The following is a 188,808-nucleotide window of genomic DNA, read 5'->3' on the forward strand; positions in this document are numbered from 1 at the left end:
ACTCTAACCCGCACCACTAATCGTGGTGGGAGACAGTGTCAGATGGGCAGTTTGACTGGGGCGGTCGCCTCCTAAAAGGTAACGGAGGCGCCCAAAGGTTCCCTCAGAATGGTTGGAAATCATTCGAAGAGTGTAAAGGCAGAAGGGAGCTTGACTGCGAGACCAACAAGTCGAGCAGGGACGAAAGTCGGGCTTAGTGATCCGGTGGTTCCGCATGGAAGGGCCATCGCTCAACGGATAAAAGCTACCCTGGGGATAACAGGCTTATCTCCCCCAAGAGTCCACATCGACGGGGAGGTTTGGCACCTCGATGTCGGCTCGTCGCATCCTGGGGCTGTAGTCGGTCCCAAGGGTTGGGCTGTTCGCCCATTAAAGCGGCACGCGAGCTGGGTTCAGAACGTCGTGAGACAGTTCGGTCCCTATCCGTCGCGGGCGTTGGAAATTTGAGAGGAGCTGTCCTTAGTACGAGAGGACCGGGATGGACTTACCGCTGGTGTACCAGTTGTTCTGCCAAGGGCATTGCTGGGTAGCTATGTAGGGAAGGGATAAACGCTGAAAGCATCTAAGTGTGAAGCCTACCTCAAGATGAGATTTCCCATTTCTTTAAGAAAGTAAGATCCCTGAGAGATGATCAGGTAGATAGGTCAGGAGTGGAAGTACAGTGATGTATGGAGCGGACTGATACTAATCGATCGAGGACTTAACCAATAGGTTAAAAAGAAAAGAACTCGGCAAAAAACTTATATGACTTCAAATCCAGTTTTGAGTGAACAAAATTTACTCAATAAAAGATAACACCACAGTGTGGTGGCGATAGCGAGAAGGATACACCTGTAACCATGCCGAACACAGAAGTTAAGCTTCTTAGCGCCGATTGTAGTGAGGGGTTGCCCCTTGTGAGAGTAGGACGTCGCCACGCTGATGTTATTCCGGCATAGCTCAGTTGGTAGTAGCGCATGACTGTTAATCATGATGTCGTAGGTTCGAGTCCTACTGCCGGAGTAAAAGTAGATGTAAGAAATATCAAAAGATATTTCTTACATCTTTTTGTTTTGAGCAGGACTTTAGATAATTTTATTAATATATGCTAGCATGCTTTTGTAAATAAAAGAAAGAGGGCGTTTGAATATGTATCTTAAAATTACAGATCAAGCACAAGAAAGATTACAAAAATATATTGATGAAGGCGCGACAGTTATTTTAGATTTAGATGATGGCGTGGGCGAATATTCTAAAATGGGTGTGTGCTCTTTAGATACTAGTTTCCGTTTACTTCTTCTTGATAAAGAACAAGGAAAAAATGATTATAAACTACAATTAGATAGTGATATTGGGGAAGTTTATATCAAAGATTATTCAAAAATGTACATGGATGAACACATGACCCTTTCTTTAGATCCACGTCTAGGTGTATTTACTCTTGAAAGTCCAAGTGGTTCTTTAGACAGCCATGTACAATTAGTCGATTTACGACCAGAAAAATTCTCTGGCATGAAACAATAATTTTCTCTTCATTTATCCATGATCCATAAAACTAGTCTCAATCGAGCTACATTGAAAAACATGACAACATTCTTAACTTGGTCAATAAAAAAGACGACACATTTTGTCGTCTTTTTTATTGATTAGCTATTTTCGATAAATGATCACATAGCTTGTGCTATTATTTCTGGCTTTTCTCTATTCAATTCATGTTTTCCGTTTTCGATAAACAGGAGACGGCTATTAGTTGAAACTTTATATAACCGTTTTGCTCCAGGCTTATTTGCATAATCTTTTGTACCGCATAAAATCAATTTAGGAAGTCGTGATGTATGAAGCTGTTTTTTGCAATCTAATGTTTTAAGTAAACGAAGTAGGGTAAGGCTTTGCTTTTTAGACAAACCTAATTTTTTAAACATTTTAAAAGGTACGCAGTAAAAATAAACATTCTGGAAAATAAGCAATAAGCGATCAGGAAATTCAAATTGTGGATCAGTTAAATCAATAGAGTACTCGGGGGCACTGAAACATCCATAAAGCAAGTAGCTCCGCTATCGGTTGTCAACAGGGACACTTACTTTAATGTGATTCCATTAATTTGGAGAATAAATGGACTTTCACTCTACTACGATGGTCATCCTGAAAGAATTATCAACCATCGGAAGACCTAACATTTCCTTTTCCAAACCAAATTGATACACAACAAACTCATAACTTCCCGGATCACTTGGCGCTTTGAAAGAAATCTTTCCATTTTGTGGAGTAATTTTATTGGTTTTAGAATCTTTCGATAACCGAATAGGGAAGTTAGAAAGACCATTTAGTTCAATTTGCTTGTTTCCTAATAAGGCAACAAGGACGTATTCCTCCTAATGACACTTCATAATTGCCAACTATCAAGATATCTTCATCCGAACTTTGACTTAATCTTTCAGCTTTTTCGATCAATCTCAGAGTTGCTTGATCAGTACCACCATATTCAGTAGTCGCATTTGCCGTGATACTTAACCCAAAGCTTCCCAATACAATTGTACATAGAACTAATTTTTTAATCATTATGTTCCCTCCTATAAAAAATTTATATTGTTACTAACGTAATTATCTCAGAACATGCCTTTCTTGATAAGAACTCACCAGGTTACATCAATGTAAATCATTGGCTTCGTTAAGGTAACTAGCAGTTGATTTTGGGAGTACATGACTTTTATTAACAAAAATATTTAGAAGGAATTCGATCCAAAGAAGAAGTAAAAGCTCAGGAAAAAATAAGCTCAACTGTACTTGAGCTCGTATTATCAGATAGTATGGACATGAAGGAGCTGACCTATATTAATGAGGAGGAGAGGAAATACATTTAATAGTTGAAGAAATTGAGCGTCTGGGTAGAGTTGGTGCTAGAACTTATCGTTTCTCTAAAGCTTCTTCTGGAAATTGGCCCGTTTCCTATGACGTTCGTGTAAATGGCAGACAGCATATTATATCTACCTCGGATTTAAGTATTTCAGTACCTAGAGGGAATATTATTTCTAGAACTTTAACCCATAATAATAAACGGATGATTTCTAATGGTCAACTAGTTGTAAACTAAACAAGAGGTAATGATTATGGAATTAGCAGTGAAATTAAAGTATTCATAGAAAGAAGAGAGGGGTTTTTCAAGAAGATGTTGCAGAGCCGTTAAATATTACGCGACAATAAGAGTCGAGCAATCGATTGGATGAATTTTTTTATTCGCAGACTAACTGAAAAATTCTTTTTTTGTTTAAAATAAAAACAGTTTTGTGGGATTTTCGTGGCATAAAATAAAAAACAGCGCAGACACATGGTTAAACCAACATGTTGCACTGTTTAAGGAAGCCACTTGCCGGGCTTGAACCGGCGACCTCTTCCTTACCATGGAAGCGCTCTACCAGCTGAGCTAAAGCGGCATTATCATTAATACAAATAATAGGATAACGAATATTAATGTATTTGTCAATATATTTTTTATCAAAAAAATGTGTTTTTGTACTAATGGTTTCTTCGAGAATATAGTAAAAAAATTTAAAAAAAGTATTGCGTTATTTGAAAGAAATTGATATTATATTCATGTACTTGATTCCGGCATAGCTCAGTTGGTAGTAGCGCATGACTGTTAATCATGATGTCGTAGGTTCGAGTCCTACTGCCGGAGTAAATAAAGCTTATGCAAAGAAAAAGAAATCCAATCACTTGGGTTTCTTTTTCTTTTATTATTATGATGAATCAATCTTTCTGTTTTTGTCACGTATGTTGTAATCTTTACGAAAGAGTAGAGTTGGCTACTCATAATCAACCATACTTCCCATCATCGCTAAATACAAAATAAATCAGCATTCCTACACCAATCAAAGCACAAACTGCACCAAGAAAAGGAATGACATTCCCAAAGTTATCTGTATTCATAAGTATGCCACCACCCACAAACAAAAAGCCGCCAGCAATCAGGTTTTTCATTTTATTCATTCTCCTTTCTTACGTTATAGTATTTCCTTCTTTCAATGAGTATTTTGAAAGCTATCTTATTGTATGATGTTCTTCTAGACCTTTTCTTTATTATACAGTCCATTTTCGTTATCTCATAGGAATATTCTTTTTTATTTGAAAATTATTGTATACCGTATGACATTTTTCTTCATGAAGTTGTAAGTATATTCTCATTCAAATGAAAATTTCATCATAGAAGAGATTGTATTTCTAAATTCTTAAGAGTAAAATACGAAGTGTAACTTGGATTTGGAAGGATGATTGGATGAAAGCTATTACACCGGATATGACAACAAAATTTGACAAACAGTTTCAAGCAAATAACAAACAGCAGGCGTTGCAGCGGGCTGTCGTGAAGAACGGGATTACTGCTTCTGCTGAAAATATTTCAGCACATGTGGCGAATACACCAGTATTTTCTATTGATTTAGCTACAGGCAAAGTGGCTAATCAGATGCAATCGGGTCGTTGTTGGATGTTTGCTGCATTGAATACGTTCCGTCATAAAATGCTGAATCAATTCCATTTAAAAGAGTTTGAATTATCACAAAATTACACTTTTTTCTGGGATAAATATGAAAAGGCAAATTACTTCTATGAAAACATTATTGCAACTGGAAAAGAGGCTATTGATAGCCGAAAAGTGGCTTTCTTGCTAACTACTCCTCAACAAGATGGCGGTCAATGGGATATGATCGTTTCATTATTCCAAAAATACGGTGTTGTGCCTAAATCGGTAATGCCGGAAAGTGCGAATAGTTCAAATTCTCGAGATTTGAATAACTACTTGAACAAACTACTGCGTAAAGATGCAGTTGTGTTACGCGAAATGGTTGCTCAAGGAGAAACATTAGACGCTATTGAAGAAAAAAAAGAAGAAATGCTAGAAAGTATTTATAACTTCTTAGCCATCTCATTAGGAACACCTCCAAAAGAATTCGATTTTGAGTACCGCGATGAAGAACAAAACTATCATCTTGACCGAGGACTGACGCCACAAATTTTTTATGATAAATACATCGGTGTAAAATTAGATGATTATATTAGTGTGATCAATGCACCAACAAAAGACAAACCATTCAATCGTTCTTATACAGTAGAGATGCTAGGGAATGTCGTTGACGGGAAAGAAGTTAAATACCTGAATGTTGATATGGAAACTTTCAAAAAATTAGCGATTGCTCAGCTTGAACAAGGAGAATCTGTATGGTTTGGTTGTGATGTAGGACAATCTTCTACTAGAACCAGTGGCATCATGGCCTTAGATGCTTATTCGATGGATGATCTATTCGATACGGATTTCACAATGACTAAAGCTGAACGTTTGGATTTTGGTGAAAGTTTGATGACCCATGCGATGGTATTGACTGGCGTTGATTTAGTGGACGGACAATCAACAAAATGGAAAGTCGAAAACAGCTGGGGCGAAAAAGTTGGAAAGAACGGTTTCTTCGTTATGAGTGATGCTTGGATGGACGAATATACGTACCAAATCGTTGTCAGAAAAGATTTGTTGACGAAAGAGCAACTAAATGCGTTCAATGAAGAACCAATTATGCTAGCTCCATGGGATCCAATGGGTGCTTTAGCATAGGTAAATAGTTCAATAAAGAGTATGCTATAGATAAAAAAGAGCTGGCTTAAGTCAGCTCTTTTTTATCTATAAAGTCCATCTCCTGATTTTTATGATCCCTGTGCTATAATTCTAAATAAAGGGATAAGGATTGGAAATAATCCTTTTATCATGAAACAAGTAGGATGACAAAATAGAATAAAATTGGGAGTAGGGGGAAAAGTCATGGATATCCAAACTGTTTTATCTGATCTGAAACTAAATGGGAAAGTGATTCCAGTTGTTGGCGGCGATGTGAATCAAACTTATCGTATAAAAACAGATCAACGTGCTTATTTTTTGAAAATCCATCCGAATGTAAAAAAAGATTTTTTTGAAGCAGAAGTAGATGGGTTAAAAGAGCTAGCTACATTCGTACGTGTACCAGATACCTACATGCTGGGTGAAACAAGTGAAGGCGCTTATTTGTTAATGGAATGGATCGAGCCGGGAAAAGGAGATCAACGAGATCTTGCTGTAGCTTTAGCTAAACTCCATCAGCAAACAGCGCCACAATTTGGTTTTCGAAAAGATAACTATCTAGGTACACTTATTCAGAAAAATTCTTTTGAAGAAGATTGGTGGATTTTTTTCTTTAAAAATCGGCTTGAAGCCCAGATTTCTTTAGCGGAAGAAACGAATCGTTGGAATGTACAGCGGCAAGAAAAGTATCTGCAATTTAAAGAACGAGTATTGAAATCGGTTGAACCCAAAAAGATCACTCCACGCCTCTTGCATGGAGACCTGTGGAGTGGTAATGTGTTCTTTGACCAGCAAGGACATCCAATTTTTGTCGATCCGGCTGTTACTTATGGGAATCGGGAACAAGACATTGCAATGAGTCAGTTATTCGGCGGTTTCCGACCGGAATTTTTAGATGCCTATCAAACTATATTTCCATTAGAAGAGGGATGGGAAGATCGACTACCGATTTACCAGTTATATTATCTTTTGGCACATTTGAATATGTTTGGAGAAAGTTACGGTTCCCAAGTAGATCAATTACTAGAAAGTTTTTAAGAGGAGGGCGTGTTTTTGGCAAAGAAATATACCAAAAAGCATGAAGTTTCATATTATGAGTGTGACATCAATCAAACGATGACATTTCCTTCGATGTTAGGAGTAGTTATCAAAACATCTGAAGATCAAAGCGACCAGTTGGGAAGAGGCAGTGAATTCGTCAATAGCTTTGGACTGACTTGGGTCATCACGAATTATTCTATGGAGATTAATCGTCTGCCTAGAGTCGGTGAAGTAATTTCAGTAACGACTCAAGCCATGGAGTACAATAAGTTTTTCTGTTATCGGAACTTCTGGATCCATGATGAAGATGGGGAAGAATTAGTCAAAATAGAATCTGTTTTTGTATTGATGGATTTTGTGAATCGAAAAATGAGCAGTGTTAATGAAGAAATCATTGCTCCTTTTGAGAGTGAGAAGATCAAAAAAATCAAGCGTCAGGAAAAAATTGAAAAGATTGATTCGGGCTTCATGTTGCCATATCGTGTTCGTTTTTATGATATCGATAGTAATCAGCATGTTAATAATGCGATGTATTTTAATTGGATCATTGATGTATTGGGATATGACTTTTTGACTACGCATGTTCCAGAAAAAGTAATTATTCGATTTGATAAAGAAGTAGAGTACGGGAATGAGATCGAAAGCCATTTTGAACAAGTCCCAACCGAAAATGGTATCAAAACAAAACATGAAATCCGAATGCAAGAACAGCTGTATTGTGAAGCCAATATTCTATGGAAAAATAAATAAAAAAGAGGTTGTGACAGAAGTGGTCAGCTTCAAGAAATAAGAAGAAATTTACGGAAATTGTTTCTCAAATTTTTGTGAAATTTCGGCTTAGTTTTCGAAGAAGCTACTTTTGTCACAGCCTCTCTTCCTACGATTAGTCAAGTAAAAGGTGCAAGAAAAATAGCTCGTAAACGAAAGCGACAAAATCAAGGCACACCAAATAAAGCCCCGTTCGTAAAAAAATTTTCGATCTGGGCAAAGAAGTGGTATACTGTAAGTGGTTTAATTAATGGTCCACTGAGACCGCGTACGCATAGTCGTACTCTGTATGTGCCCTAACCATAGCGTGCATACATTTCAGAAGCTTGTTCATACAAGCAACTGTGGCAACCTTCTCTTTCTTAGGGATAGGTTGCTTTTTTAATTTGTAGTAATAATCGACAATATGATTAGGAGCTGCGCGTTGCTGGCGAATCATATTTCGAATGGTGAAGAAAATAATTTTCCGTGCTTTGGGATTACCACGCTTATTGATGCGGTCTTGGCCAGTATGCTTACCTGATTGATACCGTCGGATGTCGATTCCGACAAAAGCATTCAATTGTTTATGGGTTTTAAATCGTGTGATATCTCCTAATTCACCGAGCAATAAAGCGGCTGTGAGTGCGCCAATCCCAGGGAACGTTTGGTACAACAAAAAGCAAGGAGAGCCTTCGGCTTTTTTGATCATTTGTGTCGCCAGTGCTTCTTTTTGTTCGAGTAAATCTTGGAGAAGTTCGGCGTAATAGATTGTTTTTTGACAGTGGATACTGTCTTTTTCAACAGCTGGATAGGCACACTGTGCATAGTGGATGATTTGATCTGCCTTTTGCTCGGCACGATTCGCGGAGATTTTTTTCCGTGTTTCGTTGATCAGTTTATTTTTTATTTTTGTCCGAGTAGATGCCAATACAAAATCTGGATGGGGAAAAAGACGGATCAATGTCAATGCGTAAGGGGTCATCCTGTTTGAAAAGAACTGTTCAAGCTCTGGAAAAGTCAACTGAAGGCAGTTGTGTAAATCCATGCGCAGACGAGTGATTTTCTTCTCAATTTCTTGATAAAAACGGGCTAAATCGCGCATCTCTAAGTAAAAATTGCTTTGTACTTCTTTTGGCTGACGTTGATTTTTAAGATGAGTCTGTGCGAGCCGATGGGCATCCGATTTATCTGTTTTCCAACTGCGTAAGGTGTTTTCTTCCATCTGTTTTTTCGCTTCTAACGGGTTTAACAAACAGTAAGAAAAGTGATGATCTTGAAAGAACTTTTCGACTGGTCTGGAATAAATCCCCGTTGCTTCAAAAACAATCAATGGACGTTCAGGCAAGTGCTGGATCTCTTCGAGTAATGCATGAAATCCTCTTTGAGTGTGTTCGATCTCGTCTTCAAATAAGCAGGTGTCGTCTTTGTATAGGACACTGTAGCTGTGTCCCATTGAAACATCTAATGCAAGAATGTAAGGCATTTGTTTTCCTCCTTTTTAAGTTTTGAAAGAACTTTACTGCTTCATTTCGATTCCAATTTCCTATACACGGGCTCATGGCCCCAACATACGTAAACCTGATTCTAAAATGACAGTAAAGAAGTTCGGTTTTTGATAGGGACTCGTAGTCCTCAAGGCTTTGTTCGAACTTTCTTTCACTCTTCACTATAATCTAAAAATAGAAAATAGAGGAGAACATCATTCGTCAATGATGTTCCCCTCTAATCTTAGTATGTTTTTTAAGTTTAGCTATCAGATATTGATGGTTAGTTTTGGATAAACGAAATCAATTCTTCGCCCGTCAAACCATAGTTTACGGCAATCAATAGTTTTAAACGTGCTTTTTGACTATTGATGCTGTTGCAGAAAATAATCCCCATTTCTTCTAGTTCTTTTCCTCCGCCTTCATAATCATAAACAGGCTCTGCGATTCCATTGAAACAACGAGAAACAAGTACTACAGGAATTTTTTGGACAAGAAGCTTTTCTAAAGCTGCTAAGGCTTGAGGAGGGAGATTTCCGGCACCTAAAGCTTCAATGACTAGACCGTCTACTTTCGTATGGGCGATTGCTTCCAATAAGTCTCCTTGCATCCCAGCATATGCTTTAACAATTGGGATAGTCCCATTTACAGCGGAAATATCCAGCCGCTTTGTTTCTAAAAGTTCTTGTAAGAATAAGATTCGATTCTTAGTTACTAAACCGATTGGTCCCAATGTAGGCGTTCGGAAAGTAGCAACATTTGTGGTGTGGGTCTTTGTCACGTAGCGTGCAGAATGAATCTCATCGTTCATGACCACTAATACACCCTTATCTACCGCTTCTTCACAGCTTGCGACGCGAATAGCACTTTCAAAATTATAGAGGCCGTCACTTCCAAGTTCGTTACTTGAACGCATTGCCCCAGTCAAAACAATTGGTAATTTGTCACCAATCGTTGTATCAAGAAAAAAGGCAGTTTCTTCTAATGTATCCGTACCGTGTGTAATCACCACTCCGAATATACCTGATTCATAAGCGGACAAGATACGTTCTTTTAATACCAACATGTGAGAAGGCATGATGTGTGGTGAGGGAAGATTGAAGATATCTTCAACTAAGAGTTCCACATGCTCAGGTATCGTGATTTCTGCATCTAATAACGGGTTTGCCACATCAGGACTAACACCGCCAGTGAGCATGTTTTCTTTCATGGCGATCGTTCCGCCGGTGTGCAGTACAAGTATTTTTTTCATTTTACAGACTTCCTTACGAATAATTTTGCATAGCCGTTAAATCTTATTGTATACTATATAAAAGAGTTTTGCTATCAGTGAAGAATAACAATAGCCAGACTTATTATAAAAAAGCTACTCTTACTTAAACGAAGAAGACTCGACCTTGACCTCTTAATGCACGGAGTATTTGGTTGAGTTTCTTTTACAAAAAAGTAGTCAAGAGAAAACAATTACGAAGGTGGTCGAAAATGATCAGAATCGGATTAACATCGTTTAAAGAACATGACAAATTAACTGGCAAAAAGAATAACACTCTGTATGAATATGCCGGATTTCTACCCTTAGTGGAATTAGATACTGCTTATTATGGGATTCCTCGAAAGTCCTCTGTTGAGAATTGGATAAACGAAGTACCTGAATCTTTTCGCTTTGTAGTCAAAGTCTATCAAGGGATCAGCGGTCAAGGAGATTGGAAGCCTTATTATCAGACAGAAGAAGAGATGATTACGCATTTTTTAGATGTCATGTCGCCAATGGTAGAAGCTGGAAAGCTTTTTTGCTTTTTAATTCAATTCCCCTCTTCATTCAAGTGTACAAAAGAAAATGTCCAATACTTGCGCAAACTTAGAAAGTGGTTTGAGGGTTATCCTGTTGCTGTAGAATTGCGGGACTATTCTTGGTATAGCGATGAATTTCTTGAACGTACGAGAAACTTTATGTCTCGAGCCGCTTTTTCTTTAGCCATCATTGATGAGCCGCAGCTGCTGAATACAACGATCCCTTTTGATCCGTTTGTAACCAATCCGAACTTTGCTCTTTTTCGATTTCATGGCAGGAATGCTCAGGGATGGCAAGCAAATGATAAAGATTGGCGCAAAAAAAGAACATTGTATCGTTATTCAGAAAAAGAACTACAAGAACTAGCATGTGAAGTCAAAGCAGTTGATTCTAAGACAAAAGAGATAGGTGTGATTTTTAATAACAATTCTGGCGGGGATGCGGCTGAAAATGCATTAGCACTGCAAAAAATATTAAATATCCAGCCGGATGGACTTAATCCAACTCAAATGGATCTGTTTTAAAGGCTTATTTTATTCATGAAAGGGGCGAAGTCTATGATCAAAGCTATTTTTTTTGATATTGACGGAACATTGGTCACCAATCGTTCAAAAGCATTGGAATCAACAAAACAAGCAATTAACTATGCTCGGAAAAACGGCATTTTATGCGGTGTAGCAACGGGGCGCAGCCCAATAAAGATCAAAGAAATCATTGATGAATTGGAATTAGATATGTATGTCGTGTATAATGGTCAACTGGTTTTTACTGCAGATCGAACGATTATCGACCACCCTTTTGAACAAAAAGTATTGGAACATATTGTTGAATTTGCAGATGAGAACCATCGACAAATCGTTTTTGGTGCGAGAAATCGGCTAGATGGATCAACAACGATGCTATTAGGACAATCGATTTTTATCAAGCGGCTAGTCAGCTTTTTACCGCGTAAATTCCCGGTACGTCTGATGAAAAAAGTCCTCCAGCTTTTTAGCCCTCATCGGCAAAAGGACCGTTATGAAACATTAGAGATATTAAAAGAACCAATTTACCAATGTATACTGCTTAGTCCGGAGTCAGAACAGAAAAAGTTAGAACATCTATTTCCCGAGTGTACCTTCCAACGTTCAAATACGTATACTGTAGATATCATCCCAAAAGGTGGTTCAAAATTGCTAGGCATCCAAGCTTTCGCAAATGCTGTCGGAATTGAGATGGAAGAAATCATGGCATTCGGCGACCATTACAATGATATCGAGATGCTGAAAGGTGTAGGAATTGGAGTGGCTATGGGAAATGCTCAGATTGAAGTAAAACATGCCGCAGATTTTGTGACCCAATCAAATGAAGAAGATGGCATATACGAAGGACTGAAGCACTTTGGTCTGATTTATTAGACAATGAAAGAAGGAAAACATTAGTATGGAATCAGAGACACCTTTTCAAAAAGTAGAAGCATTTCACAAAATTTTTGATCCAAGAAGACCAGAAATCCCCACAGCTTTTACTGCGATGGAGGCTCATACACGTGCTGCATTCAAAATAGAAGAACTTGTTGAATTTGTTGCAGCTACCTCACCAAGTAAAGAACAACTACATGAAGCTGTTACTCTGCTACACGAAGCATTAGATAAAGCAGAAGAAAAAATACTTGATAAAACAGAGTGGGGAAGTGACCCACTGATTGAACAAGTAGATGCACTGACAGATATCCTTTACTTTACTTACGGTTCTTTTTCATTATTGGGAATAGCGCCTGATCGAATATTTGATATCGTCCATCAGGCAAATATGGGAAAATTGTTTCCAGATGGAAAACCTCATTATGATCCTGTAACAAATAAAGTATTGAAACCTGAGAACTGGCAGATGGAGTACGCGCCAGAGCCTAAAATCGCGGCAGAAATCCAACGACAGATTCAAGAAGCTCTTGCTAGGAAAAGCTCTGCTGATAGGAGTGCATGCACAAACGAAACAGAGTGATCAGTACGTCACTATTTTTGTTATCTTTATACGATGAAAAACAAAAGATTTTCGTTTAAGTTAGTGAATGCATGAAAATAGTATGCTATAATCTAGAATAGATGTCTTTTGCACGAGAGACGTATTATTTGGATTTATGCCAAGCAGAACGCCATCTGTTGCATAAAAAGATGCATACTGAAAACGGAGGAACCATAAATGGGAAATAATGTTATCATCGGAATCGTCATTGCAATCATTATAGTCGCCATTGTCGTCTTTTTGGTTAGTTACTTGATGAAGAAAAAAAACCAAGATCGATTGGATGCCTTAGAAAAACGCAAGGAAGAATTATTTGACTTGCCAGTGATTGAAGAAGTCGATGATGTTAAAAAAATGCATCTGGTTGGGCAAAGCCAAAATACCTTTCGTGAATGGAGTCAAAAGTGGAATGACATATCTACTTCCTCATTCGCTGAATTAGAAAGTCAAATTTTTGAAGTGGAAAACCTCAATGAAAGTTTTCGGTTCTTAAAAGGAAAAAAAGCAGTTGTTGAAGCAGAAGCAACAATGGACCAAATGGAGAAACAAGTAACGGAAATCCGTGAAGGTCTGAAGGAATTGCGAGAAACGGAAGAACGCAACTCATTAGCTGTCCAGCAGGCGCTTGATGTCTATGAAGAACTGAAAGAAAAAGTCAGAGAAGACGAGCATGAATATGGACCAGCTCTTTTTGAATTGCAAAAACAGATCAAGATGATCGAAAAAGAATTTACGCAATTCGTGACTTTAAATACTTCCGGCGATCCTGTAGAGGCCCGCGAGGTTTTAGATAAAGCAGAAAAACATACGTATGAAGTGGAAGCTCTGATGAAAAAAATTCCACCACTGTATGAAGATCTCCATACGACTTTCCCTGAACAACTTGAAGAAATCAGTGATACTTATGAGAAATTAATGGAAGAACAATATGTATTCCCTGAAGAAGATCTTGCTGAAGATATCGCAAAAGTAAGTCGAAGAATTGAAAATTCATTAGCCAATCTTGAAAAAACAGAAGTTGAAACGGTCGAATTCGAAAACCGAGAAACAGCTGATTTGATTGATTCGCTATATGACATCTTAGAACGAGAAATGGAAGCTCAGAGATATGTAAAAACTAACCAATCAACGATTGCAGAGTATATCAAACATACAACGAAGAATAACCGTCAATTATTGATTGAGTTGGATCACACCGCTCAAAGCTATACATTGAATCACAATGAAATTGGTCGTGTACGAGGTTTCCAAACTGAAGTGGAAGAAATGGAACGTCAAAATGAACAGATGATTCCACAGATTCGCCAACACGAAATCCCTTATTCAGAAGTGCGTACGTTCTATAAAACAGTCTTCAAGGTCTTAGAAGATATCGAAACGCAACAAGTAGAGATCGACGACTCATTACATGAATTGAGAAAAGGCGAAAAAGAAGCGCAAGAAAAGATCGATACATTCGAATTTAAATTGCGTAGTTTGAAACGTTTTGTAGAGAAACAACGTTTGCCTGGCTTGCCGAATGATTACCTAGAATTCTTTTTTGTTGCTACTGATCGTATTGAAGAACTAAGTGTTGTCTTGAATAAAATTCGAGTAAACATGGAGGAAGTCAATCGTTTAGTTGCTCTATGCGAAGAAGATCTAGAATTATTAGATAAGAAGACACATGATCTAGTAGATGCAGCAGCACTAACGGAGCAAATGCTCCAATATGCAAACCGTTATCGTCATACACACGAAGAAGTTCGAGAAGCGATTGATAAAAGTTACTATTTATTCAATAAAGAATATCATTATCAAGAAGCATTAGACGAAATTGGTACAGCATTAGAGCGAGTAGAACCAGGTGCTTTCAAACGCATCGAAGATTTTTATTTTAATCATCCAGACTTAGTATAAAGCAAAAAAGCAGCAATCATGCAAGAACAAGACAACCATCCGTCTTGTTCTTGTCTTTTTTTATGTCTATCTGAAAGAGGAAACAAGTGAAAATTCCACCTGCTCTTGAAAGCACCTTGGACAACCGTTATAATAGAAAAGAATTTCAAAAAAGAGGGGTTTCTTATGATATATTTTGATAACAGTGCAACGACCCCAATCTTTCCGCAAAGCTTAGATGCATATGTAAAAACCAGTCAGCGGATTATTGGGAATCCATCAAGTCTTCATGATTTGGGCAATCAAGCTAATCGGTTGTTGCAGCAAGCAAGAAAGCAGATCGCTGATTTGATCCATGCAGAGCCAGAAGAAATCTTTTTTACTTCAGGAGGAACAGAAGGAGATAACTGGGTATTAAAAGGAACGATGATTGAAAAAAGAGAGTATGGGAATCATATGATCATTTCAGGAATCGAACATCCGGCAGTCAGTGAGACGGCCGAACAATTAAAAGAATTAGGAATCGAAGTAAGTATCGCCCCAGTAGATAAACGCGGATTTGTACGTGTTGACGAATTGAAAAAATTAATAAGAAAAGAGACAGTTTTGGTCTCTGTTATGGCTGTGAATAATGAAGTAGGATCGATTCAGCCCATCCAGGAAATCAGTGATCTTTTGGATGATTTCCCTAAAATTCATTTCCATGTAGATGCTGTTCAGGCAATCGGAAAAGTACCATTCTCGCAATGGTTGACAGGGAGAGTGGATTTTGCAACATTTTCAGCCCATAAATTCCATGGCCCACGGGGAACTGGTTTCATTTATTGGAAAAAGGGTCGTCGTTTAGCACCATTACTGACAGGTGGAGGTCAGGAAAGAAATCAACGAAGTGGGACAGAAAATGTTCCAGGTATTGTGGCTATGGCTAAAGCTTTACGTTTATCATTAGAGATAAAGGAACAAAAACCTGAGCAGACACAACGCTTAAAAGAAGCTTTAATCAATGCGTTGAAGTCGTATGATAAAGTGACGATCTTTTCAGAAGGAACCGACTATGCGCCGCACATTTTATGTTTTGCTCTAAAAGGAATTCGTGGTGAAGTTCTCGTCCATGCTTTAGAGGAAAAACAAATATTTGTTTCTACTACTAGTGCCTGCTCCTCACGTAAACATATGGCAAGTAGTACATTGCACGCGATGCATGTACCAAATGATTTGGCTACATCTGCTATTCGAATCAGCCTAGATGAAAATAATTCATTAGCAGAAGTGGAGCAATTTATGATTATTTTCAAGCAGCTTTATAAGAAATTTTCTGTAATCAATTAAAAGAGGAGTGTTCTTGTGAAATACAGTGAAATTATGGTCCGTTATGGAGAGCTTTCGACAAAAGGAAAGAATCGAAAAAGCTTTATCATGCAACTAGCACAAAATGTCAGACAAGCTTTGAAAGAATTTCCAGAAATCAAAATCCATGCTGATCGCGACCGGATGCATCTTTTGTTGAATGGTGCAGACAGTCAGCTAGTTATTCCAAAACTAGCAAAAATATTTGGGATCCAAAATTTTTCTCCGAGTATTCGGGTAGAAAAAGATGTTGAAGTTTTGAAACAAGCTGTTCAAGACATCATGAAAGAAATTTATACAGGGAAAGAAACATTTAAAATTATCGCTAAAAGAAGCGATCACCAATTTGAATTGACAAGTAATGAATTGAATCAAACATTAGGCAATGCTGTTTTTGATATTTCCCCTCATATCCAAGTTCAAATGCGTCAGCCCGATATTCCATTACGTGTAGAGATTCGTCGTGACGGCGCTTATCTGTCGTATGAAACGATCAAAGGAGCTGGCGGGTTGCCTGTAGGAACAAGCGGAAAAGGAATGCTCATGCTTTCTGGTGGGATTGATTCTCCTGTTGCAGGATATTTTGCAATGAAGCGGGGAGTGGAAATCGAAGCTGTTCATTTTGCTAGTCCGCCGTATACAAGTGAACAAGCACTGCAAAAAGCAAAAGATTTAACAGCGAAACTAGCGCCTTATGTAGGAACAATTCATTTTATTGAAGTGCCATTTACCGAGATTCAAGAAGAAATCAAAAAATCAGTGCCACAAGGATATTGGATGACGATCACTCGTCGAATGATGTTGCGGTTGACCGATGAAATTCGCCGTATTCGTCATGGTCTAGTTATTTTGAATGGCGAATCATTAGGTCAAGTGGCTTCACAAACCTTGCAAAGTATGGTGGCTATCAATGAAGTAACGAATACGCCAATCATTCGGCCTGTAGCGACAATGGATAAACTTGAAATCATTGAAGTAGCGGAACAGATCGATACATTTAATCTTTCTATCCAACCTTTTGAAGACTGCTGTACGATTTTTGCTCCTCCACAGCCAAAAACACGCCCTCAACTGGAAAAGGTCCATCAATATGAAGAGCGTTTAGCAATAGATGAAATGATCCAACGTGCATTAGCTGGCTTGAAGATGGAAGAGATACAAGCAGAATCTTCTAATGAAAAAACTGAAGAATTTTCAGAATTGCTATAAGTGGTTGTGAAATTAGTGTTTTGAACTAATATCGAAGATTAGCTGATAAATGATAAAAAAATTTCCCATGAAATAGCGACCCAAATAGTTAATTTTTGGGTCGTTTTATTTGTCTCACACCCTTTTCCTTCCTACCTGTAACCTTGCTCCCGGGTTAGAAACATGTTACACTAAATATGTGAAATTATTAACAAGGAGCGTCGTTATGCGAGAAAAAACAGATACACTGCCAAAAGCAACTGCGAAAAGGTTACCTTTATATTTACGCTACTTAAAGATGTTGGATGACTCAGGCATAAGTAGAATCAAATCAAATGAGTTCAGCGAAATCACCCAAATTCCTTCTGCAACGATCCGCAGAGACTTCTCGCAATTAGGCGAGCTAGGCAGAAGTGGATATGGCTATGATGTCCCTTTCCTTATCGATGTATTCAATAATATCCTTAATACTAAAGAAGAAAAACGAATCGCATTAGTTGGATACGGAAATCTTGGCAAAGCATTGAAACACAACAATTTTAGAAGAAATGAAAATCTAAATATCGTGTGCGTCTTTGATAATGATCCAGCACTGATCAATCGAGTCATTGATGGAGAAATGATCTATCCGATTGATCGTTTCGCAGAGATAGCCAAAGCAAAAAATGTGACAGTAGCAATCTCTACGGTACCAAGTAAATATTCACAATCTGCTATTGATGAAATTGTCAAAGGGAATGTAACCGCTATCCTTAACTTTGCACCTGACCGAGTAACTGTCCCAGCTTATGTCAATGTTCAATACATTGATTTGACGACCGAGTTACAGACGCTTATTTACTTTGATGAGAATTACTCAGAAGTTTTTTCTTAGGAAAATTTGAGTAGGCTTATTGATCTTGCAAGGATCCGTCGTAATTCTTTCAAAAATTTTTTAATACTAAATGAAGTGGTTTTTTCACGACCACTTGTTGACTAAAAAAAAAAACCATTGTAGAATGAAGCATAACGCTGAACAAGAGGAGTAACTGGCACATTCATTCTTAGAGAGAGAACTATCTGCTGAAAGGTTCTCAATGACAACCAGTGAAGGTAGCTTGGGAGTTTCTGTCTTGAATGGAGTAGAGATAGACGAGTCGTGATCGTTAACTCACTTGAGAGGCAATAATGATTGATTATTGCAATTTAGGTGGTACCGCGTAAATCATACGTCCTAAAATACGAAAGTATTTTAGGACGTTTTTTAGTTTAAAGGAGGAAAACAGCATGACGGAAGAAAATAATCTATCAACAAAATATAACCCGCAAGAAGTTGAAGCTGGACGTTATCAGCATTGGTTAGAACAAGATTTGTTTAAACCGAGTGGAGATAAAAAAGCAAAACCTTATTCAATCGTGATCCCACCCCCAAATGTTACCGGAAAACTTCATTTAGGGCATGCTTGGGATACGACCTTGCAAGATATGCTGATTCGTCAAAAGAGAATGCAAGGATATGATACTTTATGGTTGCCTGGTATGGACCATGCAGGAATCGCGACACAAGCAAAGGTAGAAGCAAAGCTTAGAGAGCAAGGAATTTCTCGCTATGATCTAGGTCGTGAAAAGTTCATCGATCAAGTGTGGGAATGGAAAGAAGAGTATGCAAGTCATATCCGTGAACAGTGGGCTAAAATGGGATTATCTTTAGATTACAGCAGAGAACGTTTTACATTAGATGACGGATTATCTGAAGCAGTACGTAAAGTTTTTGTTACCTTATATGAAAAAGGGTTGATCTATCGCGGTGAATACATCATCAATTGGGACCCTCAAGCACGAACAGCTCTATCTGATATCGAAGTTATTCATAAAGACATTGAAGGCGCCTTTTACCATATGAGCTATGAACTGGCAGATGGATCAGGCGTAGTAGAAATTGCGACGACCCGGCCAGAAACGATGTTGGGAGATACGGCGATTGCTGTTCACCCAGAAGACGAGCGTTATCAAGCGCTGATTGGCAAAAAAGTGATTCTACCTTTAGTCAATAAAGAAATCCCAATCATTGCAGATGAATATGTAGATATGGAGTTTGGGACAGGTGTAGTAAAAATCACTCCAGCACATGATCCAAACGACTTTGAGGTAGGTAATCGTCATGAGCTTCCACGAGTGAATGTGATGGATGATGATGGTACAATGAATGAACTAGCAGGAAAGTATGCTGGAATGGATCGTTTTGCTGCTCGTAAAGCAATCGTGCAAGATCTAAAAGAAATCGGCCGATTGATCAAAATCGATACGATGGTCCATAGTGTGGGACATTCCGAGCGGACAGGTGTCGTTGTCGAACCTCGATTGTCTACTCAATGGTTTGTAAAAATGGCGCCGTTAGCAAAAAAAGCCATTGATAACCAAGAAACAGATCAAGCAGTGGAATTCTTCCCTCCAAGATTCAATCAAACATTTTTACGTTGGATGGAAAATGTCCATGACTGGGTAATTTCACGACAATTATGGTGGGGACATCAAATCCCTGCATGGTATCACAAAGAAACAGGCGAAATGTATGTAGGAATGGAAGCACCAGCTGATAGTGAAAACTGGGTCCAAGATCCGGATGTTTTAGACACTTGGTTTAGTTCAGCATTGTGGCCTTTTTCAACGATGGGCTGGCCAGACACGGAAAGCGAAGATTATAAGCGGTACTTCCCTACTAGCACCTTAGTAACTGGTTATGACATCATTTTCTTCTGGGTAAGCCGAATGATCTTCCAAAGTTTGGAATTTACTGGCGAACGACCATTTGAGAATGTCTTGATTCATGGATTGATTCGTGACGAACAAGGGCGGAAGATGAGTAAATCATTGGGTAATGGGATCGATCCGATGGAAGTAATCGAAAAGTATGGAGCAGATGCTCTTCGTTGGTTCTTATCGAATGGTTCTGCACCAGGACAAGATGTTCGCTTCAGCTATGAAAAAATGGATGCTTCATGGAACTTTATCAATAAAATCTGGAATGCTTCACGTTTCGTTATCATGAATATCGAAGGAATGACCGTAGAAGAGATCGATTTATCTGGAGAAAAATCAGTGGCTGACCGTTGGATTCTTACTCGTTTGAACGAAACAGTCGCACGTGTAACTGAATTATTTGATCGTTTTGAATTTGGTGAAGCCGGTAGACAACTGTATAACTTTATCTGGGATGATTTTTGTGACTGGTATATCGAAATGAGCAAAGAAGTACTTTATGGAGATGATGCTGTTTCAAAACAAACAACACGTAGTATCCTAGTCCATACCTTGGATCAGATTTTGCGTTTGTTGCATCCAATCATGCCATTTGTCACAGAAGAAATATGGGAACATATTCCTCATCAAGGAAATTCTCTAGTAGTAGCAGAATATCCTGTGGTACGTCCAGAGTTTGACGATGAAACTGCTTCTAAAGGAATGGAAGTATTGAAGGAATTGATTCGAGCCGTTCGAAATATTCGTTCAGAAGTGAATACACCATTGTCTAAACCAATTACGCTATTAATCAAAACAAACGATGCTAAAATCGATCAATTTTTAGTTGAAAATACAAGCTACATCGAACGCTTCTGCAACCCAGAAGAGTTGACGATATCAAGTGAGATCACTGCACCAGATCTAGCGATGTCAGCTGTTCTGACAGGTGCAGAAATCTTCTTGCCGTTAGCAGGATTAATCAATATCGAAGAGGAAATCAAACGATTAGAAAAAGAACTGGAAAAATGGACAAGCGAAGTGAAACGTGTCCAAGGAAAACTTTCTAATGAACGGTTTGTTTCTAATGCGCCGGAAGAAGTAGTAGAGGCAGAACGTGCAAAAGAAAAAGATTATTTAGAGAAGCAAACGGCTGTCAAAGAACGAATCGAAAGTTTGCGTACTATTCAATAAAAGCGGGGAATACCACTTATTCCGAATAAGGGGATGTGACATGATTATTGTCGCATCCTCTTTTTTAGTCTACTCTGATTACTTAGAAAAAAGAGCGATTTATCATGTATCCGGAGCAGATTTTTTTCTCTATCGTCCTTTTATTTTTCTTATGTCTTCTATTTGTTATAATAAAAGAGAAATGGGGGAATTGTTGATGACGATTGAAGAAGCAATAGAATGGATCCATAGTCGATTACCATTTGGTTCACGTCCTGGTCTTGACCGAGTCGAAGCTTTATTAGAAGTGGTAGGTCATCCGGAGAGGAAAGTAAAAACGATCCATATCGCTGGAACAAACGGAAAAGGGTCTACTGTAGCCTATTTGAGAAGCCTATTAGAAGAAGCTGGTCTGATAGTTGGAACGTTTACTTCACCTTATATCGAAACGTTCAATGAACGGATTGCAATCAATGGCAAAAGTATCCCAGACAATGACTTGATCCAGCTTGTAAAAAAATATCAGCCGCTGATCAAACAACTTGATCAATTTGAAGCAGTAGCTGGTATCACTGAATTTGAGACATTAACAGCAATGGCATTTGATTATTTTTTGATGAAGAAAGTAGACGTAGCGATTATTGAAGTGGGCTTAGGTGGCTTATTGGATTCTACCAATGTAGCTGTACCGATGCTAACTGGAATAACAACGATTGGGCTTGATCATACCGAGATACTTGGAGAGACGATTGGAGAAATCGCTGCGCAAAAAGCAGGAATCATCAAACAAGGCGTTCCAGTTGTCACAGGAAACATCGGCCCAGAAGCTTTTAATGTCATCAAACAAACAGCTAAAGAAAAAAATGCGATGCTTTATGTATACGGGGAAAATTATAAAATAAACTATCTGCATCCTGATGAGACTTGGGGAGAAGTATTTGAATTCTTTAATGAAGCAGGGAAAATCCCTCAACTAACCACGCCGCTTTTAGGGCAACATCAAGCTGAAAATGCAGGAGTAGCCATCGAATTGTATTTTGTTTACTGTCAATTGGAAAAGCTGCCTTTCCGAGAAAAAGATGTTTTGAAGGGGTTGAAGAAATCTCGATGGCCAGGAAGAATGGAGCGTTTGAGTAACGAGCCATTAGTTGTTTTAGATGGTGCCCATAATACGCATGCAATGAACCGGCTTGTTGAGAATTTGAAAAAAGAATTCAAAGGATATCAAATCAACATTTTGTTTTCCGCCTTACGGACTAAAAATGTTAGAGAAATGCTAGAACGATTGCAGCAAGTACCAAATGTCCATATTTATTTGACGACCTTTGAACATCCAAAAGCCATCGAATTAAGTGAAGTATCAGATTTAGCAAGTGAAAGAGTATCAATTGTTTCATTGTGGCAATTCGGATTAGCAGATATATTGGAAAAGATGACAAATGAAGATGTATTAGTTGTGACCGGTTCGCTTTATTTCATTTCAGAAGTTCGTCATTTATTAATACAATTAGGAGGAGACCATGAAGTATAATGCAGTGATTTTTGATATGGATGGTTTATTGTTTGACACAGAGTTAGTATATTACGAGGCTTCACAAGTAGTAGCAGATAGGATGGGTTTTCCATATGATAAAGACCTGTATTTAAAATTCTTAGGTGTTTCCGATGAAGAAGTGTGGGCGAATTATCATATGATTTTTGCGGAATTCGGCAAAACAAGCGTACAAAGATTTATAGATGATTCATACCAGGAAACGCTTGAGCGCTTTTCACAAGGAGCTGTACAAATGAAGCCAGGGGTGTTGGAACTCCTCTCTTTTTTAGAAGAACATCAGATTCCCAAAGTTGTCGCTTCCAGTAACCAACGAGCTGTCATTGAACTTTTATTGAAGAAGAACAATCTGTTTGAACGATTTGAGACGATTATTTCCGCAGAGAATGTCCAACGAGCAAAACCAGATCCGGAAATTTTTTTATTAGCCAATCAGAAATTAGGTACAGCTAAGAAAGAAACATTGATTTTAGAAGATTCACAAAATGGTATTTTAGCAGCTTCTGCGGCTGAGATCCCTGTAGTCATGGTGCCAGATTTGCTTCCGCCTTCCCAAGAATTGATCAAAAAAACGGCTGGGGTCGTTTCTTCTTTGCATGAAATCCCTGCATTGATAAAATAAAAATCCATCTCTTTTCGTATCTTATTTTAGAAAAGATAGAAAGGAGATGTTTTTTTGGAAAAACGATTGATGAAAGAAGTACCAACTAGCTCTTTACCAAGAGAACGTATGGAAATTTATGGAGCTGAAGCTTTATCGGATCAGGAGCTTTTAGCCATTTTACTGCGTACTGGTCAACACCCTCATAGTGTGATGTCGATTGCTAGCAATCTGTTAAAAACGTTTGGTGGATTGGCTTCTTTACGACAGGCGACTTTGCATGAGTTAGAAGAGATTCGAGGGATAGGACGTGTGAAAGCAATCGAAATCAAAGCCTTGATCGAGTTAGGCCGCCGCATTCAGACGGACCAAGAAAGAGCAGCTCCGGCCATTCGTACTAGCAATGAACTGGCACAACAATTGATTCTGGAAATGAAAGATTACAAACAGGAACATTTGATTTGTATTTATTTGGACACGAAGAATCAAGTGATCTTAAAAAAGACAGTGTTCATCGGTTCGCTGAATCAGTCAGTCGCTCATCCTAGAGAAATATTTCATTATGCTGTACGTTATTGCGCGGCAAGAATCGTTTTAGCACATAATCATCCGTCTGGTAATGTTATTCCATCACAACAGGATATGAATTTTACTAAAAGGATACAAAAGTGTGGAGAAATGATGGGTATCACTGTACTGGATCATTTGATCATCGGACGTAAACGATATTTTAGTTTGAGAGAAGAAGGATTAATGGAAGAGAAGTAAGTTGCTTTCTTGCAAAAAAAATGAAGCAAGTGTACAATTATATTGTAATTTTGTTTGGGAATAGAAGTTGAAACATCTGTTGCACCTCTATCGTACACGAGCAATGTTACAATTTAAATAAGTGCTTTTGGCACGAGGAGGATATTATTATGGAAAACGGAACAGTAAAATGGTTCAACGCTGAAAAAGGATTTGGATTTATCTCACGTGAAGATGGAAGCGACGTATTCGTTCACTTCTCTGCTATCCAAGGTGACGGATTCAAAACATTAGAAGAAGGTCAAGCAGTGACTTTCGACGTTGAAGAATCAGACCGTGGCCCACAAGCTGCAAACGTTGTAAAAGCTTAATTTTATCTGTAAATCAAATTGATGGTAGGCATCAATTTTTACGAGAGAACAAAGCGAGTAACAAAAATACCTGCCACAAGAGGAAATTTCTCTTGTGGCAGGTATTTTTGTATGAAAAAGTAAATAAATTTTAAGAGGTTGTGAAAAAGCTGCCCTGTATCAAGCAATAAGAACAGCCAAATAAAAACAACTTGTCCTGTTTTCCGTTTGTTTTCTCTTATACTCAGGTCAGGGCACTAATTTCACAACCTCTTACTTATTCTTCATCTGGTGTCATGACCATCGGTAAAATCATTGGATGCCTTTCTGTACGTTCGAATAAGAATGGCTGAAGCGCGCCAGTCATCGCTTCTTTCAATTTATATTCTGAACAGTCAGGTCCATTTAAACATTCTCTTAAAGCATGGAATAAGATTCGCTGAGCTTCATTGATCATTTCTCCTGATTCTCGCATGTAAACAAATCCACGAGAGAGAATATCTGGACCAGCTAAGATTTCTTTTTTCTTGATATCTACTGTTGCAACAGCTAATACAAGACCTTCTTCTGAAAGCAAGTGACGGTCACGTAAAACGACATTACCGATATCACCGATTCCGCTACCATCGATATACACATCTCCAGCCACAAAATGCCCAGCAGGACGTGCAGAATCGCTAGTTAACGCTAAAACATCGCCATTTTCCATGATGAAGCAGTTTTCTGCAGGAACACCTACATCTTGTGCTAGAGAAGCATGGACTTTCAGCATGCGGAATTCTCCATGGACAGGGATAAAATATTTTGGTTTCATCAAGCGAAGCATCAATTTTTGTTCTTCTTGTCCACCGTGACCAGAAGTATGGATGTTATTGATTTTTCCATGGATTACTTCTGCGCCAGCTTCAGACAGCAAGTTGATCAAATGATTGACACTTGTCGTATTACCAGGGATAGGTGAACTTGAAAAGATCACTGTATCGTCTGGCTGGATTTGGATTTGACGGTGGGTACCATTTGCAATACGGCTCAAAGCGGCCATCGCTTCCCCTTGAGAACCTGTACATAGGATCATCGTTTCGTTAGCAGGCAAGCGATTGATTTCATGTGCATCTACAAATGTGCCGTCTGGAACTTTGATATATCCTAAACGTTGGCCATTGACAATGGCATTTTCCATGCTACGTCCGAAAACAGCGATTTTACGACCAGTCGCCACAGCGGCATCTGCTGCTTGCTGCAAACGGAAGATATTAGAAGCAAAGCTGGCAAAAATAATACGACCTTCGATTTTTGAAAAGATCTTCAAGATAGAATGACCAATCGTTTTTTCTGATTTAGTAAATGTTGGAATCTCAGCATTTGTACTATCAGATAAAAGGCACAAGACACCTTCTTCCCCGATACGAGCCATTTTATGCAAGTTTGCTGGTTCGCCAACGGGAGTGAAATCAAACTTGAAGTCTCCAGTCGCTACGATATTACCAGAAGGTGTTTTCACCACGATTCCTAATGCGTCTGGGATACTATGAGTCGTTCTGAAAAAGCTGACAGAAGTTTTTCTAAAACGAATGATCGTATCTTCATTGATTTCATGAAGCTCTGCCTCTCGAAGCAAGCCATGCTCATCTAATTTGTTCGTGATCAACGCTAATGCGAGAGGACCAGCATAGATAGGAATATTTGCTTGTTTTAGCAAGTAGGGTATTCCGCCGATGTGGTCTTCGTGCCCGTGAGTAATCACTAGGGCTTTTACTTTGTGCAAGTTTTGTATGATGTAGCTGTAGTCGGGAATGACATAGTCAATTCCAAGTAGATCGTCTTCCGGGAACTTGATCCCGGCATCAATCAAAATGATTTCATCTTGGAATTGTACCCCATACGTATTTTTCCCGATTTCACCTAATCCACCAATAGCAAAGACGCCTGTCTCATTATTTTTGATGGAAAGTTTCATATTAAAACTCCACTAATGAGAAATCAGCATTTTCTTTTTCGTATTCTAGATGACTTCCTTCTAGAAGTTGAACGAATTCAATATTGTATGGGGTATTTTCTTCCACACGTTGGCGAGCGTCTACATCGCTTTTTGCCTCAATGTAAAGAGATTTTGTTTCTTCCCGTTTAGGGTTACGTACTTTTGTTTCTTGATAATAAACTTTATAGATCATTGTTTTGTCTCCTTTATCTGCGTAAAGCAGTGATTTAGCTAGTTGATTTTTTTAGACAACACAAAACGAGGGGACAAGCCACCTAGTTTTTCATATGCTTTGACTAGAATACTGGATTCGAGTCAAAGAGACAAGCCTCGTTTTTGCTCATCTGTTCGGATATTTTTTCAACCGTACCTTCTGTATAAAAAATATACAACAATTAATTGTTATTCTAGCATAAAACAGCAAATAAGTATAGAAATCAACTAGATTGAAAGAAAAAATCAACGTTTATCATTTTACTATAATTATAATGACTTTTTTATGAGAGAAGTGTTCTATTAATAGGTTCGTTGTGCTATCATTTTTAGTAATGAAAATGTAACAAAAGATTAAAAGGAGATGAGAAAGTGAAACTAATGTGGCATTATACCATGCGTTATAAGAAATTCTTGTTTTTCAATTTCATATGCGTATTCGGTTTTATTTTGATTGAATTAGGACTTCCTACGATTTTAGCACGTATGATTGATGTAGGAATCCGCAATGATGATTTTGATTATGTGAAACAGCAAGGGATATTTATGATCGTTATTACCGTAATCGGTATTATTTTGAATATCTTGTTAGGTTATTTTGGTTCGAGGATCACGACCAATATCGTAGCAGATATTCGAGATGATTTGTTCGAAAAGATCCAAAGCTATTCGCATCAGGAGTACGAAAATTTAGGCGTATCTTCCTTGATTACTCGTACAACAAATGATGCTTATCAGATCATGTTGTTCCTGCAAAATATTTTGCGTATCGGTTTCATGGCGCCGATGATGTTCGTTGTCAGTTTGTACATGGTCATGCGTACAAGTGTGACACTCAGCTTGTATGTAGTAGGCGCATTGCCTTTGCTATTATTGGCGGTCGTAGCGATTGCTAAGGTGTCTGAGCCGTTATCTAAAAAACAACAAAAAAACTTAGATAAAATCAATAGTATCTTGCGGGAAAACCTTTCAGGATTGCGTGTGATTCGTGCATTCGTTAATGAAAAGTTTGAAGAAAAACGCTTTGCTGTAGTCAACGAGAATTATGCTGCTAGTTCGAAAAGCTTGTTCCGTTTGATGGCTGTTGCACAACCAGGTTTTTATTTCTTATTTAATATCGTGATGGTATTGATCATTTGGAGCGGGGCAGTGCAAATCGATGCTGGCGAACTTCGGGTAGGAGATTTGATTGCATTTATCGAGTATATATTCCATGCCTTATTCTCATTCATGTTATTTGCCAGTGTGTTCATGATGTATCCAAGAGCAGCCGTTTCAGCTGGACGTATCCAAGAGGCACTAGATGCCAAACCTTCGATTGTAGAAGATCCAAATGGTATATCGGATACGAAGACTAAAGGGTATATCGAATTTCAAAATGTAACATTTGCTTATCCAGGCCATTCGCAAGAGCCAGTGATTCGAAATGTCAGTTTTACAGCCTCTCCAGGAGAAACCGTTGCTTTTATTGGAAGTACCGGTAGCGGAAAATCTACGTTGATTCAATTGATTCCTCGCTTTTATGATGTGAGTGAAGGAAAGATCTTGGTCGATGGAGTAGACGTGAGAGATTATCGGTTAAGCAAGTTGCGAGATAAGATTGGGTTTATTCCGCAAAAAGCGCTGCTATTTACTGGAACGATTGCCGATAATTTGCGATACGGGAAAGAAGATGCCACACAAGAAGAAATGGAACGTGCAGCTGAGATTGCTCAAGCTTCAGAATTCATTTCTCGAAAACCAGATGGATTTGACGAACATTTATCAGAAGGTGGTTCCAATTTTTCAGGTGGACAAAAACAACGATTGGCAATAGCCAGAGCCATCATACGCCGTCCGGAAATCTATATTTTTGATGACAGCTTTTCTGCATTAGATTATCAAACGGATGCGAAGTTACGTGCTCGTCTGAAAAAAGAAACAACAGAGTCTACTGTGTTGATCGTAGCACAACGTGTGGGAACGATCATGCATGCAGATAAGATCATCGTATTAAATGAAGGAGAAGTCGTCGGTATGGGGACACATCGGGAGTTGTTGGAAAAATGCCCGATTTATTATGATATTGCCGCTTCTCAATTATCAAAGGAGGAACTAGCATGAAAAAAACCTTTTCTTCCTTAAAACGTTTAGCTCGATATATCAGACCGTATCGTGGGACATTTCTTCTAGTGATCCTATTTACAGTTCTGACAGTGGCTTTCAACGTGGCTTTGCCATATGTTACAGGACTTCCTACTACAGAAATCAGTCGTAATATTGCCAATGGCGAATCAATCAATTTTTCTTATATATTCAAATGTCTTATTTGGATCACAGTGGTCGGAATAGGGTATTGTATTTCGCAATTGCTTTCTGGGGTTTTGATGACAAATGTCGTTCAAAGTGCCATGCATGATTTGCGAAGAGACATAGAAGAAAAAATCAATCGCCTTCCGGTTTCTTATTTCGATAAAAACCAACAAGGAAATATTTTGTCTCGTGTGACGAATGATGTAGATGCAGTCAGCGGTGCTTTACAACAAGCTTTTATTGGAATCGTAAATGCGATATTGGGAATTACGTTGGCTGCAGCAATGATGTTTTATATCCAGCCGATGATGGCGCTGATCTCTATGATCATGATTCCAACATCGATCTGGATCTCCAAACGAGTAATCAATGCTTCGCAGAAATATTTTCAAAGCATGCAGAATTCGCTTGGTGAGCTAAACGGCTACGTTCAAGAAAATATGACAGGTTTCAGTGTATTGAAAGTATACGGACGCGAAAAAGAAACATTGGAAGGATTCAAAAAAGTAAATCACAGCTTGAAATACTTTGGGTTCCGCGCAGCGTTCATTTCTGGGTTGATGATGCCATTAGTTCAACTAACTGCCTATGCTACTTATATTGGTATGGCTGTTCTAGGAAGTTTCTATGTTATTACTGGGGCGATCGTTGTTGGTCAACTTCAGGCATTCATCCAATATATTTGGCAAATCAGCCAGCCGATGGGGAACGTGACCCAATTGTCTTCTGTTTTGCAAAGTGCATCAGCGGCAACAAAACGTGTATTCGAGATTTTAGATGAGCCAGAAGAAAAAGAAAACAAAGTAGATGTTTCACTGCCAGAAACGATTTTAGGAGATGTGACATTCGATCATGTCGATTTTGCGTATGATCCGAAGAAACCATTGATTCAAGATTTGAACTTTGAAGTGAAAGCAGGTCAAACCGTGGCTGTCGTCGGTCCGACCGGTGCCGGCAAGACGACCTTGATCAATCTATTGATGCGTTTTTACGACGTAGACAAAGGAGCTATCAGGATCGACGGGATTGATACCAAATCAATGAGCCGCAGTGACGTCCGTTCGCTATTTGGTATGGTCTTACAAGATGCATGGCTCTATCAAGGAACGATTGCCGATAATATCCGTTTCGGAAAGCTTGATGCGACAGATTATGAAGTAGTAGATGCTGCAAAAACAGCAAACGTAGACCATTTTATCCGGACAATGCCAGATGGATATGAGATGCCCATAAATGCTGAGGGAGACAATGTGTCTTTAGGACAAAAACAGTTACTGACGATTGCCCGAGCAGTGGTTTCAGATCCTAAAATTTTGATTTTGGATGAAGCGACAAGTTCAGTAGACACTCGTTTAGAAGCGTTGATTCAAAAAGCGATGGATCGCGTGATGGAGGGGCGGACAAGTTTTGTCATTGCTCACCGTTTATCGACGATACGCGATGCAGATCTGATTCTAGTGATGGATCAAGGTCAGATCATTGAAAAAGGAACACATGAGAGTTTATTGGCACAAGGCGGATTTTATGAAAAACTGTATAACAGCCAATTTGCTGAGGAAGCAGGATAAATCATAGAAGGATAAAACAGTTTGAAACTTATTTTTTGTTCTCCTTTCTTGATAATGGTAAAGTAAGGTTATCAAAAAAAGTGAGGGCACGGAGATGGAACAGTTTTTAAATGAAAAAATCACTGAAGCCAAAAGAGAAATTGATCGTTTAACGCACGTCTGTCAGACAAAACCACTTGATTCAGCTGATTTTTTTGAAAATGAGTTTCAAATCGAACGTTTGGCAGCACAAATCGAAGTGTACGAATTAGTTTTGAAGAAAGTAATAGAAGAAAATATAGAGGTACAATAAACAGGTAAAACGTCAGTTTACCAGATAGCGCAAATAGGCATCTGGACTGAGCAGGTTTTACCTGTTTTTTTCTTATAAAATAAATATATGCTATGATACATTTATTCAATAGGATTAGTTTCTACAAAAAACGAAAGGAGAAAATAGAGATGGAACGGTTTATAGCATCAAATGCTACAGTGATTGGTGACGTGACATTGTCAGAAGATGTGACGATCTGGTATCAAGCAGTTTTACGCGGGGACAGTAATTGGATAAAAGTAGGACAAAGAACGAATATCCAAGATGGTACAATCGTCCATGTCGATCATGATGCACCTGTGGATATTGCGGAGAATGTGACGGTAGGACATCAGTGCATGCTACATGGCTGTACAATCGAAAAAGGGGCGCTGATCGGGATGGGAACCACGATATTGAATCATGCGGTTATTGGTGAGAATAGTTTGATTGGTGCTGGATCATTAGTAACAGAAGGAAAAGTTATTCCTCCTAATGTCTTGGCGTTTGGTCGCCCAGCTAAAGTGATCCGACCTTTAACAAAAGAAGAAATCCAAAAAAACAAAGAAAACATCCAGCATTATGTCGAAATAGGTCGGATGCATGCGCAAGGAAAATTCAAGGAGCAAAGATAGGCAGTAGCATCCATAAAAATAAAAAAAGGATGGTCAGTTTGAGCTGGCCATCCTTTTTTTGGTTTAGATAAGAGAGCTTAAAAAGCTTCCTTTGAAACAGATTAATTTAATGAAGAACTGTTTTCCATGACTTCATCAATCAATCCATATGCTTTTGCTTGTTCAGCTGTCATATAGTTGTCACGGTCTGTATCTTTTTCAATCACTTCAAGCGGTTGGCCAGTGCGTTCAGCTAAAATTTTGTTTAAGCGTTCGCGTGTTTGTAAAATATGACGTGCCGCAATTTCGATTTCGGTTGCTTGACCTTGAGCGCCGCCAAGAGGTTGATGGATCATAATCTCAGCATTTGGTAAAGCAAATCGTTTCCCTTTTGTACCAGCTGTCAGCAAGAAGCTTCCCATTGAAGCAGCCATACCCATAACGATTGTTTGGACATCAGCTTTGACAAAGTTCATTGTGTCGTAGATAGCCATACCTGCTGTAACTGAACCACCAGGAGAATTGATATAAAGATAGATATCTTTTTCAGAATCTTGAGCATCTAAGAAAAGCAATTGGGCGATGATCGAATTAGCAAGATCATCAGTTACTTGGCCGCTTAACATGATGATACGGTCTTTCAATAAACGTGAGTAGATATCATAAGCTCTTTCGCCTCGTGATGATTGTTCAATGACTGTAGGAATTAAATTCATAATAGAGTTCCTCCTTGGTTTCGTTTAGAAATAGTGTACCATAATTTAGTTTCTAATACCTAAAAAGTAGTATACATTTTTGGTCAAAAAAGGTCAAATAAAAAACTTAGGCAAATTAGTCGCATAAACCTGCTTTATGGTATGATAAGCAGAGAAGCAAAACAAGGAGGAACAACAGATTGATAGTTGGTATTACCGGTCTTATCGGCGTGTTGACGGGTGCTGTAGTTGTCTATATCGGCATGATACTGCAAATGCGTCACTTGGAAAATAAAGAACAGCGTAGACGTGAATTGGAATTGAAAGTCAAAGAAATCGAGACGCTGAACCAATTAAATAAAAAGATCAACGAGATCTTGCAAAAACGGACGACGCTGATGGAAGAATATGTCAGCTTTGATGCATTCGATGATTGTTATATCACGATTGACGATTTTGCATATCTCCAATCATTTTCAGCGCAGAATAGTTTTTATCTGCCAAATTATATTTTAGACGAGCTGTTTAAGAACATCTCCCATCGAAAAGTGATTTTATCTCCAGATGAAACAATGAAGATTGGTGGATATGCTTATAAAGGCGGACGCGTGATTTTAGAGAATTTTACGGATAGTTTGACTGAAATGATCAATGAAAAAAAAGCACAGTTGAAGACTATGACGCGCCAGCCGATTGGTTTCTTCTCGAAAGATGATGTTTGGAGCTGATATTTTGAAGTATTGCCGTTGCACATGAGAGCGTGGCAATGCTTTCTTTTTTTCTTAATGATACAATAGAATTGAACGGAGTGAAGAAAGATGTTACAAATCTATGCTCATCGCGGAAGCAGCGGTACCCACCCAGAAAATACGCTTCCTGCATTTGCAGAAGCTGTACGAGTGGGTGCAGATGGTATCGAACTAGATGTTCATCTAAGCAAAGATGGTTATTTGATCGTTATGCATGATGAAGAAGTGGATCGGACGACTAACGGTAAAGGGCTGATTCGAGAAAAAACATTGGAAGAACTCAAAAAAATGAATGCAGGAGGCAAATTCAGCAAAGAATTTCCAGCAGCTAAAGTCCCTGAATTGAAAGAAGTTTTAGGACTGCTTCTCCAAAAAAATTACCGAGGGATGCTAATGATCGAAATTAAAACTGATCAGTATGAATATCCCGGTATCGAAGAAAAATTAGCCGAAACATTAAAAAGCAGAGATTGGCCTTTTCAACATGCATATTGCAGCTTTCATTTGGCTTCTTTGGAAAAAATCGCGTTATTGGAACCAGAGATACAGCTGGACTTATTGATGAGTACTTCTGATAAAAAGATCCAACTAGCAGCAGAAACCCCTTATATAGAAGGAGTACATCCAAAAAATACTTGGTTGTTCGAACATCCTGTCCAGGCAGCTGATTTTCCAAAAGCAATTCGTGCATGGACGATCAACGATGAAGAAGAAATGGCCAAATGTCAAGAACTCAAAATAGATGGAATAATAACTGATTTTCCGGAGAAAGCTCTTCGGTGGAAACAATCAACGAAAAGTAGGTAAAATATGGAAAAAGTATTAGTGATCGTCGGTCCGACAGCAGTCGGTAAAACAGCGCTAAGTGTGGAACTCGCACAACTATTTAGAGGAGAGATCATCAGCGGTGATTCATTGCAAATCTATAAAAATCTGGATATCGGTACAGCAAAAATCAAAGAAGAAGAGATGAATGATGTTCCGCATCATTTGATTGATGTGATCGAACCTACTCAACATTACTCAGCCGCTGATTTTCAGCGTTCAGGTCGACAATTGATTACTGAGATTGCGAACCGAGAGCATCTACCTATCATAGCTGGTGGCACGGGTCTGTATATCCAATCTCTTCTATACGATTACCAGTTAGGGGCGACAGAAGAAGCGAATCCTGAGATTAGAAAAAAGTATGAAACGTTAGCCGAGATAATTGGTTCCCAAGCGTTATGGAATCAGTTGAAAGAAAAAGACCCGGCAGCTGCTGAGAAAATCCACTGGAACAATCAACGCAAAGTGATAAGAGCTCTGGAAGTTTTGGAGACGACAGGGCATAGTATCACGGCACCTAAAGAAGAGCCAAAGCGATTATATGATTACCTCATGATTGGGTTAGATACGAAGCGTGATATCCTGTATGATCGAATCAATCACAGAGTCGATTTGATGCTAGCAGAAGGCTTGGTAGCAGAAGCACGTAAGGTATATGAGCTTGGAGAAGTCCAAGCCAGTCAAGGGATTGGATATAAAGAATTTTTTCCTTATTTTGAAGGGAAAGAAACATTGGAAGAAGCAACAGAACAAGTCAAACTACATTCGAGAAGATACGCGAAACGTCAGTTAACGTGGTTTCGGAACCGTTTGGATGCACAGTGGTTTGATCTTATAAGTGAGCCAAATCAAAAAAGTCAGATTGAGCAAACAATCAAAAAATGGCTGGAGGCGGAATAAAATGGAAGAAAAAGTAATCATCGTAGGGGTAGAAACCGAAGCAAACCAGCGTTACTTTTCAGAGTCAATGGAAGAGCTAGTTCAGCTGACGAACACCGCATCAGGAGAAGTCGTATTCACAATTACACAGAAGAGACCACAAGTAGATCGGCAAACGATTATCGGGAAAGGGAAATTACAAGAATTAGTTCAACAAGCAGATGCGCATGAAGCAGATTTGATCATCTTTAATCATGAACTGACTCCGAGACAGAGTCAACTGATTACGGATGCTGTTGGCCTTCCGGTGATTGATCGAGTACAGCTGATCCTAGATATTTTTGCGATGCGTGCTCGTTCGAAAGAAGGAAAGCTGCAAGTTGAACTTGCTCAGTTAGAATATCTTCTGCCTCGTTTAGTGGGGCAAGGGAAAACATTGTCTCGTCTTGGTGGTGGGATTGGAACAAGAGGACCAGGTGAAACAAAGTTAGAAACAGACCGCCGACATATACGGAATAAAATTTTTGCTGTTAAGAAAGAATTGAAAGAAGTAGAAGCCCATCGAGAGCGCAATCGTCAAAAAAGAAAAAACAGTGAGATTTTTCAGATTGGTCTTATAGGCTACACGAATGCTGGAAAATCAACCATCTTGAATTTATTGACACAAGCGGATACTTATTCAAAAGATCAGTTGTTTGCAACGTTAGATCCATTGACTAAAAGATGGCGTTTTGCTGAAGGATTTGAGATTACAGTAACAGATACCGTCGGGTTCATCCAAGATCTGCCTACGCAACTGATCGATGCTTTCCATTCTACGCTAGAAGAAAGTCAGAATATGGATCTTTTGTTGCATGTAGTCGATGCCAGTTCTCCAGATCGCATTTTACAGGAGCAGACTGTACTAAAATTGATGGATGAATTGAATATGAAAGAAATGCCGATACTGACTGTTTACAATAAGGCAGACCAGATTGATCCAGCGATGTTTACGCCCACATTATTCCCTAATGTCTTGATTTCTGCTCAAACGAAAGAAGGGAAGACGGCATTGATCGAAGCAATCAAGCGTCAACTGATGGAACTGATGACACCTTATACACTGTCTGTGCCAAGCAATGAAGGACAGAAATTAAGTGAGTTGAGAAGACAAACGATGGTTTTGGACGAAGCCTACATGGAAGAATCAAACGAGTATGAAGTGAGAGGCTTTGCAAAAAATGATTCAAAATGGTTGAGAAAAAGCAAATAAAATTTTGTTTTTTTACAATAAAAATCACTGAGAAAGAATAGCATAGTACAATAAAAGTAAAAGGTATCTGGTACGAAAATCAACTAGATACCTTTTTTTGCGTTCATGTTTTTTGTTATTTTATAAAAAAATAGAGGTCTCATGTTAGAAAACCTAACATATGCAGTTGACAATATTTTTTTTAATTGGTACACTTTAGCCAACTTATAAAACGAAAGGGGACGTCTGATGGGAGAAAAGGAATTGCGCCGATCTATGTCCGTATTTCCAATTGGTACAGTTATGAAGCTGACTGATTTATCTGCTCGGCAAATTCGCTACTATGAAGAACAAGATTTAGTTCATCCGGAACGAAGTGAAGGAAATCGCCGCATGTATTCGTTGAATGATATCGATATGCTGCTTGAGATCAAAGATTATCTTTCAGACGGGTTAAACATGGCTGGGATCAAACGTGTATACGAAATGGCACAGGCGAAAAAACAAGAAGCAAAAAGCAAGAAGCCGTTGACAGATCATGACGTTCGACAAATTTTTCGTGATGAGATTTTGGCGCAAGGTGGGTTAAGCAAAACAGGTCATTATCAGTCGCAAGGATTGCAAAGACAATTCTTTGACTGAATAAATTAAAAAAGGAAGAGGGATACCATGGTAAAGAAACAGATAACAGGTGAAGAGATCAAACGAATCATTGAGGAAGAAAATGTACGATTTTTACGATTGATGTTCACAGACATCTTAGGTACGATTAAAAATGTAGAAGTTCCAGTGAGCCAGATCGACAAAGTGTTAGAAAACAAAATGATGTTTGACGGTTCTTCGATTGAAGGATTTGTTCGAATTGAAGAAAGCGATATGTATTTGTATCCAGATCTCTCCACTTGGATGATCTTCCCATGGGAAAGTGCTCATGGAAAAGTTGCTCGTTTAATTTGTGATATCTATAATCCAGATGGGACACCATTTGCCGGTGATCCTCGTGGGAATTTGAAACGAGCATTGAAAGACATGCGCGACCTTGGTTTTACCTCTTTCAATTTAGGACCTGAACCAGAATTTTTCTTATTTAAATTAGACGAAGACGGTGGGATCACAACGACCTTGAATGATAAAGGTGGTTATTTTGATTTTGCACCAACAGATTTAGGTGAAAATTGCCGCCGTGACATCGTGTTGGAATTAGAAAGCTTAGGCTTTGAAGTAGAAGCTTCACATCATGAAGTAGCGCCAGGACAGCATGAAATTGACTTTAAATATGCGGATGTAGTAGATGCTTGTGATAATATCCAAACCTTCAAGCTCGTTGTCAAAACGATTGCACGCAAGCACGGACTTCACGCAACTTTCATGCCGAAACCGTTATTTGGAATCAATGGTTCTGGTATGCATTGCAATATGTCTTTATTCAATGATGAAGGAAATGTCTTCTATGATAAAGACGGTGAATTGGAACTAAGTGAAACAGCGTATCATTTCTTAGGCGGTTTGCTGAAACATGCTCGTGCCTATACAGCCGTTTGCAATCCAACAGTCAATTCTTATAAACGTCTCGTTCCAGGTTATGAAGCGCCTGTTTATGTCGCATGGAGCGGTCGTAATCGTTCGCCATTAGTACGTGTACCAGAATCTCGCGGTTTGTCCACACGTCTGGAATTGCGTTCAGTTGATCCATCTGCAAACCCATACTTGGCAATGGCAGTATTATTGCAAGCAGGACTAGATGGTATCCGTAATCAGATCACACCGCCAGCCGCTGTTGACCGTAACATTTATGTCATGGATGAGGAAGAAAGAGAAGCTGCACATATCCAAGACTTACCTTCAACTATCCATAATGCTATCAAGGAATTACGTAAGGATAATGTAATGATTGATGCATTAGGACAACATATCTTCTCAAATTTTGTTGAAGCAAAACGTCTCGAATGGGCGGCATTCAGACAAACTGTTTCCGAGTGGGAAAGAGAACAATATCTAGAACTTTATTAAAACAGGAATGCCGTGAATTAGAGGTTGTGAAATCAGCGGTTTGACCTGAGTATTAGAGAAACAAACGGCAAAATAGTTCCTCATATTTTGCCGTTTTTTGAGCTAATACCGAGGGTCAGCTGATTGAACACCGTTTAGTGGAGAGGTTGTGAAAAAGCTGCCCTGCATCAAGTAATAAGAACAGCCAAGCAAAAACAGCTACTTATGTTTTTGACTTGGTTGGACTTATTACCGCAGATGCAAGTTTTTGAACACCGTTTATCAAGAGGTTGTGAAAAAGACGTTTAGTTTCGAGTATTAAGAAAAATTTTGTGAAAATGGTTCCTCAAATTTTTGCATAAATTTGGCTTAATACCGAGAAACTGGCTTTTGAACACCGTTTATTTAGAAATAAAGGGGGCACGACGTTTGTCGCACCTCCTTATTTTTTTATCTATTATTTCACTTAAAATTTTTCAGTAAAGATTTCCTGATTTGCTTAAGTTTAACGTTAGCTATGTTTATCTAAAGCCTATTATGTGGGTTAAATTTTTTTGCACTCATAAAGGACTTAAGAAATAATTTCTCAAAGGATATCGAAAAAGAAAAAATTGTAAGCGGATAGTCTTCATTTGAGTACTTGACTTTCCCTCAGTCAGCTTGTATTATACACCTTGGGCACCCTTTTAAAGGGTCAGAAGTTTACAGAAATTTCGGCTCCCTATTCTTATTAAAGAATAGGGAGCTTTGTTTATTTTCTGAGACTTTTCCTGCACATAAATTAAAAAGGAGTTTTTGAACTTATGACAAAATATATTTTTGTGACCGGCGGTGTCGTTTCATCAATCGGAAAAGGGATTGTTGCAGCTTCTTTAGGACGCTTATTGAAAAACCGCGGCTTAAAAGTAACTATCCAAAAATTTGATCCATACATCAATGTGGATCCAGGGACGATGAGCCCATATCAGCACGGAGAAGTATTCGTAACAGATGATGGTGCTGAAACAGATTTGGATCTGGGCCACTACGAACGTTTTATTGACATCAATTTGAACAAATACTCCAACGTGACGACAGGAAAAATCTATTCTGAAGTTTTGCGTAAAGAACGTAAGGGCGAATACTTGGGAGCAACAGTTCAAGTTATTCCTCATATTACAAATGAGATCAAAGAAAAAATCATGCGAGCAGCTAAAATGACTGATTCAGATGTGATCATTACAGAAGTAGGAGGAACAGTAGGGGATATAGAATCTTTGCCATTCCTTGAAGCACTTCGTCAAATGAAAGCAGATGTCGGTACAGATAATGTTATGTATATCCATACAACATTGATCCCTTACTTGAAAGCTGCTGGAGAAATGAAAACTAAACCAACGCAGCACAGTGTAAAAGAGCTACGCGGTTTAGGTATCCAACCGAATATTTTGGTGGTACGTACAGAGCAACCTGTTTCTCAAAGCGTGAAAAACAAATTGGCACAATTTTGTGATGTCGAGCCAGAAGCAGTCATCGAGTCGCCAGATGTAGATACACTTTACTCCATCCCGTTAGTTTTACAAGCACAAGGAATGGATCAAATCGTTTGCGACCATTTGAAATTAGATACACCAGAAGCAGACATGACAGAATGGAAAGAATTAGAAGAACGTGTCTTGAACTTGAAGAAAAAAGTACGGATCGCACTTGTCGGTAAATACGTCGAGTTACCAGATGCATATATCTCAGTAGTTGAAGCATTGAAACATTCTGGATTCGCCTATAATTCAGATATCGAGATCGATTGGATCAAAGCACAAGAATTAACGAGAGAAAATGTAGAAGAACGTTTGAAAGATGCAGATGGAATCTTAGTTCCTGGCGGTTTCGGCGATCGCGGAGTAGAAGGGAAAATCGAAGCAATTCGTTATGCTCGCGAAAATGACGTTCCATTTTTAGGGATTTGTCTTGGTATGCAGATGGCTTGTGTCGAATTTGCACGTAACGTCGTTGGGTTGGAAGATGCGGCATCAGCTGAAACGAATCCAGATACAGCAAACAACATTATTGATTTAATGGCTGATCAGGAAAACATCGAGAATTTGGGTGGAACTTTACGCCTTGGATTATACCCATGTAAAATCAAAAAAGGAACGAAGACGGCTGAAGCATATGATGGAGCTGATGTTGTGCAAGAACGTCACCGTCACCGCTATGAGTTCAACAACAAATATCGTCAAATGTTTGAAGAACAAGGACTAGTCTTTTCAGGTGTCTCACCAGACAACCGTTTAGTAGAAATCGTAGAACTGCCAGAGAAGAAATTCTTTGTGGGATGCCAATTCCACCCAGAATTGATTTCTCGTCCAAATCGTCCGCAAAAATTAATCAAAGCATTTGTCGGAGCATCATTAGCAGATCATGAAACAAAATAATTTTTTAGCTTGATAGAAAGAGAAAAGTAGCAAGAGAAGGGGATAAGCAATTTTCTTGTTACTTTTCTCTTTTTCTGATTTGTTATTATTTGTAGGAAAAAAGATAGGAAGTAAAAGACTTTTTTTGAGTAAAGAGCGATTAAGCATTTTATTTTTTGCAAAAAACTTCTTGAAAATTTTCATTTTCATTGATTTTAGTAGAAAACTACCGAAATGTTTGGTAAAATAGGGTCGTTGGTTAAGAATTGTCTTAACAAATTTAGTTTTACAAAACTTAGGAGGAATTTTATTATGCCAGTAGTATCAGGAGCTGAATTTTTAAAAGCTGCTCGTAAAGGCGGTTACGCTGTCGGCGGGTTCAACACAAACAACTTGGAATGGACTCAAGCAATTCTTGAAGCGGCTGAAGCAAAACAAGCACCAGTACTTATCCAAACATCAATGGGTGCAGCTAAATACATGGGTGGTTACAAAATCTGTAAAGATTTGATCACTGATTTAGTTGAAGCAATGAACATCACTGTTCCAGTTGCTATCCACTTAGACCATGGTGACTACGAAGCTGCTTTGGAATGTATCGAACTAGGCTATACTTCAGTAATGTTCGATGGTTCACATCTACCATTCGAAGAAAACTTGAAATTAGCTAAAGACGTTGTTGAAAAAGCACACGCAAAAGGTATCTCAGTTGAATGTGAAGTTGGTTCAATCGGCGGAGAAGAAGACGGAATCATTGGTAACGGCGAATTAGCTGACATCGAAGAATGCAAACAAATGGTTGCTACAGGTATCGACTACTTAGCTTGCGGTATCGGTAACATCCACGGTCAATATCCAGAAAACTGGAAAGGATTAGCATTTGACCACTTACAAGCAATTGCTGATGCTGTAGGTCCAGACATGCCTTTAGTATTACATGGCGGATCAGGTATTCCTCAAGATCAAATCGAAAAAGCTATCTCAATGGGTATCTCAAAAGTAAATGTTAACACTGAATTCCAGTTATCATTTGCTGCAGCTACTCGTAAATATATCGAAGCTGGTAAAGATAAAGAAGGTAAAGGATTCGACCCTCGTAAATTATTAGCTCCAGGTAAAGCAGCAATCGTTGAAGATGCGAAAGCTCATATCGACTGGTTTGGTTCAGCTAACAAAGCGTAAGCATCCACATAACAGATACGATGTATAGGAATGGAGAACGACTTTTGAAGTCGTTCTCCATTCTTTTTTACTTAAAACGGCAGACCATGCTCGTTTCTTTTTTTTATCTATGATAAAATACAAGCATATCCATGAAAAAAGATTAATAAACAAGGTGGAAACAGATGAAAAAAATCGTAATCAAAGGAAACCGACCTTTAGCTGGCGAAGTAACGATCAGCGGTGCAAAAAATAGTGCAGTCGCATTGATTCCAGCTGCAATCTTAGCTGATTCCCCAGTGATCTTGGAAGGTGTGCCGGACATACAAGATGTTCATTCATTAATTGAAATTTTAGAGATTATGGGCGCAACGGTCCATTTTTCCAACAACATACTAGAAATTGACCCTCGAGAAATCGTATCGGTTCCGATGCCGCACGGAAAAATCAATAGTTTGCGTGCGTCTTATTATTTTATGGGAACACTGCTTGGTAAATTTGGGGAAGCGGTGGTAGGCCTGCCAGGAGGCTGTTATTTAGGTCCTAGACCGATTGATCTACACGTCAAAGGATTTGAAGCTCTAGGTGCTGAAGTGACAAATGAACATGGTGCCATGTATTTACGGACAGAAAATGAAGGGTTGCATGGCAATCGGATTTTTATGGACGTGGTTTCAGTCGGAGCTACAATCAATGTGATGTTAGCTGCTGTAAAAGCAAAGGGACAGACAGTAATTGAAAACGCTGCACGAGAACCGGAAATCATCGATGTGGCAACTTTACTGAATAATATGGGGGCAAAAGTTCGAGGAGCGGGTACAGATGTGATCCGTATCGAAGGAGTCGAAGCATTACATGGCTGTCGTCATTTCATGATTCCTGACCGTATCGAAGCAGGAACCTATCTGGCATTAGCAGCTGCAGCAGGAAAAGGTATCAAAGTGAAAAATGTGATTTTTGAACATTTGGAAAGTTTTATAGCAAAATTGCAGGAAATTGGCGTCCATATGAAAATCAGCGAAGATGAAATCGAAGTTTACCCCTCAAAAGAATTAAAAGCCGCAAATATCATGACCTATCCTTATCCAGGATTTGCCACAGATCTGCAGCAACCACTCACTGCGTTGCTATTGATGACCGCAGGCACTTCAGAAATCATCGATACGATCTATGCGAAACGGGTGAATCACGTGCCTGAATTAGCTCGAATGGGCGCTGATATTACCGTGGAAGGAAATATGATCATCGTGAATGGTCCAAATAAACTTCACGGAACAGAAGTCGTGGCTTCCGATCTTCGGGCAGGTGCTTGTTTAGTGATTGCCGGACTATTAGCAGAAGGAACAACGACGATTTATAACGTAGATTATATCTTACGCGGTTATGATCATATTATCGAGAAACTAACAGCCTTAGGGGCATCAATCGAAATGATAGAGGAAGTGGGAGCTGAATGAGCGATTATTTGACAATGGCAGAACTAGAGAACAAAACGTTAAAAGAAGTTTATAGTTATGCCAAAGAATTTAAAATTCCTTATTACAGTAAGATGAACAAAAAGGAATTATCTCTAGCTGTGATTCGTGCACAAGCTGAGAAACAAGGATTTTATTATATGGAAGGGATATTAGATATCGTTGGTCAAGATGGTTACGGTTTTTTACGGCCAATTAATTATGGACCAAGTGCAGAAGATATCTATATTTCTGCCTCACAAATCAGACGATTCAGTTTGAGAAATGGGGACAAAGTGGCAGGAAAAGCCCGTCCGCCTAAAGAATCGGAACGTTATTATGGTTTGATGCACGTGGAAAGCGTTAATGGAAAAGATCCGGAAGAAGCAAAAGAACGTCCGCATTTTCCAGCCTTAACACCTCTTTATCCGCAAAGACAGCTTCAACTGGAAACAACACCGCAAAGACTATCTACCCGAATGATCGATATCTTCTCTCCAATCGGTTTTGGTCAGCGTGGATTGATCGTCGCACCACCAAAAGCAGGGAAAACTTCTGTATTAAAAGAAATCGCAAATGGTATCACCGAAAACTATCCGGAAGTAGAATTGATCGTTCTGCTGATTGATGAACGTCCGGAAGAAGTAACGGATTTAGAACGAAGCGTGAAAGGCGACGTGGTATCTTCTACATTTGATCTGCAGCCGCAAAACCATACTCGAGTTTCTGAATTAGTATTGGAACGTGCAATGCGTTTAGTCGAAGATAAACGAGATGTCGTTATCTTGATGGATAGTATTACTAGACTTGCTCGGGCCTATAACTTAGTCGTTCCACCAAGCGGACGTACATTGAGTGGCGGGATTGACCCAGCCGCATTGTATAAACCTAAGAAATTTTTCGGGGCGGCAAGAAACATCGAAGAAGGTGGCAGTTTGACGATTTTAGCGACCGCTTTAGTCGATACAGGAAGCCGCATGGATGACGTGATCTATGAAGAATTCAAAGGAACTGGAAATCTAGAATTACAACTTTCACGCGAGTTATCCGAACGTCGGATCTTCCCAGCCATCGATATCAAAAAATCAGGTACCCGAAAAGAAGAATTATTGATGCCAAGTGAAGAACTAGAAGAAATTTGGAAACTTCGAAAAAATATGACTGGAGATTCATTAGAATATACGGAACAACTGATCCGCTTTTTGCGTAAAACAAAAAACAATCAGCAATTTTTCAAAGAATTTCAAGATGTCTCCTTTGGTAAAAAAAATCCGACCAGAAATCTGAAAAGATAATTGCAACCTTGACTGAAACATGTTAAGATGTTAATGTTGTAAATCGACAAATCAACTCTGGTTCAGCAAATGGAGCAGGGCAAAGGAGCGAAAAAATCATGAAAGAAAACATCCATCCAGATTACCACCCAGTAGTATTCATGGATTCAACAACTGGTTTCAAATTCTTGTCAGGTTCAACAAAAACTTCACAAGAAACAGTTGAATGGGAAGACGGTAATACATACCCAGTCATCCGTGTCGAAGTAACTTCTGACTCACATCCATTCTACACTGGACGTCAAAAATTCACACAAGCAGACGGACGTGTGGACCGTTTCAACAAAAAATACGGTCTCAAAGACGCAAACGCTGCGGAATAATAAAAACGCTGATAACTCAACGTTTAGCAGACTATCCGATAGGGATAGTCTGTTTTTTTCGTTTTTGACCATAATGAATAGATGGATATCGTTACTCAAAAATGGGTGGGATACAGTAAATTTTTTCGAATTTTATTAAATCAAATTTAAATTCATTGATTAAACTATCCATCTCTAATAATTCTAGTCCTTGTAAAATTTTCATTATTCGTTTTCGTCCTTTGATGCTATCTCCTTCTATATGACAGATTAATGCCTTATAAAATTGAATGGATATCTGAGTATCTTTTGCAAACAATAATCTATGATGAGTAGCTTCAAATTTTTGTAAGTATTGTTTAGAAAAGTGAATATTTTTGCGTTCTAACATTAAAAGAAAAGCATTATTATAAAGACTGGATAATATCGGATGGAATATTTCAAAATCGTTGTATTTTTCAATTTTGCGTTCGATTTCTGTAAGCCTTTGGGAAATATAGTTTGTATCAAAAAGAAATAGTAATGAGCTAAAACTGATCATTTCAAATCTTCCCCACTCATTTACTTTTTCTAAATAATTGGCAAAGTGATCCAGGTGTTCTTTATCATTTTTATTCAGCTTACGTTTTTCTATGGGCAGAGTATACCAATCAAAAGTTTTTATGACTAAATAGTTGCGAATATCAACAATGTCTCGTGTAGTATTTGCTTTTTTTCGAATGATTTCTAAAGTATACTTCCGTGATCCTCTATTCTCTCTAGTAGCTTTAATAAAATCTTTTATCTTTTTATTTTTCTTTCGTATGCTATCAAATTCTAGATATAAGACAAATTCATCCATGGTTATATTCAATTTATCAAGAAATTCCAATAAAATAACAAAAGGTATGCTATTTTTTCCAGTTTCATATCTAGATAATGTATTTCTTGTTGTTATATTGTGAGCTAATTTTTTTTGAGAGATACCTCTTTCTACACGCAATTTCTTAAGCAATTCCCCACTATCCATATCACCGCTCCGTTCTTTTATAATTGTTATGCGCAAATTAATCACAAAATGAAAATAATACGTATTTTTAATCATAATAACATAGTAGATAAAATAAAAACACGGGAGGTGTGTATTTAATATTGAAAATCGGGGATAGGTTGTTATTTGGGTGGTGGATAGATTGTCGATCGATTATTTATCCCAGTTCTAAATGTTTCTGCAAGCAAAGTAGTTAATTCTAAGACAACAAATGAAAAAATGATTTCAGATTTTACGGATGAAAAATTAGATATATTCACGAAGTTGTTTGATATTACGGAAACTACAAAGTTAGTAAGTAAAACAGAAACCAATGACATAAAGGTAAGATTTCAAAATGAACTACGCAATAGAAATATAATTATTCATGTACCAGAAAGCTCATTGGATTTAGCAAATACAAAAGTTCTACAAGTTACAGAAAATTCAAAGGATTTTTATACGATCACAGTGCCCATAGTAGGCGATGACTATAATTTATTTAGTAATTTGACGGTTACTTATAGTCAGAATGGAGAAAATGAAGGATATCAAGAAACTATTATTAGTCGAGGGTTGAACAATAAAATTCAAATTGAATCTTATGTAAACGGTAAATTGATGAAATCTGATTTACTTAATGAAGAGTTTTTATCTAACGAGCAAATTAAGAAGGACATGCAAAATGTACAAAAACAAGGAGCTTTGTTACCTCAGAGTAGAGGTGTTGCTGCTAAAATTGCTTGTATTGTTGTTGTTCTTGGTATTAGTAAATACGTTGCGACTATCATTGCAGGAGCTTGTGTTGGTTCGTGCCCAGCTATACCAGTTATTTGTGCTGCTTGTATTGGAGGTTTCGTAGCTTTAGGCACTGGGACGATGAGTTCTGTAGTGGCTTGTTTTAAACTTTGATTGGATTGATGAGATGTGAAAAAGTCGATTAAAACTAGCAGAATAATTATATCGTTTCTATGTCTCTTTGTAGTAGCATTCTCGTTGATTTTTTTTCAAACGGGCAGATTTGGTATGAATAATATTCTACCTGAGATAAAGACAGAAGTGTTAAAATCAAAGCTTGAAGGTTCTGATACTTTCTTATTATATGTAGGTAGACCGACTTGCATTCAATGCCAAGAAATTGAACCTACCCTTCGAAACATATTAAAAAGTGTAGGAGTAAAAGCCAGCTACTATAGAACTGATATAGCTCGAAACGAAGATGAAAAGAGCTTAGAGGAAGTAGCTAAAAAGCTTGATTTAACTGTAGTACCCTCATTATTAATGATTTCTAAAGGTGTTTTAGTTGATAGATTAGATGGTGTTTACACTGAAAAAGCTATTTCTGAATTTTTAGAAAATAATAAAACTATTTTTGAGGAGGATGCATAGTTGTTTATCCCTATATATAGCATGATACTTCTAGGCTTATTTTTAGTATTTTGTCTTTACGCTCTGAAAATACTTCAAAAAAATAATGATGATACGCGACGACAAATAGCACAATTAAGAAAAGATATTGAGTTGATCTTGGAAAAAATTAGGGAAAATAATTAAAATGGTGGATTTACGTTACTTAGAGAATTATTCTAAGCAAGTGCTTTTGTTAGCGGTTTCGTTTGCCTATGGATACTTTGTCAGTCCTAGCGAATTAAAATTAAGTAATTTCAATTTTCGTACATTGACAAATGAGTGCGAGAACAAATTTATTTTTAGCTTATCTACGGATAGTCAAACTATTGATAGGTTATCCAAAGCATATGGACAAAAGTATCTAAACTTGGATTTTCTTGAAAATCAAGGGAAAACTTCATGGTGTGCAGCATACGCTACTACAGCTATTATCCGTTATCAAACTAGGAAAAGTTTTCCTACTGCACGACAGATGATGACAACTTTGTATCCAAGTTCATCCAATTTAGCAGATGAATCTGCCTCAAATATCCAATGTATTAGCTAGGCTAATTCTTATGGATTTCATAGTATTTCAAATAGATGGGGGACAGCTACAGCAGAAGGAACGATGCTTGAAATTAATGCGAATCGGCCATATTGGGTATCTGCGCTAAAACAAACTAGAGGGAAGGATAGGCATGCGCTTGTTGTTAGAGGGTACGCTAACTTTGATTTTTATAAAACGATTTCCGTATGGAATCCATGGAGTAATTCAAGCTATGGATATGATCTACTGGACCCTTCCAGTCATTTGATTAGTACTCATGGGGTGGTATTCAAACAAGATTCAGGATTATTTTCTTGGCATTATCTATAAATAGCATTAGGGGTGTTAGGAGTGAAGTATAAAAAAATTTCTTCTCTTATTCTAGTAACAATATTATTATGTACGGCTTGTTCTTCTCCCGCTAGTCAACCGAAGAAAAAAGAACTAGAATTATCAAAGGAAGAATGGGAGCAGCTAACTTTTTTTTGTGGAGAATGGGTATATACGGGAGATGAATCAATGTGGACAATCAACATTGATAAACATTCAATAGACATTTCGTATGATAAACACCAGTTTAATGGTGCTTTCACAGGCATAAAAGTAAATGATGGGTTGACGATATATTGTGAAGATAATCAATGGGCCTACACATTGGATAAGAGAGATGATGAGCGTATATTCGTTATACGCAGTAAGCTAGATTCTGGAACGACTTCAAATGCGATGGGAATAGAGTTAATAAAAAAGTAAAGAAATTAGAATAATTATAAATGAGAGCAAATTTAAGAGTTTGCTATAAGACAAGTGATAAAAACACCTTATATTAACAAAATGAAGAGGGGTTATTTCGAAGTAAAAAACCATTTACCTAAAAATAGAAAACAAGCAGACCGGCTTGCCGTTTTAGTTACACAGCAAAAAATCGCACATAAATTCATGCATCAAGCCATTGCTTTTCATGAAATCGATTATCTGGTGACAAGTAACGAACTGGCAAAAGAACAGTATGAGAAAGTAAAGGAACACCATATCGAATGTCTGTATGGATGAATTATTGCGTGAATATTCTAAGGTGTTTTCCCATTTTTTCATTTTCTTAGATAGGACCTTATCTTTGCTCGCTTCTCTTAGCCGATGGTATAATATGGTATAATAACGAAAAGGTTATCTTGTTAGATAACCTTACTTTTTTATCCAGAAGAAAGGAGTGCAGAAAATGAAACATGTGAAGGCGTTGGTAGTGAAGGCAATCATGATCTGGGCAATTCTTTGGGTCGTGCTGACCGGTTTATACGGTGTTAGCTTTATGGATTCAACGATTGTTGGGGTAATTATCGTAGTGATGATCTATGTGCTAGGGGATCTGTTGATCTTACGTAAAGTAGGAAACATCGCAGCAACGATCGCAGATGCTGGTTCAGCTGCAGTTATCTTGTGGCTCTATCTATACTTTATGAATGATACAGTCGATATTTGGATGAAAGTCTTGATTCCTGCTCTATTGATTGGTGTGGCAGAATGGTTCTTCCACAAGTGGTTGTTAAGTCAAGGAATCGTACCAGATGAACGGAAAATGGAATAAATCAACAGTTAAACTATTCTTATCGATAAATGAAAGCTTTAAAAATAAATAGATGTTTAATTAAGAATAATCATAAACTATTTTTACTCAAAAAACCGCTCAGATCATTTTCAGATCTGAACGGTTTTTTTATCTATTCATCAAGATCAAATTTCATTTTTCAATGATTCAATCAATTCGCCCTCTGCTTCATGACTATGTTTTCGGCCATTAACAAGATAGAGTGCTGTACATACCAATGGAATGACTCCGGCAATCACATACAATCCTCTAAATGAAGTAAGAGATTTTAGCATCCCCATCAAATAAGGACCAACGCCTAAGCCTAGGTCTAAACCAATAAAGTAGGTAGACAAAGCAATACTGATGCGGTGTTCTTTTACGATCTTCAAACAGACAGCTTGTCCATTTGACATGAACGTACCATAACCTAAACCGACTAATGCTCCAGAAATAAGCAATGTCACACTATTCGTCGTTACACTCAGTAAAAATAATCCTGCTGTTAAGAATAAATAGCTAGGATACATCACGTATTGTTCTCCTTTGACATCGAAAATCCTTCCAGTCAATGGACGTGTAAATGTGATGACCAAAGCATATACGACGAAGAAAAATGACCCAGCAGCAACTAAGTGGATTACTTTTGTATAAGAAGATAAAAATGATAAAACACTTGAATAAGAAAGACCCATCAAAAAGGCGATTCCTGTAATGAAAAGTGCTTTCTTTTCAATAAAACTATTGATATTCCATGAACGAAGAGATGTTTTTTGTTCTTCAGATAATGGAATATTTTTTACAGGAAAGACAAGGCAGGCAATTGTAACAAAGAAGACCAGTACAATTGAAAACCAAATAATGAAACGAAAGTCAGTCATATTCAGCAAAATCATTCCTAAAAATGGTCCAACAGCGGCAGCTAAACTAGTACTTAATCCGTAATAATTGATGCCTTCCCCTTTTTTAGATGCAGGGATATATGCAGTAACAATAGCATTTGTAGCTGTAGAAACTGTACCGTAACCAAATCCATTCAAGAATCGAACTAAATACAATGCCCCGATAGTTGGTGTATAAAGATAAGCTAATGTTGTCAGAAGATAGAAAATCGCGCCGCCTCTTAAGGTAAACTTCCGACCAAATAGTTCTAACTGTTTCCCCATGAATAAGCGTGCCAGCAATGTTCCGATGATATATATTCCAGAAGCAAAACCTGCTTGGCTCAAGCTGGCGTGTAATGTGTCTTGCGCAATGACTGCCATGATGACCATCAACAGATAATAAATCAGGTAGACAATAAAATTGATCAATGTGATTCCGATAAAATATTTATTAAATAATTTCTTTTCCATGTATGTTATACATTCCCCTTAAGCTGAATATGCTTTTAATTTTTGTATTTGAACTTCTACATCGTGATAATTGGATGGATAGCGATCAACAAGTTGGCGAATAAATAAATCCCGTGTAGACATAAACAGGTTTAAAAATTCTTCGCATTCGTTTGTTGGATTCTCATCCACTGCTTTGATCAATTCGATCGAGTTTTGATACGCATCATTTAAAAAGACTAAAGAAGCTTTCATGTCAAATCTTGTTTGATATGCTGTTTCTAATCGATTAATGATTGTGTTCATCCAGTAATTCATGTTTTTTCCCTCTATTCTTAAAAAATTTTACTTCTGCAGTATAACGAATAAAAAAAAGGAAAAAAATCGCATAAGTGATGGAAAAAGGTACTTAACAAATGTTAATATCATTAGTAAAATACCTTTGGACTTTAAAAAGTTTTAAAGTACTGTATGATCTTTTTAGATGAAAGTTTGGATGGGGGAGCATCATTGGATAGTAGAGTCTTAAAGGAATATTTGGATAAAAATGATTTTCCGATTATACGCAAAGGATATCATAAATATTTGACATTCGAAGGGATGGAAGATTCCCATACGTATATCTTGAAAGAGGGAACGGTAAAAGCAAGTGTTATTTCAAATGATGGGAGAGAATTTAACCTTCGCTATATCAAAGATCTTGAAATCGTCTCTCTTTTAAAAGACGAATATTCACAATTCATCGATTCGCCGTATAATATTCGAGTTGAATCAGAATATGCAGAGTTTTATCGAATCAATCGTGTGAGATTTTGGCAAAATATCAACCAAGATCCAAAGCTACAACACTATGTAAAAGAGTATTACCGCTATCGCTTGCTTTATTCGATGAAAAAAATGCAACAAATGCTGTTAAATGGAAAACTGGGAGCTGTTTGTACGCAACTTTACGAATTATATGATTTATTCGGTGTGCGAACAGAAGAGGGGATGCTGATCGATTTTTCGATCACAAATGAAGAAATCGCCAAATTTTGTGGTATTTCAACTGCTAGCAGTGTGAACAGAATTTTAAAGCAGTTGAAAAAAGATGGTATTATCACAGTGAAAGATCATCATATCGTTATTTTGAATATGGACTTGTTAGAAGACAATATTATCTTTTGATGAACAAAGAGGTTGTGACAGAAGTGGGCAGCTTCAAGAAACAAGAAGGAATTTCCGAAAATTGTTACTCAAATTTTTTGACAAATTTCGGCTTATTTTCGAAGAAGCTACTTCTGGAACACCGTGAATAAGAGGTTGTGAAATCAGCGTTTTGAGCTAATACCGAGGGTCAGCTGATTGAACACCGTTTACCAAGAGGTTGTAAAAAAGCTGTTCTGCATCAAGTAATAAGAACAGCCAAGTAAAAACAGCTCCTAATGTTTTTAACTTGGCTGGACTTATTACCGCAGATGTAAGCTTTTGAACACCGTTTATTCGCAACAAAAGGGCTGTGACACGATTTTTGTCACAGCCTCTTTTTGCGAACTTTCATTTAGCTATTTTTAGAAACTTCTTCCGCCACCGCCAAAAGTCCCGCCACCGCTAGAGTGGGTAGTACTTCCGCCACCGCCGCTTCCAGGAGGTGGGCTTTTGGGGATTCTTCTTGTCGTGACAAAAGAATTTGTCAGACGATCGGTTTTTTCAGTTAATTTGATACTGGATTTTTCTCGGAACGGATATTTGTAGATGCCTGATTTCAATTGATAACGCGAAACAGTCACAAAATAAAAGACAAGACTAAGGATAAGAGCCAAAACAACAGCAATGATGATTTCCACTGTCGTCAAAACTTTATAGCGTGTGATTTTGCCAGTTTCTTCATCTACACGATAATGACCTCCTGGAACTCCGTCTTCCACATATGTGGCTGATTTAGACAAGTACGCTTTTGCAGCATCGTAGTAGGCAGCATTCGTCATCTGATCATAAACATCATCTAAGATCGAATCGATTCTACTGTCAGTCAAATAATCGATCATATTACCAGAAGTCGAAATGTAGATTTCACGCTGCCCCATATCCAATAGCAAAACTGAGCCATTTTGATCATTTCCGACTGCCTTTCTTAAGTAATTATCGGCAAAGTCTCTTGGTTCTTCTGAATTAGAAGTAGTTGTGACGATTAAGACACGTCCCTTGATTTTTTCATTCAGTTTTTCTGCCTGTTGTTCCAAAGAGTGGATTTGATCTGTAGTGAACAACCCAGCCTCGTCATTTACCGTTGCTGTATCCGCATGAGTAGCCACCGGCCAACTAACACTTACTAGCAAAAGAAAGAACAAAAAGAATTTTTTCATCATATCAAGTAACCTCCGATCAGAAAGAGGATCGCTAGTCCAGCGAAAATCCCAAGAGCAGTCAGTCCTAATTTTTTCTGGCTAATCGGCAGGACACCGCTGACTTTTCCTGTTTGTCCATTCATTGCATAGTAGTAGACTTTTTTACTTGAGTCATTGCTTCGATAAGTAACGAGCCATACCGGCAACAATACGTAATTATTTACTTCATTTGTGATTGAAGCAGAGGTTCGGACACCTGTCAATGTTGTATACCCATTGGCAGTATCTTTTAACAGCTTCTCTGAATAGTCTTTTAATTCAGACTGAATTTGCGATTTGATTGCCTCGTATTCGATATCTCTTTTTTCTGCTTGGAACCCGGCTAAATACTGGCTTTTAAAATCAATTGCTTTATCTAACGGGAAAGGTTGCACGCCTTCGACCATCTTTTGTTGCGTATTTTTTGATAAGGCATTTTTTACTAGTTCTTTAAAAGAAAGCTTGCCTGCTCTTGAAACAGCAAATTGCTTCGTTTCTGTGTATTCGATGTCACCTATTCGCCAAATGCGGATAACGGTGCCGTTTGCCTGCATTGTGCCATCTACTTCAGCATCTGTAGCCCAATAAGGGAAATATACACCCGTCAACTTATCGATTTGATCCTTATTGAAAAAAGCTTTTGGAACAAACCATTTTTTCTTGGTCCAAGCGAGAAATCTATTGATTGCTTCTTCTTTCTCGACAGCAAAAGGAAGTACTTTATTTGGCAAGAATTCTCCGCTTAAACGTCCCGATAGTACAACGGGATTATGGCAGTAGTAACAATAAGTCGCAGCAGTGGTCGCATCGGTCACAATCTCTGCACCACAGTTGGGACAAAGGAAAAGATCCATCGATACAGTATTACCTGCAGCTTCGTCCGCTGTATCTGAAAAACCGCCTGCCTCGTCAAACGCTTTGCGCTCGGCTTCACTCATGTTGGTAAGCTGTTCTTGGGCTGTAAAAGTAAAATCTTCTGTAGACGAAGGTTCTTCTTTGCTCTCTTCGCCAGCCATACGCGCTTCTTTTTGCTTCTGCTCATATTGGCTGACTTCTTCTTCGGTATAAATATTCAGGCAGTATTCGCAATGAAATTTTTGGTCTTTAGGATCAAAAGTCAACGGACCGCCGCAATTAGGACATTTATGTGTAAGAACATCCATCAGCTGCACACCTTTCTCAATAAATTAATCAACGGGGATTCCTTTAAACGGTTTGCCGCAGTTTGGACAGAATTTAGGGATGCCGTTGGAAAGATCCACAATCTCGTTGCATTCGCTGCAACGCATCTGTAGCTTAGGCTGAGCGTTTTCTACTGGTTTGGCAGCGCCACAGTTGGAACAGAATTTTCCGGAATTTTCTGTCCCACAGACTGGACACGTCCAAGTATCTACATTCCCTTGTGCGGCTTGTTGATTTTGTTTTTCAGCTTGTTGCTTGATTTGTTCTTGGTTGTTTTGAGCCGCTTGGGAAAGGTAAGAGCCATTTGCATTCATTCCCATACCTACGCCCATAAAGCCAGTCATTGCTCCTGCTTCATTTTTTCCAGCTGCTTCCATTCCACGGGCAATGGAACCTTGCACGTATCCTTCACGTACGCTAGGATCACCTAGCATCGCCCCTTCGTTACGCATATTGATTAGTTTCACAGAATCATCTGTGTAAGAAATGCTGGCCACAGCGACAGAGACGATCTCCATCCCTCGCAACTCGCGCCAAGAATCATCCAATGCAGTATCCATGTATTTGCTTAACTCCAAACTCTTAGATGGGACATAAGAAATCCGTTGTCCATCCGCAGACATCTGATTGATTGCTGATTGCAATGCTGTTAGGAATTCAGCTAAGTATTGCTCATTGATATCATTGATTTCTACTTGTGTTTTGTTTTTAGGAATTGCGTTTGTATAAAATAAAATCGGGTCAACGACATGAATAGAATAAGTGCCATGTGCCCGTAAGAATAATTCTGCGTTATAGAAATTATCAAAGTAGTTCAATGGCGCACTCGTACCGAATTTGATTCCCTTTATTTCTTGGAGATTGATATAAAAAACTTGTTGTTTCTGCGGTGTAACGCCACCAAATTTAAATCGGTCAAATGTTTCAGCAATTGCTTCTTTCAGTGTTCCGTTGAACATGGAAGGAGCTGCGTCATTTTTAATGGTGTAATAACCTTCCTCAGCGGTATAATCGATGATTTTTCCACCATCGACCAAAAGCATCATCATGTTTGGATAGACATGGACGACTGTTCCGTCTGTCAAAACATCTTCTGTTCCTTTACGATTGGAGCCACGTTTGTCATCTTTACGAACTTTGACACCTTTCGTCATAACCGTTGTATCACTCATATTGTCTGGTTCGATGACTTCTAGCCATTGATCTGCCAGACCGCCGCCGACCATACTTGTTGCTGCTTTGATAAGACCCATAAAAAATTCCTCCTCTGATTCAGCTAATGCCAAACAATTATTGTTTATTTATTATACCATAGGAAGAAGTGAAACTTCTCGGACTAGAGACGGAATTGAAATGGAAACTTGCGTATTGATTAAATACCTGAAAAAGCCGAGAAGGATAGTAGTTTTTTTACCCAATATCACGTATAATAAGAGATAGTGAATTTTTTAAAAAAGGGGGATCCTTATGGCATATCAAGCACTTTATCGAGTCTGGCGTTCGCAGCGTTTCGAAGACATCGTTGGACAAAAAGCTGTGACACAGACACTAAAAAATGCTATTGTTTCCCACAAGACCTCACATGCCTATTTGTTTACAGGACCCAGAGGAACCGGAAAGACAAGTGCAGCAAAGATTTTCGCAAAAGCAATCAACTGTCCGAACAGTAAAGACGGTGAACCATGCAACGAATGCGAAATGTGTCGATCAATCACTGCTGGTACGCAAGAAGATGTGATCGAAATCGATGCTGCCAGCAATAACGGAGTCGAAGAAATCCGATTTATCCGTGATCGGGCAAACTATGCGCCTACAAAGGCAGCGTACAAAGTGTACATTATTGATGAGGTACATATGCTTTCAACAGGAGCTTTCAATGCCTTGTTGAAAACATTGGAAGAGCCAAAAGAAAGTGTCATATTCATCTTAGCAACGACCGAACCTCACAAAATACCAGCTACGATCATTTCACGAACCCAACGATTTGATTTTAAACGGATCAATACGGCAGATATTGTCGAACATCTTGAATTTATCTTAAAAGAATCGACTATCAACTATGAACCAGCTGCATTGAATGTGATTGCCCGTTCCGCAGAAGGCGGGATGCGGGATGCATTGAGTATTCTTGATCAGGCAATCTCATTTAGTGAAGGAACGATTACTTTAGATGATGCCATGCAAGTAACAGGCAGCTTGACAGACGAAATGATGGACAGCTACTTGAGTGCTTGCGTGAAAAAAGAAGTACCAGAAGCATTGGAAGCGTTGAATCAAATTCTCGCAGCCGGCAAAGAATCACGTCGCTTTCTAGAGGATATGTTACAATACTGCCGTGATCTGCTGATGTATCAGCAAGCGCCCAATCTAGTTGAAGAACAATCAAGTACGATCAGAAGTACATTTACGGAATTGGCACAAACTGTTTCAGCGGATCAGCTATTTTCAATGATAAAGATTTTGAGCGATACACAAAATGAAATCCGATTTACTAATAGTGCCGCTATTTATTTGGAAGTCGCTACAGTCAAACTCGCACAGCTACCCTCTGCTTCTGTTCCTTCAGCAAAAATGGCATTAGCAGATGATCAGATAGTAAAACAGCTGCAACAAGAGATCAAGGAACTGAGAAACGAAATCAAAGAACTTCGCAGTAACACAGGAACTGCGAATACAAAAGTACAGCCAGTACAGCAGACGAATCACAAAAAACAAACAAGTACGTATCGGGTACCGACGGAACGGGTATATAAAGTTCTGCGGGAAGCGACAAGACAGCATCTGAACCAAGTAAAAGAAGTATGGGAAGATTTGCTGATGAGCCTCTCTGTCACTCAGCGGGCAATGCTTAAAGCAAGTGAACCAGTTGCAGCTGGCCCTACAGGATTAGTGATTGCATTTGATTATGAGATTGTTTGTCAAAGAGCAGCAAACGACGAAGAACTGCAGCTTTCGGTACACAATAATTTAAGCCGAATGATCAAAGACTATGCGCCTGATCCGGTTTATATCACAAGAGAAAGTTGGCCGGAACTTCGAAAAAATTATTTGACGCAAGCACAAGAAGAGGGAGCAGAAAATTCTTTTGCTTCTGAAGAGTCAGAAGGAGAAATCGAATTACTCCCTCAAGAACAGGAAGTACCAGAAGAAACACTTGTAGTAAAAGCAGAGGAATTTTTTGGTTCCGAGGCTGTTACAGTAGTAGATGATTAAGAAAAAAGGAGTAGATAATTATGATGCGTGGAATGGGCAATATGCAAGGCATGATGAAACAAGTACAAAAAATGCAAAAAGAAATGGCGGAAGCACAAGAGCTGCTAAATAAAACAGAATTTACAGGTAAAGCCACTAATGAATTGGTCAAAGCCGTATTTACAGGTGATCGCCGTATGAAGGACATCCAAATCAATGAAGAAGTCGTTGATCCTGATGATATTGAGATGCTTCAAGATCTTGTCGTAATGGCAGTCAATGACGCAATCGCACAAATTGATGTGGAAACTGAGAAAAAATTAGGGAAATACGCAAAAGGTTTACCAGGATTTTAGTTTTAAACTGAAGGAGTAATGAATATGCAATATCCAGAACCAATTGCGAAACTGATCGACAGCTATATGAAACTTCCAGGAATCGGTCAGAAAACAGCGACAAGACTCGCGTTTTATACAATCGATATGAAAGATGAAGTAGTGAATGAATTTGCTAAATCTTTGTTAAGTGTAAAACGAGATTTACACTTTTGCAGTATCTGCGGAAATATCACAGAAGAAGATCCTTGCGAAATATGTAGAAATCCTTCACGTGATCGCAGCATTATCCTAGTGGTCGAAGAGCCGAAAGATGTAATGGCGATGGAAAAAATGCGAGAATATCACGGACTTTATCATGTACTCCATGGTGTGTTATCACCGATGGAAGGGACAGGTCCAGAAGATATCAATATTTCTTCGCTGCTGCAGCGGCTGCATGATGCAGATGTAAAAGAAGTGATCATCGCAACAAATGCGACAACAGAAGGAGAAGCAACAGCAATGTATCTCTCACGTCTAATTAAACCAGCCGGTATCAAAGTAACACGTTTAGCACATGGGTTGTCTGTAGGCTCTGATATCGAGTACGCAGATGAAGTCACGTTATTGAAAGCTGTCGAAGGAAGACGCGAGTTATAAATTTCTAATTAAAAGTTTTTTCAGATACAATATAGAAGCAGCATAAGAGATGGGGGCAACAATGTGAACGGACTATTTATTACAATTGAGGGGCCTGATGGTGCAGGAAAAACCAGCATCTTGAATGAACTTTTCCCTCTTTTGAAAGAAGTAGCAAAAACAGAAATCATTCAAACAAGAGAACCGGGAGGCATCCCGATTGCTGAAGAGATTCGAGCGGTAATCCTGGATCCAAAAAATGATCGGATGGATGAACGCACGGAAGCACTACTTTATGCGGCGGCAAGAAGACAGCATCTAGTCGAAAAGGTCTTACCTGCTCTGGCAAAAGGGAAAATCGTTTTATGCGATAGATTTGTCGACAGTTCTCTTGCTTATCAAGGTGCAGGCCGACGCATCGGCGTTACCGAGATTGCTCGGTTGAATGAGTTTGCTACAGAAGGTACTACGCCAGATTTTACCCTTTATCTTGACGTAGATTCAGACACCGGATTAAGAAGAATCAAGAAAAACAGACAAAACCAAATCGACCGTTTAGATTCGGAAGGTTTGGAATTCCACCAGCGTGTACGACATGCTTACTTAAAGCTGGCAGAAGAGAATCCGGAAAGAATCCACAAAGTTGATGCAAGAAAAAGCTTTGAAGAAGTGCTGCAAACAAGTTATCATACAATTATTGAACAATATCCGCAATTTTTTGGAAACTAGGAAGGTGAACGTTTATGAAAATTATTTTAGCGATTATCCAAGACAAAGACAGCAACCGTTTATCAAATGAATTGATTGATGCAAATATCCGTGCCACAAAATTATCATCGACAGGCGGCTTCCTTAAGGCTGGAAACAGCACGTTTATCGTGGGTATTGAAGATGATCGAGTAGAAGAAGCATTGGAAATCATCAAAAAAACATGTGAATCAAGAAAACAATTTGTATCTACACCTGTTACATTGGATATTTCGATGGATGGGGGCGTCCCTTATCCAGTAGAAGTAGAAGTAGGCGGCGCAACAGTCTTCGTCTTACCTGTTGAAGGATTCCATCAATTTTAGGAGGAGCTGAGCTATGAATCAAGAAATAAACTTGGCTCAAATGCAACCGATCGTGTATCAGCAGCTTCAACGGAGTTTTGAGCATGGGCGTCTCGCTCATGCTTATCTTTTTGAAGGAGAAAAAGGAACAGGAAAACATGAAGTAGGTGTGTGGCTCGCACAGCATCTGTTCTGTACCCAAATGGAAGACAATCAGCCTTGCGGAAAATGCAACAATTGTCAGCGAATCGAAAAGAAAGAACATCCGGATGTTCTGGTTATCGAACCGGACGGACAAACAATCAAAGTTGATCAGATCAGACGTTTGCAGACGGAATTCAGTCGCAGCGGATATGAATCAAGAAAAAAGGTTTTTTTGATTAAAGAAGCTGAAAAAATGAATAGCAGTGCGGCAAACAGTCTGTTGAAATTTTTGGAAGAACCACCGGGAGACTTTTTAGCGGTATTAGAGACAGATGCAGTAGGAAGGATTCTCCCTACTATTCAATCCCGTTGTCAAGTGCTGCATTTTCAAGAACTTTCGAAAGAAGCATTGATCCATCGATTGCAAGAAGAGCAGATTCCATTAGAAAAATCAAAACTTTTGGCTTTCTTAACAAACAGTTTAGGAAAAGCAGTTGAAATCTCTCAAGATGAATGGTTTAATGATGCTAAGGACTTGATTTATCAATGGTTCGTTTACTTGCAAAAGCAAGACACTCAAGCCTTTATCTATGTCCAAAAAAAATTAGTGAAATCATTTAAAGAAAAAACACAGCAGTTTACAGGATTATCTGTCCTGATGTTTTATTATCAGGAAGCACAACGTCAAGCAGTAGCGAAAGGCGAATATGGCAAAGTAAAACAGATAAACCAGATAATTGAACGAATATTGATCGCAGAGCAGAAACTACGTAGCAATGTCGGTTTTCAAGCTGTTGCGGAACAGTTCGTTTTGCAGACGATTTTTTAGCTTGCCGCAGAGGACGATAATCAAGGAGGATGGAAATGGTAGAAGTAGTAGGTGTCCGATATAGAGATGCAGGTCATATCTATTATTTTGCACCAGGAGACTCTGAATATAGTTATAATGACAAGGTATTAGTCGAATCTCAGCAATCCTTACATATTGCTACTGTTGTCCTTCCTAAAAAAGAGATTGATCCAAATGACCTTCCTGAAGCTATTCGTCCAATCTTGCATAAAGCGTCAAAAGCTGAACTAGAAAAAGACAAAAAAAATAAAGAAGATGCGTGTGATGCATTGCAAATCGCAAAAGAAAAAGTGCAGTTGCGTGAGCTGGAAATGAAAATAGTCAAAGCTGAATATACATTTGATCGAAACAAACTGATTTTTTCTTTTACGGCGGACGGGCGAATCGACTTTAGAGAATTGGTAAAGGATCTAGCCGCTGTATTTCGTACTCGTATTGAGCTTCGACAAATTGGTGTACGCGATGAAGCGAAGATAATAGGCGGAATTGGTCCATGTGGGCGTCCGTTATGCTGTTCTTCTTTTTTAGGCGATTTCGTGCCCGTATCGATCAAAATGGCAAAAGACCAAAGTTTATCTTTGAACCCAACAAAAATTTCCGGTTTATGCGGACGCTTGATGTGCTGTCTACAATATGAGAGCGAAGAATACGAGACAGCAAAAAAAGAACTCCCTGACTTTGGAAAAGTAATTGTTACACCTGATGGTAAAGGGAAAGTCGTAGGGTTGAATCTGCTTAGCCGTATCGTTAGTATTCGGCTGACTGGACGGGAAAATCCTGTCGAATATGAATGGGATGAATTGAAAGAATTTATCCAAGTAGGTGAGATAAATGGATAAGAGATCATTATACGACGGATTGAATCAGTTAGAATCAGAGTTGAGAAATACATTAACAGAACTTGTTGAAATGAAGCATGCTTTGCATGAGATCGTAGAAAAAAATACGACTTTGGAGATGGAAAATCAACGCTTGCGAGAACATCTTCGGGAATTGAATCAAGTTGCACAAGCTCCAGCTGAAAATGTGAAGCAAGAACTTTCCAAGTCTCGTATGAATCTTGAAAAAATTTATGAAGAAGGCTTCCATGTCTGCTACGATTTATATGGATCAAGACGGGACAATGACGAGCCTTGTGCGTTTTGTCTAGAAGTGATCTATCGCGAAAGCGGTCGATGATCAATAACAAGAGGAGACTGGAGCGGAGAAAGACTGCTCCAGTTTTTTTATTAAGGAGATTGTGACAGATGTATAATCAAAAAAGTTTCAAAGGAAATCCAGTATACGGGAATTTATATCTTGTACCGACGCCAATCGGAAATCTAGAAGATATGAGCTACAGAAGTGTTCGTATGCTACAAGAAGCAGACCTTATCGCAAGCGAAGATACGCGTAATACACAAAAATTATTGAATCACTTCGAGATTCATACACCCCAAAAAAGTTTACATGAACATAATTATAAAGAACGTGTCCCTCAATTGATTGCTTTGTTAAAAGAAGGAAAAACGATTGCTCAAGTCAGTGATGCAGGAATGCCTTCCATCAGCGATCCTGGACATGAGCTAGTTTTAGCTTGTATAAAAGAAGGGATTTCTGTGATCTCTATCCCAGGACCTACAGCTGGGATGACAGCTTTGATTGCTTCAGGGTTAGTGCCTCAACCATTTTTATTTTATGGCTTCCTTCCACGCAAGAAAAAAGAACAGAAAGAAACATTGGAAAAACTAAAAGAACAAACAGCTACGCTGATTTTCTATGAGTCACCTTATCGAATCACAGCTACGTTGACGAATTTCTTAGACATTTTTGGTAATCGCCAAGTCGTTTTGTGTCGAGAATTGACAAAGATCCATGAAGAATACCTTAGAGGAAGTACAGAAGAACTACTTGCATATATCGAAGAACATCCAGTAAGGGGAGAATGTTGTCTGCTTGTAGAAGGAAATTTGTTTGAAACGGCAGGGACAGAAGTGGATGAAGAGCAGGGAACCTTAAAAGAACAAGTAGAAGCAAAGATTGCATCAGGCGAAAAGCCAAATGCTGCTATCAAAGCAGTAGCGCTTAAAAATGGACTGAAAAAACAAGAAGTTTACCGTCAATATCACGAATTAGACTGAAATAGTATAAGTAGTATACAATGAAGCGACAATGTGGAAAACAGCTACTAACTTCTCAAATCTCTTGAACGCGAACGAACGTTCCTGTATAATGGCTAAGAGGTGAGGATGATGGAGCTGCAATTTCCTTTACATAATGATACATCAAGAAAAATCATTCATATCGATATGGATGCTTTTTTCGCTTCTGTTGAAGAACGAGATCATCCTGAGTTTCGTGGGCACCCATTAGTAATTGCTAGACATCCCAGTGACACTGGTGGGCGTGGAGTAGTGACTACGGCAAATTATGAAGCAAGAAAATTCGGAATTCATTCAGCAATGAGTGCACAAAAAGCGTATGAGCTTTGCCCGCAAGCCATCTTTAAGCCTGGCGACCATCATAAATACAGCGAGATTTCCAAACAAGTACGGGAAGTATTCTATCATTATACAGACATTGTGGAACCAGTTAGTATCGATGAAGCGTATCTTGATGTGACAGAAAACAAAATCAATTGCAAGTCAGCCATCAAAATTGCTCGAATGATCCAGGCAGATATTTGGGAAAGAGTCCAGCTAACATGTTCTGCGGGAGTAAGTTACAATAAGTTTTTGGCCAAATTAGCATCAGACTATCAAAAACCTAGAGGAATCACAGTAGTTGCACCTCAAGATGCTGTGCCATTTTTAAAAACTTTGCCAATTGAAAAATTTCATGGAGTAGGGAAGAAAACTGTACCTAGAATGCATGAGTTAGGAATTTATACAGGAAAAGACCTATATGAATGCACAGAAATGACGTTGATTCGAAATTTTGGAAAAATGGGCTATTCTCTTTATCGTAAAGTGAGAGGAATCCATGATTCTCCAGTAAATGTTACAAGAGAGCGAAAATCTGTGGGAAAAGAGCATACGTATGGACAGCCATTGCAAACGGAGGAAGCCGTGCTGGCCCAATTGCGCCAACTAGCCGAAAAAGTAGAAGAAGCACTGAGAAGAGTCCAAAAACATGGGAAAACAGTGGTTTTGAAGGTCAGGTACACCGATTATTCTACTGTGACCAAAAGAGTGACATTGCCAGAATACATCTATAAAAAAGAAGCGCTCTTTTATCAAGCAAGTCTTATATGGGAGGAAATCTTGGGAGTAGAAAAAGGGATCCGATTGTTAGGAATCACCTTGACGAATCTTGACCCGATGACCTATGAAAATATCGTTCTTCCGTTATGGGGAAATCAAGAAATATAAAAACAGCTTTGAGAGTTGAAAATGGAAATCCGTTTTCTCTCTCAAAGCTGTTTTTATATCAAGTCTTGTTTTTTGATTTGTTCATAGGTTTCTGTTGCATCCGTACATTTTTCCCAAATCATAACTTGGTTGGATTCTAAAGATTTTTGGACATCAATGATTCGCTGGTTGCTGCTTCCTCGAAATTGTAGTTTTAGGTCACGTTTGCTCAATTCAAAGCGTCCGTCAACAAGGATATCGATTTGCGAAAGGAGTTCTAATTTATCTTCTGAATCTTGTAGCAATTCATCAAAGGTATAGCCTGTCCATGACCAGATATCTTTTGTCGTACCGAACTCTTTTCGGATACGTCGTACGACTTGCAAGCAAACATCTGTATTCAAAAAAGGCTCGCCGCCCAATAAAGTCAGTCCTTGTACGTAATCGTTGCGCAAGTCAGCGATGATTTGTTCTTCTAATTCAGGTGTGAATGGTTTGCCATATCGAAAATTTTGTGCCGCTTTGTTGAAGCAACCTTCGCAGGCGAATAAGCAGCCACTAACGTAAAGACTGTTACGGACACCTTCACCATCGACAAAATTAAACGGTTTGTAGTCAGCAATATAGTTTTGACTGTAGTCTTTTGCTAACCATTCTTTTGGTTTTGGATTTCTCATAAAAAAACTTCTTTCATTTAAGGTTCAAAGATATAGCTATTGAAGATAAAATCCACTCGACCATATAAATAAGAACAAACTGACCTAAATCCATTGTTCAAGAAAGCTTGTTCTTATTTTGATAGAGGGCGTTCAAAGATACAAAGCCATCGAAAGAGGGTGGTGAAAAAAGACTTGTCACAGCCTCTTATTCTGAATAAACGGTGTTCAAAAGCCAGTTTCTCGGTATTAAGTTCAATTTATGCAAAAATGTGGAAAGCCATTTTCACAAAATTTTTCTTAATACTCAAAACTAAGCGGCTTTTTCACAACCTCTCAATAAACGGTGTTCAAAAGCCAGTTTCTCGGTATTAAGTTCAATTTATGCAAAAATGTGGAAAGCCATTTTCACAAAATTTTTCTTAATACTCAAAACTAAGCGGCTTTTTCACAACCTCTCAATAAACGGTGTTCAAAAGCCAGTTTCTCGGTATTAAGTTCAATTTATGCAAAAATGTGGAAAGCCATTTTCACAAAATTTTTCTTAATACTCGAAACTAAGCGGCTTTTTCACAACCTCTGATAAACGGTGTTCAAAAGCCAGTTTCTCGGTATTAAGTTCAATTTATGCAAAAATGTGGAAAGCCATTTTCACAAAATTTTTCTTAATACTCGAAACTAAGCGGCTTTTTCACAACCTCTGATAAACGGTGTTCAAAAGCTTGCATCTGTGGTAATAAGCCCAACTAAACGAAAAATATGAGGAGCTATTTTTGTTTAGCTGTTCTTATTACTTGATGCAGGACAGCTTTTTCACAACCTCATTTCATGTGTTTCACACGTGAGGAAATTTCTTTGTGGCGACCATGTACCATCGGACGAGCTTGTGGATTTCCTAAATAGCCACAAGTACGTTTGACTACATCACATGTTTTTGGGTCATGATTTCCACATTCTGGACATTCGAATCCTCGTTCTGTTGGTTTGAAATCACCTTCAAAACCACATTGGTAGCAATGGTCAATTGGCGTATTCGTACCAAGATACCCGATTTTATCATATGCAAAATCCCATACAGCTTCTAAGGCTTTCGGGTTTTGTTGGAGCATAGGGTATTCACAGTAGTGGATGAATCCACCTGAACAATATTTTGGATAATCCTTCTCAAATTCCAATTTTTCAAATGGCGTTGGGTTTTTACGCACATCATAGTGGAAACTGTTTGTATAATATTCTTTATCTGTGATGTTTTCGATGATACCAAATTTTTCTGTATCTAAACGACAGAAACGATCAGTCAGACTTTCACTTGGTGTTGAATAGACGCTGAAATGATAACCGTATTCATCACCCCATGCATCCGCATTGGCTTTTAATTCTTTGACGATGTCAAGTGTGAAAGCTTTTGCCTCTGGGTTTGTTTCCCATTCGCCACCGAAGAAAGCTGAAGCAACTTCATATAATCCAATGTAGCCTAATGATACAGTAGCTCGACGGTTTTTGAATAATTCATTGACAGAATCGGTACGTGAAAGACGTTTTCCGAAAGCACCATACATATATAAGATTGGCGCATTTGCTGGAATGGCTTCTTTACAACGTTCTACACGATAGAGAAGCGCATCTTTCATGATTTCCAAACGGTCAGACAATAGCTGCCAGAATTTGTTCTGATCTCCTTTTGATTCGATCGCGATTCTTGGTAAATTCAATGTAACCACACCTAAATTCATTCGTCCGACATTTACTTCTTGACCATTTTCGTCTTTCCATCCTTGCAAGAATGAACGACAGCCCATAGGTACTTTGAAACTTCCAGTTAATTCGACGATTTTGTCGTAATTCAGAATATCAGGATACATTCGTTTCGTTGCACATTCCAATGCTAGTTGTTTGATGTCGTAATTAGGATCTTCAGGGTTTAAGTTTACACCTTTTTTCAAAGTGAAGATCAGTTTAGGGAAGATAGCTGTGCGCTTTTCACTCCCTAATCCATTGATTCGGATCTGTAAAATCGCTTTTTGGATTTCTCTTTCAAACCAGTTTTCCCCCAAACCAAACCCTAATGAAGTGAAAGGGGTTTGCCCATTTGAAGTAAATAAGGTATTGATTTCATATTCCAAACTTTGCATAGCATCGAAGATATCTTTTTTGGTTTTTGCTTTTGCATATTCTTTTTGGCGTTCTGGCGAATCGATCCATTCTTCCGCGTCTTTTAGATGTTTTTTATAGTTCAATTCTGCAAAAGGAGCCAGCAATTCATCTGTTCGGTCGGCAGAACAGCCACCATATTGACTTGACGCAACATTAGCAATAATCTGTGAGATTTGTGCTGTCGCTGTCTGGATAGATTTAGGTGATTCCACTTCCGCATTTCCAATTTTGAAACCGTTGTTCAGCATACCTTTGAAATCAATCAAGCAGCAATTTGTCATCGGTGTGTAAGGATGATAATCCAAATCATGGTAATGGATATCACCTTTTTGATGCGCATTTGCTATATGTGGCGGCAACATTTTCAGTCCGATTGATTTTCCGACGATGCCGGCTGTTAGATCACGCTGTGTATTGAAAACATTACTGTCTTTATTTGCATTTTCATTCACGACAGTCTGGTCTTTGTTGATTAGTTTTTCAATCGAAAAGTTGATATCTGTCGCTTTACTACGAGCAAAATCCCGTTTTGTACGGTAATTGATATACTCTTCTGCTAATTCATATTCGTTTTTTTCTAATAAGATATGTTCCACGATGTTTTGAATCTCATAGATTTTGACATTTTCAGCAAACCGGCTTTTGATTTCTTGGACAACCAAGTCTGCAATCATTTGGATTTTTTCGTAAGTAAGTGGGGATAATGAGCCGTGAATTTTCTTTTCAGCTTTGATTAGTGCTTCGTTGATCTTTTGTTCATCGAAATCAACATGGCGACCATCTCGTTTGATAACTTTCATCTGGTGTGCCTCTGGTTGCTGAGTAACGACTGTTTTCTCTTCATAATTTACTTTCATTATCTTCAACTCCTGCTAAATTGTTCTTGTCTATCATAAAACAAAATTTAGGAAGGAGCAACTAATTATCAGCTATATATAGTATTCAATCTGCTGTATAATTGGATTTCTATACTATATGTAGTGTATATTTTATTGTGAAAAAAAGTGAAAACTTGTAGTTGATGGATTTATTTTTTGCATATTTAATTTAGCTGAATAAAATAATTGAATAAAATTTTTTTATTTGGGCTAAGAAAAAGTGACAAAAACATAAGAGCAAATTGTTCGTAGATATGCTACTATGCAAATAAACAGAAATGAAAGAGGAGAAGAAGAATTGGAAAAGATGATCGAAGTGAAACATCTCAGTAAAAGCTACGGTAGCAAACTTTCTCCCGTCAAAGCTTTAGATAATATCTCATTCACAGTCGAAGAAGGCGAATTTGTTGGAATCATGGGTCCAAGTGGTGCAGGTAAAACGACGTTGATGAATATTTTATCCACGATCAATTTGCCTACGATGGGTAGTGTCTTGATCCAAGGAAAAGAAATAACAAAAATGAAAAATAGTGAGCTGAGTGACTTTCGTCGAAAAAAACTAGGATTCATTTTTCAAGAATTCAATTTGATTGATACTTTAAATGCCAAAGACAATATCCTATTACCCCTAGCAGTTGAACGGATGACTAAGGAAGAGATGGAAAAGAGAGTAAGACACGTAGCTCAATTGTTGAATATAGAAGAACTGCTAAAACGATATCCAGATGAGCTTTCTGTCGGTCAGCGACAACGAATTGCAGCCGCTAGAGCCCTTGTTGTTCAGCCACAAGTAATCTTTGCAGATGAACCAACTGGATCTCTAGATTCGAAGTCGGCCACAGAATTGTTGAATTATTTACAGACTATGAATCAAAAAGAAAAAGCGACAATTTTGTTAGTCACCCATGACCCATATACAGCGAGCTACTGTGACAGAATTTTATTTATTAAAGACGGCGTGATTTTTTCAGAAGTTGTGAGAAGAGGGACAAGAAGGGAATTCTTTGAAAAAGTAATCGACATGCAGGCGACGATTGGTGGAGGAGGAAAAATGAATGCTGTATAAACTAGCCGTCAAAAGTTTTTTTCGGCAGTCCCGAGGGTATCTTGTTTATTTTTTCAGTTTGACTTTATCCGTGATGATTTATTATTCATTCAGCGCAATGACCTATGATCAATCTTTAGTTAGAAGAGCAAGTCCAGATACTTCGATAGATGGCGGATTGAGTTTTGGCGGACTGATCATTACTGTCGTTTTACTTTTTTTCGTATTCAGTGCCAACCGATTTTTTTTGAATAGAAGACAAAAAGAAATAGGTATCTATCAACTTTTTGGTATGAACAAACTACAAATTTCAGGCATATATGTGTTGGAAATCATGATAATCGGGTTATTTGCCTGTATTTTTGGGATATTGCTCGGTATTATTTTCTCCAAACTCTTTTCCATGATTTTGGTTCGAATGATGGATATGGATCTTAATAGTCCGTTTTTTATCTCCATTCCATCAGTCGCAGATACTTTATTTGCTTTTTTCATCATCCTTTTAGCAGTATCTGTGTATTCGATATGGAAAATCTGGCGCTACCCGATGATTCGAAGTTTTGGAGAAAAAGAACAAGCAGATAGTTCAACGATGCGTTTCAGAACAAGGCATCGATTACTCGCTGTCATTGGGTTATTGCTTTTAACAAGCGGATATTTTGGGGCTAGTCATTTTAGAGAAATCACTTCATGGATGGTCAGTCATCATGACCTTGAGACATTCATTCTCTTTTTGCCTTTTCTGATCTTTTTCATTTGTGTGATTGGTACTTATTTGTTTTTCTGCTATACATTTCGGCTCTTTTTGATCATATTGAGTAAATGGAAGCTCTATTACTATGGGATCAATTTTTTAATAATAGGTAATACACAAGTGCACCTGCTCAAAAGCTGGCGTACGAATTCTCTAATTACAGTCATTCTTGGAATTTCTTTAATGACGATTGGCGGTACGGCTAGTATTTCTACTATTTTATCGTATCAGGAGAAAGTATCCTCCCCGATGGATTATCAGTTTGATGTCGAGACAGAAAAAAAAATCAAGCCTATTCTGGCAGAGGAAGGACAGAAGATAACTAAAGAAATCACCTTGCATTATAAAGTCATAGGTAGTATCTACAGACCAGATCTCGAAGAACCTATGTTTCAAACTGCTAATCTGATCTCAGAAACAGAATATCAAGCCTTCAGAAAAGTTAATCCGGATTTGCCGAACGTTTCTTTGAAATCTCCTAACCATACTGTTTTGCTTGATCAAATGCAAACTCTTTTTCGGAATATTTCATTATATGGTTCTAGTATTGGATTGCCAGATAATCAAGAGTTGAAGATTCAGCAAATGCTTCCAAGTGTATTAGGTGACGAAACGATAGTATATCTAAGTCCTGTACTAGTCGTGGATGATAACGTTTTTGAAAAAGCAAAAGGTGTAGATTATCAAGTAGTCAATGTGGATGTATCAGGTGGAAATAATGAAAAGATAGATGAACGATTGAGCAGTGAAATGTCGATAAAGTGGCTCAATGCTATTTATTATTCTTATGATATCGTAAATGGGCGTCTGCAAGGAGACATTAGTACAAAGAAACTGCCAGATGACAAAATGAAGGAAGCGCAGTTTAGTCAAGAAGGTTCTCGGTTGAACTTCTCTTCCAGCTATTCAAAATTGCGTGCAGTCAACCGGCGGATTGGTATCAATATTTTTGTCACACTGTTTGTCGGAATGATCGTCATTATTGCTACTGGCAGTATTCTGACCGTTCGACAATTAGCAGAAGCAGAGGAAGAAAAAGAAAATTATCACCTATTAACTAAACTGGGGATACCACAAAGAAGAATTAGAAGGATGATTTTCGAGCAAAACGCACTTACCTTTTTTCCACCCATGATATTAGGAATCACTCATGCAGTATTTGCAATCAATGTTTTCACTCAGTATATCAAAACTGCCGATTATTGGCTGGCTTATCTTGTCAGTGGCTTATTGATCCTTATCTATCTTTTGCTTTATGTCATTACGAGTCAGTTATATTGTCGGATTATCGAGGAATGACAGGCGGAATAAGACAAGATAATAAAAAGTACTAAATTTTAAACACCGTTTAAAGAAGAGGTTATGAAAAAGCTGTCCTGCATCAAGTAATAAGAAACAGCCAAGCAAAAATAGTTTCTCATGTTTTTGATTTGGCTGGACTTATTACCGCAGATGCAAGCTTTTAAACACCATTTATTTGGAATAAGAGGTTGTGACACGTTTTTGTCACAACCTCTTTATTTTTTATATTTTCTTAATTGTCAAATTAAGTTAGACAGATCATCAATACTTACGTAACTCAAAAATACTTCCAAAGGTGTTCGATAATCCAGTGATTTTCTAGGAATATTATTTCGTTTAGATGCGACAGATTGAATAAAAAATTCATCTACTGAATTGAAATCCATAGATTTCAATAAACCATCTCTACGTAACAATCCGTTAGAATTCTCGTTTAGGCCTCTTTGAGACGGCGTTCCTGGATCAGCGAAATAAATGGCAATATCATTGACATTACTGATCTGTTTCCAATTTGAAAATTCCTTTCCACAATCAAAAGTGATGGATTTGAATAGGTTTTTCGGTACAGATTCAAACCATTGATTTAATTTTTTTTCAATATCAATCGCTTGTCTACCACACGGTTTCAATGTGATGATAACTTTTGATAATCGTTCAACTAAGGTAATTACAGCACTTTTATGTTTCAGACCTACGATAGTGTCACCTTCAAGGTGACCAAACTCATTTGAGAATTGGCTATAATCCTTTTCACGTTCATGAATAGAGCGGCGGAAAGTTTGTTTTCCACGTCTTTCTTGATGTCCATTCGGTTTACGCTTGCCTTTCATCGGTAAGTCAGAAGAATCAAATAGCCCCTTTTTGAACATACGATAAATGGTACGAGCAGAACAACTAATAGGAAACGCTGCACGACCAACAATCACATCGGGTGTCCATCCTTGAACAACCTTTCTTTGAATATATTCTGATTGTTCCTCGGGTAAAACAAGCGGACGTCTACCACAGTTTGATTTGTTTTTCTTATACTGTTGATAATATTCTAAGGCTGATTTTCCTTGCTTGAAGAACAGATATACTTTATGGATCGTTTGTCTTGAACGATTCAAGCAATGGGCAGTTTTAGCAACAGATTGATTCATTTTGAAATAAGACTCTATTATTACAAGTTCATCCGTTGTAAGATGGGTATAGGTCATTTGTACTCACTCCTTATAATTCTTTGGTCGGAACTATTTTGAGTGTAGCACAAATGACTTTTTTAGTTGTCTAGCTTAATTTTACAATCGGCGTTTTTTAAAATTACTAGAAATTATAAAGAAAAAAGCAGTGTTTTGATGTGCTATTTTTATAAAAGCTATGTGACAAAACTGTTAGTAAAAAAACGGTTTCTGTAAGCTAGACACATGTTTCTTTTTGTCAAAATTCGTTACACTTTGTGTGAGGTTATATGAGGAGGGAATTCAATGAACAAATGGTGGTCTAATCCAAAATTGAATTATTGGGGAAAATTCATCATTCGAACAATTTTTTATAGTGCGGTACTGCTGTTCCTAATCTACCTGTATCACTATAAAAATATTCAAGGAGGAACATTTATCTATAACGAATTTTAGGAGGAAGAGTATGGAAATCAAAACGATTATTGAAGCAATCGATGATTGGGGAATAAGCGAACCTGATCGAATTGCTTATCAGGCGGATGAGATGCATACTTTTGGAGAATTGAAACAAGCATCAGACGCACTTGCTTATTATTTAGAAGAAAAGGTAGAAGGGGATGGACCAATCGTCGTTTTTGGTAATTTAGAATTTGAGATGATTGTCGCATTTCTAGGAATTGTCAAATCTGGTCATGCTTATTTGCCAATTGAAGAACATACACCCAAAGAACGTATCCTGTCGATCTTTCGGGTGGCTAAACCATCTATGGTCATCAGTATTGGGAATTGGATAGAAGATATTCCTTCTGTTCCTGTCGTAACAAAAGAAGAATTTCAAGAAATCGAGAAGATACCAGTAGAATTTTATCCCAAAAATAGCGTAAAAGGCACAGAAAATTTTTATATTATTTTTACCTCTGGTACTACTGGAGAACCAAAAGGCGTACAAATCAGTCATGATAATCTAGTCAGCTTTGTTCAATGGACGATGGAAGACTTTGGGATCAAGCCTGGGATGCATTTCTTAGCTCAAGCGCCATTTTCTTTTGATTTATCGGTATTTTCTATTTATCCTGCATTAGTTTCTGGTGGAATGCTGAAGCCGTTAAATAAAGCAGTTATTCAAGATTTTCGTCAATTATTCGCGACATTGCCTAACTTGAAGTTGAATATTTGGGTTTCTACTCCATCTTTTATGGATATTTGCTTGATGGAGCCTACCTTCAATGGAGAAAATGTACCAGAATTGGACATGTTTTTATTTTGCGGAGAAGAATTGACAAAAAAAACTGCAGAAACACTACTTGATCGATTCCCAAATGCACGGATATATAATACTTACGGCCCAACAGAAGCAACTGTGGCTATTTCAAGTATCCAGATTGATCAGCACATACTAGATAAATACGACCGACTACCAATCGGCTATGTAAAAAAAGACACCAAAGTTTCTATTGTCCAAGAAGACAAACTTGTTTCAAAAGGAGAAACTGGCGAAATCATTATTGCAGGACCAAGCGTATCAAAAGGTTACCTGAACAATCCAGAAAAAACAGCAGCTGCGTTCTTTTGTCAAAATGACTTAGCAAGTTACCATACAGGGGATGCAGGAAGGTTGGATGAAGATGGGCTTTTATTTTATGAAGGCCGTATGGATCAGCAGGTCAAATTGCATGGTTACCGGATCGAGTTAGGGGATATCGAACATTATCTGTTGCAAGACTCCCGGATCAAACAAGCCGTTGTCGTACCAAAATATCAAGGAACAAAAGTGCAGCAGCTTGTTGCTTTCATCGTATTAGAAAACATAACGAAACAACCGGATTTTCAACTGACCAAATCGATCAAAGAACAATTACTGCAAGTTGTGATGGAGTATATGATTCCTCAGAAGTTCCATTATGTCAATCTGCTGCCTCAGACAGTAAATGGAAAAATTGATCGAAAAAAATTAACAGCTGAGGTGAATCCTGAATGATGTTTCCTCATATGATCCCTTACGCAGAGCCGTTTTATTTTTTTCTTTTAGCCATTGCGCTTATACCAATCGTTCTATCTTTATTGATATGGAAAAAAAGATTACCAATTTATCAATCAGTGGTGACACTTTTCTTTTTATTTGTCAGCTTTGGAGGTACTTATTGGGAGCAGGGAACGGCGCTGATAGGGTATGTTTTTTGGCAGACAATCCTTGTATGGGGCTATTTTGTTCACCGGCAAAGGAAAAATCAAACAGGATGGTTTTACGCCGCCGTTATTTTAGCAATAATTCCACTGTTTTTAACGAAAGTGACTCCTTTTTTTGAACATGGAAAAGCATCGCTGCTTGGTTTTTTAGGAATCTCTTATTTAACCTTTAAGTCTGTGCAAATGATCATGGAAATAAGAGATGGCATGATCAAAGTATATAACCCATTTCGTTATATCCAGTTTCTGCTGTTTTTCCCGACAATATCTTCTGGACCCATCGATCGTTATAGGAGATTTGAAAAGGATCAGCTCCATCCACCTGTTCGTGATAAATATGTTGATCTCTTGGGAAAAGGCGTCCAAAATATTTTTGTCGGTTTTTTATATAAGTTCATTATCGGTTATTATTTTGGTCAAGTACTGCTCCCTGTAGTAGGGCGCATCGCATTACAGCATGGTGGGATTTCATGGGCGTTAGTGGGTTACATGTACGTGTATAGCATGTATTTATTTTTTGATTTTGCAGGTTACAGTTTGTTTGCAGTCGGTACAAGCTACATGATGGGGTATCAGACGCCAATCAATTTCAATAAACCATTTTTATCATGGAATATCAAAGAGTTCTGGAACCGATGGCATATGACCTTGTCTTTTTGGTTCCGCGATTACGTGTATATGCGGTTGATGTTCTTCATGATGAAGAAAAAAATCTTTAAAAGCAAGATCGTAATGTCAAATATTGGATATTTCGCTTTGTTTCTTCTAATGGGTGTCTGGCATGGATTGACGTGGTACTACATCGTATACGGTCTGTATCATGCTTGTCTGATCTGTCTGACAGATGCATGGATCCGATTTAAGAAGAAGCATAAAGATCAGTTACCTTCTAACAAATTTACGCATGGCGTAGCCGTATTTTTGACATTTCAAGCGGTATGTTTCAGCTTCCTGATTTTTTCAGGATTTTTAGATAAACTTTTTTTTAGCTAACGAATAGTGACATATTAATTTATATAACAAAGGAGAAAAGGAAAATGGAAGAACAAATTTTATCAATCTTAGAAGAAATAACAGGAACAGATGAAGTAAGAAAAAATCGTGATATTGATCTATTTGATGAAGGTTTGCTTGATTCTTTAGCATCTGTGCAATTATTAGTCGAGCTAGACGGAGAGTTGGATATCCAAGTCCCAGTCTCTGAATTCGAGCGGGAGGATTGGCGCACACCGAATAAAATCATTCAACAAGCAACTGCATTGAAGGGTTGAGTATGGAAAAGAAACTCTTTGCTATTTTTGGACCTGTTGTTCTCGCTTTTGGTCTGCTTGCCCTATTTTTCACTTCTTCCTATCGAGTAAATATTGATAACCCGGAAGTAATCAAGCGAGCGTCTTCATCTATGTCAGCAAATGTACTAAAGGGCGATGCAATAAAAAATAAAGCTTTGTCTGAAAAACAATATATCCCCTTTTTTGGGTCGAGTGAATTAAGCAGGATCAGTCCATTCCATCCGTCTGTTTTGGCTGAAAAATATGATAGAGGTTATCGTCCTTTCTTGCTAGGAGCGCCGGGAACACAATCATTAAGTCAATATATGATGATGCGATCTGCAGGGGATGATTTGAAAAACAAAAAAGTGGTGTTTATTATCTCGCCTCAATGGTTTGTAAAAGATGGTGTAAAAACAGATTATTTCAACACTTACTATTCTGAACTTCAGACCTATGATTGGTTGTTCTCATTGAAAAAAGTCACATCAGCTGATCGCTATTTAGCTAGAAGACTATTAACTTTTTCAAAAGTAAAAGAGAACGATACGCTGACAGAAATTCTACAAACGATTAAAGAAGGAAAGTTACCTTTACCTGAATCTTTGGATCAGTTGCACAGCCAATGGAACATGTTGAAGCGTGAGGATGAGATATTCAGTGATATCGGTTTGAAAGATCGTCAGCAAAAAATCGATCATGAATCAAAACGATTACCAGACCACTATCAAGAAACAGAATTATCCATTTTGGCAGATAAGATTGGAAAACAAGAAACGACAAATAATCCATTTGGTTTGAAAAACGATTTTTACACACATCGTATCCGATCCCACGAGCCAGAACTCAAACAGTCACAAAAAGATTGGGATTATCGTTTTTCACCAGAATTTTCTGATTTTCAGCTAATCTTGGATCAATTAGCAAAAAATCATAATGAAGTGTTGTTTATCATTCCACCGGTTAACGAGAAATGGAGCGATTATACCGGACTATCTCAAGAAATGCTACAAGGATTTGCCAAAAAAATCAAATTTCAATTAAATAGCCAAGGATTCAATCGAATAGCTGATTTTGTCAATCAAGCTGGTACCAATTATTTTATGGAAGATACGATCCATTTAGGGTGGAAAGGCTGGCTAGCCGCAGATCAACAGATTAGACCGTTCTTAGAAGAAAACCAGCTTCCTAGTAGGTACCATCTCGATGATGCTTTTTTCAGCAAAGCTTGGCAACAACAAGTACCAGATAAACTACGATTAAAATAAATAAAACAGGTGGAGGATATCTGCCTGTTTTATTTATTTTAGAATATTCTGAAATAAACAGTAAAAATACCAAGTTAGCCTGAACAAAAAACAAAAGCAATGGTATAATCACAATATGAATATAGAAATGGGGGAAAACATTTGGATACAAAAGAAGAACAGCTACTAATTGATTTGACTTCTGCAAAAGGAGTACCTGGGAATGAAGAAGAGGTAAGAGAAGTATTCAGAGAATATGCTAAACCATTCGCTGATGATATTTTTTATGACGGATTAGGCAGTGTGATTGCTAAGCATGGCGCTGGCGGAGGACCAAAAGTCTTTATTTCTGGTCATATGGACGAAGTTGGTTTTATGGTAACAAAAATAACCGAAAAAGGCTTCTTGGAATTCCAAACACTTGGAGGCTGGTGGGGACAAGTGATGCTTGCTCAGCAAGTTGAAATCAAAACACGAGAAGGAAAAATCATTCACGGAGTAATTGGTTCAAAACCACCGCATGTTTTAACACCTCAAGTAAGAAATAAACCATATGAAATCAAAGATATGTTTATTGATATCGGTGCATCAAACCAAGAAGAAGCCAAAGAGTGGGGCATACGTCCGGGAGATATGGTCACCCCATATATTGAATATAAACGAATGAACGGCAGTAAGTATTTGCTGGCAAAAGCATGGGATAATCGGATAGGGACAGCTGTTTCTTTGCGAGTATTGGAGAATCTATCTAAAGAAGCACATCCAAATGTTTTATTTGCAGGAAGCGATGTGCAAGAAGAAGTGGGCTTGCGAGGCGCTCGAACAAGCACGCACCTTGTAAATCCGGATATTGCTTTTGCTTTAGATACTGGTACAGCAGGTGATACTCCAGGAATGACACCAAAAGAAGCAGATTCGGTTTTAGGAAAAGGTCCACAGATTTTGATTTTTGATGCATCGATGATTCCGCACAAAAAATTATTGAATTTCGTTATCGATGTAGCAGAGGAAATGGCTATTCCATTCCAATATACAGTGATCTCTGGCGGTGGAACGGATGCAGGACAAATGCATTTGACAAGAGACGGCGTTCCTTCTGTAGCCATTACTGTTCCTGTTCGTTATTTGCATTCCCACACATCAGTGATCCATGAAGATGATTATTTGAATACAGTGAAGCTAGTTACTGAGTTAGTGAAACGACTTGATAGTGAAACAGTTGAAAAAATCCGGAGTTATGAATAATGAATAATAAAATGCCTATTTCTGAATATCGAAAAAAAGCGCGAGCTTCTTTGGAGAATCAATGGGGAATCAATGCTTGGCTTGTTTTCTTATCCATATTGTTCACGAGCGTCATACAGAATTTTTTTGACGGTTTCAGTCCTTTTACGGAAGAAAGCATGCAGCAAAACCTATTGAGTTTTCTAGTCGATAATTTGCTTTTATTCGCATTCAACTATGCATTGTTTTATATTGCGTTAGTAGTTGTACGAGGTGGCAGACCAAAAAGCAATCTTCTATTTTCAGTTTTTCAAAAAAAATATTTTGGTTCGATACTTGTCATCAATTTGATTAATTCAATCATCAACTGGTTGCTCAACAGTTTGATCTTTCTGCCCATGTTTTTAATCAGCGGAGTGAGTGCTTATACGCAGTTGCTTTTCAATTCAAGTACGGTACCTACGGATGTCATGCCAGGAGATTTTCTTGATATCAGCTTTGTTTTATCAACGGTAGGGATGATTTTTGTTTCAGCACTTATCATGAGCATCGTTGGCGGATTGTTCCAATTTGCTGCATGGACGAAGTTCGACTATCCTGATTTGTCGGTCGTACAATGCTTAAAATATGGCTGGTTCTTATTGAAAGATAGAATCGGTACGTATATTTTGTTGCAACTATCTTTTATCGGCTGGTATTTGTTAGGGGCAATCGCTTTATTCATCGGTCTTTTGTGGGTCATCGTTTATGTTAATGTATCAGTTGCAGAATTTTATGAACAAGCACGGATTGAAAAAGGTGGTCCAGAAGCCTATTTTGCTTGATCTGTAAGCAGTTTATTCATTAGAAAAATAACTTTTGTGGTAGGATAAATCTTTGAGGGGGAATATATGATGAAATTAACTGTTTTAGGCTGCTTAGGGGCGTATCCTTATAAAAATCAAGGGACAACAGGTTATTTACTTCAATCTGACGGTTTCAACTTGTTGATTGATGCAGGTAGTGCTACGCTCATCAAATTACAAGAACATCTTGATCCACTTGATTTGGATGCTGTGATCCTTAGCCATTATCATCATGATCATATTGCTGACCTTGGTGTATTACAGTATTACTGGCAACTTCATCCCAAGAGAGATCCGGAGACATTGCTTTCAATTTACGGGCACACAAAAGATTCTGTCCACTTTGAAGAATTGACGATGGCGAATGTCTCAAAAGGACATCCTTATTTTGAAGCCGAAGAATTAAAAATTGGTCCTTTTCTGATTACTTTTATGGAAACAATCCATCCAGTAGTATGTTACGCCATGCGAATCGTAGAAGAAGCAACGGGGAAAGTATTCGTATTTACAGGAGATTCAGGTTATTTGGAAAGTTTCGCTGATTTTGCGAAAGAGGCTGATTTGTTTCTAGCAGATACCTATCTATTTGAAGGAAATGAACATCATCATGCACATTTCACTTCAAAAGAAGCTGGAGAACTGGCGAAATCAGCTAACGTAAAGAAACTTGTACTTACCCATCTACCTCAGTTTGGCGACTTAGAACAATTGAAAAATGAAGCGCAAAAAGCAGCAGGTAAAGGGATAGATGTAGAGCTTGCTGCAGTTGACAAAGTGTTTGACATTTAGGAGGAAGAACATGATTTTTGTACCAAATGAAAACCACGACCCAAGAATCAATTTAGCAATTGAACAATACTTGTTGCAAGAAATGCCATTAGATGAACCCATTTTGCTCTTTTATATCAATGAACCTTCAATCATCATCGGTAGGAATCAGAACACGATTGAAGAAATCAATCGAGATTATGTGGAAGAACATGGTATTCATGTGGTCCGCCGTCTAAGTGGAGGCGGAGCTGTCTACCATGATTTTGGGAACTTGAACTTTAGTTTTATTATGCCTGATGATGGTGATTCCTTCCGTGATTTTGCGAAAGTAACACAACCAATCATCCAAGCACTTCATGAATTGGGTGTTGCCGGGGCTGAGTTGAAAGGCCGAAATGATTTAGTCATTGATGGTATGAAATTTTCCGGTAATGCGATGTATGCTACCAACGGCCGGATGTTTGCTCATGGAACGATCATGTTCGACTCTGATATCAATGAAGTAGTCAATGCATTAAAAGTAAAAAAAGACAAAATCGAATCAAAAGGAATCAAATCGATCCGTTCTCGTGTGACGAATATCAAACCGTTTCTTCCCGAAGAAAAACAAAAAATGACAACGGAAGAATTTCGTCAAGAAATCTTGTTGAAAATTTTTGGTGTAGAATCAGTAGAGGAAGTAAAAACATACGAATTGACCGACGAAGATTGGAAAAAAATCAATCGAATCTCTGAAGAATATTACCGAAATTGGGATTGGAATTACGGAAAGTCCCCAGATTTCAATTTCTCTCGTCAAAAACGTTTCTCTATCGGTTCGATCGAAGTCCACTTGAATGTATCAGAAGGAATGATTAAAGAAGCAAAAATCTTTGGTGATTTCTTCGGACTAGGAGATATCTCTGATGTCGAAAAAAAATTGGTGGGACAGAAATATGATAAAGAATCTCTATCAAAAATAGTTGACCAAATTGATGTGAAAAAATATTTTGGTGCGATAGAATCAGAAGAATTACTTACCTTACTTTATTAAAAACAAAAAGCAGCGGAATCCTTATGTATTGGATTCCACTGCTTTTTTATATAGAATTCGAGTAATTTCGGGAAAGCTGAACAGTGATCCGATCAATCAATGTATCTTTTTCCTGCGTTAGTGTTCCAGTGTAACGATCTGCCACATCTTTCATCATCATCAAATCAAAGCGTTCCTGATCATCTAATTCTTCTGTGATACCTCGACTAAATATATTCGTATCATAATGTGCACTATGTTCGCAACAAATGACGAAATGATTCTCTTGCTCATATATCGACAAATGAATTTTTCGATACAGCGGATTTTCGATGGCATGAGTTTCTCTAAAGGAATGCTCTAGGGCATGAATCAAAAGCTGGGCTAGATCATCATCTTTGATAGGAAGCTCCTCCGGAAGTTCTGCTTCGAAGATGATCTGGATATTCCGTTTATCAGCTAACTGTTGATAGCGCGCGAAAATCAGATTTGTCATCTGATGATTGCAAAAAGAACACAGCATTTCAAAATTTTTTGCTTCTTCCAAGATTGTTTCCACATATTTTTTTGCTTTTACTTGATCCGTATGCATTAAGTCTTGCAGATTTTCCATTTCCTGAACAAATTCTAAACGAAGCGTATTTACTTCTTGGATATGCTGTCGCAGTTGCTCATAATGCTGTTCCAGCAAATCGTTTTTGATTTTTAAGAAATCTACTTGTCTTCGGTCTTTATCTGTGTTCAGAATGTGGTCAATCAGATTGTAACTGATAATAACAATCAAAATAATAATGAATAAAATCGTAGACCAATTGATCGTCGTTTGATAAATACCTAGTGCTGTTTGGATATAAATCAAGCAGTGGATAATGGCAACCAAGACGATCCAAGGTGTACAAACTACATAAAAACGATTGTTCTTATATGCTTCACCAATGCAGGTAAGCGAAGTGACTAGAGTACTGATAACACTAGCTATATTAGCAATTGGCATCAATTCAGGAAGTTCAGCAGAAGTAAAAGCTGCATAAAGCAGAACACCAGAAAAGATCGAAAGCTGGATTATACAAAAAATCCCATACCATTTTTTATAATAAATCATCCGGCTCCAATAATAGCAGATAATGAAAGACGAGGTTAGGATAATAAATAAATGAGATAAAAAAGAGTGAACGAATGGTTCAAAAAGGATGCCACTTAAAATATCTTCTGAAACAGCTTCAAATCCTAATGCCAAAGCAAAGCAGCTTAAGATAATCAGCGAGTATTCAAGCCGTTTTTGTTTGTACATCAAGTAGATAGTATAGATAAACGTCCCAATAGCAATGAAAACTGCAATGATCATCGTTAATACTTGTGGTACTGATTGAGAATAGATAAAACCGATTAACGGACCAGTTGTACCCAGATAGACTTTCGGCGGTAACCCAGCGTAGTTCTGATAAGGAGATGAGACAGAGATCATCAATTTTTTTCCGATGTAATCTGATGGTAAATCTATCACAGCCAGTGATAGTCCAGGGTTGCTTTCTGCGTCGTAATCTTCCCGTTGGTATAAAATGTTTCCGTTTAGATACACAGTAATCCATTGATGATTTCCTTTGATTAGTAAATTTGCTTCGTTCAACGGTTTCTCAAGTGTCGTTTCCATAATAAATGTTTCGTCTTTGTCTACGGTAGGAATCGTACGAGTGTACTTGCTGTCAAACTTAAAATCAGGATCATCTTTTGAATAGAAAACCCATGAATCTTTTATTTCTTTCATTTGATTACTATTAGCAGGAGAGAAGATAAAATAGAAGAAATAAGCAATCCCTGCTAAAAATAACACTGATAATATAATTATTATGCTCCATTTTATGCGCATATAGAAAGATTCTTTTTTATTATATATGTTATTAAAAAAAGCCATAAAGGTATTCCTTTCTAACACTTTCTTATACACATCTAGATGTGTATAAGAGACAGGGCCACTAGAGTGACTAAAAATTTTGATAACATTGACATATTTGCTTCCTCTTTCTGATGGATTTTATTTTTACTTCCTATAATTGTACTAGATAAAGACTGTCTCTTATACACATCTAGATGTGTATAAGATATCGTTATTATATGATTAAGAAGGATTGAAGAAAGAAAGGAGCTGAAAACGATGCCTGATTATAAAAAAATAACTTTTGTTAGTTCTGTAACACTGATTATATTTTTAATACTTATTCTTCTCGTCGTCTTGGTTCCCCGAATTTTTGGATTGACTCCTTACATTATTGAGGATAGAGAAATGAACCCATATTATGCACAAGGAAATCTGATATATGTACGACCAAAAAATACAGATGAGATTTTAGTCGGAGATATTATTACATATTATGAAAATTCAGGTAAAAAAATCTCGACACGTCGCGTAATAGCCATTGAAAACAACTACAACGACTTTTATACAAAAGCTGACACACGGACTTATATCGAGCCTGGAGTAGTAAAAAAGAGAAATATTATCGGTAGTCCAATCTTCCAGATTCCATATATTGGTCTGGTCCTTTCAAAAACAGCATTTGCATGGATCCAGGGGTTATTCTTTACGATTGCTTTTTGCTTAACAGGAATCACAGCTTGGAATACTTTTGTAGAGTTGAAGAAGAAGCGGAGACGAACACAGAAATTTTTGTGAGAATGTTGAAAAAGACAAATATATTCAAGAGATACCACTACTCTTCTGAACGAGTGATACGGAAAACACTAATACAGCTTGTAGATTTAGCTAGTTGTTCGTATAATGTGTAAAGAGGAGGAGTAGTATGCGCAATGAAATGATGCATCGTCCTGTAGTCAAAGAAGAACTATTGGACTTTATGCGTACCCAGCAAAAAAAATTACCGGGTGAGCTAGGCAAATTGGAAGAAGAAGCTCATGTAGCAGAAGTACCGGTTATTCCCCACGAAACAGTTGTATTTTTGAAATTTTTACTTGGACAAATTCAGCCTGAACGAATCTTAGAGATCGGTGCAGCTATCGGTTTTTCATCAAGTGTCATGGCGACAACAATCGGAGAAAACGCTCATGTTACGACCATTGATCGTTTCGATGTCATGATCGAGAAAGCGAAAAAAAACTATGAACGTCTAGGATTGACAGATAAAGTAACCTTGCTTGAAGGGCAAGCCGCAGATATTTTGCCTGAGTTGTCTGGTCCATATGACTTTATTTTTATGGATAGTGCAAAATCAAAATATATTGAATTTTTACCTGAATGTTTGCGTTTGTTACGAAAAGGTGGCGTTTTGATGGTAGATGATATTTTCCAAGGAGGGACGATCTTGCTCCCTGATGAAGAGATTCCTCGTGGCAAACGAGCTATCCATCGTAAATTAAATGAATTCCTTCGTGTCGTGATGAACCATCCTGATTTGACATCGACCATCTTACCATTAGGCGATGGTGTAATCTTAATGACAAAAGAATCAGAAGAAATCGATTTGTGATACATGATTATGACAATCAGTAAGTGATTGATTATATCAAGGAATCCATCTAAATTTGATGTGAAAGAGACTGTATTTGTAAAACAACTGAAGGAAATAGTGAATAGATTGAAATAAACAGGAGTAAGCATGAAGACAGTGCAACTCCTGTTTTCGACTGATAACCTTAGAATAGATGGAATCGAATGTGTCTTTTCAAAGGATTGATTTGGTAGTTGAATTAAAATAATTGGCTATTTGCTAATTAAATAACTATTTCGTATTGACAGAAGCAATTTAATTATCTATAATTATTGATGTTCCGCTGATTCCTGTCATAGTAGCTCAGCTGGATAGAGCATCCGCCTTCTAAGCGGACGGTCGGGGGTTCGAATCCCTCCTGTGACGCTAAAAAACCGGTAGAAACCTCAGTTTCTAACGGTTTTTCTTTGTTTTTTGTGCCAATATTGTTTGTTTTCAAAGGCAAATAAAATAAAAAAAACATCTTTATCTAGTACAATTATAGGAAGTAAAAATAAAATCCATCAGAAAGAGGAAGCAAATATGTCAATGTTATCAAAATTTTTAGTCACTCTAGTGGCCATCGAATTTTTTTATATCATGTACATCGAAACAGTAAGAACTGATTCCGATACGACAAGCAGAGTTTTTAAAATGAATAAAGAAGAATTAAGCAGAAAATCTGTTCAAACATTATTTAAGAATCAAGGAGTATACAATGGACTATTAGGAGTTGGACTACTTTACGGAGCTTACCTTTCTTCCGCACCTAAAGAAATTACAAGTATGCTGTTGCTATCAATTTTTATTGTTGCATTGTATGGAAGTCTGACTAGCGATCGTTGGATTTTACTAAAACAAGGTGGGTTAGCTCTGCTGGCCTTGCTTTCTATTTTCTTCTAAATGTAGAAAAACAAGGATTTATTGGACAAGAAACTTTGTGAAAAATATTACTTTATCTCATGAAATATGCTATTCTAATGAATGGTATTTTAGAAAATTTCATGAAAAGGAGTTAGATAGGTGTTCAAAAATTATGTTTTATCACTAAAAAAAGAATTTTCAGGTTATGATCTTTCAAGATTTCAGAAAGATCTTTTGGCTGGAATCACAGTAGCTGCTGTAGCATTGCCTTTAGCCTTGGCTTTTGGGGTATCAAGCGGAGCCGATGCGTCCGCAGGTTTGATTACGGCTATCATTGCCGGTCTCGTTATTGGCGGTTTATCAGGCGGTTTTTATCAAATATCAGGTCCGACAGGCGCAATGGCAGCTATTCTAATGTCTATTGCGGCAACAAAGGGAATGCAAGGTGTGTTGCTTGCTACTTTTTTGGCTGGTCTATTTTTACTTGTAGCAGGGCTTTTCCGATTAGGAACACTAACTTCTTTTATCCCAGCACCCGTAATCACAGGATTTACTTCAGGTATTGCTATTATTATTGCATTAGGTCAGATCGATAATTTATTTGGTGTTCATTCGGAAGGTACAAATGTTATTGAAAAGCTAAGTAGTTATCAAACACTAGGTTTTCCAATAAACATAGCATCTTTGATTATGGGAGGACTAGTCATTTTAGGGATGTTCATCTATCCGAAAAAATGGTCGAAACGAATGCCTAGTTCGCTGTTAGCCATCATTTTAGCAACAGTAGTTACGCTACTGTGTCATTTACCAGTAGACACTGTTGGTAACATCCCACAAACATTGATCAGCAGTAATCGCTTGGGCTTGGGAGATTTTAGCTTTTCTGCCTTGCAACAAGTAGCAGTTCCGGCTATTAGCATTGCTCTGTTAGGGATGATTGAGAGCTTATTATGTGGTGCTTCTGCTGGTCGAATGGCAAATAAATCATTAGACAGTAACCAAGAATTAGTGGCACAAGGGGTGGGAAATCTATTGCTTCCTTTTTTTGGCGGGATTCCTGCTACTGCAGCCATTGCTCGTACAAGTGTGGCCATCAAATCTGGCGCACAAACCAGATTAGCTGGCATGATCCATGCAGTTGTCTTGTTGCTTTCCATGCTTGTTTTTGCGCCAGTGATGTCACAGATTCCGATGCCGGCACTTGCAGGTGTTTTGATCGTGACGGCTTGGCGTATGAATGAATGGAGAACGATTAAGGAGCTATTTGTTCATAAATATTGGTCAGCTATTCTATTGTTTGTTCTTACAATGATTTGTACAGTGATCTTTGATTTAAGTATTGCTATTGTAATTGGGATTATCGGCGGTTGTGTATTTTTTGTTGTAAAAAGTGCGGCTATCACGATTTCATTAGAAACAATCGATTGGCAAAGAATAGGGCTGCCAGAAACGGAAAAGCTGAATAATTGGACAGTAGTGTACATTAGCGGTCCGCTGTTTTTCATGTCTTCAGAGAAACTAAAAAATAAATTGGAAGAACTAAACCATCACGACGGTGTCATCTTCTCCATGCGTGGCGTACCAAGTATTGATTTGACGGCACGCGCAATTTTTGATGAATTTCAAGAAAAAGCAGAACAGAGAGGACAAACGATTATCTATACTTCCTTGCAGCCGGAAGTAGAAAAACAACTTTCTCACTTATGGGAATATACATCCACACATCAACATCAAACAGTTGCCCATGCGTTGACAGCATTGCATGCGAAATATACTGCAATGAGCCATTAAAACAATGAAAAAGAACAGACAAGACTGTAAACTAACAATTTCACCGTCTTGTCTGTTCTTTTTAATCTTGTTGTAAAAGTGAAGCTAGTACTTGCCAATCTTGATGGATAACAGGTACAAGGGAACGATTATAGAAAATAGCTGCTGGATGAAAAAGTGGAAGGATACGGTAGTTTTTTTCTGACCATTCGTAGGCATCTTTTTGTTTTGTTAGCTGTAAGACGGGACCTGTATAGAGTTGACCATGGTTTTTGGTAACAGTATATTCTTTACCAAGTAATCGTTGCAGGCCGATATTTCCAAGTGTCGCAATTAATTTTGGCTGGACTTCCATCAGTTCGTAATCCAGTATCGGTGCGTGTGCAAATACTTCGGATCGCGTAGGTGTACGATTTGGATAAACAGTTTCTGTCTGTTGTGTCCGTTTATTGATCCGATGGGTCACGCGATACGGGCGACTCCGTACAGCACTGGTGATATAGACATCTTCTCGTGTTAAACCAGTGGAAGAAAGTGCCTGCATCAATTCTTTTCCAGCTTGTCCGCTAAAAGGGATGTGTGTATCAATCTCTGTTTTTCCTGGGGCTTCTCCTACAAGCATTAATTTAGGATGAAGAGGTCCTTGCCCAGCGACAAATCCTTCTACAGGACGGCCGTTCATCCTTAAAGAAGCCTCTAGTATCAATTCTGTTGGGTATTCCATTCGTGCTCCTCCTTTTTCTTTTATTATAAGAAGAAAAGAAACGCAATGCGACTATTTTATTTAGCAGAAACGAAGAGGAAAGAAAAGCAGGAGCACGATTGTTTAAATCTTTATTTCATTTTTTGACTTTAAATTTAGTTGACGAACAGCGGCTGTTCTGGTAAGCTAGTACTGTTGTAATTGTGGACTCCACAGCTACAACCGCTCAGAACAAGTAATAAGCACAGCAGATGCTGTCACTTCGGATGGCGAGTCTAAGTATATCAGAAGGAGGTGCTTTATAGCATGTACGCAATTATTAAAACTGGTGGTAAACAAGTAAAAGTTGAAGTTGGACAAGCAATCTATGTTGAAAAACTTGACGTTGAAGCAGGAGAAAAAGTTGTTTTTGACGAAGTTATCTTAGTAGGTGGCGAATCTACAAAAGTAGGCGCTCCAACTGTTGCAGGTGCAACTGTTGAAGGTACTGTTGAAAAACACGGCAAACAAAAGAAAGTCGTTACTTTCAAATACAAACCTAAAAAACATTCACACCGCAAACAAGGTCATCGTCAACCATATACAAAAGTGGTTATCGACGCGATCAACGCTTAATCAGCGTTTGAGAAAGAAGGCCTATATATGATCAAAGGAACATTTAAGCGAAATGACGCAGGTCAGATCGTTTCATTCACTTTGACCGGGCATGCTGATGCTGGTCCTTATGGAAGTGATATCGTTTGTGCAGGTGTTTCTGCGTTAGCGATCAGCACTGTCAACGGGATTGCCTCATTAGCCGGTTTTGAACCGATTGTTGAAATGAATGAAGAAGAAGGCGGTTATCTTTATACCGAAGTCACTTCAGGAATGACACAAGAACAAAACAATATTGCTGAGATTCTATTAGAAAATCTTTTATTAGGTTTACAATCAATAGAAGCTGAAAACTCAGAATATATCCAAATTAAAACAATCAATGATAAATAGGAGGTGCAGACCATGTTGTTATCTATGAATCTACAATTATTTGCCCACAAAAAAGGTGGCGGTTCTACATCTAACGGCCGTGACTCAGAATCAAAACGTCTAGGTGCTAAACGCGCTGATGGACAAACAGTTACAGGTGGATCAATTCTTTATCGTCAACGCGGTACAAAAATCTATCCAGGTGTAAACGTGGGTATCGGTGGAGACGACACTTTATTTGCAAAAGTTGATGGCGTAGTACGTTTCGAACGTAAAGGCCGTAACAAAAAACAAGTGTCTGTTTATCCAGTAGCTCAAGAAGCTTAATTGAAGCTTGCGATTAAAGAGGTTGTGACAAGATTTTTGTCACAACCTCTTTTTTGTTTATAAAAAAAGTTGGAATGAAGGATGCGAAGGTTGCCATGTCTTTTTACGCTTAAGATTTTTTTGCCATTTTGTAATCAGAATGTTTTGATAACTATTGTTTTTATTGATGAAAGCGATATCGTTTGCTATCAGCAGCATCATTGTAGGATAAATAGTGTTCTTTTTCTTGTTTCCGATATAAAAATGGAGTTGATATTTTGTGTTCTTTTATCTTCATTACGCTTGTCCCTTCGCTTGTTGTCAACGAAACAAAATCAGGTAAATAGTTGACGAAACGGAAATAAATACATAGTATTATGTTTTGAAGCCTAAGAACAACAGTCTATAGAAAAGGAGCGATACCATTGGCAAAACGCATGGACCGAATTTATATGTATGTCAAAGAAAAAACCGCTCATTTAACAAAGGCAGAATATGACCAAGGAGTAACGACACAAGAAATTGCTGAAGTGTTAGGAATCCAAAGAACGAATAGCAGTAAAGATCTGAATCAGCTAGTGCGCGAAGGAAAACTGATAAAGACAGATGGACGACCAGTACGTTACATATATCAAACACTCGCTACGCACGTAAAGCCAGCTGCAAAACATGTGGTCAGTTACAAAGAAACGCCGGTCTCTGAAGAAAAAAATACGCTCCAGATAGATACTAAGGATATCTTTGCAAAAATCATTGGAGCTAATGGTAGCATGAAAAACTCAGTGGAACAGGCAAAAGCTGCGATCTTGTATCCGCCAAGAGGATTAAATTGCTTGATTACAGGACCTACCGGATCAGGAAAGACTTATTTTGCGCACGCGATGTATCATTTTGCCAAAGCACATCATGTAATAGATGAGGAAACGGAACTGATTGTTTTCAATTGTGCTGATTACGCGAATAACCCTGAGCTTTTGATGAGCCATTTATTTGGGTATGCAAAAGGAGCCTTTACAGGTGCAGATGAAGAAAAAATGGGAATTATCGATCAAGCGGATGGTGGTATGTTATTTCTGGATGAAATTCACCGATTGCCTCCAGAAGGTCAAGAAATGATCTTTTACTTTATGGATCACGGGACTTACAGTCGACTTGGAGAAACAACGAAATCTCATGAAGCAAATGTACGAATCGTAGGTGCGACCACAGAAGATCCAGGCTCTTCGCTATTGGAAACTTTTGTTCGGCGTATCCCAATTAATATCAAACTTCCGGCTTTTGAAAAACGCCCTGCAAATGAGAAAGTCGATTTAGTAAAAATTATGATTGCCCACGAAGCGAACCGCACGCAACGAAAGATCTCTTTGACAGAAGATGTAGCAAAAGCACTGATTGGCAGTGTGACTTATGGGAATATAGGTCAATTGAAGTCGAATATCCAGTTAGTATGCGCACGAGGATTTCTAAATCATATGCAATCTCCCGAAATATCGATTACGATTGATGATTTGACAGAAGGGATTCGTAGCGGATTGATTCAATTAGCAAGCAACCGCAGTGCAATGGCAGAGCTTTCTAAAATATTGGAGCCAAAGATAACTGTAGCACCAAACGATACAATCATGAAAATCCAATCAGACTCCTATGAATTACCTTATAATCTATATGATATCATCGGAGATAAAGCAGCTTTGCTGAAGTCGGATGGGTTGGACCAAGAAGCAATCAATCACTTTATTTCTACAGATATCAACATCCATCTGAAGTCTTTTTATAAAGACCATGGGTTTTCTTTTAATGCAGATAGCAAATTAGCAGAATTTGTAGATCCAAAAATCATAGAAGTGACCAATCAGATTTATGTAATGGTCAAAAGATCTTTACCATATGACTTTCAGCAAAACTTTATTTATGCTATGAGCTTGCATATCAGTTCGTTTTTGAAAAAGATCAATTTAGGAGAAGAACGGCATACGAATGATAATATCCGTGAGATGGCATTTGATTTTCCAGATGAATATGCTGTTGCGAAAGAAGTGCGTAGTTATATAGAAACGTATTTTCAAGTGGATATTCCAGAAAGTGAAGACTACTACTTGACTGTTCTACTCGTCTCGTTACGGGCGAACCAAGCAAGCGGCAGAATCGGTGTAGTCGTTGCAGCTCACGGAAACAGTACAGCGAGCAGTATGGTTCAGGTTGTCCAACAGTTGTTAGATGCAGAGAACGTACGAGCAGTAGACATGCCGTTGGATATGGATCCGAAAACAGCTTTAGACCGCATTGAACGCAATGTACAAGAAGTAGATGAAGGAAGTGGGGTCATACTATTAGTGGATATGGGGTCCCTCGCCTCATTTAATTCGCAAATTCAGCGAGACACCGGGATACCTGTACGTACCGTTGACATGGTAACAACTTCTCTAGTTTTGGAAACTGTACGAAAGGTCTCTGTATTAGGGACAGATTTAGATATGTTGCATGAATCATTGAAGAATTTTCGAGGTTACGCAGAAATATCTTCTGTAGAACCTGTCCAGGAAACAAAACCTATCCATAAGAAAAAAGCTGTTTTGGCCATTTGTGCATCTGGCGAAGGTACAGCGCAAAGAATCAAAGAATTGATCGAACGAGCGGTAAATAAGCGTCAAGAAACAGAATTAGAAGTTCTAGCTTTGTCGATTGTGGAAGTGAAAGAAGAATTGCCAGTTATCCAAAAAGAATATCAGATCATAGCAACTACTGGAATTACTGATTTGAATATCCAAGCACCATTTATTCCTTTAGAGCGCTTCATTGATCAAAATATCGAAGTCATTTTGGATCAGTTGCTTATGGAATCAGAAATGGAAGAAACTGAATTCATCTCGCTAGATGAAGAGACAGCTAAAAAAACATGTGTTGAATTTATCTCTGAGAACTTCATCTTTATCAATGGTAGTAAACTAATTGATCCAATGTGGCAATTTTCTACACAAATCTCTCAGACGATGGGAATTGGCAATGAAGAATATGGCTTTAAGATCAACTTAGTGATGCACACAGCAGGAATGATCGAACGGATTATTCGAAATGAAACGTTGATGGTGGAACAAAACGAATTGACGAATATAACGAGTGATCCTCTTTATAATCAATTAACAGCCTCGGTTGTCCTGCTAGAAGATAAGATAAAAGTAAAAGTGCCAATAGAAGAAATGTATTATCTGCTACGTCTAGTGCATAATCAGCTAGATAAAAAAGAATACACTATGCCTTAAATACACAAAAACGATACACTTTTATAGTGTATCGTTTTTGTGTATTGGTTAAGAATCCTTTAAATTCAATTAGTGTATCACAAAAAAATTGGCACGCTTTTTGCTTATAGTAGTGTGTGCTAGGAGGTGGTTGTTCACGCAGAAATGATAGGGGTTTCTGTGAAGTAGTGAGGAAGAAGGAGTTTTGCAGATGGATATTCGATTGGCACGTATAGATGATCGTTTAATCCACGGGCAGGTCGCAACAGTTTGGTCGAAGCAAACAGGTGTTGAACGTATCATTGTGATCAGCGATGTAGTTGCTCAAGATAAATTGAGAAAGTTTCTATTAAAAGAAGCTGCACCGCCGGGAATCACAGCAAATGTAATAACCGTGCAGAAAATGATTCAAATCTATCATAGTGGACTATTATCACGAGCAAAAGTGATGCTTTTATTCACCAATCCTCAAGATGTTGAAGCGGTTGTCCGCTGCGGTGTACAGTTGAAGTCGTTGAATATCGGCGGTATGAGTTTTACTGAAGGCAAATCAATGATTACCAATTTTGTTTCAGTAAATCAACAAGATATTGATTCCTTTCGTTACTTGAACAGTCAAGAAGTGGAGTTAGAGATTCGAAAAGTACCTGCTGACAGGAAAATCCTTTTGATGGAACTACTAGCGAAAATCAAAAAGGTGTAACAAAAATGGTTGTTGGAAAAGGTCAAATAATTCTGTTGTAATGGTTAGCAATTATTAATATTTTTGAATTTGTTACAACAAAAGTAAATAGGAGGTATAAATATGGTAGGGATTATCCTAGCAAGTCATGGACAATTTGCTGAAGGAATCTTACAATCCGGTTCAATGATCTTTGGCGAACAAGAAAACGTCAAAGCTGTGATTTTGAAACCAAGTGAAGGTCCAGATGACTTGAGAGCCAAATTGGAAGAAGCGGTTGCTTCTTTTGATAATCAAGACGAAGTGTTATTCTTAGTTGATTTATGGGGCGGAACACCGTTCAATCAATCAAACACATTATTCGAAGAGCACAAAGATAAATGGGCAATCGTCAGCGGTTTGAATTTGCCAATGTTGATTGAAGCCTATGCATCACGCTTTTCAATGGAATCTGCTCATGAAATTGCAGCGCATATCATTGAAACAGCAAAAGATGGTGTAAAAGTGAAACCGGAAGAATTAGAACCGGCAGAAGCACCGAAAGCAGCAGTTGAAGACGCACAACCTAAAGGAGCACTTCCAGAAGGAACTGTGGTCGGAGACGGGAAAATCAAATATGTATTAGCTCGTGTTGACTCACGTCTGTTACATGGACAAGTTGCGACAGCTTGGACAAAAGCAGTGCAACCAAACCGTATTATCGTTGTTTCAGATGCAGTATCAAAGGATGATCTGCGTAAGAGACTAATCGAACAAGCTGCTCCTCCAGGTGTAAAAGCAAATGTTATTCCTATTAGCAAAATGATCGAAGTCGCAAAAGACCCTCGTTTTGGAAATACCAAAGCATTGCTTTTATTTGAAAATCCTGAAGACGTATTGACAGCTGTTGAAGGTGGCGTGGACATCAAAGAATTAAATGTTGGATCAATGGCGCATTCAGTTGGTAAAGTCGTTGTAAGTAAAGTATTGTCTATGGGACAAGAAGATGTTGAAGCGTTTGAGAAGCTTGAACAAAAAGGTGTGAAATTCGATGTACGTAAAGTACCTAATGATTCACGCGATAACATGGATGACATTTTGAAAAAAGCAAAAGCTGAATTAGCAAAAGCGTAATAAATAATATTAAAGTTTATAGGAGGCTTATCATGTCTATTATTTCAATAATTTTAGTCGTATTAGTTGCCTTTCTAGCTGGTATGGAAGGTATTCTTGATGAATTTCAATTTCATCAACCACTAGTGGCATGTACATTGATCGGTTTAGTTACCGGTAACCTCGAAGCTGGTATCGTACTTGGCGGTACACTTCAAATGATCGCTTTAGGTTGGGCAAATATCGGTGCCGCTGTAGCACCAGATGCTGCATTAGCATCAGTAGCATCAGCAATTATTTTAGTTCTAGGTGGACAAGGTGTTAAAGGTGTTCCTTCTGCGATCGCGATTGCCGTTCCTTTGGCTGTTGCAGGGTTGTTCTTAACAATGATCGTACGTACAATCGCTGTTCCAATCGTTCATTTGATGGATGCGGCTGCTGAAGAAGGAAACATCCGTACGGTTGAAATGTGGCACATCATTGCTGTATGTTTACAAGGGGTTCGTATCGCGGTCCCAGCAGCAGCATTGCTATTTATCCCAGCACAAACTGTGCAATCATTCCTTGAATCAATGCCAGCATGGTTAACAGATGGTATGGCAATCGGTGGGGGAATGGTCGTAGCTGTAGGTTACGCTTTGGTAATCAACATGATGGCTACAAAAGAAGTATGGCCATTCTTCATTATCGGTTTTGTTGTAGCTGCAATTTCTCAATTAACATTGATTGCTCTAGGTGCTTTAGGTGTTGCATTAGCTCTTATTTACTTGAACCTTTCTAAAATGGGTGGTTCATCAAATAATGGAGGCGGAAGCAACTCTGGTGACCCTTTAGGCGACATTTTGAATGACTATTAATCTTGAAGGAGGAAAATAAAATGGCAGAAGAAAAAATCAAATTATCAAAAAAAGATCGTTTAGCTGTTGCATGGCGCTCTACCTTCATTCAAGGTTCATGGAACTACGAACGTATGCAAAACGGTGGCTGGGCATTTTCTATGATTCCAGCAATCAAAAAATTATACAAAACAAAAGAAGAACGTTCTGCAGCATTGAAACGTCACTTGGAATTCTTTAATACACACCCATACATTGCTTCTCCAATTTTAGGGGTTACATTGGCACTGGAAGAAGAACGTGCGAATGGCGCACCTGTTGATGATGTAGCGATTCAAGGGGTTAAAGTAGGTATGATGGGTCCTTTAGCTGGTGTTGGTGACCCAGTGTTCTGGTTTACAGTACGTCCAATGCTAGGTGCACTAGGTGCTTCATTAGCTATGGGAGGAAATATCCTTGGACCAATCATCTTCTTCTTAGGTTGGAACATTATTCGTTGGGCATTCATGTGGTATACACAAGAATTCGGCTACAGAGCTGGTTCTAAAATTACGGATGACCTTTCTGGCGGATTATTACAAGACGTAACAAAAGGTGCTTCTATTTTAGGGATGTTCGTATTAGCTGCCTTGGTACAAAGATGGGTATCAATCAAATTCTTACCAGTTGTATCAACTGTAAAATTAGATAAAGGTGCTTACATCGAATGGGATAAATTGCCTTCAGGTGGTGAAGGAATCAAGAGCGCATTTGAACAAGTTAATAATGGCTTAGCCCTTTCTCCTGAAAAGGTAACAACGTTACAAGACAACTTAGACCAATTGATTCCTGGTTTAGCTGCATTAGGATTAACATTGTTCTGTATGTGGTTGCTTAAGAAAAAAGTTTCTCCAATCGTTATTATCCTTGGTTTATTCGTAGTCGGTGTTGTAGGACACGTCATCGGACTTTTATAATCCATAAAAATATAGCTCGGGCGTTGTCCCGAGCTTTTTTTATATAGTATACTGTGAATAAACAGATATTTGGAGGGAGACAATGGTTCAATCAATCAATACAAAAGTAGACTTAGTAATTGACGCTACTTCATTTACGGGGCTGACAGATTACGGACAAATCATGATAGGCGATAATGGCTTTGAATTTTACCATGCGCGAGATAAACGCAAATATATCCAAATTCCATGGGAAGAAGTGGATTATGTACTAGCATCGGTCATGCTAAAAGGAAAATGGATTCCTCGATATGCCATTCAAACGAAAAAAAATGGTACATACACATTTTCTTCCAAAGAACCTAAAAAAGTACTTCGTGCGATCAGAGAATATGTAGATGAAGATAGAATGGTACAATCATTGAGTTTCTTTGATGTAGTGAAACGTGGTATCCGTAGCATGTTTAAACGCAAATAAAAAATAAAGAAAACTTCTAAGGGGAGGTTTTCTTTATTTTTTACTTTGCAGAAGAAAATATGAAATAGCAGTACCAATTATTTGTCCCCTTTAAATCCCTTATGCTAAAATTGATTAGCAAAGAAGGAGGTTATATTATGAGTTGGTTATGGACATTGATTGTTGGAGCTGTGATCGGAGCGATTGCAGGTGCAATCACCAGCAAAGGAAATTCGATGGGCTGTATCACGAATATCATTGCTGGATTAGTTGGTTCAAGTATTGGACAAGCGATTTTCGGCGAATGGGGACCAGAAGCTGCAGGTATGGCACTTATTCCATCTATTTTAGGTGCAGTAATTTTGGTAGCAGTTGTCTCGTTTTTCTTTGGAAAACGGTCATAAGTTTTTTACAAAATAGTAAACTAAAAGGAGTTGCAGCGAGACTGTGACTCCTTTTTGGCTTTCTTTCTTTAAAAGAAAAAGAAGTTTTCCGGAAATTTTTATTTAACTGTCGTGTACGAAGAAAAGTTTGCTATAATAGAAAAAAGCGTGCAAAGAAAGAGGGAGTTTCATTATGATGCTACGTGTAGAAAAATTGCGCAAAAAAATGCAAGAAGAAAATTTGGATTCATTTTTGGTTACCAGTCCGTACAATCTTCGTTACTTAACGAACTTTACAGGTACGACAGGATTAGCTGTTATTACTTTGGAAAAAGCATTTTTTATTACTGATTTTCGTTATACCGAGCAAGCGGCAGCGCAGGCTCAAGGGTTTGAAATTATTAAAAATGTCGGACCTATTTTTGATGAGGTAGCAAACTTAGTACGCAAAGAAGAACTGCACTCATTAGCTTTTGAGGAAACAACAGTCTCATTTTTAGAATATTCTGTTTTAGAAGAAATCATCGATGCGGAATTAGTACCTGTTTCACAGATGATTGAAGAACTCAGAGAAGTGAAAGATGAAGAAGAAATCGCCATTATCGAAAAAGCATGTAATATTGCGGATATGGCTTATGATCACATCCTGAAAATGATCCAACCGGGCATGACTGAGATTGAAGTCGCAAATCAACTAGACTTTTATATGCGTTCTCTTGGCGCTTCAGGTGTTTCTTTTGATACGATCGTTGCTAGCGGATTGCGTTCGGCTATGCCGCATGGTGTAGCAAGCAAGAAACTCATCGAACAAGGTGACTTGATCACGTTGGATTTTGGCTGCTATTACGAAGGGTATGTTTCTGATATGACACGTACATTCGCTATTGGTGATCCTGGAGAAAAATTAAAAGAAATTTATCAAGTAGTTCTAGACGCGCAATTAGCGGTTATTGATGCTGCGAAACCAGGAGTGACTGGTGTACAATTAGACGCAGTTGCTAGAGATTATATTTCAAAACATGGTTATGGTGAAGCGTTTGGACATTCTACAGGACATGGGATTGGTCTTGAGATTCACGAAGGACCGAATGTTTCTTCTCGTGCGGAAAAGCAATTTGTACCAGGAAATGTAATTACTGACGAGCCAGGGATCTACTTACCAGGAATCGGTGGGGTACGTATTGAGGACGATTTGCTGATCACAGAAGATGGCAATCGTGTATTGACTCGTTCACCAAAAGAATTGATCATCTTATAGTCTCGTCCATAAAAGAAGTAAGCGTAAAAATCAGTGTTCACAGACTTTGTTATAGAAAATCGCTTGATTTAATGATACACTATAGAAGAACTTTTAAGCTGTAAGAGATAATAAAGTTGGATATTTTCTCCAATTCATAGCAATTTGCAGCTGATCGGCGGCAGTTTTTTACCAAATGATCATTATAGCCGCATCATAGAGAATTCGGATGTATCTCGTGCTTAGGCAAAGGGAGGAATAAATAAATGGCAGATGAAAAAAATTTGATTTTAAACGCAAACCAAGATTTGGGAGAGATTGTGATTGCTCCTGAAGTCATCGAAGTAATCATCGGGATTGCTGCTTCTAAAGTAGAAGGCGTATACGGAATGCGCGGAACTTTTGCCAGCAATGTCACTGAATTATTAGGACGAGCAGCTCACGGAAAAGGTGTTTACTTGGCAAATGAGGAAGATGGCTTGAAAGTAGATCTTTACTGCTACCTGGAATATGGTGTTTCAGTTCCTAAAGTTGCAATGGAAATGCAAGAACGGGTTAGCCAGCAAGTCCTTTTCATGACAGATATCGATCTAGCTGAAGTCAATATCCATGTAGTAGCTGTTGTTCCTGAAAAATTAGAACAACCAACAATCGAAGAACTTTTTGAAGACGAAGAGGAAGAGAATGAATAAAGAATTATCAAGACACGAGATTCGGGAGATGGCATTGCAGGCTTTATTTCCGTTAGACTTCAATGCAGACCTAACAAAAGAAGATGCGATTTTCAACGCAATCGAATTAGACCACCGCGACATGATCAATGAAGATGAATCAGAGTTTGTTCCTGTTTATCTTGATACGCTAGTTGGCGGTGTCTGTGCAAAAAAAGATGAATTGGATAAAGTGATCGAAAAACATTTGAAAAATAATTGGCATATCAATCGGATCTCAAAAATGGATTTGGTGATCTTGCGTATCGCAATTTTTGAAATGACTTATGTGACAGATGTACCAGCGGCTGTTGCTTTAAATGAAGCAATTGAGTTGGCAAAAACATTTAGTGATGACCGTTCGCGTAAATTCGTCAACGGTGTCTTATCCAATGTATTAAAAGAATTAGAAGCTGGGGCGTAAGTCCTAGCTTTTTTCTGTGAATCATCATAAACCTGTTATAAATCGGGAAAATTCTATGGTAGAATGAAAACACAAAAAATATCTGGGAGTGGTTAGATGGCAGAATTGATTAACGGAAAAGAATTAGCTGAAAAAATGCAGGCAGAGATTGCTGAAAAAATCCAAAAATTGAAAGATAATGGTATCCATCCCGGATTAGTTGTTTTATTGGTAGGGGAAAATCCAGCCAGTCAAATCTATGTAAGAAATAAAGAACGCGTAGCAAAAGAAATCGGAATCCATTCATCAGTAGAGCGTTATCCTGAGACAATTTCTGAAGACGAACTACTTGCAGAAATCGAAAAATACAATCAAGATCCTAGATTTCATGGTATATTGGTCCAATTACCATTGCCAAAGCATATAGATGAAGAAAAGATCCTGTTAGCTATCCGTCCTGAAAAAGATGTAGATGGCTTTCATCCAATGAATTTAGGCAGACTCCTTGCGGGTAAACCGGACAAGATTCCTTGTACTCCATACGGCATCATGAAAATGTTTGAAGCTTATTCTATCGATCCGACGGGTAAACGAGCAGTAGTTATCGGACGAAGCAATATCGTCGGTAAACCGATGGCTCAGCTGCTCTTGATGGCAGATGCAACTGTTACTGTTGCTCATTCTAAAACCGAAAATCTGGCTGAACTGGCACAAGAAGCAGATATTTTAGTCGTAGCAATAGGACGTGGACATTTTGTCACAAAAGAATTCGTAAAACCAGGTGCTGTAGTGATCGATGTAGGGATGAACCGTGATGCTAACGGTAAGCTGATCGGTGATGTGAAATTTGATGAAGTGGAGCCTGTTGCAGGCTGGATCACTCCTGTGCCAAAGGGTGTAGGGCCAATGACTATCACGATGCTGATGTATCAAACCGTAAAATCTGCCGAAGCTTTTGGAGCAGGTGAATAAATGGCACAAGAATATTTAACTGTCACTACATTAACGAGGTATTTGAAACGTAAATTTGATGCCGATCCTTATTTAGAACGAGTATATTTAACAGGCGAAATATCGAATTTCCGTTTACGCGCCAATGCCCATCAATATTTCAGCTTAAAAGATGATCATGCAAAAATATCTGCTATCATGTTCAAAGGTGCATTCCAAAAATTACGATTCCAGCCAAAAGAAGGAATGAAAGTCCTTGTTGTTGGGCGTATTTCACTCTATGAAGCGGGAGGTTCGTATCAAATCTATGTAGAGCACATGGAGCCTGATGGAATAGGTGCTTTATATCAAGAATTGGAAGAACGAAAAGAAAAGCTGATGAAGGAAGGCCTTTTTCAAGGTCCTAAAAAAATGTTGCCGCGTTTTCCAAAGCGAATCGCAATCCTTACCAGTCCAAGCGGAGCGGTTATCCGCGATATCATCACGACGGTAAAAAGAAGGTATCCAATTGTCCAATTGGTTTTGTTCCCAACCGTTGTACAAGGGAATCAAGCAGCGGACAATGTTGTCAAAAATATCCGACGAGTAGAAGAGATGGGCGATTTCGATACAATGATCATTGGTCGTGGGGGCGGATCAATTGAGGATTTGTGGCCGTTTAATGAAGAACGGGTTGCCCGAGCGATTTATCAAGCCAATACGCCGGTAATCTCATCTGTGGGACATGAAACAGATACCACGATCGCTGATTTAGTAGCAGATGTTCGGGCTGCTACTCCAACAGCAGCTGCAGAATTAGCTGTTCCTGTTTTGTCAGAAGAGTTGATGCGCATTCAAGAACGGCAAGCTAGATTGCAGCAGGCGTTTGTACACCAGATCCAGCGGAAACAAGAACGGTTCGAGCGTGCTCGACGTTCCTATGTCTTTCGGCAGCCTGAAAGATTGTATGAAGGTCAGACCATCAAATTAGATCAATTGAAACAGCGATTATATCAAGCTACACAGCAGATTTATCATGCAAAAGAAAAGCAAACCATCGCGTTAAGCCACCAATTGGAACAAGTGGCTCCGATTTATCGAGTCAAAGCAGCCCGCCAAGAAACTGCTTATCTAGAAAAACGTTTAGAAGAGAAAATCCAACAATATATGAAACAACAGCAGCAGCGTTTTGCTCAAGCTGTTCAATCTCTTGATTTGTTGAGTCCATTGAAAATCATGGGAAGAGGCTACAGCTATACGACGTTAAATGATCAAGTAGTAAAAAGTGTCTCCGAGATCCATCAAGGGGATTTGCTGACGATCCATTATCAAGATGGAATCGTTAAAGGACAAGTACAAGAGATAGACAAAGGAGAATAAAAATATGGAAAATCCAACTTTTGAAGAGTCACTGCAAGAATTAGAAAAAATCGTCATGCAGCTAGAACAAGGAGACGTTCCATTAGAATCAGCTCTAGATTCGTTTAAACGAGGAATGGAATTAAGCAAACATTGCCAAGATACCTTAGCTAAAGCAGAAGAAACCTTGACGAAAATGATGACAGAATCAAATGAAGAAGTTGATTTTGACGGAAACGAGGAAAGCTGAAATGAGATTAACTGACTTTTCAGCTATTCATCTACCAGCTGTAGAAAAAGAAATCTTGTCTTTTTTAGATGAACATACGACGGATAGAGCACTCTGTGATGCGATGACTTATTCAGTGAAAGCAGGTGGAAAAAGAATCCGTCCCTTATTACTTTTAACGGCTGTTGCTTCCTTTGATGAACCTATCGATGTTCCCGTCTATCAAGTAGCAGCTGCTTTAGAAATGGTTCATACGTATTCCTTGATCCACGATGATTTGCCTGCGATGGACAATGATGATCTTCGAAGGGGAAAACCTACCAATCACAAAGTATTCGGCGAAGCGTTAGCAATATTGGCCGGAGATGGTTTACTGACAGGCGCATTCCAGCTGATCAGTATGGCACGCTTGGGTCATTCTCCTAAGCTTCTGTTGCTTCAGCAATTAGCTGTTTGTGCGGGGTCACAAGGTATGGTGGCTGGACAAGCTGCAGATATCGAAGGCGAATCGAAAAAGCTTTCATTAGAGGAATTAGCATTTATTCATGAAAGAAAGACAGGGCGTTTGATTCGTTATGCCTTGCTAGCTGGAGGTATATTAGCGAAGCAACCTGAAGAAATCTTATTGCTACTTCAACGATTAGCCGAACATTTAGGTTTGGCTTTCCAGATAAGAGATGATCTACTTGATGTGATTGGTACAACGAAAACATTAGGGAAAACAGCTGGTAAAGATGAACGTATGGAAAAAAACACTTACCCGCGTTTATTAGGCCTGGAAAAGACACGTGAGGCGTTGGAGATTGAGTTGTTATCCGCTAATAAGATCATAGACAAATTAGAAGAGGATGTTTTTTCTTTTGATGGCGGGCTGATGCGCCAGATGATCAAGCAATTTGATGTGGAGAAATGAGGGAAAGAATGGAAAAAGAACGCGTAGATGTATTAGCGGTCAAACAAGGATTATTTGAAACAAGAGAACAGGCCAAACGTTCAGTTATGGCTGGTTTGATTTACAACGAAAAAAACGAGCGGTTTGATAAACCGGGAGAAAAAATTCCAGTAAGTAGTGAATTAAGAGTCAAAGGTAAAAAACTTCCTTATGTTTCTCGGGGTGGATTAAAATTAGAAAAAGCGCTCAAAGCATTTGATCTATCTGTTGAAGGAAAAACATTGTTAGATATCGGTGCTTCCACTGGCGGATTTACTGATGCAGCTTTGCAAAATGGTGCAAAAATGAGTTATGCTTTAGATGTCGGTTACAATCAGCTAGCTTGGAAAATCAGACAAGATCCTAGAGTTGTCGTAATGGAAAGAGTGAATTTTCGTTATGCAAAACCCGAAGACTTTACCTTAGGAATTCCAGAAGTTGCTGTTATCGATGTTTCTTTTATTTCACTAAAACTGATGCTACCTCCATTACATGCTATTTTAAAAGAAGAGGGAGAAGTGATTGCCTTAATCAAACCTCAATTCGAAGCAGGTAGAGAAGCTGTAGGGAAAAACGGAATTGTTCGTGACGCACAGACCCATCAAAAAGTTTTAGAAGACATTTTGTCATTTGCGGCACAAGGTGGATATGATGTGCTGGAAGTAAGTTATTCTCCGATCACGGGGGGAGAAGGAAATATCGAGTTCTTGGCTCACTTGAAGAAAGTACCTGAAAGCGGCACGATCAATCCAGCTATTAATATGGCAGAAGTGGTTTCAAACGCACATGAACAATTTGACCATAAATAAATTGTAACTGTGAAAATCAAGTGAGAAGTATGCGGATTCTTCTTTATTATACCAAGGAAATAAGCTATCATTGGATAAGAAGAATAAGCTAAGGAGCGAAGACGTAATGAGAAAAAAAGATCGGCATCGTTTGATTACTCGATTATTGAGTGAGCAAGATATCCGAAAGCAGGAAGAATTTGTTGAAATCCTGAAAAGCAAAGGAATATCTGTTACTCAAGCTACGATTTCCAGAGATATAAAGGAACTGAAACTGATTAAGGTACCAGCCTCAGATGGCGGCTACCGTTATAGTATACCAGCTGAAACAAATGAAGATGTAAATACTAAATTGGAAAAACTGTTAAAAGACGCTTTCGTAGCAGTTGACCAAATGGAAAAATTTGTTATTTTGAAAACTTTGCCGGGGAATGCTTCGGCAGCAGCGAATTTGATCGATAAGCGCTACAAGAAAGAATTATTTTCGATTATCAATGATGACGATAATGTTTTGATGATTACACGAACTGAAGACCAGGCAGTTTTACTAAAGAAAGACTTCCTGCATTACCTTTAAGTTGAGGAGCGAATGTGATGCTACAAGAAATCAGTATTACTAACTTTGCGATTATTCCGGAATTGCGGCTTTCTTTTCACGAAGGAATGACCGCGCTGACCGGAGAGACTGGTGCGGGTAAATCCATCATTATCGATGCCTTAGGTTTGTTAGCAGGAGGAAGAGGTTCAAGCGATTATATACGTCAAGGCGCAGAAAAATGCATTCTTGAAGGATTGTTTGAACTTCCGAAACAAGAAGGATTCTCTGAATTGATGGTTGAATTAGGTATCGAAACGGATGAAGACAATCTGATCGTTCGACGGGATATGTCGTTGACTGGAAAAAATGTTTGCCGAGTGAATGGTCACATCATCACGCTAGCTAATCTAAGGAAAATCGGAAGTTATTTAGTGGATATCCAAGGGCAAAACGAACATCAGGAACTGCTCCAGCCTGAATCACATCTTGCTTTATTGGATCGTTTTGGAGATGCAGCTTTCCAACAGAAGAAAAAGAGTTATCAGCAAGAATATACCTCTTATCGTGAGCTGGAAAAAAGGGTACGAAAAGTGCAGCAAAATGAAAAATCCTATGTTCAGAGAATAGATATGCTTCACTTTCAGCAAGAAGAAATAGCTGCTGCTGATTTGCAAGTCGGAGAAGAAGAGAAATTAAAAGAAGAAAGAGAAAAACTTAGCAATTATCAAAAAATTGCTGATGGATTAGCTGCAGGCTACGGAGCACTGACGAATAATGAACAAAACAGTGTAGATGGTGTTGGCTTGGCCGTTGCAGAATTACAAGGGATCGCACATCTAGATGTGGAGTATGAAGCAATTTATGAAAATATCCAAAGTGCTTACTATTTGTTACAAGATGCAATCGGAGACATGAGTCGTCAAATCGATTTGTTGGAGTTAGATGAGAGTCGTTTAGAAGAAGTGACTCAACGTTTAGAATTAATCCGACAGTTGAAACGCAAATATGGCGAATCCATTGAGTCGATATTGGCTTACTATGACGAAATCACCGAAGAGCTAGCTTCTTCTGATTTTTCAGAAGGTCAATTGGACAAAATGAAAGAGGAACTAGAGCAAAAAGAGCTTCTACTTCAGCAACAAGCCGCAGATCTTCATGAAGCGCGTAAAAAAATCGCAAAAGAATTGGAAAAATCCATTCTGCATGAATTAAAAAGTCTGTATATGGAAAACACTGAGTTTGAAGTACGTTTCTTAAAAGAAGAAAACAGACAATTGAATCATGATGGGTTTGACCAAATCGAATTCTACATTACGACCAATCCAGGAGAGCCGCTGAAGCCTTTAGTGAAAGTCGCTTCTGGTGGCGAATTATCTCGTATGTTACTGGCTTTGAAAACTATTTTTTCTTCTGAGCAAGGTGTGACAAGTATTATCTTTGATGAAGTGGATACAGGTGTAAGTGGAAGAGTTGCACAAGCCATCGCGGATAAAATTTCTCAAATATCGAAACATTCTCAAGTTTTGTGCATTACTCATCTGCCGCAAGTCGCCGCAGTCGCTGACTATCAATATTATATCGTGAAAGCAGTGATTGATGGTCGTACGCAAACTTCTGTTTCAGAATTGAAAACAAAAGAAAGAGAAGAAGAAATTGCACGTATGCTAGCTGGAAGTGAGATTACAAAACTGACACTCGAACATGCAAAAGAACTATTGCAACTCGCAAAAAGGACCTGATCCACTGTAGTGGTTCAGGTCCTTTTTAGCAACTGATAGCTATATTTTATTTTTTACATGACACTCATGACAGCAGTCAATACAACAGACCCAATCGTTAAAATCAGCATCGTCCAAATGACAAATTTTGTTACTTTAGCAAAAGTACTTGTTTGTTTTTTTTCACGCATTGTTTTCAACCTCGTAATTAATTAGTTAATCCAAGTGTACAATCTTTTTGTCTTTTCTACAAGAGGTCTTTTTTATAAAAACTTCCCTTTTTTTAAATAATAGGTAGTTACGATACAAATAAATAATGTTAATAGAACTAGCCAGATAAACGCATCATCTCTTTCAGCAATGGGTAGCTTGATGTTCATCCCATAGATACTTCCGATGATTGTTGGTATAGTTAATATAATCGTTAAAGAAGTTAAAATTTTCATAATATTATTCAAATTATTCGATACAATTGCTGAAAAAGTCTGATTCATTTGTTCTACTAGTTTTAACTGAATGCGAGAAGTAGTCATTGCTTGCTCTGTTTCTATCAATACATCACGTAGATGGTTTTTCAACGCATGATTTTCTTGGAAAAGTTTATTTTGCGCTAATTCTTTCAATGCATCTAAATTAGCAGAAGTCGCTTCTCTGAAATAAACAAGGCTTTTTTGGATATCCATGATTTGATAAAGTTGTTTGTTTTCAGTTGATACTTGAAGTTTGGCTTCCAAAGTATCGCATTGAGATTGAAGCGTAGCTAAATAACTGTTATAAGACAGGGTAACCTGCCAGATGAATTGAAAGAAGATATTGAGATTGGGTGAAACATCGCTTTTTGGAAAGGTTTGACTAAAGACTTTCTTTAAAAATAGTGGTTCATGATTCGTAATTGTGATAAGCTTCTTTTTGGGCGTCAAAATGATAGAGAGCGGGTATGTATCCACTTGAAAATAACCGCTAGGACTTGTTTTAGCAAACGGATATTGTAACAATAATAACGCTGGTTTTGTCAACTTTGATTGATTGAATTCTTCTGTACGGGAATTTTCTGCATCGTCCAATATGGAAGTGATGTAATCTGACGGAATTTCAAATTGATGTGTCAGCTGATGAATCTCTTCTTGATTGGGACGTTCTACACAATACCAGATTGTTTGATCAGTTTCCTTTCCGGTATTACGCAGTTTTTCATTATCTAATGTAAAATATTTGATCATGATTTTCCTCCTGTTGCCTGTTTCTTTTATTATAACGGATAGGGAATTGGAATACATGGAATGTGTTTGTAAGATATAGAATATAACTGCATAAATTTAAATAAAATGAAACAGTTGTGTAAAGTATATACAGTATACTTGAAGCAACGATAAAAAAGGAGTTTACGTTCATGGGCACATTCACACCACTTATCTTGTTTTGGTATATTTACCCGGTAATCGTTTTGTTTGGTTGCCAATTTCTTGTAAAATTATTTTCGTTAAATCGTCGTTTTAAAATAAAAGCCCCTGATTTGGCGATTCCTTTTTTGTGGGGCGGTATGCATGCGTTGTCTAGAAACACAGCGACAATTTCTATCCTGCCGTTTTTCTTTATTTCTGTTTTACTACTGGGCATCTGTATTGCTATTTTTCAAGCATATTATTATGAAGAAATCATTTATTCGCGTTATTTCAAGATGACTTGGCGTTTGGTTTTTCTGCTGACAATCGTCTTGTACGCGGTCTTGATCATTGTGAATATACTTTCTTACCTATGAAAAAAGCAGAAAAGCTGCAAAAAGTCTTTTAAAAGGCTTTTTGCAGCTTGATTCTTAAAAAAATGTTTATGAATAAAAAAAGTTGTTCCCGGATTTCCTAGAAAAGGTGGTAGAAAGTGGGGGATTGTGGTAGACTAATTTTAGTTAGTGGAGGAATGGGGGGCTTTCAATGTTGATGGGTGAATTCCAACATAATATTGATGCAAAAGGACGTTTAATCGTTCCCTCAAAACTTCGTGAAGAACTTGGCGAAAAGTTTGTTCTGACACGCGGATTGGATGGTTGTCTTTTCGGCTATCCGATGAGCGAATGGGAAAATCTGGAAGCTAAGCTGAACGAAATGCCGTTGGCTAAAAAAGACGCACGTACATTTGTGCGATTCTTCTATTCGGCTGCCACTGAATGCGAACTTGATAAACAAGGACGGATCAATATACCAAGCACGTTAAGAAATTATGCAGCTTTGACAAAAGGGTGCGTAATCATCGGCGTATCTAACCGAATTGAAATTTGGGATGAGACACGATGGGAAGATTTTTCTGCAGAAGCAGAAGAGAATTTTGACGAAATTGCTGAAAATATGATTGATTTCGGACTATAAGAATAGGAAGAGGCTGACTAATGACTGAAACATTTCAACACTATACAGTCATGTTGAAAGAAACGGTAGATGGATTGAACATCAAATCGGATGGCGTTTATGTAGACTGTACACTCGGCGGTGCCGGACATAGTGAATATTTATTGAGCCAACTAAGTTCTAAAGGGCACCTGTATGCGTTTGACCAAGATCAAAAAGCAATCGATCACGCCAAGCTGCGTTTAGCTTCTTATGTCGAACAAGGGATGGTCACATTTATCAAAGCGAATTTCAGAGAATTAGAAGAACGCTTGAGTGAGTATGTAGATAAGGTAGATGGTATTTTGTATGACTTAGGGGTTTCCTCTCCTCAACTAGATGAAGCAGAACGTGGATTTAGTTATCATCAAGATGCACCCTTGGATATGCGTATGGATCAGTCAGCTCCTTTAACCGCTTATCACGTAATTAATGAATATTCCTACCATGAATTAGTAAAGATTTTCTTCCGCTATGGCGAGGAGAAATTTTCCAAACAAATTGCTCGTGAAATCGAACGAGTACGAAAAACAAAACCAATCCAAACAACTGGTGAGCTTGTCGAAATCATTAAACAAGTCATCCCAGCTCCCGCAAGAAGAAAAGGCGGGCATCCTGCAAAAAGAATTTTTCAAGCTGTGCGGATTGCAGTAAATGACGAACTTGGTGCCGAAGAGACCTCTTTAGAACAGGCAATCCGGTTATTGAAAGTCAATGGAAGAATCAGTGTGATCACATTCCACTCATTAGAAGACAGAATTGTCAAAAGTATGTTTAAAGAATATAGTACGGTACAAGATTTACCACCGGGACTTCCTGTCATACCTGACGAATTTCAACCGGAACTGAAAGTTATTACTCGTAAACCAATCCTTCCTTCAGAGGAAGAGTTAGCAGAAAACAATCGATCACGCAGTGCAAAGTTACGTATTGCAGAAAAAATAAGAATGAAAGAGGAGTAGAATGATGGCAGAATTAAAGAAAATGCAAGAGTACGAATATGATTTACCTGAATTGGTGGATCAGCCAGAACAACAAATGCCAGATTCTTCTTCGAATCAAGAAATCATTCTTCCACAATCACCAGCAAAACGATTGAAGCAGATTTCTGCTTTGGAAAAAATTGCTGTGGCAAGCGTGGCGATTGCTATTGTTGCTTTATGTGTTTTAACAGTCATGTTGCGTACAAATATCAGCGGAGCTGAAAAAGAAATCACATCAATACAAACAGAAATCAATGATAAAAAGCAAGAAAAAACGAGTTTAGAACAAGAAAAAAATGAACTTTCTCGTACTGAACGGATTAAACAAATCGCAGAAGAAAAAGGATTGTCTATTAATGACGACAATTTAAGGAAAGTGAAGTAAATGAGTCTTAAAAATAAAATTCGGCGGTTTATGGAAAAGAAAAATCTAAATCCGATGAACAATCGCAAAAAAGTAGGTATCATTTTATTTGCTACGAGTATTGGATTGTTCTTTTTATTTGCCGTCCGTTTCTCGTATATCGTTATTGGAGGTCATGTTGCTGGTACCTCATTAGCTGAAAAAACAAAACAGTTGTACCAAGGAAGTGAAGTAGTAAAAGCAAAAAGAGGAACGATTTATGATCGTAACGGTGTGGCGCTCGCAGAAGATGCCTCCTCTTATTCAATTAAAGCGATACTCTCAAAAACATATACTTCTGGGGATAAAAAACTGTATGTCGAAGAAAAGAATTTTGATAAAATAGCAGAAATCCTGCATAAGAATCTTTCTATAGACAAAAAAGATGCACTGAATATTTTAGAAGACGGCGCAAAAAAAGAGCTGTATCAAGTTGAATTTGGTAGCTATGGGAAAAATATCTCCCAAGAAACCAAGCAAAACATCGAAGCAGATATGAAAAAAGAAGGTGTCGCTGGTCTTTACTTTGTCGACCATCAGGCTCGGATGTATCCAAATGGCGTCTTTTCTTCTCATTTTATCGGATACGCAGTTCCAGACAAAGATGAGAATGGTTTAGTGGGTAAGCTAGGTTTGGAGTCTGCTTACAATGATATTTTGAGCGGTAAAGATGGTAAGATTATTTATCAAAAAGATAATTTTCAAAATCCTCTGCCAGGTACAGTAGCAGAAGAAGAAAAAGCTGTTGATGGACAAGATATCTACACGACTTTGGACAGTAGACTACAAAGTTATTTGGAAACACTGATGGATCAAGTAAATGAAGAATATCAACCGGAAGAATTGACAGCAGTCTTGATGAAAGCAAAAACTGGAGAGATTTTGGCGATGGGCCAGCGTCCTACTTTCAATCCCGAAACAATGGAAGGTTTGACTGGAGAAGATGCTATCTGGCGTAATTTCTTGGTACAAGATAGTTATGAGCCAGGATCAACCATGAAAGTTTTCACTACTGCAGCCGCTATCGAAGAAGGAGAATTCAACGAGAATGAAACCTTCCAATCTGGAAAAATCCAAGTAGAAGATGCGACGATCAATGACCATGACTTTGGTGAAAAAGGTGTGCTGACCATGCGTCAAGCTCTTTCATGGTCAAGTAACGTCGGGATGGTCATACTGGAACAGCGATTAGGCGGACGATGGTATAATTATTTACAAAAACTAGGATTTGGACAAAGTACCCATTCTGGATTAGATGACGAAGTAAATGGTGCTTTGCCTACATCAAATATTGTCGACCGAGCAATGAGTGCTTATGGACAAGCGGTAGGTGTGACGAATTTCCAAATGATGAAAGCTTTCACTTCTATTGCGAATAACGGTACAATGATTCAACCTCGGTATATCAGCAAAGTAGTGGATCCTCAAACTGGCGAAGAGCGAACAACTCAAACAGAAGTTCTAGGTCAACCTTTTTCAAAAGAAACAACAGAAAAAGTCCGTGAATATATGAGAGATGTTGTCGAAAGCGAAAACTACGGTAGTGCTTATGGTGTATATAGTGTACCTGGATACAATGTATCGGCAAAAACCGGAACAGCCCAAATCGCTTCTGATACAGGGGGATACCAAACAGGAGATACAGCCTACCTGTATTCGATTGTGGAGATGGTTCCTTCTGAAGATCCAGACTATGTCTTGTATCTAACAATGAAACACCCTAAGACATATGATCGAATGGCTCTGGCTAAAATCGCAAATCCATTGATGAAACGGGCCATGGATTTTAAAGAAACTGAAGAAGATGCGGATACAGAAACCAAAACAGAAAAAGTATCTGTAGCCGATTATCGTAATCTAGAAGCAGATGTTGCAGCAGCGGATGCTCAAAAAAGCGGACTGCAACCTGTCGTTATCGGTAACGGGAAAAAAGTACAAAAACAATCTACTGCCAACGGTGATCAGTTGATCTCTGGAGAAAAACTGATTCTATATACTGGCGGCGACAAGCTGATGCCTGATGTAACTGGATGGTCAAAAGCAGATATCATGAAGCTAGGGAAAATCCTTGGTATCGAAGTTAGTTTTGATGGGGATGGTTATTGTGTCAAACAAGAACTTGCTCCATATGAAAAAATCACAAAAGAAAAACTTAATTTTACTTTAGAAGAATAAGAAGAGAAATAGGAGAGAAAAGAGCATGGAATGGACACAAGCATTGATTCCCATTGTCAGCAGTTGTGCAATGACGATTGCCGCAATGCCGCTATTTATTGGTTACTTTCAAATGAAAAAGCAAGGTCAGGCGATTCGCGAGGAGGGACCAAAGTGGCACAATATCAAAGCCGGAACTCCTACAATGGGCGGCTTAGTGTTTCTGATCGGCTCTATTTTGACAGGGATTTGGGTTGGAGCTTGGCAAAAACAGCTGACTCCTACTCTTTTCATCTTGCTTTTTGTATTAGCATTATATGGAGTAATTGGTTTTCTTGATGATTTTATAAAGATCTTCAAGAAAAGAAACATGGGGCTGAACTCGAAACAGAAACTGATTGGACAGGTTCTAGGGGGAATCATCTTTTATCTTGTTTACCGTTCTGAAGGCTATCCAGGTGTATTGAATTTCTTTGGGTTGGATCTGCCTTTAGGAATCATTTATGGGGTTTTCGCTATCTTCTGGCTTGTTGGATTTTCAAATGCGGTCAATCTGACGGATGGTATCGATGGATTAGTTGCTGGCTTAGGCAGCATCTCTTTTGCAGCTTACGGTCTGATTGCTTGGCATCAGCATCAGTATGATGTATTAATCATTTGTCTCAGTGTCTTAGGTGGCTTACTTGGATTCTTCGTCTATAACCGGAAACCTGCCAAGATTTTTATGGGAGATGTTGGTTCATTAGCTTTGGGCGGACTTTTAGCGGCAATTTCTATGATGCTGAACCAAGAGTGGACATTGCTTTTGATTGGCTTGATTTATGTTATGGAAACTGCAAGTGTGATGCTTCAAGTTACATCCTTTAAACTTACGGGAAAACGAATTTTTAAAATGTCTCCAATCCACCATCATTTTGAAATGTGCGGATGGTCGGAGTGGAAGATTGATACAGTTTTTTGGTTGATCAGCATTGTGACTTCATTGATCACATTATGGATCGTTTGGTAGGAGATGACAGGAAATGAAAAAAATATCAACATATGAAAATAAAAAAGTGCTTGTCTTAGGACTCGCAAAAAGCGGAGTAAGTGCGGCCAAATTATTACATGAATTGGGCGCACTTGTCACCGTTAATGACGGAAAACCTTTTGATGAAAATCCGGAAGCACAAGAATTGCTTTCTTTAGGGATAAAAGTAATAACAGGCAGTCATCCAATCGAATTACTAGATGAAGAATTTTCGTTGATGGTCAAAAATCCTGGGATTCCCTACAGCCATCCTTTAGTAGCAAAAGCCCAAGAAATGGGTATTCCGGTAATTACGGAAGTGGAGCTAGCTTACGAAGTAGCGGAATGCCCAATTATTGGGATTACAGGAACGAATGGAAAAACCACGACAACAACAATGACTGGACTACTACTGAATGCAGGCGTAGACAAAGGAGTTGCACGTTTAGCAGGAAATATTGGGTATCCAGCAAGTGGTGTCGCGCAAGAAGCGAAACCAGAAGATAAAATCGTGATGGAGTTATCTAGTTTTCAACTCATGGGAATCACAGATTTCCATCCTCATATAGCGGTGATCACCAATATTTATGAAGCACATATTGATTATCATGGGACAAGAAAAGAATACGTCAAAGCTAAATGGAACCTTCAAAAAAATATGACAGCTGAAGATTATCTGGTTCTTAACTGGAATCAGTCAGAACTACAAGAATTAGCGCAAAGAACAAAAGCACGCGTCCTGCCTTTTTCGACAAAAGAAGTGTTGGAAGATGGTGTGTATGCTGACGATCACGCAATTTATTATAAAAAAGAAAAAATAATGGAAATTTCTGAACTTGGCGTACCAGGTACGCATAATGTAGAAAATGCGCTAGCTGCTATTACTGTAGCAAAATTGTATGGTGTATCAAATGAAGCTATACGACAAACGTTGCATTTATTCCATGGCGTGCCGCATCGTACGCAATATGTAGGAGAGATTCAAGGCAGAAAATTTTATAATGATTCAAAAGCAACCAATATTTTAGCGACTAAAATGGCTCTAAGCGGATTTGAAACGGCTAAGGTCGTGTTATTGGCAGGCGGATTAGATAGAGGAAATACATTTGATGAATTGGTTCCTTCACTAAAAGGAATCAAAGCAATGATCGTATTTGGTCAAACAAAAGAAAAATTGATCGATGCTGGAAAAAAAGCAGGCATCGAGACGATAGTAACAGCCGATTCTGTAGAACAAGCAGTTCCTTTAGCATTAGAAAACAGTACAGATGGTGATGTGATTTTATTATCACCAGCGAATGCCAGCTGGGATCAATACCCTAATTTTGAAACTAGAGGAAACCGATTCATGGAAGCTGTGAATCAATTAAAATAGAAAAAGTAGAAGCGAGCGATAAAAAATGAAAATTTTGGTTACAGGCGGAGGAACGGGAGGACATATTTATCCAGCTCTTGCCTTTGTCAATTATGTGAAGACACAAGTACCGAATGCGGAATTCATGTATGTGGGGGCAAAACGTGGTCTGGAAAATAAAATTGTCCCTGATACAGGAATGCCTTTCCATACTTTGGAGATTCAAGGCTTTAAACGAAAAATTTCCATGTATAATATCAAGACAATCCGATTGTTTCTTAAGAGTATCCGTCAAGCAAAAAAAATCCTCAGTGATTTTCAACCAGATATCGTTATCGGTACTGGAGGATATGTATCCGGAGCGGTAGTGTATGCTGCATCAAAAATGGGAATTCCAACTATTATCCATGAACAAAACAGTGTACCAGGTGTTACCAATAAATTTTTAAGCCGATATGTGGATCGGATCGCTCTTTCATTCAAAGATGCGGCTCCTTTTTTTCCTGAAAACAAATCAGTCCTTGTAGGTAATCCTCGAGCACAAGAAGTAGCAGATACTAAAAAATCAGATATTTTGAAAACATTTGGGTTGGATCCAGAAAAGAAAACAGTCTTGATTTTTGGCGGCAGTCAAGGAGCACTTAAAATCAATCAAGCGGTATCGGTTTTTTTAAGTGAATATATTCCTTCCTCTTATCAAGTCTTGTATGCTTCAGGAGAAAGATATTATGAAGAAATCCTAAATAAAATAAATCCTGAAATACAAAACATTAGTGTCCAGCCTTACATCAAAAACATGGCAGAAGTCATGGCTTCGAGCGATCTGCTAGTGGGACGTGCTGGTGCAACTTCGATCGCAGAATTTACAGCTTTGGGGCTTCCGGCAGTGCTGGTTCCTAGTCCATATGTTACGAATGATCATCAGACTAAAAATGCAATGAGTCTTGTTCATGCAGGAGCAGCAAAAATGATTGCGGATAATGAGCTAACGGGTGAATCACTAAGTCAGACAATTAACGAAATCATGGATGATGAAGAATTGCAAAAGCAAATGTGCCGAGCTTCTAAAGAACAAGGCATCCCTGATGCTTCAAAACGTCTTTATGACGTAGTGAATCAAATAATCAAAAAATAAAGGCGGTGGTCTTAGTGAGTAAGAAAAAAGAACCTAAAAAATTGTCTCATCCGTCTTCTGATAAAAACAATTTGACTCCTTGGCAAAAGGCTAACCGAAAATATCTGGCAGAACAAGGGATGAAAAACCAAGAGCCAAAAAAAGAAGACACACCATTAGATACACCCCTTTCAGATTCTGAAGAAGAAAGAACGGTTCAAGAGGAACAGCAAGAAACAAGCCAGTCAGAAAGCCAGTCCGAGAAAAAAATCGAATTTTTTGAAGAGATCAAGCAAAAGAAAAACGGTGGCCCGTATAACGGTTCTTTTTTGAATCGTCTCCCCAATTTAAAAAGTCAAAGGCATAAAGTACTGTTTCGTCGGTTAGCATTGATTATTACTGTATTGGGCATACCGCTGATTTTTTTGATCTATTATGTTTCTCCTTATAGCAAGCTACAAGCAGTTGCAGTGTCAGGTAATAAGGTAGTCAACAGTCAGGAAATCATCTCTGATACCAAATTGTCATTGGGAGAAAATGTCTGGGGGCAGTATTTCGATCGATCCACTTATATCGAACGGCTAAAAAAAGCACAGCCGAGAATCGAAAAAGCAACTATACACTTCAAAGGGATAAATGAGTTCGATTTGGATGTGACAGAATATAAAGAAATCGCTTTGATTGCAAAAGATAATCAATACTATCCAGTAATTGAAAATGGAACAGTATTAGATGAAAAAGTAGCAAATCCTACAAAAAATCTCCCTATCTTGGAAGAGTTCAAAGATTCAGCAAAAATCAAAGAATTAACAAAGCAATACAATCAGTTATCATCAGAATTGCAAAAAGCAATCTCTGAAATCAAGTATACACCAAGAGCAAGTAATAAAAACCTGATCCAATTGAACATGAATGATGGCAATCAAGTCATTGTAAATATCAATAATCTTGCGAACCAAATGAAATATTATTCGCAAGTAGCCAAAGACATGGATGAAAAAGGTGTAATCGACATGGAAGTTGGCATCTACTCATATCCTTACAGCAGTACTCAAGAAACGGCAGAATCGGACCAAACGGAAGAAACAACTGGAAGTGAAGAAAACGCGGATCAAATAAATGGGTCAAGTGAAGAGTCAGAAACGCAAGCAGCAGATACTCCTGAATCGTCTGATACAAACGGCTCATCTGATTCAAATAATTCAAGTGAAACAAGTCAAATAGAAGACAATCCAAGTACAACTCCGTCAAGTTTAAATGAAAATTGATAAAACAACTTTAAAAAGTAAGAATGTACTTTCTAAAAACCAGTAATTTATGGTAGAATTGAAAGCAGTGAATATATCTATTAATAAGTATATTTTAAAACGGACGCTAGTTGTTCGCTTGTATATGGAATAGTAAGTAGGAGGGAATCCCATTCATGGCAAAAACAGGAATGTATGTAGGCCTTGATATTGGAACGACATCTGTTAAAGTTGTCGTGGCTGAATATATCGACAGCCAAATGAATATTATTGGAGTAGGAAACGCAAAATCAGAAGGGATTAACCGAGGCATTATCGTTGATATCGATAAAACGGTCCAAGCGATACAACGAGCAGTACGACAAGCAGAAGAAAAAGCAGGTATCCAGATCAAAGGCGTAAGTGTCGGTTTGCCAGCAAACATGCTTGAAGTAGAAAATTGCCAGGGAATGATTGCAGTTAACGGAGATTCAAAGGAAATCACCGATGAAGATGTCAGAAATGTGGCTTCTGCTGCCCTTGTTCGTTCAATACCTCCTGAACGTCAAATCGTGTCAATTTTGCCACAAGATTTTACTGTCGATGGATTCGAGGGGATCAAAGACCCGCGTGGAATGATCGGCGTAAGATTAGAAATGTACGGTCTGTTGTTTACCGGACCAAAAACGATCATCCATAACATACGTAAATGCGTGGAAAATGCCGGATTAATCGTCAATGAAATGGTGATTACTCCTTTAGCGCTGACAGAATCAATTCTTTCTGACGGAGAAAAAGATTTTGGTACGATTGTTATTGATATGGGTGGTGGCCAAACGACAACAGCTGTTATGCATGATAAGCAATTGAAGTTTACCAGTCTCGACCAAGAAGGTGGCGAATTTGTCACTAAAGATATCTCTATTGTATTAAATACGTCTTTTAACAATGCAGAAGCGTTGAAAATAAATTACGGGGATGCATATCCAGAACGGACATCACCAGATGAAGAGTTTCCAGTAGATGTAATTGGCCAATCAGAACCAGTGAAAGTCGATGAACGCTATTTGTCAGAAATTATTTCAGCTCGTATGGAACAGATTTTCAACAAAGCAAAAGATGCATTGGACCAAATCGAAGCATTAGAGTTGCCAGGTGGCGTCGTATTGACAGGCGGAGCTGCTAGTCTTCCAGGTGTTGTGGACTTGGCGCAAGAAATCTTCGGCGTAAATGTGAAACTGTATGTTCCAAATCACATGGGACTGAGAAACCCGGTATTTACAAATGTAATAAGTATCGTTGATTATTCAGCAAACTTGAGCGAAGTGTATCAATTGGCAAAAATTGCTGTTACAGGTGAAACCTCAGCAGCTCGTCAAATGGTAGTTGAACAAGAAACAACAAACACATATGAAAGCTATGAAGCACCTGAAGAAACAGTCTACGATGAGCCGGAACCAAAAGAATCCGGAGAAAATGTAAAAAATAAAATCAAGGGTTTCTTTACAAATATTTTTGATTAATTCATCCTGGGAGGAATAAGATATGGAATTCTCAATTGATAATAATATCAATGACGGCGCAGTAATCAAAGTCATCGGAGTCGGCGGTGGCGGTGGAAATGCTGTGAACCGAATGATTGAAGAAAACGTCAAAGGTGTTGAATTCATTACGGCCAACACAGACGTGCAAGCATTAAAAAATTCAAAAGCTGAAACAGTTATCCAATTAGGACCAAAATATACTCGTGGTTTAGGTGCTGGTTCTCAACCAGAAGTTGGACAAAAAGCGGCAGAAGAAAGTGAACAATCCTTACGCGAAGCTTTAGACGGTGCAGATATGATTTTCATCACTGCAGGAATGGGTGGAGGAACTGGTACAGGTGCTGCGCCAATCGTTGCAGGGATTGCTAGAGAACTGGGCGCATTGACCGTTGGTGTCGTTACACGTCCATTCACTTTTGAAGGACCTAAACGTGGTCGTTTTGCTGCAGAAGGTATCGCTCGTTTGAAAGAAAATGTGGATACATTATTGATTATCTCAAATAACCGTTTACTAGAAGTTGTAGATAAAAAGACACCAATGCTTGAAGCTTTCCGTGAAGCAGATAACGTTTTACGTCAAGGTGTACAAGGTATCTCTGACTTGATTACGGCACCAGGTTACGTTAACCTTGACTTTGCTGACGTGAAAACAGTGATGGAAAACCAAGGTACAGCATTGATGGGAATCGGTGTAGCTAGTGGAGAAGATCGCGTAGTAGAAGCAACGAAAAAAGCAATCTCCTCTCCATTGCTTGAAACATCTATTGATGGAGCGGAACAAGTACTTCTTAACATCACAGGCGGTTTGGATATGACATTGTTTGAAGCACAAGATGCTTCAGATATCGTAGCAAATGCAGCAACTGGCGATGTAAATATTATTCTAGGTACATCTATCAATGAAGAAATGGGCGATGAAATCCGCGTGACGGTCATCGCAACAGGTATCGATGAATCAAAAAAGGAGCGCAAGTCTAGCCGTCCAGCTAGACAAGCACAAATGCAATCACCTGCTCAAAAGACTGTATTAGATATGGATCAAGCTAAACCAACTTCTGCAGAAGAAGAAAACAGTTTTGGCGATTGGGATATCAGACGTGAACAAAATGTTCGTCCTAGAGTTGATGATTCCAATTTTGACAATATCGAAAAAAAAGAATTTGATACATTCAACCGCGAAGAAACAAAATCTCATGGCGATGATGAATTAAATACGCCACCGTTTTTCCGTCGTAAAAAATAAAGGAGAGGAAGAGCACATGATTGCTGACAACTTGCAGAAAATCAAGCAAGAAATTCAGGATTCGTGTGCTCTTGTTCATCGTGATCCGAAAGAAGTTACATTAGTAGCTGTAACAAAATCTGTTGAATCAGCTCAAGCTGAAGAATTGGTCAGAGCTGGCGTTATGAATTGTGCAGAAAACCGAGTAGATAAACTATTACAAAAGAAACAAGATTTATTTGATTTTCCCGAAATAAAGTGGCATTTAATTGGTAATTTACAGCGCAGAAAGGTAAAATTGATTGTAAATGAAATTGATTACTTTCATGCGTTGGACAGTTTAAGATTAGCAGAAGAAATCCAGAAGCGGTTAGAAAAAGAATTATCCTGTTTTATTGAAGTAAATGTTTCTGGTGAGGAATCAAAACATGGAATTTCACCAGATGAGCTTTTACCGTTTGTGGAATCTTTAGCTGCCTGCACAAAAATCAAGGTTGTTGGGTTAATGACTATGGCGCCTAAAGAAGCTTCTGATGAGCAAATCCATAAAGTGTTTGGTACGCTGAAAGAATTGCGTGATCTTGTTCAAGCAAAAGGTTATGCCCATGCACCATGTAATGAATTAAGCATGGGGATGAGTCAGGATTTTCAAATTGCGATTGAAGAAGGTGCAACATTTATCCGTGTAGGAACAGCGCTATTCAAAGACGAATAAAGGAGGAACAAAAATGCCGCTTTTAAACAGAGGAGCAATTGCTAATTTTTTCGGATTAGCTGATGAGGAAGAGTACGAATACCAAGATTATCCTGAAACAACAAAAAAGGCTGTACAGCCAACTAAAAAAAATACAACACAGAATCAACCAACTCATTCTGTATCTGCTGCGAATACTCATGAGAAACAAAAAACGGCGACTTCACGTCCTGTAACGCATGAAAGTATTCAGCCGGCTGAAAAGAAAAAAGTAATTGAACTACATCAATCACCTACAAAAACTGTAGCGAAAGAAAGAACAGCTTCAAGAACGTCTACACAACCTAAAGCAAACCTTGCAGGAAAAATCACTGTGATGGAACCAAGAGCTTATTCTGAAGCGATGGCGATTGCTAAACGAATCATCGCTGGTGAAGCAACCTTAGTGAATTTTCATTTAGTGGAAGAAAAGCAAGCGAGAAGAATCGTTGATTTTCTAACAGGAACAGTTTATGCATTAGATGGAGATATCAAACGCGTTGGAGATGAGATTTTTCTTTGTACACCGACAGGGATGGAGATTGACAGTTCAACCGCTCAATCTTTTGCAGATGCGAATTTGTTTGATCTGTAAGAGGAGGAACTACGATTTATATTATTGCGCTATTACTTCATTTAATTGAACGGGCAGCCTATTTCTATAGCATTATCTTGATGGTATATGCTTTGCTCTCTTGGTTTCCAGGCGGTTATCAATCAGGATTAGGACGGTTTTTAGCTAAGATCTGTGAACCGTATATCAGTTTATTCGATCGTCTGCCTTTAAGGATCGGTCCTTTGGATTTCACGATTTTAGGGGCCATTCTAATCTTGAACTTAGCCGTACAAGGATTAGCACAGATCGTTATATGGATAACTATCCATTTAGTTTATTGATTCAAGCAACAAAATCTTTATTCTCAGAATAAATAGGAGGGGAAAATTTTGGATGGAAATGTATACCAGCACTTTCGGGCAGATGAACGTACATTTATCGACTCAGTAGGTGATTGGATTGAACAAGTTCAAGGACAATATGCGCCATATCTGACTGAATTTCTTGACCCCAGACAATCCTATATTTTAGAAACACTGATTCGGCAAAGCAGTGATTTGCGTTTCATGTTTTATGGTGGATATGAACAGGCAGAAAGAAAAAGATGTTTGATTTTCCCCGATTATTACGAACCTGTAGAGGAAGATTTTGAAACAGCATTGTATGAAATCCATTATCCTAGCAAATTTGCCAGTCTAAGTCATGGGAAAATCCTCGGGACTTTAGTGGGAACAGGTATCAAACGTTCTTACTTTGGCGATATCATCTCAGATGGCGATCGCTGGCAAGTATTTATTGCAAATGAGGTGGATCATTTTGTTGCTGCACAAGTAACAAAGATTGGAAAAGTTGCTGTACGCTTGGAACCAATCAAATACACAGAAATGATTTTGCCGAAAGACAGCTGGACACAAGAAAGAGGAACAGTTAGTTCTATGCGACTGGACAGTGTGATCTCTGAGATTTATAATATTTCCAGACAGCGGTCCAAGCAGCTGATTGAAGCTGGTAAAGTAAAAGTGAATTGGACAGAAAATACAAGACCTGATTTTGTACTTGAACTATTAGATATTATTTCAGTCAGGGGTTACGGCAGAGTCCAGATCCAAGAACTTGAGGGAAAGACGAAAAAAGAAAAGTACAGGGTGTTGTTTGGTGTATTACGTAAATAAAATAAAAAGGTGGTTTACTCATGGCTTTAACTCCATTAGATATCCAAAATAAGACATTCCCAACAAAAATGCGGGGATATAATCAAGACGAAGTAGATGATTTCTTAGATTTAGTTGTTCGTGACTACGAAGAATTGACTCAAAGAAATCGTGAATTAGAAAAAGCAGTCAAACATTCAGAAGAAAAACTTGAGTATTTCAATGAATTGAAAGATGCATTGAACCAATCGATCATCGTAGCTCAAGACACAGCGGATAAAGTAAAAACAAGTGCAAGCAAAGAATCTGAAGTGATCGTTACTTCTGCACAAAACAAAGCAGATGAGTTAGTTGCGAATGCTGAAAAACGTGCACACCAATTAACAACTGATGCAGAAGAAAAAGCAAGAAAGATCTTGACAGATGCAACAGAAAAAGCAAGACAGCTTGCGACAGAAACAGAAGATCTTAAGAAAAAGACACGAGTATTCCATCAACGTATCAGCTTGATGCTTGAATCTCAATTGGAACAAGTGAAAAGTCCAGAATGGGACGAAATTTTACAACCATTCTCTAGCTATGTGACTGACAGCCATGAAGTGATCAAAGAAGTTTTAGCAAAACAGCTTGACAACGAAAATGATACTGATGTAAACTCAGACACAGGAGTCATAGAAGCGCCTATGACGGCATTTGATACACAGGCTATCGATATCTCAATCGTACCTGGTGAACATGAAAACGAGTAGAACAGAAAAGCACTTTGTTATTCTTAAAGCGAGCCGATGAGAGTGGAAGATCGGTAAGACACTGCATCGTGAAAGATCCTCTACTTGAGACTGCTTTTCTGAAACTAGAGTAAGAAGCAGCGGCTGACCTCGTTATTGGTCACAGAGAGTTTGCATTAGATAGATAGATGCAACTAAATTTGGGTGGTACCACGGCATGTTCGTCCCTTGCGGCTGAACATGCCTTTTTGTGTCCGGAAAATAAACGAAGGAGTGAATGGTTGAATGAAAATGAAAGAAACCTTGCAATTAGGAAAAACAAAATTCCCTATGCGTGGTAATTTGCCAAACCGAGAAGGCGAATGGCAAAAAGAATGGGAAGAAAATCAAATCTACCAAAAAAGACAAAAATTGAACGAAGGAAAACCTAGCTTTGTTCTTCATGATGGACCTCCTTATGCCAATGGGAATATCCATTTAGGGCACTCATTGAATAAAATCAGTAAAGACATTATCATTCGTTCAAAATCAATGTCTGGCTATCGCGCACCATATGTTCCAGGCTGGGATACACATGGATTGCCAATCGAACAAGTATTGGCTAATAAAGGCGTGAAACGTAAAGAAATGTCCATGGCAGAATATTTGAAAAAATGTCGTGAATATGCACTTTCCCAAGTAGATAAACAACGAGAAGATTTCAAACGCCTAGGGGTTGCAGGAGATTGGGAACATCCCTATGTCACATTAGACCCTTCGTATGAAGCTGCACAAGTACGCGTATTTGGTAAAATGGCTGAAAAAGGCTATATTTACAAAGGATTGAAACCCATTTACTGGTCTCCGTCAAGTGAGTCTTCTTTAGCGGAAGCTGAAATTGAATATAAAGATGTAAAATCTCCATCTATTTTTGTAGCTTTCAATGTCAAAGACGGCAAAGGCATCCTTGATGAAGATACAGCTTTCGTCATTTGGACGACAACACCATGGACATTGCCAGCAAACCAAGGTATTGCTGTAAATCCCAAATTTACGTATGTACTGGTCGAAGCTGATGGCCGTAAGTTTGTTGTAGCAAAAGATTTGCTAGAAACAGTTCAAACAGAAATCGGTTGGGAAAAGGTAACGGTTCTAAAAGAATTTGCTGGCCAAGAAATGGAATATATGACTGCAAGTCATCCATTCTATGACCGTGAATCGCTCGTAATTTTAGGTGACCATGTTACTTTAGACGCTGGTACTGGATTAGTCCATACTGCTCCAGGACACGGGGAAGATGACTATATCGCCGGTAGCAAATATAAACTATCTGTAGTGTCACCTGTAGACTCAAAAGGGTTGTTTACAGAAGAAGCTCCTGGATTTGAAGGAATCTTTTATGATAAAGCAAATCCAATGATTACTTATTTATTAAAGGAAAAAGGAGCTTTGCTGAAACTAGATTTCTTTACCCATAGTTATCCTCACGATTGGCGGACGAAAAAACCTGTGATTTATCGTGCAACACCGCAATGGTTTGCATCTATCGATAAATTCCGTCAGAATATTTTGGATGAAGTAGAAAAAGTAGATTGGGTTATCCCATGGGGAAAAACACGTTTATATAATATGATCCGTGATCGCGGCGACTGGGTCATTTCTCGTCAACGTGCATGGGGAGTGCCGCTTCCAATTTTCTATGCTGAAAATGGTGAAGCAATCATCACGCCAGAAACAATCGAACATGTAGCAAAATTATTCGCTGAACATGGATCAATCATCTGGTTTGAAAAAGAAGCAAAAGAACTTCTTCCTGAAGGATTTACTCACCCAGGTTCTCCTAATGGCGAATTTACAAAAGAAAAAGATATCATGGATGTCTGGTTTGATTCTGGTTCTTCTCATGAAGCTGTTTTACGTCAACGACCAGAATTATCATTCCCAGCAGATATGTACTTAGAAGGATCAGACCAATATCGTGGTTGGTTCAACTCAAGTATCACGACAAGTGTGGCTATCAATGGCGTAGCACCATATAAATCAGTTATTTCGCAAGGATTTGCTTTAGATGGTGAAGGCCGTAAGATGAGTAAATCTTTAGGAAATATCATTGCACCAGAAAAAGTGATCAAACAATTTGGTGCAGATATCCTTCGCTTGTGGGTATCTAGTGTCGATTATGAAGCAGATGTTCGTGTATCGATGGATATCTTAAGTCAAGTGGCAGAGGTATATCGTAAGATCAGAAATACGATGCGTTTCTTATTAGCGAATACAGAAGATTTCGATCCTAAAAAAGATACTGTTTCGTACAATGATTTACGCTCTGTAGACAAATACATGACCGTACGATTGAACCAAGTAATCAAAGAAATCAGAGAAGAAGGATATGACAAATATAATTTCATGCATATTTACCGTACAGTTATGAACTTCTTGACTGTTGATCTATCGTCCTTCTACCTAGATTTTGCTAAAGATGTGGTTTATATCGAAGCAGAAGATGATTATCAACGTCGTTGCATGCAAACTGTTTTCTATCAAACAGCTGTAGCTTTGACGAAACTATTGACGCCTATCATTCCACATACGGCGGAAGAAATCTGGTCATTCCTAAAAGAAGAAGAAGCATACGTTCAGTTAAGCGAGTTTCCTGGCTATGAAGAGTTTGCGAACCAAGAGGAATTGATGGACACTTGGGCTGCTTTCATGGATTTCCGTGACAAGGTCTTAAAAGCATTGGAAGAAGCAAGAAATAGCAAATTGATTGGTAAATCATTGGAAGCAAAACTAACTGTTTATCCAAAACAACAAGTTCGTGAAATGTTAAAAGCTTTGGATGCAGATATTGCACAATTGCTGATTGTTTCCCCAGACTACTTTGAAGTAATGGAAGCAGATGTGCAAGTGCCAGATAATGCTGTGGTATTTGATGATGTTGCTATTACAGTGGAAAAAGCAGACGGAGAAACGTGCGATCGCTGTCGTCAAGTTCGTAAAGATGTAGGAGTAGATGAAAAACTTCCTCATCTATGCGGACGTTGTGCAAAAATCGTTGAAGCATTCTATCCTGAAGCTGTAGCTGAAGGATTCGAAGAAAAGTAAAATGGAAAAGGGGTTGTGACATGTTTTTTGTCACAACCCCTTTTGTTATCAATCGATTAATTTCCCACGTTCGCGATACCAGTTATCTGGTTGCCAGATCCATTCGAATCCATCTTTTTCAAGTAGTTCGAAAGCTGCTTTAGGCCCCATTGATCCGGCTTTGTAGTTTGGAAAGTCCGGTTGTGTTTGGTCCCAAGCTTTACGAATGACATCCACGATATGCCAAGATTGAGCGACTTCTTCCCAATGAGAGAAATTCGTTCCATCACCATTCAACGCATCTAGCAGTAATTTTTCGTAAGCTTCTGGGCTATTTTCAACCATTTCTGCACTATTTCGAAATTCTAATTTGATTGGTTCCGTTTCAAACCCTTGACCTACTTCTTTTCCATTCAGGGATAAAGAAAATCCTTCAGTTGGCTGGATATAGATCGTTAGAACATTCGGTGGGAGTGTCGTATCGTCACATGGTTCATCGACAGATGTTTTGAATACATTAACAGGAACCTGTTTGAATACGATATTGATCCGAGTACCTTTTTCAGTCAAACGTTTGCCTGTACGCACATAGAAGGGAACACCAGACCAACGGAAGTTGTCGATAGTGAATTTTCCTGCGACGAAGGTTTCGGTCTCTGATTGAGCATCCACTTTGTCTTCTTCTCGATAACCTTTGAATTGTACGCCATCTAATTCACCTTGAGCATATTGTCCACGAACGAAGTTTTCTAACACTTCTTCTTCGTTATAGATGCGGATTGCTTTCAATGCTTTAATCTTTTCTGTACGGATTTCTTTTTCGGAAAATGCTACTGGTGGTTCCATTGCAAGTAATGCTACAACTTGCAGAATATGATTTTGCACCATGTCTTTCAGTGCGCCACTGTGATCGTAGTAGCCCCCGCGATCTTCTACGCCAAGGTTTTCACCAAAAGTGATTTGGATATTATCGATATAACGATTATTCCATTGAGCCTCAAAAATATTATTGGCAAAACGGATAGCTGAAATGTTTTGGATCATTTCTTTCCCTAAATAATGATCAATCCTGAAAATATCTTGCTCTGGGAATACTTCTCTGATTTGCTGATTCAATTCGAAAGCAGACTGGTAATCCGATCCAAACGGTTTTTCTATAATCAAACGATTGAAGCCATTTTTTGTCATAATGTTTTGTGATTTTAAATGAGAAACGATCGTTCCGAAAAATTGAGGTGCCATGGCCAAATAATAGACGCGATTGCCGTTTAACTGATAGTGTCCATCTAATCGGTCAGACAATTCTTTTAATGTTTGATAATGTGTTGAATCATTTACATCATGGGATTGGTAGTAAAAATGACTAGTAAAAGTAGTTGCTTCTTCATCAGAAGGATTCAATGCACGAATCGTTTCTTTGACAACTTCACGATAGTGTTCATCGCTCCAAGGACGGCGAGCGGTCCCAATCACGGCAAAATGCTCGCCTAAATTTCCTTTTCTGTAAAGGCGGAACAAAGACGGGTACAATTTACGTTGGGCTAGGTCACCTGTGCCGCCGAATATCGTAAACAATACATTTTTTTCATTAGACATGTAGATACACTCCTTTATATTTTATCGACAAAAATCGTGCTGGCCGCCTTGAAGCTGACGGGTATTTTCTTTTTATCATTTTGGATAGTGATTGGTCCTTCATAAGCTGCGATGTCAACGATCTCGTACTCTTCGTTGATATTCAGGTCAATTGTGACTAAGTAATCCAACAATTCTTTTTCATCAAGCACTCGTGCAATACGCACTTTTGTACCGACAGGATAGGATTCTAGTGTTTGCCGGCGTTCTTCATGGACGACTTCCTCTTTTTTAGGAATCGATCCTCCATGAGGACAATGTTCAGGATGATTCAAATAGTTTTCTAAATGATCTGCAAGATGTTCCGAAGTCACATGTTCCAATACTTCAGCATCATCGTGGACTTCATTCCAGCTATAGTCTAAATGTTCAACTAAAAAAACTTCCCATAAACGATGTTTGCGAATTAAACTGCTAGCTTTTTGCAGCCCGCTTGCAGTCAATTGTACACCTTGATAAGGGGAATGTTCTACAAGCTCTTCTTTCACAAGTTTAGAAATCATTTCACTGACAGATGCAGCCGAGACATCCAGGCTAGATACGATTTGTTTATTGTTGACTTTCGTTGTATCTCCGCCTAGTTCTAAAATGATTTTCAAATAATCTTCTCGATTTGGTGTCATATTCGATCATCCTTTCATGGTAAAAACCATCATTAGTAAGTGTAACAAAAAAAACGTTAATTGACTATTTTTCTAAATAAAAAACAAAGGATTTTTGGACGTTTTTACAACAAAAAACGAAAGATGAGAAAGAAGACTCATACTTTCGTTTAAATAGATATATATTGGGAGGTGTCTATTTTTCAGATGTCAGCTTATACGAGACATCTGCAGATTCATCATAAAGAGTTTGTTCGGGATAAGAAAAGATAAGATAAAAACCATATTGATCACGTACGACTAAACGCTGTTCATCTATTTCTACTACAGATGTGCCAAGTGACTGACCGTTGATCAAAAACGTGTAATCAGATGTAATCTGTAATTGTTGTTTTTGCTGGCTATCACTGAAGAACCATGTACCTTGATACCTCGAGAGTCTTTCAGATTTTTCCGCTTGTTTTTTCTTCTTCAAGTAAATCCAACTTGAGAGAACGGCAACGAGTGAACCAAGAAAATAGATCATTTTTTTTATCACCAAATCACTCCTTTATGAGAAAATCATCGTATAGAAACATTCTTCCTTCTTTATTTCATTGTACCGAATAAAAACTAAAATTTCTCTAAGACTTTCGACTGGTTTTTTTACTGTTTTTCCACAAATTATGATAGGATACATAGTAGGAAGACAGGTGACAGAATTTGAAGTATCAGCAAGTTGAAACAGCTTTTTTTATTGACCGTCCGAATCGGTTTATTGCACATTGTATGAAAAAAGACGGAGAAATAATTATCGCGCATGTCAAAAATACAGGTAGGGGAAAAGAGGTCCTGATACCAGGCGCTGAAGTGGCTATTGTATTTGCTCCTGGACCTAAACGGAAAACCGACTATGATCTGATTGCTGTAAAAAAGAAGGGTGATTGGTTCAATATCGATAGTCAATTGCCTAATCAGTTGGCAACTGACGGTATTTTAGACGGTACGATCCTTTTACCAGGATTAATTGGTCCATTTACAACATACAAGCGTGAAGTAACTTATCTTCACTCCAAATTTGATATTTATTTGGAGACGGCGGCCGGACAAAAAGCATTTGTTGAAGTCAAAGGTATGACGCTTGAAAATAAAGCAATTGGTGCTTTTCCTGATGCGCCTACCCTCAGAGGATTGAAACATGTTGGAGAATTAGCGTATGCCGCACAAGATGGTTATGCTGCTTATGTCTTGTTTATTGCTCAATTCGAACATCTTCATTTCGCAACGATCCATGAAGAAATGCAACCAGCACTAGCTGATATGGTTCGACATGCGCAGCAAAGTGGTGTTCAAATCCTCGCCTATAATTGTCAAGTAACGGCAGATGAGGTAAGTGTCAAGCAGGCTATCCCGTTTGATGTAGCTATCCCGTTTGAAGATCCTATACAATAGAAAGAAGGTAAAAAAATGATCAACTTAGGTATTATTGGAACAAATTGGATCACTCATCAATTTGTCCAAGCAGCTTTGAGCACAAAAAAATATGAATTGACAGCGGTATATTCTAGACATTTGGAAAAAGCACAGGAATTTGGTTCTCATTATGAAGGGGATATCGAATTTGCAACAGATTTGAAGACTTTTTTCAATATTGCTCATATGGACACTGTTTATATAGCTTCTCCAAATAGTCTTCATTTTAGTCAGACTAAGCAAGCAATTTTGGCAGGTAAAAATGTGATAGTGGAAAAGCCAGCTTTTTCGACGCCAAAAGAAATGGATGAAATCATCCATTTGGCAAATGAACACAATGTGTATTTTTTTGAAGCAGCAAGAAATATCCATGAATCAGGTTTTAAAAAGATTGCCGATTACTTACCATTAAAAGACGAGATAATCGGTGCAAATTTCAGCTATATGAAATATTCTTCGCGTTATGACCAAGTATTAGATGGAGAAGAACCAAATATCTTCTCGACTCATTTCTCAGGTGGTGCATTGATGGATTTAGGTGTTTACCTTGTGTATGCAACTGTCGCTTGGTTTGGAATGCCAAAAGAAGTCCATTATTTCCCAAGAAAGATTTCTACTGGTGTGGATGGTCTTGGATGGGGAATCTTGCGTTATGATACTTTCGATGTATCGATCCAACCAGGTAAAATCGGTGATTCTTATCTGCCATCAGAGATCTATTTTGACTCAGGAACGCTAGTGATGAATGGCGTCAATGCAATCGAACAAGCAGAGTTTCATGATCGGGTACACGAAGAAATCATTGACTTAGCAGTAACAGCTGCAGAAAATCCAATGGAAGATGAAGCAGAGGATTTTGCCAATGTCATAACTCATCCGAAAGATGCAGCTTGGGGATTATTGTATGAAGAGTGGATCGAGCTGGCTAGAAATGTGAACCAAGTGATTTATGATTTAAGAAAAAATGGTGGCATCAAATTCGATGCAGATAATGAGGAAGATTTTTAATGAACGAATTTGTACAAGTATTTCCCGAAAATTGGCAGAAAAATTATGAGAATAAAGGATTTATTACACCTTCTCTTATTCAACAGGCAGTTTTTCAGCCATTAAGCAATAAACAAAGCATAGTAGCCATCTCTCCAACAGGTTCAGGTAAAACACTGGCTTATCTTTGGCCGTTACTACTAAACGTGGAACCAGGTGAAGCAAGTGCGTTGGTTATCTTTGCATCTTCTCAAGAACTAGCTATTCAAGTAGCAGATGTTGCACGTGAATGGGGAAAAGACAAAGAATTGAAAGTCCAATCTTTGGTGGGCGGAGCAAACGTTAAACGACAAATTGAAGGTTTGAAGAAAAAACCAGAAATCTTGATTGGTACACCAGGAAGAATATTGGAATTGATGAAAGCTAAAAAAATAAAAGCACATCAAGTGAAAACAATGGTATTTGATGAAGCAGACCAGCTATTTGATGCGGGGAACAGCCAAATCATTGATCAGATTCTTCATCAAGCTCCGACAGAATATCAGCTAGCCTTTTTTTCAGCAACAGCAGATCGTTCCCTTGAAAGCATTGAAAAAATCACTGGGAAAACGTTTGAGACGATCGACGTGACAGCAGAAGATGATTCTCGAAAAGGCTTGAGACATTACTTTTTACGAGTGCCAATACGAAAGAAAGATGAATATCTAAGACGTCTCACTCACATAGAAGATTTTCAAGGTCTGATTTTCTTTAATCAACTGACTGAATTAGGTGTGATGGAAGAAAAATTGCTGTATAGAGGGGTACCTGTAGGAAGCCTGGCCTCTGATCAAAACAAGCTGCTCCGAAAAGCGGCGTTGGAACAATTCAAAAAGAAAAAGATCAGCGCACTTTTGACCACAGATGTGGCGGCTAGAGGTTTAGATATTACAGGACTTCCTTATGTCGTGAATGCAGAAGTGCCGTTAAGTGAAGAAGCTTACTTGCATCGTTCTGGAAGAACTGGACGAATGGGCAATGAAGGAACAGTGATCACACTCGTACAAGATAACAATTTAAGAGATTTGAAACGACTTTTACGTCCGACAAACATAACACTTGAAGAGATTTTTCTGCACGGAGGAAAGTTACAAACGGATCAACCAATCAAAGAAGATGTAGCTACCGCAGCGAATAACAAGTATAAGAAATCTTTTCCTGGGAAAGAACAAAATCCAGAGCATAACAAAAACAAATCAAGAAAAAAAGTTAAAAATAAATCAAAAAAAGAGAGAAATAAAGGAGCAAGGCGCAAATAAGCGCCTTTTTATGCTATGATTATGAAAACGGGAACAAAATTGGTTGCCAGAGGAGGGATTATGTGAAAGAACGTCAAGAAGAGATTTTGCATCTATTGACAGAAAACCAACAAGGATTGACAGCAAGTGATGTAGCTGAGCGCTTGAATATTGATCGAAGCAATGCAAGCCGATATTTAAGCGAACTGTATAAGGCTCATCATATTGTAAAAACCGCTGGCCGACCAGTCGTTTACTCCTTGCCAACGGAAAAATCAAAATCTGATGAAGTACATGTCGACTCTTCTACGCAAGTGACTTTTGAAACGCTCGTTGGAGAAAATGATTCTTTAAAAGTCAGTATACAGCAGGCAAAAGCAGCGATTCTTTATCCGCCGCGGGGGCTACATACCATTATTTTTGGAGAAACTGGTACAGGGAAGTCAATGTTTGCGGAATGTATGTATCATTTTGCAATCGAATCTGAAATGCTTTCAGCCGATGCGCCATTTGTTTCTTTCAATTGTGCGGATTATGCTCAAAATCCCCAACTGCTCTTTGGACACATCTTTGGGATCAAAAAAGGAGCTTACACAGGAGCAGCGCAAGATAGTCCTGGTCTAATCGCCAAAGCAGACGGCGGTATATTGTTTTTAGATGAGATCCACCGTTTACCACCGGAAGGACAGGAAATGCTGTTTACTTTCATCGATAAAGGTATCTATCGTCCACTTGGAGAAAGTGCACAAGTACATGAAGCATCAGTTCAGATTATTGGGGCAACGACTGAATCTTCAGAAAGCTTCTTGACTACCTTCAACCGACGGATCCCTATGGCTATCACCTTGCCAAACCTTGCTTCGCGTTCACTGGATGAGCGTTATGAGATCATCTCTCTTTTCATCAAACAAGAAGCGAACCGTTTAAATCAACGTATCGATATCGAAAAAGAAGCGATTCTTGCTTTTATGCTTTATGATGCGGAAGGGAATATCGGTCAAGTGAAACGAGACTTGAAATTAGTCTGTGCAAAATCTTTTTTACATTACCGAACGCATCATGAGAAAAAACTGATCATTCGAAAAGAAGAACTTTCCCTTCAAGTACAAAAAGGACTACTGAAAATCAAAGAAATACCAGAACGCCTCGACCGATTCATGGACAGTAAGAGCCAGTATTTGACATTTGAACCAGGATTTGCTGATGTCGTCTGGTCACAAGATCCAGAAAGAAACATGCAAGTCTACAACGATATTGAGGAAAAAGTTACTTCTCTTTCTGAAACCGGTGTGGAGAACATCGATTTGGAGACGCTCATTTCAAAAGATGTGGATGCTTATTTTCAGACATATGTCAAAGAATTGACTAAAAGTTCAATCCCAAAAGATCTTTTACCAGATGAGATCTGGCGGCTAACCAATCAATTGTATGATGTAGCTGAAAAACGGTTAGACCGTATTTATAATGAAAAAGCTCGTTTTGCTTTTGCTTTGCATTTGCAAAGTACATTGGATCGTGTGAGAGAAGGACATATGATTGTCCATCCAGATTTGAATAACGTACGAAAAAATTTTAAGAAGGAATTCCAGGTAGCAATCGATCTTTCGACAATCATTGAAGAAGAAGAACAAGTCGAGATTCCTTTTGATGAAATTGGCTTTATCAGTATGTTTCTTTCTATCAACTTAGGAGAAAGTGAGCCTGTTAAAGAAAACAAAGTAGATGTTCTCGTACTGATGCACGGCAGACAGACCGCTTCAAGTATGTTGGAGATGGCGCAAGAATTATTAGGAACAAAAGTAGGAAAAGCTTTTAATATGCCATTGGTTATGGAAGTTCAAACAATGTATGAAGAGGTACTACAATATGTCAAAAATTATCAGGGGCATTTGACGAATGGACTGCTTTTGTTAACAGATATGGGATCATTAAACACCTTCAGTGATTTGATTTATGAAGAGACTGGCATTCGGACGAAAGCAATCACAATGACAAGTACGATGATTGTGATAGAAGCGATACGGATGGCAAGTGTTGGAAGAAGCTTAGAAGACATTTATCAAAATATTCAGCTCTCCTTTGAATCAATCGTACGTGATCAGTTCAAAGCGGAAAAAGCTGAAACTTTACAGCGTAAAAAAGCCGTCATCGTGACATGTTTTACTGGTGAGGGAGTAGCTGCCAAATTGTATCAACGGATTATGCCGGTGATTAATCAAAACAAAGTAGAACTGATTCAGATGCAGTTTTTAGAACGCGAATCATTCAAAAAACACATTGATGCCTTATTGGAAGAATATGAAATCAAAGCAATTGCAGGAACGGTTGACGTTGATTATCAAAATATCCCATTTTTTTCTGCCTATGACGTTTTTGATGATGAAAAATTGAATGTTTTGAAGCGTATAGCTGATGATGAGGTCCCAACAGCTAAAATTGTTGATTCGCTTTCAGGATCATTAAGTGATGTCTTTTCTATTGATGAATTGATCCGCTCATTGCAAAAAACAGTTCAGCAGATCCAGACAGATTTGTCGATTATCGTAGAACCAGGAGTAGATACTGGAATTGTCATCCATTTAGCCTTCATGCTAGACGGATTGATCAAAAAAGAATCGCATCGGCAATTTGAGAAACTATCTATTTTCTCAAAAATTTACCGTTTGGAAATGGATATCGTTCGAGCAAATTTGATGGCACTGGAACGAAAATATCAGGTAAAAATTTCAGAAGATGATATCGCGTTTCTTACACAAATGTTTCTTGAAAACAAAATAAAAAAATAAACACACTAATCATACTGTTTACACACTGAATATCAGTGTGCGCACTATATAAAAGAGCTAAAAAGCATGAAAACGCTATTTTAGCTCTTTTTTTCTTGGCATGCTTCTTGCATTATATAAAAGTGTAAAAAAATAAAAGGAGTGTTAAAAATGGCAAAAAAAACAATTATGTTAGTTTGTTCAGCAGGGATGAGTACGAGTTTATTGGTCACAAAAATGCAAAAAGCAGCAGAAGAAAAAGGAATGGAAGCCGATATTTTTGCTGTCTCTGCCTCAGATGCAGATAATAATTTAGAATCTAAGAATGTCGATGTTTTATTATTAGGTCCTCAAGTACGTTTCATGAAAGCTCAATTCGAACAAAAACTTGCGCCTAAAGGTATTCCGTTAGATGTTATCAATATGCAAGACTATGGCATGATGAATGGAGAAAAAGTACTTGCACAGGCAGAAAATCTAATGAAATAAATCAAGTATGTAGTTGGGGGATAACAACGTGGAAGATCAGCAAAATCTAGAAGCCATCATGGGACTAATCATGTTTGGCGGTAATGCAAAGAGCGACGCAATGGAAGCGATTGCGGCTGCTAAAATCGGTGATTTCGAGTTAGCGGATAGAAAAATCGCTGATGCAGAAGAATCACTTATACAAGCACATCATGCACAAACAGATATGTTGACACAAGAAGCACAAGGAAATCATATGCAAGTGACGTTATTGACTGTTCATAGTCAAGATCATTTAATGACGTCTATTGCGTTTACTGATTTAGCAAAAGAAATCATCGAACTTTATCGTCGCGTATACAGCGAATAAATACAACTTCTTTTTTGAACGGAAGAAGAAAAATTTTTGAACGGATTTTTTATTTTGTTATAAAGAGAACTCTCTTTATATAAAAAACTTATAGGAGGAAGTAAAAAATGAACGGACTAACAAGTTGGATGGAGAAATACATCCTGCCAGTTGCCGCAAAAATCGGAGCGCAAAAACATTTAGTTGCTTTGCGTGATGCTTTTATCGGCACACTGCCCGCAACAATGGCGGGATCAGTCGCTGTAATGATCAATGCAATTATTCGAGATTTACCGCAACAGTTTAACAGTACCTACGCTGACAGTTTAGCAGCAGACAAAGGAATCTTTGCCGTATTGAATGTCATCATCGGAATCAATGGTTTTGTCTGGAACGGTACACTAGCAATCGCCGGATTGATCTTTGCCTTTTCTTGGGGGTATAATCTTGCCCGAGCTTATGGAGTAAATGATCTAGCTGGGGGAATCGTTGGTCTAGCTACCTTGATTCAAGGTATTTCCTTTGGTCCAGCATTATCAGCAGCATTAGATGTGAATGTCCCTTCAAATGTCGCAGATGCAATCAATAGTTCTGAGATTGGTGCAACGATTGCAGATGGTACACTGTCAGTTGGATTATGGGGTTGGCTAAAACTAGATCATTTGAATGGAAACGCTTATTTTACAGTTATGATCATGGGAGCAATTTCAGTCATTATTTTTTGTAAATTGATGCTTGCTAACATTACGATCAAAATGCCTGATTCAGTACCACCAGCAGTATCTAAAGCATTTGCAGCCATTTTACCAGCTACGATCGCTTTATATGTCATTGCTATTATCAATTATATCGTAGGTCGTGTAGCTGATGGGCAACTAATCATTGATTTGGTGCAAAAATATATTGCAGAACCATTCCTAGGATTATCTCAAGGGTTGGGAGCAGTATTGATCGTCACAGTGTTTGTTCAAGTATTCTGGTTCTTTGGTATTCATGGACCAAATGTATTGGCACCAGTGCTAGAGGGAATCTGGGGACAAGCACAACTAATCAATATTGATATTTTCCAAAAAGGTTATAACGGAAAAACTGGTACACCAGCCGTGTTAGATGCAATCGAAGATGGAAAAGCTTATATGTGGGTCCGTGGATCGTTCGATGCTTTTGCATGGTTTGGCGGATCAGGTGGAACGATCGTCTTACTGATAGCTATCTTGATTTTCTCTAAACGAGCGGATTATTTAACAGTAGCTAAATTATCCATTGGACCTGGTATTTTCAATATCAACGAGCCAGTGATGTTTGGTCTGCCGATCGTATTGAATGCCATCATGTTCATCCCATTCTTGATTGCTCCAGTAGTTGCGACAGCTATCGGTTGGTTAGCAACTTACTTTGGACTTGTAGCACCAGTATCGCAACAAGTTACATGGGTAGTACCGCCGTTCTTATTGTCATTCTTAGCAACAGGAGCGGATTGGCGAGCACCAATCGTAACATTGGTATGTATGGTCGTGACTTTCTTGATTTGGGCACCGTTTGTCATTTCTGCAAACAAAATGGACCCTGCCGCAGGCGAACAACAATAAGATGAATCTGAGGAGCGGGACGCTTTAAGTTTCGTTCCTCATAATGAATTTTCGAGGAGGAACTGAAAAATGATTTCAATTGCCAGTGCAATGCAACAAGATGCAATCAAAGAATTGTTAGAAGGATACAATGAAGAAGGAATGACATTTACGTTTAAAGAAAAACAAGGAATCAAAATGTTCTTTGAGACAAGTGCAGAAGATCCGGAAGCTGCGGCTAAAAAAGCAAAGGAACTAATCAAAGCACAGCCTTGGGGAACAGTCCTTTATTTTCAGTCAACAGCTGTTTAAGAAAATGGTTCAAAAAGATAGGATGGTTGATATGATAAAAAACGGTTTATTTTTATGTAGTATTGGTTCTTTGATCGTGTTGTATAGTTTGAATCCACATTCGCAAAGGTATGATTTGTATAGTATGGTCACGGGTCTTTTCCTAACAGGATTAGGAATCTACTTCTTCATGAAGGGGAAAAAAAGAGAAGAAGCAAAGGAGAAAAATAACTAATGGAAATCACAAAAAAATTAAATATTCCAGCGTCGTTTTTTTACGATAAAGTTATGGATTCTGTTCTTTTCGATGTACGTAAAGCGACCGGCAAATCAGTGACCAGAAAACAGCTGAAAAATTTGGAGTACGTCAAACAATTCTCGCAAAATAACCGGGCTCGTATAAAAATCGAAGAAGTCATTGAAAACCAGTCTTATAAGTTTCGTACATCGACAACGAAGAATGAATTCGTTGTTCATTATCAAATCAAACCAGTAGACGATTCGACCTGTGAGATTCATTACACAGAAAAAATGGAGTCTTACGGCATGCTTCAAAAGTTGAATGATATGCTTTTAGGAACGATCTTGATGTACTTTAAGCGGAGACGTTTCAAAAAAATGCTAGAGATGATCGAAGCAACGTATTAAACCATTGAAAAAATGGTACTATTTAGTTATTGAAAAATGAAGTAAGCTAGAAGAGATTTTTCAGAGGAAGCAAAGTCTTTCCTGAGATTCCTCACTAGCTTTTTTGTAGGAAGGGGCAGCAAAATGACAAAACAAGTAAGAGAGCTAGGGGGATCTTCGATTGAGGAAATGTTTGCTTTAGCCACATATGCATTTAATGGGGCAGATACACCTGAAAGGAGAGAACGTTTTCGTACACTTGCGGAGAATTCCTGGAATTACGGTTTTTTTGATGAGGAGGATCGGCTAACAAGTCAAGTCATGGCGACTCCTTTCCCAGTGAATTTTTACGGACAAGAGTATTTAATGGCCGGTATTGGCTATGTTGCTTCTTATCCTGAAGCAAGGGGACAAGGCGGAATCAATCAGATCATGGAAAAGATTCTTGAAGATTGCCGTTATCGTAAAGTAAGCTTATCTTATCTGGCGCCCTTCTCCTATCCCTTCTATCGGCGCTATGGCTATGAACAATCGTTTGATAAAATCAGTTATCAACTAAACAGTCGTGACGTGCCTTTTACCAAAAAGAAATCTGGCAAGATGAAGCGTATGAATTTCGAAGATGCAAAAGCTGCTATCAAACGAATTTATGAACAGATGCCTGAAAATCAACGAGCTGGTCTGAAGCGCGAAGACTGGTGGTATACGTATAAATTCAAGCAAAAAGGTAATTACCAGTTTGCTTTGTATTTTGATGATACTGGGGAAGCAATGGGCTATGTCGTTTACCAGCTTGCAGCGTCTTCCTTTATTATTGTGGAATGGGGATTTTTGAATCATGATGCCTTTTGCAGCCTTGTCCGCTTTGTAAGTTCCCATAACGGTGCTTTTGAAACATTTGAATATTCATGTGGCTACGGTGGCAATGATCAAAATTATCTATTAGCAAATCCATTTGCTTCTGTAACGATCACACCTTATATGATGGCGAGGATCGTGGATATTTCTTTGTTTTTGGAAAAATATCCATTTAGAAAGAAACAAGCTGCCTTTGCTCTTCAGATAGAAGAAGATCAGTATGCAAAATGGAATGAAGGAATCGTGGAAGTAACGATTAAAAATGGAAAAAACCATCTCTCAAAAGTAGAACAAACGGCGTTACCGATCGTTCGCGGAAGTATCCAACATATCACACAGCTATTATTAGGATATCGTAAAGTTGAAGAGCTGGTATTCCAAGAGAGGATACAGGTGGCAAAAGAATATGAAGAAATGTTAAGTTCGATCTTGCCACAGCAACAGCCAATCCTTAATGACTATTTTTGATAAAAAACGGGTGATGACAATATTTTTGTCACCACCCGTTTATTTTTCGTTTGACATTTGAAGGAAAATATTAAAGTAAATCCTCTTTTTTCGTAAATTTGAATTTTTTGTTTTCTTTTGTTTTAGGGTTTTCTTTTTTGTGGTCTTGGATTGCTTCTTTCGTGATCTTTTCCCGATTTTTTTTAGATGAATCTAAGCGTTCGGCATATACTTTTTCTTTTGGCTTATCATTCATTGGAAAGAACCTCCCTGTATTATTTCATTCTACTCCTAGTTTATCATCTGTTAAGAGCTAGTGGAAACGTTTTGCCTAACCTACAAGCTGATTTTTTTAGCAGATAAGCTTGCAAGTAAAAAACAAACAAGCTACAATTGATTTATTGAAATTGTTCCTGTAGCTCAGTAGGATAGAGCAATCGCCTCCTAAGCGATAGGTCGCTGGTTCGATTCCAGTCAGGAACGTATAAATAACCCCTGTATCCTTTGTGGTACAGGTTTTTTTATTTTAAAACAACAAAAATTAAATGTTTTATAATTAAAAAAACTTCATTTTTTATTGATATAAGGGTATAATTGTTGTTGAAGGAAGGTGATAAAAAAACATTTTCATTAAAACGGAAAGCAAAAAATAAAAATAAAAATGAAAGAAGGAGAAAAATTAAAAAAATGGATTCTTAGCGCTACATTGATTGTTTTACTTAGGGCTTTCGCAGATGCAAGGGTAATAGAACAAAGTGGTTTTACTGGTAGGTGTGTAGCTTTTCCAATGCTATGGAGCTAGAGCCTTTCTAGTGGGCATAAGTATGTTTAACTTTTTATGCTAATCTGGGCACATAATGTACAGGCGCACTACATAGAGAATCTCGAAAGTGGGATTAGTACTAAGTATAGTTGATACAAACAGCACTTCACAGCTAGAATAATTGGAAAGTCAGAAGTTTTTTGTTCGATTTGAAATACCTAGTTAGTTTGAATAAGTACATAAAGAATCTTCTTATTTAGCACTTAATAAAAAATATAAAAAACATTTAAAAGAGAAATTAAAGGGTTTCTCAATCTTTGATAAAAAAGGAGGAAGTAGAAAATGAAAAAAGCAAAATTGATACTTAGTACAATCGTCTTGACATCTTTATGTAGTGGTTTTTTAGGGACTGGGACGGTGGATGCCAGTGAATATAATAATAAAGTTGTTTCGCTTCGAGCTGCTAGTGATACAACGCTTACTGTGTCACGCATACCTCATAATCCTATTCTATATTTTGAAATTTCAATGGAAAATTATAATCAATCTGACTCAACCCAACGTTGGGTAATGGAGTACAATGCAAATGCCGGTGGTTATTATATCCGGGAGCAGATTCCGGGAAGTATGAATTTTACACCGCAATATATTTGGGATAGTGGAGGAAGCTTTTTGGACTTCTCGGGTAACAAAGAGAGGGTAGGGACTCTGTGGAAGTTATATTCAGCCGGACAGAATTCGTTGGGAAATATATTTTTTATAGAAAATATGTCAAACGGGAACTATATGAGTTGGACCAGAGGAGGTCATACTGATCGGGCGTTGAGGTCTACTGCATTTGATTGGAATTGGGAGCAAAGATTCATTGTACAAGTTGAAGGAGAAGTTTAAAAGAGAAAAATGGAAGTACACTAATACGTTCAATCTTTTTGACTTATATCTAGAGAGTGGGGCAATAATCAGATTTTTTTCTGACTATTGTCCCACTCTCTTTTTTATATATTTTTCGTTATTTTATTTGTGCTAACAAGATTTTGCTCAAGCCCAATCTCCATTACGGAAAATCGGTACTGTAGAACCGTCTTCGCGGATACCATCGATATCCATCTTGTCAGATCCTACCATGAAATCTACGTGGGTTTGACTTCTATTCAAACCAGCTTCTGCTAATTCTTCATCGGACATTTCTGTACCGCCTTTCACACTGAAGGCATAAGCAGATCCTAAGGCTAAATGGTTCGATGCGTTTTCATCAAATAGTGTATTGAAGAAAATGATACCAGATTGAGAAATAGGTGAAGGGTCAGGAACAAGTGCCACTTCTCCTAGACGACGCGCACCTTCATCGGTATCAAGCAATTTTTCTAAGACATCTTCGCCTTGTTCGGCAGAAAAGTCAACTACTTTTCCATCTTTGAAAGTAAATTTCATACCAGAGATGATCGTACCAGCATAACTCAGTGGTTTTGTACTTGAAATATACCCATCTACACGATGACTGTCAGGAGCGGTGAACACTTCTTCTGTTGGCATATTTGCCATGAATTTTTCCCCTCGAGCATTGTAGCTTCCAGCACCTTCCCAAAGATGGTTTTTAGGCAATCCAATGATGATATCCGTACCAGGAGCAGTGTAGTGCAGGGCAGAAAATTGTTCTTGATTCAATTCTTCTGCTTTTTTTGCTAATTTCTCATCGTGTTTTTTCCATGCTAAAACAGGGTCTTCTTCGTAGACACGAGTTGTTTTAAAAATTTGATCCCATAATGCATCAACTTGTTCTTCTTCTGGCAGATCTGGAAAAACTTTTGCTGCCCATTGTTTACCAGCAGCAGCTACAACAGTCCAACTGACTTTATTTGCCTGAGTTGCCTTGCGCAAATTCATTAGTGCTTTACCGGCAGCTGCTTGATAAGTTGCTACTCGGTGGCTGTCTACACCGGCAAACGCATCAGGATCGGCAGAAACGACACTGATCCTGCTTGCTCCTTTTTCAAGCCATTCATCCGCTTGAACGATTTTAGATTGTGGTACATCCTCAATACGATCTGTTGCTGCATGTAAAAGAAATTCTCTTTGAATCTGATCATCTGTCCACTGAACGATGACTTCAGCAGCTCCTAATTTGTAAGCTTCTTGTGTGATCAAGCGAGCAAGGGGTGCTTGGTCTACACTGATCTGTAAAACGACTGTGTGACCTTTTTCTGTGGCCACGCCAGTTTCTGCAATTAAGCGTGCATATTTTTTTAGAAGTTCATTAAAATTCGATAACATAATAAAAATTCCTCCTCACCATTTTTTCTGGTAACTATTAGCATGATACCATTTAATCATGATTCAAACAATGTAGCTTTAAATAAAAAAAGGAGGTTATTTTTTTCTGGTTGCGTTTCACGTTCTATGACACGACTTGCTATTTTAGCTTGTGAAGAAAATCGAAAACTAATTTTGCATATCAAAAAAAACATGTTACAATGAAATTAATCAATGGTGGAAGCGTTATAAAAAAATTGAGGAGATTAAAAAAATATGGCAAGAAAAAAGACGATTACTAAAGAACAGATTTTGGCAGCTGCTTATGAAGTAGCTGCCACCGAGGGATTTACACGATTTACTGCGAGAAACATTGCGAACAAAATGAATTGTTCCACGCAGCCGATCTATCTTGAGTTCAAAAATATGGATGACTTGAGACAAGCACTTTTTGAGCAAATCTATGATTATTTGCAATACGAAGTGTTTCCAGTTGAGCATACAGGAAATACGATTATCGATCTTGCTTTTAATTATATCCATTTTGCAAGAAGAGAGAAGAAGTTGTATCGTTCACTGTACTTAGAAGAATATGGTGGAGGAAAAGAGATGCAAAATTTCTCTTATACTTACTTTGTGAATACAGTGAAACGGGACCCAGCCTACGCGGATCTTTCAGAAGAACAGATCGAATCCTTGCATAACGGTACATGGATCATAGCTACCGGGATTGCAGCTTTGATGTCTTCAAGCATTATCCATCCAACTGATGAGCAGATTGAAAAAATGATCCAAGACAGCATTGATGCAATCTTGAATCTCAAAGAACCAATCGAAATCGATTGAATATACTCAAGAGTTTCGCCAATCAGTAGATAACAAGAGATGTGTCAACATAAGGAAAATTTCGTTTTTCTTACAGCGTATACATTTTTAACTCCCGAAGAACTCTTCCATGAATACAATAAAAGAGCCGTCTAGATTGATTCAATCTGGACGGCTCTTTTATATCTCAAGCATATTAAAGTTTTGCGACTAATTCTTTAGCGAAAGCTTCTAGATTTTCGATATCTTCTTCCTCAGCATTTAAGTCTACTTTTACATTTTCTGCGCCTTTTGATGCGCCTGTTTTTCCAAAAGCAGCATCGAAGTCATCCACTGATTTACAGAATTCATCGTAAAAAGTATCTCCAGATCCGCAGACGCCGTAGATTTTCCCTGATAGATCCAACTCTTGCAAGTCTTCATAAAAATCTACAATCTCATCAGGAAGATCGCCATCATCGTATGTATAAGTAGCTACGACGCAAATATCTGCCTCCTCGAATTCATCTGCATCTACTTGGGTACATTCGTTGATTTCGACTTCGATATCCATATTTTCAAATGCTTCTGCAACAATATCGGCGATTTCTTCAGTATTTCCTGTCATGCTAGCATATACGATTTTTGCTAAAGCCATGATGTGCCTCCTTGTTTAAAATTATTTAACAATTATGAATTATACCAAAACATCGTTGAAAAGAAAATAAAACCTAGAGACACATGGGAAATGTCATTTGGCTAAATGTATGCCGCTATGTTAAAATGAGAGAGATTTGTAAAAAGGAGACGAAAATATGATTACTTTAAAATCAGCACGTGAAATTGAAATGATGGCAGAATCTGGCGCTTTATTGGCAGATGTACATAAAAATCTGCGTGATTTTATCAAACCAGGCATAACAAGTTGGGATATTGAGGTATTTGTCAGAAACTATATCGAGAGTCATGGAGGAATCGCTGCGCAAATTGGCTTCGAAGGGTATGAATATGCGACTTGTATCAGTATCAATGATGAAATTTGTCATGGATTTCCTCGTAAAAAACCTTTGAAAAGCGGCGATTTGGTAAAAGTCGACATGTGTATCGATTTGAAAGGCGGCATTTCCGATTCTTGTTGGGCTTATGTAGTAGGAGAATCTACACCTGAGATCGACCGATTGATGGAAGTAACGAAGAAAGCATTGTACATCGGTATTGAGCAAGCACAAGTAGGAAATCGAATCGGCGACATCGGTCATGCTATCCAGACATATGTAGAAGGTGAAAATCTAGCGATCGTCCGTGATTTTATTGGTCATGGCGTTGGTCCGACGATCCATGAAGAACCAGCCGTTCCTCATTACGGAGAAGCTGGAAAAGGTTTGCGATTGAAAGAAGGTATGGTCATCACGATCGAGCCTATGGTCAATACCGGAACTTGGAAAATGAAAATGGATCCTAATGGTTGGACTGCTTATACAAGAGACGGCGGACTATCTTGCCAATATGAACATACATTGGCTATTACTAAAGATGGCCCTAGAATCTTGACATCACAAGGAGAAGAAGGTACCTATTGATTCAGCCAATTAATAGGTACGGGAGAGGTACATGAAAGTTTGGAACAAAATAAAACAAAATGAAAATCTGATGCGCTTTATTGAGACGACTCAAAAGCGCATCACTGATTCAGAAATGAGTACGACCTCGGTTGTCGTTGCTTATTATTTACTCTTGTCTTTATTTCCATTGATTATTGCTTTTGGTAATATTTTGCCGTTTCTCCATATCGATCAAGAGACTGTGCTGACCTATTTACGAGAAGTGATTCCTGAGACCGTTTACCAGTTTATTGGTCCTGCAATCAAGGACCTTTTGACACAAAGTTCAGGCGGTTTGCTATCCGTTTCTGCTTTAGCGGCCTTGTGGTCTGCCAGTCAAAGTATTAACGCTTTACAAATTGCGATGAATAAAGCGTATGGCGTAGAAAATAGAAAAAATTTTTTGATCGTTCGCTTCTTCTCGCTGATCGTAATCGTCTTGTTCATGATTGCCATTAGTGGAGTAACTATCGTTCTTGGTTTAGGACAGCTGATTTTAGATGCTATCCAACCGATTGTACAAATACCTGTGAACTTTATTGATCAGTTCCAAACCTTGAAATGGCCAATCACATTGGTGGCTTTATTTGTCATCATGTTCTTGATTTATTTAATTGTCCCTAATGCTCAGTTGAAGTTGAAGACGATTATTCCAGGTACGATCTTCGCTACCGTCGGCTGGATGCTGTTATCACAAGTGTTTAGTATCTATGCCAGATATTTTGCAACGAGGATCAGCGGTTATCAGATCATAGGAAGTTTTATTGTCCTCATGCTTTGGCTTAATTTTGCTGCTACGATCATCATTTTGGGCGGAATCATCAATGCAGTTGTTCAAGAATACGTGACGGGACATCAAATCAAAAAACGTCGAGATCCAAGCCGAAAATGGTTCAATAAATTGAAAGCTAAATTTTCTCATAAAAAAAAGTAGAAACAAGAGTTCTTATTGTAAATTTATATCAGTAATTTATAATAATTATGACTCTTAATTAAAGTAGGTGCCCATATGCTTGTTTCTTTTAGTATGGTTATAAGATTTTTTCTGACAATTTTATTATCACTGATATTAACACCTGTATTTAAAATCATTTCAGTACAAACGGGTATGGTCGACAAACCAAATGAAAGAAGGATAAACAAAGTTCCAATGCCTTCCGCAGGCGGACTGCCCATTTTTATTTCATTTGTTATATCGACTTTATTCTTATTCCGTAAAATCATTCCACAATCGTATATTGTGCCGATCTTGCTCGCTTCTTTGGTGATCATCGTCACAGGAGTACTCGATGATAAATTTGAGTTGACGCCTAAACAAAAGAGTGTAGGGATCTTGCTTGCCTCTCTTATTATTTATTTTGTAGCAGATATACGTATTGATTCCTTTACGCTTCCTTTTATTGGCTATGTTCAATTAGGATGGCTTAGTTTCCCTGTAACGATTTTTTGGATCTTCGGTATCACGAACGCAGTCAATCTGATTGACGGTTTAGACGGGTTAGCGGCAGGGATTTCATTGATTGGTTTAATCACGATAGGCATCATTGGGTATTTTTTCCTTCATGCTTCCACAGTGTACATCCCGGTCGTTATTTTCTGTCTTGTAGCAAGTATTATCGGATTTTTCCCGTACAATTTTTATCCGGCAAAGATTTATTTAGGCGATACAGGAGCGTTATTCTTAGGGTTCATGATGGCCGTCCTTTCACTACAAGGGCTGAAGAACGTAACTTTTGTTTCGTCAATTTCTCTACTGATCGTCATGGGCGTTCCGGTAACAGATACGTTTTTTGCTATCATTAGAAGAAAAGCAAACCGTGTTTCTTTTTCTACAGCAGATAAAAAACATCTTCATCACCGACTAATCAGTTTAGGATTTACTCATAAAGGTGCCGTCCTGACGATTTATGCGATGGCTTTGATGTTTTCTTTCACAGCTATGGTCATGAATTATACTGGAAGAATCGGAACGATTGTATTGATTATTGCTATGCTATTTGCTGCAATTTTATTATTTGAATTGATTGGTCTGATTAACGAGAAACATCAGTTTATTTTAAAAACATTGCGATTTTTAGGGAATAAAGAGTATCGTACGCAAGTAAAACAGAAATATTTGAAGAAATGGAACCGTCATATAGATGAATAACAAATTAAACCAGCCAATTCTTATTAGTATTGTAACGGCGAACAGTGATAAGATTTTTCGGACACTAGATAATTTTATTTCCACTGTAAAAGATGAAACAGCGATAAAAATTCGGATTTTTGACAACAACTCCCTTCCGGAATATAAAAGCAGACTAAAAGAATATGTGACATATCCGTATATCGAAATCTATTTTCATGATGAAAATTCCGGATTCGGTTATGGACATAATCACAATCTGCTGAAGAGCGATTGCCACTATGGCATTATTTGTAATCCAGATATTTTAGTGGATGAAGAAACAGTTACAGCATTGGTGTTGTTACTGAAAGAACATCCCGAATGCGCGATGTTAGCACCTAAGATTCTTAATGAAGATGGGACCACTCAGCACCTCATCCGTGAGCGGCTGGCTGTTTTTGATTATGTTTTGCGCTTTGTGCCTTTCAAATGGGTCAAAAAAAGGTTTGATAAACGGCTAGCTGTCTTTGAATGCCGTGGCTTGCCCACTGATGTTGATAGTTATGTGCGAATGATCTCGGGCAGTTTTATGGTAGCTGATATTGATAAATTTAAAGAGATAAGGGGATTTGATGAGCGTTTCTTCATGTACTTTGAAGATAATGACTTGTGCTTGAGTTTTGAAAAAGCAGGTTACAAATTATTGTACACACCCTTTTATGCAGTCGTCCATTTTTATGGAAAGGGTGCACATCGAAATGCAAAACTTTTTCGTGTGTTTTTGACTTCTATGATGAAATTTTTCAATAAGTGGGGGTGGCGTTTTTTCTGATGAAACCAGAAATAGTAGTAGTAGTCGTGCTATATCAGCAACTATTCAGCCAATCTCCAACTTATGAACCATTAAGCAAAGCACTTAGCGAAAAGCATATTCAGCTTGTTATTTACGATAATAGTCCTCAAAGACAGCAAAATGAGCTGTTTGAAAAAGAAAACACCATTTACTATCATGATCCGCAAAACCCTGGATTAGCGGCGGCTTATAATTATGCGTTGTCTCAAGCAAATGAAAGAACACGTTGTATCGTTACATTGGATCAGGATACGAGGCTAGTCGACGACTATTTTGAAATCTTGCGTAAGGTAGCTTTTACAGATGAATGTGTTGCTGCAGTTCCGATGATTTTTTCTGGGGGACGGCAAGTTTCTCCCGTCTATTCAAATCATTATATCAATCGTACAGCACAAGCAGTAGAAGTAGACGGTACGACAGCTGAAAGAATCATGGCAATCAATTCAGGTGTGGCATGGTCTGTCAAATTTCTAAAAAAGATTGGCGGGTTTAATCCTGCTTTTTCTTTAGATTTTTTGGACCATTGGCTGTTTTGGAAAGTGAATCAGTTGGAAAAAATGGTGGAGATACTACCAGTACGACTGGAACATGATCTTTCGGTATTAGACTATGAAAAAGTTTCAAGCAATAGATACCGTTCTATTTTACAAGCAGAAAATCGATTTTATCATGAATATGATCAAAGACATTTATCCAGTCACCGACAACAATTATTGTTAAGAACAGTTAAACAGTTTTTGACCGTCAAAAACCGGCATATCTGGCGGATGACTTTGCGCTCATATGTTAAGAATTGGAAGGTGTGAATTCGTGCGTTCGGTTTGTATAGCTACCTTTAATGGGGGCAGATATTTAAGAGAGCAGTTGGATAGTATTTTATCTCAGCTTTCAGCAGAAGATGAAGTGATTATTTCTGATGATGGATCAGTAGATGATACATGGGATATATTGACTGAATACGCAGAAAAAGATAGACGGATAAAGCTTTTTTCAGGACCTCGTCAAGGGTTAATCGCTAATTTTGGCTATGCGATTCAGCAGACGAAAGGAGAGCTAATCTTTTTGGCAGATCAAGATGATGTTTGGTTAGAGACAAAAGTGAAAAAAATCACTGACTATTTTGAACAGCATCCGGATCAGTTAGTAGTCGTTTCAGATTTGATCATTGTGAACAGTAAGCTGCAAGAGATCCATGCTTCCTATTTTTCATTCCGAAATTCCAAAGAAGGATGGGTCAATAATGTGATACGAAGTCATTATATTGGTGCAGGTATGGCTTTTCGCTCTTCGTTGAAATCCGATATTTTGCCGATTCCCTCAGAAGTGCCTATGCATGACATGTGGATCGGTTTGTTGGGAGGAAGGAAGACTGGGTTTCTGAGAGAACCTTTGACACTGTATCGAAGACATGATTTAAATGCGAGTGAGATTGAAACGCATTCTAAATTACGCCAAAAAATTTCCTGGCGTGTTCATCTGATTACGGCGTTGATCAAACGAAAATGGTTTAAACGTTGATAAAAGATGTTTAAATCCTTAATATTTCCATGACAAATATAACGATTGATGAGATAATAGCAAAGTGAAATTTGAAATCAAAAAGGAGAGCATATATCCATGAAGGGAATCATTCTGGCTGGGGGCAGCGGAACACGTCTGTACCCTTTAACAAAGGCAACATCGAAACAATTGATGCCGATTTATGACAAACCAATGATTTATTATCCAATGTCTACTCTGATGTTGGCGGGAATCAAAGAAATTCTGATTATTTCAACGCCACAAGATACACCACGTTTCAAGGAATTGTTTGGAAACGGAAATGATTTAGGACTGCAGATCGAATATGCAGTACAAGAAAGTCCAGATGGATTGGCACAAGCATTTATCATTGGAGAAGAATTTATTGGAGATGATAGTGTCTGCTTGGTATTAGGAGACAATATTTACTACGGTGGCGGTCTGTCTAAAATGTTGCAACGAGCAGCTTCAAAAGATGCAGGCGCGACAGTATTTGGCTATCATGTCAATGATCCAGAACGCTTTGGTGTAGTAGAATTTGATGAGAATATGCAAGCTTTGTCGATTGAAGAAAAGCCTGCTCAGCCAAAATCAAATTACGCAGTAACTGGCCTTTATTTTTATGACAATGAGGTGATTTCTATTGCTAAAGGAATCAAACCGTCAGAACGTGGAGAATTAGAAATCACAGATGTCAATAAAGCATATTTGGATAAAGGAAAATTATCTGTAGAACTTATGGGACGCGGATTTGCTTGGCTTGATACAGGAACACATGAATCATTGCTTGAAGCATCTACCTTTATCGAAACGATTGAAAAACGTCAGAATTTAAAAGTGGCTTGTTTGGAAGAAATTGCTTACCGTATGGGCTACATTGATAAAGAACAACTGCTAGCCCTTGCACAGCCTTTGAAAAAAAATCAATACGGTCAATATTTATTGAATTTGGCCGCTGAATAAGGAGTTCCTACAGATGAAAGTAACAGATACAAAATTAACAGATGTAAAAATCGTGGAAATGGATGTCTTTGGCGACCATCGCGGTTTTTTTACAGAAAGCTATTCAAAAGCAAAATTTGCAGAACATGGATTAGATTATGACTTTGTTCAAGACAATCATTCGTTATCTGCTGAAGCTGGTGTTCTTCGGGGGCTCCATTTCCAAAAAGGAGAAGCTGCACAGACAAAATTGATTCGTGTGGTTACTGGAGCAGTTTTAGACGTAGTAGTGGACATCCGCAAAGGCAGCCCGACTTATGGTCAATGGGACGGATTTATCTTATCTGAACATAATCATCGTCAGTTGCTTGTACCTAAAGGATATGCACATGGATTCGTTACTTTGACACCAAACGTGAACTTCCTTTACAAGTGTGATAATTACTATAATGCAGAAGCAGATGGAGGCATCGCATTTGATGATCCAGATTTAGCGATTGATTGGCCAATTGATCCATCAAGAGCGATTATGTCGGAAAAAGATCACCGTCATCCGACATTAAAAGAATTTGAAGCAGAAAATCCATTTGTTTACGGAGAAATCTAAGAATTAAGGAGAAATTTTCTTATGAAAAACATCATTGTTACCGGAGGTGCCGGATTCATCGGCTCTAATTTCGTTCATTACGTGGTAAACAATCATCCAGAAGTGCATGTCACTGTTTTGGATAAACTGACTTATGCAGGAAACAAAGAGAACTTGGCTGGACTTCCTAGCGATCGCGTAGAATTAGTCGTAGGAGATGTTGCAGATGCAGAATTAGTGGACCGTCTAGTAAAAGAAGCGGATGCAGTTGTTCATTACGCGGCAGAATCCCATAACGATAATTCATTAAAAGATCCTTTCCCATTTGTACAAACGAATATCATTGGTACGTATACACTTTTAGAAGCTTGCCGCAAGTATGATGTACGCTACCATCACGTATCTACTGACGAGGTTTACGGAGATCTTCCATTACGTGAAGACCTACCGGGACATGGAGAAGGCGAAGGAGAAAAATTCACTGCCGAAACACCATATAATCCTTCAAGCCCATATTCTTCTACAAAAGCTGGTTCAGATCTGTTAGTAAAAGCGTGGGTACGTTCTTTTGGCTTACGTGCAACTATTTCAAATTGTTCAAACAACTATGGTCCTTACCAGCATATTGAAAAATTTATACCTCGCCAAGTAACGAACATTTTAAGCGGTATTCGTCCAAAACTATACGGTGAAGGGAAAAATGTTCGTGACTGGATCCATACAAATGATCATTCTTCAGCAGTGTGGTTGATCTTGACAAAAGGCAGAATTGGCGAAACCTATCTGATCGGTGCGGACGGCGAAGAAGATAATAAGACCGTGATGGAATTGATCTTAGAAATGATGGGTCAACCAAAAGACGCATACGACCATGTAAACGACCGTGCAGGGCACGATTTGCGTTATGCAATCGATTCGACAAAATTGCGAGAAGAGCTAGGTTGGCAGCCTGAGTTTACGAACTTCCGTGATGGGTTGGCTGACACGATCAAATGGTACGAAGAACATGAAGACTGGTGGAAAAAAGAAAAAGAGGCCGTTGAAGCAGCATATGCCAAAAATGGACAATAATACAGAGGAAATTTCACTGTATTAATGGAAAAACACATGTGAGGCAGGCGCTCGCCTGTCTCTTTTTTAAAATAAAAATCAAGGAGCGGATAACCATATGTTTTTATTAACTGGAGGAAATGGACAATTAGGTACAGAATTGCGTCATTTATTAGATGAAAAAAATCTGCCATATGTTTCAACAGATGCAAAAGACTTGGATATCACAGATGCCGAGAAAACAATGTCTTATATTACAGAATTAAAACCGGATGTTATTTTCCATTGCGCAGCTTACACAGCAGTAGATAAAGCAGAAGATGAAGCAAAAGAATTAGATGAGAAAATCAATGTCGATGGCACAAGAAATGTAGCACTTGCAGCAAAAGCTGTGAATGCTCAATTCGTCTATATCAGTACAGACTATGTCTTCGATGGAAAAAACAAAAATGTAGAGTACGAAGTAGATGACCAAACGAATCCACTAAATGAATATGGTCGTACGAAATTATTAGGTGAAAAAGCAGTAGAAGAGATTTTAGAAGACTATTATATCATACGAACTTCTTGGGTTTTCGGGATTTATGGACACAATTTCGTCTTCACGATGCAACGCCTAGCGGAAACCCGCGACAAACTGACTGTAGTAAATGACCAGTTCGGGCGGCCAACTTGGACACGTACTTTGGCAGAATTTATGGTATATGTCATCGAAGAAAAAGCACCATTCGGTATTTATCATTTGTCGAATGAAAATAGCTGTTCTTGGTATGAATTTGCCAAAGAAATATTGAAAGATACAGATGTGGAAGTAGCGCCTGTTACATCGGAAGAATTTCCACAAAAAGCAACGCGTCCGCAGTATTCAGTCATGAGCCTGAAAAAGACAGAAGCGTTAGGATTTGTCATACCAACTTGGCAAGAAGCACTTGCGCAAATGCTGGAAGCTGCCAAAAAAATGAATAAGTAATTTCCTTTTTATCAAATAGAATTTGGAGCATGATATGGAAAAACAAACAAGAAGTGCACGACGAAAAGAAAAACCAAAAGCGAATCAGGCAGATTCGAATTTGGTGCTTGACCTGTTTCTAAAACTCCGATACCTTATTGGCGTTTTAGTCATCGTGGTCATTGTTACTTTTAATTTAAACGGAAGTTCACTTGGTGTTTGGGATAAATATGTGTCGCAAAGAGACGATGGGAAAAAAACTGATGTGATTTTTGGACAGAATCGGGAAGTACGGTCAGATGAATGGCTGGTGCAGACACCTTTTTACCTCTCACAAGCTGAAGAGGACTTTCCGTTGGTGAACGAAGATTATTCACTGAACGGACAAAACATGATCATTGCGTATAATTCTCCTGTAAAGGATATTACGGTTATCGGAAAACCATTCAACTGGGGATTCTTTTTCCTCGGAAGAGATCGAGGCCTTTCCTTTTATTGGGCGATGAAATTAGTCGTCATGGTCTTGCTTGGATTCGAAGTACTGATGATATTAACGAAGAGAAAAAAAGCTCTATCGCTGATCGGTGCATTTGCGCTGACATTTTCTCCCGCAGTCCAGTGGTGGTTCATGCAGCATGTGGGCGATTTGATTTTCTTTACTTTGGGATTGATGACTGCTTTTTATCATTATTTCTACAATCATGATAAAAAATGGCTACGAACGTTGATGATGCTTTTGGTAGTTATTTTCGGTATTGGGTTTATTTTAGTGATTTACCCAGCCCATCAAGTGATGCTGGCGTACTTGCTGATTTTTTATTTTGTTGGCCTGCTTATTTACTACAGCAAGAAAATTTCTTGGGATCTGTTGGATGTAGTGTTGATTGGAGGGGCAGTTTTATTTATTGGCGGAGTCATGGTTCATTTCTGGTTGACGTCAAAAGACGCATTGTTAGCTTCTTTGAATACCTTATATCCAGGAAAACGAGTCAGTACCGGTGGAAAGTGGACGATTGGCGAATTTTTTTCTTTCCTGACAAACTGGAAAATTCCTTTTGAAGACATCAACTATTCGAATAACTCTGAAGTGGCTTTGTTCTATCACTTCTTTTCAACTGTATTCCTAGCCAGTCCATTTGTGTTATTTGGCAAAAAAGATAGTGAACAAAAGTTATTGGGACGTATTTTGATGATTTTTTGTCTGTTTTCTATCTTTTGGATTACCGTTGGATTGCCAAAATGGCTAGCAGAAATTACTCTGCTGTCTTATGTTCCTCCTTTAAGAGCCATCCTTACTTTTAGTTTTGCGGCTTGCCTATTATCAATTTGGTTCATCGCTTATATTTGGAGAGAAGATGTTATTCCTATTTGGTATAAATTCATTTTACTGGCAGTAAACGCATGGTCTTATTTCTATGCAATTACTCATTCGAAGATGGATAATTATTTTTCAGATTTCGAAACCATCGCAGTTGCTGTGTTGGGAACAGTGATTCTAGCTTTTGCATTATTTGGCTGGAGACGCTCGTTTTATCTTGCTTTTACCACCGTGATCATCGCATCTGGTTTCTTTGTCAATCCAGTCGTAGAAGGTACTGGAGCGATTTTTGAAAAAACACTGGCAAAAGAAATCCGAAAAATCGATCAACAAGACCCTGGCAAAGTCTGGTTGACTGAAGATGAACTGTATAATTTCACCCCAACTTTGGGTGTGAAATCTTTCAATACAGTCCGCTTTTATCCAGATATGGCTGCATGGAAGAAAATCGATCCAAAAGAAGAACATGAGAAGTATTATAATCGGTATGCTCACACAAGAGCTTTTATCGCTAAGGAAGATACAAAGTTCATTTTAGATCGTCCAGATATGTTCTCGGTCACGTTGAATTTTGAAGACGCAGAAAAATTAGGGATCAACTATGTAATCAGTAAGCGACCGTTAACTGATTACAATCAGTTATATGAAGCTCAATTCACACAACTATATGGACCGGACAAAGATGGTTATATGATTTTTAAAGTAGAATATCCGGATTATCCAGATGTACCACAAACACAAACTCAGGAAAATCAGCTAGTCTTACAGTAATGGGCTAGCTGAGAATAACCCTGAAGTATTATTAGAAAGGAGAGTGGAGATAATTCAAGCAATCGTACAAAAATTTGTCAACAAAATGAGTGCTGGTTTCTTGCTTTTGTTGCTGACGCTGGTCTTTTCTGTTTGGACAGCAGGATTAAGCTTCCCAACCACTTTGTTTATATATAACAACAGTTCGCTACTTATCACTTTTAGTGTGGCTATTTTGCTCATTTTAAATGTTTATAAAGCAAAAGGCGTCGATTTTCTTTATCTAGGTGTTGCGCTTGCACTTTTCATTTTCTTTTCTTACTTTCGGGAATTAAGAAATGAGTCTTTATTTGGAGATTTACTGTTTCCTTTGATTATTTTATTTTGTTTAGTAATTAAATGGATTGAGTGGACAAAATGGGATCGCGGTATTTATCTGCTTGTCTTTACGGTCTTCCTCGGAATCACATTATATCGTGTATTTACAGAGATCCAAGTACCAGAAGGACAAAGCATCTGGACTCCAGGCAATTCGCTTTCTGATATTTGGATCAATACGAATACAATCGGAAGTTCTTTGATGACTCTTGCTTTATTGATCAGCGGATTTGCCAGTTCTTTTGAACGGTGGTATGTTCGTATCATCGGTGCGATAGCAGTCGTTGCAGCCTTTTTAGGCATTTGGGTCTGTCAATCAAGAGGCGCATTAGTTGCATTGATTGTTTTTGCGATATTGGATCTTTTCCCTAAATCATTGATGCGTGTCATTCGTGCGCCGTTTATTGCCTATACGGCTACGATTCTTTTAGCTTTACCGATTTCTTATCTAGCCGCTGTTTCCGAAAAAGTCAATTTGTTTACCGGTCGAGAAGATATTTGGCATAAATTCTATCAGACGCTAGGAGAAAAATCTGAGCAAGTTTTACTTGGGATGAAAACATTCATCTTCCAACGAGGAAACCAATTTTTAGGAAACCACAATAGTTATAATTCTATTTTGAATATCTATGGGTTAATAGGGTTTGGAATTGCTGCTTTGCTGCTTATCCTTTTTATTGGTCGCTTAACGTTGAAAGCAGATTTATCCAACGGGCAGATGACTTTTATCTGGGCCTTTTTTGCGGTGATGATGCAGTCATTTATGGAGGATACATTGACTTCATACCCGTGGGTTCCGATTATTTATATCCTGTTGGCTATGGCCGTTCATCGCTATGACGAAACGAAAGTTATGGAAGAATACTATGACATAGAAGAGCCATATGACGACATGAATGCTGGAGATCCAAGTTATGAGGAACAACCAGATAGCGCTCATTCTTCCAGGATCCAACGCTATCATTGATAGGCGCAAAATACGAGAGAGGCTGTGACAACCGTCGCAGCCTTTTTTGGTTTATTGCAATTGTCTAGCATCTTCTGTAAAATAGAAACGTTAGAGAAAATCTTGTATCATAGAAAATTAAGAAATAAATAAGAACGCAGCTCGGTACCAAAAATATGGTAAAATGGCACTTGACTGTAATTCACTGAAATCGCTTGGAGGAACACAAATGTTTAAAGATTTGTATTTATTTATGAAGGACATTTATCAGAACAGAAAATTACTGCTACAGTTTTCGATCAATGACTTCAAATCAAGATATGCAGGATCGTTTTTAGGGATCTTATGGGCGTTTATCAATCCGTTATTTACTGTATTGATTTATTGGCTGGTATTTGGCGTTGGATTGAAAGCACAAATGATCGATGCAAAATACCCATTTATCGTATATTTAGTTACAGGGATGATTCCTTGGTTCTTCTTCTCTGATGCCTTTGCATCAACTACGGTTGTTTTTCGGGAATATACTTATTTAGTAAAGAAAGTCGTATTCAATATTCGTATCTTGCCCACGACGAAAATCCTATCTAATCTGTACACCCATTTATTCTTCATTCTGATTGGCATAGCTGTTGCGCTTATAAATGGTATATATCCTTCAGCCATGTCTTTACAGCTGATTTACTATCTATTTTGCATGTGTGCTTTCTTGACAGGATTGACTTGGCTGACAGCATCCATCCAACCATTTTTACCAGACATCATGCAATTGATTACGATCGTCCTGCAGTTGATTATGTGGACATTGCCGATATTATGGAGCCCGAACCAGTTTGACTCAGGTCTTGTAAGCATATTGAAATTAAATCCGCTGTACTATGTTGTTCAAGGCTATCGTGAGTCGTTTTTAAGTGAAGCTTGGTTCTGGGAGCATGGAACATATACTTTGTATTTCTGGGTGTTCACGTTAGTAATGTTCGTAATCGGCTCTGCAGTGTTCCGTAGATTGAAACCACATTTTTCAGATGTGCTGTAAGGAGAATAGCTATGACAGAATATGCAATTAGACTAAAAGATATCACAAAATCTTATAATATGTACGCAAAACCGTCGGATCGATTTCGTGAAGCTCTTAATCCTTTTAAGAAATCCTATCATGATGTGTTTTATGCGTTGAAAAACGTGAATGTAGAAATAAAAAAAGGTGAGATGATCGGTTTCGTTGGAGAAAACGGATCCGGAAAATCTACGATGTTGAAAATCATTACAGGGGTACTGACACCAACATCCGGTACGATGGAAATCGAAGGGAAAATCTCTGCTTTGCTAGAACTAGGTTCAGGATTCAATCCTGAGTATTCTGGCTATGAAAATATCTATTTAAATGGAATGGTACTAGGCTTTTCAAGAGAAGAAGTCGATGAAATGGTCGATGATATCATTGAATTTGCTGACATCGGAGACCATATTTATCAACCTGTAAAAACTTATTCAAGCGGGATGTTCGTTCGTCTAGCTTTTGCTGTAGCAATCAATGTGAATCCCGATATTTTGATTGTGGATGAAGCATTGGCAGTAGGCGATCTTGAATTTCAACTAAAATGTATGGAAAAATTTACAGAAATCAAGAACTCGGGAAAGACGATTTTATTCGTTTCTCATGATATCAGTTCGATTCGTCGTTTTTGTGATCGTTCCTATTGGTTGAAAAACGGAGAAGTCGTCGAATATGGCGATACGATGGAAGTAACGACGAATTATGAAAACTTTTTAAAGAAAAAATCAGTTAAAACAGTGGATCGGAATAAAAACCAAGTAGAACGGTTCGCCGCTCCAGATATCGTCGACGTGACGAAAGCGGAATTGTTGGATAAAGACAAAAATCCGGTGGATATGCTGGAACAAGGAGAAAAACTATACGTTAAAGTAACTTATGAAGTAAAAGATGATACAATCAAAAATCCGGTTTTAGGAATTGCGCTACGAACAGTCGACAATTTTTATGTATGCGGACTTAATACTCTACTAGATGGTATCAAGATTCCTTGGAAAAAAGGAGAGAATATCTTTTATCTGGAGTATGAAAAGTTAGGTTTGTTAGCTGGTGAATATTATTTTGACGTTGCGGTCTTTGAAGAAAATGCAACGGTTCCTTTGGTATATAAGACAAAGTACATGAACTTGTTTGTCAGCGGTTCTTATATCGGAGAAGGCATCGTGGTCTTAGACCATAAATGGGAAGAAGGGACTCATAGCAATGAAATATGATTTTGAAATGGACCTAGATGAACAAAGCAGTGTGGGAAAAATTGCCGCACAGATCAAACCAGGAAGTAAAGTTTTAGAGTTTGGTCCCGGAAACGGCCGATTAACGAAACATTTAATCGGAGCAAAACAATGTGAAGTGAGCATTGTTGAGTTAGATAAGGAATTGTTCGATTTTGTCAGCGAATTTGCTCAAGATGGATTTTATGGTGATATCGAAAGTTTTGAGTGGGCAAACTATTATGCTGGACAGACATTTGATTACGTCTTGTTTGCGGATGTTTTAGAACATTTGGTAGATCCTGGAAAAACATTGAAGAAAGTCAGAGAATTTTTGAATGAAGAAGGAGAGATCCTGATTACATTCCCTAACTTGGCGCATAATTCTGTCATGATCGATTTGTTCAATAACCAATTGCCGTGGGCTTCTTATGGTCTCCTAGATGAAACCCATAATTCTTTTTATACTCATGATGGCTTCCAAAAAGTTTTTGAAAAAGCGGGATTATTCATTAATATTGAAGATTATTTGTACTTAGCTGTAGGTGATACAGAATTAAAATCAACTTATGAAGAATTGCCGGAAGCTGTACGCTATGATTTCAAAATGCGACCATTTGGTGAAGTCTACCAATACTTTTTCTCATTGATGAAACATCCAGTAGCACAAAGTTCCATTGCAGAGCCACAAAATTCTAATTATGTAAAAGTGTTAGAAGTAACCCAGCAAACGAAACAAGATGAAACAATCCAACAAATACCATTCAATAATTTCACAGGGGAAAATGAGACACTAAGTTTCCCCGTATCAGAAACAACAGAAAGAATGGTGTTTCGCTTCGCGCAACAACCTAGCTTTATCGAATTCAGCGCAGAAGCTGCCGGAGAAAAACTAACATTTATCGATTCGAATGCTGTAGTCAAAACAGTAAATGATTGTTATTTGTTTGATGGGAAAGAATTACCAGAGTTCGTTCTAACGGATATTTCTGGGAAAGAAGTGACTATCCATTGTCACTATCGCTTTATCGGGGAATTGACACCAACAATGAAAGAATTGTTGGAAACGATTCGTCCCATGGCTGAAGTCACAAAGCAGCTTTCTGAGAAAAATGACGAATTAGAAAGAGAAAATCATCATCTTCTTGAGGAAAATACAAGACTAGACCATACGTTAAAAACAACCACAAATCGCTATTGCACATTGTTGGAAAGTGATGAATGGACAATAAAACATAGACTAGGACGACGTAAGAAAGAAACTTCGAAAAAAATCCAAGAAAAAGAACTTTCTATATGTATTGACGAGAAAATCTGGGATGCAGAAACAAAAATATTAAAAATCATCGGATGGGGAATCGCTAATTCGGATCGCCAACCCTTGTCCTATAAGTTATCAGCTGACCAATCGCCATTTTTCGAAGCAATTCCTGTTTCACGAGAAGAAGTCAATCAAGCAGAACAGCTCGCAAAAGGAACAGAAGCGGGATTTGAGTTACGAATCCTTTGCGAGCAAGAACGTTCATTCTTAGTGGAAGCAGTAGCTCAAAATGGCCAATCATGGATCATTGAAATGTAAATAATGATTAACTTATAAAGATAAGGAGTAAACGAATCGTGCAAAAAAAAGAAATTGCCGTATTTATCGATCAAATCACTCGTGAACGGGCCACTGGCGATTTGCTTATTGTGGGCTGGGCAATTGATGAAGTGACCAAAGAAATCCCTACGATAAAGGTAGAAAAAGAAAATGTGATTGCTGAAGCAACACATGTCGTAAGATTGGATATCAATCATTTATATAATCTTGATGTTAAGACCCAAAGCGGTTTTAAGGTACGTTTATCAGGGAAAATGAGAGGAAAAGCCATCTTAGACTTCCAAACAGCGAGACATCAAAATGGCATAGCTGTGAAATTAAACGGTAAATACCCTTATGATGACGGCATTGAATCTTCATGGGAAAGAAAAAAAAGATTACTGAAAAAAGGGATAAATTATGCAAGGACTCATGGCGTAAAAAAAGCGATCCGTCGGGTCAAATTGGAATTGAAGCCAGGATCGATCGACTATGCAGAGTGGATCAGTCGTCATGAGAAACCAGATTTGAAAGAGCAAAGGAAAGAAGCACAAGGATTTGCGTACCGTCCATTGATTTCCATACTTATGCCTGTCTATAACGTTGAAATCAAATGGCTCGAAAAATGCATTGATTCGGTACTGGATCAAACGTATGATCATTGGGAACTATGTATCAGTGATGATGCTTCTACTGATCCAGCTATCCGAAAGTGTCTGGAATCCTATCAAGCAAAAGATGATAGAATCAAAGTCGTTTTCCGAAAAGAAAATGGACACATCAGTCTGGCAACTAATTCTGCATTGGAAATAGCAGAAGGAGAATTTATAGCACTCTTAGATAATGATGATGAATTACCGCCATTTGCATTATATGAAGTGGCAAAAGTGCTAAACGTACATCCAGAACTGGATGTGATCTACAGTGACGAAGATAAAATCGATGCAGATGGCAATCGCTTTGATCCGCATTTCAAAGCAGACTGGTCGCCTGATACATTGATGGGAAATAATTATATCTCTCACTTAGGCGTATATCGAACAAGCATTGTTAAAGAACTTGGCGGTTTCCGTAAAGGCTATGAAGGTTCTCAAGATTATGATTTGGTCCTTCGTGTGACAGAACAAATCCCTGCAGATCATATTTACCACATTGACCGAGTCTTGTATCATTGGCGGACGATCCCAGGATCAACTGCAAGTAATGGCGAAGCCAAAAGTTATATCTATGATTCCGGAGTGAAAGCATTGACAGATGCCCTGTCTAGAAGAAACATCAAAGGAAGCGTACGTCCTGGCAGAATTTCTGGATTTTATGAGATTGCTTATGACGTCTTGCAAGAGGATTTGGTCAGTGTGATCATTCCAACGAAGAATGGCTATGAAGATCTAAAAACTTGTGTGGATTCGATCATCGAAAAAACGTCTTATTCAAATTATGAAATCATTATTGCGGATAATGGAAGTACAGATCCAAAAATGCAAGAATTATTTGCAGAATACAAGCATCAGCTGAAAGACCGCTTTATCGTAGAATTGATTGACATTCCATTCAATTATTCTCGAATTAACAATTTAGCAGCAGAAAAAGCAAACGGCAAATACTTTTTATTCTTGAATAACGATACAGAAGTGATTGAGCCAGATTGGATGACGGTGATGGTTTCTTATGCACAGTTTGATCGAATCGGCTGTGTAGGAGCAAAACTGTTTTATCCAGATGATACAACGCAGCATGCAGGAGTATTATTAGGAATCGGTGGTGTTGCAGGGCATGCATTGAATAACTATGATCGAACACATTGTGGTTATTTCGGCCGATTGGTCATTGACGTCAATTACTTAGCAGTCACTGCAGCTTGTATGATGGTCAAGGCAGCTGACTTCAATGCTGTTAACGGGTTTGATGAAACATTAGAAGTAGCATTCAACGATGTTGACTTGTGCTTGAAAGTTTATGAACTGGGTCGTTACAATGTCTATGCACATCAAGCAGAATTGTACCATTTCGAATCTAAATCAAGAGGTTATGAAGATACTCCAGAAAAACAAAGACGTTTTGCTGGGGAAATCAAAAAAATGCAAGATAAGTGGCCTTCTTATATTGCTCATGACCCATTTTATAACGATAATCTAACTAAAGAAGGAATCGGCAATTTTTCGTTGAGACCTGATTGATCAAAGAACTGTATTTTCATTTTTATTGATGAAAATACAGTTCTTTTAATTTAATTATATGAATATTGTAACTTGTGACCGAAGAGATGATAGGAAAAACACCCATTCAGTAGGAAGCATGTGATACGGTTTTTGTCCAACTCTCTGTTAGGCAGAAATACACATATAAGCCTACAATAGTTGCCTTTTCTAGTTTCTTTTAATTTCTTTTACAATTTGGTTATTCACTAGGTTTTTAAACTTTGCTATGGTAAGATGATAGAGGCATTATTTTATGGTTAGGAGTGTATATATGAATAAAAATGGGGAGTGGAATGCGGCACGCAGGATATTCATTATCATCATGGATGTACTTGTATTGAATGTGTCGATCTATCTTAGCTTTTTGCTCAAGTTCCAAGGAGAAGTCCCAGCAAGAAACTTAGAGACCTTTCAGCATTCAGCAATTTTTATTTCCATTATCTTTATTGCGTTGAATATTTTGTTAGGAGCTTATGTATTCTATAACCGAATGATCAGTGATATCGTCTTCATTACTGTTATTGGACAGGTGCTGATAGCATTGGGAATCATGGTGGTTACTTTTGCTGGACGTTGGTTTGCATTTCCGCGTGGCGTCATCGTGCTCTCGTTTATACTTGGCACGATATTACTTAGCGTTTATCGGATAGTCGTTTACAAACTATACTTAAGAGTCAGTCGTGATAAGAAAGTACTTATCGTAGGTTTAGAGAAAGATGTCGCACCAGCAATCCAAAACTTTCAATCTAAGAAAAACAACAAACATAAGGTTGAAGCAGTAGTCATCGACAATTATTATGAAAACACAAAAAAATTGATTGATGACATTGATATTGTCTACTTGGCTTCAAAAATCCCAGAAGATGAAAAAATCAATATTTATCAATTAGTGACTAAAAAAGAGAAGAAGCTATTTTTAAATACAACTTTTGAAAATTTAACGATGATCAATCCGAACATCATGAATTTCGAAGATGAAAGTATCATTGAAGCTTCCGGTTTCAAAATTCAGCCGGAATATGAATTATTCAAACGTCTCTTTGATATCATCGTTTCGCTTATTTTACTGATCCTCGCTTCACCTTTTATGATAATCACAGCGATTTTGGTAAAAACAACTTCACCTGGACCAATTATTTATAAACAAGTACGTATTACGAAAAATCAAAAGGAATTTTCAATCTATAAATTTCGTTCCATGAGCGCAACAGCTGAAGCAAAATCAGGACCAGTCTTGGCAAAGAGCAATGATGCCCGTGTGACACCAGTAGGCAAATTTATCCGTGCCGTACGTTTTGACGAATTACCTCAAATCTTTAATGTATTGAAAGGCGATATGTCGATTGTCGGACCACGTCCAGAAAGACCATTTTTCGTTGATCAGTTCAATGAAGAAAATCCTTATTATTATTTAAGACACAATGTACGTGCAGGGATTACCGGATATGCACAAGTATACGGAAAATATGTATCAGATTATAATAGTAAACTACGTTTTGATTTGTTGTATATCAAAAAGTATTCCTTACTATTAGATTTGAAGATTTTACTTCAAACAATCAAAATCTTATTTGATAAGATGTCCTCACAAGGACTAGATGAAGATGAAAATATCAGTTCATTAGCAGAAATCGACTTTTCACAAGAGAAAATTTATCGCTAAGCTGGAGGAAAGAAATGAAATGAGCCATCCGATATTTAGTATAATTGTTCCAGTTTATAATGCCGAAGACACGATCGTTCATACTATAGAAGTTTTAAAAAATCTGGCATTTGAAGAATATGAAGTGATTTTGGTCAATGATGGGTCAACTGACAAAACAGAGCAGCTGATTCAGTCAGCTATCCAAGGAGATAGTCATTTTCAACTTTTTACAACCGAAAATCAAGGACCTGGACTTGCTCGAAATGAAGGCATCAAGCAATCTACAGGGAAATATGTATTATTTTTCGATGCAGACGATGAGCCAGTCAAAGAAATTTTGGCAGATTATCAGCAGTTGTTTGAACAGTATCCTGAAGCAGATTTGCTTATTAGTTCTTTTACATTCCGCACGCTAAGTGGGGAAGAAATCATTTCGGAAAAGGACTATCTTGTTCCAGAATACCAATATACAAATCATGAACAGTTCGTGGATGATATGTATCATCTGATGAATCAGCAGTTGATGTATGTGGTTTGGAACAAATGTTACAAGAGGGAAATCTTGATGGAAAAACAGATTCTATTCAAAAATTACAGCAGTTGTGAAGACCGTATCTTCAATTTGAACTATTATGAACATTGTCAGCAAGTAATATTGAATCCAAGAATCGAGTATATCTATCATTTTGAAGGTGGAAAAGGGATAACCAACCAATATAAACCGAATAAATTTGAAACCTTTAAAGAATTTTATGAATTAGCAAATGTCGTGACAAGTGATAAAGACAAACCAGGTATGGCTTCTCTTCTTTTAAAAGGAACAACCTCTGTCATTTTTTCTATTTATGAGAATCCTGAGCGAACTGCCAAAGAAAAAAGACAAGAAGCCATGCATATCTTGAATGATCCAGCCATCCAAGAAGCTAAAAAGGTTGCATTGACTGATTCCAGCGCGAAAAAAGTAACAAAATGGCTGTATAATTTGCCAGCTCCTCTATTATTATCTGCGGTGAAAGCCGGCAGCTTTGTGGAAGTGAAAATGCCAAGCATCATGGCATTGTTGAAGAGAGTTTATTAAAAAAGTCGGAATAAGGGGTTGTGACTGTCTTTTGTCACAACCCTTTTAAAAACAAAAAATAGCTGTTTATCTATCCGTTTTCAGTTAGTAAAGAAAGAACCACTTGCATAAGATTGAAAACCGCCTCTATTTATGAGAAAATAGGGAAGATTAATAAAAGAATGGTTGAGGCAACTATAATGTACAGTACAGATCCTGAATTAAAAAAAATTCAAAAAGTAAATCTCGAAATGGCACAATACTTTGTAGATTTTTGTAAAAGTCACGATTTGTTGTGTTATTTTTGTGGTGGTGGCGCAATCGGAGCAATTCGACATAAAGGTTTTATCCCATGGGATGATGATTTAGATTTTTTCATGCCTAGAAGGGATTATGATCGTTTAGCTGAATTATGGGAAACCGGTCCACAAAAAGATAAATTTGTTTTATTAAGACCAACTCTGACGAATCACGATCGGAACTCCTTTACAACTATCCGTAACGTCCAAACGACCTTTATCAAAACGTATCAAGAAGATTTAGATATCCCTCATGGTATCCAATTAGATATTTTTCCGTTAGATACTGCACCTGAAAAGCAAGCAGAACGGAAAAAGCAAAAGATGTGGGCAATGATCTATGCGCTTTATCGAAGTCAGCAAGTACCGCAAAACCATGGGAAAGCAATGGAATTAGCTGGAAAGTTATTGTTAAATAGCGTATCCGCAAAAACGAAGTATAAAATATGGAGATATGCTGAAAAGCAGATGACCAAATACAATGATAACCCGACGAATTTCGTTACAGAACTTTGTGTCGGTCCACGATATATGGGAAATGTTTATCCTGCAAAAGACTTTGAATCTGCTGTGTGGGTACCATTCGAAGATACAGAGATGCCAGTACCAATTGGCTATGATCATTATTTAAGTCAAGTTTTTGGCGACTATATGCAGCTTCCCCCTGAAAAAGATCAGGTTTCTCACCATGAAGCAGTTTATATTGACCCAGAACATTCATTCAAAATGTACAAAGGAAAATATTATTTAACTAAAGGAGCAGAAAAAAAATGATTACAGCTATTATTATTGCCGGCGGTGTCGGTAAACGTATGGGACAAGATATCCCAAAACAGTTCATTACAATTGAAGGTAAACCTATTATTATCTATACTTTAGAATCATTTCAAAAACATCCACAGGTCGATCGGATTTTAGTCGTTTGCAAATCTGGTTGGGAAGAAACGATGTGGGCATATATCAAAGAATTCAACATTAACAAAGTCCAATGGGTCATTACAGGGGGATCAAAAGGACAAGAGTCGATCAATAATGGTGTCCAGTTTTTGAAAGATTATTCTGAAGACGATGATACGATCATCATCCATGATGGTATCCGTCCACTAGTAGACGAACTAGTATTGTCAGATGTAATCGTTAAGTGTAAAGAATTTGGTAATGGCGTAACCTCTCTACCTTACAATGAACAAATTTTTATCAAGAAAACAGAAGAAACGACGGAACAGTATGTTGATCGTAACACATTGCGGCGTGTCTCAACTCCACAAGCTTATCAATACGGAAAACTACGGGCAGCATATGACCGAGCAGTGAAAGAAGACATTGGTATGACTGATTCTTCCTATACGAATACCATGATGGTAGATTTAGGAGAAACTTTATATTTTGCTGCTGGTTCTGATAAAAATATCAAATTGACAACAACAGATGATTTAGAATTGTTCAAAGCATACTTAAAAATGAAAGACTAGGAGAAAGATGATGACGTTGATTAAACAAGCAATGTACCAAGAAGATTTAGCAAATGTGATCAATCATACACCAAAAATAAAACAGCTACATGGCAAATCCCTGCTGATGATTGGCGCTTCGGGAATGATCGGCTCTTTTTTGATTGATACGTTGATGGCTGCTAATGAACAACTAGACATCAAAATCAAAGTATATGCTATGGGCAGAAACCGTCAGAAGCTTGAAAAAAGGTTTGCCAGTTATCTTTCCTTAGATACTTTCGAAATTGTTGAAGGTGACGTCACAGAACCCTTACCAAAAGAAATTCAAGCTGACTATTTGATACACGGTGCAAGTAACACACATCCTAAGGCTTACGCAACTGATCCAATCGGTACGATCATGACTAATCTTGCAGGTACAGAGCAAGTATTGAAACATGCAGTAGCAACCCAGCCTGAGAGAGTATTATTTTTATCAACAGTAGAAATCTATGGCGAAAATCGAGGCGATATAGAAAAATTCACAGAAGATTACTGCGGGTATATCGATTGTAATACACTGAGAGCAGGCTACCCTGAAGGAAAAAGAGTCAGTGAATCATTATGCCAAGCCTACATCGCAAAACACGACCTCGACATCGTGATTCCAAGGCTCTGCCGTACGTTTGGTCCGACAATGCTTTTATCTGATACGAAAGCATCCTCACAATTTATTTTAAATGCAGTCGAACAAAAGGATATTGTTTTAAAAAGTGAAGGAAATCAATATTTTTCGTATGTTTATGTTGGAGATGCTGTTTCTGCTATTCTTCATTTACTGCTTGAAGGAGAAAAAGGAGAGGCGTACAATGTTTCTTCAGAAAACTTTGATTTACGACTAAAAGAATTAGCACAACAGCTAGCTGATATCAGCGGTAAACAAGTAATTTTTGAATTGCCGGATGAGATTGAACAAAAAGGTTTTTCAAAAGCTAGCACAGCGATACTTGATAACAAGAAAATCAAAGAAAATGGTTGGTATCCAATATTTGAATTGAAAGAATCATTGATACACACAGTAGAATTAGTTAAAGGTGAGAAGCAAAATGTGTGAGATTAGTATTATCATGACGGTTTTTAATGTAGAAAAGTATTTAGCTAAAGCAATTGATTCTGTTTTGTTACAAACATTTGCTGACTTTGAGTTAATTCTTGTAGATGACGGATCCTCTGACCGTTCGGGAGAAATATGCGATGAATATCAGCAAAGAGACAAGCGCATAAAAGTAATACATCAACCAAATAGTGGTGTCAGCTCAGCCAGAAATACTGGTTTAGAAAATGCACAAGGAAAATTTATCGGTTTTGTTGATAGTGATGATTATATTGAATCTGATATGTATGAATTTCTATATAATAACTTGATTGAAGAAAAAGCGGATTTATCTATCTGCGGAATCTACGATGTTTATGAAGGTAAAGAACCTCAGGCAAAGACACCTGGTCATTACGTATTAACAAAAGACGAAACTGTTAAAATGATATTGGAAGCAAAAGTGATATCTGTCCATCCGGTAAATAAATTATATAAAAAAGAATTATTTAATCATATAAGATATCCAATTGGAAAAATTACGGAAGATGGGGCAGTAATGTTCCATTTGTTAGAAAATGTAGAAAAAGTTGTCGTAGATATGACACCTAAATACTATTATTACCATAGAATGAATAGTATTACGACTTCTCCTTATTCCGAAAAAGATCTGAGTACAATAGAAGCTTGGGAAATGAATGAGAAGTATATTGCAACGAATTATCCTGAATATTCAGATATTGCACATACTAGAGTTTGTTGGGCATATTTCATTGTCTTAGATAAAATAATGATTAGTCATGCTGAGAAAAAAAGTACTGTTACGAAACAAATTGTTGATTTTTTAAGGAAAAACTATACTTTTATACTACGTAGTCCATATTTCACTAGAAACAGAAAAATAGCTGCAACTGTATTGCAGTTGAATGTGAGATTGTATAAGAAACTTGCAATTTTGGAAGATGAGAAATACAAAAGTAAAAATAGTTAGGTGAGTGTGTAAAAAATGGATTCTGTTAAGTTTCATAAATACTCAGAATATAGTAAAAAAGGGTTTATTTTAATATTTGGGATAGCACTGATTATTCGTATCATCAATTACTACAGTCTGATTCCCTCAAAATATGATACCTTGCTGTTTACACTGATTACGGTATGGGCAGCATTAATCACTGCAGTAGATATATTTACTAAGAATTTCAGCTTGAAAAAAGCAGATTATCTGCTTCTAGCTTTCATACTAGCCATACTATTATCCACATTTTTAAACGGTCCTGCCGGAATCGTCGATAATATCAAGTTAGTAATTTGGCAGTTTATTTATCTCTTTGTCGTTTTTCGTATAGGTAGGGAGGACCATTTCAAACAAATCATTCCTATGTTTGAAAAAATATTGCTTGCTTGTTGGAATCTCTTGGCTCTTATCTCTTTAGGAATGTTTGTGTTAAATTATTCCTACGTACAGGAGTTAGATAAATTCTATAATGGGTTTAGAGCAGGATTTGTCGAGAATCGTTTGTATGGTGTTTTTTCTGACCCTAATTTTGCCGGTGCAACTTCTGTAGCAGTTATTTTTCTTGCTGTAAAGCTATTAATGACGAATAAAAACAAAATGGCAAAAATTTATAGCATAGTTACGATCCTTCTTCAATTTGCTTACATCATTTTGTCTGGATCAAGAACAGCAGAGATTGCTTTGGTATTGTGTGCTTATTTTGCTATCTTCTTTATTGTCTATAACCGATTTGGGAAGACGATTGCTTCTAAATTATTATTGGCAGTAATCTGTGGGATTATTGGAACTGGAGCTGTTTTAGGAATTGCTGAAGCAGGGAAATATGCTGCCCCTAAATTGATCAATATAACAGCAAGATATGTTCCTAGAAAGTCTGAAAATCCAGATAAAGATCAGAATCCTATCAGTTTAAAACGGGATGATGTTGTAAATAAGGACGATGTGTCTAATAATCGTTTTGCTTTATGGAAAAGTTCGTTTGAGATTTTTCAAAGTAGTCCGCTTGTCGGGAGTTCACCTCGTAATTTGGTTAATTATGCTCAAAAAGAATTACCGAATACGTTCATTGCAACAAAAAAACAAACTTCCCATAATTTTATCTTCTATTTATTAGCAACAACAGGTCTGTTAGGGACTATACCGCTACTTGTATTTCTGGGAATTAAGATTTGGAATACATTGCGACAACTATTTATGCGTACTATAAAAGACTACGATTCGTATGTGTTAAATACCATGGCAGTACTTGCAATTTTGATTTCTGCTATGTTTTTAACAGAACTCGTTTTAGTAAATAAAATAGGAAGTTTTATTTTCTGGTTGTATTTAGGCGGAATTTCTGCATTTGAATACACTAAAGTAAAAGGTGAGTGAATAATGAAATGAAAAAACTAACGAATGAAGATATCCAGCGTATAAGTGTAGATATCTTAGTATATATTGACAAATTATGTAGAGAACACAATATTGATTATTCTATCTTTTACGGGAGTCTGATTGGTGTTGAACGACATAAGGGGTATATTCCGTGGGATGATGATTTAGACATCGTCTTAACAAGGCCCAACTATGAACGACTACTTGAGTTGCTCAAAAAACAAGAAGACTATCTTCTTTTAAGTCCGGAAAATACTGAGAATTATCGTTATGCGTTTGCCAAATTAGTTGATAAGCATACAAAAGCGGTAAGCAAGCAATATTATAATAGTGAGGATGAAAATCTTGGCGTTTATGTCGATATTTTCCCTATTGATGGGTTCCCAACAGATTTGAATGAACGTAAAAAATTTGGTGAACTTTGCGAATTATATCGAGCGAATATGGTTTTTTCTTTGAATCACTCTTATGCTATTTCACGTTCTTGGCTGAAAGCTAAAGCTAAAAGAATTTTATACTATCCAAAATATCGTAAATTACTTCGCCAAGGGGATTATAACTACTGGAAAAATAAATATGAATCTCTAGTAACAAAATATCCGTTTGAAGAAGCAGAATTCTGTGGATATATGGAATTCATCAACATCTATTGGGGTGTTTTTCCAACTGACTGGTTCAAAGAATATGAAGATGTAGAATTTGAAGGACATACTTTTATGGCTATTAAAGAAAGAGATAAATTCTTAACTCTTAGATATGATAACTATATGGAATTACCGCCTGAAGAAGAAAGAGTCACACATCATCCATACGATTTTTATTTTAAGGATTAAGAAGATGAATACGAGGTTTATATAATGAATGAAAAATTAACAACTTCTGTGGTAATGGCTACTTATAATGGTGAAAAGTACATCATAGAGCAATTAAAATCACTTCGTGACCAGACGAAATTAATTGATGAAGTTTTGATTTATGATGATGGCTCTCAAGACAAAACAGCAGATTTAATCCGGAAGTTTATTGAAAAAAATAAGTTGGACAACTGGATATTTAAAGTAAATGAGAAAAATCACGGATGGCGAGATAACTTCATGGAACTTCTTTCTGCAGCTACCAAGGAGATTATATTTACTTGTGATCAAGATGATATATGGTTACCCGATAAAATCGAAAAAATGTGCGCACCATTTGAGAAAAATAAAAATATCTCAGTTTTGGTTTCTGATTATACTGAAATAATTGAAGAGACAGGTAGTTCTGCTAAATTAAGAAAACTTAAGACTATCGACGAAGATGGTGCATCAAAAGTAGTCTTTCGCTCAGAAAATATTTTATTGAAAAGACCAGGGTGTGTATTCGCCGTAAAAAAAGAATTTGTTCCAAAAGTACAAGAATACTATACCATAGCCGAAAAATCAGCTCATGATTTAGCAATGTGGGGTGCAGCTTTGATTTTTGATCAATTATACTATTTGCCCATACCTACAATTAAATTTAGAAGACATGGGGATAGTTCATTTCAAAAAGAAGTATCTACTGCAAGAAAACAAAATGGAATCTATGATGGTAGGATTAATACATTAAAAAGATTCAATGTTCGTCTAGATTCAGCAAAAATGTTTATGAAGAAGCAGGAATCTATTGAAAATATAGAACAAAAAGAAATGATTATAGACAAGATGAAGAAAGAAAATCTAATGCGAATCGATATTTTAACACAGAAAAAATTGAGTTCTGTTTTCGTAAATGCATTTCGCTATAAAAATAAATTTAATTATGCTGCTGATTTCTACCACGTCTTAAAATTGAATAAAAGTAAGAGGTCATGAGTATGAATGAAAAAGCAAAATCAGTAGTAAAAAATTTATATTATACAGTAGCCGCAAATTTTGCTACATTAGGTATCTCAATCCTACTAAATTTATTCGTGCCAAAATTATTAGGAGTAACTGAGTATAGTTATTGGCAACTATATGTATTTTATTCTTCGTACGTAGGCTTTTTGCATTTTGGATGGATCGACGGTATTTACTTAAAAATAGGCGGGGAAGAGTATAAAGATATCGATAAACGTTCATTAGGTTCGCAATTTTGGTATCTAACGATTTTTGAGTTCTTTGTTTCAATAGCTATAGTTGTTTGGGCTTATTTCTTTATGCCAAACAGTTCCCAATCACTCATTTTAATATTGACAGCTGTCGTTTCAGTGATTACGATTGTTAAAACTTTTATTCTGTATATTTTCCAATCGACGAATCGAATAAAAGAATATGCGCAGCTTTCTCGGAATGATCGATATCTTTATGTCTTATTTATTGCTATTTACTTTGCTTTAGGCGGCAGAGATTTTTATTGGCTGATTATTATGGATATTGCTTCTAAATTAATCGTGACGCTTTGGGGAATGACTCGAGTCAAAGATATGTTGCAAGTCAATATGATGGGTCTAAAAGAACTTGTCCCTGAAATTTTTGATAATATCAACATCGGTAGTAAGTTAATGTTGAGTAGTATTGCTAGCATGCTCATTATTGGAACTATTCGGTTCTTTGTTCAACAACGATGGTCAATCGAAACTTTCGGTAAACTGTCCTTTACGCTGAGTATTTCAAATATGTTCCTAACATTTGTTAATGCAGTAGGAATTGTTATGTTTCCATTACTAAGAAGGACAAATCAGCAAAGGCTGCCTGAATTATTTCGTGTTTTACGTGATCTATTTGTTCCATTAACATACGGTTTGCTGTTATTTTACGTTCCAGCAAAAATCGTTTTGACCATGTGGCTACCCGAATATAGGGAAAGTCTGAATTTTATGGGAATCTTGTTTCCGATCGTTATTTATGAAGGAAGAATGTCTTTGCTTATCAATACGTATTTAAAGACCTTGCGTAAAGAAAAAACGATATTAATGGTCAACGTGATGACGCTATCCTTTTCGTTAGTGGCTTCATTAGTCATTATATTTGTGATAGGTAACTTGAATTTGGCAGTAGGCTTGATATTGTTGAGTTTAGCGTTTCGCTGTAATTTAGCAGAATATTTTCTTTGTCGTGGAATGAAATTACCTGTTGGATACAGACAGTTGGTAGAAACGATTCTAACGATTGCTTTTATTTTTAGTAACATCTGGTTTGGCGGTGACTTTATTAGTCTAGGTATCTATAGCTTGATTTATGTGATTTATTTGCTATATGTACATCGCAGCTTCCTTGCGAGCTTTGGCGAATTTCGCTTGTTATTAAAAGAACGTTAAGCTATATTGAAATATAAAATAATGCAGAGTAGGTTCGGCTAGAATTTACTCTGCTGTTTTTATATTTTTGAAGCGATTAATTTGTAGAATTCGGCTATCAGTCCATTTAGACTGTGTATTCTTTATATAGTTTTTCCTGGCTAAAAATGGTAAACTAACTGTATTAAGTATGAGAATGCATAATTGGAGTGAAACTTGTGGATACTATATTGATTACTGGCGGAGCTGGTTTTATCGGTTCAACGCTAGCGAATTATTTGGGAAAAGAAAACAAAATCGTAGTAGTCGACGATTTATCAATGGGAAAAAAAGAAAACTTGGATATGGATAAACAAGTGACCTTCATTGAGGGGGATGTATCAGATCCTCAATTGATGGAAAGAATCATGAAAGAATATCAGTTTACCTATATTTTTCATCTAGCTGCTGTAGCTAGTGTGGCAGATTCTGTAGAACGGCCTGTAGAAACACATCGTGTAAATTTTGACAGTGCGCTTTTATTGCTTGAGTTAGCACGGAAATATCAATCTAATTTAAAACGATTAGTATTTAGTTCATCAGCTGCAGTTTATGGTGATGAACCAACACTGCCAAAAAAAGAAGAATCAGTCATTCGTCCATTAACACCATATGCTATCGATAAATTTGCAGCAGAACAATATGTTTTGGATTACTGTCATTTATATGATGTTCCAACAAGTGCTGTCCGATTTTTTAACGTTTATGGCCCAAATCAAAATCCGAACTCTCCATATAGCGGAGTCATTTCGATTCTAGTGGATCGTTACAAAAAACAATTGGCAGGAGAAAAAGCGGAATTTACTTTATTTGGTGATGGGAGTCAGTCTAGAGACTTTGTTTATATAGAAGATGTTATACAAGCACTTTTACTTGTTGCCAAGGAAGAAAAAGCTTTAGGACAGCAATTCAATGTCGGGACAGGAAAAAGCACTACGCTACTTGAATTGATCCATTCAATTGATCAAATCTTAGGAACAGAGCTAGCGCTTAAATATGAAGCGGAGCGTTCAGGGGATATTCGTGATTCTTTAGCGGATATTTCAAAAATTCGTTCTTTAGGCTATCAGCCTAAATTTGATATATTGAGCGGAATGGAACGGTATTTAAAGTCAGAAATCAACTAAAACAAAAACCAGCAAGATGCTGGTTTTTTTGTTTCGACTTAGCTTTTTAAATTAACACCTTCCATCAGTTCATAAATCTGATTTCTTAAATCAGTGGCCGGCAATTTGATGTTTTTATCTGATTGGATATTACTTTCCATAACGATGGCATCTTTAGTGTCTTTTTTCATCGCCACTACTGCATGGAATCGATTGATATTCCCCTGAGCAAGGATATAATCGTTTCCACTGTAAACACCGCCGCTGTAAGGATGTTTATCACCATTATTTTGCCACAATGAGAAAAGTAGTTCTTTTGGTATGATACCGCCAGAAAGAACACTGGTAAAGAATTTGTTCAAGTCATAAACAGACATACTTATGTTTCCTGTGCCTAATTCATTTCGGATGTCGGTTTCAGGCTCGATCAATGCTTTTGAATAATCGTCAGTTGCAGACATCTGGTAAGATACAGCATGTTGAGGCGAATTTTTTACATTGTCATAAAAATCTGTATGTTCTAGATGGAGAGGACGAATGATCTCTTTCTTTAGAAGAGTTTCATAAGGCTGATTCGTTAGTTTGATCAATATCCCTGTAAGCAATGTATAATTCAATGGTTCATAATGATACGTATCATAATCAGTAAGTTTCAAATGATGAAGGGCGAACTGAATGATTTCACTATCCGACATAGGTTTGTCGGGAGAAGCAGTTCGATGAAGACCAGAGCGCATATAAAGCATATTTTTGATTGTGATTTGCTGACTTCCAGGAATCTGAGGATAAAATTCAGCTAACTTTGTGTCAAAAGTTAACTTACCAGCTTGGATTTGTTTTAGTATCAGTAAAGCAGTCATTGCTTTTTGAATCGAACCGATTTGATAGTAAATAGAAGGTGAATTCGATTCTTTTACGCGCAGATTTGCATATCCATATCCTTTTTCTAATAGTACGCGATTATTTTTGCGTACATAAATCGAACCGATATAATCTGATTTTTGTAGTAATTGATCAATTTTGCTAGCAAGCATTTGCTCATCGGGCGTTAAATTGGAAGTAAGTTGTGCTGGCTCCGCTTTATAAGTTTGGGACTGAGGTGTTTTTGTTAATTGACCTCCTATAATGATGCCTGTTGAAAAGAAGCAGACAGACAATAATAAAATTACAAGAAAAGAAATAGAAATTTTTTGTTTTTTTCGATGTTTTCCTTTTGACATGTTAATTCCTTTCTATCCATTTTTAACTATTTTTCATTGTAATCCTCAAAAAGAGTATTTGCCACTTACAATTTTGACATAATATTTGGTAAAATAATTCACGGCAGTAGAAATTTCATGTATAATAAACAGAGTTACGAAGATGATAGTAAGGAGGAGTTGTTTTGTCAGGAAACAAACAACACCCAAGTAAAGATAAAAAAGAAGCCAGTAAGGCAGCTACAGCAGATATAATCGACAAGCGGAGAAATCTGCGTAAAAAAGAAGATAAGATTGTGAGGAAGATCATTTTAGTGATTGCTCTTACATTATTGATTATTGGCGGATTTCTTGGATTTACCGTGTATCGTTATGTAGATAGCGGGTTGAAGCCTTTAGATAAATCAGATGACCAATTAGTCCAAGTCGAGATCCCGAGTGGCTCTTCTAACAAGCAGATTGGTGAGATTTTGGAGAAGGACAATATTATTAAAAGCGGGATTGTTTTCAATTATTATACAAAATTTAAAAATTTAACTGGCTTTCAAGCTGGCTATTATCAGTTAGCGCCTAATATGACTCTTGACGAGATTGGCAAACAGTTGCAAGAAGGCGGTACTTCTGAGCCAACAAAAGTTGCAGATGGGAAAATTGCCATTCCAGAAGGGTACGATATCGATCAGATTGCTGAACGGGTAGCGAAGGTAACTGGTAAAGACAAGAAAGAATTTTTAGATTTAGTGAATGATGAGACTTTCTTTAACGAGTTGCACCAAAAATTCCCAGAACTGTTGGAAAGTGCATCTAAAGCTGAGAACACAAAATACCGTTTGGAAGGTTACTTATTCCCAGCCACATATGATTATTACACGAGTACTTCGCTTAAGGATCTAGTGATTGAAATGGTGAACAAGACGAATACGGTCATGCAAAACTATTATTCAGCTATCAAGCAGAAAAATTTGACTGTACAAGAAGTTTTAACTCTAGCTTCTCTAGTTGAAAAAGAAGGCGTAAAAGAAAATGATCGTAAAAACATTGCACAAGTCTTCTTTAACCGAATCAAAGCAAATATGCCACTTCAGTCAGATATCTCTGTTTTATACGCATTAGGTGAACACAAAGAATTAGTGACGTATGAAGATACAGCTGTAGATTCACCATATAATTTGTATACCAATACCGGCTATGGACCTGGACCTTTTGACAATCCAAGCGAAGAGGCAATCAAGGCAGTATTAGAACCAGCAGAAAATGACTATTATTATTTCGTAGCAGATACGAGCACTGGAAACGTTTATTTCGCTAAAACTTATGAAGAACATATGGAATTAGTGGAAAAATATGTAAATAATTCTTAGAAAAACAGGCTCTAGACATTGATCATTTTTAGAAAAACATTTACATTTGAAGAAAAGCGTGGTAATCTTTTTTGGACTATATTCCTCAAAAGATTACCTTTTGCGGTATTTTATCGAAAAAAGGAGACGTTACACATGGTAGAGAAAGTTTATCCAATGACTCTAGAAGGTAAAGAAAAATTAGAAAAAGAATTAGAAGAACTAAAAACAGTCAAACGCGGAGAAATCATTGAACGAATCAAAATTGCCCGCGGTTTCGGAGATCTTTCCGAAAACTCTGAATATGAATCAGCGAAAGATGAACAAGCATTTGTTGAAGGAAGAATCACAACAATTGAAAATATGATTCGTTTTGCTCAAATCATCGATAACGACGGTGTAGATGCAGATGAGGTATCAATTGGTAAAACAGTTACATTCATCGAACTACCAGATGGAGAAGAAGAAGAGTACACGATTGTCGGAAGCGCTGAAGCAGATCCGTTTTCTGGCAAAATTTCCAATGATTCTCCTATTGCGCAAGCATTGATTGGCAAACGTAAAAATGATGAAGTAACTATTGCTACTCCAGGTGGCGATATGTTAGTTAAAATCGTCAAAGTAGAACAAGCGTAGTCTGACTGAAAGATCTAGAGAGTTCATCTTACTGATGATACACTCTAGATCTTTTTCTCTTTGTGTATTTTAGATTTCAACAAAAGATCTTACATCTAAAGTCCTATAGCCAACAGTTAAAAAAATAGGTATGATGAAATGAGAATGTGTCAGGAGGGAGAAAGAGCGATGAATAGTTCTTGGCGTTTTTTTGTGGTAGTTGAAGCACTACTGCTGTTATTTGCTGTTTGGCAAATCGTAAACAATACTGGACTTTTGCTTTTAGTGATATTCGGTATTTTCAATATATATCTAGCTATGCGCAAACATCCTCGTACTAAATTTCAAAATTTTCAATTGATATTAGGAAGTTTGGTCATTTTTTTTAGCTTAGTCAACAGTCCTGCTTTATGGATGATGGCTGTATTTGCCGTTTTATTTATTGGTCTGAAAGGTGTAGAGATTTCAGGGATAGATTTAACCAAAAATGCTTTTTGGCGAAAGAAACAGATCATGATGATCCAAACAGAGCAATTAAAAACACATAATAATGAGCGGAAAAGACAGCAATTATTCGGTAACCAACGTATTGGAAACGACGTCTATGAATGGGACGATATCAACATCGCCGTCATTTCGGGTGATACTATCATAGATTTGGGCAATACGCTTTTGCCAAAAGATGATAATATTGTGATTGTAAGAAAAGGGATAGGCAGAACACGGATCTTAGTGCCTTTGGGCGTAGCCATCCGATTAGAGCATGCGACATTAGTAGGAAATGTCTTGTTTGAAGAAGAGCAATTTTCTTTGAAAAATGAACAAATCAAAATCTACAGCAGTGATTATGATGAAAACCCTCGTAGATTGAAGATTATTACTAATACCTTGATTGGAGATGTCGAGGTGATACGAATATGATGGGAAAAATATCCAGAGCGATGCTAGCTGTTTATTCGGGGATTGCGGCTTTCCTTATTATTCTATTTTCACTTTTCACTTATTTTTATGCCAGTAATCAAAGTCATTGGTGGGGAGAATTACTGCGTGCACGTTTATTATATGTTCCGCTTATCTTCCATTTGTTAGCCATTTCCTTAGGTGTAGGATTAATTGTCTTTCTATTATTATCACTTATTCAAAAGACAAAATACGGGAAAATCGAAGAAAAGCTGCGTGCACTTTCTTCTGGCAATTATGAATCCAAATTGTTGCTTCTTCCGATCCCAAGTGCATCGGACGATTTATACATCAAAGATATTGATAAGGAAATCACTAAGATAAAAGAAAAAATGATTGAAGTATCTAGTGAATTACAAATTGTAACGAGCCGTCCCCAATATGTAGATGGACAAACCAAAGAAGAAATTTTAGAATTAGAAAGACATCGATTAGCCCGTGAGCTGCATGATTCAGTTTCGCAACAATTGTTTGCAGCAATGATGATGATGTCGGCATTGACGGAGCAAGCAGAAAAAAGCGAGACACCAGAAATGTTCCGCAAGCAGTTGAAAATGGTAGCAGAGATCATCAACGCTTCCCAGTCTGAGATGCGTGCGCTGCTTCTTCATCTACGTCCAGTCAATTTGGAAGAGAAAAGTTTAAAGCAAGGTATCGAGCAGTTATTGAAGGAATTGCAAAATAAAATCCAGATTTCGCTGAAATGGGATGTAGAAGATGTAAAACTATCTAGTTCCATTGAGGATCACTTGTTCCGAATCGTTCAAGAATTGTTATCAAATACATTAAGACATGCCAAAGCCAATGAATTAGAGGTATATTTGCACAAAATAGACAATAATCTTTTGTTACGTATTATTGACGACGGAACAGGGTTTAATATGAATGAAACGAAAACGGGAAGTTATGGATTGAACAATATCAAAGAACGAGTAGCTGGTATTGGTGGAACAGTAAAAATCATTAGTTTTAAAGGGCAAGGTACAAGTGTAGAAATCAAGGTCCCTTTGATGAAGGAGGCATAGATAAGGATGATAAAAGTTTTATTAGTAGATGACCATGAAATGGTGCGCTTAGGCGTCTCTTCTTATTTATCTATTCAAGAAGACATTGAAGTAATTGGAGAAGCTGAAAATGGACGACAAGGCTATGAGAAGGCGATGACACTTCGACCGGACGTCATTTTAATGGACTTAGTCATGGAAGAAATGGATGGTATCGAATCAACAAAAGCAATCTTAAAAGATTGGCCAGAAGCTAAAATCATTATCGTAACCAGTTTTATTGATGACGAAAAAGTTTATCCTGCCATTGAAGCAGGTGCAGCAGGGTATTTGTTGAAGACCTCTACCGCACATGAAATTGCTGATGCTATAAGGGCAACGCAACGCGGCGAGCGAGTATTAGAACCAGAAGTGACAACAAAAATGATGGAAAAAATGAGTCGGCGAAATGAGCCCGTATTACATGAAGAACTAACGAATCGGGAAAATGAAATTTTAATGCTGATTTCTGAAGGAAAAAGTAATCAGGAAATAGCGGACGAATTGTTTATTACACTGAAAACAGTAAAAACACATGTTTCCAATATATTGGCTAAGCTAGAAGTGGAAGACCGTACACAAGCCGCTATCTATGCATTCAAACATGGTTTGGTGAAATAATGATTTTTTGAGGGAAAGATTTGGCTAATCTCCCCTCTTTTTTTACATAAAATAAAGGATTTATCCTGTTTTAATCTCTTTTTCTGTTCACCAACTGTTCATTTTTCTTTTTTTATAGTTTAATAGTAATAGGAGAAAACTTTATCCGAAAAGCGAAAGAACGAGGGAGGAAATTATGAAGAAAAAGTGGATAGGACTATTCTTAAGTCTGTTGTTATTGACAGGATCAATTGCGCCAAATGCTTATGCTGTTACTCAAAGCAGCACTTCTGATGAGCTAAAAACGGAACATACAACAGAGACTTCCACACAACCAATGAGTGAGTCGACGACCCATGAAAGTACAAACGACTCCTTGCCACAGGACTCAGCTAAGGAAGAAGACTCGGGAGAATATTCAGAAAATAATGAAATAACAGAAAAAATAGAAATCAATAAAAGCAATTTTCCTGATGATCATTTTCGAAATTGGTTGTTGGAAATGATTGATACAGATAAAGATGGTTACTTATCAAATGAGTTATTGGAAATAACACAGTTAAACTTGGAAGGGTTACAGATACAGACACTAGAGGGAGTCAATTTCTTTAAAAATTTAACGAAGATCGAAGTACAAAACAATGAGCTGAAAGAATTAGATGTACACGAATTAAAGAAATTAGCGTATTTAGATGTTTCATCTAACCAACTTTCAAAAATTGATCTTTCCCAAAATAGCGAATTAACGTATTTTAAGGGAGAAAATCAAACGGTTACAAGTATTGCAAACAAAATGGATAATAAATGGGAAATAAATGATGAAACGCTGAAACCAGAGAAAGAACAAACGACTTTAGAAACAGAGAAATGGCAGTATGATGGGAGTCACTTTTATTCAAGCGAACAGACTCCATTAAGCTATATTTATGAAGTATATTTTTCAGACGACGCAGTATTAGAAGAAGCAGCAGAAAAAACATTGACAGTAAAAGTGACGGTCGAATATATGGAACCAGAACAAAAAGAGGCTGATTCTATCGTACCTGATTCATCATCTATAGTATTGAAGAAAGGAGAAACAAAACAACTTGCGTACACGAGTGTCCCCGATGGAAGTATCATATCAGATCCGCTATGGGAATCTTCTGACCCATCAGTAGTAGAAGTAGATGAGAACGGTAAAGTAACAGCAAAAGAAGCTGGGGAAGCTAAAGTAGAGTTGAAGAACGCTGAAAAAGTCCTCGGTGAATTCACGGTCATTGTAGAAGCTGAAAAAAATGAATCTCAGACAAAAGAAACAGCACCAACTTCTGACGAAACCACAGATCGTTCACCAAATTTATAGACGAAGTGCGTTAGCTGCGACTCCTACGATCACCTATCAAACACATGTCAAAAATATTGGCTGGCAGGAAAATCAAACGAATGGAGCGACTGCTGGAACCACGGGAAGAAATTTATGGATTGAAGCGATTAAACTCTCTATTTCTGGTACAGGTGTTACTGGAGATATCGAGTATAGTAGTCACATTAAAAATATAGGTTGGCAAGACTATGTGAAAAACGGAGAAACTTCGGGAACAACTGGAAGAGTCTTGCAAATGGAAGCAATAAAAATTCGGTTAACTGGACAGCTAGCTCAGACATATGATGTTTATTACCGTGTTCATTCAGCAAATTTTGGCTGGTTAGGATGGGCAAAAAATGGTGAAAATGCCGGTACAGCAGGATATGTATATCAAATGGAAGCAATCCAAGTGCAACTTGTCAGAAAAGAGGCTACTGGACCAGTTACAGGCAATGCTTTTATTGAAAAAGGGAAAAATAACCCAGTGATTTCCTACCAGTCTTTTGTTAAAGATCAAGGCTGGCAAGAAAATCAAACAAATGGAGCAACATCTGGAACGACTGGACAGAACTTATGGATCGAAGCAATGAGAATGCAAATTTCAGATACAACACTAACTGGGGATATTGAATACAGTGCGCATGTTAAAAATATTGGCTGGCAAAATTATGTCAAAAATAATGAGATTGCAGGGACCACGGATCGATATGCTCAAATTGAAGCGATGAGAGTACGATTAACAGGTCAGTTGAGTCAATATTATAATGTCTATTATCGTGTCCACTCGGCGAATTTTGGCTGGTTAGGATGGGCAAGAAATGGGGAGAATGCAGGAACTGCGGGATTTGTTTATCAAGTTGAAGCTGTTGAAGTCCAATTAGTACCGAAAGGACAAGCAGCTCCGGGTACAGGAACGGCTTTTTACGATAAAAATACTTTACAAAATCCAACCATAAACTACCAAGCACATTTACGAAATATTGGCTGGCAATCTGTTCAAAGCAATGGAAACAATGCGGGGCTGACAGGGCAAAGCGCTAGGATAGAAGCTTTAAGAATCAATGTAGCAAACACGCCACTTCCTGGTGCAGTGGAGTATACAAGTCATGTACAAAATATAGGTTGGCAAAATTATAGTAGAAATAACGAGATTTCGGGAACAACTGGAAGAGTTCTTCATACAGAGGCAGTTCGGATACGTTTGACTGGACAATTAAATCGTTTCTATGACATTTATTACCGAGTCCATTCAGCACGTCTTGGCTGGTTAGATTGGGCAAAAAATGATCAATATGCTGGAACATCTAGATTGAATTTGCCAATGGAAGCAATCCAAGTCGTAATTGTCAAAAAAGGTGCAGCAGCTCCTGGACCAACGACGAATCCTTATCAGACATCTATTAATCATCTATTTGTGATGGGACATGGAGTCAATGATCCTGGAGCTTCTTATAATGGTGTCAATGAGCGTGATTTTACTAGAGGAGAATTGATGCCTCATTTACAAAGATGGGCTGCTCGTTTAACGAGGAATCGGATCACTTTTTATAATACAGCTGCAGATATGTATCAAGATTCTCAACGTATGCAAGGTGCATATACGATTAGCAGTTCATTTTCTTCTGTATCAGAATTTCATTTAGACAGTGGCGTCATTGGGGTTAGCACGGGCGGTCATGTAATCGCTCATCGTAATGGGAACTCATTGACTGCACAAAATTATGCAATCGCCAATGTCATACGAAATTATGTAGGTCTTTGGGGATCGGTACAAAACACAGGAGGGATCAATCTGCGAGCTGACTTACTAAACATGAATGTATTGCAATCAAGAGGGATACCTTACCGTTTAGCTGAGTTAGGCTTCATAACGAATACAAATGATGTAGCAAATATCCGAAATAATATCGACATGATCGCCAAAGGAATTGTAGAGAGTGTGACTGGCGAAAAATTATAGTGAAACAAACTATACAAGAAAGATAGTGGGGAAAGTTTGGGACTGTGACAAAAGTCGTGTCGCAGTCCCTTTTTCCGAATAAACGGTATTCAAGAGACTGCTATCGGTAATAAGGCACGATTTTGTCGTCGCTCAAGGTTGAACGTCTCTTTTACAACCTCTTTTTCCGCAAAAGAATGCTTGCTTTTGTTTTTGTAAAGGCTTTGTTATACTGAGAAAAGAAGATACTAAAGGAGGAAAACGGTGAAACAAAATTTTGCAATTGTAGGTCTTGGACGATTTGGCGGAAGTATCTGCCGAACACTGATCGAAGCTGGTCAAGAAGTACTGGCTATTGATAGTAATGAAGATCGGGTCAATGAATATATGAATATAGCCACTCATGCTGTTGTGGCAAATGCACAGGATGAAATGACACTTCGATCATTAGGCATAAGAAATTTCGATCATGTAATTGTCGCTATTGGAGAAGATATTCAAGCCAGTATCTTAGTTACTCTGATGGTAAAGGAAATGGGCGTACCAAATATTTTAGCAAAAGCCCAAAATGAGTATCATGCCAGAGTACTTGAAAAGATCGGAGCTGATCGCGTCGTCCATCCTGAACGAGACATGGGAATACGGATTGCGCATAATTTAGTGTCAAAGAATATTTTAGATTACCTAGAGTTGTCAGATAAATATTCTTTAGCAGAAATCCGAGTATCCAATCCTAAATTTTTCAATAAAACATTATCTGAATTAAATTTCAGACAACGTTTTGACCTAACAGTAGTTGCAATTCGCAGAGTAGATCAAACGGTGATCGCTTCACCTGCAGCAGATGAATACGTTCGTGAAAACGATAATCTGCTAGTGATTGGTGAGACAGGCGATGTGGATATTTTAGACGATAAGATGAATCAATAGAAAGCAGGTTGTTAGGATGGAATTAACAGTAACGCCAAAAGCACAAAAATGGTTTGAATCAGAAATCGATCTGCCAGAAACTTACGGAATACGTTTTTTTGGAAAAGTCTACGGCAAAACAGAAGTTCATGATGGTTTTTCGATTGGGATGTCAGTGGAACAGCCTGAACATCCTGTCAAGAAAGTGGAAATAGAGGGGACACTGTTTTTTATTGAGGATGCAGATGAATGGTTTTTTAAAGGATATGATTTATTTGTAGATTATGATCCAAAACTAGAAGAACCAACCTATCACTTTAAAAAACAATAGAAGCAAGAGGGTGTGACAAGTTGTCACACCCTCTTGCTTAAAATAGGCTGATTCAGCTATCAATATCCTGCAGACAATTTGACTTGATTGGTTTGAAGGTCATGAGTAGCAAAGTAGCTTTTTAGATTAGTTAAAAAAATAGACATTAATTTCTTTTGAAAATCAGGTGTCAAACCTGCAATATGGGACGTGATCAGTACATTGTCCATTTTCCAAAGAGGATGATTTTGTGGTAGAGGCTCCTCCTCAAAAACGTCTAATGCTGCAAAGGAAAGTTGCTGCTTGTTTAATGCTTGTATCAAATCTTGCGTTTTAACAGAAGCGCCACGACCGACATTGATAAATACAGCTTTTGAATCAAAGTGTTCAAATATGTGTTGATCAAAGAGTCCAGTTGTTTCCTCCGTTAGAGGTAAGATATTGACGACGAAATCTACTTCAGGGAGAACTTCCTGAAGTTGCTTTAAAGAAAAAGTTTTTTCCATTCCTTCTGCTGGATGACCGGATGTATTGATTCCATAGCAAATCATATCCAATGCTTTGACTTTCTTTGCAATCATTTTTCCAATATGGCCAGTTCCAATGATTAATATTTTTTTCCCTTGGATAGGTTGGTAATGGATTGAGGAACCTAACCATTTCATTTCACTCTGTGCCCTTTGTGCTTGGAAAAGACCGCGAGAATAACCTAGAATGATTCCTAATACGTGCTCGGTGATCGATTCACTGTGGATACCACTTCCATTTGAAAGTAAGATATGTTTTTTTGAAAATGCTTCAAGGGGGAGTTGATCAACTCCCGCTGAGATAGACTGTACCCATTTCAAGTTAGAAGAGGCTAATAGTTTTTCTTGATAGTTTGAGTTCCAACCCAAACTGATTTCTACATTTGGTAGATCCTCTGGTTGTAATTCTGTCTTGAAGACATAACCAGGCGCTATAGTATGGATTTCTTCGATAAATTCGTCACGAAATGGACGATCTGCGTAAATGATTCTTTCTGACATAGTTAATTACCCGCCTTTCTTTACTTTAAGTGTAGCGCATATAAGAAGAACTTTGAAGTGCCATGCTTTTTTAGAAATTAATATTGTATAAATAAAAAAGAGTTGTGACAAAAGATGTGTCACAACTCTTTTTCCGAATAAACGGTGTTCCAGAAGTAGCTTCTGCCACAACCTCTAAAAGAGTTTATTGAAGTTGAAATAATAAGTTGTCTGTATTTCTAACTGATCGATATTTTTGACCATCCTTTGACAGCTTGAGCAAAAATAAAGATACCTGCAAAAGCAATAAATGCACTAGTGTCAAAAGAAGGGAGAAAGATCATCAAGAGTGTTGCAATGATAGTCGGCAACGAGATTGAATAAATCAATGTCTTCAAGCAATCAAGGAAAGTAGCTTTTGTTAGTCGAAAGCGTGCATAGAGAAAAGCAACGACATTGGCAAATAGTAAAGTGATCAGCAGATTCAAGAAACTAGGATAAATCGAAAATAGAAAGGTCAGGGCTTTTACCCAAATCGGTATAGATGCTTCACTTAAGAAGGATCGAAGCTGCTTACCTGTTAAATTTTTTAAAGATTCATTGGTGTAAGGAAGCTCTAACTGATTATTATTCAATAAAGCAGAGGTAGTGCCTGTATTGGGAAGAGCAATGATAAGTTTGTCTTTTAACATCCCGACACTAACGAAATTTCCCATCAAATCAGTAGAGATGTCTTGTTCTGTACGTTTTCCCTCTGGATCAAATGTAAAGATAATGGAGTTTGTTTGGTAAATGAAACCTTCTTTTTCTTTTGTTTGAAGCTGTCCGTTTTGGACTGTAAAATCAGGAATGCGGGTAGCAATCTTTTGTCCGTCCAATTGAATGTTATTTAAGACTTGAAAAACTTGGAAAGAGATTGGCAGAGCCATAATTACACTCAAAATCAGAAGATAGACAATAGCTTTCCAAAATGGAACGTTTCTCGCCTCCTTAAGGTCTTTGAATCGTATAAAGGAACTGATAATTAATTGTTTTGTTGTCATAAGTACTCCTCATCTAGTAGTGTCATCACTTGCAATTCTAGCGAAGTATCAAGTGAAATACAAGTGCTTTAAGGAAACATCTGAATGATTGGTGAAATATCAAAAAAATGTTATTCTTGATTTAAGATTATTCAATACAAATAAAATGGAGGAATGAATCGTGCATACACAGCCACAGAGATCATCAAAAAAGCTATTTGGGGTAGTGGTGCTGAATGCGGTGATCACTTTATCAGAATTTATTGGAGGGGTTGCGTCGGGAAGTTTGTCTCTTGTTTCAGATGCTTTTCATAACCTTAGTGATACATTAGCAATCATTTTTTCTTATGGAGCACAAAAAATGGCCCAAAAAGAAGCGAATGAAAGGCATACGTACGGTTACCAGCGTTTAGAAATATTGAGTGCTTTCATCAACTCATTCATACTGATCATATTATCTTTGTTTTTAGCTGTTGAAGCATTTAAACGGTTCAATTCCCCAGAAAAGATAAATAGTCATTTGATGCTGATAGTAGCAGTTATCGGATTGCTTGCGAATTTGTTTTCGACGTTATTGTTGAGACAAGAAGCAGACGAAAATTTGAATATAAAATCTAGTTATCTGCATTTGTTAAGCGATACACTGTCTTCGATAAGTGTGATTATCGGAGCAGTTTTGATTCGATTTTTCGGTATCTATTGGATTGATCCAGTTATTACATTGATCATTTCGATATATATATTGTTAGAAGCAATAATAGTGATTAAAAAAGCTGCGGCTATTTTGATACAAAGTGCACCTACGATCGACTATGAAAAAATGGAGCAAGAAATCAAAGCAATCGAAGGGGTGAAAGATGTTCATCATGTCCACATTTGGCAGTATAGCGAAAAGATTATTATTTTCGACGGACATATTGATTTTGAAGATCAGCTGCTAAGCGAGATTGAAAAGGCATATCCGCGTATAACTTCTTTATTAAAATTAAAGTATGGGATTACACATGTAACGATTCAAGCAGAGACACATGTAAAAGACCAAAAAAAATTAATTTTTTTAAATAAAGATGAAAGTTACTGAAAAATAGAGTATGATAAATAAGAATTTCTAATAAGGTAGGTTGGCTCATGAAGCAGTATCGACAAATAAAAGGATATTTAGAAGCAAAGGGATATTGGGAGATACTGGTTTATCTCTTTTTTGGTGGTTTGGCTACGATTGTGAACTTTGTTAGTTTTGCCCTCGCACGCCAATATTTTGATTTAAGTATGGCTCTATCCAATTCTATTTCATGGTTTTGTTCTGTATTGTTTGCTTTTGTGACGAACAAACTTTGGGTATTCCATTCAAAATCACCGAATTTTACACATGCACTTATTGAATGTGGTAAGTTCTTCTTTTACCGCATCCTTTCTTACGGGTTGGACATGGGAGCAATGGTGTTATTAATCAATGTCATGAACAGCAATGAATATGTGGCAAAAATTATCACTCAAATTATTGTTATCCTAGCTAATTACATTTTCAGCAAGTTGTTCATTTTCAAAGAAACTGAGGTTTTTGAAGAAGAAGTAGGCCAAGGAGAAAAAGACGACTAGGCATAACTATTGAAGAATTTCCTTCTCTTTGTTACTCTTTGTAATGTAGACATTATAAAGAAAACATTGAGGAGGAATTTTTTTATGACTTACACATTACCAGATTTACCTTATGCATATGACGCATTGGAACCTTACATTGATGAAGAAACGATGCACCTGCATCATGACAAGCATCACAATACTTACGTAACGAATTTAAATGCAGCAATCGAAAAATATCCAGAATTAGGCGAAAAAACAGTAGAAGAATTATTATCTGATATGGATGCTGTTCCAACAGATATCAAAACAGCTGTACGCAACAATGGTGGTGGACATGCTAACCATTCATTTTTCTGGGAAATCATGGCACCGAATGCGGGCGGCGAGCCTACTGGGGCAATAAAAGAAGCAATTAATGAAGCTTTTGGCGATTTTTCTTCTTTTAAAGAAGAATTCAAAAAAGCAGCAGCTGGACGTTTTGGTTCTGGTTGGGCTTGGCTTGTAATGGAGAATGGGAAATTAGCTATTACCTCTACTGCAAATCAAGATTCTCCATTGATGGAAGGTAAGACACCAATTCTAGGTTTAGATGTTTGGGAACATGCTTACTATTTGAAATATAAAAATGTACGTCCAGACTACATTGCAGCATTCTGGAATGTTATTAATTGGGACGAAGTAAATAAACGTTTCGAAGCAGCAAAATAACTATTTTCTCCATCATATCAGTCTTAAAAATAATTTGGAAAATAAACGAGCGAAAGCTTGCGAGCGTTTTCTAAATTGGGTATAATGTTCTTGCAAGGTTACTTGCAAGAACTTTTTTGGAGGCTATACATTTATGGAACACGGAACAGTTAAATGGTTCAACAATGAAAAAGGATTTGGGTTTATTACAGTAGATGGCGGAGATGACGTATTTGTTCATTTCTCAGCAATTCAAGGAGACGGCTTCAAGAGCCTAGAAGAAGGCCAAGAAGTAGAATTTACGATTGTTGAAGGTGCGCGCGGTCCTCAAGCTGCTGAAGTGACTAAATTATAATAATTTGTTGGATAAAGACACGACTTCTTAGGGAGTCGTGTCTTTTTGTCTATTCAAGAAGTTTTTTGATTTCTTGACTAAGTAAATAGATTTGTTCACTAGACATTTCATAACTAATTGTCAAGCAAGGTACATCTTCTTCATAAGTAACGGTTTTTAAAGAAGTATCAGTTGTTCGGATGATCAATTCCGGCTTGAATAAAAGGTCGTTAGTAAACACAACATTTAAATACATACTCAGCTGTTCTTGAAGAATTTCCATATATGCTAACTCCAAACCAATCGGAAGGTCACTCTCAAATTTGATTTTGATTTCTTTATTAAAGTAAGTAGGAGAAATGATCAACATGAACGCTTCTGCTAAATTCCAAGAATGCAACCAATCAAGTTCCTCAGATTCGTTTTTAAATTGTTCCGTCAATCGGTTGATTTCTCGGTGGAATGCCGGATAACTCATCTCGATAAAAGAGGTAATTTCATGTTTGACGATCGAAAATTGAGGAAATAGCAATCCATGCATCCCATTTGCGAGCAGTGTACTGTTCAACAGCGACTTTTTTGAATGGATTTGGGCAGACTTGAATCGATTGGAGTGAATATAAGAATAAAAACTAGTCTGCAGTTGTTTTACAGGAGTCGCAATTTTTGTATGGATACGCAAAGCAGTTTGCAGATAGTCCTCTTTCAAATAAAAAGCAGCCCGAGATTGCATCTAAAGAAACAAGAACATGCTATCTGTCAGACTGAAACGCATACGTTTATAATTCGTTGTTAACTCTTCAGCCATTTTTTCAAAGCCATTCCAAAGGTCAAGTGAAAAATCAGGTAATTCTTTTGCTGGAATAACGTGTCCTTGTTGAGAACGAAGATAAGTAACAGCTAGTATAAAGGACCATTCGATCATTTTTATCTTATTTGGTTTTTGATGAACGATAGCAAAAGAATCCTCCACTTCTGAAAATAATTGATGAAACTCTATTGAAGCAAAAGGCCATTCAACACTGCGATAGGATGGCCATAGTATCAAATAAATCAAATAACGAATTTGCATCTCACTTCCTTTGAAATACATCTCGCCTTTTTTTGTTTTGATCTGCAGTTGATATTTTTTTAGTATCTGATTGATGCGAGTAATGTGCCGCCGAAGGATGGATTCACTGATATTATTATCCTCAGAGAATTCCGCAATCGTTACTTTCGAGTCAAGGCATAAATTTTTCAACAGATGAAAAATAGGCGAGCGCTTCAAAATGGACAGAATCAATTCTTGAAAATCCGAATTGGTACCTAAAAATAAATAATTACGTCCTTCCTTTCTGAACTGATCGCTAATGGAGAGGGTGCGTACTTGTTCACAATAATTTTGTACAGAACGTTTGTCACAAGCAGTGAATTCAGCTAATTGTTCGATAGACCAAATTTTATTGGAATGATAGATGGTATCAAGAATAGTAATCTGTAAACGTGTGGTCTTTTCCAATAATGAATAAAAATCCATGAATTTTAATTCCTCCAATCAATAATTAGTACTTAAGTTATCTTGATATTAAAAAATAATGTTATTTTTTAACGGAAAATGTATGCAGAAAAAACAATTT

At 37.8% G+C, this 188,808-nt stretch carries 187 protein-coding genes, 5 tRNA genes, 1 rRNA gene, 2 pseudogenes and 5 other annotated features; of the genes and pseudogenes, 161 read left to right on the top strand and 34 right to left on the bottom strand.

The window, feature by feature from the left end:
* Window positions 1–66 precede the first annotated feature (66 nt).
* Window positions 67–235, top strand: a sequence feature (23S ribosomal RNA rRNA prediction is too short).
* A 19-nt stretch (window positions 236–254) separates the two neighbouring features.
* Window positions 255–414: a sequence feature (23S ribosomal RNA rRNA prediction is too short), on the top strand.
* A gap of 19 nt (window positions 415–433) precedes the next feature.
* Window positions 434–696 (top strand) — a sequence feature (23S ribosomal RNA rRNA prediction is too short).
* Between the two features lie 107 nt (window positions 697–803).
* The 3 genes from rrf (at window position 804) to A5849_RS11935 (ending at window position 1,503) form a co-directional block, all read left to right on the top strand.
* Window positions 804–919: ribosomal RNA gene (gene rrf / locus A5849_RS11925) — 5S ribosomal RNA — on the top strand.
* Window positions 920–928: 9 nt separating this feature from the next.
* A tRNA-Asn gene (locus A5849_RS11930) sits at window positions 929–1,002 on the top strand.
* A 126-nt stretch (window positions 1,003–1,128) separates the two neighbouring features.
* Entirely contained in the window at window positions 1,129–1,503 is a 375-nt protein-coding gene (locus A5849_RS11935; RefSeq protein WP_002310873.1) for an iron-sulfur cluster biosynthesis family protein, read from the top strand.
* 143 nt (window positions 1,504–1,646) lie between these two features.
* On the opposite strand, the pseudogene A5849_RS11940 reads toward A5849_RS11935, so the two are convergent.
* Together A5849_RS11940 and A5849_RS11945 are read right to left on the bottom strand one after the other, a co-directional pair.
* Window positions 1,647–1,982, bottom strand: a pseudogene (locus A5849_RS11940) (alpha/beta fold hydrolase); the annotation flags it as partial.
* A 325-nt stretch (window positions 1,983–2,307) separates the two neighbouring features.
* Entirely contained in the window at window positions 2,308–2,538 is a 231-nt protein-coding gene (locus A5849_RS11945; RefSeq protein ID WP_002310198.1) for a hypothetical protein, read from the bottom strand.
* A gap of 292 nt (window positions 2,539–2,830) precedes the next feature.
* On the opposite strand from A5849_RS11945, the gene A5849_RS15410 reads away from it, so the two are divergent.
* Window positions 2,831–3,070 (top strand): DUF5626 family protein, encoded by a 240-nt coding sequence (locus A5849_RS15410; protein ID WP_160298796.1) that lies wholly within the window; start codon window positions 2,831–2,833, stop codon window positions 3,068–3,070.
* A 267-nt stretch (window positions 3,071–3,337) separates the two neighbouring features.
* Here the strand turns inward: A5849_RS15410 and A5849_RS11950 are convergent.
* Window positions 3,338–3,410: transfer RNA gene (locus tag A5849_RS11950), tRNA-Thr, on the bottom strand.
* A gap of 171 nt (window positions 3,411–3,581) precedes the next feature.
* On the opposite strand from A5849_RS11950, the gene A5849_RS11955 reads away from it, so the two are divergent.
* A tRNA-Asn gene (locus tag A5849_RS11955) sits at window positions 3,582–3,655 on the top strand.
* Between the two features lie 137 nt (window positions 3,656–3,792).
* Here the strand turns inward: A5849_RS11955 and A5849_RS14985 are convergent.
* A complete protein-coding gene (locus A5849_RS14985; RefSeq protein WP_002320198.1) occupies window positions 3,793–3,957 on the bottom strand; it encodes a hypothetical protein in 165 nt (54 codons plus the stop codon).
* 295 nt (window positions 3,958–4,252) lie between these two features.
* On the opposite strand from A5849_RS14985, the gene A5849_RS11960 reads away from it, so the two are divergent.
* The 3 genes from A5849_RS11960 to A5849_RS11970 all read left to right on the top strand — a co-directional run bounded on the left by A5849_RS11960 (window position 4,253) and on the right by A5849_RS11970 (window position 7,372).
* Window positions 4,253–5,581, top strand: a complete 1,329-nt coding sequence (locus A5849_RS11960) for an aminopeptidase C (protein WP_002310204.1) — start codon at window positions 4,253–4,255, stop codon at window positions 5,579–5,581.
* A 204-nt stretch (window positions 5,582–5,785) separates the two neighbouring features.
* A complete protein-coding gene (locus A5849_RS11965) occupies window positions 5,786–6,619 on the top strand; it encodes a fructosamine kinase family protein (protein ID WP_086310126.1) in 834 nt (277 codons plus the stop codon).
* Between the two features lie 15 nt (window positions 6,620–6,634).
* Window positions 6,635–7,372, top strand: coding sequence for an acyl-ACP thioesterase domain-containing protein (locus tag A5849_RS11970; protein WP_002310206.1), 738 nt, complete (start codon window positions 6,635–6,637; stop codon window positions 7,370–7,372).
* A gap of 265 nt (window positions 7,373–7,637) precedes the next feature.
* Here A5849_RS11970 and A5849_RS11975 read toward each other — a convergent pair whose 3' ends face one another.
* Together A5849_RS11975 and A5849_RS11980 are read right to left on the bottom strand one after the other, a co-directional pair.
* Window positions 7,638–8,855 (bottom strand): IS110 family transposase, encoded by a 1,218-nt coding sequence (locus tag A5849_RS11975; protein WP_086310127.1) that lies wholly within the window; start codon window positions 8,853–8,855, stop codon window positions 7,638–7,640.
* A gap of 284 nt (window positions 8,856–9,139) precedes the next feature.
* Complete coding sequence (locus tag A5849_RS11980) at window positions 9,140–10,108, bottom strand: asparaginase (RefSeq protein ID WP_002314249.1); 969 nt, start codon at window positions 10,106–10,108, stop codon at window positions 9,140–9,142.
* A gap of 230 nt (window positions 10,109–10,338) precedes the next feature.
* Between A5849_RS11980 and A5849_RS11985 the strand changes: the two genes are divergently transcribed.
* The 12 genes from A5849_RS11985 (at window position 10,339) to A5849_RS12040 (ending at window position 24,227) form a co-directional block, all read left to right on the top strand.
* Window positions 10,339–11,172, top strand: a complete 834-nt coding sequence (locus A5849_RS11985; protein WP_002310208.1) for a DUF72 domain-containing protein — start codon at window positions 10,339–10,341, stop codon at window positions 11,170–11,172.
* A 33-nt stretch (window positions 11,173–11,205) separates the two neighbouring features.
* Window positions 11,206–12,045, top strand: coding sequence for a Cof-type HAD-IIB family hydrolase (locus tag A5849_RS11990; RefSeq protein ID WP_086310128.1), 840 nt, complete (start codon window positions 11,206–11,208; stop codon window positions 12,043–12,045).
* Window positions 12,046–12,070: 25 nt separating this feature from the next.
* Window positions 12,071–12,631: a haloacid dehalogenase gene (locus A5849_RS11995; protein ID WP_002310210.1), complete on the top strand. Its 561-nt coding sequence runs from the start codon at window positions 12,071–12,073 to the stop codon at window positions 12,629–12,631.
* Between the two features lie 198 nt (window positions 12,632–12,829).
* Window positions 12,830–14,551, top strand: a complete 1,722-nt coding sequence (locus A5849_RS12000; RefSeq protein WP_002310211.1) for a septation ring formation regulator EzrA — start codon at window positions 12,830–12,832, stop codon at window positions 14,549–14,551.
* 165 nt (window positions 14,552–14,716) lie between these two features.
* Window positions 14,717–15,859 (top strand): cysteine desulfurase family protein, encoded by a 1,143-nt coding sequence (locus tag A5849_RS12005; RefSeq protein ID WP_002314246.1) that lies wholly within the window; start codon window positions 14,717–14,719, stop codon window positions 15,857–15,859.
* Between the two features lie 15 nt (window positions 15,860–15,874).
* A complete protein-coding gene (thiI, locus tag A5849_RS12010) occupies window positions 15,875–17,086 on the top strand; it encodes a tRNA uracil 4-sulfurtransferase ThiI (protein ID WP_086310129.1) in 1,212 nt (403 codons plus the stop codon).
* A gap of 205 nt (window positions 17,087–17,291) precedes the next feature.
* On the top strand, window positions 17,292–17,939 hold the full coding sequence (locus A5849_RS12015) for a redox-sensing transcriptional repressor Rex (RefSeq protein ID WP_002287954.1): 648 nt from the start codon (window positions 17,292–17,294) through the stop codon (window positions 17,937–17,939).
* Between the two features lie 128 nt (window positions 17,940–18,067).
* Window positions 18,068–18,284 (top strand) — a binding site (T-box leader).
* A 47-nt stretch (window positions 18,285–18,331) separates the two neighbouring features.
* A complete protein-coding gene (locus A5849_RS12020; RefSeq protein WP_086310130.1) occupies window positions 18,332–20,977 on the top strand; it encodes a valine--tRNA ligase in 2,646 nt (881 codons plus the stop codon).
* 196 nt (window positions 20,978–21,173) lie between these two features.
* The gene (locus A5849_RS12025) at window positions 21,174–22,487 is read left to right on the top strand and encodes a folylpolyglutamate synthase/dihydrofolate synthase family protein (protein ID WP_002320195.1); all 1,314 of its coding nucleotides are present in this window, start codon (window positions 21,174–21,176) and stop codon (window positions 22,485–22,487) included.
* The gene (locus A5849_RS12030) at window positions 22,477–23,130 is read left to right on the top strand and encodes an HAD family phosphatase (RefSeq protein WP_002310216.1); all 654 of its coding nucleotides are present in this window, start codon (window positions 22,477–22,479) and stop codon (window positions 23,128–23,130) included. The genes A5849_RS12025 and A5849_RS12030 overlap by 11 nt, the downstream gene beginning before the upstream one ends.
* A gap of 54 nt (window positions 23,131–23,184) precedes the next feature.
* Entirely contained in the window at window positions 23,185–23,877 is a 693-nt protein-coding gene (gene radC / locus A5849_RS12035) for a DNA repair protein RadC (RefSeq protein ID WP_002310217.1), read from the top strand.
* 149 nt (window positions 23,878–24,026) lie between these two features.
* The gene (locus A5849_RS12040; RefSeq protein ID WP_002294067.1) at window positions 24,027–24,227 is read left to right on the top strand and encodes a cold-shock protein; all 201 of its coding nucleotides are present in this window, start codon (window positions 24,027–24,029) and stop codon (window positions 24,225–24,227) included.
* A gap of 256 nt (window positions 24,228–24,483) precedes the next feature.
* Here the strand turns inward: A5849_RS12040 and rnjA are convergent, their stop codons facing one another.
* Together rnjA and A5849_RS12050 are read right to left on the bottom strand one after the other, a co-directional pair.
* Window positions 24,484–26,163, bottom strand: coding sequence for a ribonuclease J1 (gene rnjA, locus A5849_RS12045; protein WP_002310218.1), 1,680 nt, complete (start codon window positions 26,161–26,163; stop codon window positions 24,484–24,486).
* A 1-nt stretch (window position 26,164) separates the two neighbouring features.
* Window positions 26,165–26,377 carry a DNA-directed RNA polymerase subunit epsilon gene (locus A5849_RS12050; protein WP_002287947.1) on the bottom strand — a complete coding sequence of 71 codons (213 nt, stop codon included), beginning with the start codon at window positions 26,375–26,377 and terminating at the stop codon, window positions 26,165–26,167.
* A gap of 392 nt (window positions 26,378–26,769) precedes the next feature.
* On the opposite strand from A5849_RS12050, the gene efrA reads away from it, so the two are divergent.
* The 4 genes from efrA (at window position 26,770) to A5849_RS12070 (ending at window position 31,184) form a co-directional block, all read left to right on the top strand.
* On the top strand, window positions 26,770–28,500 hold the full coding sequence (efrA, locus tag A5849_RS12055) for a multidrug efflux ABC transporter subunit EfrA (RefSeq protein ID WP_002314241.1): 1,731 nt from the start codon (window positions 26,770–26,772) through the stop codon (window positions 28,498–28,500).
* A complete protein-coding gene (gene efrB, locus A5849_RS12060; protein WP_002310221.1) occupies window positions 28,497–30,257 on the top strand; it encodes a multidrug efflux ABC transporter subunit EfrB in 1,761 nt (586 codons plus the stop codon). The genes efrA and efrB overlap by 4 nt, the downstream gene beginning before the upstream one ends.
* A gap of 94 nt (window positions 30,258–30,351) precedes the next feature.
* A complete protein-coding gene (locus A5849_RS12065) occupies window positions 30,352–30,549 on the top strand; it encodes a hypothetical protein (RefSeq protein ID WP_002310222.1) in 198 nt (65 codons plus the stop codon).
* A gap of 149 nt (window positions 30,550–30,698) precedes the next feature.
* Window positions 30,699–31,184, top strand: coding sequence for a gamma carbonic anhydrase family protein (locus A5849_RS12070; RefSeq protein ID WP_002310223.1), 486 nt, complete (start codon window positions 30,699–30,701; stop codon window positions 31,182–31,184).
* A 101-nt stretch (window positions 31,185–31,285) separates the two neighbouring features.
* Here the strand turns inward: A5849_RS12070 and clpP are convergent, their stop codons facing one another.
* The gene (gene clpP / locus A5849_RS12075; RefSeq protein ID WP_002289402.1) at window positions 31,286–31,879 is read right to left on the bottom strand and encodes an ATP-dependent Clp endopeptidase proteolytic subunit ClpP; all 594 of its coding nucleotides are present in this window, start codon (window positions 31,877–31,879) and stop codon (window positions 31,286–31,288) included.
* A 179-nt stretch (window positions 31,880–32,058) separates the two neighbouring features.
* Here clpP and A5849_RS12080 point away from each other — a divergent pair, with 179 nt between their 5' ends.
* The 8 genes and pseudogenes from A5849_RS12080 (at window position 32,059) to A5849_RS12120 (ending at window position 39,948) form a co-directional block, all read left to right on the top strand.
* Window positions 32,059–32,586, top strand: a complete 528-nt coding sequence (locus A5849_RS12080; RefSeq protein WP_002289403.1) for a hypothetical protein — start codon at window positions 32,059–32,061, stop codon at window positions 32,584–32,586.
* Between the two features lie 90 nt (window positions 32,587–32,676).
* Window positions 32,677–33,414: a glycerophosphodiester phosphodiesterase gene (locus A5849_RS12085; protein WP_086310131.1), complete on the top strand. Its 738-nt coding sequence runs from the start codon at window positions 32,677–32,679 to the stop codon at window positions 33,412–33,414.
* Between the two features lie 3 nt (window positions 33,415–33,417).
* Entirely contained in the window at window positions 33,418–34,335 is a 918-nt protein-coding gene (gene miaA / locus A5849_RS12090; protein ID WP_002346298.1) for a tRNA (adenosine(37)-N6)-dimethylallyltransferase MiaA, read from the top strand.
* Window position 34,336: 1 nt separating this feature from the next.
* Window positions 34,337–35,566: a GTPase HflX gene (gene hflX, locus A5849_RS12095; RefSeq protein ID WP_002290340.1), complete on the top strand. Its 1,230-nt coding sequence runs from the start codon at window positions 34,337–34,339 to the stop codon at window positions 35,564–35,566.
* Between the two features lie 228 nt (window positions 35,567–35,794).
* A complete protein-coding gene (locus A5849_RS12100) occupies window positions 35,795–36,187 on the top strand; it encodes a MerR family transcriptional regulator (RefSeq protein ID WP_002290339.1) in 393 nt (130 codons plus the stop codon).
* Window positions 36,188–36,214: 27 nt separating this feature from the next.
* On the top strand, window positions 36,215–37,555 hold the full coding sequence (glnA, locus tag A5849_RS12105) for a type I glutamate--ammonia ligase (RefSeq protein WP_002287001.1): 1,341 nt from the start codon (window positions 36,215–36,217) through the stop codon (window positions 37,553–37,555).
* A gap of 421 nt (window positions 37,556–37,976) precedes the next feature.
* A pseudogene (locus tag A5849_RS15355) lies at window positions 37,977–38,159 on the top strand (hypothetical protein); the annotation flags it as partial.
* Window positions 38,160–38,337: 178 nt separating this feature from the next.
* Entirely contained in the window at window positions 38,338–39,948 is a 1,611-nt protein-coding gene (locus A5849_RS12120) for a CTP synthase (RefSeq protein ID WP_002310226.1), read from the top strand.
* On the opposite strand, the gene A5849_RS15360 is transcribed toward A5849_RS12120, so the two are convergent.
* Window positions 39,925–40,137 carry a hypothetical protein gene (locus A5849_RS15360; RefSeq protein WP_002347882.1) on the bottom strand — a complete coding sequence of 71 codons (213 nt, stop codon included), beginning with the start codon at window positions 40,135–40,137 and terminating at the stop codon, window positions 39,925–39,927. The two genes, A5849_RS12120 and A5849_RS15360, sit on opposite strands and share 24 nt — an antisense overlap.
* Window positions 40,138–40,239: 102 nt before the next feature.
* On the opposite strand from A5849_RS15360, the gene A5849_RS12130 reads away from it, so the two are divergent.
* The 4 genes from A5849_RS12130 to A5849_RS12145 all read left to right on the top strand — a co-directional run bounded on the left by A5849_RS12130 (window position 40,240) and on the right by A5849_RS12145 (window position 44,199).
* Window positions 40,240–41,109: a class II fructose-bisphosphate aldolase gene (locus A5849_RS12130; protein WP_002290335.1), complete on the top strand. Its 870-nt coding sequence runs from the start codon at window positions 40,240–40,242 to the stop codon at window positions 41,107–41,109.
* Between the two features lie 164 nt (window positions 41,110–41,273).
* A complete protein-coding gene (locus A5849_RS12135) occupies window positions 41,274–42,545 on the top strand; it encodes a UDP-N-acetylglucosamine 1-carboxyvinyltransferase (protein ID WP_002290334.1) in 1,272 nt (423 codons plus the stop codon).
* Window positions 42,542–43,837 carry a transcription termination factor Rho gene (gene rho, locus A5849_RS12140; RefSeq protein WP_002290332.1) on the top strand — a complete coding sequence of 432 codons (1,296 nt, stop codon included), beginning with the start codon at window positions 42,542–42,544 and terminating at the stop codon, window positions 43,835–43,837. Before A5849_RS12135 ends, rho begins: the two co-directional genes overlap by 4 nt.
* A gap of 98 nt (window positions 43,838–43,935) precedes the next feature.
* Complete coding sequence (locus A5849_RS12145) at window positions 43,936–44,199, top strand: type B 50S ribosomal protein L31 (protein WP_002290330.1); 264 nt, start codon at window positions 43,936–43,938, stop codon at window positions 44,197–44,199.
* Window positions 44,200–44,290: 91 nt separating this feature from the next.
* Here A5849_RS12145 and A5849_RS12155 read toward each other — a convergent pair whose 3' ends face one another.
* Window positions 44,291–45,187 (bottom strand): helix-turn-helix domain-containing protein, encoded by an 897-nt coding sequence (locus A5849_RS12155; protein WP_002290328.1) that lies wholly within the window; start codon window positions 45,185–45,187, stop codon window positions 44,291–44,293.
* Between the two features lie 240 nt (window positions 45,188–45,427).
* Between A5849_RS12155 and A5849_RS12160 the strand changes: the two genes are divergently transcribed.
* The 7 genes from A5849_RS12160 (at window position 45,428) to A5849_RS12185 (ending at window position 48,711) form a co-directional block, all read left to right on the top strand.
* Window positions 45,428–46,099, top strand: coding sequence for a hypothetical protein (locus A5849_RS12160; protein WP_002335410.1), 672 nt, complete (start codon window positions 45,428–45,430; stop codon window positions 46,097–46,099).
* A 114-nt stretch (window positions 46,100–46,213) separates the two neighbouring features.
* Window positions 46,214–46,576, top strand: coding sequence for a thioredoxin family protein (locus A5849_RS12165; RefSeq protein WP_002310231.1), 363 nt, complete (start codon window positions 46,214–46,216; stop codon window positions 46,574–46,576).
* A gap of 166 nt (window positions 46,577–46,742) precedes the next feature.
* The gene (locus A5849_RS15240) at window positions 46,743–47,144 is read left to right on the top strand and encodes a hypothetical protein (RefSeq protein WP_241695380.1); all 402 of its coding nucleotides are present in this window, start codon (window positions 46,743–46,745) and stop codon (window positions 47,142–47,144) included.
* Between the two features lie 63 nt (window positions 47,145–47,207).
* Window positions 47,208–47,456, top strand: coding sequence for a hypothetical protein (locus A5849_RS15245; protein WP_002347887.1), 249 nt, complete (start codon window positions 47,208–47,210; stop codon window positions 47,454–47,456).
* Between the two features lie 21 nt (window positions 47,457–47,477).
* Window positions 47,478–47,879, top strand: a complete 402-nt coding sequence (locus A5849_RS15250) for a hypothetical protein (RefSeq protein WP_002320697.1) — start codon at window positions 47,478–47,480, stop codon at window positions 47,877–47,879.
* A gap of 54 nt (window positions 47,880–47,933) precedes the next feature.
* The gene (locus A5849_RS12180) at window positions 47,934–48,179 is read left to right on the top strand and encodes a hypothetical protein (RefSeq protein WP_002310235.1); all 246 of its coding nucleotides are present in this window, start codon (window positions 47,934–47,936) and stop codon (window positions 48,177–48,179) included.
* 166 nt (window positions 48,180–48,345) lie between these two features.
* Entirely contained in the window at window positions 48,346–48,711 is a 366-nt protein-coding gene (locus A5849_RS12185) for a DUF2512 family protein (RefSeq protein WP_002289228.1), read from the top strand.
* 146 nt (window positions 48,712–48,857) lie between these two features.
* On the opposite strand, the gene A5849_RS12190 is transcribed toward A5849_RS12185, so the two are convergent.
* Together A5849_RS12190 and A5849_RS12195 are read right to left on the bottom strand one after the other, a co-directional pair.
* On the bottom strand, window positions 48,858–50,066 hold the full coding sequence (locus A5849_RS12190; RefSeq protein ID WP_002290321.1) for an MFS transporter: 1,209 nt from the start codon (window positions 50,064–50,066) through the stop codon (window positions 48,858–48,860).
* Window positions 50,067–50,084: 18 nt separating this feature from the next.
* Entirely contained in the window at window positions 50,085–50,363 is a 279-nt protein-coding gene (locus A5849_RS12195) for a hypothetical protein (protein ID WP_002289230.1), read from the bottom strand.
* Between the two features lie 192 nt (window positions 50,364–50,555).
* Between A5849_RS12195 and A5849_RS12200 the strand changes: the two genes are divergently transcribed.
* Window positions 50,556–51,212 carry a Crp/Fnr family transcriptional regulator gene (locus A5849_RS12200; protein ID WP_002289231.1) on the top strand — a complete coding sequence of 219 codons (657 nt, stop codon included), beginning with the start codon at window positions 50,556–50,558 and terminating at the stop codon, window positions 51,210–51,212.
* Window positions 51,213–51,595: 383 nt separating this feature from the next.
* Here A5849_RS12200 and A5849_RS12205 read toward each other — a convergent pair whose 3' ends face one another.
* From A5849_RS12205 to A5849_RS12215, 3 genes are read right to left on the bottom strand one after another with little or no spacing between them, the layout of a single operon-like run.
* A complete protein-coding gene (locus A5849_RS12205; protein ID WP_002292333.1) occupies window positions 51,596–52,393 on the bottom strand; it encodes a TPM domain-containing protein in 798 nt (265 codons plus the stop codon).
* On the bottom strand, window positions 52,390–53,574 hold the full coding sequence (locus tag A5849_RS12210; protein WP_002292334.1) for a hypothetical protein: 1,185 nt from the start codon (window positions 53,572–53,574) through the stop codon (window positions 52,390–52,392). The genes A5849_RS12205 and A5849_RS12210 overlap by 4 nt, the downstream gene beginning before the upstream one ends.
* 24 nt (window positions 53,575–53,598) lie before the next feature.
* The gene (locus A5849_RS12215; protein WP_002292335.1) at window positions 53,599–54,846 is read right to left on the bottom strand and encodes an SPFH domain-containing protein; all 1,248 of its coding nucleotides are present in this window, start codon (window positions 54,844–54,846) and stop codon (window positions 53,599–53,601) included.
* Between the two features lie 214 nt (window positions 54,847–55,060).
* Here A5849_RS12215 and dnaX point away from each other — a divergent pair, with 214 nt between their 5' ends.
* From dnaX to dinB, 10 genes are all read left to right on the top strand, one after another.
* A complete protein-coding gene (dnaX, locus tag A5849_RS12220; protein WP_086310132.1) occupies window positions 55,061–56,806 on the top strand; it encodes a DNA polymerase III subunit gamma/tau in 1,746 nt (581 codons plus the stop codon).
* A gap of 20 nt (window positions 56,807–56,826) precedes the next feature.
* A complete protein-coding gene (locus tag A5849_RS12225) occupies window positions 56,827–57,141 on the top strand; it encodes a YbaB/EbfC family nucleoid-associated protein (protein ID WP_002292337.1) in 315 nt (104 codons plus the stop codon).
* Between the two features lie 24 nt (window positions 57,142–57,165).
* Window positions 57,166–57,762 (top strand): recombination mediator RecR, encoded by a 597-nt coding sequence (recR, locus tag A5849_RS12230; protein WP_002292338.1) that lies wholly within the window; start codon window positions 57,166–57,168, stop codon window positions 57,760–57,762.
* Window positions 57,763–57,825: 63 nt separating this feature from the next.
* The gene (gene tmk / locus A5849_RS12235; RefSeq protein WP_002345571.1) at window positions 57,826–58,470 is read left to right on the top strand and encodes a dTMP kinase; all 645 of its coding nucleotides are present in this window, start codon (window positions 57,826–57,828) and stop codon (window positions 58,468–58,470) included.
* 14 nt (window positions 58,471–58,484) lie between these two features.
* Window positions 58,485–58,814, top strand: coding sequence for a cyclic-di-AMP receptor (locus A5849_RS12240; protein ID WP_002292340.1), 330 nt, complete (start codon window positions 58,485–58,487; stop codon window positions 58,812–58,814).
* A 13-nt stretch (window positions 58,815–58,827) separates the two neighbouring features.
* Window positions 58,828–59,766 (top strand): DNA polymerase III subunit delta', encoded by a 939-nt coding sequence (gene holB / locus A5849_RS12245; protein ID WP_002292342.1) that lies wholly within the window; start codon window positions 58,828–58,830, stop codon window positions 59,764–59,766.
* Between the two features lie 35 nt (window positions 59,767–59,801).
* Window positions 59,802–60,626, top strand: coding sequence for a stage 0 sporulation family protein (locus A5849_RS12250; protein ID WP_002320696.1), 825 nt, complete (start codon window positions 59,802–59,804; stop codon window positions 60,624–60,626).
* On the top strand, window positions 60,619–60,966 hold the full coding sequence (locus A5849_RS12255; RefSeq protein ID WP_002288076.1) for a DNA replication initiation control protein YabA: 348 nt from the start codon (window positions 60,619–60,621) through the stop codon (window positions 60,964–60,966). Before A5849_RS12250 ends, A5849_RS12255 begins: the two co-directional genes overlap by 8 nt.
* 68 nt (window positions 60,967–61,034) lie before the next feature.
* Window positions 61,035–61,907, top strand: coding sequence for a 16S rRNA (cytidine(1402)-2'-O)-methyltransferase (gene rsmI, locus A5849_RS12260; protein ID WP_086310133.1), 873 nt, complete (start codon window positions 61,035–61,037; stop codon window positions 61,905–61,907).
* A 108-nt stretch (window positions 61,908–62,015) separates the two neighbouring features.
* Window positions 62,016–63,137 (top strand): DNA polymerase IV, encoded by a 1,122-nt coding sequence (gene dinB, locus A5849_RS12265; protein ID WP_002316927.1) that lies wholly within the window; start codon window positions 62,016–62,018, stop codon window positions 63,135–63,137.
* Between the two features lie 53 nt (window positions 63,138–63,190).
* Here dinB and nrdG read toward each other — a convergent pair whose 3' ends face one another.
* Both nrdG and nrdD read right to left on the bottom strand, forming a co-directional pair.
* The gene (gene nrdG / locus A5849_RS12270; protein WP_002292348.1) at window positions 63,191–63,793 is read right to left on the bottom strand and encodes an anaerobic ribonucleoside-triphosphate reductase activating protein; all 603 of its coding nucleotides are present in this window, start codon (window positions 63,791–63,793) and stop codon (window positions 63,191–63,193) included.
* An 800-nt stretch (window positions 63,794–64,593) separates the two neighbouring features.
* Window positions 64,594–66,783 (bottom strand): anaerobic ribonucleoside-triphosphate reductase, encoded by a 2,190-nt coding sequence (gene nrdD / locus A5849_RS12280; protein ID WP_002292349.1) that lies wholly within the window; start codon window positions 66,781–66,783, stop codon window positions 64,594–64,596.
* Window positions 66,784–67,102: 319 nt separating this feature from the next.
* On the opposite strand from nrdD, the gene A5849_RS12290 reads away from it, so the two are divergent.
* Window positions 67,103–67,870, top strand: coding sequence for an ABC transporter ATP-binding protein (locus tag A5849_RS12290; protein ID WP_002310242.1), 768 nt, complete (start codon window positions 67,103–67,105; stop codon window positions 67,868–67,870).
* Window positions 67,860–69,902, top strand: a complete 2,043-nt coding sequence (locus tag A5849_RS12295) for an ABC transporter permease (RefSeq protein WP_002310243.1) — start codon at window positions 67,860–67,862, stop codon at window positions 69,900–69,902. The genes A5849_RS12290 and A5849_RS12295 overlap by 11 nt, the downstream gene beginning before the upstream one ends.
* Window positions 69,903–70,144: 242 nt before the next feature.
* On the opposite strand, the gene A5849_RS12300 is transcribed toward A5849_RS12295, so the two are convergent.
* Window positions 70,145–71,104, bottom strand: a complete 960-nt coding sequence (locus A5849_RS12300) for an IS30 family transposase (RefSeq protein WP_002301399.1) — start codon at window positions 71,102–71,104, stop codon at window positions 70,145–70,147.
* A gap of 267 nt (window positions 71,105–71,371) precedes the next feature.
* On the opposite strand from A5849_RS12300, the gene A5849_RS12305 reads away from it, so the two are divergent.
* From A5849_RS12305 to A5849_RS12345, 9 genes are all read left to right on the top strand, one after another.
* Window positions 71,372–71,521: a teichoic acid D-Ala incorporation-associated protein DltX gene (locus tag A5849_RS12305; protein WP_002292353.1), complete on the top strand. Its 150-nt coding sequence runs from the start codon at window positions 71,372–71,374 to the stop codon at window positions 71,519–71,521.
* 10 nt (window positions 71,522–71,531) lie between these two features.
* A complete protein-coding gene (gene dltA, locus A5849_RS12310) occupies window positions 71,532–73,046 on the top strand; it encodes a D-alanine--poly(phosphoribitol) ligase subunit DltA (RefSeq protein WP_002310244.1) in 1,515 nt (504 codons plus the stop codon).
* A complete protein-coding gene (gene dltB / locus A5849_RS12315; RefSeq protein WP_086310134.1) occupies window positions 73,043–74,248 on the top strand; it encodes a D-alanyl-lipoteichoic acid biosynthesis protein DltB in 1,206 nt (401 codons plus the stop codon). The genes dltA and dltB overlap by 4 nt, the downstream gene beginning before the upstream one ends.
* Before the next feature lie 44 nt (window positions 74,249–74,292).
* Window positions 74,293–74,526 (top strand): D-alanine--poly(phosphoribitol) ligase subunit DltC, encoded by a 234-nt coding sequence (gene dltC, locus A5849_RS12320; protein ID WP_002292356.1) that lies wholly within the window; start codon window positions 74,293–74,295, stop codon window positions 74,524–74,526.
* A 2-nt stretch (window positions 74,527–74,528) separates the two neighbouring features.
* On the top strand, window positions 74,529–75,794 hold the full coding sequence (gene dltD / locus A5849_RS12325; protein WP_086310135.1) for a D-alanyl-lipoteichoic acid biosynthesis protein DltD: 1,266 nt from the start codon (window positions 74,529–74,531) through the stop codon (window positions 75,792–75,794).
* A gap of 141 nt (window positions 75,795–75,935) precedes the next feature.
* Window positions 75,936–77,018, top strand: a complete 1,083-nt coding sequence (locus A5849_RS12330) for a M42 family metallopeptidase (protein ID WP_002310248.1) — start codon at window positions 75,936–75,938, stop codon at window positions 77,016–77,018.
* Window positions 77,018–77,821, top strand: coding sequence for a DUF975 family protein (locus tag A5849_RS12335; RefSeq protein ID WP_002310249.1), 804 nt, complete (start codon window positions 77,018–77,020; stop codon window positions 77,819–77,821). Before A5849_RS12330 ends, A5849_RS12335 begins: the two co-directional genes overlap by 1 nt.
* Window positions 77,822–77,890: 69 nt before the next feature.
* A complete protein-coding gene (locus A5849_RS12340; RefSeq protein WP_025477114.1) occupies window positions 77,891–78,631 on the top strand; it encodes an MBL fold metallo-hydrolase in 741 nt (246 codons plus the stop codon).
* Window positions 78,632–78,641: 10 nt separating this feature from the next.
* Window positions 78,642–79,646: a lipoate--protein ligase gene (locus A5849_RS12345; protein WP_002310251.1), complete on the top strand. Its 1,005-nt coding sequence runs from the start codon at window positions 78,642–78,644 to the stop codon at window positions 79,644–79,646.
* Between the two features lie 46 nt (window positions 79,647–79,692).
* Here the strand turns inward: A5849_RS12345 and A5849_RS12350 are convergent, their stop codons facing one another.
* Window positions 79,693–81,537 (bottom strand): hypothetical protein, encoded by a 1,845-nt coding sequence (locus A5849_RS12350; protein WP_002314222.1) that lies wholly within the window; start codon window positions 81,535–81,537, stop codon window positions 79,693–79,695.
* 240 nt (window positions 81,538–81,777) lie between these two features.
* On the opposite strand from A5849_RS12350, the gene A5849_RS12360 reads away from it, so the two are divergent.
* The 5 genes from A5849_RS12360 to A5849_RS12380 all read left to right on the top strand — a co-directional run bounded on the left by A5849_RS12360 (window position 81,778) and on the right by A5849_RS12380 (window position 85,762).
* Window positions 81,778–82,296, top strand: coding sequence for a signal peptidase I (locus A5849_RS12360; protein ID WP_002292363.1), 519 nt, complete (start codon window positions 81,778–81,780; stop codon window positions 82,294–82,296).
* Between the two features lie 127 nt (window positions 82,297–82,423).
* Window positions 82,424–83,107 carry an O-methyltransferase gene (locus tag A5849_RS12365; protein WP_002310254.1) on the top strand — a complete coding sequence of 228 codons (684 nt, stop codon included), beginning with the start codon at window positions 82,424–82,426 and terminating at the stop codon, window positions 83,105–83,107.
* Window positions 83,108–83,420: 313 nt separating this feature from the next.
* Window positions 83,421–83,494, top strand: a tRNA-Arg gene (locus A5849_RS12370).
* 156 nt (window positions 83,495–83,650) lie between these two features.
* Window positions 83,651–84,010 (top strand): DUF1304 domain-containing protein, encoded by a 360-nt coding sequence (locus tag A5849_RS12375; protein WP_002310256.1) that lies wholly within the window; start codon window positions 83,651–83,653, stop codon window positions 84,008–84,010.
* Between the two features lie 120 nt (window positions 84,011–84,130).
* Window positions 84,131–85,762 carry a SulP family inorganic anion transporter gene (locus A5849_RS12380; RefSeq protein WP_086310136.1) on the top strand — a complete coding sequence of 544 codons (1,632 nt, stop codon included), beginning with the start codon at window positions 84,131–84,133 and terminating at the stop codon, window positions 85,760–85,762.
* A 61-nt stretch (window positions 85,763–85,823) separates the two neighbouring features.
* Here the strand turns inward: A5849_RS12380 and A5849_RS12385 are convergent, their stop codons facing one another.
* Window positions 85,824–86,465, bottom strand: a complete 642-nt coding sequence (locus A5849_RS12385) for a uracil-DNA glycosylase (protein WP_002310259.1) — start codon at window positions 86,463–86,465, stop codon at window positions 85,824–85,826.
* 189 nt (window positions 86,466–86,654) lie between these two features.
* Window positions 86,655–86,731: a sequence feature (ribosomal protein L21 leader region), on the top strand.
* A gap of 19 nt (window positions 86,732–86,750) precedes the next feature.
* On the opposite strand from A5849_RS12385, the gene rplU reads away from it, so the two are divergent.
* The 20 genes from rplU to recN all read left to right on the top strand — a co-directional run bounded on the left by rplU (window position 86,751) and on the right by recN (window position 104,204).
* Window positions 86,751–87,059, top strand: a complete 309-nt coding sequence (gene rplU / locus A5849_RS12390) for a 50S ribosomal protein L21 (protein WP_002289450.1) — start codon at window positions 86,751–86,753, stop codon at window positions 87,057–87,059.
* Between the two features lie 27 nt (window positions 87,060–87,086).
* Complete coding sequence (locus tag A5849_RS12395; protein WP_002289451.1) at window positions 87,087–87,431, top strand: ribosomal-processing cysteine protease Prp; 345 nt, start codon at window positions 87,087–87,089, stop codon at window positions 87,429–87,431.
* 12 nt (window positions 87,432–87,443) lie between these two features.
* Window positions 87,444–87,737 carry a 50S ribosomal protein L27 gene (rpmA, locus tag A5849_RS12400; protein ID WP_002289452.1) on the top strand — a complete coding sequence of 98 codons (294 nt, stop codon included), beginning with the start codon at window positions 87,444–87,446 and terminating at the stop codon, window positions 87,735–87,737.
* Window positions 87,738–88,168: 431 nt separating this feature from the next.
* Window positions 88,169–90,976, top strand: coding sequence for a sigma 54-interacting transcriptional regulator (locus A5849_RS12405; protein WP_172757305.1), 2,808 nt, complete (start codon window positions 88,169–88,171; stop codon window positions 90,974–90,976).
* A gap of 190 nt (window positions 90,977–91,166) precedes the next feature.
* Window positions 91,167–91,658, top strand: coding sequence for a mannose/fructose/sorbose PTS transporter subunit IIB (locus A5849_RS12410; RefSeq protein WP_002289455.1), 492 nt, complete (start codon window positions 91,167–91,169; stop codon window positions 91,656–91,658).
* Between the two features lie 102 nt (window positions 91,659–91,760).
* Complete coding sequence (locus A5849_RS12415) at window positions 91,761–92,750, top strand: mannose/fructose/sorbose PTS transporter subunit IIB (RefSeq protein WP_002289456.1); 990 nt, start codon at window positions 91,761–91,763, stop codon at window positions 92,748–92,750.
* 32 nt (window positions 92,751–92,782) lie between these two features.
* Window positions 92,783–93,586, top strand: a complete 804-nt coding sequence (locus A5849_RS12420; protein WP_002310261.1) for a PTS mannose/fructose/sorbose transporter subunit IIC — start codon at window positions 92,783–92,785, stop codon at window positions 93,584–93,586.
* A 20-nt stretch (window positions 93,587–93,606) separates the two neighbouring features.
* Window positions 93,607–94,521, top strand: coding sequence for a PTS system mannose/fructose/sorbose family transporter subunit IID (locus tag A5849_RS12425; RefSeq protein ID WP_002310262.1), 915 nt, complete (start codon window positions 93,607–93,609; stop codon window positions 94,519–94,521).
* Window positions 94,522–94,603: 82 nt separating this feature from the next.
* Entirely contained in the window at window positions 94,604–94,978 is a 375-nt protein-coding gene (locus tag A5849_RS12430) for a DUF956 family protein (protein ID WP_002310263.1), read from the top strand.
* A gap of 137 nt (window positions 94,979–95,115) precedes the next feature.
* Window positions 95,116–95,361 carry a GlsB/YeaQ/YmgE family stress response membrane protein gene (locus A5849_RS12435; protein ID WP_002310264.1) on the top strand — a complete coding sequence of 82 codons (246 nt, stop codon included), beginning with the start codon at window positions 95,116–95,118 and terminating at the stop codon, window positions 95,359–95,361.
* A gap of 172 nt (window positions 95,362–95,533) precedes the next feature.
* Window positions 95,534–96,598 carry a Xaa-Pro peptidase family protein gene (locus tag A5849_RS12440; RefSeq protein ID WP_002310265.1) on the top strand — a complete coding sequence of 355 codons (1,065 nt, stop codon included), beginning with the start codon at window positions 95,534–95,536 and terminating at the stop codon, window positions 96,596–96,598.
* 245 nt (window positions 96,599–96,843) lie between these two features.
* Entirely contained in the window at window positions 96,844–97,269 is a 426-nt protein-coding gene (locus A5849_RS12445; RefSeq protein WP_002291889.1) for an Asp23/Gls24 family envelope stress response protein, read from the top strand.
* Window positions 97,262–97,711: a transcription antitermination factor NusB gene (gene nusB / locus A5849_RS12450; protein WP_002286662.1), complete on the top strand. Its 450-nt coding sequence runs from the start codon at window positions 97,262–97,264 to the stop codon at window positions 97,709–97,711. The genes A5849_RS12445 and nusB overlap by 8 nt, the downstream gene beginning before the upstream one ends.
* Window positions 97,712–97,807: 96 nt before the next feature.
* Window positions 97,808–98,662, top strand: a complete 855-nt coding sequence (locus tag A5849_RS12455) for a bifunctional methylenetetrahydrofolate dehydrogenase/methenyltetrahydrofolate cyclohydrolase (RefSeq protein ID WP_002310266.1) — start codon at window positions 97,808–97,810, stop codon at window positions 98,660–98,662.
* Window positions 98,663–100,000, top strand: a complete 1,338-nt coding sequence (gene xseA, locus A5849_RS12460; protein WP_002310267.1) for an exodeoxyribonuclease VII large subunit — start codon at window positions 98,663–98,665, stop codon at window positions 99,998–100,000.
* A 4-nt stretch (window positions 100,001–100,004) separates the two neighbouring features.
* Window positions 100,005–100,229: an exodeoxyribonuclease VII small subunit gene (locus tag A5849_RS12465; protein ID WP_002286657.1), complete on the top strand. Its 225-nt coding sequence runs from the start codon at window positions 100,005–100,007 to the stop codon at window positions 100,227–100,229.
* A 1-nt stretch (window position 100,230) separates the two neighbouring features.
* Window positions 100,231–101,121 (top strand): polyprenyl synthetase family protein, encoded by an 891-nt coding sequence (locus tag A5849_RS12470; RefSeq protein WP_086310137.1) that lies wholly within the window; start codon window positions 100,231–100,233, stop codon window positions 101,119–101,121.
* Between the two features lie 8 nt (window positions 101,122–101,129).
* Complete coding sequence (locus A5849_RS12475) at window positions 101,130–101,948, top strand: TlyA family RNA methyltransferase (protein ID WP_002310269.1); 819 nt, start codon at window positions 101,130–101,132, stop codon at window positions 101,946–101,948.
* A 106-nt stretch (window positions 101,949–102,054) separates the two neighbouring features.
* Window positions 102,055–102,504: an arginine repressor gene (locus A5849_RS12480; protein WP_002286653.1), complete on the top strand. Its 450-nt coding sequence runs from the start codon at window positions 102,055–102,057 to the stop codon at window positions 102,502–102,504.
* Between the two features lie 17 nt (window positions 102,505–102,521).
* Window positions 102,522–104,204 carry a DNA repair protein RecN gene (gene recN / locus A5849_RS12485; protein WP_002316937.1) on the top strand — a complete coding sequence of 561 codons (1,683 nt, stop codon included), beginning with the start codon at window positions 102,522–102,524 and terminating at the stop codon, window positions 104,202–104,204.
* Between the two features lie 53 nt (window positions 104,205–104,257).
* On the opposite strand, the gene A5849_RS12490 is transcribed toward recN, so the two are convergent.
* Both A5849_RS12490 and A5849_RS12495 read right to left on the bottom strand, forming a co-directional pair.
* Window positions 104,258–104,374, bottom strand: coding sequence for a DUF4044 domain-containing protein (locus A5849_RS12490; RefSeq protein ID WP_002291876.1), 117 nt, complete (start codon window positions 104,372–104,374; stop codon window positions 104,258–104,260).
* Window positions 104,375–104,446: 72 nt separating this feature from the next.
* A complete protein-coding gene (locus A5849_RS12495) occupies window positions 104,447–105,403 on the bottom strand; it encodes a magnesium transporter CorA family protein (RefSeq protein WP_002310271.1) in 957 nt (318 codons plus the stop codon).
* Window positions 105,404–105,573: 170 nt separating this feature from the next.
* Between A5849_RS12495 and A5849_RS12500 the strand changes: the two genes are divergently transcribed.
* From A5849_RS12500 to ileS, 17 genes are all read left to right on the top strand, one after another.
* Window positions 105,574–105,942, top strand: a complete 369-nt coding sequence (locus A5849_RS12500; RefSeq protein WP_002310272.1) for a DUF3397 domain-containing protein — start codon at window positions 105,574–105,576, stop codon at window positions 105,940–105,942.
* 169 nt (window positions 105,943–106,111) lie between these two features.
* Window positions 106,112–106,543 (top strand): division/cell wall cluster transcriptional repressor MraZ, encoded by a 432-nt coding sequence (mraZ, locus tag A5849_RS12505; protein ID WP_002291870.1) that lies wholly within the window; start codon window positions 106,112–106,114, stop codon window positions 106,541–106,543.
* 20 nt (window positions 106,544–106,563) lie between these two features.
* The gene (gene rsmH, locus A5849_RS12510) at window positions 106,564–107,523 is read left to right on the top strand and encodes a 16S rRNA (cytosine(1402)-N(4))-methyltransferase RsmH (protein ID WP_002314217.1); all 960 of its coding nucleotides are present in this window, start codon (window positions 106,564–106,566) and stop codon (window positions 107,521–107,523) included.
* Window positions 107,524–107,527: 4 nt separating this feature from the next.
* Window positions 107,528–107,929, top strand: coding sequence for a cell division protein FtsL (gene ftsL, locus A5849_RS12515; RefSeq protein WP_002297992.1), 402 nt, complete (start codon window positions 107,528–107,530; stop codon window positions 107,927–107,929).
* Entirely contained in the window at window positions 107,930–110,122 is a 2,193-nt protein-coding gene (locus tag A5849_RS12520) for a penicillin-binding transpeptidase domain-containing protein (protein WP_086310138.1), read from the top strand.
* Between the two features lie 25 nt (window positions 110,123–110,147).
* A complete protein-coding gene (gene mraY / locus A5849_RS12525) occupies window positions 110,148–111,110 on the top strand; it encodes a phospho-N-acetylmuramoyl-pentapeptide-transferase (protein WP_002291862.1) in 963 nt (320 codons plus the stop codon).
* Window positions 111,111–111,123: 13 nt separating this feature from the next.
* On the top strand, window positions 111,124–112,485 hold the full coding sequence (gene murD / locus A5849_RS12530) for a UDP-N-acetylmuramoyl-L-alanine--D-glutamate ligase (RefSeq protein WP_002314216.1): 1,362 nt from the start codon (window positions 111,124–111,126) through the stop codon (window positions 112,483–112,485).
* Window positions 112,486–112,510: 25 nt separating this feature from the next.
* Window positions 112,511–113,599, top strand: coding sequence for an undecaprenyldiphospho-muramoylpentapeptide beta-N-acetylglucosaminyltransferase (gene murG / locus A5849_RS12535; protein ID WP_002346310.1), 1,089 nt, complete (start codon window positions 112,511–112,513; stop codon window positions 113,597–113,599).
* Window positions 113,600–113,613: 14 nt separating this feature from the next.
* A complete protein-coding gene (locus A5849_RS12540) occupies window positions 113,614–114,846 on the top strand; it encodes a cell division protein FtsQ/DivIB (RefSeq protein WP_002344052.1) in 1,233 nt (410 codons plus the stop codon).
* Window positions 114,847–115,001: 155 nt separating this feature from the next.
* Complete coding sequence (ftsA, locus tag A5849_RS12545) at window positions 115,002–116,327, top strand: cell division protein FtsA (RefSeq protein ID WP_002291855.1); 1,326 nt, start codon at window positions 115,002–115,004, stop codon at window positions 116,325–116,327.
* 22 nt (window positions 116,328–116,349) lie between these two features.
* Window positions 116,350–117,591 carry a cell division protein FtsZ gene (gene ftsZ / locus A5849_RS12550; protein ID WP_002291854.1) on the top strand — a complete coding sequence of 414 codons (1,242 nt, stop codon included), beginning with the start codon at window positions 116,350–116,352 and terminating at the stop codon, window positions 117,589–117,591.
* A 16-nt stretch (window positions 117,592–117,607) separates the two neighbouring features.
* Window positions 117,608–118,285 carry a YggS family pyridoxal phosphate-dependent enzyme gene (locus A5849_RS12555; RefSeq protein ID WP_002310280.1) on the top strand — a complete coding sequence of 226 codons (678 nt, stop codon included), beginning with the start codon at window positions 117,608–117,610 and terminating at the stop codon, window positions 118,283–118,285.
* Between the two features lie 13 nt (window positions 118,286–118,298).
* Complete coding sequence (locus A5849_RS12560; protein ID WP_002310281.1) at window positions 118,299–118,898, top strand: cell division protein SepF; 600 nt, start codon at window positions 118,299–118,301, stop codon at window positions 118,896–118,898.
* A 23-nt stretch (window positions 118,899–118,921) separates the two neighbouring features.
* The gene (locus A5849_RS12565; protein ID WP_033627191.1) at window positions 118,922–119,200 is read left to right on the top strand and encodes a YggT family protein; all 279 of its coding nucleotides are present in this window, start codon (window positions 118,922–118,924) and stop codon (window positions 119,198–119,200) included.
* Between the two features lie 48 nt (window positions 119,201–119,248).
* On the top strand, window positions 119,249–120,031 hold the full coding sequence (locus tag A5849_RS12570; RefSeq protein ID WP_002310283.1) for an RNA-binding protein: 783 nt from the start codon (window positions 119,249–119,251) through the stop codon (window positions 120,029–120,031).
* 20 nt (window positions 120,032–120,051) lie between these two features.
* Window positions 120,052–120,759 (top strand): DivIVA domain-containing protein, encoded by a 708-nt coding sequence (locus A5849_RS12575; RefSeq protein ID WP_002291846.1) that lies wholly within the window; start codon window positions 120,052–120,054, stop codon window positions 120,757–120,759.
* 264 nt (window positions 120,760–121,023) lie between these two features.
* Complete coding sequence (gene ileS, locus A5849_RS12580; protein ID WP_086310139.1) at window positions 121,024–123,822, top strand: isoleucine--tRNA ligase; 2,799 nt, start codon at window positions 121,024–121,026, stop codon at window positions 123,820–123,822.
* A gap of 48 nt (window positions 123,823–123,870) precedes the next feature.
* Here ileS and zwf read toward each other — a convergent pair whose 3' ends face one another.
* The 3 genes from zwf to A5849_RS12595 all read right to left on the bottom strand — a co-directional run bounded on the left by zwf (window position 123,871) and on the right by A5849_RS12595 (window position 126,564).
* Entirely contained in the window at window positions 123,871–125,397 is a 1,527-nt protein-coding gene (gene zwf / locus A5849_RS12585) for a glucose-6-phosphate dehydrogenase (RefSeq protein WP_086310140.1), read from the bottom strand.
* 14 nt (window positions 125,398–125,411) lie between these two features.
* Window positions 125,412–126,059: a metal-dependent transcriptional regulator gene (locus tag A5849_RS12590; protein WP_002310285.1), complete on the bottom strand. Its 648-nt coding sequence runs from the start codon at window positions 126,057–126,059 to the stop codon at window positions 125,412–125,414.
* Between the two features lie 175 nt (window positions 126,060–126,234).
* On the bottom strand, window positions 126,235–126,564 hold the full coding sequence (locus A5849_RS12595; RefSeq protein WP_002347905.1) for a DUF4828 domain-containing protein: 330 nt from the start codon (window positions 126,562–126,564) through the stop codon (window positions 126,235–126,237).
* A gap of 176 nt (window positions 126,565–126,740) precedes the next feature.
* Between A5849_RS12595 and sfsA the strand changes: the two genes are divergently transcribed.
* The 11 genes from sfsA (at window position 126,741) to eis (ending at window position 137,148) form a co-directional block, all read left to right on the top strand.
* Window positions 126,741–127,469 (top strand): DNA/RNA nuclease SfsA, encoded by a 729-nt coding sequence (sfsA, locus tag A5849_RS12600; RefSeq protein WP_002291840.1) that lies wholly within the window; start codon window positions 126,741–126,743, stop codon window positions 127,467–127,469.
* Between the two features lie 15 nt (window positions 127,470–127,484).
* Window positions 127,485–128,498 carry a Gfo/Idh/MocA family protein gene (locus A5849_RS12605; RefSeq protein WP_002320029.1) on the top strand — a complete coding sequence of 338 codons (1,014 nt, stop codon included), beginning with the start codon at window positions 127,485–127,487 and terminating at the stop codon, window positions 128,496–128,498.
* Window positions 128,498–129,775 carry a DEAD/DEAH box helicase gene (locus A5849_RS12610; RefSeq protein WP_002291838.1) on the top strand — a complete coding sequence of 426 codons (1,278 nt, stop codon included), beginning with the start codon at window positions 128,498–128,500 and terminating at the stop codon, window positions 129,773–129,775. The genes A5849_RS12605 and A5849_RS12610 overlap by 1 nt, the downstream gene beginning before the upstream one ends.
* 62 nt (window positions 129,776–129,837) lie before the next feature.
* Window positions 129,838–132,540 (top strand): sigma 54-interacting transcriptional regulator, encoded by a 2,703-nt coding sequence (locus A5849_RS12615; protein ID WP_002291837.1) that lies wholly within the window; start codon window positions 129,838–129,840, stop codon window positions 132,538–132,540.
* A gap of 150 nt (window positions 132,541–132,690) precedes the next feature.
* Entirely contained in the window at window positions 132,691–133,008 is a 318-nt protein-coding gene (locus A5849_RS12620; protein WP_002286606.1) for a PTS sugar transporter subunit IIB, read from the top strand.
* Between the two features lie 28 nt (window positions 133,009–133,036).
* The gene (locus A5849_RS12625; RefSeq protein ID WP_002286604.1) at window positions 133,037–133,357 is read left to right on the top strand and encodes a PTS lactose/cellobiose transporter subunit IIA; all 321 of its coding nucleotides are present in this window, start codon (window positions 133,037–133,039) and stop codon (window positions 133,355–133,357) included.
* 107 nt (window positions 133,358–133,464) lie between these two features.
* Entirely contained in the window at window positions 133,465–134,925 is a 1,461-nt protein-coding gene (locus tag A5849_RS12630) for a PTS sugar transporter subunit IIC (RefSeq protein ID WP_002292902.1), read from the top strand.
* A 69-nt stretch (window positions 134,926–134,994) separates the two neighbouring features.
* Entirely contained in the window at window positions 134,995–135,216 is a 222-nt protein-coding gene (locus A5849_RS12635) for a hypothetical protein (RefSeq protein ID WP_002292901.1), read from the top strand.
* Window positions 135,217–135,247: 31 nt separating this feature from the next.
* On the top strand, window positions 135,248–135,430 hold the full coding sequence (locus tag A5849_RS12640; protein WP_002286596.1) for a DUF3188 domain-containing protein: 183 nt from the start codon (window positions 135,248–135,250) through the stop codon (window positions 135,428–135,430).
* Window positions 135,430–135,843 carry a DUF3284 domain-containing protein gene (locus A5849_RS12645; RefSeq protein ID WP_002292900.1) on the top strand — a complete coding sequence of 138 codons (414 nt, stop codon included), beginning with the start codon at window positions 135,430–135,432 and terminating at the stop codon, window positions 135,841–135,843. Before A5849_RS12640 ends, A5849_RS12645 begins: the two co-directional genes overlap by 1 nt.
* Before the next feature lie 123 nt (window positions 135,844–135,966).
* Complete coding sequence (eis, locus tag A5849_RS12650) at window positions 135,967–137,148, top strand: enhanced intracellular survival protein Eis (protein WP_002292899.1); 1,182 nt, start codon at window positions 135,967–135,969, stop codon at window positions 137,146–137,148.
* A gap of 70 nt (window positions 137,149–137,218) precedes the next feature.
* On the opposite strand, the gene A5849_RS14990 is transcribed toward eis, so the two are convergent.
* Window positions 137,219–137,383 carry a hypothetical protein gene (locus A5849_RS14990; protein WP_002286676.1) on the bottom strand — a complete coding sequence of 55 codons (165 nt, stop codon included), beginning with the start codon at window positions 137,381–137,383 and terminating at the stop codon, window positions 137,219–137,221.
* A 153-nt stretch (window positions 137,384–137,536) separates the two neighbouring features.
* On the opposite strand from A5849_RS14990, the gene A5849_RS12655 reads away from it, so the two are divergent.
* Both A5849_RS12655 and A5849_RS12660 read left to right on the top strand, forming a co-directional pair.
* Window positions 137,537–137,610, top strand: a tRNA-Arg gene (locus A5849_RS12655).
* Window positions 137,611–138,232: 622 nt separating this feature from the next.
* Window positions 138,233–138,781 (top strand): hypothetical protein, encoded by a 549-nt coding sequence (locus A5849_RS12660; protein WP_002292897.1) that lies wholly within the window; start codon window positions 138,233–138,235, stop codon window positions 138,779–138,781.
* A gap of 147 nt (window positions 138,782–138,928) precedes the next feature.
* Here A5849_RS12660 and A5849_RS12670 read toward each other — a convergent pair whose 3' ends face one another.
* Window positions 138,929–140,161, bottom strand: a complete 1,233-nt coding sequence (locus A5849_RS12670) for an aminopeptidase (RefSeq protein ID WP_002292896.1) — start codon at window positions 140,159–140,161, stop codon at window positions 138,929–138,931.
* A gap of 255 nt (window positions 140,162–140,416) precedes the next feature.
* Here A5849_RS12670 and A5849_RS12675 point away from each other — a divergent pair, with 255 nt between their 5' ends.
* Window positions 140,417–140,986 (top strand): TetR/AcrR family transcriptional regulator, encoded by a 570-nt coding sequence (locus A5849_RS12675; protein WP_002292894.1) that lies wholly within the window; start codon window positions 140,417–140,419, stop codon window positions 140,984–140,986.
* Window positions 140,987–141,161: 175 nt separating this feature from the next.
* Here the strand turns inward: A5849_RS12675 and A5849_RS12680 are convergent, their stop codons facing one another.
* Window positions 141,162–141,602: a flavodoxin gene (locus A5849_RS12680; protein WP_002292892.1), complete on the bottom strand. Its 441-nt coding sequence runs from the start codon at window positions 141,600–141,602 to the stop codon at window positions 141,162–141,164.
* Window positions 141,603–141,759: 157 nt separating this feature from the next.
* Here A5849_RS12680 and map point away from each other — a divergent pair, with 157 nt between their 5' ends.
* The 27 genes from map to A5849_RS12815 all read left to right on the top strand — a co-directional run bounded on the left by map (window position 141,760) and on the right by A5849_RS12815 (window position 172,313).
* Complete coding sequence (map, locus tag A5849_RS12685; RefSeq protein WP_002292891.1) at window positions 141,760–142,524, top strand: type I methionyl aminopeptidase; 765 nt, start codon at window positions 141,760–141,762, stop codon at window positions 142,522–142,524.
* Between the two features lie 31 nt (window positions 142,525–142,555).
* Window positions 142,556–143,479 (top strand): YihY/virulence factor BrkB family protein, encoded by a 924-nt coding sequence (locus A5849_RS12690; RefSeq protein WP_002292890.1) that lies wholly within the window; start codon window positions 142,556–142,558, stop codon window positions 143,477–143,479.
* A gap of 75 nt (window positions 143,480–143,554) precedes the next feature.
* Window positions 143,555–144,694 (top strand): MraY family glycosyltransferase, encoded by a 1,140-nt coding sequence (locus A5849_RS12695; protein WP_002292888.1) that lies wholly within the window; start codon window positions 143,555–143,557, stop codon window positions 144,692–144,694.
* Entirely contained in the window at window positions 144,687–145,487 is an 801-nt protein-coding gene (locus A5849_RS12700) for a glycosyltransferase (protein WP_002292887.1), read from the top strand. Before A5849_RS12695 ends, A5849_RS12700 begins: the two co-directional genes overlap by 8 nt.
* Entirely contained in the window at window positions 145,487–146,314 is an 828-nt protein-coding gene (locus A5849_RS12705) for a glycosyltransferase (protein ID WP_002310294.1), read from the top strand. Before A5849_RS12700 ends, A5849_RS12705 begins: the two co-directional genes overlap by 1 nt.
* A 4-nt stretch (window positions 146,315–146,318) precedes the next feature.
* Window positions 146,319–147,026: a glycosyltransferase family 2 protein gene (locus tag A5849_RS12710; protein ID WP_002292885.1), complete on the top strand. Its 708-nt coding sequence runs from the start codon at window positions 146,319–146,321 to the stop codon at window positions 147,024–147,026.
* A gap of 99 nt (window positions 147,027–147,125) precedes the next feature.
* On the top strand, window positions 147,126–147,992 hold the full coding sequence (gene rfbA, locus A5849_RS12715) for a glucose-1-phosphate thymidylyltransferase RfbA (protein WP_002292884.1): 867 nt from the start codon (window positions 147,126–147,128) through the stop codon (window positions 147,990–147,992).
* Window positions 147,993–148,005: 13 nt separating this feature from the next.
* Window positions 148,006–148,578: a dTDP-4-dehydrorhamnose 3,5-epimerase gene (gene rfbC, locus A5849_RS12720; RefSeq protein ID WP_002292883.1), complete on the top strand. Its 573-nt coding sequence runs from the start codon at window positions 148,006–148,008 to the stop codon at window positions 148,576–148,578.
* 21 nt (window positions 148,579–148,599) lie between these two features.
* Window positions 148,600–149,628 (top strand): dTDP-glucose 4,6-dehydratase, encoded by a 1,029-nt coding sequence (gene rfbB / locus A5849_RS12725; RefSeq protein ID WP_002292882.1) that lies wholly within the window; start codon window positions 148,600–148,602, stop codon window positions 149,626–149,628.
* Window positions 149,629–149,725: 97 nt separating this feature from the next.
* Window positions 149,726–150,577, top strand: a complete 852-nt coding sequence (gene rfbD, locus A5849_RS12730) for a dTDP-4-dehydrorhamnose reductase (RefSeq protein ID WP_086310141.1) — start codon at window positions 149,726–149,728, stop codon at window positions 150,575–150,577.
* A gap of 34 nt (window positions 150,578–150,611) precedes the next feature.
* Entirely contained in the window at window positions 150,612–152,645 is a 2,034-nt protein-coding gene (locus A5849_RS12735; protein WP_086310142.1) for a hypothetical protein, read from the top strand.
* Between the two features lie 43 nt (window positions 152,646–152,688).
* Window positions 152,689–153,969, top strand: coding sequence for an EpaQ family protein (locus tag A5849_RS12740; protein ID WP_002292878.1), 1,281 nt, complete (start codon window positions 152,689–152,691; stop codon window positions 153,967–153,969).
* A gap of 208 nt (window positions 153,970–154,177) precedes the next feature.
* Window positions 154,178–154,984 (top strand): ABC transporter permease, encoded by an 807-nt coding sequence (locus A5849_RS12745; RefSeq protein WP_002289081.1) that lies wholly within the window; start codon window positions 154,178–154,180, stop codon window positions 154,982–154,984.
* A gap of 11 nt (window positions 154,985–154,995) precedes the next feature.
* Complete coding sequence (locus tag A5849_RS12750) at window positions 154,996–156,216, top strand: ABC transporter ATP-binding protein (RefSeq protein WP_002289079.1); 1,221 nt, start codon at window positions 154,996–154,998, stop codon at window positions 156,214–156,216.
* Complete coding sequence (locus tag A5849_RS12755) at window positions 156,206–157,792, top strand: bifunctional 2-polyprenyl-6-hydroxyphenol methylase/3-demethylubiquinol 3-O-methyltransferase UbiG (protein WP_002289078.1); 1,587 nt, start codon at window positions 156,206–156,208, stop codon at window positions 157,790–157,792. The genes A5849_RS12750 and A5849_RS12755 overlap by 11 nt, the downstream gene beginning before the upstream one ends.
* A 38-nt stretch (window positions 157,793–157,830) precedes the next feature.
* The gene (locus A5849_RS12760; protein ID WP_002314205.1) at window positions 157,831–159,969 is read left to right on the top strand and encodes a glycosyltransferase family 2 protein; all 2,139 of its coding nucleotides are present in this window, start codon (window positions 157,831–157,833) and stop codon (window positions 159,967–159,969) included.
* A gap of 292 nt (window positions 159,970–160,261) precedes the next feature.
* Complete coding sequence (locus A5849_RS12765) at window positions 160,262–161,653, top strand: sugar transferase (RefSeq protein ID WP_002334679.1); 1,392 nt, start codon at window positions 160,262–160,264, stop codon at window positions 161,651–161,653.
* A gap of 19 nt (window positions 161,654–161,672) precedes the next feature.
* Window positions 161,673–162,713: a glycosyltransferase family A protein gene (locus A5849_RS12770; RefSeq protein ID WP_002346319.1), complete on the top strand. Its 1,041-nt coding sequence runs from the start codon at window positions 161,673–161,675 to the stop codon at window positions 162,711–162,713.
* 179 nt (window positions 162,714–162,892) lie between these two features.
* Window positions 162,893–163,765: a phosphorylcholine transferase LicD gene (locus tag A5849_RS12775; protein ID WP_002346320.1), complete on the top strand. Its 873-nt coding sequence runs from the start codon at window positions 162,893–162,895 to the stop codon at window positions 163,763–163,765.
* The gene (locus A5849_RS12780; RefSeq protein ID WP_086310143.1) at window positions 163,762–164,463 is read left to right on the top strand and encodes a 2-C-methyl-D-erythritol 4-phosphate cytidylyltransferase; all 702 of its coding nucleotides are present in this window, start codon (window positions 163,762–163,764) and stop codon (window positions 164,461–164,463) included. The genes A5849_RS12775 and A5849_RS12780 overlap by 4 nt, the downstream gene beginning before the upstream one ends.
* A gap of 7 nt (window positions 164,464–164,470) precedes the next feature.
* Window positions 164,471–165,538 (top strand): NAD-dependent epimerase/dehydratase family protein, encoded by a 1,068-nt coding sequence (locus A5849_RS12785; protein ID WP_025476957.1) that lies wholly within the window; start codon window positions 164,471–164,473, stop codon window positions 165,536–165,538.
* Window positions 165,531–166,508 (top strand): glycosyltransferase family 2 protein, encoded by a 978-nt coding sequence (locus A5849_RS12790; protein WP_002346321.1) that lies wholly within the window; start codon window positions 165,531–165,533, stop codon window positions 166,506–166,508. Before A5849_RS12785 ends, A5849_RS12790 begins: the two co-directional genes overlap by 8 nt.
* Before the next feature lie 15 nt (window positions 166,509–166,523).
* Window positions 166,524–167,906 (top strand): O-antigen ligase, encoded by a 1,383-nt coding sequence (locus tag A5849_RS12795; RefSeq protein ID WP_002346322.1) that lies wholly within the window; start codon window positions 166,524–166,526, stop codon window positions 167,904–167,906.
* 8 nt (window positions 167,907–167,914) lie between these two features.
* On the top strand, window positions 167,915–168,742 hold the full coding sequence (locus tag A5849_RS12800) for a phosphorylcholine transferase LicD (protein ID WP_002339638.1): 828 nt from the start codon (window positions 167,915–167,917) through the stop codon (window positions 168,740–168,742).
* 24 nt (window positions 168,743–168,766) lie between these two features.
* On the top strand, window positions 168,767–169,741 hold the full coding sequence (locus A5849_RS12805; protein ID WP_002346323.1) for a glycosyltransferase: 975 nt from the start codon (window positions 168,767–168,769) through the stop codon (window positions 169,739–169,741).
* A gap of 2 nt (window positions 169,742–169,743) precedes the next feature.
* Window positions 169,744–171,168: a lipopolysaccharide biosynthesis protein gene (locus A5849_RS12810; RefSeq protein ID WP_002346324.1), complete on the top strand. Its 1,425-nt coding sequence runs from the start codon at window positions 169,744–169,746 to the stop codon at window positions 171,166–171,168.
* Window positions 171,169–171,365: 197 nt separating this feature from the next.
* On the top strand, window positions 171,366–172,313 hold the full coding sequence (locus tag A5849_RS12815) for an NAD-dependent epimerase/dehydratase family protein (RefSeq protein ID WP_002346325.1): 948 nt from the start codon (window positions 171,366–171,368) through the stop codon (window positions 172,311–172,313).
* Window positions 172,314–172,351: 38 nt separating this feature from the next.
* On the opposite strand, the gene A5849_RS12820 is transcribed toward A5849_RS12815, so the two are convergent.
* Window positions 172,352–173,512, bottom strand: a complete 1,161-nt coding sequence (locus A5849_RS12820; protein ID WP_002345588.1) for a serine hydrolase — start codon at window positions 173,510–173,512, stop codon at window positions 172,352–172,354.
* A gap of 164 nt (window positions 173,513–173,676) precedes the next feature.
* On the opposite strand from A5849_RS12820, the gene mltG reads away from it, so the two are divergent.
* The 9 genes from mltG to A5849_RS12860 all read left to right on the top strand — a co-directional run bounded on the left by mltG (window position 173,677) and on the right by A5849_RS12860 (window position 182,576).
* Window positions 173,677–174,852, top strand: a complete 1,176-nt coding sequence (mltG, locus tag A5849_RS12825) for an endolytic transglycosylase MltG (protein ID WP_002289159.1) — start codon at window positions 173,677–173,679, stop codon at window positions 174,850–174,852.
* A 135-nt stretch (window positions 174,853–174,987) separates the two neighbouring features.
* Window positions 174,988–175,467 carry a transcription elongation factor GreA gene (greA, locus tag A5849_RS12830; protein ID WP_002289156.1) on the top strand — a complete coding sequence of 160 codons (480 nt, stop codon included), beginning with the start codon at window positions 174,988–174,990 and terminating at the stop codon, window positions 175,465–175,467.
* Between the two features lie 168 nt (window positions 175,468–175,635).
* Complete coding sequence (gene liaF, locus A5849_RS12835) at window positions 175,636–176,367, top strand: cell wall-active antibiotics response protein LiaF (RefSeq protein WP_002292871.1); 732 nt, start codon at window positions 175,636–175,638, stop codon at window positions 176,365–176,367.
* A complete protein-coding gene (gene liaS / locus A5849_RS12840; protein ID WP_002289154.1) occupies window positions 176,364–177,431 on the top strand; it encodes a two-component system sensor histidine kinase LiaS in 1,068 nt (355 codons plus the stop codon). Before liaF ends, liaS begins: the two co-directional genes overlap by 4 nt.
* A gap of 6 nt (window positions 177,432–177,437) precedes the next feature.
* Window positions 177,438–178,070 (top strand): response regulator transcription factor, encoded by a 633-nt coding sequence (locus A5849_RS12845; protein ID WP_002289153.1) that lies wholly within the window; start codon window positions 177,438–177,440, stop codon window positions 178,068–178,070.
* A 175-nt stretch (window positions 178,071–178,245) separates the two neighbouring features.
* A complete protein-coding gene (locus tag A5849_RS15255; protein ID WP_256924082.1) occupies window positions 178,246–179,394 on the top strand; it encodes an Ig-like domain-containing protein in 1,149 nt (382 codons plus the stop codon).
* Window positions 179,327–181,357: an N-acetylmuramoyl-L-alanine amidase gene (locus A5849_RS12850; RefSeq protein ID WP_256924083.1), complete on the top strand. Its 2,031-nt coding sequence runs from the start codon at window positions 179,327–179,329 to the stop codon at window positions 181,355–181,357. The genes A5849_RS15255 and A5849_RS12850 overlap by 68 nt, the downstream gene beginning before the upstream one ends.
* A gap of 243 nt (window positions 181,358–181,600) precedes the next feature.
* The gene (locus A5849_RS12855) at window positions 181,601–182,266 is read left to right on the top strand and encodes a TrkA family potassium uptake protein (protein ID WP_002292869.1); all 666 of its coding nucleotides are present in this window, start codon (window positions 181,601–181,603) and stop codon (window positions 182,264–182,266) included.
* A gap of 16 nt (window positions 182,267–182,282) precedes the next feature.
* Complete coding sequence (locus A5849_RS12860) at window positions 182,283–182,576, top strand: HesB/YadR/YfhF family protein (protein ID WP_002310315.1); 294 nt, start codon at window positions 182,283–182,285, stop codon at window positions 182,574–182,576.
* 59 nt (window positions 182,577–182,635) lie between these two features.
* Here the strand turns inward: A5849_RS12860 and A5849_RS12865 are convergent, their stop codons facing one another.
* Window positions 182,636–183,583, bottom strand: a complete 948-nt coding sequence (locus A5849_RS12865; protein ID WP_002310316.1) for a phosphoglycerate dehydrogenase — start codon at window positions 183,581–183,583, stop codon at window positions 182,636–182,638.
* Window positions 183,584–183,801: 218 nt separating this feature from the next.
* Window positions 183,802–184,605: a DUF1189 domain-containing protein gene (locus tag A5849_RS12870; RefSeq protein ID WP_002310317.1), complete on the bottom strand. Its 804-nt coding sequence runs from the start codon at window positions 184,603–184,605 to the stop codon at window positions 183,802–183,804.
* Between the two features lie 160 nt (window positions 184,606–184,765).
* Here A5849_RS12870 and A5849_RS12875 point away from each other — a divergent pair, with 160 nt between their 5' ends.
* The 4 genes from A5849_RS12875 (at window position 184,766) to A5849_RS12890 (ending at window position 187,210) form a co-directional block, all read left to right on the top strand.
* The gene (locus A5849_RS12875) at window positions 184,766–185,665 is read left to right on the top strand and encodes a cation diffusion facilitator family transporter (protein ID WP_002310318.1); all 900 of its coding nucleotides are present in this window, start codon (window positions 184,766–184,768) and stop codon (window positions 185,663–185,665) included.
* A 47-nt stretch (window positions 185,666–185,712) separates the two neighbouring features.
* On the top strand, window positions 185,713–186,183 hold the full coding sequence (locus tag A5849_RS12880) for a GtrA family protein (protein WP_002310319.1): 471 nt from the start codon (window positions 185,713–185,715) through the stop codon (window positions 186,181–186,183).
* Between the two features lie 84 nt (window positions 186,184–186,267).
* Window positions 186,268–186,876 carry a superoxide dismutase gene (locus A5849_RS12885; protein ID WP_002310320.1) on the top strand — a complete coding sequence of 203 codons (609 nt, stop codon included), beginning with the start codon at window positions 186,268–186,270 and terminating at the stop codon, window positions 186,874–186,876.
* A 133-nt stretch (window positions 186,877–187,009) separates the two neighbouring features.
* On the top strand, window positions 187,010–187,210 hold the full coding sequence (locus A5849_RS12890; protein ID WP_002292860.1) for a cold-shock protein: 201 nt from the start codon (window positions 187,010–187,012) through the stop codon (window positions 187,208–187,210).
* A 49-nt stretch (window positions 187,211–187,259) separates the two neighbouring features.
* Here A5849_RS12890 and A5849_RS12895 read toward each other — a convergent pair whose 3' ends face one another.
* Window positions 187,260–187,898, bottom strand: coding sequence for a hypothetical protein (locus A5849_RS12895; protein ID WP_227140487.1), 639 nt, complete (start codon window positions 187,896–187,898; stop codon window positions 187,260–187,262).
* Window positions 187,899–187,922: 24 nt separating this feature from the next.
* Window positions 187,923–188,708 carry a helix-turn-helix domain-containing protein gene (locus tag A5849_RS12900; RefSeq protein ID WP_002310322.1) on the bottom strand — a complete coding sequence of 262 codons (786 nt, stop codon included), beginning with the start codon at window positions 188,706–188,708 and terminating at the stop codon, window positions 187,923–187,925.
* Window positions 188,709–188,808: the final 100 nt, after the last annotated feature.

This window comes from Enterococcus sp. 10F3_DIV0382 (assembly GCF_002140245.1).
GTDB classification, from domain to species: Bacteria; Bacillota; Bacilli; order Lactobacillales; family Enterococcaceae; genus Enterococcus_B; species Enterococcus_B lactis.

Excerpts from the sequence above, each read along its gene's own strand:
- A5849_RS11935 (WP_002310873.1), top strand. The coding sequence starts at position 1,129 with ATGTATCTTAAAATTACAGATCAAGCACAAGAAAGATTACAAAAATAT.
- A5849_RS11945 (WP_002310198.1), bottom strand. The coding sequence starts at position 2,538 with ATGATTAAAAAATTAGTTCTATGTACAATTGTATTGGGAAGCTTTGGG.
- A5849_RS14985 (WP_002320198.1), bottom strand. The coding sequence starts at position 3,957 with ATGAAAAACCTGATTGCTGGCGGCTTTTTGTTTGTGGGTGGTGGCATA.
- A5849_RS11960 (WP_002310204.1), top strand. The coding sequence starts at position 4,253 with ATGAAAGCTATTACACCGGATATGACAACAAAATTTGACAAACAGTTT.
- A5849_RS11965 (WP_086310126.1), top strand. The coding sequence starts at position 5,786 with ATGGATATCCAAACTGTTTTATCTGATCTGAAACTAAATGGGAAAGTG.
- A5849_RS11975 (WP_086310127.1), bottom strand. The coding sequence starts at position 8,855 with ATGCCTTACATTCTTGCATTAGATGTTTCAATGGGACACAGCTACAGT.
- A5849_RS11980 (WP_002314249.1), bottom strand. The coding sequence starts at position 10,108 with ATGAAAAAAATACTTGTACTGCACACCGGCGGAACGATCGCCATGAAA.
- A5849_RS11985 (WP_002310208.1), top strand. The coding sequence starts at position 10,339 with ATGATCAGAATCGGATTAACATCGTTTAAAGAACATGACAAATTAACT.
- A5849_RS11990 (WP_086310128.1), top strand. The coding sequence starts at position 11,206 with ATGATCAAAGCTATTTTTTTTGATATTGACGGAACATTGGTCACCAAT.
- A5849_RS11995 (WP_002310210.1), top strand. The coding sequence starts at position 12,071 with ATGGAATCAGAGACACCTTTTCAAAAAGTAGAAGCATTTCACAAAATT.
- A5849_RS12000 (WP_002310211.1), top strand. The coding sequence starts at position 12,830 with ATGGGAAATAATGTTATCATCGGAATCGTCATTGCAATCATTATAGTC.
- A5849_RS12005 (WP_002314246.1), top strand. The coding sequence starts at position 14,717 with ATGATATATTTTGATAACAGTGCAACGACCCCAATCTTTCCGCAAAGC.
- A5849_RS12015 (WP_002287954.1), top strand. The coding sequence starts at position 17,292 with ATGCGAGAAAAAACAGATACACTGCCAAAAGCAACTGCGAAAAGGTTA.
- A5849_RS12020 (WP_086310130.1), top strand. The coding sequence starts at position 18,332 with ATGACGGAAGAAAATAATCTATCAACAAAATATAACCCGCAAGAAGTT.
- A5849_RS12025 (WP_002320195.1), top strand. The coding sequence starts at position 21,174 with ATGACGATTGAAGAAGCAATAGAATGGATCCATAGTCGATTACCATTT.
- A5849_RS12030 (WP_002310216.1), top strand. The coding sequence starts at position 22,477 with ATGAAGTATAATGCAGTGATTTTTGATATGGATGGTTTATTGTTTGAC.
- A5849_RS12040 (WP_002294067.1), top strand. The coding sequence starts at position 24,027 with ATGGAAAACGGAACAGTAAAATGGTTCAACGCTGAAAAAGGATTTGGA.
- rnjA (WP_002310218.1), bottom strand. The coding sequence starts at position 26,163 with ATGAAACTTTCCATCAAAAATAATGAGACAGGCGTCTTTGCTATTGGT.
- A5849_RS12050 (WP_002287947.1), bottom strand. The coding sequence starts at position 26,377 with ATGATCTATAAAGTTTATTATCAAGAAACAAAAGTACGTAACCCTAAA.
- efrB (WP_002310221.1), top strand. The coding sequence starts at position 28,497 with ATGAAAAAAACCTTTTCTTCCTTAAAACGTTTAGCTCGATATATCAGA.
- A5849_RS12065 (WP_002310222.1), top strand. The coding sequence starts at position 30,352 with ATGGAACAGTTTTTAAATGAAAAAATCACTGAAGCCAAAAGAGAAATT.
- A5849_RS12070 (WP_002310223.1), top strand. The coding sequence starts at position 30,699 with ATGGAACGGTTTATAGCATCAAATGCTACAGTGATTGGTGACGTGACA.
- clpP (WP_002289402.1), bottom strand. The coding sequence starts at position 31,879 with ATGAATTTAATTCCTACAGTCATTGAACAATCATCACGAGGCGAAAGA.
- A5849_RS12085 (WP_086310131.1), top strand. The coding sequence starts at position 32,677 with ATGTTACAAATCTATGCTCATCGCGGAAGCAGCGGTACCCACCCAGAA.
- miaA (WP_002346298.1), top strand. The coding sequence starts at position 33,418 with ATGGAAAAAGTATTAGTGATCGTCGGTCCGACAGCAGTCGGTAAAACA.
- hflX (WP_002290340.1), top strand. The coding sequence starts at position 34,337 with ATGGAAGAAAAAGTAATCATCGTAGGGGTAGAAACCGAAGCAAACCAG.
- A5849_RS12100 (WP_002290339.1), top strand. The coding sequence starts at position 35,795 with ATGGGAGAAAAGGAATTGCGCCGATCTATGTCCGTATTTCCAATTGGT.
- glnA (WP_002287001.1), top strand. The coding sequence starts at position 36,215 with ATGGTAAAGAAACAGATAACAGGTGAAGAGATCAAACGAATCATTGAG.
- A5849_RS12120 (WP_002310226.1), top strand. The coding sequence starts at position 38,338 with ATGACAAAATATATTTTTGTGACCGGCGGTGTCGTTTCATCAATCGGA.
- A5849_RS15360 (WP_002347882.1), bottom strand. The coding sequence starts at position 40,137 with ATGAAAATGAAAATTTTCAAGAAGTTTTTTGCAAAAAATAAAATGCTT.
- A5849_RS12130 (WP_002290335.1), top strand. The coding sequence starts at position 40,240 with ATGCCAGTAGTATCAGGAGCTGAATTTTTAAAAGCTGCTCGTAAAGGC.
- A5849_RS12135 (WP_002290334.1), top strand. The coding sequence starts at position 41,274 with ATGAAAAAAATCGTAATCAAAGGAAACCGACCTTTAGCTGGCGAAGTA.
- rho (WP_002290332.1), top strand. The coding sequence starts at position 42,542 with ATGAGCGATTATTTGACAATGGCAGAACTAGAGAACAAAACGTTAAAA.
- A5849_RS12145 (WP_002290330.1), top strand. The coding sequence starts at position 43,936 with ATGAAAGAAAACATCCATCCAGATTACCACCCAGTAGTATTCATGGAT.
- A5849_RS12155 (WP_002290328.1), bottom strand. The coding sequence starts at position 45,187 with ATGGATAGTGGGGAATTGCTTAAGAAATTGCGTGTAGAAAGAGGTATC.
- A5849_RS12160 (WP_002335410.1), top strand. The coding sequence starts at position 45,428 with ATGATTTCAGATTTTACGGATGAAAAATTAGATATATTCACGAAGTTG.
- A5849_RS12165 (WP_002310231.1), top strand. The coding sequence starts at position 46,214 with ATGAATAATATTCTACCTGAGATAAAGACAGAAGTGTTAAAATCAAAG.
- A5849_RS15240 (WP_241695380.1), top strand. The coding sequence starts at position 46,743 with ATGGTGGATTTACGTTACTTAGAGAATTATTCTAAGCAAGTGCTTTTG.
- A5849_RS15245 (WP_002347887.1), top strand. The coding sequence starts at position 47,208 with ATGCTTGAAATTAATGCGAATCGGCCATATTGGGTATCTGCGCTAAAA.
- A5849_RS12185 (WP_002289228.1), top strand. The coding sequence starts at position 48,346 with ATGAAACATGTGAAGGCGTTGGTAGTGAAGGCAATCATGATCTGGGCA.
- A5849_RS12190 (WP_002290321.1), bottom strand. The coding sequence starts at position 50,066 with ATGGAAAAGAAATTATTTAATAAATATTTTATCGGAATCACATTGATC.
- A5849_RS12195 (WP_002289230.1), bottom strand. The coding sequence starts at position 50,363 with ATGAATTACTGGATGAACACAATCATTAATCGATTAGAAACAGCATAT.
- A5849_RS12205 (WP_002292333.1), bottom strand. The coding sequence starts at position 52,393 with ATGATGAAAAAATTCTTTTTGTTCTTTCTTTTGCTAGTAAGTGTTAGT.
- A5849_RS12210 (WP_002292334.1), bottom strand. The coding sequence starts at position 53,574 with ATGGATGTTCTTACACATAAATGTCCTAATTGCGGCGGTCCGTTGACT.
- A5849_RS12215 (WP_002292335.1), bottom strand. The coding sequence starts at position 54,846 with ATGGGTCTTATCAAAGCAGCAACAAGTATGGTCGGCGGCGGTCTGGCA.
- dnaX (WP_086310132.1), top strand. The coding sequence starts at position 55,061 with ATGGCATATCAAGCACTTTATCGAGTCTGGCGTTCGCAGCGTTTCGAA.
- A5849_RS12225 (WP_002292337.1), top strand. The coding sequence starts at position 56,827 with ATGATGCGTGGAATGGGCAATATGCAAGGCATGATGAAACAAGTACAA.
- recR (WP_002292338.1), top strand. The coding sequence starts at position 57,166 with ATGCAATATCCAGAACCAATTGCGAAACTGATCGACAGCTATATGAAA.
- A5849_RS12240 (WP_002292340.1), top strand. The coding sequence starts at position 58,485 with ATGAAAATTATTTTAGCGATTATCCAAGACAAAGACAGCAACCGTTTA.
- holB (WP_002292342.1), top strand. The coding sequence starts at position 58,828 with ATGAATCAAGAAATAAACTTGGCTCAAATGCAACCGATCGTGTATCAG.
- A5849_RS12250 (WP_002320696.1), top strand. The coding sequence starts at position 59,802 with ATGGTAGAAGTAGTAGGTGTCCGATATAGAGATGCAGGTCATATCTAT.
- A5849_RS12255 (WP_002288076.1), top strand. The coding sequence starts at position 60,619 with ATGGATAAGAGATCATTATACGACGGATTGAATCAGTTAGAATCAGAG.
- rsmI (WP_086310133.1), top strand. The coding sequence starts at position 61,035 with ATGTATAATCAAAAAAGTTTCAAAGGAAATCCAGTATACGGGAATTTA.
- dinB (WP_002316927.1), top strand. The coding sequence starts at position 62,016 with ATGATGGAGCTGCAATTTCCTTTACATAATGATACATCAAGAAAAATC.
- nrdG (WP_002292348.1), bottom strand. The coding sequence starts at position 63,793 with ATGAGAAATCCAAAACCAAAAGAATGGTTAGCAAAAGACTACAGTCAA.
- nrdD (WP_002292349.1), bottom strand. The coding sequence starts at position 66,783 with ATGAAAGTAAATTATGAAGAGAAAACAGTCGTTACTCAGCAACCAGAG.
- A5849_RS12295 (WP_002310243.1), top strand. The coding sequence starts at position 67,860 with ATGCTGTATAAACTAGCCGTCAAAAGTTTTTTTCGGCAGTCCCGAGGG.
- A5849_RS12300 (WP_002301399.1), bottom strand. The coding sequence starts at position 71,104 with ATGACCTATACCCATCTTACAACGGATGAACTTGTAATAATAGAGTCT.
- A5849_RS12305 (WP_002292353.1), top strand. The coding sequence starts at position 71,372 with ATGAACAAATGGTGGTCTAATCCAAAATTGAATTATTGGGGAAAATTC.
- dltA (WP_002310244.1), top strand. The coding sequence starts at position 71,532 with ATGGAAATCAAAACGATTATTGAAGCAATCGATGATTGGGGAATAAGC.
- dltB (WP_086310134.1), top strand. The coding sequence starts at position 73,043 with ATGATGTTTCCTCATATGATCCCTTACGCAGAGCCGTTTTATTTTTTT.
- dltC (WP_002292356.1), top strand. The coding sequence starts at position 74,293 with ATGGAAGAACAAATTTTATCAATCTTAGAAGAAATAACAGGAACAGAT.
- dltD (WP_086310135.1), top strand. The coding sequence starts at position 74,529 with ATGGAAAAGAAACTCTTTGCTATTTTTGGACCTGTTGTTCTCGCTTTT.
- A5849_RS12335 (WP_002310249.1), top strand. The coding sequence starts at position 77,018 with ATGAATAATAAAATGCCTATTTCTGAATATCGAAAAAAAGCGCGAGCT.
- A5849_RS12340 (WP_025477114.1), top strand. The coding sequence starts at position 77,891 with ATGAAATTAACTGTTTTAGGCTGCTTAGGGGCGTATCCTTATAAAAAT.
- A5849_RS12345 (WP_002310251.1), top strand. The coding sequence starts at position 78,642 with ATGATTTTTGTACCAAATGAAAACCACGACCCAAGAATCAATTTAGCA.
- A5849_RS12350 (WP_002314222.1), bottom strand. The coding sequence starts at position 81,537 with ATGGCTTTTTTTAATAACATATATAATAAAAAAGAATCTTTCTATATG.
- A5849_RS12360 (WP_002292363.1), top strand. The coding sequence starts at position 81,778 with ATGCCTGATTATAAAAAAATAACTTTTGTTAGTTCTGTAACACTGATT.
- A5849_RS12365 (WP_002310254.1), top strand. The coding sequence starts at position 82,424 with ATGCGCAATGAAATGATGCATCGTCCTGTAGTCAAAGAAGAACTATTG.
- A5849_RS12375 (WP_002310256.1), top strand. The coding sequence starts at position 83,651 with ATGTCAATGTTATCAAAATTTTTAGTCACTCTAGTGGCCATCGAATTT.
- A5849_RS12385 (WP_002310259.1), bottom strand. The coding sequence starts at position 86,465 with ATGGAATACCCAACAGAATTGATACTAGAGGCTTCTTTAAGGATGAAC.
- rplU (WP_002289450.1), top strand. The coding sequence starts at position 86,751 with ATGTACGCAATTATTAAAACTGGTGGTAAACAAGTAAAAGTTGAAGTT.
- A5849_RS12395 (WP_002289451.1), top strand. The coding sequence starts at position 87,087 with ATGATCAAAGGAACATTTAAGCGAAATGACGCAGGTCAGATCGTTTCA.
- rpmA (WP_002289452.1), top strand. The coding sequence starts at position 87,444 with ATGTTGTTATCTATGAATCTACAATTATTTGCCCACAAAAAAGGTGGC.
- A5849_RS12405 (WP_172757305.1), top strand. The coding sequence starts at position 88,169 with ATGTATGTCAAAGAAAAAACCGCTCATTTAACAAAGGCAGAATATGAC.
- A5849_RS12410 (WP_002289455.1), top strand. The coding sequence starts at position 91,167 with ATGGATATTCGATTGGCACGTATAGATGATCGTTTAATCCACGGGCAG.
- A5849_RS12415 (WP_002289456.1), top strand. The coding sequence starts at position 91,761 with ATGGTAGGGATTATCCTAGCAAGTCATGGACAATTTGCTGAAGGAATC.
- A5849_RS12420 (WP_002310261.1), top strand. The coding sequence starts at position 92,783 with ATGTCTATTATTTCAATAATTTTAGTCGTATTAGTTGCCTTTCTAGCT.
- A5849_RS12425 (WP_002310262.1), top strand. The coding sequence starts at position 93,607 with ATGGCAGAAGAAAAAATCAAATTATCAAAAAAAGATCGTTTAGCTGTT.
- A5849_RS12430 (WP_002310263.1), top strand. The coding sequence starts at position 94,604 with ATGGTTCAATCAATCAATACAAAAGTAGACTTAGTAATTGACGCTACT.
- A5849_RS12435 (WP_002310264.1), top strand. The coding sequence starts at position 95,116 with ATGAGTTGGTTATGGACATTGATTGTTGGAGCTGTGATCGGAGCGATT.
- A5849_RS12440 (WP_002310265.1), top strand. The coding sequence starts at position 95,534 with ATGATGCTACGTGTAGAAAAATTGCGCAAAAAAATGCAAGAAGAAAAT.
- A5849_RS12445 (WP_002291889.1), top strand. The coding sequence starts at position 96,844 with ATGGCAGATGAAAAAAATTTGATTTTAAACGCAAACCAAGATTTGGGA.
- nusB (WP_002286662.1), top strand. The coding sequence starts at position 97,262 with ATGAATAAAGAATTATCAAGACACGAGATTCGGGAGATGGCATTGCAG.
- A5849_RS12455 (WP_002310266.1), top strand. The coding sequence starts at position 97,808 with ATGGCAGAATTGATTAACGGAAAAGAATTAGCTGAAAAAATGCAGGCA.
- xseA (WP_002310267.1), top strand. The coding sequence starts at position 98,663 with ATGGCACAAGAATATTTAACTGTCACTACATTAACGAGGTATTTGAAA.
- A5849_RS12465 (WP_002286657.1), top strand. The coding sequence starts at position 100,005 with ATGGAAAATCCAACTTTTGAAGAGTCACTGCAAGAATTAGAAAAAATC.
- A5849_RS12470 (WP_086310137.1), top strand. The coding sequence starts at position 100,231 with ATGAGATTAACTGACTTTTCAGCTATTCATCTACCAGCTGTAGAAAAA.
- A5849_RS12475 (WP_002310269.1), top strand. The coding sequence starts at position 101,130 with ATGGAAAAAGAACGCGTAGATGTATTAGCGGTCAAACAAGGATTATTT.
- A5849_RS12480 (WP_002286653.1), top strand. The coding sequence starts at position 102,055 with ATGAGAAAAAAAGATCGGCATCGTTTGATTACTCGATTATTGAGTGAG.
- recN (WP_002316937.1), top strand. The coding sequence starts at position 102,522 with ATGCTACAAGAAATCAGTATTACTAACTTTGCGATTATTCCGGAATTG.
- A5849_RS12490 (WP_002291876.1), bottom strand. The coding sequence starts at position 104,374 with ATGCGTGAAAAAAAACAAACAAGTACTTTTGCTAAAGTAACAAAATTT.
- A5849_RS12495 (WP_002310271.1), bottom strand. The coding sequence starts at position 105,403 with ATGATCAAATATTTTACATTAGATAATGAAAAACTGCGTAATACCGGA.
- A5849_RS12500 (WP_002310272.1), top strand. The coding sequence starts at position 105,574 with ATGGGCACATTCACACCACTTATCTTGTTTTGGTATATTTACCCGGTA.
- mraZ (WP_002291870.1), top strand. The coding sequence starts at position 106,112 with ATGTTGATGGGTGAATTCCAACATAATATTGATGCAAAAGGACGTTTA.
- rsmH (WP_002314217.1), top strand. The coding sequence starts at position 106,564 with ATGACTGAAACATTTCAACACTATACAGTCATGTTGAAAGAAACGGTA.
- ftsL (WP_002297992.1), top strand. The coding sequence starts at position 107,528 with ATGGCAGAATTAAAGAAAATGCAAGAGTACGAATATGATTTACCTGAA.
- A5849_RS12520 (WP_086310138.1), top strand. The coding sequence starts at position 107,930 with ATGAGTCTTAAAAATAAAATTCGGCGGTTTATGGAAAAGAAAAATCTA.
- mraY (WP_002291862.1), top strand. The coding sequence starts at position 110,148 with ATGGAATGGACACAAGCATTGATTCCCATTGTCAGCAGTTGTGCAATG.
- murD (WP_002314216.1), top strand. The coding sequence starts at position 111,124 with ATGAAAAAAATATCAACATATGAAAATAAAAAAGTGCTTGTCTTAGGA.
- murG (WP_002346310.1), top strand. The coding sequence starts at position 112,511 with ATGAAAATTTTGGTTACAGGCGGAGGAACGGGAGGACATATTTATCCA.
- ftsA (WP_002291855.1), top strand. The coding sequence starts at position 115,002 with ATGGCAAAAACAGGAATGTATGTAGGCCTTGATATTGGAACGACATCT.
- ftsZ (WP_002291854.1), top strand. The coding sequence starts at position 116,350 with ATGGAATTCTCAATTGATAATAATATCAATGACGGCGCAGTAATCAAA.
- A5849_RS12555 (WP_002310280.1), top strand. The coding sequence starts at position 117,608 with ATGATTGCTGACAACTTGCAGAAAATCAAGCAAGAAATTCAGGATTCG.
- A5849_RS12560 (WP_002310281.1), top strand. The coding sequence starts at position 118,299 with ATGCCGCTTTTAAACAGAGGAGCAATTGCTAATTTTTTCGGATTAGCT.
- A5849_RS12575 (WP_002291846.1), top strand. The coding sequence starts at position 120,052 with ATGGCTTTAACTCCATTAGATATCCAAAATAAGACATTCCCAACAAAA.
- ileS (WP_086310139.1), top strand. The coding sequence starts at position 121,024 with ATGAAAATGAAAGAAACCTTGCAATTAGGAAAAACAAAATTCCCTATG.
- zwf (WP_086310140.1), bottom strand. The coding sequence starts at position 125,397 with ATGTCTAATGAAAAAAATGTATTGTTTACGATATTCGGCGGCACAGGT.
- A5849_RS12590 (WP_002310285.1), bottom strand. The coding sequence starts at position 126,059 with ATGACACCAAATCGAGAAGATTATTTGAAAATCATTTTAGAACTAGGC.
- A5849_RS12595 (WP_002347905.1), bottom strand. The coding sequence starts at position 126,564 with ATGATCTATTTTCTTGGTTCACTCGTTGCCGTTCTCTCAAGTTGGATT.
- A5849_RS12605 (WP_002320029.1), top strand. The coding sequence starts at position 127,485 with ATGATCAACTTAGGTATTATTGGAACAAATTGGATCACTCATCAATTT.
- A5849_RS12610 (WP_002291838.1), top strand. The coding sequence starts at position 128,498 with ATGAACGAATTTGTACAAGTATTTCCCGAAAATTGGCAGAAAAATTAT.
- A5849_RS12620 (WP_002286606.1), top strand. The coding sequence starts at position 132,691 with ATGGCAAAAAAAACAATTATGTTAGTTTGTTCAGCAGGGATGAGTACG.
- A5849_RS12630 (WP_002292902.1), top strand. The coding sequence starts at position 133,465 with ATGAACGGACTAACAAGTTGGATGGAGAAATACATCCTGCCAGTTGCC.
- A5849_RS12635 (WP_002292901.1), top strand. The coding sequence starts at position 134,995 with ATGATTTCAATTGCCAGTGCAATGCAACAAGATGCAATCAAAGAATTG.
- A5849_RS12640 (WP_002286596.1), top strand. The coding sequence starts at position 135,248 with ATGATAAAAAACGGTTTATTTTTATGTAGTATTGGTTCTTTGATCGTG.
- A5849_RS12645 (WP_002292900.1), top strand. The coding sequence starts at position 135,430 with ATGGAAATCACAAAAAAATTAAATATTCCAGCGTCGTTTTTTTACGAT.
- eis (WP_002292899.1), top strand. The coding sequence starts at position 135,967 with ATGACAAAACAAGTAAGAGAGCTAGGGGGATCTTCGATTGAGGAAATG.
- A5849_RS14990 (WP_002286676.1), bottom strand. The coding sequence starts at position 137,383 with ATGAATGATAAGCCAAAAGAAAAAGTATATGCCGAACGCTTAGATTCA.
- A5849_RS12660 (WP_002292897.1), top strand. The coding sequence starts at position 138,233 with ATGAAAAAAGCAAAATTGATACTTAGTACAATCGTCTTGACATCTTTA.
- A5849_RS12670 (WP_002292896.1), bottom strand. The coding sequence starts at position 140,161 with ATGTTATCGAATTTTAATGAACTTCTAAAAAAATATGCACGCTTAATT.
- A5849_RS12675 (WP_002292894.1), top strand. The coding sequence starts at position 140,417 with ATGGCAAGAAAAAAGACGATTACTAAAGAACAGATTTTGGCAGCTGCT.
- A5849_RS12680 (WP_002292892.1), bottom strand. The coding sequence starts at position 141,602 with ATGGCTTTAGCAAAAATCGTATATGCTAGCATGACAGGAAATACTGAA.
- map (WP_002292891.1), top strand. The coding sequence starts at position 141,760 with ATGATTACTTTAAAATCAGCACGTGAAATTGAAATGATGGCAGAATCT.
- A5849_RS12690 (WP_002292890.1), top strand. The coding sequence starts at position 142,556 with ATGAAAGTTTGGAACAAAATAAAACAAAATGAAAATCTGATGCGCTTT.
- A5849_RS12695 (WP_002292888.1), top strand. The coding sequence starts at position 143,555 with ATGCTTGTTTCTTTTAGTATGGTTATAAGATTTTTTCTGACAATTTTA.
- A5849_RS12700 (WP_002292887.1), top strand. The coding sequence starts at position 144,687 with ATGAATAACAAATTAAACCAGCCAATTCTTATTAGTATTGTAACGGCG.
- A5849_RS12705 (WP_002310294.1), top strand. The coding sequence starts at position 145,487 with ATGAAACCAGAAATAGTAGTAGTAGTCGTGCTATATCAGCAACTATTC.
- rfbA (WP_002292884.1), top strand. The coding sequence starts at position 147,126 with ATGAAGGGAATCATTCTGGCTGGGGGCAGCGGAACACGTCTGTACCCT.
- rfbC (WP_002292883.1), top strand. The coding sequence starts at position 148,006 with ATGAAAGTAACAGATACAAAATTAACAGATGTAAAAATCGTGGAAATG.
- rfbB (WP_002292882.1), top strand. The coding sequence starts at position 148,600 with ATGAAAAACATCATTGTTACCGGAGGTGCCGGATTCATCGGCTCTAAT.
- rfbD (WP_086310141.1), top strand. The coding sequence starts at position 149,726 with ATGTTTTTATTAACTGGAGGAAATGGACAATTAGGTACAGAATTGCGT.
- A5849_RS12735 (WP_086310142.1), top strand. The coding sequence starts at position 150,612 with ATGGAAAAACAAACAAGAAGTGCACGACGAAAAGAAAAACCAAAAGCG.
- A5849_RS12745 (WP_002289081.1), top strand. The coding sequence starts at position 154,178 with ATGTTTAAAGATTTGTATTTATTTATGAAGGACATTTATCAGAACAGA.
- A5849_RS12750 (WP_002289079.1), top strand. The coding sequence starts at position 154,996 with ATGACAGAATATGCAATTAGACTAAAAGATATCACAAAATCTTATAAT.
- A5849_RS12755 (WP_002289078.1), top strand. The coding sequence starts at position 156,206 with ATGAAATATGATTTTGAAATGGACCTAGATGAACAAAGCAGTGTGGGA.
- A5849_RS12765 (WP_002334679.1), top strand. The coding sequence starts at position 160,262 with ATGAATAAAAATGGGGAGTGGAATGCGGCACGCAGGATATTCATTATC.
- A5849_RS12770 (WP_002346319.1), top strand. The coding sequence starts at position 161,673 with ATGAGCCATCCGATATTTAGTATAATTGTTCCAGTTTATAATGCCGAA.
- A5849_RS12775 (WP_002346320.1), top strand. The coding sequence starts at position 162,893 with ATGTACAGTACAGATCCTGAATTAAAAAAAATTCAAAAAGTAAATCTC.
- A5849_RS12780 (WP_086310143.1), top strand. The coding sequence starts at position 163,762 with ATGATTACAGCTATTATTATTGCCGGCGGTGTCGGTAAACGTATGGGA.
- A5849_RS12785 (WP_025476957.1), top strand. The coding sequence starts at position 164,471 with ATGATGACGTTGATTAAACAAGCAATGTACCAAGAAGATTTAGCAAAT.
- A5849_RS12790 (WP_002346321.1), top strand. The coding sequence starts at position 165,531 with ATGTGTGAGATTAGTATTATCATGACGGTTTTTAATGTAGAAAAGTAT.
- A5849_RS12795 (WP_002346322.1), top strand. The coding sequence starts at position 166,524 with ATGGATTCTGTTAAGTTTCATAAATACTCAGAATATAGTAAAAAAGGG.
- A5849_RS12800 (WP_002339638.1), top strand. The coding sequence starts at position 167,915 with ATGAAAAAACTAACGAATGAAGATATCCAGCGTATAAGTGTAGATATC.
- A5849_RS12805 (WP_002346323.1), top strand. The coding sequence starts at position 168,767 with ATGAATGAAAAATTAACAACTTCTGTGGTAATGGCTACTTATAATGGT.
- A5849_RS12810 (WP_002346324.1), top strand. The coding sequence starts at position 169,744 with ATGAATGAAAAAGCAAAATCAGTAGTAAAAAATTTATATTATACAGTA.
- A5849_RS12820 (WP_002345588.1), bottom strand. The coding sequence starts at position 173,512 with ATGTCAAAAGGAAAACATCGAAAAAAACAAAAAATTTCTATTTCTTTT.
- greA (WP_002289156.1), top strand. The coding sequence starts at position 174,988 with ATGGTAGAGAAAGTTTATCCAATGACTCTAGAAGGTAAAGAAAAATTA.
- liaF (WP_002292871.1), top strand. The coding sequence starts at position 175,636 with ATGAATAGTTCTTGGCGTTTTTTTGTGGTAGTTGAAGCACTACTGCTG.
- liaS (WP_002289154.1), top strand. The coding sequence starts at position 176,364 with ATGATGGGAAAAATATCCAGAGCGATGCTAGCTGTTTATTCGGGGATT.
- A5849_RS12845 (WP_002289153.1), top strand. The coding sequence starts at position 177,438 with ATGATAAAAGTTTTATTAGTAGATGACCATGAAATGGTGCGCTTAGGC.
- A5849_RS15255 (WP_256924082.1), top strand. The coding sequence starts at position 178,246 with ATGAAGAAAAAGTGGATAGGACTATTCTTAAGTCTGTTGTTATTGACA.
- A5849_RS12850 (WP_256924083.1), top strand. The coding sequence starts at position 179,327 with ATGAATCTCAGACAAAAGAAACAGCACCAACTTCTGACGAAACCACAG.
- A5849_RS12860 (WP_002310315.1), top strand. The coding sequence starts at position 182,283 with ATGGAATTAACAGTAACGCCAAAAGCACAAAAATGGTTTGAATCAGAA.
- A5849_RS12865 (WP_002310316.1), bottom strand. The coding sequence starts at position 183,583 with ATGTCAGAAAGAATCATTTACGCAGATCGTCCATTTCGTGACGAATTT.
- A5849_RS12870 (WP_002310317.1), bottom strand. The coding sequence starts at position 184,605 with ATGACAACAAAACAATTAATTATCAGTTCCTTTATACGATTCAAAGAC.
- A5849_RS12880 (WP_002310319.1), top strand. The coding sequence starts at position 185,713 with ATGAAGCAGTATCGACAAATAAAAGGATATTTAGAAGCAAAGGGATAT.
- A5849_RS12885 (WP_002310320.1), top strand. The coding sequence starts at position 186,268 with ATGACTTACACATTACCAGATTTACCTTATGCATATGACGCATTGGAA.
- A5849_RS12890 (WP_002292860.1), top strand. The coding sequence starts at position 187,010 with ATGGAACACGGAACAGTTAAATGGTTCAACAATGAAAAAGGATTTGGG.
- A5849_RS12900 (WP_002310322.1), bottom strand. The coding sequence starts at position 188,708 with ATGGATTTTTATTCATTATTGGAAAAGACCACACGTTTACAGATTACT.